The following is a 230,686-nucleotide window of genomic DNA, read 5'->3' on the forward strand; positions in this document are numbered from 1 at the left end:
TACCGTTCGCATCGTGATCAACAACCAGGTGGGCTTCACCACCTCTAACCCGCTGGATGCGCGTTCTACCCCGTACTGCACCGACATCGGTAAGATGGTGCAGGCGCCGATCTTCCACGTTAATGCGGATGACCCGGAAGCCGTGGCTTTCGTGACCCGTCTGGCGCTGGACTTCCGTAATACCTTCAAACGCGATGTGTTCATTGACCTCTTCTGCTACCGCCGTCACGGCCACAACGAAGCGGATGAGCCAAGTGCAACCCAGCCGCTGATGTATCAGAAAATCAAAAAACACCCGACTCCGCGCAAAATCTATGCTGACAAGCTGGAAGGCGACAAAGTGGCGACGCTGGAAGATGCGACCGAAATGGTCAACCTCTACCGCGACGCGCTGGATGCGGGCGAATGCGTAGTGAAAGAGCTGCGTCCGATGAACATGCACTCCTTTACCTGGTCGCCGTACCTCAACCACGAGTGGGATGAGAGCTACCCGAATAAGGTTGAGATGAAGCGCCTGCAGGAGCTGGCTAAACGCATCAGCACCGTGCCGGAAGCTATCGAGATGCAGTCTCGCGTGGCGAAAATTTATGCTGACCGTCAGTCCATGGCGGCAGGCGAGAAGCTCTTCGACTGGGGCGGCGCGGAAACGCTGGCCTACGCAACGCTGGTTGACGAAGGCATTCCTGTTCGTCTGTCCGGCGAAGATGCGGGCCGTGGGACCTTCTTCCACCGTCACGCGGTTGTTCACAACCAGTCCAACGGTTCAACCTACACCCCGCTGCAGCACGTGCACAACGGTCAAGGCCAGTTCAAGGTCTGGGACTCCGTGCTGTCTGAAGAAGCGGTACTGGCCTTCGAATACGGTTATGCCACCGCTGAACCACGCACCCTGACCATCTGGGAAGCGCAGTTCGGTGACTTCGCCAACGGTGCGCAGGTGGTTATCGACCAGTTCATCTCCTCCGGCGAGCAGAAGTGGGGCCGTATGTGTGGCCTGGTAATGCTGCTGCCGCACGGTTATGAAGGTCAGGGGCCGGAGCACTCCTCCGCGCGTCTGGAACGTTATCTGCAGCTCTGCGCCGAGCAGAACATGCAGGTCTGCGTGCCGTCCACCCCGGCGCAGGTCTACCACATGCTGCGTCGTCAGGCGCTGCGCGGTATGCGCCGTCCGCTGGTGGTGATGTCGCCGAAATCCCTGCTGCGCCACCCGCTGGCGGTGTCGAGCCTGGATGAGCTGGCAAATGGCACCTTCCTGCCGGCCATCGGTGAAATTGACGAGCTGGATCCGCAGGCCGTGAAGCGTGTGGTGATGTGTTCTGGTAAGGTTTATTACGACCTGCTGGAACAGCGCCGTAAGAACGATCAGAAAGATGTCGCCATCGTGCGTATCGAACAGCTTTATCCGTTCCCGCACCAGGCGGTGCAGGAAGCGCTGAAACCGTACGCTCACGTTCATGATTTTGTCTGGTGCCAGGAAGAGCCGCTTAACCAGGGCGCATGGTACTGCAGCCAGCATCATTTCCGTGAAGTGATTCCATTTGGGTCAGCCCTGCGCTATGCAGGTCGCCCGGCCTCCGCCTCTCCGGCGGTAGGGTATATGTCCGTTCACCAGAAGCAGCAACAAGATCTGGTCAATGACGCGCTGAACGTCGATTAATTAAAGGATACATAATGAGTAGCGTAGATATTCTTGTTCCCGACCTGCCTGAATCCGTAGCAGATGCGACCGTCGCTACCTGGCACAAAAAACCAGGCGATGCCGTTAAGCGCGATGAAGTGCTGGTAGAAATCGAAACTGACAAAGTGGTACTGGAAGTACCGGCTTCGGCGGATGGCGTTCTGGACGCGGTGCTGGAAGATGAAGGTACTACCGTCACCTCTCGTCAGATCCTGGGTCGCCTGCGTGAAGGCAACAGCGCGGGCAAAGAGTCCAGCGCAAAATCTGAAGAGAAAGCCTCTACGCCGGCTCAGCGCCAGCAGGCGTCTCTGGAAGAACAGTCTAACGATGCCCTCAGCCCGGCGATCCGTCGCCTGCTGGCGGAACACAGCCTTGACCCGGCAGCCATTAAAGGCACCGGTGTGGGCGGTCGTCTGACCCGTGAAGACATCGACAAGCATCTGGCGAAAGCGCCTGCTCAGGCCGAAGCGAAAGCCCCTGCGGCGGCGCCAGCAGCGCAGCCTGCACTGGGTGCCCGCAGCGAAAAACGCGTGCCGATGACTCGCCTGCGTAAACGCGTAGCCGAGCGTCTGCTGGAAGCGAAAAACTCTACCGCGATGCTGACCACCTTCAACGAAGTGAACATGAAGCCAATCATGGACCTGCGCAAGCAGTACGGTGATGCGTTTGAAAAACGTCACGGTATCCGTCTGGGCTTTATGTCCTTCTACGTGAAGGCGGTAGTTGAAGCGCTGAAACGCTATCCGGAAGTGAACGCGTCCATCGATGGCGATGACGTGGTTTACCACAACTACTTCGACGTCAGCATGGCGGTTTCTACTCCACGCGGCCTGGTAACGCCGGTTCTGCGTGATGTGGATACCCTGGGTATGGCTGACATCGAGAAGAACATTAAAGAGCTGGCCGTGAAAGGCCGCGACGGCAAGCTGACCGTAGACGACCTGACCGGCGGTAACTTCACCATTACCAACGGCGGCGTATTCGGCTCGCTGATGTCTACCCCGATCATTAACCCGCCGCAGAGCGCGATCCTGGGTATGCATGCCATCAAAGATCGCCCTATGGCGGTAGACGGTAAAGTTGAGATCCTGCCAATGATGTACCTGGCGCTCTCTTACGATCACCGCCTGATCGACGGCCGCGAGTCCGTGGGCTTCCTGGTTGCGATTAAAGAGCTGCTGGAAGATCCAACCCGTCTGCTGCTGGACGTCTAGTTTTGCAGTCTTGCCCGGCGGCGTATGGCTGCCGGGCCAATAAAAGCACGACCTAACGATTACCTGAAGGATGGATAGAACACATGAACTTACATGAATATCAGGCCAAACAGCTGTTTGCCCGGTATGGCTTACCGGCTCCGGTGGGTTATGCCTGTACTACCCCGCGTGAAGCAGAAGAAGCCGCATCTAAAATCGGTTCCGGCCCTTGGGTAGTTAAGTGTCAGGTTCACGCTGGTGGCCGTGGTAAAGCGGGCGGTGTGAAGGTTGTTAAGAGCAAAGAAGAGATTCGTGCGTTTGCTGAACATTGGCTCGGCAAGCGTCTGGTAACGTACCAGACAGATGCGAACGGCCAGCCGGTTAACCAGATCCTGGTGGAAGCGGCGACCGATATCGCGAAAGAACTTTATCTGGGCGCGGTTGTTGACCGTAGCTCCCGTCGCGTGGTGTTCATGGCGTCTACCGAAGGCGGCGTGGAAATCGAAAAAGTGGCGGAAGAAACCCCGCACCTGATCCACAAAGTGGCTATCGATCCGCTGGCAGGCCCAATGCCTTACCAGGGTCGCGAGCTGGCGTTCAAGCTGGGCCTGGAAGGTAAACTGGTTCAGCAGTTCACCAAGATCTTCATGGGTCTGGCAACTATCTTCCTGGAGCGCGATCTGGCGCTGATCGAGATCAACCCACTGGTGATCACCACCCAGGGCGATCTGATCTGCCTCGACGGCAAGCTGGGCGCTGATGGCAACGCGCTGTTCCGCCAGCCGGATCTGCGCGAAATGCGCGACCAGTCTCAGGAAGATCCGCGTGAAGCACAGGCTGCGCAGTGGGAACTGAACTACGTGGCGCTGGACGGCAACATCGGCTGCATGGTTAACGGTGCGGGCCTGGCAATGGGCACCATGGACATCGTTAAGCTGCACGGCGGTGAGCCAGCAAACTTCCTCGACGTAGGCGGTGGCGCAACCAAAGAGCGCGTAACCGAAGCGTTCAAAATCATTCTCTCTGACGACAACGTGAAGGCCGTTCTGGTTAACATCTTCGGCGGCATCGTACGTTGCGACCTGATCGCCGACGGTATCATCGGTGCGGTAGAAGAAGTGGGTGTTAACGTTCCGGTGGTTGTGCGTCTGGAAGGTAACAACGCTGAACTCGGCGCGAAAAAACTGGCTGACAGCGGCCTGAATATTATTGCAGCGAAAAGTCTGACGGATGCAGCTCAGCAGGTTGTTGCCGCAGTGGAGGGGAAATAATGTCAGTTTTAATTAATAAAGATACCAAGGTTATCTGCCAGGGCTTCACCGGTAGCCAGGGGACTTTCCACTCCGAACAGGCAATTGCCTACGGTACGCAGATGGTTGGCGGTGTTACGCCAGGTAAAGGCGGCACCACCCACCTGGGCCTGCCGGTGTTTAACACCGTGCGTGAAGCCGTAGAAGCGACGGGCGCCACCGCGACCGTGATCTACGTTCCGGCACCGTTCTGCAAAGACTCTATTCTGGAAGCGATCGACGCAGGCATCAAACTGATCATCACCATCACCGAAGGCATCCCGACGCTGGATATGCTGACCGTGAAGGTGAAGCTGGATGAAGCTGGCGTGCGTATGATTGGCCCGAACTGCCCAGGCGTTATCACCCCGGGCGAATGCAAAATCGGCATCATGCCGGGCCACATTCACAAACCGGGTAAAGTGGGCATCGTGTCCCGTTCCGGTACCCTGACCTATGAAGCGGTTAAGCAGACCACCGACTACGGTTTCGGCCAGTCCACCTGCGTGGGCATCGGCGGTGACCCGATTCCGGGCTCTAACTTCATCGACATCCTGAAGCTGTTCCAGGAAGATCCACAGACCGAAGCGATCGTGATGATCGGTGAGATCGGTGGTAGCGCGGAAGAAGAAGCGGCTGCTTACATCAAAGAACACGTGACCAAGCCAGTTGTGGGCTACATCGCGGGTGTGACTGCGCCGAAAGGCAAGCGTATGGGTCACGCAGGCGCGATCATCGCCGGTGGTAAGGGTACGGCTGATGAGAAATTCGCAGCGCTGGAAGCCGCAGGCGTGAAAACCGTTCGCAGCCTGGCGGATATCGGCGAAGCACTGAAATCCATCATTAAGTAAGTCCTCTCTGCTCCCCGAAAGGGGGGCGTTGCAGTATAAAAATGTCCGTTTCGACATGGTTGGCCGCTGTAAAGCGGCCTTTTTTATTGCCTGCCGGGCGTCATGCAATAGTCACAATTGGGTGTTAATTAGAGAGGATGTAAAAGTAAAATAATTGTTATTTATTTGCCTTTAAGAGAGCAGATGGAAAAAAATAAAAAACGCACTAAAATTTATGTCCTGAATAAATCAGTCATTAAGCGTAACTGAGTTAATAAAAATCACTTCTGTTTATATTCATCCGTCGATTCGATAACCTTAATTGTATTTCATATACATATCTTTAACATGGTTTTTACCATGTTCACCACATCAAAACACAATTAACATTAAGAATTGTTTTTGATTTAAATCAATGTTTAATCCTTGGAAAAAGGCGCTGAAAAGCGCTAAATTGTTCCCGATCAAAATGGCCGAAAAGTGGTAATTTTGCTATAAATTGATCGCCGTCGAAAAACGTAAATGTGATTCAATAAAAACCTGTTTATTGTAAGGGTTTTGCAGCGTATTATATTTGCGGGATCAATTTGAGTTTTTTATTAACGTATTTGTAACCTCACGTCATCGTTTTTATCCTCCCTCAGGGTAATAACGACGACAAGGATGCGAATAATTTGTATTGGGGCATGCGTGTGGATCTCTTTCTGACGGGGTCCACTCTCGGAGTCTTCATGCGATGAGCAAGGAGTCATGATGTTAGATATAGTCGAACTGTCGCGCTTACAGTTTGCCTTGACCGCGATGTACCACTTCCTGTTTGTGCCACTGACGCTCGGTATGGCGTTCCTGCTGGCCATTATGGAAACGGTATACGTTCTCTCCGGCAAACAGATTTATAAAGATATGACCAAGTTCTGGGGCAAGTTGTTTGGTATCAACTTCGCACTGGGCGTGGCAACCGGTTTGACCATGGAGTTCCAGTTCGGGACTAACTGGTCTTACTATTCCCACTATGTAGGGGATATCTTCGGTGCGCCGCTGGCCATTGAAGGTCTGATGGCATTCTTCCTCGAATCCACCTTTGTAGGTCTGTTCTTCTTCGGTTGGGACCGTCTGGGTAAAGTCCAGCATATGGCGGTGACCTGGCTTGTGGCATTAGGTTCGAACCTGTCCGCGCTGTGGATCCTGGTTGCGAACGGCTGGATGCAGAACCCTATCGCGTCTGATTTCAACTTCGAAACCATGCGTATGGAGATGGTCAGCTTTGCCGAGCTGGTCCTGAACCCGGTTGCTCAGGTTAAATTCGTTCACACCGTCGCTTCTGGCTACGTGTGCGGCGCGATGTTTGTGCTGGGCATCAGTTCTTACTATATGCTGCGTGGTCGTGACTTCGCGTTTGCTAAGCGCTCCTTTGCTATCGCTGCAAGCTTCGGTATGGCTGCCATCCTCTCTGTTATCGTTCTGGGTGATGAATCCGGTTACGAAATGGGTGACGTGCAAAAAACCAAACTGGCCGCCATCGAAGCCGAATGGGAAACCCAGCCGGCGCCTGCTGCCTTTACGCTGTTCGGTATTCCCGATCAGGACGCGCAGGAAAACCGCTTTTCCATTCAGATTCCTTACGCGCTGGGTATCATTGCCACTCGTTCTGTTGATAAGCAGGTGACGGGTCTGAAAGAGCTGATGGTTCAGCACGAAGAGCGTATTCGTAACGGTATGAAAGCCTACTCGCTGCTGGAACAGCTGCGTGCTGGCTCTACAGACCAGACCGTCCGCGACCAGTTTAACGACGTGAAGAAAGATCTGGGTTATGGCCTGCTGCTGAAGCGTTATACCCCGAACGTTTCTGATGCGACGGAAGCGCAGATCCAGATGGCAACCAAAGACTCGATTCCACGCGTTGCGCCTCTGTACTTCGCATTCCGTATCATGGTGGGCTGCGGCATCATCATGCTGCTGATCATTGCGGCGTCCTTCTGGTCTGTGATTCGCAACCGCATCGGCGAGAAAAAATGGCTGCTGCGCACCGCGCTTTACGGTATTCCACTGCCGTGGATCGCAATTGAGTCCGGCTGGTTTGTTGCGGAGTATGGCCGTCAGCCATGGGCGATCGGTGAGGTCCTGCCAACGGCGGTGGCGAACTCGTCCCTGACCGCAGGCGACCTGATCTTCTCCATGCTGCTGATTTGTGGTCTGTACACCCTGTTCCTGGTGGCTGAACTGTTCCTGATGTTCAAGTTCGCGCGCCTTGGCCCAAGCAGCCTGAAAACCGGTCGCTATCACTACGAGCAGTCCACTGCGACTACTCAGCCGGCACGCTAAGACAGGAGTCATCAAATGATCGATTATGAAGTATTGCGTTTTATCTGGTGGCTGCTGGTCGGCGTTCTGCTGATCGGTTTCGCCGTCACGGATGGTTTCGACATGGGGGTGGGGATGCTCACCCGTTTCCTCGGTCGTAATGACACCGAGCGTCGAATCATGATCAACTCCATCGCCCCGCACTGGGACGGTAACCAGGTGTGGCTGATCACCGCAGGCGGCGCGCTGTTCGCTGCCTGGCCGATGGTCTACGCGGCTGCGTTCTCCGGTTTCTATGTGGCGATGATTCTGGTGCTGGCCTCTTTATTCTTCCGTCCGGTCGGTTTCGACTACCGTTCGAAGATTGAAGATACCCGCTGGCGCAACATGTGGGACTGGGGCATCTTCATCGGTAGCTTCGTTCCACCGCTGGTGATCGGCGTGGCGTTTGGTAACCTGCTGCAGGGCGTACCGTTCCACCTGGACGAATACATGCGTCTTTACTACACCGGTAACTTCTTCCAGCTGCTGAATCCGTTTGGTCTGCTGGCCGGCGTAGTGAGCGTGGCGATGATCATCACTCAGGGCGCAACCTATCTGCAGATGCGTACCGTGGGCGAGTTGCACCTGCGTTCTCGCGCGACGGCTCAGGTTGCTGCGCTGGTAACGCTGGTTTGCTTCGCGCTGGCCGGCGTGTGGGTGGTGTACGGCATTGATGGCTACGTGGTGACGTCTGCCATTAACCACACCGCACCGTCTAACCCGCTGACCAAAGAAGTGGCTCGTCAGGCTGGCGCATGGCTGGTGAACTTCAACAATACCCCTGTGCTGTGGGCGATCCCGGCTCTGGGCGTGCTGTTGCCGCTGCTGACCGTGTTGACGTCTCGTCTGGAGAAAGGCGCTCTGGCGTTCGTGTTCTCATCACTGACCCTGGCGTGCATCATCCTGACGGCGGGTATTGCGATGTTCCCATTTGTCATGCCATCCAGCACCATGCTGAATGCTAGCCTGACCATGTGGGATGCTACGTCCAGCCATATGACGCTGAACCTGATGACATATGTTGCTTGTGTGTTCGTTCCGATTGTTCTGGCTTACACCATCTGGTGTTACTGGAAAATGTTCGGTCGTATCACTAAAGAACATATCGAAAGCAACACCCACTCTATGTACTAAGTAAGGAGCTGAATATGTGGTATTTCGCATGGATTTTAGGGACGCTTCTTGCCTGTGCATTTGGTGTCATCACTGCCCTGGCGCTTGAGCACGTTGAAGCGACCAAAGCGGGTGAAGAAAAACACTGATGAATATTATCGCGAAACTTTACGCGGTAATGGATAAGCGCCCGTTACGGGCGCTTTCTTTAGTGATGGCATTACTGCTGGCAGGCTGTATCTTCTGGGACCCTTCGCGCTTTGCAGCGAAAACCAGCGAGCTTGAAATCTGGCACGGCTTCCTTATTATGTGGGCGGTGTGCGCAGGTGTGATCCACGGCGTGGGCTTTCGTCCGAAAGCCGTTCACTGGCAGGGAATTTTCTGCCCGCTGATTGCCGATCTGGTGCTTCTCGCCGGTTTGATTTTCTTCTTCTTCTGAATAAGAAATGTCCGTTAACGTTATGGGCTTACCCGAGCCCATAAAAATTTACTCTCCGTTTACTTTCCCCCATTCCCAACCCTCTTTCCCGCGCGTATAGTAGCGAAGTTTAAAAGCTCTAACTTTTGTTGCATTACCGGGATGTAAAGTGAATACAACGCTGTTTCGATGGCCGGTTCGTGTCTATTACGAAGATACCGATGCCGGTGGTGTGGTTTACCACGCCAGCTACGTTGCTTTTTATGAACGGGCACGCACAGAGATGCTGCGCCATCATCACTTTAGTCAACAGGTTCTGTTGGCTGAGCGAGTTGCCTTCGTGGTACGCAAGATGACGCTTGAGTATTTTGCGCCTGCCAGACTCGACGATATGCTCGAAGTCCAAACTGAAATTACATCAATGCGTGGGACCTCACTGGTTTTCACGCAGCGGATAGTCAACGCAGAGAATACCGTACTGAACTCAGCTGAAGTACTGATTGTTTGTGTTGATCCAACCATAATGAAGCCTCGTGCGCTTCCTAAGTCTATTGTCGCGGAGTTTAAGCAGTGACTGACATGAATATCCTTGATTTGTTCCTGAAGGCAAGCCTTCTGGTTAAACTTATCATGTTGATTTTGATTGGTTTTTCAATCGCATCCTGGGCCATCATCATCCAGAGAACGCGTATCCTCAATGCCGCCGGCCGTGAAGCTGAAGCGTTTGAAGATAAGTTCTGGTCGGGTATTGAGCTTTCTCGTCTGTACCAGGAGAGCCAGGGACGCCGTGAAAACCTGACCGGCTCCGAGCAAATTTTCTACAGCGGTTTCAAAGAGTTTGCTCGTCTGCATCGTGCAAACAATCATGCGCCGGAAGCGGTGGTGGAAGGTGCCTCGCGTGCGATGCGTATCTCTATGAACCGTGAACTGGAAAACCTTGAAACGCACATTCCTTTCCTCGGCACTGTCGGCTCCATCAGCCCGTATATCGGTCTGTTTGGTACCGTGTGGGGGATCATGCACGCCTTTATCGCGCTGGGCGCGGTGAAGCAGGCGACGTTGCAGATGGTTGCACCGGGTATCGCTGAAGCACTGATTGCGACCGCTATCGGTCTGTTTGCGGCAATTCCTGCGGTTATGGCTTACAACCGTCTGAACCAGCGCGTGAACAAACTGGAACTGAACTACGACAACTTTATGGAAGAGTTCACTGCGATTCTGCACCGTCAGGCGTTTACCAGCACCGAGAGCAACAAGGGGTAAACCATGGCCAGATCGCGTGGACGAGGTCGTCGCGAGCTCAAGTCCGAAATCAATATCGTTCCACTGCTGGATGTCCTGCTGGTACTGCTGCTGATCTTCATGGCAACAGCGCCAATCATTACCCAGAGCGTGGAAGTGGATCTGCCGGATGCGACAGAATCACAGGCGGTGAGCACCAATGACGATCCTCCGGTTATCATTGAGGTTTCCGGCGTAGGGCAATACAGCGTCGTAGTAGAGAAAGATCGTATGGATCAGCTGCCGCCTGAGCAGGTTATTGCTGAAGCGCAGCGTCGTCTGGAGTCAAATCCGAAAACGGTCTTCTTAATCGGTGGCGCAAAAGACGTACCCTACGATGAAATTATTAAAGCGCTGAACTTGCTACATAGTGCGGGTGTTAAGTCAGTTGGCTTAATGACCCAACCAATTTGATCATCCGCGTAGTTTTTGGGAACCGATAGTGTCAAAGGCAACCGAACAGAACGACAAGCTTAAGCGAGCGATAATCGTCTCCGCAGTGCTGCACGTGATTCTCTTTGCAGCGCTGATCTGGAGTTCGTTCGACGAGCATATTGATGCATCAGCCGGCGGCGGTGGAGGCTCTTCCATTGACGCCGTGATGGTGGATCCCGGTGCGGTAGTACAGAACTATAATCGCGAACAACAGCAGAAGGCGAGTGCCAAACGGGCTGAAGAGCAGCGTGAAAAACAGGCGCAACAGCAGGCGGAAGAACTGCGTGAAAAGCAGGCCGCAGAGCAGGAGCGTCTGAAGCAGCTTGAGAAGGAACGTTTGCAGGCGCAGGAAGCCGCGAAAGCGCAGGCAGAGCAGCAGAAACAAGCCGAAGAGGCCGCGAAGAAAGCACAGGAACAGCAAAAGCAGGCGGAAGAGGCGGCAGCTAAAGCCGCAGCGGACGCGAAAGCACAGGCTGATGCCCAGGCAAAATTAGCGGCAGAAGCGGCGAAGAAAGCCGCTGCTGATGCTCAGAAGAAAGCTGAAGCGGAAGCCGCGAAGAAAGCCGCTGCTGATGCCCAGAAGAAAGCTGAAGCGGAAGCCGCGAAGAAAGCCGCTGCCGATGCTCAGAAGAAAGCCGAAGCGGAAGCCGCGAAGAAAGCCGCTCAGGAAGCAGAGAAGAAAGCTGCTGCCGAGGCTGCGAAGAAAGCGGCTGCTGCTGAGAAAGCGGCTGCAGAAAAAGCCGCGGCAGAAAAAGCTGCAGCCGCCGAAAAAGCCGCTGCGGACAAAAAAGCTGCAGCTGAGAAGGCCGCTGCCGATAAGAAAGCAGCAGCTGAAAAAGCGGCTGCTAAAAAGGCTGCCGCCGCTGAAAAAGCCGCTGCTGCCGCAGGGGTTGACGATCTGCTGGGCGATTTGAGCTCAGGTAAGAATGCACCGAAAACGGGCGGTGGGGCGAAAGGAAACAACGCAGCGCCGACGGGAAGTGGTAACACTAAGAGTAACGGTGCGACAGGGGCTGAAATCAACGGTTATGCCGCGCAGATTAAATCCGCTATTGAAAGCCGATTCTATGATGCGTCTTCCTATACCGGTAAAACGTGTACGTTGCGTATAAAACTGGCTCCGGACGGCATGCTGCTGGATATCAAGTCTGAAGGTGGCGACCCGGCTTTATGTACTGCGGCCCTGGCTGCAGCGCGTCAGGCGAAGATGCCTAAACCGCCATCTCAGGCTGTTTACGAAGTCTTCAAAAATGCGCCGCTGGACTTCAAACCTTAAGTTACATTTTCCCCGTGCAAACGGGGAAAAATAGACCAGGTTTAGTCACAGGGTTCTGGTAGTTTTGTCTATTTGAGTTTGTTAACATTCTGCTAAATTATCGTGGGTAAGGTTACCCGGATAAGGGAGATATGATGAAGCAGGCATTACGTGTAGCATTTAGTTTTTTAATGCTGTGGGCAGCAGTACTGCACGCAGAAGTACGTATCGAGATCACCCAGGGGGTGGACTCGGCGCGCCCAATCGGTGTTGTTCCGTTCCAGTGGGCAGGTCCTGGCGCTGCGCCTGAAGATGCCGGTGGCATCGTGGCGGCTGACCTGCGTAACAGCGGTAAATTCAACCCGTTAGATCGTTCTCGTCTGCCTCAGCAGCCGGGTAGCGCGCAGGAAGTACAGCCTGCAGCATGGTCTGCGCTGGGTATTGATGCCGTGGTTGTGGGTCAGGTTACGCCTAACCCGGACGGCTCTTACAACGTTGCCTGGCAACTGGTGGATACCGGCGGTGCACCGGGTACCGTTCTGGCACAGAACTCTTACAAGGTCACTAAGCAATACCTGCGCTATGCTGCACATGCTGCCAGCGATGCGGTATTTGAAAAACTGACCGGCATTAAAGGTGCGTTCCGTACCCGTATCGCGTACGTGGTGCAGACCAACGGTGGTCAGTTCCCGTACGAACTGCGCGTATCTGACTACGACGGCTACAACCAGTTCCTGGTGAAACGTTCTTCACAGCCGCTGATGTCTCCAGCCTGGTCTCCGGACGGTTCTAAACTGGCCTATGTAACCTTCGAAAGCGGCCGCTCAGCGCTGGTTATCCAGACGCTGGCAAACGGTGCTGTTCGTCAGGTAGCGTCGTTCCCACGTCACAACGGTGCGCCTTCGTTCTCTCCGGACGGCTCTAAACTGGCCTTTGCGCTGTCAAAAACCGGTAGCCTGAACCTGTACGTGATGGATATTGGCTCTGGTCAGATCCGTCAGGTTACCGACGGTCGCAGCAACAACACTGAACCTTCATGGTTCCCGGACAGCCAAAACCTGGCGTTTACTTCTGACCAGGCCGGCCGTCCACAAATCTACAAAGTCAACATCAACGGCGGTGCTCCGCAGCGTATTACCTGGGAAGGTTCGCAGAACCAGAACTCAGACGTGAGCAGCGACGGTAAATTTATGGTAATGGTGAGCTCCAACGGTGGGCAGCAGCACATTGCCAAACAAGATCTGGTAGCGGGTGGCGTTCAAGTTCTGTCGTCAACGTTCCTGGATGAAACGCCAAGTCTGGCACCTAACGGCACGATGGTAATCTACAGCTCTTCTCAGGGGATGGGATCTGTGCTGAATCTGGTTTCTACAGATGGGCGTTTCAAAGCGCGTATTCCGGCAACTGATGGACAGGTAAAATCACCTGCCTGGTCGCCGTATCTGTAAATAATAATTAATTGATTACTAAAGGAATCATAGAAATGCAACTGAACAAAGTGCTGAAGGGGCTGATGATCGCTCTGCCTGTAATGGCAATCGCAGCGTGTTCTTCTAACAAGAACGCCAGCAATGACCAGAGCGGCGAAGGCATGATGGGTGCCGGCACCGGTATGGACGCGAACGGCAATGGCAACATGTCTTCTGAAGAGCAAGCGCGTCTTCAGATGCAGCAGCTGCAGCAGAACAACATCGTTTACTTCGATCTGGATAAATACGACATCCGTTCTGACTTCGCTGCGATGCTGGATGCGCACGCTAACTTCCTGCGTAGCAACCCATCTTACAAAGTCACCGTAGAAGGTCACGCGGACGAACGTGGTACCCCAGAGTACAACATCTCCCTGGGTGAACGTCGTGCTAACGCTGTTAAAATGTACCTGCAGGGTAAAGGCGTTTCTGCTGACCAGATCTCCATCGTTTCTTACGGTAAAGAAAAACCTGCAGTACTGGGTCACGACGAAGCGGCTTACTCCAAAAACCGTCGTGCCGTACTGGTTTACTAAGAGAATTGCATGAGCAGTAACTTCAGACATCATCTGTTGAGTCTGTCGTTACTGGTTGGAATAGCGGCCCCCTGGGCCGCTTTTGCTCAGGCACCAATCAGTAGTGTCGGCTCAGGCTCGGTAGAAGACCGGGTCACTCAACTCGAGCGTATTTCTAACGCTCATAGCCAGCTTTTAACCCAACTCCAGCAACAACTTTCCGATAACCAGAATGATATTGACTCTCTCCGCGGTCAGATTCAGGAAAGCCAGTATCAGCTTAACCAGGTTGTGGAACGTCAGAAGCAAATCTTGTTGCAGATAGATAGCCTGAGCAGCGGTGGTGCAGCAGCACAGCCAGCCGCAGGCGATCAGAGCGGTGCTGCGACGTCTGCGCCAGCGCCATCTGCTGATGCTTCAGCCTCAACAGGCGCGCCTGTACAGAGCGGTGACGCGAATACTGACTACAATGCGGCTATTGCCCTGGTGCAGGATCAATCTCGTCAGGATGACGCGATTGCTGCGTTTCAGAACTTTGTTAAGAAATACCCTGATTCCACTTATCAGCCAAATGCCAATTACTGGCTCGGTCAGTTGAATTACAACAAGGGTAAAAAGGACGATGCGGCGTTTTATTTTGCCTCCGTGGTAAAAAACTACCCGAAATCGCCAAAAGCGCCTGATGCGATGTACAAAGTGGGCGTCATCATGCAGGACAAAGGCGACACTGCGAAAGCCAAAGCGGTTTATCAGCAGGTGGTCTCTAAATTCCCGGGCACCGAAGGTGCTAAGCAGGCGCAAAAACGTCTGAATTCGATGGGATGATTATCGCATGACCAGAAATCGCGTTATTTCTGGTCGTGCAGCATGATTACTAAGCAGTTAAGTGATCTTCATCGAAATTTTTGTTGCGCAGAATTCTTAAATCAGTAATATATGCCGCCGTTGCCACGGGATATCAAACAACGTGAAAACAGCATAAAAGTGGGTCGTTAGCTCAGTTGGTAGAGCAGTTGACTTTTAATCAATTGGTCGCAGGTTCGAATCCTGCACGACCCACCACTAAGTAAGGTGGAAGTAGTAGTTAAACGTGAAGGATAACGTTGCGTCAGCAACGGCCCGTAGGGCGAGGCGAAGCTGAGTCATCCTGCACGACCCACCACTTAACGCAGTTCCGGCAGTACAGAGTGGGTGATTAGCTCAGTTGGTAGAGCATCTCCTTTACACGGAGGGGGTCGGCGGTTCGAGCCCGTCATCACCCACCACTCGGGTCGTTAGCTCAGTTGGTAGAGCAGTTGACTTTTAATCAATTGGTCGCAGGTTCGAATCCTGCACGACCCACCAATTTTATTGGTGCCGAGTGATAATTCAGGCAACACCCGAATGGGTCGTTAGCTCAGTTGGTAGAGCAGTTGACTTTTAATCAATTGGTCGCAGGTTCGAATCCTGCACGACCCACCAGCCTGAATAAATTTGCAGTACATCCCGCAAGGGGTCGTTAGCTCAGTTGGTAGAGCAGTTGACTTTTAATCAATTGGTCGCAGGTTCGAATCCTGCACGACCCACCAGTGTAGAAAGGCGCCCTAAAGGCGCCTTTTTGCTATCTGCAGTTTTTGTAGGTCGGGTAAGGCGAAGCCGCTACCCGACAAATGCTGTCCGCACCTATTTCCGGTGACTTTTCCGCTCAGATTCGCTATCTTGTTTAGTATACAAAACACAATTGCCACGCGTTTTGCTATGTCAGGCAAATGAAAAGCAATATTGTTAAGCCCGTAAAACGAGAAGCCATAATGAGTGTGATGTTTGATCCTGAAGCCGCAATCTATCCGTTTCCGCCAAAGCCTGTCCCGCTGAGCCAGGACGAAAAGCAGTTCTACCGCGAGAAGATCAAACGTCTTCTTAAAGAGCGCGATGCGGTAATGGTGGCCCATTACTACACCGACCCGGAAATTCAACAGCTGGCTGAAGAGACCGGGGGCTGCATTTCTGACTCACTGGAGATGGCGCGCTTCGGTGCACGACATCCCGCTTCCACGCTGCTGGTTGCCGGCGTGCGTTTTATGGGCGAAACGGCAAAGATCCTGAGCCCGGAAAAAACCATTCTGATGCCCACGCTTAACGCGGAGTGTTCACTGGATCTCGGCTGCCCGATTGACGAATTCACGGCCTTCTGTGACGCTCACCCTGATCGGACCGTGGTGGTCTACGCTAACACCTCTGCGGCGGTAAAAGCGCGGGCTGACTGGGTGGTTACGTCGAGCATCGCCGTTGAACTGATTGAACATCTGGATAGCCTGGGCGAGAAAATTATCTGGGCGCCCGATCGCCATCTCGGCAATTATGTCCAGAAGCAGACGGGTGCTGATGTTCTCTGCTGGCAGGGCGCCTGTATCGTTCATGACGAGTTCAAGACCCAGGCGCTGGCGCGCATGAAGGCGCTTTATCCTGACGCAGCCATTCTTGTTCACCCTGAATCTCCGCAGTCGATCGTCGACATGGCGGATGCCGTGGGTTCCACCAGCCAGCTTATCAACGCTGCCAGAACGTTGCCTCACAAGCAGCTTATCGTGGCGACCGATCGCGGTATCTTCTACAAGATGCAGCAGGCCGTACCGGAGAAAGAGCTTCTTGAAGCGCCAACGGCAGGCGAGGGCGCAACGTGTCGCAGCTGTGCACATTGCCCGTGGATGGCGATGAACGGCCTGAAAGCGATTGCCGAGGGGTTAGAAACCGGTGGTGCGGCGCATGAAATCCATGTGGATGCCGCCCTGCGTGAAGGCGCGTTAATTCCACTTAACCGCATGCTGGATTTTGCGGCTACACTACGTACTTAATTCAAAACGCCCCGGGGAAAAGATGGATTTTTTTAGCACACATAACATTCTGGTTCATATACCGATTGGTACAGGTGGCTATGACCTGTCATGGATTGAGGCCGTTGGCACGCTGGCGGGATTACTCTGTATCTGGCTGGCAAGCCTGGAGAAGATAAGCAATTACGCGTTCGGTCTGATTAACGTCACGCTGTTTGCGATTATCTTCTTCCAGATCCAGCTGTACGCCAGCCTGCTTTTGCAGCTGTTCTTCTTTGCCGCCAATATTTACGGCTGGTATGCCTGGTCGCGTCAGAACAGCCAGCAGGAGGCCGAGCTGCAGATCCGCTGGCTGCCCCTGCCGAAAGCCATCGCCTGGTTCGTCGCCTGCGTGGTGGCCATTGGCTTAATGACCGTTTACATCAACCCGGTGTTTGCCTTCCTGACCCGCGTTGCCGTTTCGGTCATGTCCGGCCTCGGCATGAACGTAACGATGCCAGAACTCCAGCCGGATGCTTTCCCGTTCTGGGATTCCTGCATGATGGTGCTGTCGATTGCAGCGATGATTCTGATGACCCGTAAATACGTTGAGAACTGGCTGCTGTGGGTCATCATCAACGTGATTAGCGTGGCGATCTTCGCCCTGCAGGGCGTCTATGCGATGTCGCTGGAATATCTGCTGCTGACCTTCATCGCGCTGAACGGCAGCCGGATGTGGATTAACAGCGCGCGCGAGCGAGGCTCTCACGCGCTTTCCGGCTAGTGGTCATGATGATGTGAATGGCCGGACTGCGCCTCGTTAAGGTGGCAGTCCGGTCCGCTACAGGGCTGATACTCCATCTGAACGGTGGCATGGCTAATGTCGTAGTGATGTTCCAGGAAGTGCTGGATGCGATCGAGCAGCGCATCGTGGTCGTGAGGGGGGATCACCTGGACGTGCAGCGTCATGACCGGTTTCTCTCCCACCAGCCAGACGTGAACATGATGAACGTTGCGTACTTCCGGGACTGAACGGCGCAGGTTGCGCTTCAGCTCGTCGATATCCATGGATGCTGGCGCCCCTTCAAGCAGTTCGTTCACGCTCTCCTTCAGCAGCCGCCAGGCGCTACGCAAGACCAGACACGACACCAGTATGGACAGAATCGGATCGACAGGCGTCCAGCCGGTGTAGAGGATCACCAGCGCGGCGACAATCGCCCCGACTGAGCCGAGCAAATCACCCATAACATGCAGAGCCGCAGCGCGTACGTTGAGGTTCTTTTCCCCGCTGCCGCGGTGCAAAATCCAGAAGGCCAGAATATTCGCCAGCAGTCCTGCTACGGCAATCACCATCATGGTTGCCCCGGCGATCGGCTGCGGGTGTCTGAAGCGCTGTATTGCCTCCCAGACGATAAGAATGGTAATGACCACCAGCGCAATAGCGTTAACAAACGCGGCCAGTGTGGTCAGTCGCAGCCAGCCGAAGGTATGGCGCGCATTTGGAGGACGACGCGCAAACTGCACCGCCATCAGGGCGAAGAGCAGGGCGGCGGCATCGGTCAGCATGTGTCCGGCATCAGCCAGAAGCGCCAGAGAGCCGGAAATCAGGCCGCCAATGACCTCAATAACCATAAACGTTGCCGTGACGCCAAAGGCCAGCATCAGTCGTTTAGCGTTGTCGTTGCCGGATAAGTGCGAGTGTGAATGGGAGTGCGCCATGTCTGCTTTCCTGATGTTTTATTGTTTTTAGTGTAGCGTTTTTAATAGGTTACTCCAAAAAGAAAGGAGAGCCTGGGCTCTCCTTTTTCTGACGGTTCATAACAAATTACTGGGTAGTGCCATCGGTTTTGGTATTGGCGTCGTTACCCACTTTGTCGTTAGGGTCCGGGCATTTGCCGTCCTTGCACATTGAGTTCTTATGGACTTCATCTGAACTCATATTGTCATGGTTCATAGTGCCGGAACCGCTACCGTCTGGATGCAGCATGGTGCCGCCGGTGTTGGTGTTGCCGGTATTGATCTGGCTATTGTCGACATTATTCGGGGCGATATTCTGTTTCGCATCAGGCGCGGGCTGGCCTGCTGCCGCAGCCGCATTGGCGTCACCGTTGCTGTCTGAGGTGCCCGTTTCCGCAGCCAGGACGCTGCCGCTGGCCAGAGTGAGGGTGGCGGTCAGGAAGAGGGTTGCCAGTTTTGTCATTTTCATCATGGTGCTCCTGTTCGTGTCGTTGCGCTGGTTAACATTCTCCAACAGTGCATCTTTTTCAGAGGCGAAAGATCCCGCCTTACTGACTTACGTCAGTAGGGAATCGCGTTTAAGCGTGTAAAATTGGTTGTTACAGTTAAAAAGCTTAGGTTAGATCTCGTTTTTCGCTATTTTGTGGCAATTTTTAGGCGAATTCCAGGAATTATCTGCGTGAAGTGTAAAACCGTGTTTACACTTCCTGGTCGACAAGATAGATTGAAAGGATTGCTTTCATTACTAAAGATATGGCAGAGCTGGAACGAAGATGAATTATCAGAATGACGATTTACGCATTAAAGAGATCAATGAGTTATTACCTCCTGTAGCGCTCCTTGAGAAATTCCCCGCCACTGAAAATGCCGCAAACACGGTTTCTCATGCTCGTAAAGCGATCCATAAGATCCTGAAAGGTAATGACGATCGTCTTCTGGTGGTGATTGGCCCGTGCTCGATTCACGATCCTGCTGCCGCGAAAGAATACGCCGCCCGTCTGCTCACCCTCCGTGAAGAGCTGAAGGACGAGCTGGAAATCGTCATGCGTGTCTACTTTGAAAAACCGCGCACCACCGTTGGCTGGAAAGGGTTGATTAACGACCCGCACATGGATAACAGCTTCCAGATCAACGACGGCCTGCGCATTGCGCGCAAGCTGCTGCTTGAGATCAACGACAGCGGCCTGCCTGCGGCCGGTGAATTCCTGGACATGATTACGCCACAATACCTTGCGGACCTGATGAGCTGGGGCGCAATTGGTGCGCGCACGACTGAATCTCAGGTCCACCGCGAGCTGGCGTCCGGTCTTTCTTGCCCGGTGGGCTTCAAAAACGGCACTGACGGCACCATTAAGGTGGCTATTGATGCTATCAACGCCGCTGGTGCGCCGCACTGCTTCCTGTCCGTGACCAAATGGGGTCACTCCGCCATCGTTAACACCAGCGGGAACGGTGACTGCCACATCATTCTGCGCGGCGGTAAAGAGCCGAACTACAGCGCGAAACACGTGGCAGAAGTGAAAGTCGGGCTGGAAAAAGCCGGGCTGCCGCCGCAGGTGATGATCGATTTCAGCCATGCCAACTCCAGCAAGCAGTTTAAAAAGCAGATGGAAGTGGGTGCAGACGTCTGCCAGCAGATTGCCGGCGGTGAGAAGGCGGTGATTGGGGTGATGATCGAAAGCCATCTGGTTGAAGGTAACCAGAATCTGGAAGGCAGCGAGCCGCTGGTGTACGGCAAAAGCGTGACCGATGCCTGCATCGGCTGGGACGATACCGACGCCATCCTGCGCCAGCTGGCAAATGCGGTGAAAGCACGTCGCGGTTAATTCTGCCAGCTCAAATAAAAAAGCGCGGAAGGCTCCGCGCTTTTTTTATGTCTGGCGAAATTACTTCGCTTTACCCTGGTTCGCAACTGCCGCTGCTTTCGCCGCGATCTCTTCTGCGTTACCCAGATAGTAGTGTTTGATTGGCTTGAAGTTTTCGTCGAACTCATACACCAGCGGTACGCCGGTTGGGATGTTCAGTTCGAGGATTTCGTCTTCACCCATGTTGTCCAGGTATTTCACCAGCGCACGCAGAGAGTTACCGTGAGCCGCGATGATCACGCGCTCGCCGCTTTTCAGGCGTGGCAGAATGGTTTCGTTCCAGTAAGGCACAACGCGGTCGATGGTCAGCGCCAGGCTCTCGGTGGTTGGCAGCTCAGCGTCGGTCAGCTTCGCGTAACGCGGGTCGTGTCCCGGGTAGCGCTCGTCATCTTTGGTCAGCTCTGGCGGGGTGATTGCGAAGCCGCGACGCCACTGTTTAACCTGCTCGTCGCCATATTTCTCAGCGGTTTCCGCTTTGTTCAGGCCCTGCAGCGCACCGTAGTGACGTTCGTTCAGTTTCCAGGACTTCTCAACCGGCAGCCAGGCCTGATCCAGTTCGTCCAGCACGTTCCACAGGGTGTGGATGGCACGTTTCAGCACAGAGGTGTAAGCAAAATCAAAGCTGAAGCCTTCTTCCTTCAGCAGTTTACCTGCTGCTTTTGCTTCGCTTACGCCTTTCTCGGACAGATCAACGTCGTACCAACCGGTAAAGCGGTTTTCGTTGTTCCACTGGCTTTCGCCGTGACGCACCAGGACCAGCTTAGTAATAGCCATCTCTTACTCCTCAAGCATTTTTAGAATGATAACAATTCTCATTATATTGCCGTGGCCGTGCCAGCAGCAACGCTTAACCCTAACCATAGCGAAAATAGTCTCTGAGTGTAAGATGCTTGTGAATCCAGGGTTATGATTTTGTCTGCGATCGGCGCTATTTTCAGCAAGGCGTGCAGAAAAAAGCCCTCCGGAGGGAGGGCTGAATATTAATGTGGAATAAAATGGTATTCCGTCACGCTCACGTACTCTTCACCTGGGCGCAGCACGCAGTCTGGCTGCGGCCATTCCGGATGGTTTGGGCTGTCCGGCAGGAACTCGCTCTCCAGCGCCAGTCCTTGCCAGTCGCTGTACTCATCGTGTTCGCGCGCCGTCGTGCCGCCGAGGTAGTTGCCTGAGTAAAACTGCAGGGCTGGGGCAGTGGTATAAACCGTCATCTGCAGCTTCTCATCCGCAGACCAGACCTGTGCGGCAGGTTGTTTCACATCACCTTTAGCCTGCAGCAGGAACGCGTGGTCGTAACCTTTCACCTTGCGCTGATCGTCATCGCTCAGGAAATCCTGGGCGATCGTTTTCGCGCGGCGGAAGTCAAAGCTGGTGCCGCTCACGTCTTTGAGGCCCTGATATGGAATGCCCATCTCGTCAACCGGCAGATACGCATCCGCCAGGATCTGTAGCTTGTGCTCACGCACGTCGCACTGGCTACCATCCAGATTAAAGTACGCGTGATTGGTCAGGTTGACCGGACACGGCCTGTCGACCTTCGCACGGTATTCAATGGCGATACGGTTGTCATCGGTCAGCGTAAAGCGCGCGGACGCGGTAAGGTTCCCCGGGAAGCCCTGATCGCCATCAGGCGAATCCAGTGAGAACAGCACTTCACCGTCGTTTTGACGAACAATCTTCCAGCGGCGTTTATCAAACCCGTCCGGCCCGCCGTGCAGCTGGTTCTCACCCTGGCTTGGAAGCAGGGTGTACTGCTCGCCGTTGAGTTCAAAACGGCTTTTCGCGATGCGGTTAGCATATCGCCCAACGGACGCGCCCAGATAGGCGGACTGATTGACGTACTGCTCGGGCGAGGCGCAGCCGAGCAGGGTCTCGCGCACGCTGCCGTCCGGCATCGGTACGCGGGCAGAAAGAAGGGTAGCACCCCAGTCCATCAGCGTAACGACCATCCCCGCGCTGTTGCGCAGGGTTAACAGGCGATACGGCAGACCATCCGGTGCGAGTGTAGGTGTTTCGTTTAGCACTGTCCGGCTCCTTGTGATGCTTTACAAACATAGAAGGTTTCTTTGATGCCTGTTTTGGCTTCGTACTGCTTCGCCACGGCATCCTGTATGGCAGGGACCAACTCTTCTGGCACCAGCGCAACGATACAGCCGCCAAAACCGCCGCCCGTCATGCGCACGCCGCCTTTGTCGCCAATGGTCGCTTTGATGATTTCCACCAGGGTGTCGATCTGCGGAACGGTGATTTCAAAATCATCGCGCATGGAGGCATGCGATTCCGCCATCAGCTCACCCATGCGTTTCAGGTCACCTTTCGCCAGCGCGGACGCGGCTTCAACCGTACGGGCATTTTCCGTCAGCACGTGACGAACGCGTTTGGCGACAACCGGATCCAGCTCGTGCGCCACTTTGTTAAATTCATTGAGCGTCACGTCGCGCAGGGCTGGCTGCTGGAAGAAACGGGCGCCGGTTTCGCACTGTTGGCGGCGGGTGTTGTATTCGCTGCCCACCAGCGTGCGCTTAAAGTTGCTGTTAACGATCACCACGGCCGCGCCTTTTGGCAGGGGAACGGCTTTGGTTCCCAGCGAACGGCAATCAATTAACAGTGCATGCTCTTTTTTCCCGAGCGCGGAAATCAGCTGGTCCATAATGCCGCAGTTACAGCCCACGAACTGGTTTTCTGCTTCCTGACCATTCAGGGCGATTTGCGCGCCATCCAGCGGCAGATGGTAAAGCTGCTGGAATACGGTGCCGACGGCAACTTCCAGAGACGCAGAGGAGCTTAAGCCCGCACCCTGCGGCACGTTGCCGCTGATGACTAAATCCGCACCGCCGAAGTTCTTGTTACGCTTCTGAAGGTGTTTCACGACGCCGCGCACGTAGTTAGACCACTGCTGGCTGTCGTGTGTCACAATTGGGGCATCGAGGGAAAATTCGTCCGTCTCATTACCGTAATCAGCCGCAATCACGCGGACTTTACGGTCGTCGCGTTTCGCACAGCTAATAACGGTCTGGTAATCGATGGCGCACGGCAGCACGAAACCGTCGTTATAGTCGGTGTGTTCACCGATCAGGTTAACGCGGCCTGGCGCCTGGATAACGTGGGTGGCAGGGTAGCCAAATTTCTCAGCAAACAGGGATTGTGTTTTATCTTTCAGACTCATTTTTTAGACTCCTGATTCGCGATAGTGGACGTCGCTAACGGCACGCAGACGTTCTGCCGCCTGTTCCGCCGTCAGGTCACGCTGGGTTTCTGCCAGCATTTCGTAGCCCACCATAAATTTACGTACCGTCGCAGAGCGCAGCAGCGGCGGATAGAAATGGGCATGCAATTGCCAGTGCTGATTCTCTTCCCCGTTGAACGGCGCGCCGTGCCAGCCCATGGAGTACGGGAAGGAGCACTGGAACAGATTGTCGTAACGGCTGGTCAGCTTTTTCAGCGCCAGGGCAAGGTCGTCGCGCTGCGCGTCGCTGAGATCGGTAATACGCAGAACATGTGCTTTCGGCAGCAGCAGCGTCTCAAACGGCCACGCGGCCCAGTAAGGCACGACGGCCAGCCAGTGTTCGGTTTCCACCACGGTACGGCTGCCGTCGGCCTGTTCACGCTGCGCGTAATCCACCAGCATCGGCGAGCCGTTTTCCGCGTAATACGCTTTCTGCAGACGGTCTTCACGCTCGGCTTCGTTAGGCAGGAAGCTGTTCGCCCAGACCTGGCCGTGCGGATGGGGGTTCGAGCAGCCCATGGCCGCGCCTTTGTTTTCGAACACCTGCACCCACGGATAGCTCTGCCCCAGCTCTGCGGTTTGCGCCTGCCAGGTGCTGACGACCTCTTTCAGCGCGTCCACGCTCAGCTCCGGCAGCGTCTTGCTGTGATCGGGCGAGAAGCAGATCACGCGGCTGGTTCCGCGCGCGCTTTCGCAGCGCATCAGCGGATCGTGGCTTTCAGGCGCGTCCGGCGTGTCGGTCATCAGGGCGGCAAAATCGTTGGTGAACACGAAGGTGCCTTTGTAGTCCGGGTTTTTATCCCCGGTGACGCGCGTGTTGCCTGGACAGAGGAAGCAGTCCGGGTCGTGCTGCGGCAGGGTCTGTTTTGCAGGCGTCTCCTGCGCCCCCTGCCAGGGGCGCTTAGCGCGATGCGGAGAAACTAAAATCCATTGCCCGCTCAACGGGTTAAAACGACGATGCGGATGATCGACGGGATTAAATTGCGTCATGACGGATCCTTAGTCCGGATAGCCTTGCGGGTGGCGTGACTGCCAGTGCCAGGTATCCTGTGCCATTTCATCAAGCGTGCGCGTTACACGCCAGTTAAGCTCTTTGTCGGCTTTGGTGGCATCGGCCCAGTAAGCAGGCAGATCGCCCTCGCGACGCGGGGCGAAGTGGTAGTTCACCGGCTTGCCGCAGGCTTTGCTGAAGGCGTTAACCACGTCCAGCACGCTGCTGCCGACTCCGGCGCCGAGGTTGTAAATATGCACGCCCGGTTTGTCAGCCAGCTGCTGCATGGCCGCAACGTGACCGTCGGCCAGATCCATTACGTGGATGTAGTCACGCACGCCGGTGCCGTCTTCGGTCGGATAGTCATTGCCAAAAATCGCCAGCGAGTCGCGACGGCCAACGGCAACCTGGGCGATATACGGCATCAGATTGTTTGGGATACCCTGCGGATCTTCGCCCATATCGCCAGACGGATGCGCACCGACCGGGTTGAAGTAGCGCAGCAGCGCGATGCTCCACTCCGGCTGGGCTTTTTGCAGGTCGGTCAGGATCTGCTCCACCATCAGCTTGCTTTTGCCGTACGGGCTTTGCGGGGTACCGGTCGGGAAGCTTTCAACGTAAGGAATTTTCGGCTGATCGCCGTAGACGGTGGCGGAGGAGCTAAAGATGAAGTTTTTGACGTTCGCCGCACGCATGGCGGAGATGAGACGCAGAGTGCCGTTGACGTTGTTGTCGTAATACTCGAGCGGCTTCGCAACGGATTCACCGACCGCTTTCAGACCCGCGAAGTGGATCACCGCTTCTATGGCGTGGTCGTGAAGGATCTCGGTCATCAGCGCTTCGTTGCGGATGTCGCCTTCCACAAAAGTCGGTTGTTTACCGCCAAGACGTTCAATCACAGGCAGCACGCTGCGCTTACTGTTGCACAGGTTGTCGAGAATGATGACGTCATGGCCGTTTTGCAGCAGTTGCACGCAGGTATGACTACCTATGTAACCGCTACCACCTGTTACCAGAACTCGCATATTTCGCTCCATTGGGCTTATGGTATGTAATAACCATAGCATAACAGAGACGCGAAAAGTGTGACATGGGATAAAATAGTGGAATCGTTTACACTCGTTTTCACACTCACTTTTTTCATGACTGAGAGCATTCTAGATCAAAGAGATAGCGATGTATTGATGCAAGTTATCTGAAAAAGAGGAGGGCAGAGCCCTCCACGGTTAATCAACGTTGCTGAGAAGGTAGCGATAACCCTCACCGTCCGGAACAAACTCCAGGCGATGCGTGATGCAGGCGGGGGCATCTTCGGCATGATGTGAAACGAAAAGCAGCTGCGTTTCACCTTCGCTAATCAGCACGTCCACAAAGCGGCGGATAAGCTGGCGGTTCAACGGGTCGAGTCCCTGCAGCGGTTCGTCGAGGATCAGCAGCGTAGGGTGTTTCACCAGCGCGCGAACGATCAGGGCCAGACGCTGCTGCCCCCACGAAAGACTATGAAACGGCGCGTCAGCCACCCGGTTATCCATGCCCAGAATGTCCAGCCACTGCTGGGCGAGCTTATGTTGTTTGTCCGACACCGCCTGATAAATACCGATGGAATCAAAATATCCGGAAAGGATCACGTTGCGTACCGTGGTACTGACCCGGTAATCCAGATGCAGGCTGCTGCTGACGTAGCCGATATGCTTTTTGATATCCCAGATGGTTTCTCCGCTGCCGCGACGCCGACCAAACAGCGTGAGGTCGTTGCTGTAGCCCTGCGGATGATCGCCGGTGATCAGGCTCAGCAGCGTGGATTTTCCCGCGCCGTTGGGGCCGACAATCTGCCAGTGCTCGCCCGGATTGACCGTCCAGCTGAGGCGATTAAGGATCGGGCGATCGTCATAAGAGACCACGCCATCCCGCAGCACGATGCGCGGCTGGTGGGGATCGAGCGCATGGCGGGCCGAAGGGGCGTCAGGTTCCGGAAGGGTAATTCCGTCGAGTTGTTCACAGTGCGCGAGCTGGGCAATCAGCGCCTGCTTGAGCAGCGCTGTTTTTTCTCCGGTCTCGGTCAGGTTACAGTCGGTCAGGACGCCCGCGTGCTGGATAAAGTCCGGAATTTCATCGAAGCGGTTAAGCACCAGCACGAGGGTATATCCCTGCTGATTAAGCGACGCCAGCAGTGACGCCAGCTGCGCCCGGGACTGCACGTCAAGACCGTCGAACGGTTCGTCCAGAATAAGCAGCTCGGGCTCGCTCATCAGCGCCTGACAAAGCAGCGTTTTTCGCGTCTCTCCGGTCGAAAGGTATTTAAAGCGCCGGTTCAGCAGAGGGGTGATACCGAACTGTTCTGCCAGGCGCCGGCAGCGGGCGGGATCCTTCACTTCATCCTGAATAATTTCCGCGGTCGTACGGCCGGTATCTTCTTCGCCTGGGCTGAGCAAATCGGTGTTGTTGCGCTGCCACTCGTCGCTGACCAGCTTTTGCAGTTGTTCAAACGACAGGCGCGTCAGGCGCGTAAAGTCGCTCTGGTATTCGCCCTTGAGGAGGTTGAGCTCTCCGGCCAGCGCGCGGGCCAGCGCGGATTTACCGCTGCCGTTTGTGCCGACAAACGCCCAGCTTTCACCCGCGCGTAGCGTCAAATCAGCAATTGTCAGCGTTCGGGTATCGCTAAGACGAAACGTGCCTTGCGAAATATGCAATGATGACATGGTTTATCCCTGTTTTTGCAGCACCAGATATCAGGGATACGCACTGTCGGTACGATTGTCAATGCGCTCAGCACAAAGTGGCGATAATCACCCGGTCCGCGTTGAAATACGCGGTGACGGCAGCACCTTCTTCTAAGTCGTCCGACTCGCTGAGCGGTATGGTCGCGCAAAGCGGCTGCCCATCTGCCAGGGTCATCAGCACTTCGCACTGCGCTTCACCGCGTTCGATGAGGCTGATGGTGCCCGGCAGCTGGTTATCTGCTGCCTTTGCCGCATCGGGATCGCGCGTGATAGTGACCCACGGCGCCTTCAGCAGCACCAGCACCTCTTTACCTTCATTCAGTTCAAGACGTTCCGCGCTTTGCGCCGTTATGGCGGCTTTCAGGCGAGTGGTGCCATCGGCAAGCAGGATCTCAATATGCTGCTGTACCTGTAGATCGTCGCGCGCCGTCACCGTACCAAACCACTGGTTACGGGCGCTGGTTTGTAGCGAGAAGCGGGAAATGGCGGCCAGCAGACTGTCCAGCGGAACGTTATCGTCATCGCTCAACACATCAAACGCTTTTTGCTGGATCTGCGCCAGCAGATCGTAAAGCTGAATAAGGCGCTGGCCATAACGCGTCACGATCGCACCGCCGCCGCCTTTGCCGCCCGTGGCTCTGTCCACCAGCGGGTGTTCGCTCAGGGTGTTCATCTCGTTGATGGCGTCCCAGGCGCTTTTATAGCTGATTCCCGCGTTTTTCGCCCCCTGGCTAATCGAGCCCGTTTGTTCTATTTGTTTAAGCAGGGCGATACGTCGCGGATCGGCGAAAAGCTTTTGCTGAAGTCGTAGAGTGAGGAGAATTTCGGCCTGCATAACAGTGTCCTGGCAAAAAGAGCATTGTGACCCAAATGGTGCAGGGCGCAAAGGGTACCGCACAAAAGGGGATGTTTTTCTCACTATTCAGGGTAGAATGAGTCATTCACAATATCTGGAGAAAACCATGTTAGAGTTGTTGAAAAGTCTGGTATTCGCCGTGATCATGGTACCAGTAGTGATGGCCATCATCCTCGGTGCCATCTACGGCCTGGGTGAAGTGTTCAACGTCTTTTCGAACATTGGTCACAGAGACCAGGCTAAAAAGCAGCATTGATTCCCCTCAAAACGCCCGGCTTGTCCGGGCGTTTTGCTCTCAAGATTTTCCCGTTTTCGCCGATATAATTTAACGCATCACACCGGTTTACCCATTCAGCGGTACGATTAAACGCTGGGATCTCCCTGACGTTATCGTTATATTAATGTGTATATAACGCTACTCACAGGAGTTACAGATGGCACGTTCATGGGTACGCCTTTTTGCAGGGGCAACGCTGACGCTTTCCCTTACCGGACACGCGCTGGCGGACGAGGGTAAAATCACGGTCTTTGCGGCGGCGTCGCTGACTAACGCGCTGCAGGATATCGCGGCGGCGTATAAAAAAGAGAAAAATGTCGAGGTGGTCTCCTCTTTTGCCTCTTCTTCGACGCTGGCGCGCCAGATAGAAGCGGGCGCACCGGCGGATCTGTTCATCTCGGCGGATCAGAAGTGGATGGATTACGCGGCGGAGAAGAAATCGATTGATGCGACAACCCGCGAAACGCTGCTGGGGAATAGCCTGGTTGTCGTGGCGCCAAAAGCCAGCGCGCAGGCGGACATCACTATCAACAAACAGACCAACTGGATGAGCCTGCTGAACGGTGGCCGTCTGGCGGTGGGCGACCCGGCGCACGTTCCGGCCGGGATTTATGCCAAAGAAGCGCTGCAAAAGCTGGGCGCATGGGAGACGTTGTCGCCGAAGCTGGCCCCGGCCGAAGACGTGCGCGGCGCGCTGGCGCTGGTGGAACGCAACGAAGCCCCGCTGGGCATTGTGTATGGTTCTGATGCCGTAGCCAGTAAGGGGGTGAAAGTGGTGGCAACGTTCCCGGAAGACTCCCACAAGAAAGTGGAATATCCTGTTGCGATTGTTGATGGACATAAAAATGCGACCGTGACGGCTTTCCGCGATTATCTGAAGGGGCCTGAAGCGTCCGCTATCTTTAAACGTTACGGATTTACGACTCACTGATGATATTGACCGATCCTGAATGGCAGGCTGTTCTGCTGAGCCTTAAAGTCTCTTCCCTGGCGGTTGCGCTGAGTTTGCCCTTTGGGATCTTCTTTGCCTGGCTACTGGTTCGCTGTCGGTTTCCCGGCAAAACGCTGCTCGACAGCGTGCTTCATCTTCCGCTCGTGTTGCCGCCCGTAGTGGTCGGTTACCTGCTGCTGATTTCGATGGGGCGACGCGGTTTTATCGGCGAGAAGCTCTACGACTGGTTTGGGCTGACGTTCGCTTTTAGCTGGCGCGGTGCGGTACTGGCTGCGGCGGTGATGTCATTCCCGCTGATGGTGCGGGCGATACGTCTCGCGCTGGAAGGCGTGGACATGAAGCTTGAACAGGCGGCCCGCACGCTGGGCGCCGGGCGCTGGCGCGTCTTTTTCACCATCACGCTTCCGCTGACGCTGCCGGGCATTATTGTCGGCACGGTGCTGGCCTTCGCCCGCTCGCTCGGCGAGTTTGGCGCGACGATCACCTTTGTGTCGAACATCCCCGGCGAGACGCGAACGATTCCGTCGGCAATGTATACCCTGATTCAAACGCCGGGCGGTGAAGGCGCGGCGGCGCGGCTGTGTATTATTTCAGTTGTGCTGGCGCTGGCATCGCTGATGGTGTCTGAATGGCTGGCGCGGCTAAGCCGCGAGCGGATGGGGAAATAAGCATGCTGGAACTCCATTTTACCCAGACGCTGGGAAACCATACCCTGACGCTTAACGAAACGCTGCCGGCAAGCGGAATCACCGCCATCTTTGGCGTGTCGGGAGCGGGAAAAACGTCGCTGATTAATGCCATCAGCGGCCTGACCCGCCCGCAGTCTGGCCGTATTGTTCTGAATGACCGCGTCCTGAATGACGTGGAGAACAAAATTTACCTCTCGCCGGATAAGCGCCGCATCGGCTATGTTTTCCAGGACGCGCGCTTGTTCCCGCACTACAGCGTGCGCGGCAACCTGCGTTACGGCATGGCGAAAAGCATGGCCGGGCAGTTTGATAAGCTGGTGACGCTGTTAGGCATTGAGCCATTGCTCGACAGGCTGCCCTCCTCGCTCTCCGGTGGAGAAAAACAGCGCGTGGCCATTGGCCGCGCGTTGCTGACCGCCCCCGAACTGCTGCTGCTCGACGAACCGCTGGCCTCGCTCGATATTCCGCGTAAACGTGAGCTCCTGCCCTACCTGCAGCGCCTGACGCGGGAAATTAATATTCCGATGCTCTACGTCAGCCATTCGCTGGACGAAATCCTCCATCTGGCCGACAAGGTGCTGGTGCTGGAAGAGGGCAGCGTTAAGGCGTTTGGCAACCTGGAAGAGGTGTGGGGCAGCAGCGTCATGCATCCGTGGTTACCCAGGGAGCAGCAGAGCAGCATCCTGAAGGTGAGCGTGCTGGAACACCATCCGCACTACGCGATGACCGCCCTGGCGTTGGGTGACCAGCATCTTTGGGTCAATAAGATCGACAAGCCGTTACAGTCCGCGCTGCGTATTCGTATTCAGGCATCTGACGTCTCGCTGGTGCTGCAGCCGCCGCTGCAAACCAGTATTCGAAATATCCTGCGCGCCAAAGTCGCGGAGTGTTTTGATGATAACGGCCAGGTGGAAGTGAAGCTCGAGGTCGGCAGCAGGACGCTCTGGGCGCGCATCAGCCCGTGGGCCAGGGATGAGTTAGGGATCAAACCCGGCCTGTGGCTCTACGCGCAAATCAAGAGCGTCTCGATCACCGCCTGATTACAGCAGGTGGGTATAAATGTACTGCGCGATGCTGTCGGTGGTGTTGTCGCCAATCACCACGTTCGCGCGCGCTTTTACCGCGTCGTCGGCATTGCCCATCGCCACGCCCGTACCGACGGCTTCCAGCATGCTTATGTCGTTGTAGTTGTCGCCGAAGGCGATCGCGTCCTGCATCGACCAGCCTTTTGATTCCACATACTGCGTCAGGCGTTTGCCTTTGCTGTTGCCTTTGCGGGCAATATCCACCTGATCGTGCCAGGACCACTCGCACTCCAGACCCAGCGTCTGTTCCACGTGTTTCGCGAAGGCATTAAGCTTGGTGGTGTCTTCATCCGTCAGGGCGAATTTCCAGATAGCCTCAACGTCCTGGGCGGCCTGACGCAGGGAGGAAACTTGGGTAAAGACCGGACGCTGCGCTTCAGGCAGGGACAACGCCCAGTTGCTGGTGCGCACCACGTGGCCGGTAGGGCGCTCGTAGACCATCGCGTCATCCACGTACATCAGGCCGTGAACGGCATGCTGATCCAGCAGATCAATCAGTTGCAGCGCCTGGGGAACCGGCAGCGGGTCGGATTCTAAAACCTTTTTTGCCTGATAATCATACAAATAAGTGCCATTACAACAAATTGCAGGTGTATCTAACGCCAGTGCCTGATAAAAAGGGTGAATGGCAACGTGATGTCGACCCGTTACGATAAGGAGTTGATATCCCGCTTCCTGCGCGCGTTTAAGCGCTTCCAGAGAAGAGGGGAGAAGGGTTTTTTGCGGCGTCAGTAAGGTACCGTCTAAATCCAGAGCAATCACACGCGAGGTCATCTGTTTTCCCGGGTTAATATTGAATTTACGTTTTGATGGGATGGTACACCGAGAGGCGAACGCTTCAAAATTCCTGTCGACAATTCAGCATTCACCGTCAAAAGTTAACTACTTTCATGCGCAGTGAGGAGTGAATATTCATGAAACAAACCGTTTATACCGCCAGTCCTGAAAGCCAGCAGATCCACGTCTGGCGTTTAAATACCGAAGGGACACTCACGCTGGTTCAGGTTGTTGATGTGCCAGGCCAGGTGCAGCCGATGGTCATCAGCCCGGATAAACGTTTCTTGTACGTGGGTGTGCGCCCGGAGTTTCGCGTGCTGGCCTATCGCATTTCTCCGGACGACGGTGCGCTGACGTACACTGCTGAAGCCCCGTTGCCGGGCAGCCCAACCCATATCTCTACCGATCGCAAAGGCAACTTTGTCTTCAGCGGCTCGTATAACGCGGGCTGCGTCAGCGTAACGCGTCTGGAAGACGGCATTCCGGTCGAAACCGTGGATGTGGTGGAAGGGCTTGAAGGCTGCCACTCGGCGAATATCTCTCCGGATAACCGCACGCTGTGGGTGCCTGCCCTGAAGCAGGATCGTATCTGCCTGTTCACCCTGAGCGACGATGGTCACCTGGTGGCGCAGAATCCAGCTGAAGTTACGACTGTTGAAGGCGCTGGTCCGCGTCATATGGTCTTCCACCCGAACCAGCAGTATGCCTACGTGGTCAACGAACTGAACAGCTCAGTGGACGTATGGGAACTGAAAGATCCAAACGGTCAGATTGAGTGCGTGCAGACGCTGGACATGATGCCGTCTGATTTCTCCGACACCCGCTGGGCGGCGGATATCCACATTACGCCAGATGGCCGCCATCTGTACGCCTGCGACCGTACCTCCAGCCTGATTACCGTGTTTAGCGTTTCCGAAGACGGCAGCGTGCTGGCGGTTGAAGGCTTCCAGCCGACGGAAACCCAGCCGCGCGGCTTTAATATCGATCACAGCGGCAAATACCTGATTGCAGCGGGGCAGAAATCCCACCATATCGCGCTGTACGAAATTAAAGGCGAGCAGGGGCTGCTGGAAGAGAAAGGGCGCTACGCCGTAGGCCAGGGGCCGATGTGGGTGGTGGTTAACGCTCACTAAGCGGCTGAAAACAAAAAACCTCGCGAATGCGAGGTTTTTTTATCTCTGTGTGCCGGGTAAGGCGAAGCCGCACCCGGCAAAACAGCTTACTGCTTCGGCTCAGCAACCACTTTGCTACCCAGACCGCGGTTGTTGTACTCCCACATGCGGTTGAAGTTAGCGTCGTTCAGGTTGCGCTGCACGTTCCCTTTATCATCCACCGCACCGGTGTTGCCGGAGAATGGACGTTTGGAGATCGCGGCATCCGCCCACGGTTTCGCCATGTTGAAGCCTTCGTTGATCACGCTGTCGCGGATCACAACCTGACCGTTGGTGGCTGAGTCCACGTCCAGGGAGCGTCCCAGCTGCGCCACGCCGTCACCGGCAGCATTAAAGCGGCTGTTCACGGCCAGGAAGCCGAAGAAGAGGTTCGACTGGGTTGCCGGAGCAAACACGTAACCTTCCTGCTGAGTACGTGAGTTCACCACGCGGAAATCGGTATTATCAAACACCACCGCGCCGCGACCGGACACCAGGTCCACGTCACCTTCAACGTAGCTGTTGGTCACAAGGGTACGGGTCAGACGGTTATTCTGCAGCGTGTTCTGCACGCCGCTATTGGTCACGAAGAAGGTGTTCTGACGGCCCAGAATGTTGACGTTGTTAATCTGCACCTTATCGCCATCGCTACGCAGCGCAACGGCCTGGTGGTTACCGGCGTCAACGCTGTCGCCCAGGGTATTCTGAATAGTCAGGTTCTGCAGCTGCAGACCGTTATTCTGAGACCAGAATACCGCCGAGCACATTACGCCAATGGTGGCGGAACGCTTGCTCTGGCAGTTATCAAACATATACCACGCCGGTTTGCCCGGCATATATTTACCGGCCGGGTTCACCAGGTGACGCCAGGTGTTGCTGTCGATTTCGGAATCAATCGCCAGGCCAATTTTTACGTCAATCGCTTTTTCGCCCAGACCGTAAAGCGTAATGCTGCCTGGTGCCGCCGGAACATACACGGTGCCTTCATATTCACCAGGCAGGATCGCGATGTACTGGCGAGACGCGCTGTGTTTAGTGATGGCAGCATCAACCGCAGCCTGAATTGAGGTATGCGTTACGCCCTGCGCACCCGCCGGGCCAACCACGAAGTCAGGCTGTTTCGGCAGATTAATAGACGACGGGGTCCACGGCGCAGCGTTAGGATCCATCGCCGAGAAGTAGTGTGCACGGTCGAAGTTTTTCGCTTCATCAGTGGACAAAATCGGGCGGGAGGCGGTACCGGGCGCAACCTGCTCAGAAGGTCGCTGATCCGGTGGTGTTGAACTGCAAGCGGATAAGGTCACGCCAAAGGCGAGTGCTAACGCCAGACGGGAAATCCTGGAAATGTTCAAGGTAGAGCTCCTGGGTATGCAAGTCTTTACGGGACAGACGAAATAGCCTGCTTTTTTATACTAAGTTGAGCGAAACGGGAAGATAAAAAGGGTAAAAGTTCCATTTTTAGCCCGAGAGCGGCAAGTAAGTGATCACAAATAACTAACATTTTCCTTCAAGGCGGTTGACAGTAGACGGTGGATGCAAATAAATGTCTATACAACCTATGACAAGTGGAATGCCCATGCAGCAGATTCAACCCGACGATGTGATATGGCGAAATGCGCGACTGGCTACGATGGTGCCGGACGTATCTGCGCCCTATGGACTGAAAGAGCAACATGCCCTGGTCGTACGGGGTCAAACTATCCTGGCCGTGATCCCTGAATCTGACATTCCGGCCGGACACCGTCACTGCGTCGATCTCCAGGGGCGTCTGGTCACGCCTGGCCTGATTGACTGCCATACCCACCTGGTATTTGGCGGCGATCGCGCGGCGGAGTGGGAGCAGCGTCTTAACGGCGTCTCTTATCAAACCATCAGCGCCCAGGGGGGTGGGATTAACGCTACCGTGACGGCGACCCGCAGCAGCTCCCCCGAAACCCTGCTTAAGCTGGCGCAGCAGCGGCTTCAGCGACTGATGAATGAAGGCGTCACTACGGTTGAAATCAAGTCGGGATACGGTCTCAACGCCGAGGCCGAAGAGAAGATGCTGCTGGTCGCGCGCCAGCTGGGCCTCAATAATCCGATCGATATCAGCCCAACGCTGCTGGCGGCTCATGCGGTTCCGCCGGAATACCGACAGGATCCAGACGCGTATCTCACGCTGGTCTGTGAGCAGATATTGCCCACGCTGTGGCAAAAAGAGTTATACGAAGCAGTAGACGTGTTCTGCGAAAACGTCGGCTTTACCCCGTCGCAAACCGAGCGCCTCTTCAAGGCGGCAACCGCGCTCGGTATTCCGGTGAAAGGGCACGTCGAGCAGCTGTCGAATCAGGGGGGGGCGGCATTGGTCAGCCGGTATAAAGGACTCTCCGCCGATCATATCGAATATCTCGACGACGCAGGCGTTCAGGCGATGGCGCAAAGCGGTACGGTTGCGGTACTGCTCCCCGGCGCGTTCTATTTTCTGCAGGAGCGCCAGCGTCCGCCGGTGGAACAGCTCAGAAAACACGGTGTGCCGATGGCGGTCGCCACCGACTACAACCCCGGCACCAGCCCGTTTGCCAGCCTGCACCTGGCGATGAACATGGCCTGCGTCCAGTTTGGCCTGACCCCTGAAGAAGCCTGGGCTGGCGTCACGCGGCATGCCGCCCAGGCGCTGGGTCGTGGCGCAACCCACGGACAGCTGCGGGCCGGGTTTGTCGCTGATTTTATCGTCTGGGATGCTCATCATCCGGTAGAGATGGTCTACGAGCCGGGACGCAACCCGCTGTATCAACGTATTTTTCGTGGGGAGGCAGTATGAAGCTATGGCGGCCCGTAGCCGAAACGGTCTGGCAGGGGCGCGACGACAGCGCCGAGGCCAGCAACGCAACGCGTATTTTCCAGACGATACGGCAGCAGGGAGCGTTCACGCCGCTGGCATCCGGCATTGCGCTGATAGGCTTTGAATGTGATGCAGGCGTAAAACGCAATCAGGGCAGGCCCGGCGCCGTGCAGGCACCGGATATACTGCGAAAAGCGCTGGCGAATATGGCCAGCCATCAGGGACACGATCGGCTGGCGGATATGGGGTCGGTTTACGTTGAAGGTGACGAGCTTGAGGCGGCACAGCAGGCGTTAAGCGATGCCGTGACGTCATGCCAGCGGTCCGGGATGCGCACGCTGGTCTTTGGCGGCGGACACGAAACCGCGTGGGCGCACGGTCGCGGCGTGCTGGACGCCTTCCCGAACGAGCGGGTTGTCATTATCAACCTTGATGCCCATCTCGATCTGCGCAAGGCCGACCGGGCGACGTCCGGCACACCGTTTCGCCAGCTGGCGCACTACTGCGATGAGCGCGGGCGGATATTTCAGTACGCCTGCTTTGGCGTGAGCCGGGCGGCCAACACGCAGGCGCTGTGGGATGAGGCCGAACGCCTGAACGTCACGCTGGTGGAAGACCTCCATTTCAGGCGCGATGCGCAATCCGCGCTGGAAAAGGTGCTGGCGCAGGCCGATCGTATCTATCTGACGATCGATCTGGACGTCCTGCCCGCCAGCGAAATGCCTGCCGTTTCCGCTCCGGCTGCGTTAGGCATACCGGCGCTGGATCTTCTGCCGGTTATCGAACAAATCTGCCGTAGCGGTAAGCTCCAGGCCGCCGATCTGGTAGAGTTTAACCCGCAGTACGATCGGGACGGGCAGGGCGCAAAGCTTGCCGCCCGTCTGGCCTGGCAAATTGCTCACTGGTGGGCATAACACTATTCAAGGAGTCACGATGTTTTCACGCTCACCCCTGCCGCAGTCGAGCCCTCCCGCGCCTTTCTACGAAAAGGTGAAGCAGGCGATCAGTGAAAAAATCGCCACCGGCGTCTGGCGGCCGCACGACCGCATTCCCTCGGAGGCCGATCTGGTGGCGCAGTTTGGCTTTAGCCGGATGACCATCAACCGGGCGCTGCGCGAGCTGACTGACGAAGGGCTTCTGGTGCGCCTGCAGGGCGTGGGGACGTTTGTGGCGGAACCGAAAGGGCAGTCCGCCCTGTTTGAAATCCGCAGTATTGCGGACGAAATTGCCGCGCGTAATCATCAGCACCGCTGTGAGGTGCTGGTGCTCGAAGAGACCCAGGCCAGCGCTGAGCAGGCGGTAGAGCTGAACGTCAAAGAAGGCAGCCGCATCTTCCACTCCGTGATGGTGCATTTCGAAAACGACATTCCGGTGCAGATTGAAGATCGCTGCGTTAACGCCGAACGGATACCGGACTATCTGAACCAGGATTACACCCAGACCACGCCGCATGCCTATCTGTCGCTTGTCGCACCGCTGACGGAAGGGGAGCACATTGTGGAAGCCGTGCGCGCCACGCCGCAGGAGTGCGAACGGCTGCGGATTAAAGAGCACGACCCGTGCCTGCTGATCCGCCGTCGAACCTGGTCCTCGTCGCACATCGTGTCGCATGCCCGGCTGCTTTTCCCGGGGAACCGTTACCGGCTGCAGGGCCACTTTATGTCATAAGTTTTATAAGCGTGATCGCTAACGCAATATAACAAAATTGTATCTTTTTTGTTAAATCTGGCCTTGTGTGTGCTTGTCTATACAAGTATATCTAAATGCATCATCTGTCCCTTATGAGGAGCACACAATGTCGTCAGGTAAATACCGCCAGCAGGACGTCCGCGCCGCGCGCGGCACCACCCTTACAGCCAAAAGCTGGCTCACCGAAGCCCCGCTGCGCATGTTGATGAACAACCTTGATCCTGAGGTGGCGGAAAACCCCCACGAGCTGGTGGTCTACGGCGGCATTGGCCGCGCCGCGCGCAACTGGGAATGCTATGACGCCATTGTTAAGGCACTGACCGAACTCGAAAACGACGAAACCCTGCTGGTGCAGTCCGGCAAGCCGGTTGGCGTGTTTAAAACGCATAAAAACGCCCCGCGCGTGCTGATCGCCAACTCTAACCTCGTGCCGCACTGGGCCACCTGGGAGCACTTCAACGAACTCGACGCCAAAGGGCTGGCAATGTATGGCCAGATGACCGCCGGGAGCTGGATCTACATCGGCAGCCAGGGGATTGTGCAGGGTACCTACGAGACCTTCGTGGAAGCCGGTCGCCAGCACTACAACGGCTCGCTGAAAGGCCGCTGGGTGCTCACAGCAGGTCTCGGCGGCATGGGCGGCGCGCAGCCGCTGGCCGCCACGCTGGCCGGTGCGTGTTCGCTGAATATTGAGTGCCAGCAGAGCCGCATTGATTTCCGTCTGCGCACCCGTTACGTCGACGAACAGGCCGAGAATCTCGATGACGCGCTGGCGCGCATCAAAAAATACGCGTCCGAAGGCAAAGCGGTGTCGATTGCCCTGTGCGGCAACGCGGCGGACATTCTTCCTGAACTCGTCGCCCGCGGCGTGCGTCCGGATCTGGTCACCGACCAGACCAGCGCCCATGACCCGCTGCACGGTTACCTGCCAAAAGGCTGGACGTGGGAAGCCTACCAGCAAAAAGCGGAAACCGATCCGGAAGGCACGGTGCTTGCCGCGAAACGCTCCATGGCGGAACACGTATCCGCCATGCTGGCCTTCAGCCAGATGGGTATTCCGACCTTTGATTACGGCAACAACATTCGCCAGATGGCGAAAGAGATGGGCGTGAATAACGCCTTCGACTTCCCCGGCTTCGTCCCGGCCTATATCCGCCCGCTGTTCTGCCGCGGCATCGGGCCGTTCCGCTGGGTTGCCCTGTCCGGTGACCCGGAGGACATCTACAAAACCGACGCCAAAGTGAAGGAGATCGTCGCCGATGACGAACACCTGCACCACTGGCTGGACATGGCCCGCGAGCGCATTAACTTCCAGGGCCTGCCGGCGCGTATCTGCTGGGTAGGGCTGGAGTGGCGTCAAAAACTCGGCCTCGCCTTTAACGAAATGGTGCGCAGCGGTGAAGTTTCCGCACCGATCGTCATTGGCCGCGACCACCTGGACTCCGGCTCCGTCGCCAGCCCGAACCGCGAAACCGAAGCCATGCGCGACGGCTCGGATGCGGTGTCCGACTGGCCATTGCTGAACGCCCTGCTGAATACCGCCAGCGGCGCGACCTGGGTGTCGCTGCACCACGGCGGCGGCGTGGGGATGGGCTTCTCCCAGCATTCCGGGATGGTTATCGTCTGTGACGGAACGGATGAAGCCGCCGCGCGTATCGCTCGCGTGCTGCACAACGACCCGGCAACCGGCGTGATGCGTCACGCGGATGCGGGTTACGAGATTGCCATTGACTGTGCCAAAGAGCAGGGCCTTAACCTGCCGATGATCCCTGCCACACAAGGAAAGCATGAATGAACGCGTTAACACTCACTCCCGGCTCGCTGACGCTTAAACAGCTGCGTAACGTCTGGCGTCAGCCGGTCACCCTTTCGCTTGATGAAAGTGCCCACGCCGCCATTAACGACAGCGTCGCCTGCGTTGAAGCCATCGTTGCCGAAGGGCGCACGGCTTACGGGATTAACACCGGCTTTGGGCTGCTGGCGCAGACCCGCATCGCGACGCACGATCTGGAAAACCTGCAGCGTTCGCTGGTGCTGTCGCATGCGGCGGGCGTTGGCCAGCCGCTTGACGATGAGATTGTCCGTCTGATGATGGTACTCAAAATCAACAGCCTGGCGCGCGGTTTCTCCGGCATTCGCCTGAGCGTGATCCAGGCGCTGATGGCGCTGGTGAATGCAGAGGTCTATCCGTGGATCCCGGCGAAGGGCTCCGTCGGGGCCTCCGGCGATCTCGCGCCGCTGGCGCACATGTCGCTGCTGCTGCTGGGTGAAGGCAAAGCGCGCTGGCAGGGCGAGTGGCTTCCGGCGAAAGAGGCGCTGAAAAAAGCCGGCTTAACGCCGATCACGCTGGCGGCGAAAGAGGGGCTGGCGCTGCTGAACGGCACGCAGGCATCGACAGCTTTCGCGCTGCGCGGCCTGTTTGAAGCGGAAGATCTGTTTGCCTCGGCGGTGGTGTGCGGTGCGCTGACCACCGAAGCGGTGCTGGGCTCGCGTCGCCCGTTCGATGCCCGCATCCACGAGGTGCGCGGTCAGCGCGGGCAGATCGATGCCGCCGCGATGTACCGTCACGTGCTTACCGACACCAGCGAGATCGCGGATTCACACCACAACTGTGAAAAGGTGCAGGATCCCTATTCCCTGCGCTGCCAGCCGCAGGTGATGGGCGCGTGCCTGACGCAGCTGCGCCAGGCGGCGGAGGTGCTGCTGGTGGAGGCCAACGCGGTGTCCGATAACCCGCTGGTGTTCGCCCAGGAAAACGAGGTGGTCTCAGGCGGTAACTTCCACGCCGAGCCGGTGGCAATGGCTGCGGACAACATCGCGCTGGCGATTGCCGAAGTCGGCGCGTTGTCCGAGCGCCGTATCGCGCTGATGATGGATAAACACATGTCCCAGCTGCCACCGTTCCTGGTGCGTAACGGCGGGGTCAACTCGGGCTTTATGATTGCTCAGGTGACGGCCGCAGCGCTGGCAAGCGAGAACAAGGCGCTGTCGCATCCGCACAGCGTGGACAGCCTGCCCACCTCGGCGAATCAGGAAGATCACGTTTCGATGGCACCGGCTGCCGGGCGTCGTATCTGGGAAATGGCGTCCAACACCCGCGGCGTGCTGGCGGTGGAATGGCTGGCGGCGAGTCAGGGTATCGATCTGCGTGAAGGGCTCAAATCCAGCCCGCTGCTGGAGCAGGCGCGTCAGGTGCTGCGCGAGCACGTCACGCATTACGATGACGACCGCTTCTTTGCCCCGGATATTGATAAGGCGATGCAGCTTCTGGAAGAAGGGCGGCTGGTGGGGCTGTTACCTTCGGTGCTGTGATTTTTTTGCCCGGTGGCGCTGCGCTTACCGGGCCTATGAATGCGAAATCCAGGCCGGGTAAGGCGTAGCCGCCACCCGGCTTTTTTTACGAATACATCGCCGTTATCGACGCGCTCCCCAGGGAATGGAAATGCACGTTAAACCCGACCATCGCGCCGCTCGCCCCTTCATCAACCTCAATCTTCTCCACGTCCAGCGCGTGCACCGTGAAGATATAGCGGTGGGTTTCCCCTTTTGGCGGCGCCGCGCCGCCGTAGCCCGCTTTACCAAAGTCAGTACGCGTCTGAATGGCACCTTCAGGCAGGGCAACCAGGTCTGAACCGGAACCCTGCGGCAGGACGCGCGTGTCGGCTGGCAGGTTCGCCACAATCCAGTGCCACCATCCGGAACCGGTTGGCGCATCCGGGTCGTAGCAGGTCACGACAAAGCTTTTGGTGCCTGCCGGAACCTCGTCCCACGCCAGGTGCGGGGAGATATTATCGCCCTGATACCCCATGCCGTTGAAAACGTGACGTTCCGGCAGCTTTTCACCGTCGCGCAGATCTTTACTGATGATTTTCATACGGTTTACCCTTGTTGATCGCTCGTTCAGCAAGTGTAATGCATTGGGTTAAATCGTGAAATGCGCGGGAATGTTAACGGCTGTTACAACCGCGTCGGTTAATTTTCGAAGCTGCTCTGGCGTGATGCTGTACGGCGGCATCAGGTAGATAAGCTTGCCGAAAGGCCGCACCCACACGCCCTGGTCCACAAAGAAGCGCTGCAGCGCCGCCATATTCACCGGATGGGTGGTTTCAATCACCCCGATGGCGCCCAGCACGCGCACGTCCGCCACGAAATTCGCGCCCGAGGCGGCGCTCAGCTCCGTTTTCAGCTGCGCCTCAATCGCCGCAACCTGCGTCTGCCACTCGCCGCTCTCCAGAATCGCAAGGCTTTCACTCGCCACGGCACAGGCCAGCGGGTTACCCATAAACGTCGGACCGTGCATAAAGCAGCCCGCTTCACCGTCGCTGATGGTGTCGGCCACCTGGCGGGTCGTGAGCGTGGCGGAGAGCGTCATGGTGCCGCCCGTCAGCGCTTTGCCGAGGCACAGAATATCCGGGGCGATACCCGCATGCTCGCAGGCAAACAGCTTGCCGGTGCGGCCAAAGCCGGTGGCAATCTCATCGGCAATCAGCAGAATGCCCTCGCGGTCGCACATCCTGCGAATACGCCTCAGCCATTCCGGATGGTACATCCGCATTCCGCCCGCGCCTTGCACAATAGGCTCAAGGATCACGGCGGCAATCTCATGACGATGCGCCGCCATCAGCCGCGCGAAGCCGACCATGTCCATCTCGTTCCACTCGCCGTCGAAGCGGCTCTGCGGCGCAGGGGCAAACAGGTTTTCCGGCAGATACCCTTTCCACAGGCTGTGCATGGAGTTCTCCGGATCGCAAACCGACATCGCCCCGAAGGTATCCCCGTGATAGCCGTTGCGGAAGGTGAGTAACCGCTGGCGCGTTTCGCCTCTGGCGTGCCAGTACTGCAGCGCCATTTTCATCGCCACTTCCACCGCCACGGAGCCGGAATCGGCCAGGAATACGCACTCCAGCGAGTCAGGCGTCATCGCTACCAGACGGCGGCATAAATCCACCGCGGGCTGATGGGTGATCCCGCCAAACATCACGTGCGACATCTGGTCAATCTGGGCCTTCATCGCCGCATTCAGGCGCGGGTGGTTGTACCCGTGAATCGCCGCCCACCACGAAGACATGCCGTCAACGAGCCGCTCGCCGCTGGCGAGGTGCAGCTCGCAGCCGTGGGCGGAGGCTACCGGATAGACGGGAAGGGGGCGGGTCGTGGAGGTGTAAGGGTGCCAGATATGCTGCTTGTCGAAGGCGAGATCGTCCTGGGTCATAATCGACTTGTAAACCATTTTGAAAAGTTTTAGGTTTACGAGTATAAACCGAACCGAAAATTAACAAAACCCTTTGGAGAAGCCCGATGGCTCACCACGCACGCTGGACGATGTCGCAAGTTACTGAATTATTCAACAAACCTTTCCTTGAGCTGATGTTCGAAGCCCAACAGGTGCATCGTCAGCACTTCGATCCCCGCCATGTTCAGGTCAGCACGCTGCTGTCGATCAAGACCGGCGCCTGCCCCGAAGACTGCAAATATTGCCCGCAGAGCGCACGCTACAAAACCGGCCTGGAGTCAGAGCGCCTGATGGAAGTCGAGCAGGTCCTCGACTCCGCGCGCAAGGCGAAAAACGCCGGCTCGACCCGCTTCTGCATGGGCGCGGCGTGGAAGAACCCGCACGATCGCGACATGCCGTATCTGGAGCAGATGGTGAAGGGCGTGAAGGAGATGGGCCTCGAAGCCTGTATGACGCTCGGTACGCTCAACGAGGAGCAGGCGCAGCGCCTCTCGGCAGCGGGGCTGGATTACTACAACCACAACCTCGACACCTCGCCGGAATTTTACGGCAACATCATCACCACGCGTACCTACCAGGAGCGTCTGGATACGCTGGATAAAGTGCGTGACGCGGGGATTAAGGTCTGCTCCGGCGGCATCGTGGGCTTAGGCGAAACCGTGAAAGACCGCGCGGGCCTGCTGCTGCAGCTGGCGAACCTGCCGACCCCGCCGGAAAGCGTGCCGATCAACATGCTGGTGAAGGTCAAGGGCACGCCGCTGGCGGATAACGAGGACGTGGATGCGTTTGATTTTATCCGCACCATCGCGGTGGCGCGCATCATGATGCCAACGTCTTACGTTCGCCTCTCAGCGGGTCGCGAGCAGATGAACGAGCAGACCCAGGCCATGTGCTTTATGGCCGGAGCCAACTCCATCTTCTACGGCTGCAAGCTGCTGACCACGCCGAACCCGGAAGAGGATAAAGACGTTCAGCTGTTCCGCAAGCTGGGGCTGAACCCGCATCAGACCGAGGTGCTGACGGGCGATAACGAGCAACAGCAGCAGCTGGAGCAGCAGATTTTCAACGCCGACACCGAACAGTTCTACAACGCGGCAGCCGTATGACCTGGCAGGCACGTATCAACTCTGCGCTCGACGACCGTCGGGCGGCAGAGGCATTTCGCGTTCGCAGGGTGGTGGAAAACGGCGCGGGCCGTTTTCTTACCCGTGAAGGCCAGCGGTTCTGCAATTTCTCCAGCAACGACTATCTCGGGCTGAGCCAGCATCCGGCCATTATCCGCGCCTGGCAGAAGGGCGCGGAGCGGTTTGGCGTGGGCAGCGGCGGATCGGGGCACGTCAGCGGGTACACCACGGCGCATCAGGCGCTGGAAGAGGAACTGGCTGACTGGCTGGGCTACCCACGCGCGCTGCTGTTTATCTCCGGCTTTGCCGCCAATCAGGCGGTTATTACCGCCCTGATGGAAAAAGAGGACCGGATTGTCGCCGACCGCCTGAGCCACGCCTCCCTGCTGGAGGCGGCAAATTTAAGCCCGGCTCAGCTGCGGCGTTTTGCCCATAACGATGCGGGACAGCTCGCAGCGCTGCTGGATAAACCCTGCGAAGGACAACAGCTGGCTGTCACCGAAGGAGTGTTCAGCATGGACGGCGACAGCGCGCCGCTTGCCGCGCTGCACGAGGCCGCAAAGCGACAGAATGCCTGGCTGCTGGTGGACGATGCCCACGGCACCGGCGTGATGGGCGACGAAGGGCGCGGAAGCGCGTATCAGCAAAACGTGAAGCCTGAACTGCTGATTGTCACCTTTGGCAAGGGCTTTGGCGTTAGCGGCGCCTCCGTGCTGTGCAGCGAATCCGTCGCCGACTATCTGCTGCAGTTTGCCCGGCATTTGATTTACAGCACCAGCATGCCCCCGGCGCAGGCCGTTGCGCTGTCTGCGTCGCTGGCGGTGATACGCAGCGCGGAAGGGGATGAACGTCGCCAGCGGCTGGCAGAGCATGTTGCCCGCTTCCGGCAGGGATTAGCGGCGCTGCCTTTCCACAGTCCCGATTCGCAAAGCGCCATCCAGCCGGTGATTGTCGGAGAAAACGGCCGCGCGCTGGCACTGGCACATGCGTTGCGCCAGCGCGGCATGTGGGTCACCGCCATCCGACCGCCAACCGTCCCACCGGGCACGGCGCGTCTGCGCTTAACCCTGACGGCGGCGCATGAGGCGCGGGATATCCAGACGTTGCTGGAGGCGCTCCATGATGCCGGTGAATAAGCAGGCCATCGCGGCGGCATTTGGCCGCGCCGCGCAGAGCTATTCGCAGCATGATGAGCTGCAGCGTCTGAGCGCGCAGGGGCTTCTGGCCGCGCTTGGCGAGAACCGTTTTCCACAGGTGCTGGACGCCGGCTGTGGTCCCGGCAGCAACAGCCGCTACTGGCGCGGGGCGGGAAGCCAGGTGACGGCTATCGATCTTTCAGCCCAGATGCTTGAAGAGGCGCGCCAGCAGCAGGCGGCGCATCGCTATCTGCTGGCCGATATCGAGGCGATCCCGCTGGCGGACGCGCAGTTTGATCTGGTCTGGAGCCATCTGGCGGTTCAGTGGTGCAGCAGCCTGCCGCAGGCCTTGCGCGAGCTTTATCGCGTCGCGCGACCGGGCGGGAAGGTGGCGTTTACCACCCTGCTGGAAAGTTCGCTGCCGGAGCTGAATCAGGCCTGGCAGGCAGTCGATGAACAGCCGCACGCTAACCGGTTTTTATCGCATGAGCAGGTGACGCAGGCGCTGGCAGGCTGGCGCGCTCGCAGCGTAGTGCAGACCATCACGCTCAATTTTAGCGATGCGTTCAGCGCCATGCGTTCGCTGAAGGGCATAGGCGCCACGCACCTGCATACCGGACGCGAGAAAAAACCGCTCACCCGCGGTCAGCTGCAGCGCCTTGAGCTGGCCTGGCCGCAGCAGCGGGGTCAATTCCCGCTCTCCTATCAACTTTTTCATGGGATTATCGAACGTGACTGAACGTTATTTTGTCACCGGCACGGACACAGAAGTGGGTAAAACGGTGGCCAGCTCGGCGCTGCTGCAGGCGGCACGGCTGCTCGGGAAAAACACCGCCGGGTATAAGCCCGTGGCGTCCGGCAGCGAGATGACGGCGGAAGGGTTACGCAACACCGACGCGCTGGCGCTCCAGCGTAACAGCACCCTTGAACTCGCCTATTCCGCGGTGAATCCGTACACCTTTGCCGAGCCGACCTCGCCGCACATTATCAGCGCCGATGAAGGTTGTCCTATTGATTTCGCCGTGCTGTCCGCCGGATTGAGGACGCTGGAAAATCAGGCCGACTGGGTGCTGGTTGAAGGGGCTGGCGGCTGGTTTACGCCGCTTTCGGACACGCAGACGTTTGCTGACTGGGTGCAGTCCGAGCAGCTTCCGGTCATTCTGGTCGTCGGCGTCAGGCTGGGATGCATCAATCACGCCATGTTGACCGCGCAGGCCGTACAACAGGCCGGACTGCGTCTGGCGGGCTGGATAGCCAACGACGTGGTTGCGCCGGGTAAACGCCATCAGGAGTATCTGGCGACGCTCAGGCGCGTCCTTCCCGCGCCGTGCCTCGGGGAAATCCCCTGGCTTGCTGACGGCGCGGAAAATGCCGAAACCGGGCGTTATCTCGATCTCAGCGTCTTGCTTCCCGCGACATCCAGTGAGCAATAAGCTCGTCATCCAGTTCGTTAACGTGGCCATGCGCCACGTTACGCCCGCGATAGAGCATACAGAAACGGTCAGCCACCCGGCGGATAAACGACAGCTGCTGCTCCGCTAACAGCACAGTCATACCTAACTCCCGATTTAAGCGCACCAGCAGCTGCCCCAGCTTCTGGGCGAAGCTGTGCCCTGCACCGTGCAGGGGCTCATCGAGGATCAGCAGGTGAGGACGGTTCACCAGCGCATTAGCCAGCGCCAGCTGGTATTGGTCGTCCGGAGAGAGCGTGTTGGCACGTGTCTGTCGCACCCCATAGAGCGCCGGAAACAGGTCGTAAACGTCATTTTTTGCGTTCGGGTTAGGTTTCCCCGTCGCGCGCATGGCGATATGCAGGTTCTCCTCAATCGTTAGCTGGGAGAAGATCCGCCTGTCCTGCGAGACATAGCCAATCTCCGGGCCGGAACGCTGTTCTGGCGGCGGGTTTAGCAAATCACGCGGCGGCGCGCCCGCCTCATACCAGATGATGCTGCCGCTTTCGACAGGCACCTTCCCGGCGATGCAATTCATTAGGGTGGTTTTCCCCATGCCCGGCAGGCCAACGACGCCTGTACACATCCCTTGCGGAAAATCTAAATCCACATTCCATAGCGTATGTTGACTTCCGTAAAACTGATTCACAGCACGCAGACTCAACATCTTTCTCTCCTTAAAAATGTGTGTAGGTGAGGCTCGAGTTTGAATCTGCAAAACCCCTGCCATAAAGCGGAAAGTGATTAAAAAAGCGACTTTTTTAGGAATAAGTCACCGGAAAGCGGTTTATAAAAAACCGGATTGCACATTGACGGTGCCGCCGGTGATGAGTTGTGGTGCAGAACCCTAAATGATGAAAATGTGAGCAAGATCCCATCGGTTGGTTATGAATGACGCAACTGTTAATCAGCAAAAAATAGCTATAAAAATTTTTTGTCGCCGTCTCGTGGGAAAATCCGGGAATTTGCAGAGCGCCAGTCTGTATGGGCTGGAAGCAGTTATCCACTATTCCTGTGGATAACCATGTGCATTAGAGTTAGAAAACACGCGATAAGCGAGAGAAGACGCGGCTTTCGCCCAAATTGACGCGAAACGCGGCTTTAGAAAATATCGTTTATTTTTTAATTGCTTAGATAAAAGCAATTCCCGTCATGAAAGTGTCACCGGTTGCCATAAAACTATCATTACCTGGCTTGACAAATGTTAAAAAAGAAAAAGTTCTGGGGATAACCTGACCTGACTGGTGTTTTATGTTGCCACTGTCCAAATTTTGGCCGCTATCGCGCTAATCATTCAGGCGCTATGCTAAATATCCTGACATGCTACTGGTTTTTCATCCAGTGTTTTTTGCTGGCATTCCTGGCAACAAGGAGTAAAATTACACACCTGCCGCTTATAACGTCATCAGGTTGTCGCCCATGAGTAAACCGTTCAAATTGAATTCTGCTTTCCGTCCATCAGGCGATCAGCCTGAGGCGATCCGTCGTCTGGAAGAGGGGCTGGAAGATGGGCTGGCGCACCAGACGCTGCTGGGGGTAACCGGCTCAGGTAAAACGTTCACCATCGCCAACGTGATTGCGGATCTCCAGCGCCCAACGATGGTGCTGGCACCCAATAAAACCCTGGCGGCGCAGCTATACGGCGAAATGAAAGAGTTCTTCCCGGAAAACGCGGTGGAGTATTTCGTCTCCTACTACGATTACTACCAGCCTGAAGCCTATGTGCCGAGCTCTGACACCTTCATTGAGAAAGATGCCTCGGTGAACGAACACATCGAGCAGATGCGACTGTCGGCCACAAAGGCGCTTCTGGAGCGTCGTGATGTGATCGTCGTTGCCTCGGTTTCCGCGATCTACGGTCTGGGCGATCCGGATCTCTATCTCAAGATGATGCTGCACCTGACGCAGGGGATGATCATCGACCAGCGTGCGATTTTGCGTCGTCTGGCGGAGCTGCAGTACACCCGCAACGATCAGGCCTTCCAGCGCGGCACCTTCCGCGTGCGCGGCGAAGTGATCGACATCTTCCCGGCAGAATCGGACGATATGGCGCTGCGCGTCGAGCTGTTTGACGAGGAGGTCGAGCGCCTGTCGCTCTTCGACCCGCTGACCGGACACGTTGAGTCAGTGATCCAGCGCTTCACCATCTACCCGAAAACGCACTACGTGACGCCGCGCGAGCGTATTGTGCAGGCGATGGAAGAGATCAAAGTGGAGCTGGCGGAACGCCGTAAGGTTCTGCTGGCGAACAATAAGCTGCTCGAAGAGCAGCGCCTGAGCCAGCGTACCCAGTTTGACCTTGAGATGATGAACGAGCTGGGCTACTGCTCCGGCATTGAAAACTACTCGCGCTTCCTCTCCGGACGCGGGCCCGGCGAGCCGCCGCCGACGCTGTTTGATTACCTTCCGGCCGACGGTTTGCTGGTGATCGACGAATCCCACGTCACGATCCCGCAGATCGGCGGGATGTACCGCGGCGACCGGGCGCGTAAAGAGACGCTGGTGGAGTACGGTTTCCGCCTGCCGTCAGCGCTGGATAACCGTCCGATGAAGTTTGAAGAATTTGAGGCGCTGGCGCCGCAAACCATCTACGTCTCGGCCACGCCGGGCAACTACGAGCTGGAAAAATCCGGCGATGAGGTGGTGGACCAGGTGGTGCGTCCGACTGGATTGCTGGACCCGATTATCGAGGTGCGTCCGGTGGCAACGCAGGTGGACGACCTGCTCTCTGAGATCCGCGCCCGTTCCGCCATTAACGAGCGCGTGCTGGTGACCACGCTCACCAAGCGTATGGCGGAAGACCTCACCGAGTATCTCGAAGAGCACGGCGAGAAGGTGCGTTATCTTCACTCGGATATCGATACCGTGGAGCGCATGGAGATCATCCGCGATCTGCGTCTGGGCGAGTTTGACGTGCTGGTAGGGATCAACCTGCTGCGAGAAGGTCTGGATATGCCGGAGGTCTCGCTGGTGGCGATTCTGGACGCGGATAAAGAGGGCTTCCTGCGTTCCGAGCGTTCGCTGATTCAGACCATTGGCCGCGCCGCGCGTAACGTCAACGGTAAAGCGATTCTGTACGGTGACAAAATTACCCCGTCGATGGCGAAAGCGATTGGCGAGACGGAACGCCGCCGCGAGAAACAGCAGCGCTACAACGAAGAACACGGCATTACGCCGCAGGGGCTGAACAAGAAGGTGGTGGATATTCTGGCGCTGGGTCAGAACATTGCCAAAACCAAAGCGAAAGGACGCGGCAAGGCGCGTTCAGTGGTGGAAGAAGATACCGTCGTGCTGACGCCGAAAGCGCTGCAGCAGAAAATCCACGAGCTGGAAGGGCAGATGATGCAGCACGCGCAGAACCTGGAGTTCGAAGAGGCGGCGCAGATCCGCGACCAGCTTCATCAGCTGCGGGATCTGTTTATCGCGGCATCATAGGTTAGTTTTGCCCGGTGGCGCTGCGCTTATCGGGCCTTATTGTCAGCCCAGCGCCTGAATCGCCTTCTCCAGCGCCTCGCGCAGCAGATGGCGATCGTGGCGATATTTGATGTCTGAAGCCTCCAGCGGCTCCTGAATCACCACACGATCGCCGATGCCGGACACATCCACCTTCGGCCCAACCACCACGCCGTCAATGATCTTCTTACCGACGTAATGCTCCATCAAGCTGAGTTTATCCGCCAGCGACAGGCTTGCGGCTGCCGGACTCAGCTCACGGCCTAAATTGCCGATGTAAACCATCGGGGCAGGAGTGCGGCGCAGCGCCTGTGCCAGCTCTTTCACCAGCAGAATGGGTATCAGGCTGGTGTAAAAACTGCCCGGACCGATCAGGATAAGATCCGCTTCCCCGATGGCCTCTACCGCTTCTCGCGTGGCGGGCACGCTCGGATAGGTCATCAACTCCGCTGGCGGCAGGAGGAGCTGGTCGATATTCACCTCGCCGTAAACTTCATGCCCTTCGGCGTCGATGGCCATTAAGTCAACCGGTTGTTCAGACATGGGGATCAGGAATGCGTCAACTTTCAGCAGATTACGGATCAAGTTAATGGCTTCCAGAGGCCGTACGCTCAGGTGATCCAATGCCTTTAACATCAGATTTCCAAGGTTATGCCCGGAAAGTTCGCCATTTCCGCCAAAACGGTACTCGAACATCGCCGATGCGACGCTCGGCTCGGTAATTAACTGGTTCAGGCAGTTGCGCATATCTCCCCAGGCAATGCCGCCTTCGGCACGACGAATGCGCCCGGTTGAGCCGCCGTTATCGGTGGTAGTCACTATCCCTGTCAGCCTTGAGCCGAGTGACGATAAAGAGGACATAACCCGGCCTAAGCCGTGTCCTCCGCCAAGAGCGACCACTCGGTCAAGATCCGCAAAAGTGCGATTGCGCATACGTATTCCTTATCACGTTCGATCGCGTAACAGTAACCTAACTACCCCTAAAAGACGATGCCTCACCCGATGCAAAATGACGTATATCAATGTGAATATGCGGTTTTTAGGTATTCTGTAGCGAAAATGCAGGATTGATTCGCTATATACGTAATTATATAGCGAAAGGCGATAATGGCGCCGTGAGAATTTCCGCGCTACTATCGCCCTAACCACGTTTTCAAAAATGAAAACATACACTCTAGCCCTTGTGCCTGTGTCGAAAGATATGGCGCTCTGGCCGTGGCGAATTTGCCACCAGGGTACAGAAAGAAATGACTGTGCCTCCCGATCTGGAAAGGTGTACATGGCTTCACAACTTACTGATGCTTTCGCGCGTAAGTTTTATTACTTACGTCTGTCGATTACCGATGTGTGCAACTTCCGTTGCACCTACTGCCTGCCCGACGGCTACAAACCGGGCAGCGTTACCAATAACGGCTTTCTCTCCGTGGATGAAGTGCGCCGCGTCACGCGCGCCTTCTCTGAGCTCGGCACCGAAAAAGTTCGCCTTACCGGCGGTGAACCCTCGCTGCGCCGCGATTTCCCCGACATCATTGCCGCCGTGCGTGAAAACGAACGTATCCGCCAGATTGCGGTGACCACCAACGGTTACCGTATGGCGCGCGACGTGGCCACCTGGCGCGATGCGGGCTTAACCGCCATTAACGTCAGCGTGGACAGTCTGGATGCCCGCCAGTTCCACGCCATTACCGGCCAGGATAAATTCCAGCAGGTCATGGACGGTATCGATGCGGCATTTGCGGCCGGCTTCGAAAAAGTCAAAGTCAACACGGTGCTGATGCGTGATGTGAACCATCACCAGCTCGATACCTTCCTGGCGTGGATTAAATCCCGCCCCATTCAGCTGCGTTTTATTGAGCTGATGGAAACCGGCGAGGGCAGCGAGCTGTTTCGCCGCCATCACATCTCCGGCATGGTGCTGCGCGACGAGCTGCTGAAACGCGGCTGGATCCACCAGATCCGCCAGCGCAGCGACGGTCCGGCGCAGGTCTTCTGCCATCCTGATTACGAAGGCGAAATTGGGCTTATCATGCCTTACGAGAAAGACTTCTGTGCCAGCTGCAACCGCCTGCGCGTCTCCTCCGTGGGCAAGCTCCATCTCTGCCTGTTCGGCGACGGCGGCGTGGACCTTCGCGATCTGCTGGAAGACGATGCTCAGCAGGACGCGCTTGAAGCACGCATTTCTGAAGCGCTGACGCATAAAAAACAGACCCACTTCCTGCATCAGGGCAATACCGGTATTACTCAGAACCTGTCCTACATCGGCGGGTAATCAGGCTTAAGAAGGAATCAGAAGATGAGTCAGGTAAGCGCAGAATTTATCCCGACACGCATTGCTATTCTTACCGTTTCCGACCGCCGTGGCGAAGAGGATGATACCTCCGGCCACTGGCTGCGCGATGCGGCCCATGACGCGGGGCATCACATCGTTGATAAAGCGATCGTGAAGGAGAACCGCTACGCCATTCGCGCGCAGGTCTCTCAGTGGATCGCCAGCGATGAAGTTCAGGTGGTGCTGATCAATGGCGGCACCGGCTTTACCGCAGGCGATCAGACCCCCGAAGCGCTAATCCCGCTGTTCGACCGCGAGGTGGAAGGCTTCGGCGAAGTGTTCCGCATGCTCTCCTTTGAAGAGATTGGTACCTCCACGCTTCAGTCGCGCGCCGTGGCGGGCGTGGCTAACAAAACCCTGATTTTCGCCATGCCGGGCTCGACCAAAGCCTGCCGCACCGCGTGGGAAAACATCATCGCCCCGCAGCTGGATGCCCGTACCCGTCCGTGTAATTTCCATCCCCATTTAAAGAAATAAGCTATGTCACAACTGACCCACATTAACGCCGCCGGTGAAGCGCATATGGTGGATGTTTCCGCCAAAGCGGAAACGGTGCGCGAGGCGCGCGCGGAAGCGTTCGTCACCATGCTGCCGGAGACGCTGGCGATGATTATCGACGGCAGCCATCATAAGGGTGACGTGTTTGCAACCGCGCGCATTGCGGGAATTCAGGCCGCCAAACGGACCTGGGATCTCATTCCGCTGTGCCATCCGCTGATGCTGAGCAAAGTGGAAGTGAACCTGCAGGCGCAGCCGGAGCACAATCGCGTGCGCATTGAGTCACTCTGCCGCTTAACCGGCAAAACCGGCGTGGAGATGGAGGCGCTGACGGCGGCCTCCGTTGCCGCGCTGACCATCTACGACATGTGCAAAGCGGTGCAGAAAGATATGGTGATTGGCCCGGTGCGTCTGCTGGCGAAAAGCGGCGGCAAATCCGGTGATTTTAAGGTGGACAGCCATGATTAAGGTGCTCTTTTTTGCGCAGGTGCGCGAGCTGGTGAATACCGATAGCCTGACGCTGGATGCGTCTTTTGATAACGTTGCTGCCCTGCGCGCGCATCTGGCGGCACAAAGCGACCGCTGGGCGCTGGCGCTCGACGAAGGCAAGCTGCTGGCCGCCGTTAACCAGACGCTGGTGGAATTCACCCATCCGCTGAACGCAGGGGATGAAGTGGCCTTCTTCCCGCCGGTGACAGGGGGCTAAGATGGCTGAAACCCGAATTCTGGTGAGTCCTGAGCGTTTTAACGTAGGGACCGAATACGGCTGGCTGGCGGAACGCGATGAAGACGGCGCGGTCGTGACCTTTACCGGCAAGGTGCGCAATCACAACCTCGGTGACAGCGTGAAGGCGCTGACGCTGGAGCACTATCCGGGGATGACCGAGAAATCGCTGGCGGAGATTGTCGACGAGGCGCGAGGCCGCTGGCCGCTCGGGCGCGTCACGGTTATTCACCGTATCGGCGAGATGTGGCCCGGCGAGGAGATTGTCTTCGTCGGCGTGACCAGCGCCCACCGCGGCAGCGCGTTTGCGGCAGGGGAGTTCATTATGGATTTCCTCAAAACCAAAGCCCCGTTCTGGAAGCGCGAAGCCACGCCGGAAGGGGATCGCTGGGTAGAATCTCGCGACAGCGATAAGCAGGCCGCCAGCCGTTGGTAGTTGGTTTACGTGGATGTGTTACTCTTAACGAGTGTGTCTACTTAATCTTAATCAGGAGTGAATCATGGACCGATTTCCGCGTTCCGATTCAATAGTACAGCAGACCCGTAGCGGCCTGCAGACGTATATGGCTCAGGTGTATGGCTGGATGACGGTTGGCCTGCTGCTTACCGCGTTTATCGCGTGGTATGCAGCGAACACGCCGGAGCTGATGATGTTTATCTTCTCCAGCAAAATCACCTTCTTTGGGCTGATTATTGCGCAGCTGGCGCTGGTGTTTGTGCTTTCTGGTCTGGTGCACAAGCTGAGTGCCGGCATGGCAACGACCCTGTTTATGCTCTATTCGGCGCTAACGGGCCTGACGCTTTCCAGCATTTTCATCGTTTACACCTATTCATCCATCGCCAGCACCTTCGTGGTGACCGGCGGGATGTTTGGTGCGATGAGCCTGTACGGTTACACCACGAAGCGCGATCTGAGCGGCTTCGGCAGCATGCTGTTTATGGGGCTGATCGGGATTGTGCTGGCGTCGCTGGTGAACCTGTGGCTGAAGAGCGAAGCGCTGATGTGGGCTGTGACCTATATCGGGGTGGTGCTCTTCGTGGGGTTAACGGCCTATGATACCCAGAAGCTGAAAAACATCGGTGAGCAGATCGACGTGCGCGACAGTTCCAACCTGCGCAAATACTCGATTCTGGGCGCACTGACGCTCTATCTGGACTTCATCAACCTGTTCCTGATGCTGCTGCGGATTTTAGGCAACCGTCGCTAAGGTTGTTTTGCCGGGTGCGGTGCGGTTTGGTGCCCTCACCCTGACCCTCTCCCACGGGAGAGGGAACAAACACTAAAAACGGCAACAAGGTTGCCGTTTTGCTTTTATTTCGCCAGCGCCTTCTCATTCTTCGCCCGTAACTTCTTCGCCCGGCTCTCCAGCACCAGATAGCAGACCGTTGCCAGCGCCAGCGGCAGGAAGTAATACAGCATGCGGTACGCCAGCAGGGCCGCAATAATCGTTCCCTGAGAGACATGCTCCCCGGCCAGCAGGGCAATAAACACCGCTTCCAGCACGCCGATCCCCGCCGGAATATGCACAATCACCCCGGCAATGCTGCTCACCAGCAGCACGCCCAGCACGAAGAAATAATTTACGTCCTCGCCAATCAGCAGCCAGATAATGGCCCCCATCGCCATCCAGTTGGCGCTGGAGACCGCCATCTGCAGCACCGCAAACTTCCACGAGGGCAGCACCAGCTTTTGCCCCTTGATGGTCATATGGCGGCGTCTGGCAAAGGCGCAGGCCCACAGATAAACGGCGATAATCAGCAGGAGTACCATGCCCAGAATGCGCAGCGTGGCCTCATCGATATACCAGTGCGCGGGCAGCTGCACCACGCCGATGGTGAAGATCACCCCGCCGAGCAGAATATAGCCCAGCCAGTTGGTGGTGATGCTTAACGAGAAAATGCGCGTGATGGTCCCGCCCGGCAGGCCGAGCCGCGAGTAGAGGCGATAGCGCATGCCAATCCCCCCAACCCAGGTGCTCAGCGTCAGGTTAAAGGCGTAGCAGATAAACGACACCAGCATCACCTGACGTTTGGCCAGCTTGTGGCCGCAGTAGGCGCGACCCAGCAGGTCATAGCAGCCGTACATCAGGTAGCTCACAATGACCAACCCTGCAGCGCCCAGCAGCACCATCCGGTTATAGTTGCGGATAACCTTCCACACCTCTTCCCAGTCAACTTTCTGCGCGTAGACCACCAGCAGAACCGCGACCGCAATAAAAAACAGCCATGTCAGGATCTTTTTTGCCAGCCGCCAGCGTGGATGCGATTTCGACATCAGGGTTTGCCTCCGTCTTCCGCTTCTATGCGGTCCTGGGTTTCCATTTCGGGTTGTACCGGCGGGTCCACCTGCGCCAGCTTAGGCGTATGCGCCGGCAGCCAGCCGACCATCGCCGGGAAATGCCGCAGAAAGTGGAACACCACCACGCTGATGCCCAGGTTCCACCAGGTGCGTTTGGGAACCATGGACTCATCCACACGCACGCAGTCATTGACGATTAGCGCCTGCAGGTTATCCCGCAGGGTCTGATTAAACTGACGATCGTGAATGATCAGGTTGGCTTCAAGATTCAGCGACAGGCTCAGCGGATCGAGGTTACTGGAGCCCACGGTGGCCCAGTGATCGTCCATCAGCGCGACTTTGCCGTGCAGCGGCCGACGGCGGTATTCGTAAATCTGTACGCCGCCCTTCACCAGATAGTTATAAAGCAGCCGCGCCCCGACTTTGACGATCGGCATATCCGGTTCGCCCTGTACAATCAGCTTCACGCGTACCCCGCGCCGGGCCGCATTGCGCATGGCGTGCAGCAGGCGATAGCCGGGGAAAAAGTAGGCGTTAGCAATAATCACTTCGCGCTTCGCGTTGGCGAGCATCTTGAGATAATGACGTTCGATATCGTCCCGGTGCTCGCCGTTATCACGCCAGACGAAAAGGGCCTGCGCTTCGCCTGGCTTCCGGTTCTCTTCCGGGCGATGACGTCGTCGCCACCAGCGGCGAACGGCCTCTTTCCCCGGCAGGTTCTCCAGCTCAAACAGCAAAATGTCCTGCACTACCGGGCCTTCAATGCGAATGGCGTAATCCTGCTTCGCTTCCGGGCCGTAGTCGGACATATGCTCCGCGGAGTAGTTAATGCCGCCAACAAACGCCACCGTCTCATCCACCACCACAATTTTGCGGTGCATCCTGCGGAAAAGGTTGGTCCGCATGCCGAAAAGGCGAGGGCCGGGATCGTAGTAGCGGAACACCACCCCCGCGGTGGTCAGTTCGTTGACGAACGCATCGCTGAGGTCCGGCGAGCCATAGCCATCCAGCAGCACTTCAATTTTGACGCCGCGCTGGGCGGCGCGCAGCAGCACGCTGTGCAGCTGCTTGCCGACGTTGTCTTCGAACCAGATAAAGGTTTCGAGGATCACCTTCTGCTGGGCATTATCAATCGCCTTAAACACGGCCGGGTAATACTCGTCCCCGTTGACCAGCAGCGTGATCCGGTTGCCTTCCTGCCAGGAACATTTCATAGGTGGATCTCCGCGCTGAGCGGCGCATGGTCGGAAAGATGCCGCCAGTTGAGGAGCGCCAGGGCGGTTGGGCTGCTGGCGTGGGCATTTTTCACATAGATGCGGTCAAGCCGCAGCAGCGGGAAACGGACCGGAAACGTGCGCGCAGGCCTGCCGTTGGCGCGCGTAAAAACCTCCTCCAGTCCGGCCTCCACCTTCAGCGGATGATTTGCCCGCTGTCGCCAGTCGTTGAAGTCGCCCGCGACCACCACCGGTTCACCTTCTGGAAGCGCATTGGTCCATTCGGCCAGCATTTTCAGCTGCGCCTGACGATGGGCTTCGCGCAGGCCCAGGTGAACGCAGCCGACATGGATGGGCAGCTCAAGGTCGGGAGGCGTAATGCGGCAGTAGAGCAGGCCGCGTTTTTCGCTCTCCCCGACGGAAACGTCGCGGTTTTCATAATGTTCAATGGGATAACGCGACAGCACCGCGTTGCCGTGATGCCCTTCCGGATAGACCGCGTTGCGGCCGTAGGCGTAATCACTCCACATGGTGTCGGCCAGAAACTCATAGTGCGGCGTGTCGGGCCAGTTCTCAAAGTGAAGCGGATGCACTTCATGTGCGCCCATCACCTCCTGCAGGCAGACAATATCCGCGCTGACGGTGCGCACCGCGTCGCGCAGCTCCGGTAAAATGAAGCGGCGATTAAATGCTGTGAAGCCCTTATGAATGTTTATCGTCAGCACCTTAAGCGAGAAATGCTGCATTTTTTTCGTCATAAGCTCCTTCCTGAGTGACTATCCCAATGAAAATAAAGTGTAGTCGGCGTCACAAAAAGATGCGGCGTTACGGAATTTTCCGTAAAGTGCGGTAGTCTGATTAAGCAGAGAAAAATCCTTCAGGAGAGAAGCCATGAAGTGGCAACAACGTGTTCGTGTCGCAACTGGCCTTAGTTGCTGGCAGATAATGTTGCATTTACTGGTCGTGGCCGTACTGGTGATGGGCTGGATGAGCGGCACGCTGGTGCGCGTTGGCCTGGGGCTATGCGTCCTTTACGGCGTCACCGTGCTGTCGATGCTGTTCTTACAGCGCCACCACGAAGCGCGCTGGCGCGAGGTGGGTGACGTGCTCGAAGAGCTCACCACCACCTGGTACTTTGGTGCGGCGATGATTGTTCTGTGGCTGCTGTCACGCGTGCTGCAAAACAACCTGCTGCTGGCCCTGGCGGGTCTGGCTATCCTCGCAGGGCCTGCGGTGGTCTCGTTGCTGACCAAAGAGAAAAAGCTACGCGATGTTGCGTCTAAACATCGCGTACGCCACTGAGCCCGTCGTGGCCGCTATGACCAGTAGCGGCCACAAACTTCCCCAGACGATATCCAGACTCGCATCCTTCAGATAGATTTGCTTGGTGATGTCCGTAAAGTGTCGAATCGGATTTACCCACGTCAGATCCTGTAGCCATACCGGCATGTTCTCGACGGGAGAAACATAGCCCGAGAGCAAAATCGCGGGCATCATAAAGACGAATACCCCGATAAACGCCTGCTGCTGCGTCGAGCAGAGCGCCGAGATCAGCAGCCCAAACCCCACCAGCGACAGCCCGTAAATCACCATCGTGAAGTAAAACAGCGCCAGCGAACCGGCGAACGGGATCTGATAGGCCCAAATACCGACTCCCAGCACGATGGTGGCCTGGAACGTCGCGACGATCAGCGCCGGCACCGCTTTGCCGACGAAAATTTGCCAGGTGGCGAGCGGGGAGACCAGCAGCTGATCCAGCGTGCCCTGTTCACGCTCTCGGGCGACGGAGAGAGAGGTCACAATCATCACCCCGATGGTGGTGATCATGGCGATCAGCGACGGCACCACGAACCACTTGTAGTCCAGATTCGGGTTATACCAGTTGCGCACCACCAGCTCGCTGTTGTTGGGCTTCGGTTTGCCGTCCATCAGCTCCTGCTGGTAATCCTTCACCACCTGCTGCAGATAGTTGGCGGCTATCTGGGCGCTGTTGGAGTTACGCCCATCGAGGATCAGCTGCATCGGCGCGGTCTGGAAGGTATCCAGATTACGGGAAAAATCCGCCGGGAACCGCACCAGCAGCAGCGCTTTTTGCGTGTCGATGGTGGGCTGGATCTCCTGCGGGCTTTTCAGCAGCAGGATGTGGGTAAAGGCTTTCGCACGCGCAAAGCGCTGCGTTAGCTCGACGGAGTGTTTGCCGTTGTCTTCGTTGTAAATGGCAATGGTGGCGTTGGTCACCTCCAGCGTGGCAGCAAACGGGAACAGTAATACCTGGATCAGCACCGGCAAGACCAGAATGGCGCGGGTTTGCGGCTCGCGCAGCAGGGATTGCAGCTCTTTGCGTATTAACGTCCATAAACGGTGAAACATGCGCGCTCCTTAATCTAACCGCCGTTTGGTTTTCATCCACGTCAAACCGATAAACATCACCGCCGACGCCATTAAAAACAGCGTGTTGATAATCAGCACTACCGGAATATTCCCCGCCAGGAACAGGCTTTGCAGCGTGCTCACGAAGTAGCGCGCCGGGATAATGTAGGTCACGGCGCGGATGACGGCAGGCATACTGTCTATCTGGAAGATAAACCCTGAGAGCATTATTGACGGCAGAAAAGCGGCGTTCAGCGCCACCTGCGCGGCGTTAAACTGGTTGCGGGTGATGGTGGAGATGAGTAACCCCATGCCAAGCGTGCTGAGTAAAAACAGGCTGGTGATAAAGAACAGCACCACCAGCGAGCCGCGATACGGCACGCCGAGGATAAAGACGGACACCAGCATACAGAGCAGCATCGCCAGCATGCCGAGGAAGTAGTAGGGAATAAGCTTGCACAGCAGCAGCTCGACGCGCGTCACTTCGGTTGAAAGCAGCGCCTCCATGGTGCCGCGCTCCCACTCGCGGGCGATCACCAGCGAGGTTAGGATCGCGCCAATCACCGTCATGATAATCGTCACCGCGCCCGGAATAATGAAGTGCTGGCTGATGGCTGCGGGGTTAAACCAGTAGCGGGTCTGTACGTCGATCAGCGGTTTAAATTCTTCACCCCGATCTTCCGCCCGCTGCATTTGCCACAGCTGCCAGATCCCCTCCGCGTAGCCCTGCACGAAGTTCGCGGTGTTTGGCTCGCTGCCGTCGGTAATCACCTGGATCGGCGCATCGGTATTTGCCCGCGCCATGTTGGCGGCAAAATTCACCGGAATGACGATCAGACCGCGAATCTTCCCGGCCTGCATCTTCTGGATCAGTTCCTGACGATTGTCGCTGATGGTGGCGTCAATGTAGGGCGAACCGGTCATGGCGTGGGTAAAGTCCAGCGCCTCTTTGCTCTGCTGCTCCAGCAAAATCCCGACCCGCAGCTTGCTGGAATCCAGGTTAATGCCGTAGCCAAAGATAAACAGCAGCAGCAGGGGGATCACTACCGCAATCAGCCAGCTGCTGGGGTCACGCACGATCTGCCGCGTCTCTTTAATGCACAGCGCGCGCACCCTGCGCCAGGAAATGGCCTTACTGCGCATGGGCATTCTCCTTATCCCAGTCGTGGATGAGGGTGATAAACGCCTGCTCCATGGTCGGGTCCGGCACCTCATCGTCGGCGGCCTGGTTTTTCAGGTCGTCCGGCGTGCCGTGGGCAATCAGCTTGCCGCGATACACCAGCCCGATGCGGTCGCAGTACTCCGCCTCGTCCATGAAGTGGGTGGTCACCATCACGGTCACGCCTTTTTCCACCATGCTGTTGATATGCAGCCAGAACTCGCGGCGGGTGAGAGGATCAACGCCCGAGGTCGGCTCATCCAGAAACAGAATATCCGGCTCGTGCATCAGCGAGCAGGCCAGCGCCAGCCGCTGCTTAAAGCCGAGCGGCAGCTCGTCGGTGGCGTGTGAAGCAATGTTCGTTAACCCGAAGGCATCGCTCATGCGGCGGATTTTGTCGTTCTGCGCCCGCCCGCGCAGGCCATACACGCCGGAGAAAAAGCGCAGATTCTGCTCGACCGTCAGGTTGCCATACAGGGAGAACTTCTGCGCCATGTAGCCCAGGTGCTGGCGCGCCTTGCCGGAGCTGACCTTCAGGTCCATATCGAGCACCAGCGCCTTGCCGGACGTCGGCACCAGCAGGCCACACATCATTTTAAAGGTGGTCGATTTTCCCGCGCCGTTTGGTCCGAGCAGGCCAAAAATCTCGCCGCGCTTCACGGCAAAATTCACGTTATCGGTGGCGGCGAAATCCCCGAACTTTTTGGTGAGGGATTTGGCTTCGATCACCGTTTCTCCCGGCGTGCCTTCCACCGTGTGCAGAATCGCCCCAAGCGGCGATTCTGACGTGCCCGCGCCGCCCAGCAGGTCGATAAACGCGTCCTCAAAGCGCGGCGCGGTCTCTTCCATCTCAATCGTCGGCATGCCGGGCGCATGGCGAATATCGTCGACTGTGACCTCTTTTTTGAGGATCACCCGTACCGAGCGGCCCTGAATCATCCCGTCGCTGACCTGCGTCAGTTTGAGCACCCGCTGCAGCAGCCTGCGGTTGGACTCCTGCGGGCTGTGCAGCAGAAAGCTGCGCCCGGCCATGCTCTGCGTCAGCGTCGTCGGCTCGCCCTGATAAAGCAGTTCGCCTTCGTTCATCAGCAGCACGTCACGGCACTGCTCCGCTTCGTCGAGGTAGGAGGTGCTCCAGAGGATCAGCATCCCGTCGCCCGCCAGCTCGTGCACCATCTGCCACAGTTCTCGTCGCGAAATCGGGTCCACGCCAACGCCGGGCTCGTCCAGCAGCAGCACCTTTGGCTCGCCAACCAGCGTGCAGGCAAGCCCCAGCTTCTGCTTCATCCCACCGGAGAGCTTGCCCGCCAGCCGGTCGGTGAACGGGCCGAGGGAGGTAAACTCCAGCAGGCGGGCGAAGGTTTTCTCCCGGGTTTCGCCGGTGACGCTGCGCAGGTCGGCGTACAGGTTCAGGTTTTCCATCACCGTCAGATCTTCATACAGGCCAAACTTCTGCGGCATATAGCCGAGCATGGCGTGGAGCGCGCCGTCATCTTTTATCGGATCCAGGCCCAGCACGCTGGCCGAGCCTTCATCCGGCTTCAGCAGTCCGGCCAGCATCCGCATCAGCGTGGTTTTCCCCGCGCCGTCCGGGCCGACCAGCCCGGTCACATAGCCCTTCTGGATAGTGCAGTTCAGCGGCGCGACAGCCGGTTTGTCCATTCCCGCGAAGCGTTTAACCAGATTGTTGAGCTGAATAACCGCGTCATTCATGTCGTTCCCCGTTGTCTACTTTTACGGTGACGGGCATGCCCTGGCGCAGCGCGTCGTCCGCATCGGTCACGATGATGCGCAGGCGATACACCAGGTCGGTACGCAGGTCCGGTGTTTCAACGGTTTTCGGCGTGAATTCGGCGGTAGGGGAGACAAAGCCCACTTTGCCGTGATACGGCTTGTCCGGGCGACCGTCGGTATAGAGCAGCAGCTCGCGGCCCGGCTGCATCTGGCCGAGATTCGGTTCATCAATGTAGGCGCGCACCCAGACCGGGCGGGTCAGGGAGAGCGTTAAGACGGTGCTGCCCGCGCTGAGCATGCTGCCGGGCTCCACGGCGCGGGTCATCAGCGTACCGTCAGACGGTGCGATTAAGGTGGTGTCGTGCAGATCGAGCTCTGCCTGCGCCAGCTGCGCTTGCGCCTGTTCAAGGCTGGCTTTCGCCTGGGCGATATCCTGCGGGCGGTTACCGGTGTGGTACTGGCTTAACTTATCCTGCGCGGATTTTAGCGTTGCCTGCGCCTGGTCGCGGGACGAACGCGCATTTTCCAGATCGTTGGCGGAAATGGTGCGGCTTTTCCACAGCCCCTGCTGGCGCGCGTAGAAGTTCTGCGCGTAGTCATAGGCGGCCTGCGCCTGCTTAACGGCGGCGGCGGCCTGGGCAATCTCTTCGTCGCGATAGCCGGCCAGCATCAGGTCATACTGTGCCTGGGCGACGGACACGCCTGATTTGGCTTGAAGCAGCGCATTCTCATAGGGCGCTTTGTCCAGCATCCCCAGCGTCTGCCCGCTTTTAATGGCATCGCCTTCGTCCACGCTCAGCGAGGCGAGACGACCGCCTACGCGGAAGCTCATGTTCACCGTGCGAATATCCACGTTACCGTACAGCGTCAGGCCTTTATCCTGATGGCCTTGATACCACAGCCATCCACCGACGCCTGCGGCAAGCAAAACAACGACCACCAGAATGATGGCGACAGGTTTTTTCATGACTTCGGGCTCCTTTGCGTTAAGCCTTGCAGGATCAGATCGAGATGACAGGCGATCACCTCGCCTATCTGCGCGGCTTTATCCTCATCAAATTGTGTCCAGCCGGTACGTAACAGGATGGTTTCCCTGCCCAGACGGAAGGCAAGGATTTCACCCAGCAGGGCGTGGGTATGCAAAATTGTCTCGGTATCACTGGCGTCCCGCCCGGTATAGGCGGCGATCAGCCGGGTCAGGTGGGTATGCATCGGAGCAATGACCCGATCGTGTACCCGCTGGTAGGCGGCAGTGGGGGAGAGCTGCTCGCGGGAGATAAACTTGCTCAGGTTGAGCGTATCGTCGTGCGTCAGCAGGCGGATCATGTTGTTACAGGCAGTGAGGATCAGCTGGCGGATGGCCTCGCGATCGGGCGACGGCTGGCCGAGCAGCGCGGTGGCCTCCTCGACGTGTGGGTGAAACTGCGTGCCGATAAAATCGGCGATCCACTCGGCGCAGGCGAGATATAAATCCTCTTTTGAGCCAAAATAGTAGGTAATCGCCGCAATGTTCTGCCCGGCCAGCGCGGCGATATCGCGCGTGGTTGCATGCAGGCCGTACTCACCAAACTGCGCCAGCGCGGCGGCGATAAGCTGGTTTTTGGCCTGTTCACCTTTGGTTGTTGTGGGTGTCGTATTCATGGCGGCATTAAGAATTAATCAATCGATTGATTAAGATTATGCCTGATTCCCGCTAACGTCGAGGGAATGCGGAGGGATATTTTATGCGCCACGTCACAAAAGCTGCTACACTCCGCTCCTTCGCGACATTGTGGTTTTTGTCCTCTCAATTGTTATATCTCCCTGAAAACTACACCTGTGATGGTCGGGGCGGTTCGGAGTTTTTATGTCTTTTGATTCCCTTGGCCTGAACCCGGAAATTCTGCGCGCGATCGCAGAGCAGGGCTACGTTGAGCCAACCCCAATCCAGCAGCAGGCGATCCCCGCCGTTCTTCAGGGACGTGACCTGATGGCCAGCGCCCAGACCGGCACCGGTAAAACCGCGGGCTTTACCCTGCCGCTGTTAGAGCTGCTGGTAAAAAATCAGCCGCACGCCAAAGGCCGTCGTCCTGTTCGTGCCCTGATCCTCACCCCAACCCGCGAGCTGGCCGCGCAGATTGGCGAGAACGTGCGTGACTATAGCCGCTATCTCAACATTCGCTCGCTGGTGGTTTTCGGTGGCGTCAGCATCAACCCGCAGATGATGAAGCTGCGCGGCGGCGTGGACGTGCTCATAGCAACGCCGGGCCGTCTGCTTGACCTCGAACACCAGAACGCGGTGAAGCTCGATAGCATTGAAATTCTGGTGCTGGACGAAGCCGACCGCATGCTCGACATGGGCTTCATCCATGATATTCGTCGCGTGCTGGCCAAGCTGCCCGCGCGTCGTCAGAACCTGCTCTTCTCTGCGACCTTCTCCGACGAGATCAAGGCGCTGGCGGAAAAGCTGCTGCATAACCCGCTGGAAGTGGAAGTGGCGCGCCGCAACACCGCCTCCGAGCAGGTGACGCAGCACGTTCACTTTGTGGATAAAAAGCGCAAGCGGGAACTGCTCTCCCAGATGATAGGCCAGGGTAACTGGCAGCAGGTGCTGGTCTTTACCCGCACCAAGCACGGTGCCAACCACCTGGCTGAACAGCTGAACAAAGACGGCATCCGCAGTGCGGCGATCCACGGTAACAAGAGCCAGGGCGCGCGGACCCGTGCGCTGGCGGACTTCAAGTCCGGCGACATCCGCGTGCTGGTGGCCACCGACATCGCTGCCCGTGGCCTCGACATTGAAGAGCTGCCGCACGTGGTGAACTACGAGCTGCCAAACGTGCCGGAAGATTACGTGCACCGTATCGGCCGTACCGGCCGTGCGGCGGCCACCGGTGAAGCGCTCTCTCTGGTTTGCGTGGACGAGCACAAGCTGCTGCGCGACATCGAGCGCCTCCTGAAGAAAGAGATCCCGCGCATCGAAACCCCGGGCTATGAAGTGGACCCGTCAATCAAAGCCGAGCCGATTCAGAACGGTCGTCAGGGCGGTCGCGGTCAGGGCGGCGGCGGTCGCGGCCAGCAGCCGCGTCGTGCCGAAGGTGGCGCGCCGAAGTCATCCGGCAAACCGCCGCGTCGTAGCAACGACGGCAAACCGGCCGGCGAAAACCCGTGGCGCAGCGGCGAAGGCAAGCCGGCAGGGGAAGGGCAGCGTCGACGCCGCCCGCGTAAACCTGCTAACCCGCAGTAATATGGAAGCCCGGTCGTAAAGCCGGGCTTTTCTTTTTGCGGCAGAGAAGAGAAAGTGCCACAATAGTGGCTGTTTATACAGTGTTTCAGGTTTTCCGATGGCTTTAACCGCTGCGCTGAAAGCGCAAATTGGCGCATGGTATAAGGCGCTACAACAGCAGATCCCCGACTTTATCCCCCGAGCGCCGCAGCGGCAGATGATTGCCGACGTGGCAAAAACGCTCGCCGGGGACGACGGGCGACATCTGGCGATTGAAGCCCCGACCGGCGTCGGGAAAACCCTGTCGTATCTCATTCCCGGCATCGCGATTGCGCGGGAAGAGGATAAAACGCTGGTGGTCAGCACCGCCAACGTGGCCTTGCAGGACCAGATCTTTAGTAAAGATTTACCGCTGCTGCGCAAAATCATCCCCGATCTGCGGTTTACGGCCGCCTTCGGCCGCGGGCGCTACGTTTGCCCGCGTAACCTGGCAGGGCTTGCCAGCAGCGAGGCGTCGCAACAGGATTTGTTGGCGTTCCTCGACGACGATCTCACGCCAAACAACAAAGCCGAGCAGGAGCTCTGCGCAACGCTGAAAGGCGATCTTGATGGCTATAAGTGGGACGGCCTGCGCGATCACACCGATAAAGCCATCAGCGACGATCTGTGGCGCAGGCTCAGCACCGACAAAGCCAGCTGTCTGAACCGCAACTGTCACTACTACCGCGAATGCCCGTTCTTCGTCGCGCGGCGCGAAATTCAGGAAGCCGAAGTGGTGGTGGCTAACCACGCCCTGGTGATGGCGGCGCTGGAGAGCGAAGCGGTGCTGCCGGAGCCGAAAAACCTGCTGCTGGTGCTCGACGAAGGACACCATCTGCCCGACGTGGCGCGCGACGCGCTGGAGATGAGCGCGGAAATTACCGCGCCCTGGTTCCGCCTGCAGCTGGATCTCTTCTGCAAGCTTGTCGCCACCTGCATGGAGCAGTTCCGCCCGAAAACCACGCCGCCGCTGGCGGTACCGGAGCGTCTGAGCGACCACTGTGAAGAGGTTTACAGCCTTATCTCGTCGCTGAACAACATCCTGAATCTTTATCTTCCGGCAACCCAGGAGGCCGAACACCGTTTTGCCATGGGCGAACTGCCGGACGAGGTGATGGAGATCTGCCAGCAGCTGGCGAAGCATCTGGAAAAGCTGCGCGGGCTGGCGGAGATGTTCCTGAACGATCTCAGCGAGAAAACCGGCACCCATGACGTTGTTCGCCTTCACCGTATCCTTCTGCAAATGAACCGTGCGCTGGGGATGTTCGAAGCACAGAGCAAGCTCTGGCGGCTGGCCTCGATGGCGCAGGCGTCGGGCGCGCCGGTAACCAAATGGGCCACCCGTGAAGTGCGCGACGGGCAGGTCCACCTGTTTTTCCACTGCGTGGGCATCCGCGTGGCCGATCAGCTGGAAAAGCTCATCTGGCGCAGCGTGCCGCACGTGGTGGTCACCTCCGCCACGCTGCGCTCCCTGAACAGTTTTTCTCGTTTGCAGGAAATGAGCGGGCTTAAAGAGAAAGCGGGCGATCGTTTTGTCGCGCTGGACTCGCCGTTTAACCACTGCGAGCAGGGGAAGCTGGTGATCCCGCGCATGAATTACGAGCCGTTCATCGACAACGAAGAGCAGCACATTGCGGAAATGGCGGCCTACTTCCGCGCACAGGTTGAGAGCAGGAAATACCCCGGCATGCTGGTGCTGTTTGCCAGCGGACGCGCTATGCAGCGCTTCCTCGAACACGTCACCGATCTGCGTTTACTTCTTCTGGTGCAGGGGGATCAGCCGCGCTACCGGCTGGTGGAAACGCACCGCAAACGCATTGATAACGGCGAGCGCAGCGTGCTGGTGGGATTACAGTCCTTCGCGGAAGGTCTGGATTTGAAGGGCGATTACCTGACGCAGGTACATATCCATAAAATCGCCTTCCCGCCTATCGATAGCCCGGTGGTGATCACCGAAGGGGAGTGGCTGAAAAGCCTCAACCGCTATCCGTTTGAGGTGCAGAGTTTACCTGCGGCATCGTTTAACCTCATTCAGCAGGTCGGTCGCTTGATTCGAAGCCACGGCTGCTGGGGAGAGGTGGTGATTTATGATAAACGCCTGCTCACCAAAAATTACGGCCAACGGCTACTGAACGCGCTGCCGATCTTCCCGATCGAACAGCCAGAGGTGCCCGAGGTAAAAAAACGCCCGGCAAAACCAGCCGCCGGGCGCAAGAAAAGCATCCGTGCTAAGGGGCGCGGTCCTACTGGTAAATGAAGGTCACCTGCACCACGCTGCTGAACGTTCCTGCCGTGACCGGCAATGAGGTGGCGTAATAGCGGGCGGCCAGCGGGAAATCCGCCGTGTGATTGTTCTGGTTGATCAGCACGCTGAAGCTGGCGTCCGGGGCAAGCGAGATCTGATCCTGCGGGTCGGCAAGCTCCAGCGCCAGTCCTTTCGCGGTTCCGGTGCTGGCGAATTTAGTCGGATGAAGGCTGTCTGGCTGACCGTGAAAGGTGGCCGTGGCCAGCACGGAAGTGGTTGGGCATTTCGACAGGGTTAAGTCGAATGATTTCCATTGTCCGGTATCGCCCACATCCTTAAAATCGCCGGTATTCGCTGTGCCCAGATTGACCGTCAGGTTCTGGCTGGCGCTGTCCACCTGGCAGGAGTTGGCATAAATGTTTCCGCGAACATCGAGTTGAATTTCTTCCGCCAGGCTCTGGCTGGCCACTCCAATCAGTAAAAGGGTTAATAACATTTTCATTTGTAGGCTACCGTAATGGTTGCGACGGTATTCGCCGTTCCGGGCGTCACCTCCGAACTGGTTTGTTCGTAAGAGACGCTGAAGGGATATTGCGACTGGATATTGGCATAGGCGGTAAAGGTATTCATATATTGCCCGAAAACAGGTATCTGGCCGTTAAAGAGCATTTTCACCCCCACGCCGGTGGCGACGCCGCTTTCCGGCGTTAATTTGATCACGCCGGGAAAATTCGTTTCATAGCCATTGGCGCTGGTGATCATCATTTCCGGCTGTACATCCCGATCGCAGAGCATGCCGATATTGAATACCGACTGGGAGACCAGTGTTCCCGGACCGGTAAAACGGCTCACCGGAAAATCACCCAGCGTGACGGTCAGGGATTTAGGTGACACCGAACAGGTCACTGCTTTTACCTGAACATTGCCTGAGTAAGAGAGGGTATTAGGGTCACCCAGGGCCTCAACGCGTCCCACTGCAAGGTTGAATTGCGTATTGCTCATTGTCAGTGCGCCCGAAGCCACGGTTTCGCTGGTTTTTACCAGTTCCAGCATCACGTCAAAGCTAAAGGGGATGGTAGAGTCGCTGTTTATCGTACCGGAGACCTGACCTACGGGCATATTCGCCGAACAAATCTGGTCCGCTGCGCCGGTCACGCGCTGTCCTTTATCATTTCTTAGCGAGATGCCGATACCAGCAACGCCTGTTTCATAGACGCCAGGGAGCCCGGGGCTCTCTTTGCCGAAGCCGTTGTAGCACGCGATGATTGGCTGACCCGCATCCGGCGCGTAGTAACAGTTTCCCGATATGTGCACGGTGCGTTCAGTTCCCGGAATGGTCGAACCTACGGGCAGGCTGGTGGAGACCGAAATCGACGTTAATGATAGTAGCGCGGGCAGGCTCGGCGATTGGCAAGAAGCTTTCGCATGCGGCATAAAGAGTGCCGCCGTCGCCAGAACTAAAAGTAAGAAAAATGATCTTGCTATCTGCATCATGATCGGTCCGGTGTTAATCAGTGACACTGCGCCGCAGCGTTAATAATGTTGGTGTTATCTTTCTCTTGCATCAGGGCGTAATCGGCGACGCAATGCTCGCTCCCCTCCTTGCCCCAGGAAACGAAAAGGCGTCCGTGCTGCGGCAGTCCGGTGAGATACACCACGCCGTCGTTACCGACGATAAATTCACTGCTCTTATCTTCCGTGGTAACCGTTGCGCCGAAGGGTAGCGGTTTGTCTTTCCAGGCCAGCGTCATTAAGACGCGGTTGCCCACGCGTGTATCGAAGCTGGCACGAACTATCGCGCCGCGTGTTGGTGTAACCGTCTGCGAGGCGTGCGTCACGTCGGCATCTTCTGGCAGTGTCTCCGTGTCCAGCGAAATTGGGGTGTGACGCCACGGAGTGACAAACGGCACCAGCGTATAGCCGCGATAGTCCGTTTCCACGCCCGTCTGGTTGGCAACGTGTGTGCCATGCGTGCCCGGCGCTTTAATCAGCACCACGGTTTCTCCCAGGGTCTGACCGAAGGTGATGCCGTCAGAGTGGGCGACAATGCCGCCCTGGATCCCGGCGTTCACGGTGTGCTGATGGCTGTCCTGGCTTACGCCGCCGTGCACTTCACCGTAGGTGCCTTTGTAATCCGCATTCATACTGGTGGCGGTGTTGTTATTGGCGCTGTCCAGCCCCTGCTGCACGTTCCAGCTCAGCTTGTCTCCCTCCAGCGCGGTACCATTCAGCCCCAGGTTGTGGGTGGTGCCGTCTTTACTGTTGTTCAGGCTGTAGTTTGCCCAGGTGTTAGGCAGCCAGCGGTCGAGTGGAACCGACACGTTGAGGCCGATTTGTCGGTCATAGCTGATGGATTTACCGTCCTCGTCCGTGTCGTTGCTGTTTTTATTGACGCTGTAGCTCAGGCTATAGCTCACGCCGTGCCAGCTGTTGTTGTAGTTAACGCTCAGGGAGGTCATATCCTGACTCTGGCTCCAGTAACGCTCTTTCACCAGGCTTAGCGTCACCGAACCCCACTTGTCGCCCAGGGTCTGGTCGATGGTGGCCTCCGCCCGCGAGCGGCGCTGCTGTGGAGCGGACCAGTCGTTTGTACTGGTCCAGGACTCCATGGTGTCCTGCAGGGTATAAAAGCCTTTGCTGTTGTAGCGATAACCCGCCAGCGAAAAGTTAGTGCCGGTCGCGGTAAAATTTTTGCTGTAGCGTAGGCGAAGGGATTGCCCTTTGCTGGTTTTGCGCTTTTTCAGTAACGCTTTGGCGCGGGTAACGTCTACGGAGAACGCTCCGAGATCGCCAAAGTTTTTCCCTGCGCCGAGCGCGGCGGAGTGGTAATGCGAACTCTGTTGCGTACCGCCGTAAACGGTGACGCCGTGTGACAGGCCATAGATGGCGCTTCCCTGGGCGAAAGGGGTCTTTTCAACCTCTTTATCGTATGAACGGTAGCGCCCCGCAGCGACGCTGTACTTCAGGTGTTTTTCCCGCTGCAGCACCGGCACGGAGGCAAACGGCACCACGAAATGACTCTCGCTGCCGTCGGTCTCTTTTACCGTGACGTTCAGATCGCCGCTGCTGCCGGTAGGGTAGAGATCGTTAATCTCAAACGCGCCTGGGGCGACGGTGTTTTGGTAGATAACGTAGCCATTCTGGCGAACCACCACCTGGGCGTTACTGTGCGCCGTACCGCGTACCACCGGGGCATACCCGCGCTCGCTGTCCGGCAGCATGTCGCTTTCGGTAGCCAGCTGTGCGCCAGTGTAAGAGACACTGTCGAAAACGTCGGCCTGGGTGCTGCTCTGTCCCACGGTCAGCTCGCTCTTCAGCCCCACGATATCGCGCTGGGCATAGGTATAGACCGTGTTCAGCTTGCCGTCGTCCTGACCGCCATCCGAATTGCGGTTCCAGGTGCTGTAATTACGCACGCGCCAGGCACCAATGTTAAAACCGGGGCGCAGGTTAATAAACTGGCTGCTGTTGTCCGCTTCCCCTTGCTGGCGAGCGCGGCTTTGGCTGGCGTTAATGCTATAGTTCAGGATGCCCGCGGTGATCCCTTCGTCATACTCTTTCGGATCGATATAGCCGCGAGGCACCTGGCCCAGAGCCGACTGGGGAATACTCAGCAGTAGTTGCTGGTTTTTGATGCGGAAAGTTGCCGAGGCCGAAGGAATGGCGCTGAGGTCCGCGCATTCCCCTTTTGCCGCCAGCTTTGGATAATCTTTGGTTTTGATGCCCAGACGCGTTAATTCATCCAGACTCAGGCAAGGCTGCAGGGAATCTTCTCCCTGAGCATCTTTTTGTAATGTAAAAAGGACGTCACGGGTGTCGATTTTATTGTTATTGACGAACACCGTGACCTGATATTTACCAGGCGCCTGACCGGGACCTTTTTCATAAACAGAGAGATCGGTCTTTGCCTGCTCTGGATTATCAATATCCAGCAGGGCAGGGTTAAAATAATCATCAGCGTGGGCCTGCAGCGCGCAGCATGTCACCGCTATTCCACAAAAAGTGGGCAGCATTTCACGCAGTCGACGTAATAGCGGCTTATTTGTGCTGTACATGATTATTCAGGCGTCAACAGAGTATTAACGAACGGATGCAGACCAGGTTTTACTGATGCTTCCGTAATCGGTAATGACCGACCAGCTTACGGTGTTACCGCGCATATTTGCCGGAAGAGCAAAGCGGGTAGAGGTATTTGGCACAGCCCAGGTCGCTTTTGCCACTTTTTGGCCGTTCAGCGTAACGCTCTGGAAATTCATATAGAAAGGCGTGGGGTTGTTTACCACCAGATCATTGCCTTCGCGGTGCCATTCCAGTTTGTCAGCAACTGCTTCGGGTTTACCTTTAATCGATGCAGGGCGATACAGCAATTTAATACGGGTATTAATGGCTATTTGTAATGTATTAATGCCCTCTTCATGGCTTGAAGAAGGAATGGCTTTAATATTTAACCAGTACAACGACTCGCGGTCTTCTGGCATATTTCCGCCGGTGCGGACCACACGCAACACGTTATCTTCTTTAGCGTTCAGACGGAACAGCGGTGGAGTAATCAGAAATGGCGCTTTACCGCCTTTTTTCAAACCGGTATCCACCCAGGACTGTACCAGATAGTTAATCTCATCCGGATTGGAAATCCCAATCGAAGACTCTTTTTTCTCTCCCTGATAAACCAGTCGGGTGCCATTAATAATCACACCTGCATGGGCTGTTACTGCGGTCAGTAAAAGTGCGCTTAATAAATAACTGTGTCGCATAAATCTGTCTCAATGAAAGAGGAAATATTAGCCTTCGCGTGAAGACGAATATCTCCTCATTGAACGTATCAGTTATAAATCACTGTAAAAGTAGAGGCTGAGTTAGCCTGGCCGGCAGTGATCGATGCCTGAGTCTGAATATAACGCGCGCCAAACTCCAGATTATTTACCGTCGTTCCAGCAGCTAAAGGGTACTGCTTGGAAGGCGTATATAAACTGACAGGCTGTTCGGAAGAATCAACCAGCTGAATCGCCACGCCAGCTGCAGTCGTCGCACCCGGGGTCAAGGACAGCGTGGTGTTATTGTCCGCATCTGGCGTACCACCGAAATTAATGGCTGCAGACGTGACCGTTTCCGGGCAGTCTTTTAACTGAATATCAAATTTCGTTAAGGTGCTGGTAGAGCCTACACCTGTAAATGTTGTTTTGGATACTTTGCCCAGAGCAACATTCAGCGGACTGCTTAAGCCGTTAACGACCTGACAGGCGGAATCGATAATTTCACCTGTGAAGTTAATTTGCCCTTCACCGGTGGATGCTGCGAACGAAGATGCAGAGCATCCCAGAGCGGCAGCAATGAATAAACCTAAAGTGACTTTTTTCATATTTAAACCTGTATGTTTCTCCTTTCGACATCTGCATCCCGCATTATTCGAAGTTATGTCTCAACTACTCACCGCTGGTTATTTAATCAGAAAACTCGGGTCGGGAAAGGTCCTGCGCGGCTTCCAAATAATTCAATTAATTCTTGCAAAATAATTTTTCTCAATAAAACAATTAATTATAAAAATCAGCAGGGCGGCCAAAAAAACTAACGGCAGAGTCATTATCAGGGCTATATTGTTGATAACCTGCTGTAAGGAGAAATGTCGTGGATTATCGTAAAATTATCAAAGAGGTAGGGCGTGGGAAGCATCATGCCCGCGACCTGGACCATGAAACTGCTCGCGCGCTTTACACCCGTATGCTTAACGGCGAGGTTCCGGAGCTTGAGTTGGGCGGTATCCTTATTGCGCTGCGTATTAAAGGCGAAGGTGAAGCGGAGATGCATGGCTTCTATGAAGCCATGCAGGCACAAACGCTGCGCTTAACGCCGCCGGTGGCAAAACCTATGCCGATCGTGATCCCGAGCTACAACGGTGCGCGCAAGCAGGCAAATTTAACTCCGCTGCTCGCTATCTTATTACACAAGCTGGGATTCCCGGTGGTGGTGCACGGCGTAAGCGAAGATCCCACCCGCGTGCTGACGGAGACCATTTTCGGGATGTTGGGGATTGAACCAACGCGTCATGCCGGTCAGGCGCAGGCTAAGCTGGATGGCCACCAGCCTGTTTATATCCCAGTCGGCACGCTCTGCCCGCCGCTGGAGAAGCAGCTTGATATGCGCTGGCGCATGGGCGTGCGCAACAGCGCGCATACTCTGGCGAAACTGGCCACGCCGTTTGGCGAAGATGCCGCCCTGCGTCTCTCCAGCGTCTCGCACCCGGAATACGTGGCACGCGTGGGGCAATTCTTTGAGGCAATTGGCGCAAGGGCGCTGTTGATGCACGGCACGGAAGGCGAGGTTTATGCGAACCCGCAGCGCTGCCCGCAGGTCATGCTGATTGATTCTTCAGGTACGCGCGCCATTCTTGAGCGTGGGGAAGAGAATACCGGTGTGATATTGCCTGAGGCAAAAGATCCCCATACTACAGCCCACTGGATTGAGCAGTGCCTTGCCGGAAATGTTCCTGTTCCGCATTCGATTAAGCTGCAAATGGCCTGCTGTTTGCTGGCAACCGGCGAAGTGGAATCTGTCCAGGCCGGGCTTGAACGTGTAGCGCAGGCGTTTTAGACAAAAAAAAGCCCGTCCAGTGGCGGACGGGCAAGCAAGGGTAACAACAACAGGGTCAATGAGGGTGGAGCAGCTCACCAGAGGGTATGGCGAGGGGACAGCATTCATTCAGTCGATTACTTGTAGATAACCGCGGTACCGCTCAGCTTGTTATTACCGTTAGCGGAAGTAATGGTGTATCCACTTGCACCAGCAGCAGCGGCTTTTTCAGCCAGTTTGGCTTCCAGGCCGTCCAGCGTGGTGGCGCCATCAGCACTGACCACACCGACTTTATTCATGTTCTGTGCCTGAGTAGAAGAGACAGGCTCGACAGCGAAAGCGCCGAAAGACAGAGCGGACAGGGCAACAGCAGCTACAGCATATTTGATGGTTTTCATAATTAATCTCTCGCAGGTGTTTCTGTTAAGGGGACGATGTTCCGTCGATGTGATAAGTATCACGGTTTTTCTCGAGAGATAAAATCGAAGAGAATTGACGTGGTTGCTCAAAAAAATTGAATGACAAATAACTTATTGAATATTAATAAAATCAAATCACCGCTTTACACTTCTTGCGGATACGCTTTACAGAAGTGAAATGAAGGGCACATTTTGCTACGCGGTTCGCTAAAAATCGTGAGCGTAAAGCTAGGGGAGTGCGCGGTTAGCTTAGGTAAAGGAAAGTCAACGTAGCTGGCTGTCTTTCGAACCTCTGCGATTATATCCCGAGTGCGATGAGTTTTTCGAATCTTTATGCTGCTGACAGGTGATGCAAAGCCTTACGCCGGGAATGGCTTTTCGGCGCGCTTCCGGAATGGGGTCTCCGCATTCTTCACATTCAGTTAGGCTTTCGCCGCGCGGAATTTCACCGCGGGCACGCGCAACCGCATCTTCAATAGTACTGTTGATCTGTTCGTTAACAGCGTCGTCATTTGCCCAGCCGGAAGCCATAGCGCCCTCCTGAAATCGGTTTAAGGTATACGTTCACTATGGGGTTAAAAAATGAACAATCAAGGCGAAGGGAGAAGAGAACTGCACCCGTTGGGCAGATGCAGTCTTATGGAAGAGAAAGATTATTTATAGATGGTCGCAGTGCCGTACATATGGTTGTCTCCGCCAGCGGAGTTCACCACGAATCCTTTTGCACCCTCCTGGCGGGCTTTTTCAGCAAGTTTAGCCTGTAGATCGTCAAGGTTACTGGCGCGGCTAACCGAAACGGTGCCCGCAGGACGAAGCTGGCTGGTGTCGGTACTCTGGGTCAGCGGCTGAACGGCCATGGCAGAAAATGACGCGGTCGTCAGGGCGGCTGCGATAACAGCAAGGGTCAGGTACTTTTTCATAATCACATCCTCATGAGGAAACAACAGGTGATTCCCCTTAAGTTTAGAAGCCTGACGAGTGTGACTTAGCGCAAATATTTGATGATGATCTGCTTATTTTTTGAACGATATAAGTTGACAATTCGCTGACGGATCATAGACATAAAGGTGCTTGATTTATGGCGAGTTTCTAAGCGCCGCAGAGAAAGATTTACCGTTGAGCCAGCACAGGGTATCTTACGCCGCTGTTTAAAGGAGAATGCCATGACTGCCCAAAAGCCGGGATTACACCCGCGAAATCGCCACCGCAGCCGCTACGACATGAACGCGTTATGCCTGAGCTGCCCGCCGCTGCAGGACTACCTTGTTCAGACCCCAGCGGGTGAGCCCTCGGTCAACTTTGCTGATCCGCAGGCGGTGAAAATGCTGAACAAAGCCCTGCTGGCGCATTTTTACGGTGTGGCTCAATGGGATATTCCGGAAGGCTTTCTCTGTCCACCCGTACCGGGCCGGGCTGATTACATTCACCACCTTGCCGACCTTCTTGCCGAAGGTAATGAGGGTGTTGTTCCACAGCAGGCCACCATTCTGGATATAGGCACCGGGGCAAACCTGATTTACCCGCTGATTGGCGCGCATGAATACCAGTGGCGCTTTACCGGAAGTGAAATCGGTGACGAGGCCTTTGCCAGCGCCCAGGCGATTATCAACGCTAACCCGGGATTAAGCCGCGCCATTCGCCTGCGTCGACAGAAAGATACGGCTTCGATCTTCAACGGCATTATTCACAAAAACGAAAGCTATGACGCCACGATGTGCAATCCACCTTTCCATGATTCGGCGGCATCGGCCCGTGCGGGCAGCGAGCGCAAGCGCCGCAACCTGGGTCAGGCTGAGGATGCCGCGCTGAATTTCGGTGGTCAGCAGCAGGAGCTCTGGTGTGAAGGGGGCGAAGTGGCGTTCATCCTGCGCATGATTGCGGAAAGCAAACAGTTTGGGCGTCAGGTGAAGTGGTTCACGACGCTGGTATCCCGCGGAGATAACCTGCCGCCACTTTACCGCGCCCTGACCGAGGCGGGCGCCGTAAAAGTGGTGAAAAAAGAGATGGCGCAGGGTCAGAAGCAAAGCCGCTTTATCGCCTGGTCGTTTATGGACAATAACAAACGTCGCAAATAGCACTCCGTCGTAGGCCGGGTAAGGCGAAGCCGCCACCCGGCAACCAGGCTACAGCGTCGGCTCCTGCGGAGGGAGCGGCGATGCGGGCGGCGGCAATACCTGATACGTCTGCACGGGCATCCGCACGTTCGCCAGATCGAAGTGTTTTTTCACCATGCTGTCGAGGGCAAAGCGCACCGTCCACTGCTTCAGCGGCTGGGTGGTGAACGACACGCGCAGGGTAAACGCCGTGTTCGTCAGCCCGACAATGCCGGCAAATGACGGCTCGCCAATCACTAGTCCGCGAATATCCTCCATCTGCATCAGCTCTTCTACCGCATCGCGCAGCGCCTGCTTCGCTTTATCGGCATCCTCATGACGATCCACATCGTAGTTCGCCACCACGGAACCAATGCCGCGCACAAAGTTGGCGAAGGTGGTTATCGAGGACCAGGGAATGATGTGGTACGCCCCGGTGTCCTGGCGCACGCCAACTGAACGGATGGACATCCTCTCAACGGTGCCGGTTAACGGCCCGATGGTTACCAGATCGCCCGTGTTCATCCCGTTCTCAAACTGGATAAAGATGCCGGTAATAATATCCTTCACCAGCGTTTGCGACCCGAAGGAGATCGCCAGGCCCAGGGCACCGGCACCGGCCAGCAGCGGGGCGATATTCACCCCGATTTCCGACAGCACAATCATGATGGTGATGGTACTGATAATGACCGCCAGCGCGTTACGGAACAACGTTAACAGCGTTCTTGCCCGAGCGCTGGGCAGGGGACGGCCGTGAATATCCGACACCAGACGGTTCTCGATAAGGCTCGCCAGCAGCGTCCAGCCGACGGCAGAGAAGAACAAAATCAGCGCGATGCGAATCAGGATGTCGACCGTTTTCTCACCCGCACCGTTGTGCAGCCAGTTCCAGAAATCAAACAGGCTCCAGGCATTCAGGAGCAGCATGATCGCCACGCAGACGGTGAGGATGCGCGCCACCTTGAGCGATACCGACATCCAGCCGTTTACCCGTTTTTGCAGTTCCGGGTAATTACGCTGTACCTGCGGCGACAGGGTGATGGTTTTCGAAATCCAGCGCGACAGCAGCCCCGATACAAACGCCGCGATCCCGATAATGGCCAGGCTTTTGAACGTCGCCCCCATCATAAATTTCAGGCTATTGCCTGGGTCGAACAGCGAGAAGAAGCACAATACGATGAAGTAGGCGCTTGCCAGCCAGTGCCACACCAGGGCGAAAGCGCGGATAAAGAGGCTAAAGAACGAAAGGGAGCGATCGGCCAGATTCAGCAGGCTTTGGGTAATGGTTTTTTTATTGTGGAAGATAAGATACAGCGACCAGACGGTAATGCAGATCATGATAATGACGTTTGCCAGCGCGCCAAACTGGACGTTTACCTGGTTGGAGATGATCGGCACGGCAACCAGCAGACCGTAGCCAATCAGCCCGCTGAGCACGCTCAGACGCAGCGCCCAGTACCTGGCGCTCGCATCGCGAATTGAGAAGGGACGTAGCTCCGGTACGTGCGGACAAAAGAGTAACCGCAGCAGCGCCTTGAAGAACTCGATCAGGGCAAAGGCATTCAGGAAAAGCGACTGCTGAAAGGCGATGGTTTTATTGCCTGCGTTCAGCCTGTCGGCGAGCATCTGGCCTAAAAACAGCGTCAAGGCCAGCAGCAGTAAATCGATGATAAACGCTGAGGCGATCATCAACGGCAGGTGCAGCCAGCTGCTTTTATGCTGATTCTTCCTTCGTCCCCATTGTCCCATTTTGCGGTACAGCGGCCACGCGCACAGGCGCACCAGCCAGTAAAAAAGAAATACCGCACCGGCCAGCATCAGGAACTGCGTGGCGGCGGCGGTAAACGTGTGTGGGTTAAACGGCTTATGCGGCGATCCAATCAGGTTGCGGTAGAGCTGAGCAAAGCGCGAGGAGAGGGCTTCCCCATAGTGGCGGCTTACGTCGGTGACATTTTCCAGCACCGTTTTTTGCTCCTCCACCTGGGGTGGGGTGATAGCAGGCACCGGCTCCTGCGGCGGCGTGGCGGCCACTTTCCTCAGCTGGCTGATGAGTTCCTGCCGGGAGGTGTCGTTCTCAAGGACGTCGGCAAGGGCGCTGTAGGCGGCTTTTTTCTGTTCGACATCCGGTTCCGGCGGGGGAGTATTTTGCTGGCTGGCGGTTGTTCCGGTGGTCACGCCGGGGATCGCGACGGCGAACGATGGCGCACTAAACAGGCTAATCAACAGCAACAGGATCCACGGCACGGCGTCCTCCGGTGAAAATGTCGAACAAAATGATAAGTATAGAAGTCGGGACGCGGAGGGGGATTTTTGGGAACAATCTGGCGTAAAAAAGCCGGGCATGCCCGGCTTACGTGTAAAGCGAGAGATCAGGATACGTGCTGCAGGAACTCCTGCAAACGCTGGCTCGGCGGGTTCGCAATCAATTCCTGCGGGTTACCGTCTTCCGCGATACGGCCTTTATCAATAAAGATCAGGCGGGACGCCACTTTCTCAGCGAAGCCGATTTCGTGGGTCACGATAACCATCGTCATCCCTTCTTCCGCCAGATCCTGCATGACTTTCAGCACCTCGTGGCGCAGCTCCGGGTCGAGTGCGGACGTAGGCTCATCAAACAGCATCATTTTCGGTTTGACCGCCAGGGCGCGGGCAATCGCCACGCGCTGCTGTTGACCACCGGACAGCTCGGAAGGGTAGTGGTGCGCGCGTTCAGCCAGGCCGACTTTCGCCAGCAGATCTTTTGCCAGCGCTTCCGCCGCCGCTTTGTTGGCACCGCGCACGCGCAGTGGGCCAAACATCACGTTCTCCAGCGCCGTCAGGTGCGGGAACAGGTAGAACTGCTGGAACACCATGCCCGCTTCCTGACGAATCAAGCGCTCGTCGACTTTCGGGTCGTTCACCTTCAGGCCATCGACGATCAGATCGCCGCTGGTGATCTCTTCCAGCTTGTTGATGCAGCGCAGCAGGGTGGATTTACCGGAGCCGGATGGCCCAATAATCACCACCACTTCACCCTGTTTAATGTTCAGATCGATATTGTGCAGCACCTGGGTTGGGCCAAAGTGCTTGGAAACGTTTTTAAATTCAATCACAGGATTTTCATCCTTCTTTCAAGACGACGCAGAACGAAGCTCAGAACCAGAGTAATGATCAGGTAGACAACGGCTACCGCACTCCAGATTTCCAGCGCGCGGAAGTTGCCAGCAATGATCTCCTGACCCTGACGGGTCAGCTCGGCCACGCCGATAACAATGAACAGCGACGTATCTTTAATGCTGATGATCCACTGGTTGCCGAGCGGTGGCAGCATGCGACGCAGCGCCAGCGGCAGAATAACGTGGCGGATCGTTTCGCGACGAGAAAGACCTAACGCCAGACCGGCTTCACTGAAACCTTTATGAATCGACAGCACCGCACCGCGGGTGATTTCCGCAATATAGGCACCTGAGTTGATCATAATGGTGACGACGGCTGCGCTGAACGGGTCGATGCGCAGGTCGGTGAATGCCATTGGCAGGGCGAAGTAGATGAACATGACCTGCACGACAATAGGTGTGCCGCGGATCACTTCGATGAAAACCAGTGCGATGTGGTTTGCGATCCAGCCGCCGTAGGTGCGAGCGAAACCGGCGACAAGACCGATAATCAACCCACCAACCAGACCCAGGACCGAAATCCACAGAGTCATTTTAGCGCCTTCAAGCAAGATAGGAATGGCAGGCCAGATGGCGCTCCAGTCAAACTGCATGATAATTTCCTGTTACTGTTACCGTGTTTCAAAAATAGCAGGGGCGAAAGGTCGCCCCCGAGTGAACGTCATTTTTACGTCTTATTATTTAGGCTCGGTACCGAACCATTTTTTGTAGATTTCGTTATAGGTGCCGTTCTCTTTCAGCGTTTTCAACGCGCCGTTAACTTTCGTGCGCAGGTCGTCGCTGCCTTTCGGGAACGCGATACCGTACTGCTGTGCTTCCAGAGACTCGCCAACGGCTTTGAACTTACCGTTACCAGCTGTTTTGATGAAATACAGGATGTTAGGCGTGTCGTGCAGAACAGCGTCAGCACGGTTGGTGCCGAGTTCCATGTACGCGTTGTCGATGTTCGGGAACTGGCGCAGGTCTTTGGTTTTGATATTTGCTTTCGCGTAATCAACAGAACCGGTGCCGCTCTTCACCGCAACCACTTTGCCGTCGAGATCTTTCACGCTTTTTACGTCGTTATTATCGGCTTTGACCATGACCAGCAGGCCGCTTTTGTAGTAGCCGTCAGAGAAGTCGATCGCTTTTTTACGTTCATCGGTAATGGTGATACCTGCCAGCGCCAGATCAACGTTCTTGGTTTGCAGTGCCGGGATAATGCCGCTGAAGTCCATAGGCTTCAGGGTGTAATCCAGTTTGAGTTCTTTTGCGATAGCGGCCCACAGATCCACATCAAAACCAACGTATTTATCACCCTGTTTGAATTCAAACGGAACGAACGCCGTGTCGGTCGCCACAACCAGTTTGTCGGCAGCCTGAGAGGACACTGCAAAAGCCAGGGTAAGTGCAGCCAGTGAAACTTTTAATACAGACTTCATAGCATTTCCTTTTATATCCACGGGGCGATCCCCTGCGAGAACAGCTGGCACAATGAAAAAATCGTGCCAACTTTACAAGCTATTGTTTTGCAAAGGGGATGATGTCATGCATTGCACAATTAATGGGGCAATGAGGTTTTATTGCACCAAAGTGGAGCACTGTTTTGGTGCGCTTCGTTTGGCTCAACTGACGGGGAGATATTTAGCGTAAATTCTGACGAAAAAACAATCTTCCGTTAACGGTTGTGTGAGGTGATTATTACAATTTTTTCACTTTTGCACTGTCTCAGGCAAAAAACGTGCACCATAGATGTGCAAAACCCTCACCGGAAGGCGAGGGTTTGATAGAAATTTCGTATGAATTATTCGATGTTAGATTCGATGAACCACAGGAATTGATCCAGGTCGCGGGACGCGGCGGTAAAGATATCTGCAGTATCTTCATCTTTGGCTTCGCCAATCGCTTTGCGCACATCGTTTGCCACAATCGCGTAGCGGTCCGCCAGCTCTTTCAGGTGATCCTGAACGGTATGGATATCGAGCGGATAACTCTTCAGAGGCGTTTTGCTGTTGATCACCTGTGTGGTTCCCAGCGCCACGCCGCCTAGCTGAACGGCACGCTCAGCCATCGTATCGAGGTGGGTAACCAGTGCTGTGCGGAAGCCATCCAGCATTTCATGAACGGCAATAAAGTTTGCACCGCGCATATTCCAGTGGGCCTGTTTGGTGATCAGCGAAAGATCGATGAACTGGATCACCTGGCGATTCAGCAACTCAATGGTCGCTTTTTTGTCGCTGTCCGGTACATCGTTACGGGTATAAAGCAGATTAGACGCTTTCGTTTTCACCAGTTTAGCGGTACTCATAATCTCATATCCTCTTGATGTTTATGTCCCAGGTAATTACGGAACTAAGTATAGCACCGGATTTTTTCTCTGCGGTTTGGCTGTGCCTATCGGTTTAATAGCGAGAAGTGGGTTGAGAATTTAATTTATTGAAATTAGTGACTAATTTTTAAATTTATACAGATCAATCTTAATTGCTGGATGGGGACACAAACGTAGAGGGATATTTCGAAAATAGCGTAAAGTGTGTAAGAAATTATAACGTCTGCCTTTCTGGCCTTTATTCTGCATGACGTGGAAGCCATGCAGAATATATGGCCTTAGCTGATATCCACCTTTTCAACTTTAGGTTCCGGGCGCATAGTGAGCGTAGAGCCCATTGAAGCCGCGATAATCGAGCAGAGCGCCAGCGTCTGGGTCAACGTGAGGGTTTCGCCGAGAAACACCATGCCGGAAATGGCGGCAAGGGCAGGCTCCATGCTCATCAGGGTGCCAAATATGCGTGTCGGCAGACGCGTAAGGGCAATCATCTCCAGAGAATAGGGGAGTGCGGTAGAGAGAATCGCGACTGCCAGCCCGATGGGCATGACGGACCATTGCCAGATAGATTCTGTTGCCTGCGCCATGCCGATGGGCACAAATACGATGGCCGCAATCAGAGAACCCAACGCCACCGTTGCCGGACCGTGCTCTTCGCCTGCACGCTGTCCCGTGAGAATATAGACAGCCCAGCAGGCGCCTGCACCCAGCGCCAGCGCGGCGCCCGTCAGATCAATCTCAGCGACACTCTGGCCCAGCGGCAGCAGGAACCATAAGCCCAGAACGGCTAGCACGACCCAGATAAAATCGACCGGACGTCGCGAGGAGAAAAGCGCCACCGCCAGCGGACCGGTAAACTCCAGCGCGACGGCGATCCCCAGCGGTATCGTCTGTATAGAGAGGTAGAACAGATAGTTCATCGCCCCCAGGGAGAGTCCATAAAACAGCAGGGGTAAACGCTGCTCCTTTTTGAAGCGCAGACGCCAGGGTTTGAAAATGACCACCAGTATCGCCGTGCCCAGCACGATACGCAGGGCTGTTACCCCGGGCGCACCGACCAGCGGAAAAAGTGATTTTGCAAGCGAAGCACCGCTTTGAATGGACAACATGGCAATGAGTATCACTGCGACCGGCAACCAGACCGACGATGTGCGGGATAACCCAGGCATCCTTTCTCCTGTCAGCTTATGTCAAATGAGGTAAAGGTTGCAGTGTAAAGGAAATATGCGGCAACGGTTGAGGCGCTGTTGAAAAAAAACCACGTGAAATCCGTAAAATGGTTAAGCGCTGGTGGATTTATCGCCTGTCAGATTAGGAATAATCTGGATGAATGTAACGGCGCAGACGCGCACTATGCGCATTTAGTAATGAAAATTGCATGTGATTTGAAAGAGATAGCTTAGGCTGGAAACGTTCTGTTACAGGAAAGGTTTCATTAGACATCACGAATCACAAAGAGTTTCGCAAACTTTTTTGATATATTTAAAACTTACGGACTTACTTGAAGCACATTTGAGGTGGTTATGAAAAAAATTGCATGTCTTTCAGCACTGGCCGCTGTACTGGCTGTTTCCGCAGGTACCGCTGTAGCTGCTACTTCTACTGTTACTGGTGGTTACGCTCAGAGCGACTATCAGGGCGTGATGAACAAAGCTAACGGCTTCAACCTGAAGTATCGCTACGAGCAGGATAACAACCCACTGGGCGTGATCGGTTCTTTCACCTACACCGAGAAAGATCGTTCTGAAAACGGCGCATACAACAAAGGCCAGTACTACGGTATCACCGCTGGTCCAGCTTACCGTCTGAATGACTGGGCGAGCATCTACGGTGTTGTAGGTGTTGGCTACGGTAAATTCCAGCAGACTGAAAACCAGAGCGAAAGCCGCACTGCAAGCAACAGCGACTACGGTTTCTCCTATGGCGCAGGCCTGCAGTTCAACCCAATCCAGGACGTTGCTCTGGACTTCTCCTATGAGCAGAGCCGTATCCGCAACGTTGACGTTGGCACCTGGATCGCGGGCGTAGGTTACCGCTTCTAATCACTTCGGTGATTAAATAAAAAATCCGCCCACTGTGGCGGATTTTTTTTGGCTTTTTTCCTCTCCCCGTGGGCCAGGGTGAGAGCATCGAACCGCTACTTACTCTTAATATCAAAAATATCCGTACCCAGATGGTTGTAGTCAACTTTCTGTAACTTGAAGTTGGTAACGTACACTGGGGGAGCTTTCTTGTTAGAGACAAACGGGTAAGCCGTTTTTATCTGTTCGGCTGTAATCCCCGTCCACTGCGAGAAGAACTGCAGGAAATCATTTGCCGAACGGCGCGCTTTAATAACGCGATGCGTTTTATCATCACTCGACAGCACCATAAACGGCACCTGGAAGTTCTGCTGGAACTTGTCATCGTGCGCCAGATACTGCACCTCTTTACCACGCTCTTTAAACGCCAGCCCGTGATCCGAGAAATAGACCATAGAGAAGCTGTCGCCCGTATTGCGTAGCTGATCGTACAGCTTGCTCAGCAGATCGTCGGTTTGCGTCATGGTGTAGAGGTAGCACGAGGTCTCTTTGGACTGCACGAACTCCGCGTACTTCCCGCCCGTCCGATCGCAGGCCTGCGGATGCGACCCCATCAGGTGCAGGACGATCAGCTGAGGCTGCGTGCGCGGGGTGGCGAAGACCTGTGCCGTCATTTTCAGCAGCGCTTCGTCTTTGGTGTTTTTGTCGGCTTCAAAATCGCCGTTTTTCAGGAACTGCACTTCGTCAGCCCGTTTGGCGATGCTGGCGATGGCCGTATCGTATTCGCCAATTTGCCCCTGATTGGAGAACCACCAGGTCTGATAACCTGCGCGGTTTGCCAGAGTGACAAAATTATCCTGATACTGCGGTTTACCATCTACCACTCGGTTAAGGGTCAGACCGAGCGATTTCTGCGTTGAGCCGCTGGCCGCGACATAATCGGTAAACAGAGTGCCTTTAACCGAACTCGCAAACGGGGTATTGTCCCAGTGGCCGCCAAACGCCCCCATTGCATCGCGACGCGCGCTTTCGCCAATCACCACCACATAGGTGTGATATTTCGGCTTAACGGCCAGCACGTTCCAGGTGTCTTTCATATTGGAAAGCTCAGCCATGCGCGCCTGTTCGTCGAGAACCTCTTTATTATTTACAACAACGTCTTTAACGAAGCGGAAAACCGGATAGCCGATATTGATGAGCCTTAACTTACCGTCCCAGGGAATATTCTGGATGGGGGCGACAAACGCCACGGCAATGCTGAACACCAGACAGAGTATTTCGATCTTACCCCAGGATTTTTTCTCGCCCGACTGACGGCGGATGGCAATAACGCCCAACGCGAAGATAAAAAGCCCGACCACATAGCTGTACCACGGGAAGATCGTCAGGATCTCCGTCGACTCTTCCATATTGGTCGAGTGCAGCGCCAGCAGGGTATTAAAGTTTGGCGAGCCGTAAGCCTGACCGAACGGGAAATAGAGTGCAGCAACCAGCGAACAGATCCCGATTACTGTTTTTTGCACGCGCGGGGCGGCTCGCCACAGTACATGCAGAATGCAGGTGAAGGCTACCGCGTAGAGCAGACTAAAGGGATAACCCAGCGCAAAGTTAATCAGTAATGACTGCAAAAAGTAAAAACCCGTCCACGGGCTTAAGGCCCGGCTGCGGGTAACAACGGTATCTATCAGGGTTACATTCATAGGTCACTATCATGGATGAAAACGCCATGTGCTCACCCTGGCGTCAAGGGTCATAACCTGCCTGACAGTGCGTGGAGAGGGAATGAGGGTCCGCTTCAGCGAGCCGCAAATTGTGCAGGGCTGCAAGAAGATAGTGCGAGCGCTAAAGAATATCAACAGTTGCTAAGCAGATGTTTTGCGAAGGGGATTGCAAATCCGTAAAAAAGATCGGGAATAAGGCGGCTGAAAGCCAGTTTACAGCGAGAATGTGACGGGAAAATGAAGCGGCGTACCGCAACGCCGCTTAGTTGGAAGATTTATCGTCCTGATGCGGCTTGTTGTTAAACATATCGCACAGCATGTTCAGCAGCATTAAGCGCACTTTAAAGGGGGAGTGGGTAAACACGGTCATGCACCTCTTGAATTCATTCATAAGACCTCCTGAGTTTTGATCCCTTCGATCCATGAAGGGTGACTGCATTACATACAGATATAGCACAGGCTATATTGTATAGCTATGGCTATTTCGTTAATTTTTTGTGCTTGCAGAGCTATGGTTTACAATGTGCGCTCTCGAAACCGGGCGCTGGAAGCGTCACCCCACTGAGGAAGTACAATGAACCGTCGCGCAGGTCATCCGACAATGAGGAAAACGACGCAACTGGTGAATGTTGAAGAACATGTCGAAGGTTTTCGCCAGGTCCGTGAAGCGCACCGGCGTGAACTGATTGATGATTATGTTGAACTCATTTCCGATCTGATTCGTGAGGTTGGTGAAGCGCGCCAGGTCGATATGGCCGCCAGGCTGGGGGTTTCACAGCCAACTGTCGCTAAAATGTTAAAACGCCTGGCCTCCGTGGGCTTAATTGAAATGATCCCCTGGCGCGGTGTTTTTCTGACGCCAGAGGGGGAGAAACTCGCGCAGGAGAGCCGCGAGCGCCATCAGCTTGTCGAGAATTTTTTACTGGTGCTGGGCGTCAGCCCGGAGATTGCCCGCCGGGATGCGGAAGGCATGGAACACCACGTCAGCGAAGAGACGCTGGTGAAGTTTCGCGAATTTACCCTTAAATATGGTCCCTCCGCTGAATGAAAATCCCTGGACTGCAGGCCCTGGCACGCGATCGTTTCTTCCATCTCCTATTACTCATTGGCGCAGGGTTAAGCCTCTTTGTGCCGTTTGCGCCGCAGGCCTGGCCCGCCGCGATTGACTGGCGCACCATCATTACCCTGAGCGGCCTGATGATGCTCACCAAAGGGGTCGAGCTGAGCGGCTACTTTGACGTTCTTGGCCGTAAAATGGTTCGCCGCTTTGCCACCGAACGCAGGCTGTCCCTCTTTATGGTGTTTTCTGCCGCGGTGCTGTCGACGTTTCTGACCAACGATGTGGCGCTGTTTATCATCGTGCCCCTCACGCTTACGCTGCGTAAGCTATGCGAGATCCCGGTCAGCCGGCTGATCATCTTTGAAGCGCTCGCCGTCAATGCAGGCTCACTTCTGACGCCAATCGGCAATCCGCAAAATATCCTTCTCTGGGGACGTTCCGGGCTGTCGTTCGCCGCCTTTACCTGGCAGATGGCCCCTCTGGCGCTGGTGATGATGCTGTCGCTGCTGGCGGTATGCTGGTTTGCGTTTCCTGATAAAAAACTGCAGTACCACAGCGGTACAACGGGCCCGCAGTGGCAGCCGCGTTTGGTGTGGAGCTGCCTCGGGTTATACATCGTCTTTCTGTTTGCGCTGGAGCTGAAGTATGAGCTGGCGGGAGTCCTGCTCGTTGCCGCAGGCTTTGTCGTACTGGCGCGTCGCGTTCTGGTAAGCGTGGACTGGACGCTGCTGCTGGTCTTTATGGCGATGTTCATCGACGTGCATCTGCTTATTCAGCTCCCGGTGCTGCAAACCGTCCTGCACAGCGTCAGCAGTCTGCCGCAGGCAGGGCTGTGGCTGACGGCGATTGGCCTGTCGCAGTTTATCAGCAACGTGCCTTCCACCATTCTGCTGCTCAACTACGTTCCGCCGGACACGCTTCTGGCCTGGGCGGTGAACATCGGCGGGTTTGGGCTGCTGCCCGGCTCGCTGGCAAACCTGATTGCCCTGCGCATGGCCAACGATCGTCGTATCTGGTGGCGTTTCCACATCTGGTCGATTCCGATGCTGGTTTGGGCCGCGGCGATCGGTTTCGGAATATTCCTTCTCATATAGTGCGCAATTTGTCAGTTTTTCCTGGCAAACGTATAGCAACGTCCTAGCTTTAGTGAACGGCATAGTGTGATGCCGCTCACTGACAGGACCGTTGCTGAACTATGGCTGAAGATCAAAACCCGCCTGCTGACGAGCAGGACAAAAACAATAATGAGCGTAAGCGCCCGGGCAAGAAACCGTTAATTATCCTCGGCATTGTCGTCGTGGTAATGGTCGTCGTGGCGCTGGTCTGGTGGTTTTTAACCCGTAACGAAGAGACGACCGACGACGCCTTTACCGACGGCGACGTGGTGACGATTGCCCCGAAAACGGCGGGCTACGTCACCGAGCTGCGCGTGCGTGATAACCAGCGCGTGAAAAAGGGCGATCTGCTGGTGGTCATCGATCCGCGAGATACCACCGCGCAGCGCGATCAGGCCCAGGCCCAGCTTGGGCTGGCTATCGCGCAGCTGCACCAGGCCCAGGCGCAGCTGGCGCTTTCAAAAGTCCAGTATCCCGCCCAGCGTGACGAAGCCAAAGCGCAGGTGCTGAAAGCACAGGCCGATCTGGCGAACGCGCAGGCGGAGTACCGTCGCCAGCGCGGCGTCGACCCGCGGGCAACCACCCAGCAAAGCATTGATTCCGCGAACGCTCAGCTGCGTAGCGCCCAGGCAGGGCTGGCCAGCGCCCAGGCGCAGCTGGAAGTGGCAGAGCAGGTACAGCTGCAAATCCGCCAGCAGGAAACCAACGTTGAAGCGCGCGAGCGTCAGGTCGATCAGGCGAAAGCGCAGCTTGAAACGGCCAATCTGAATCTCTCTTACACCGAAGTCCGCGCCCCGTTCGACGGATTTGTCACCAAACGCAACGTGCAGCCCGGCACGCTGGTGCAGGCGGGAACGGCGCTGTTCTCACTGGTTTCGCCGAACGTGTGGGTGGTGGCGAACTTTAAAGAGTCCCAGCTTGAGCGCATGAAGCCGGGCGATAAGGTCACCGTGTCCGTCGACGCGTGGCCGGATATGGAGCTTGAGGGGCACGTAGACAGTATCCAGCAGGGCAGCGGCTCGCGCTTCTCCGCCTTCCCGGCAGAAAATGCCACCGGTAACTTCGTCAAAATTGTGCAGCGCGTGCCGGTCAAAATCGTGATTGATAAAGGCCTCGATCCGAACAAACCGCTGCCGCTGGGGCTGTCGGTTGCACCGAAGGTGACGGTGGAATGACGGATCACAGCCACGACAGCTGGAAGCCCGCCAGCAATCCGTGGGCGGTGGCGATTGTCGTCACCCTGGCGGTGTTTATGGAAATTCTGGACACCACCATCGTCAACGTGGCGCTGCCCCACGTGGCGGGTTCGCTCTCGTCCAGCTATGACGAATCTACCTGGGTGTTAACCAGCTACCTGGTCGCGAACGGCATCGTGTTGCCCATCTCGGCGTTTCTGAGCCGCGTGTTCGGCCGCAAGCAGTTCTTCCTGATCTGCATCGTCATGTTTACCGTCTGCTCGTTTCTGTGCGGGATTGCCACCGAGCTGTGGCAGATCATCCTGTTCCGCGTGATGCAGGGCTTTTTTGGCGGCGGGCTGCAGCCCACGCAGCAGTCGGTGCTGCTCGACTACTTCAAGCCGGAGGACAGGGGCAAAGCGTTTGGGCTCTCATCCATCGCGATTATCGTTGCACCGGTCCTCGGCCCGACGCTGGGCGGCTGGATCACCGACAACTACTCCTGGCGCTGGGTGTTCTTTATCAATATTCCGGTGGGGATTGTCACGGTGCTGGCGATCTACCAGCTGCTGGAAGATCCGCCGTGGGAGAGCAAATCAAAAGAGAAGCTGACTATCGACTGGACGGGGATCGGCCTGATCGCGTTAGGGCTTGGCTGCCTGCAGGTGATGCTTGACCGGGGAGAGGATGAGGACTGGTTCTACTCGAACTTTATCCGTACCTTCGCGGTGTTAACGCTAATCGGCATTATCGGTGCCATTTACTGGCTGGTGTATGCCAAAAAGCCGGTGGTGGATCTGCACTGCATGAAGGACCGCAACTTTGCCATCTCCAGCCTGCTGATGGCGGGGATGGCGATGATTTTGTACGGCAGTTCCGTGGTGATCCCGCAGCTGGCGCAGCAGGACCTGGGCTATACCGCCACCTGGTCCGGGCTGGTGCTGTCGCCCGGGGCGGTGCTGATTGTGCTGACTATTCCGTTGGTGCTGAAGCTGATGCCGGTTGTACAGACGCGCTGGATTATCGCCTTTGGCTTTACCTGTCTGGCGGTGTCGTTCTTCTGGTCGCGCACGCTGACCCCGGATATCGACTTCGAGACGCTGGTACTGTTCCGCAGCGCCCAGTCGCTGGGGCTGGGATTCCTGTTTGTGCCCCTGACCACCATTGCCTTTATTTCGATCCCAAGACGGCTGAATGCCGACGCGGCGGCGCTGTTCACCATGTTCCGCAACGTGGCGGGCTCGGTCGGGATCTCGCTGTCGACGGCGGCCATCACCGAACGGTCTCAGGCGCACAGTGCGCACCTTGCGTACCACGCCTCGCCGTTTAACGAGCAGTTCCAGCTGGCAATACGCGAAAGCGCCCAGGCAATCCAGAACTTCACCACCCAGGTAGGGGACCCCACCGGGATTGCCACCGGACGCATGTACCAGACCATGATTGAGCAGTCGCGCTTTTTGGCCTACATCGACGTCTTTACCATCCTGAGCGCCGTGGCCTTGTTACTGATTCCGTTTTGTTTGTTGCTCTCGCCGGTTAAGAGCGAGGGGAGTGCAGGAGCACATTGATGATACACAGACGTTTACACCCCCTGATGATAATGATGCTGCTGGCAGGCTGCGCCGTTGGGCCGGACTACCAGCAGCCCGCGCCGCCCGCCGTCACGTACTGGAACGATAAGGGCGACAGCGGGGTAAAATCGCAGACGACCTCCGCCGCGACAAACCCGCGCTGGTGGAAAACCTTCGGTTCGCCGCAGTTAGATAGCCTGGTTGAGCGCGCCATCGCCGGGAACCTGACGCTGCAGCAGACGGTGCTGCGCATCGCCGGAGCGCGTGAGCAGATTAACCAGGCGGGCGGGGCGTTTTACCCGTCGGTGAACGGCAATCTGCAGGCGACGCGCCAGCAGCTTGGGCTGGAAGGGGAGCTGAAGTCCCACGGCGTGTACGACCAGCTGGATAATGTCGATCCTGAGCTGCGGGGCGCGTTAGGCCCCCTGACGCAGCCGATCAACCTCTACCAGGGCAGCTTCGACGCCCAGTGGGAAATCGACCTGTGGGGCAAGGTACGCCGGCAGGTGGAAGCCGCCGAAGCGCAGCAGAAAGCCGCTATCGAGCAGCGTAACGACGCGCTGGTGTCGCTGGAGGCGGAAGTGGCGCGCGCGTGGCTCCAGCTGCGTGGGGCGCAGAGCATTATCGCCACGCTGAACACCCAGATTAAAAGCGCGCAGCAGACGCTGGATCTTACCGAAAGCCGCCAGCGCGGCGGACTGTCTCCACAGATGGACGTGGAAAACGCCCGGGCGCAGCTGGGCAACCTCGAAGCGCAACTGCCGCAGTATCAGGCGCAGGAGCGGCAGGCGATGAACGGCCTGGCGATCCTCCTTGGCAAGCCGCCGGGGGCGCTGGATGCCGAACTACAATCCGCGCAGCCGATGCCCGCGCTGCCGGATATCGTGCAGACCGGCATTCCGTCGACGCTTGCGCGACGGCGTCCGGACGTGCGCGAAGCTGAGGCGAACCTCCATGCTGCCACGGCGCAAATTGGCGTCTCGGTGGCGGAGCTGTTCCCGAGCTTTACCCTCTCCGGGCAGTTTGGCCTGCGCAACAGCGAAACCAACTGGCTGACCGACTGGAGCAGCCACTTCTACAGCTTTGGCCCGCAGGTCTCCATTCCCATCTTCCAGGGCGGGCGGCTGGTCTCCAGCGTCAAGGTGGCGCGCGCGCAGCAGGGGGCGGCGGTGCTGGACTATCGTCAGACGGTGCTCACCGCGCTTGGCGATGTCGAAAATGCGCTGGTGAGCTATCGCACCGACCAGCAGCGTGAGGCAGGCCTGGCGAAAACCATTGATGCCCTGCAAAACGCCTTCGATTTAGCCAGCGACAGCTACCGCCAGGGGATCGCCAGCTTTATCGACGTGCTGGACGCCCAGCGTCAGCTGGCGCAGGCCCAGCAGCAGCGCGCGCAGGCGCAGGTGCAAAGCGCCCTCGATCTGGTGGCGCTCTACAAGGCGCTCGGCGGCGGCTGGGAACCGTATCAGCAGGTGCAATTACCGGACTACAGCGTCTTTGGCAACGCCCCGCGCGGATAAATATTCAGAGGATTGGGCAAGAAACGGACAGGAACACCACATTCGCGATGGCTGAGGGGCGGGTATAACTATCGTGTACCCCTTAAACGACATGCGAGGATTATCTTATGCGTTATCAAAAACTGGGCAATACCGGTCTGTTCGTTTCTGAACTGTGCCTCGGCACCATGACGTTCGGCGGTGAAGGCGGCATGTGGGGCAAGATTGGACAGCTCCAGCAAAGCGAAGCAGAACAGCTGGTGGGCCGCGCGCTGGATGCCGGGATCAACTTTATCGATACCGCGGACGTTTACTCGGAAGGGCGTTCGGAGGAGATAACCGGCCAGGCGCTGAAAAACCTGAAAATCCCTCGCGAGAACGTGGTGGTTGCGACCAAAGTGTTCGGCGAAACCGGAACTGCAGGGGTGAACTCGCGCGGCAGCTCGCGCTATCACATCATCAGCAGCGTGAAGGAGAGCCTGCGCCGCCTGCAGCTCGATCATATCGATCTCTATCAGCTGCACGGCTTCGACCCGGCCACGCCGATTGAAGAGACACTGTATGCGCTGGATAACCTGGTGCAGCACGGCCACGTGCGCTATATCGGCGTCTCGAACTGGGCGGCGTGGCAGATTGCCAAAGCGCTGGGTATTTCCGAGCGTCTCGGACTGGCGCGTTTCGCATCCCTCCAGGCGTATTACACCATCGCCGGACGCGATCTTGAGCGCGAGCTGGTGCCGATGATGCAGAGCGAAGGCGTCGGGCTGATGGTCTGGAGCCCGCTGGCAGGCGGCCTGCTGAGCGGAAAATATGGCCGCGACGGGCAGAGCGAAGCCGGTGGTCGCCGTCTGGAGTTCGACTTCCCGCCGGTGAATAAAGACCGCGCCTTCGACTGCGTGGACGTGATGCGCACTATCGCCGAAAGCAAGGGCGTCTCAGTCGCGCAAATTGCGCTGGCCTGGCTGCTGCATCAAAAAGCCGTGACCAGCGTGATTATCGGGGCCAAACGCGTCGAACAGCTGGACGACAATATCGCAGCGACCAGGATCCGCTTAAGCGAAGACGAGCTCAAACAGCTTGATGCGGTGAGCGCGCTGCCGCGGGAATACCCTGGCTGGATGCTGGAGCGTCAGGGGGAATATCGCCGCAATCAGCTAGCGCAACAGTAACCTTTTTCATCAGGTGATTTTAAATTTCTTTGCCCATCGTTACAGCAATCGGCGAAAGCGGCTTATTTCACTGAGCATGCTTTTGCCGATTCAACGATGGGCTCTGGCGGAAATCAGCAACCGTCTTTGCAGGTTGCCGCTGGATTTTGCTCAAGAACTCTTACCAGCAGGGCTCGGGGTTCTCTTACTACATCCGTTCCAACTGACAGTACTTTGCCGTCCCGCTCTGCTGAATACTTCGCGACAACATCACCGAATGCATTTCGCTGCAGGGCGACTTCTTGTCCTGCTTTTACCGTATCGCCGGGCTTAACGAATACTTCCGCAAACCCACCCGTGGTCGCTCGTATTGAACTGATAGCATTACCAATATACGTTTTATTGCTGCTGGCGGTTGCGCCGATTTTTCCTTCAACCACCTTGTAATGGATCAGTACATTGCGGGCACCTTCTACACCCCGGGCAATCATATCCTGCTGGTAAATCCTCGGCTCTCCCGTCTCGGCCGTTATCGCCGGGATACCATTTTGAATAAAGGTAGTTTCCATTGAACCGGCTTCACCGGGATCTTTCTTAATTTGATCTGCCGGAAAAAGTTCTGCAATAGTCCGGGCATCCGCATTGCGGTAGTCGGCATAAATGAACAGCGGATAAGCCGTTCCGGTAGACTGGGTGTGATAGTCAATTGCCAGGTCGACATTTCCCTTGTAAACGTTATTCCACATCATCCATGCCTGACGCTCGGCAGGGTTACCCGTTTCTTTTCCCGGATGCACGCGGTTGTAGTCGATCGTCTCACCCCCATCGGTTGAAACGGACCATGTCCGGGAGACCCTTTCAAGGCCAGAACGGTTTGGACCAATAATGCCAATAACGCTGCCGTTCATTTTTGCAGGGTCCAGTTGTTCCATCACTTTTTGTACGATGCGCACTCCGTTTAGCTCATCTCCATGGACGCCCGCCTGCAGCAGAACTTTCTTCCCGTCCGTTTTCCCTTTTGCCACCATGATGGGTACATACCAGCGCTGTCCCGTTCCTGTCTCAACCCCCTCGAACATGAAGCGATGTTGTCCTGCTGTCAGGTCTGATACATCCAGAGTCGAGATGACCGGCACTCCCTGTACCTTATCACCCGTATACACCGTTGCCGCGTAAGTCATTGAGCATGGCAGCGCTAAGCTGAGAGTGAATGCGATACGGCCAGTAGATATCTTCATGAGCGTCATTTTCCATTTGATAGAGTTAAGATTTTTATTTTCCGGCCTGGGCCGTGGTTCGTGCTCATTAAGTTAATAGTGATTTTATGAGGCCAGCCAGCGGCACGAGCGGGAAATGTGATTTTGCATAGGCTAAGGCACCGGCTTCAATAACAGGGTTTGCGCGATTCATTTCCTGCCCGACGTTTTCTTTCCGACATGTCTCACAAAAAACGATCCTCCGCTTTGATCGACATGCCATCTTCACCTATATGACTAGTCATGAATTTTTAAATGACTAGTCATATAGGGGGAGACCATGAACAATCAGCTGCCGGCAAACTTTTTATGGGGCAACTCGGTATCGAGCATGCAGACGGAAGGTGCCTGGAATGAGGGCGGAAAGGGGATGTCGGTGTACGACATTCGTGAAGCCGGGGAGAATGTCTCCGACTGGAAAGTGGCGACCGACTCCTATCACCGCTACCGGGAGGATTTCGACCTGATGCAGGATCTGGGGATGAACAGCTACCGCTTCCAGATCTCATGGAGCCGCGTCTGCCCGCTGGGTGACGGCCCGTTCAACGACGAAGGCATCGCGTTTTACGACCGCTTTATCGACGATCTCATCGCCCGCGGCATCGAGCCGATGATCTGCCTGTACCACTTCGATATGCCGCTGGCGCTGGCGCAGGAGTACAACGGCTTCAACGACCGCCGCGTGATGGACGCCTTTATCCGCTACGGCAAAAAGATGATTGACTGCTATGGCGATCGCGTAAAGTACTGGCTGACCTTCAACGAGCAGAACATCTTCCATATGCCGGAAGCGTTTCGCATATCCGGCTACATGAAAGGGGAGAAAACCCTGCGCGAGCTGTACGAGCTGCAGCACCACACCATGGTGGCGCACATGTCGCTGACCGAGTACCTGCACCAGACCAAACCGGGCCAGCTGATGGGTGGCATGCTGGCGCACCAGCTGATCTACCCGGCCACCTGCAAACCGCGCGATATTTTCTGCGCCCAGCAGTACGACGAGTTCCTCAACCAGAACCTGCTGCGCGTCTTTGCCGGGCAGGGCTACAGCCCGGCGGTGATGGCGGTGGTGGAGCAGGAGGGCTTTGGCGATATCTACCGCGCTGAAGATTTAGCGCTGCTGGCGCGCACCAAAAACGACTATATGGCCTTCAGCTACTATGCCAGTAAAACGCTGGACAGCGATGCGATCCCGGAAGGCACTCCTGTGAACTATTACCTGCTGCACGGCGAGAAAAACAATCCGTACCTGAAAGCCACCGAGTGGAACTGGCAGATCGACCCGCTCGGTTTTCGCACCATCATTACCCGTTATTACAACGACTGGCGCCTGCCGGTGTTCCCGATCGAAAACGGCATCGGGGTGATTGAGTCCTGGGACGGCGTGAACCCGATTGAGGACACCTACCGCATTGACTACCACCGGGCGCATATCAATGCCATGAAAGAGGCGATGTTCGAAGACGGAGCAGAAGTTCTCGGCTACCTCGGCTGGGGCCTGATCGACATTCTCAGCTCTCAGGGTGATATGCGTAAGCGCTACGGCGTGGTCTATGTCAACCGTGAAAACCACGACCTGAAAGACCTGAAGCGCGTGCCGAAGAAGAGCTACGCGTGGTTAAAACAGGTTATCCATACCAACGGACGCGAGATGTAAGCCGTACGCTGCCGGGCCGTTTTTGTGACTGATTGATGGGAAATATCCGCTATGTCTGAAACAAAAATAACACCGCACATGCAGTCTTTTGTCGATAAATTTGTAGAGTTCTCGGCGCGCCTGGCAAACCAGGTGCACCTTCGCTCCCTGCGCGACGCCTTCGCCACGGTGATGCCCATTTTCATCCTCGCCGGTCTGGCGGTGCTGGTGAACAACGTGGTGTTTCCGTGGATTTTTCACGGCGACACGCTCGCGCAGTGTAAGGTGTGGGGCGAGGCGATTATCAACGGCACGCTGAACATCGCCGCGCTGCTGTTGGCCCCGATGATTGCCTGGTCGCTGGCGCGCAACAAAGATTTCGGCAATCCGGTCTCGGCAGTGGTTATCGCCGTCAGCAGTTTTATCATCATGATGCCGATGCGCTTACAGGTTACGCCCGTTGGCAGCGACGCTGCGGTGAACGTCACGCAGGTGCTGACGTTCGCCAATATCGGCTCAACCGGCATTTTCGCCGGGGTGCTGATTGGGCTGCTCTCAACGGAAGTGTTCATCGCTATTTCGCGCCTGAAGGCGCTGCACATTTCGCTCGGTGAAAACGTGCCTCCAGCGGTGAGCAAATCTTTTACCGCGCTGATCCCGACGATCCTCACGCTCTCCCTGTTCGCGGTGCTGGCGGCGATACTGGCAAACGTGCTGCATACGGACCTGATCCATCTCATTACGACCTTTATCCAGCAGCCGCTGCGGCTGATCAACACTAGCCTGCCGGGGACGATTTTTATCTACAGTTTCGGTAACTTCCTGTTCACGCTCGGTATTCATCAATCTGTCGTTAACAGCGTGGTGCTGGAGCCGTTCCTGCTGATCAACACCAACGAGAACATGCTGGCCTTCGCCAACGGCCAGCCGATCCCGCACATCATCAACAACATCTTCGTGCCGACCTTTGGCATGGTGGGCGGTACGGGCAGCACCATCTCGCTGCTGATTGCCATCTTTATCTTCTCCCGACAAAAGTCGGCGAAGCAGGTGGCGCGTCTGTCGCTGGCGCCGGGCCTGTTTAACATCAACGAACCGGTGATTTTTGGCCTGCCGATTGTGTTTAACCTGCCGCTGATGATCCCGTTTGTACTGCTGCCCGCGATAGGCATTTACGTCGCCTGGCTCTGTACCACGCTGGGGTTAATGTCGCGCTGCGTGGTGATGATCCCGTGGACCACGCCCCCGATTCTCAGCGCCTGGCTGGCGACGGCGGGGGACTGGCGCGCGGTGGTGGTGCAGTTGGCAATCATTGTATTTGGTGTATTCTTCTACCTGCCTTTCCTCAAAATTGCCGAGCGAGTGGCCTTGAAAAACAGCGGGATAGAAAACTAACTGAAAGGAAGGACGATGGCGGCGAAGTACATCACCATAGCGCGGGAAATCAAGAAACGCATTATCAGCCAGCAGTACGCCGCCAATGAACCGCTCCCGGACCAGTTTGCGCTGGCGGCGGAGTTCAGCACCAGCCGGATGACCATTCAGCAGGCGATGCGCCAGCTGATCGTCGAAGGTCTGGTCTATACCCGTCAGGGCCAGGGCACGTTTATCCGCAAAAACTTCCTCCAGCTCTCGCAGTGGGATCTCTCCGGCAGCGACTACTTCGGCGCGACTAAAACCTGGGAACACCTGGGCAAGGTAACCAGCCAGGTGGTGCATTTTGAGCTGCGCTTCCCGAACGAGAAAGAGCAGGCGTCGCTGATGATCAATGCCGATGCGCCGATCTATGACTTCATTCGCCTGCGTTTGCTGAACGGTGAACCTATGTCGCTGGATTCCACGGTGATGCCGATGAATCTGGTGCCGGGCCTGACGAAAAACCATCTTGAAGGTTCAGTGTTCCAGTACGTGCAGGAGACGCTGGGGCTGAAAATTATGGGGTCGTATCGGGTGGTGCGGGCGCTTAAGCCCAGCGCGCTGGACAGGGAGCATCTGGTCTGCGAGGAAACCGATCCGGTTCTGGAGGTGGAGCAGGTCATTTATCTGGAAGATGGCACAGCGCTGGAGTATGCCCACTGTCACTATCGGTACGACCACGGCGGAATTGTGATCGTGAATAACGGGTAAAAAAAAGCGGGCAACGAGGCCCGCTTTTTTAATGCTTCTCTATCAGTTCAAACGCACCGGCATACCGGAGCGGTTCTGCACGGCCTGGTCAACAATCGCCGTTTCTACGTCAGGCTGAGAAGTCACCGCCTGTACCGCGCTGTTCAGCGTAACAGGGACGACTTCGTTGTTGTTGATCTGGTCTTCGCTGGTGGACAGCGGGTTGTGCACTTCGATGTAGCGGCTGCCGTCTGGCTCAGAGGTCGCTTTCACCGGTTCGTTGATGAACTGCACGCGCGTACCGACCGGCACGTTTTCGAACAGGAATTTGATGTCGTCATTACGCAGGCGCACGCAGCCGTGGCTCACGCGCAGGCCGATACCGAAGTTGGCGTTAGTACCGTGGATAGCGTACAGGCGACCAATGTACAGAGCATACAGACCCATCGGGTTATCCGGGCCTGCCGGTACTACGGCTGGCAGCGGTTCGCCCGCAGCGATGTATTCCGCGTGCATTTTGGCAGTCGGCGTCCAGGTTGGACCCGCTTTCTTACGCTCAACTTTCGTGGTCCAGTTCATCGGGGTGTCTTTACCCAGCTGGCCGATACCGATTGGCAGCACGATAACGGTGTTGGTGCCTTTCGGGTAGTAATACAGACGCATTTCGGCGCTGTTAATCACGATACCTTCATGAACGGTATCCGGCAGGATCAGCTGCTGAGGAATATTCAGCACGGTACCCGCTTTTGGCAGATACGGGTCAACGCCCGGGTTTGCTTCCAGCATGTTAGACAGGCCCAGCTGGTACTGCGCAGCGAAATACTCCAGCGGCTGAGAGTTACCTTCTGGTACCGTCACAACCTGGTTCTGGCCTACCAGACGGCTACCGTCTGTTGGCAGGGGATACGTCACCGCAGACGCGGTCTTACAAAAACCTACTACGGCTAACGCCGCCGCAAAAAGCGTTGTTAATTTCATGTTCATGTTGTGCGAGGTATCTAAGCCATTCTGGCGATGAGTTGATAAGTCTGAATCTGTGATGGGAGCGCATTATATGTGCATTCCCGCTAACAGGGAATTCAGATGTGTACGAAATCACATTTTTTTCGATTTTGTTAAAGTTTAGTGGATTGCCGCAACACGGGATCTCAATTCGGAATTGTGGCATAATGCCGTGTTTATCACACTTTTCGCAGGAATCTCCCCGTGTTAGTTACCAGCAACGTCACTATGCAGTTTGGCAGTAAGCCGCTGTTCGAAAACATTTCCGTCAAATTTGGCGGCGGCAACCGTTACGGCCTGATTGGTGCCAACGGTAGCGGAAAATCCACCTTTATGAAGATCCTCGGCGGCGATCTGGAGCCGACCCTCGGCAACGTCTCGCTCGACCCTAACGAGCGTATCGGTAAGCTGCGTCAGGATCAGTTCGCCTTCGAAGAGTTCACCGTGCTCGACACCGTGATCATGGGGCACGCGGAGCTGTGGGAAGTGAAGCAGGAGCGCGATCGCATCTACGCGCTGGCCGAAATGAGCGAAGAAGATGGCTATAAGGTGGCCGATCTGGAAACGCAGTACGGCGAGATGGACGGTTATTCTGCGGAAGCGCGTGCGGGCGGGCTGCTGCTGGGCGTGGGGATCCCCGTTGAACAACATTACGGCCCGATGAGCGAAGTTGCGCCAGGCTGGAAGCTGCGTGTGCTGCTGGCACAGGCGCTGTTCTCTAACCCGGACATCCTGCTGCTCGACGAACCGACGAACAACCTGGACATCGACACCATCCGCTGGCTGGAGCAGACGCTGAACGATCGCGACAGCACCATGATCATCATCTCGCACGACCGTCACTTCCTGAACATGGTCTGTACGCACATGGCGGATCTGGACTACGGCGAGCTGCGCGTCTATCCGGGCAACTACGACGAGTACATGACGGCGGCCACCCAGGCTCGCGAGCGCCTGCTGGCGGACAACGCCAAGAAAAAAGCGCAGATTGCCGACCTGCAGTCCTTCGTCAGCCGCTTCAGCGCTAACGCCTCTAAATCGCGTCAGGCAACCTCGCGTGCGCGTCAGATTGATAAAATCAAGCTGGAAGAGGTTAAAGCCTCCAGCCGTCAAAACCCGTTCATCCGCTTCGAGCAGGACAAGAAGCTGTTCCGTAACGCGCTGGAAGTGGAAGCTCTTACCAAAGGCTTCGATGAAGGCCCGCTGTTTAAAAACTTCAACCTGCTGCTGGAAGTGGGGGAGAAGATTGCCATTCTGGGCGCCAACGGCGTGGGTAAATCCACCATGCTGAAAACCCTGGTCGGCGAACTGCAGCCGGACAACGGCACCGTGAAATGGTCCGAAAACGCGCAGATTGGTTACTACGCGCAGGACCATGAATATGAGTTCGAGAATGACCTGACCGTCTTCGACTGGATGAGCCAGTGGAAGCAGGAAGGCGACGACGAGCAGGCGGTGCGCAGCATTCTGGGTCGTCTGCTGTTCAGCCAGGACGACATCAAGAAGCCGGCAAAAGTGCTTTCCGGTGGTGAGAAGGGCCGCATGCTGTTCGGCAAGCTGATGATGGAAAAACCAAACATCCTGGTGATGGACGAACCGACTAACCACCTGGATATGGAATCGATCGAATCCCTGAACATGGCGCTGGAGATGTATCAGGGCACCCTGATCTTCGTCTCTCACGACCGTGAGTTCGTCAGCTCGCTGGCGACCCGCGTGATCGAAATTACGCCAGAGCGCGTGGTGGACTTCACCGGTAACTACGAAGATTACCTGCGCAGCAAAGGTATCGACGGCTAAAAAAAGCCCGGTGGCGCTTCGCTTACCGGGCCTACGGGTGACTTTGTAGGCCGGGTAAGGCGAAGCCGCCACCCGGCAATGTTCAGAGCACCCACTCACTCCCTTCAGCCCCATTCACCAGCAGTTTGCGTTTCTCCCCCGCCGGTAACGACACTTTCAGCGCTTTCCACGCCGGACGATAATCCCCGCGCGCGTTCACCTTCAGGTTGATGGTTGCGCCGTCGCACACCATCTCCCAATCCACCCACAGCGCATTGCCGTTCTGGTAGCCCCAGCTTTCACCGTCGTCTTCAAACAGCAGCCCGGAGGTTGTGCCGACGCCTTTCACCGGGAACAGCTTAAGCTCGCGTGCCGTATCTTTTTCGGCACTCACATGCGTGACGCGTTCGCTCAGCGGCAGACCTGCTCCGGCCCGCACCAGCAGCGGCAGTTTTTCCAGCGGCGCATCGAGGACGATCGATTGTCCGCCCGCATACCAAGCGTGGGTGTAAAAATCGTACCAGCCCGTTTCGTTATCCGGCAGCCAGACCCTGCGCTCGCGCTGTCCGGCCTCAACGACGCTGGCGACCAGCAGGTCGCGGCCCAGCAGGAAGTCGTCGCACTCTTCGAAAGTCTGCGCGTCGCGCTCGTGGTCGAGGAAGGTCGGGCGCAGCATCGGCTCGTCGTCGGCGTGCGCCTGCCAGAGCAGGGTGTAGAGATACGGCAGCAGGCGGTAGCGCAGCTCAATCGCGCCGCGAATGGCAGGCGTGACGCCCGGATACATCCACGGCTCGTTGACGGTGTGGTCATCGTTCCACGAGTGAATGGTAAAGCGCGGGTGCATCACGCCGTTCTGCACCCAGCGCACGAACAGCTCGGCGTCCGGCTTGTCGCCGGAGAAACCGCCGACGTCGTGGCCGACGTTGAACAGCCCGGACAGGCTCATGCCCAGCCCCATGCGGATGTTATAGCGCAGCGTGTCCCAGCTGGTGCGGTTGTCGCCGCTCCAGGTCTGAACGTAGCGCTGCATCCCGGCGCATCCGGAGCGGGAGATGAGATACGGACGTTTTTCTGGCGCAAAGCGCTGCTGCGCTTCCAGCGAGGCGCGCATCATCAGCAGCGGCATGACCGGGCGAATATGCTTGATGGCGATCTCCTTGCCGAAGCCAAAGCAGCGGGCTTCTCCGTCCCACACTTCATATTCGTTGTTGTCGTTCCAGGTAGAGTCGATGCCCATCTCCAGCAGCTGCGTAGTGACGCCGTTCTGCCACCACTGCACCGTCTGCGGGTTGGTAAAGTCGAGGTGCGAGCCTTCGTCATCCCAGAAGCTGGAGCGTTCGGGTGCATCGGTTTCCGAATCGCGAATGAACAGGCCGCTCTCCGCCACTTCGCTGTAGCGCGGATGGTCCTGCAGCAGGCACGGCTTGATGTTAGCCGCAAGCTTCAGTCCCGCGTCGTGGAACGCCTGGCTCATTACCTTCGGCTGCGGCACCTTGTCGTAGTTCCAGTTGAAGACGTAGCGCTTGCCGTTGATGGAGGTATAGCCGGAGGAGAGCTGGAACGAGTCGCACGGAATGGCGTGCTCTTCGCACAGGCGGATGAAGTTCATCAGCTGGTTTTGCGCGTCCGGCGCGTCGGTGTAGTGCATGGTCGAACCGCTGTAGCCCAGGCTCCATTTCGGTCCGAACAGCGTTTTCCCTGTGAGGCGAACAAAGGCTTTGGTAACGTCCAGCACGCGTTTGCCGGTAAAGATGTAGTAGTCGATATCGCCCGCTTCCGCCTGCCAGCGGCGATAGGCGGTATGGTAGTTGTCGATCTCGTTGCCCAAATCCAGCCAGCAGCTGCTCAGGTTGTCGTAGAACAGGCCGTAGCTCACGTCGTCGCGGCGGGTGATAGTGAAAGGAATATGCTTGTAGAGCGGGTCGGTGCTGGCGGCGTTATAGCCCATGGCGTCGAGGTTGCGCATCTCATAGCGTTTACCGTTGCGCTGCAGATCGCCCGCTTTCTCGCCCAGGCCGTAGAAGCGCTCGTCCTTGCGGCGGCTCAGATAGTGCGCCACGCCGTCGCCGTGGGCGTTCAGCAGGTAGGCGCTGGTGGGGCGGTCGTTGGCCAGCGGCTGCCACTCGCCCGCGTCATTGCGATAGTGCCACTCCAGCCACAGCGGCTGGTGCACGGTGACGCGCAGCTGTTCGGTTGCCACGGTCAGCGTCTCACCCTGCTGAGTCAGGTTCCAGGCCGGGCAGGAGAAACCGCTTATGTCGTCACGACGGCGGCCTTCCCAGGGCACGTCTTTTTCCGGCGCGATGCTCCAGGTGCGGTCCAGCGCCAGCTCGCCTTTGCGCTTAATCAGCACGCGGAACAGGTTCTCTTCCAGCACATACAGGCACAGGCGGTGCTGGTTATCGACCAGCAGTTCCAGATGGTTTGCCGACTGTATATCAACGGTCCAGTTTTTCAGGGTTTTCATATGCAATACATCCACTATCAGGCGCGCTTGGCGCGACGTTCAGCAATAAATGCTACCAGGAAGACGGCGCCAATCAGGTCAAAGAAGCCCATGGCGATAAAGAGCGGGTTAAAGCCGATTTTGTCGGCGGTCACACCGATTAACAGCGAGAACAGGAAGCTGGCGATCCACGCCGCCGAGCCGCGCATGCCGTTGACGGTCGCCATCTGACCTTTGTCGAAGGACTCCACGACCAGGGCGCTAAGCATGCAGGAGATGATCTGGTGCCCGAAGCCGCCGATGGAGATCAGCACGATGGTGATATACGGGTCGCGGGTAATGGCCACGATGGCCAGCGAGATCATCAGGAACGCGCCGGTCACGGAGCTGGCGACGACCGAGTTAACGCGGGAGCAGCCGAACATGCGGGTGTACAGACGCGTCAGGTAGCCGCTCGCCACGCTGCCGAGGTCGGCGGCGAGGAACGGCAGCCAGGCAAACATCGCAATCTGCTTCAGGTCCATGCCGTGCTCTTTGGCGAGGTACAGCGGTACCCAGAAGCTCAGCACCGCCCAGGCCGGTTCCGCCATAAAGGCTGGGATGGCGATACCGTAGAAGCGTTTGTTTTTTGAAACGGTTTTCAGCGCGGTCAGGAAGGGCAGCTTCACCGCAGGCGGTTCGTTGTCCTGCTTGATAAACGCCAGCTCGTCCTTGCTCAGGTTCGGGTGCTGCTCCGGGTTGTGGTAGAACGCCCACCACAGGATCACCCACAGCAGCGCCAGCACGCCGGTAAACATAAACGCCCCCTGCCAGCCGAACGACGCGTGAGCGAAGTAGATGATAGGCGGAGCCAGCATCGCGCCAATGGAGAAGCCCACGCCCGCCCAGCCGGCAGCAACGGGTCGCTCTGATTTCGGGAACCATTCGCCGATGGTTTTGGCGTTCGCCGGGGTAGCGGCGGCCTCAGAGGCACCCATAAAGAAGCGCAGAATGGCCAGGTGCAGCCAGCTTCCGGCACCCGCGTGGAAAATACACATCAGCGCCCAGATCCCGGCGCAAACCATAAAGCCAATCTTCAGGCCAATGACGTCAATCAGCCAGCCGCACAGGGGCTGGAAAATGGTGTAGGCGATCTGGAAGGCTCCTACGATCCAGGAGTACTGCTCGGTGGTGATCCCGAGGCTCTCTTTCAGTTCCGGGGCGAGGATCCCGAGCGAGTTTCGGGTGATGTAGTTAACGGTAACGCCAAGTAAGAACAGTACCAGCACGTACCAGCGCAGGTTCTTGATGACGCGACGGGTTTTGCTTGTCGCAACGGTGTTATTGATGTCCTGACTCATTTTACTCTCCACAAGACGGACGGTAAGGGGACGGAGGTTCAGGTGTCACACGGATTTTTATGACTTTGATTTTTATCCGTTTAAAATTCTTTATCTGGTATACAACTAGTATGGAAGTTGTGTGACAAGTTCACCTTAAGGAAGAAAATGAGTGGGCAAAAGTGGATTTTGTGCAAAATTTCTCATAACTGACGAAAAGCCTCTGGCAAGATGGTATTTATGTCAGTAATTGCCTGACGAATACGCTATGAAAATTTTTTCATTTCGCAAATGGAGCCAGATCACAAAATGGACAAAAGGCTAAAAATCACCGAAATCGCGGCCCGCACGCAGCTCTCGATCAGCACGGTGTCGCGGGTGCTGGCGGGAAAAGCGAATACCAGCGAAAAGGCGCGCGCAAAGGTGCTGGCGTGCGCGCGGGAGCTGGGGGTGATGGAGGGTATGGCGGCGGGACGGCTGCTGCTCAATAGCCTGGTGGTTTTTGCCCCTCAGCGTGCGTTCGACGAGCGGTCCGACATCTTTTACTACCGTGTGATCCAGAGCGTGAGTAAAGGCCTTGCATCCCACGATGTGCGCTTGCGCTACTGCGCGCTGGAAGAGAACGATAGCGATGCCCAGCTGTTTCTGGCGCGCATGAACGAGGCGGATACCCAGGCGGCAATCCTTCTTGGCATCGACGACCCGCATATCCACGATCTGGCTGTGGATGTCGGCAAACCCTGCATGCTGATTAACTGCCGTGACCGCCACATGCGCCTGCCTGCCGTCGCGCCGGATCATCGCGCCATTGGCGAGCGGGCGGCGGAATATCTGTTTGAGATGGGACACCGTGAGGTAATGAGCGTGCTGTGCCTGCGCCGCTACACCATGGAACTGCGCCTGACGGGGATCCGCGACGCGTGGCAGTCTCACAACCTGAAATTCAACGACAAGCGCGATCTGCTGGTGGTGCCCAGCTTCAGCGCACGCGAAAGTGAACAGGTAGTCAGCAGCTGGCTCAGCGAAATGCAGGGCAAGGATTTGCCAACCGCATTTTTGGTTGGCGGCGATTTTATGGCGGCGGGCACCATCAGCGCATTACAAAAAAAAGGATTGCGCGTGCCGCAGGACGTGTCGGTGATGAGCATTGACGGGTTTAACCTGGCGGCAATCCAGGATGTTCCATTAACGGCCGTGCACGTTCCCCGCGATGAGCTGGGAACGGAAGCGGTTTATATGCTCCAGCAGCGGCTCATGCGCCCGGACGCGCCGGTGGGGACGTTACTGCTTAACGGCACGCTGGCCGTTCGGGAATCGGTACGGCGGATACGTCAGGGGAAACGACGCACCGCCGTTGAGCGGGAAGGTCTGTATGACAGTTAAACCATGCCCAGCGCGCGCTTGCCGTGGATGTTGAGATCGTTCACGGTAAAGCGGTCCTGCCAGCTCTTTTCATAATCTTCGCGCGGGAAATCTCCTGGCGACGCGCCGGTTTCGAGCGCTTCCTTGACCTTTTTGGCGTAGGCGAGGTTCTTTTCGCACATCGGCGCGGCAGGAATGTACATCACGTTGCCCCAGCCCTGCTGATTTTCCACCGGCGCGACGGAGTGGATCACATCGCAGTGCCACCACACGGAATCGCCCGCGTCGAGCGCCGGAATACTGCTTAATGCTTCGATGAGCAGCGGGTGCCACTTCTCGGAAACCGGCAGCACGCGCCCCGGCGCCACGCCGCACAGCTCGTCTTCCGGCACGTCGTCCAGCAGCGGACGCAGCAGAATGTACGCCATCGCTTCCGGGATTGGCACCACGTGCAGCAGCCCCTGACCGGGGATCATGTCCGACAGCGCCGTCCAGCCCTGGAAGGTGCGGAATACCGAGCATTTGGTGGTGTTATCGACGGTATACTCTTCCACTTCGGTACGGTGCGCGGCGTTCCACGGATCGTACTTATCGACGTTGCCGTCAAACACGTGGGCAAAGACCTGCTGGTAAGCCGGCAGCAGCCAGCGCTCCAGCGCGCCGGAGTCGGTATGGGCGCCGAGTCCTTTCGAGGTGGTTCCCGGCGGACGGCGGCGAATACGGTCCGGATAAATCACGCTCACGTCCGGGTCGAACCACTGCTTGCCGTTGCTCTCGAACGTCCATAAACGGTTCAGGAACGACTGCACCTGCGCCATCTCTTCGCTCTGACGCGCCTGCATTTGCGCCTGCGACCAGTAGATCGGGTAAATCTCCGGACGGGAGGCCGTTAAGGTGCCGAAGAAGTTATCGCCAGGCCCTTTGTACACTTCGTCAAACTTGTTCAGATCGAGGTAGTCGAGCATCGACTGATCCCACGCCAGCGCCTGCTCGCGGGGGAAGTGACCTTTAATCACCGCGCAGCCGCGGCGTTTAACGGCTTCGCGCTGTGCGTTGGTAATCGTGCCGTTTTTCACATCCGCAAACGGAATCACCGGCCAGACGGATTCGCCTTTGTTCTTAAGAGCGTTGATTTCCGCCACGCGGGTGGCAATTTTATCGCTGAGCTTATTGAACACCGCCTGCACGTCGCCGATCTGCGCGCGCAGCTCACGTTTCAACTGACGGATTGCCGCTTTGTGATCCGCCGGCAAAGTTTCACTGGTAAAGGTCATAACTGCCTCACATCTTTCATTCGAAAGTGAAAATGTCTACAAGTGATACTTTAAGTTAAAATTAAGTTAATGCAAGTTTAAAAACTTGACGCAAGCCACAGGACGGGAAAAGAGTCAGGCTGCCGGAGCAAGGCTCCGGCGAGGAGAAGATCAGGCGTCGAACGGGGAATGGTTGTCGAGCACGGCCTGAATGACGTTCAGCGCGCCCTGATGGTTGTTGTCGTCGGTGCTGTAGCGGCTGATTTCTTTGATGCTTTCCGCCGCGTTACCCATCGCAAAGGAATATTTTACCAGCTTCAGCATCTCGGCATCATTGCCGCTGTCGCCAATGGCCACGCACTCCTGAGGGGAGATTTTCCAGCGCTTCAGCAGACGGCTGATGCCGTTGGCTTTGTGCAGGCCGGGGATAATCAAATCGACAAACCCAAAGCCGCTGGTGACCGGCTTCATGATGCCGTCCAGGGAGACGTGCAGCTTATCCACCAGCGTCGGAATATCGCTGTCCGGCAGGTTCAGGGAGAACTTAAACAGCACGTCGTCAATGTCGCGGTAATCGCTGATGCGCTTTAAGCGGTGGTAGTGCTTTGACATCAGCGCCACGAAGGCGTCCGGGGCTTTGTCGCTGACGTAGGCGCTCTCCAGCCCGCAGGCCACGAAGTTCAGGCCTTTGTCTTTCAGCAGTTCGCCAATCACGATCTGCGATTCATGGCGGGTCAGCTCGCCGTGAAAAATCTGTTCTCCGCGGTCGAACACCAGCGCGCCGTTTTCCGCCACGAAGGAGATCCGATCTTTTAGCTCTGGAAAGAAGGAGATGAGCTGGTAATACTGGTTGCCGCTGGCGACAACGAATTCAATATCGCGGGCTTTAAGCTGTTCAAACTGTGCCTGGAAGCGGTCACGATCGTACTGCTTGGCATCATCAAGGAAAGTTCCGTCCATATCGGTGACGATAACTTTAACGGTCATACTGTGCTCCTGGGTCACTGCGTTTTGAAACATTCTAATAACAAGGTGACGGGGAGCACAAATTTAATTTCATTCGAAAGTAAAAGCAAAACGGCAACTGAGGTTGCCGTTTTTAGTGTTTTCTCCCTCTCCCCGTGGGAGAGGGTCGGGGTGAGGGCATCAGCGTGCGCATTTCCCCTGAGGGGATGCACCGTTACAGCGTATGCTCAGTACGGGCAATAATATCGTCCTGTGCATCCGGCGACAGGGCGGTGAAGAACGCCGAGTAACCCGCGACGCGCACCACCAGGTCACGATACTGGTCAGGGTGTTTCTTCGCCTCCAGCAGCGTTTCGCGGGAGACAATGTTGTACTGAATATGCCAGCCCTTATGCACCTCGAAGAAGGTGCGCAGCAGCACCATCAGCTTCTGGCGATCGCTGTCGTTTTCCAGCGTTGACGGATTCAGCTTCTGGTTCAGCAGCACGCCGCCGAGAATCGCTTCCGTCGGCAGTTTGCCCACCGAGCCAATTACCGCCGTCGGGCCAAGGTGGTCCGTACCAGAAGCCGGGCTTGCCCCTTCCGCCAGCGGCGTGTGTGCCTTACGTCCGTCCGGCGTTGCCATCGTCGCCGCGCCAAACGGCACGTTTGCGGAGATGGAGGACGTGCCCGCGTAGTAGTTACCGCCAATCGGGCCGCGGCCGTAGCGAGGATTGTGATACTGCTTAAGCTCTTCAATGTAGGTCTGATAAGCACGGGTCAGCAGCATATCCACGCTGTCATCGTCGTTACCGTACTTCGGCGCGCCGTTAATCAGACGTTGACGCAGCTGCTCGTGAGTCAGCCCGTCGAAGTCATCCGCCAGCGCCGCCGCCAGCTGCTGTTGGCCGATAGTGCCCTGTTCGAACACCAGCTTTTTCACCGCCGCCAGGCTGTTGCCGAGGTTGGCGATACCCACCTGCAGGCCGGAGACCCAGTCATACTTCGCGCCGCCCTGCTTGATGCTTTTCGCGCGCTCGATGCAGTCGTCCACCAGCGCCGAGCAGAGAATATCGTGGACGTTCTCTTCCAGCATGGTGTCCACCACGTACTCAATCTCAATGGACTTGCGGGTGTAGTAGCGGATCTGGCTATCCCACGCCGACATCACCTCCTCGAAATTGTCGAAGTTACCGGCGGAGAGCGCTTTCTCCTGCGGCAGGAATACCTTGCCGCTGGTGGCGTCGCGGCCGCCTTCCAGCGCGGCCAGCATCACGCGGGCGAAGTTGATGAAGCTCATGCCGGTGCAGCGATAGCCCCACTTGCCGCCAACTGCGGTTTCGATACAGCCAATGGCCGCGTAGTCGTAGGCGTCGTCGCGCTCAACGCCGAGCTTGATGAATTCCGGAATGACGATTTCATCGTTGTTGAACGCCGGCATCCCGAAGCCGCAGCGGATCACCTGCACGCACGCATCGAGGAAGTCGTTGCTCATGCCCGCGTGATAGCGCACGCTCAGGTTCGGCTGGGTGGAGCGCAGACGGCCGCAGGATTCCAGAATCGCGTAGGAGAGCGGGTTCACCGCGTCCATCGGCTCACCGTTGACCAGCTTCTGGCCGCCAATGGTGACGTTCTGGTACAGCGGGCTACCGGCAGAGGCTTTGGAGTGCGAGCCAGATCGGATCTTGTTCACTTCAAGCAATTTCAGCCAGCAGCTGTGCAGCAGTTCAATGGCGTGTTCGCGGTCGAGGCTCTGGTTCAGCTCCACGTCGCGGCGGTAGTACGGATAGAGATACTGGTCCATACGCGCAAAGGAAACGGAGTGGCCGTTGGACTCAATCTGCAGGATCAGCTGAATGAAGTAGCACAGCTGCAGCGCCTGCCAGAAGGTTTTTGGCGGCTCGTGGGCAATCACGTCGCAGTTTTCCGCCATTGCCAGCAGCTCGTCGCGGCGGCTTTCGCGGGTTTCGGTCGAGGCCATTTCACGCGCCAGGTTGGCAAAACGTTTGATGTGCAGGCTTACCGCTTCCAGCACGATATCGATCGCCTTCAGGAACTGATCGCCGTGAAGGTCTTCCAGCACCGTCAGGTTGATGCGCGAGCGGCGTTCGGCCACTTTGGCACGCAGGCCGTCGAGACCTTTCTCCAGCACCAGCGGGAAGTTCACCGCCAGGTGCGCGTCGCCTGAGGTCATGTTGCCTTCGGCTTTGATAATGCCGGTTTCCAGCAGGCCTTTCTGCTCGTCGGTGAACATGCCGTAGCAGCGATCCTGCACCGTCTGGCCGCGCCACCAAGGGCAGATCTCGTGCAGCACACGCTTGTTCTGTTCGCTCACCGCAAAGCCCGCGCCCGGGCGGTCTGCCAGGTCGTCGATCTCTTTCTCAATCCAGGAGACGGTGTATTCCGGGAAGATCGGCGCGGCGCGCACCTCGCTTGCCTGGTTACCGATAATCAGCTCGTCGTGTTTGATCCAGATGGTACGTTCGGCCAGGTGATGCGCCAGCGCCAGAGCGCGACGCACCGGGATCGGCTTGTCCATGTGCTGCTGGTACATTTCGGTGTAATGCTGCGCGCGCTCGGTACAGACTGGCGGCTTGACGATATGCACCAGGGCCGTTTTGTGCGCCTTAATGCGTTCGCTGAGGGTATTGAGATTCAGGGTGGTCATAAGTTTATCCTCGTAAGGTCGCGGTTAACCCTTTCTGGCGGGCGTACTGCTGCGCAAAGTCCAGCAGAGCAGGGTTATCCAGCGGTTTGTCAGGGGCAGAGTAGGGTTGGCCGAGCAGGGTGTATTTGTTCATGCCCAGCGTGTGATACGGCAGAAAATGAATATCGTCGACGCCGAGCTCATCGGCAGCGAAGTTGGTAATGGCGGTGATGGACGCTTCATCGGCGTTAAAGCCCTGGATCAGCGGCACGCGGATGGTGATCTTTTTCCCGGCGGCGGCCAGGCGTTTCAGGTTGTCCAGGATGCGCTTAGCCGAACCGTCCGTCCACTGTTTAAACAGGTCACTGTCGACGTGCTTCAGGTCGGCGAGGAACAGATCGACGTAGGGTAATGACGGCTCGATATAGTGCCACGGCACATGAAGGCAGGTTTCGACGGCGGTGTGGATCCCCTGGTCATGGCTGGCTTTAAACAGGGCCTGTGCCAGATCCGGGTTCATAAACGGTTCGCCGCCGGAGAGGGTGATCCCGCCGCCGCTGCGGTCGTAGAAGGGCTTGTCGCGCAGTACGGTCGCCATGATCTCCTCGACCTGCCGTTCTTCACCGCAGACGGTCAGCGCCTGCGTCGGGCAGCAGTCGGTGAGAGCATTAAGCATCTCTTCACTCAGCTTTTCGCGGTGGATGATCGGGCCATTCAGCGCGCGTTCGATGCAGCCCGGCGCAGCCTGCTGGCACAGGTCGCAGCCGTCCAGGCACAGACGTGCATCAAACAGCACGTCCCGGCTGCGGGAGCGGCTTTCCGGGTTCTGGCACCAGCGACAGCCCAGCGAGCAGCCTTTCAGGAACACCACAGTACGAATACCGGGGCCGTCGTGGGTGGAGTAACGCTGAATATTGAAGATCATGTTTTTGCCTCTCATATTGCATATGAAGATTAAATTACTTTCGAATGAAAGTTATCTTGATGCAGGTCAACTCTTCAGCAGGTTTTGTCGTGATAGGGTAAGTGCAGGCTAATTTTGAGGGTGACATCATGGAACTTTATCTCGACACATCTGACGTTGCGGCAGTCAAAAAGCTGGCGCGTATCTTCCCGCTGGCGGGCGTGACCACCAATCCAAGCATCGTAGCTGCCGGTAAAACGCCGCTCGATGAACTGCTGCCCGCGCTGCACGACGCGCTTGGTGGTAAAGGTCGTCTGTTCGCACAGGTGATGGCGACCTCCGCCGAAGGGATGGTGGAAGACGCGCGTAAGCTTCGCGCCATCATTAACGATGTGGTGGTGAAAGTGCCGGTAACCGCAGAAGGGCTGGCGGCGATCAAGATGCTGAAAGCGGAAGGGATCCCGACGCTGGGCACGGCGGTATACGGTGCGGCGCAGGGGATGCTGTCCGCACTGGCGGGGGCGGAGTATGTGGCCCCTTACGTTAACCGCGTGGACGCGCAGGGCGGGGACGGGATCCAGACCGTAATTGAGCTGCAACAGCTGCTGACGCTGCACGCGCCGCAGTCAAAGGTGCTGGCCGCGAGCTTTAAAACCCCGCGTCAGGCGCTGGACTGCCTGCTGGCAGGCTGCGAGTCCATCACGCTGCCGCTGGACGTGGCGCAGCAGTTTATTACCTCTCCTGCGGTAGATGCGGCGATTGTGAAGTTTGAGCAGGACTGGCAGGGGGCGTTTGGCAGGACGTCGATTTGACGGGTGCGGCCTGATGCCCTCACCCCAACCCTCTCCCACAGGGAGAGGGAGCAAACACTAAAACGGCAACCTGAAGGTTGCCGTTTGCTTTAACCTCCGCACACCTCACACCCCGGATTACGCATCAGCTTCATCTCGCGGAACTGGCAGGTCATCGCGTCATACATCACGATTTTCCCCGCTGCGGGCGTGCCGTAGTGCGCCAGCACCTTGATCGCTTCCATTGCCTGCAATGAGCCAATCACGCCGACGAGCGGCGCCATCACGCCCGCCTCAACGCAGGTCAGCGCATTCTCGCCAAACAGACGGCTCAGGCAGCGGTAGCAGGGTTCACCCTCGGCGTACGTGAAGACGCTGATTTGCCCCTCCATGCGGATCGCCGCTCCGGAAACCAGCGGCGTTTTATGAGCAAAACAGCCCGCATTGAGCTGATTACGGACGGTGACGTTATCGGTGCAGTCCAGCACCAGATCGTGCCGGGCAATCTGCGCGGAGAGCGCGTCGTCATCCAGCATTGCGTCAATCAGCGTGAACTGAACGTGGGGGTTGATGCGCGCCAGCGCCGTGCGGGCAGAGTCCACTTTCGGCCGGCCCACCGTCGCGTCGCTGTGCAGCGTCTGGCGCTGCAGGTTAGACACCGACACGGTATCGAAATCCAGCAGCGTCATCCTGCCCACGCCTGCCGCGGCAAGGTATTGCGCGGCGGCGCAGCCCAGCCCGCCCAGCCCGACGACCAGCACGCTGGCCGCCTTGAGCGCTTCCTGACCTTCGAAATCAAACCCGCGCAGCACGATCTGGCGGTTGTAGCGCATCATCTCCGGATCGCTCAGCTCCACCGTCATGTTAGCCTCCGAACAGGTGGTTAAAGCGCTCGACCTCAACCCATTCGCCGGCTTCCACATTGCCGCGCTCGCGCTCCAGCACGATAAAGCAGTTGCCCTGGCTGAAGGAGCTGAAAATGTGTGAGCCCTGGTGTCCGGTGGTGCTCACTTCGAGCTCTCCGTCCGCGCTGCGCGCCAGAATACCGCGCTGAAAATCGAGACGACCCGGTGATTTTTTCAACCGCGTGGCGGCACGCACGCGCACGCGTTCCGGCAGCGGGCTGGCCTTGTTGCCGGAAAGCTTCGCCAGCAGCGGGATCGCCAGCTGGTAGAAGGTGAGTGCCGCCGAGACCGGGTTACCCGGCAGGCCGCAGAACCAGCTGTGTGAAAGCTTGCCAAACGCAAACGGCTTGCCCGGCTTGATCGCCAGCTTCCAGAAGGCGATTTCGCCCAGCTCTTCAAGAAGGGTTTTGGTGTAATCCGCTTCGCCCACGGAGACGCCGCCGGAGCTGATGACCACGTCGGCGGATTTATCCGCCTCGATAAACGCCGCGCGCAGTTTTTCCGTGTCGTCTGGAATGATGCCGAGGTTAATCACCTCGCAGCCCAGTTGCTCCAGCATCAGGTGTACCGCCAGGCGGTTGGTGTCGTAAATCTGGCCGTCCTGCAGCGGCTGGCCCGGAAGCTGCAGCTCGTCGCCGGTGGAGAAGACGGCGACGCGCACTTTGCGGATAACGTCGACTTCCGCGATGCCGAGCGAGGCCAGCACCGGCAGCTCTGCCACCGTCAGCCTTTGCCCGGCGGCAAAAACGGTCGCGCCGAGGGTAATGTCCTCGCCGGTACGGCGGATGTTCTGGCCCGCTTTAACGCTGGCGGTAAAACGCACGCCTTCGTCGGTCTGTTCGGTCTCTTCCTGCATTACCACGGCGTCGCAGCCGGCCGGAACCGGTGCGCCGGTCATGATGCGCACGCAGGTGCCCGCAGGCCATTCACCGCTAAACGGCTGACCCGCAAAGGCTTTACCCGCCACCGGCAGGGCGTTACCCGTCTGGAGATCCGCCAGGCGTACCGCGTAACCGTCCATCGCTGAGTTATCAAACCCCGGCACGTTAAGCGGAGAGACGATATCGCGCGCGGCAATACGGCCAAAACAGCGCACGAGGGGCAGCGTCTCTACGTCATGCAGCTGGGAAACTCGGTCAAGCATCTGCGTGAGTGCCGTCTCAAGCGGCATCAGTCCGGCGGTAAAATCCATGGTGGGCTCCTGCGGAGTAACAACGAAAGCGTCCATTATGGCAGAAAAGTGCGGCTAACTGTATGACCGAAGGGTGCACGCTTTACATCACTGTTACGTCTTTCTATATTCAAAAATCATCTGAAGTTTCGTCGACGATAATGATATTTATAGAAAAAGCCGCAAAACAGGCTAACGGGTGATGCGAATGGTTAATGCGGTAATCGCAATTCATGGTGGCGCCGGGGCAATCACTCGAGCACAGCTCAGTCCCGAGCAGGAAAAGCGCTACATCGACGCGCTGTACGCCATTGTGGAAACGGGCCAGAGAATGCTGGAAGCGGGCGAAAGCGCGCTGGACGTGGTCACCGAGGCGGTGCGCCTGCTGGAAGAGTGCCCGTTATTTAATGCGGGGATCGGTTCGGTCTTTACCCGGAATGAAACGCACGAGCTGGATGCCTGCGTGATGGACGGTATTACCCTGAAAGCGGGCGCCGTGGCGGGCGTCAGCCACCTGCGTAACCCGGTGCTGGCCGCGCGTCTGGTGATGGAAGAGAGTCCGCACGTGCTGCTGACGGGGGCCGGGGCGGAGACCTTTGCCTTTGAGCACGGGATGGAGCCGGTATCGCCCGATCTGTTTTCCACGGAAGCGCGCTATCAGCAGTTACAGGAAGCTCGTTCGGCGGGCATGACGCAGCTTGACCATACTGCGCCGCTGGATGAGCGCAGCAAAATGGGCACGGTCGGCGCGGTGGCACTCGATAAAGCCGGAAACCTCGCGGCGGCGACGTCAACGGGCGGGATGACCAACAAGCTGCCTGGACGCGTCGGCGACAGCCCGCTGCCGGGCGCCGGCTGCTATGCCAATAACGCGACGGCGGCGGTGTCGTGTACCGGCACCGGGGAAGTGTTTATTCGCGCCCTCGCGGCCTACGACATTACCGCGCTGATGGATTACGGCGGCTTAAGCCTGAGCGAGGCCTGCGAGCGCGTGGTGATGGAGAAACTGCCTGCCCTGGGCGGCGTCGGCGGACTCATTGCGGTAGATCGTGAGGGCAACGTGGCTCTGCCGTTCAACAGCGAAGGCATGTATCGCGCCTGGGGCTATGCCGGTGATGAGCCGAGCACGGGCATCTATCGTGAATAAGGGGGCAGCGCGTGCCGCACAGTGAAGAGCTGGACAACCGCGAAGTATTGGCTGTCCATCAGCTGAATATTGCGTTTCAGGAAGAGCGGCAGTTCTTCCCCGCAGTACAGAATTTATCGTTCACGCTCAGGCGCGGCGAGACGCTGGCGATTGTTGGCGAATCCGGTTCCGGGAAATCGGTCACCGCGCTGGCGCTGATGCGCCTGCTGGAACAGACGGGCGGGCAAATCAGCAGCGAGAAAATGCTCCTGCGCCGCCGTAACCGTCAGGTCATTGATTTAAATGAGCTAAGCGGTTCGCAGATGCAGGGCGTACGCGGGGCGGACATTGCGATGATCTTTCAGGAGCCGATGACCTCTCTGAACCCGGTGTTCCCGGTCGGGGAGCAAATTGCCGAGTCTATCCGCCTGCATCAGGGGCTGAGCGGCGATGAAGCGCTCAAAGAGGCCCGACGGATGCTTGAGCTGGTGCGCATTCCGGAGGCACAGGCTATTCTGGGCCGCTATCCGCATCAGCTTTCCGGCGGCATGCGCCAGCGGGTAATGATCGCCATGGCGCTCTCCTGCCGTCCGGCGGTGCTCATTGCCGACGAGCCGACAACGGCGCTGGACGTGACCATTCAGGCGCAGATCCTGCAGCTCATCAACGTGCTGCAGCAGGAGATGGAGATGGGGGTGATGTTTATCACCCACGATATGGGCGTGGTTGCCGATATCGCCGATCGCGTACTGGTGATGCATAAGGGCTGCGCGGTAGAAACCGGCCCGGTCGAGCAGATTTTTCACGCGCCCGCGCATCCTTACACCAAAGCACTGCTGGCGGCGGTCCCGCGCCTGGGGGCGATGAACGGCAGCGATCTGCCGCGCCGTTTTCCGCTGATTTCCCTCGAGGCGTCTGAGCCGCAGGAGGATGAACGCGAGCAGGACACCGTGGTGCCGGGCAAGCCCATTCTGGAAGTACGAAATCTGGTCACCCGGTTTCCGCTGCGCAGCGGCGTGTTGAACCGGGTGAAGCGCGAAGTGCACGCGGTGGAAAACGTCAGCTTCGACCTCTGGCCGGGCGAAACGCTGGCGCTGGTGGGGGAGTCCGGCTGCGGTAAATCCACTACCGGGCGCGCGCTGCTCCGTCTGGTGGAATCTCAGGAGGGCAGCATTACCTTTAACGGCGAGCGCATTGATACCCTTCCGGACAGCAGGCTGCAGGCGGTGCGGCGGGATATTCAGTTTATTTTTCAGGATCCGTATGCCTCCCTCGATCCGCGCCATACGGTGGGGTATTCGATCATGGAGCCGCTGCGGGTGCATAACCTGCTCGACGGCGAGGCGGCGCAGCGTCGCGTGGCCTGGCTGCTGGAGCGCGTTGGCCTGAAGCCGGAACACGCCTGGCGTTATCCGCACGAGTTTTCCGGCGGGCAGCGGCAGCGTATCTGCATCGCCCGCGCGCTGGCGCTGAACCCGAAAGTGGTGATTGCGGATGAATCCGTCTCTGCGCTGGATGTCTCTATCCGGGCGCAAATCATCAATCTGCTGCTTGATTTACAGCGGGATATGGGTATCGCCTTCCTGTTTATCTCGCACGACATGGCGGTGGTCGAGCGCATCAGCCATCGCGTGGCGGTAATGTTTATGGGGCAGATCGTGGAGATTGGGCCGCGAAGGGCAGTGTTCGAGAACCCGCAGCACCCGTACACCCGCAAGCTTATTGCGGCGGTTCCGGTTGCCGATCCCGCGCATCGTCACGGCCAGCGCGTGCTGCTGCAGGATGATATGCCGGGTAATATTCATAAACTCGGCGAGGCCGTGGAGCGCGTGACGCTTCGCGAGGTCGAGCCGGGTCATTTCGTCGCTCCCCCGCGTCAGGACAATGCTTTTTCGCGGTTATAACTTACAACAGGCAGGAGAACACAATGGTTACATTTGTAGCGCGTAGATGGTTGTTAGCCGCGAGCGTGACGGCAGCCCTGGCCGCTGCCCCCGCGTTCGCTGCCAAAGATGTGGTGGTTGCCGTCGGCTCCAATTTCACCACGCTCGATCCGTATGACGCCAACGACACGCTCTCTCAGGCGGTGGCGAAATCGTTCTACCAGGGCCTGTTCGGCCTGGATAAAGAGATGAAGCTCAAAAACGTGCTGGCGGAGGGGTACACCGTGTCCGACAACGGGCTGGTCTACACCATCAAGCTCAGAACCGGCGTGAAGTTCCAGGACGGGACAGACTTCAATGCGGAGGCGGTGAAGATTAACCTCGATCGCGCCAGCAATCCTGAAAACAGCCTCAAGCGCTATAACCTTTATAAAAACATCGCCAAAACCGAGGTGGTCGACCCGGCGACGGTAAAAATCACCCTGAAAGAGCCGTTCTCCGCGTTTATCAATATTCTGGCGCATCCGGCAACGGCGATGATTTCCCCTGCCGCGCTGCAGAAATACGGCAAAGAGATCGGTTTCCACCCTGTTGGCACCGGCCCTTACGAACTGCTCACCTGGAACCAGACCGATTTTGTGAAGGTGAAGAAGTTCGCGGGCTACTGGCAGCAGGGGCTGCCGAAGCTGGATACCATCACCTGGCGCCCGGTGGTGGACAACAACACCCGCGCGGCGATGCTGCAAACCGGCGAGGCGCAGTTTGCCTTCCCGATCCCGTATGAGCAGGCCGCCATTTTGCAGAAAAACAGCAAGCTGGAGCTGGTCGCCAGCCCGTCGATCATGCAGCGCTACATCAGCATGAACGTCACGCAAAAGCCGTTCGATAACCCGAAGGTGCGCGAAGCTATTAACTATGCCATTAACCGTCAGGCGCTGGTGAAGGTCGCTTTTGCGGGCTATGCCACCCCGGCCACCGGCGTGCTGCCGCCGGCTATCGCCTATGCGCAAAGCTATCAGCCGTGGCCGTACGATCCGGCTAAAGCGCGCGAGCTGCTGAAAGAGGCGGGCTTCCCGAACGGTTTTAGCACCACGCTGTGGTCGTCGCATAATCACAGCACCGCCCAGAAGGTGCTGCAGTTTACCCAGCAGCAGCTGGCGCAGGTGGGTATCAAGGTACAGGTCACGGCAATGGATGCCGGACAGCGTGCGGCAGAAGTGGAGGGGAAAGGGCAGAAAGAGAGCGGCGTGCGGATGTTCTACACCGGCTGGTCGGCATCGACTGGTGAAGCCGACTGGGCGCTGTCGCCGCTGTTTGCCTCGCAGAACTGGCCGCCAACCCTGTTCAACACCGCGTTCTACAGCAACCCGCAGGTGGACAAAGACCTGGCCGATGCACTGAAAACCACTAAACCGGACGAGAAAGCTCGTCTCTATAAGGACGCACAGGACATCATCTGGAAAGAGTCGCCGTGGGTGCCGCTGGTGGTGGAGAAGCTGGTGTCAGCCCATAACAAAGCGTTGACCGGGTTCTACATCATGCCTGATACGGGCTTTAGCTTTGACGATGCGGATTTAAAATAACGCCCATGCTGAATTATGTTTGTAAACGCCTGCTGGGGCTTATTCCGACGCTGCTGATTGTGGCGGTGCTGGTGTTTTTGTTTGTCCATATGCTGCCGGGCGATCCAGCGCGTCTGGTTGCCGGGCCCGAAGCGGATGCCACGGTCATTGATCTGGTGCGTAAACAGCTGGGTCTTGACCAGCCTCTGTATATGCAGTTTCTGCACTATATAGGCAACGTTCTTCAGGGTGACTTTGGTATCTCGATGGTGTCGCGCCGTCCGGTGTCGGAGGAGATCGCCACCCGCTTTATGCCGACGTTCTGGTTGACGATTGCCAGCATGAGCTGGGCAGTCGTGTTTGGGCTTGGCGCCGGTATTGTCGCAGCCGTCTGGCGCAACCGCTGGCCGGACAAGCTCGGCATGGCGCTGGCGGTCACCGGCATCTCTTTCCCGGCGTTCGCGCTGGGGATGCTGCTGATGCAGATCTTCTCCGTTGAGCTCGGCTGGCTGCCCACCGTCGGGGCCGATACCTGGAAGCATTACATCCTGCCTTCCATGACGCTTGGGGCTGCCGTGTCGGCCGTGATGGCCCGCTTTACCCGCGCCTCGTTCGTTGACGTGCTGAGCGAAGATTATATTCGCACCGCGCGGGCGAAAGGGGTCAGCGAGAAGTGGGTCATTCTCAAGCACGGGTTCCGCAACGCGATGATCCCGGTGGTGACGATGATGGGGCTGCAGTTTGGCTTCCTGCTGGGCGGCTCTATCGTGGTGGAAAAGGTCTTCAACTGGCCGGGGCTGGGACGCCTGCTGGTCGATTCCGTCGAGATGCGCGACTACCCGGTGATTCAGGCGGAAGTCCTGCTTTTCTCGCTGGAATTTATTCTTATCAACTTAGTGGTGGACGTGCTCTACGCCGCCATTAACCCGGCCATCAGGTATAAGTAAGATGCGATTATTGAACTGGCGACGTCAGGCCGTTTTAAACGCGATGCCGGGGCTCAAACCGGACCACGTCCGCACCCCGTGGTCTGAATTCTGGCGGCGTTTTCGCCGTCAGCCGGTCGCGATGACCGCGGGGCTGTTTGTGCTGCTGCTTATTGCAGTGGCGGTGATTGCGCCGTGGGTGGTGCCATTTGATGCGGAAAACTATTTTGACTACGACCGTCTGAACGACGGACCGTCGATGCTGCACTGGTTCGGCGTGGACTCCCTCGGGCGCGATATCTTTAGCCGCGTGCTGGTCGGGGCGCAAATCTCGCTTGCCGCCGGGGTGTTCGCGGTGCTGATCGGCGCGGCCATCGGTACCGTACTGGGTCTCGTTGCCGGATATTACGAAGGCTGGTGGGACCGCATCATCATGCGCATCTGCGACGTGCTGTTTGCTTTTCCCGGCATTCTGCTGGCGATTGCCGTGGTGGCGATCATGGGCAGCGGCATGGCCAACGTCATCATTGCGGTCGCGGTGTTTTCGATTCCGGCGTTTGCGCGCCTGGTGCGCGGCAACACGCTGGTGCTGAAACAGCAGACCTTTATAGAATCTGCCCGCAGCATGGGGGCCAGCGACGCCACCATCCTGTTCAGCCATATTCTGCCGGGTACGGTGTCGTCCATCGTGGTCTATTTCACCATGCGTATCGGCGTGTCGATTATCTCGGCGGCCAGCCTGTCGTTTTTAGGGTTGGGTGCTCAGCCTCCAACGCCGGAGTGGGGCGCGATGCTGAACGAGGCGAGGGCGGATATGGTGATTGCACCGCACGTGGCGATCTTCCCGAGCCTGGCGATTTTTCTGACCGTGCTGGCGTTTAACCTGCTGGGTGACGGTCTGCGCGACGCGCTGGATCCGAGGATTAAGGGATAGCGCAGTGAAATGTGCCGGGTGGCGGCTACGCCTTACCCGGCCTACAAAAGAGGAGCAGGAAGATTAAACCCGGCTACCCCACAGGTCATACTCGTCCGCGTTTTCAACCTTCACGCGAATAATATCACCCGGCTTAACGCTGGTTTCGCCGTTCAGGTACACCGCACCGTCGATTTCAGGGGCGTCCGCCATGCTGCGGCCAATCGCGCCTTCTTCGTCAACTTCGTCGATAATAACCATGATCTCGCGGCCCACTTTTTCCTGCAGACGCTCGGCAGAAATCTGCTGCTGCAGCTGCATGAAGCGGTTCCAGCGTTCTTCTTTCACCTCTTCCGGCACCTGGTCCGCCAGCTCGTTGGCGGTTGCGCCTTCTACCGGGCTGTACTTGAAGCAGCCGACGCGGTCCAGACGCGCTTCTTTCAGGAAGTCGAGCAGCATCTGGAAGTCTTCTTCGGTTTCACCCGGGAAGCCGACGATGAAGGTGGAGCGCAGGGTCAGGTCAGGGCAGATCTCACGCCACTGCTTGATGCGGGCCAGCTGGCGGTCAACGGAGCCAGGACGTTTCATCAGCTTCAGGATACGCGGGCTCGCGTGCTGCAGCGGGATGTCCAGGTACGGCAGAATTTTGCCTTCCGCCATCAGTGGGATGACATCGTCAACGTGCGGGTACGGGTAGACGTAGTGCAGGCGCGTCCAGATACCGAGTTTGGACAGCTGCTCGCACAGGCCAACCATGCTGGTTTTCACCGGCTCGCCGTTGTGGAAACCGGAGCGGTGCTTCACGTCCACGCCGTAGGCAGAGGTGTCCTGGGAGATGACCAGCAGCTCCTTCACGCCCGCGTCGGCCAGACGTTTGGCTTCAGCCAGCACTTCGCCAATCGGACGGCTCACCAGATCGCCACGCATGGATGGGATGATGCAGAAGGTGCAGCGATGGTTGCAGCCTTCGGAAATTTTCAGGTACGCGTAGTGGCGCGGCGTCAGCTTCACGCCCTGTTCCGGCACCAGGCTCAGGAACGGGTTATGCTTTGGTTTTGGCACGTAGTGATGAACATGTTGCAGCACCTGCTCGTAGCTGTGCGGGCCGGTGATCTCCAGCACCTTCGGGTGCACTTCGCGGATCTGGTCTTCTTTCGCGCCCAGACAGCCGGTCACGATCACTTTACCGTTTTCCGTCAGGGCTTCACCGATGGCTTCCAGTGATTCCTGGACCGCGCTGTCGATAAACCCGCAGGTGTTAACGATCACCATATCGGCGTTGTCGTAGCTTGGCACCACGTCATAGCCCTCGGTGCGCAGTTCGGTCAGGATGCGTTCTGAATCCACCAGGTTTTTCGGGCAGCCCAGGGAGACGAAGCCGATTTTCGGCTGGTGCGTAACATTGCTCATAGGTTAAAAATTCATCAATTATGGAGTTATCAGGGCGGGATTTTACAGCGTATCGCGGGGGATTTATACACTCTTTGCAAGGTGGATGCGTCGGGCTGAGGTTGTAACATTGTAAATAATGTTAATCAGTTAATAAAAATTGATCTCAGGCATTAAACTGTACAAAAAATGTACTTATCCTGACTATGCACCATGGCTGACAGAGGAGGAAAGAGCATGACCGTTGACAGACTAAAACGCGATCTGCTGAACAAGCTGATCAACGCCCGAATCGACCTGGCCGCGTACCTGCAGTTGAGGAAGGCAAAAGGGTATATGTCAGTCAGCGAAAGCGAACATCTGCGTGATAACCTGTTTGAACTGTGTAATTTCATGCGTGAAAAAGCACCGACCCTGAAGGCGAATTACGGCGAAAGTGAGCTGATCGCGCTGCGCCGCGCCGCTGAGGTGCTCTCCATCGCTGGGGTATGTCTGATGAACGGACGCCACGACTGCCCGAACTTTATCGCCGTAAACGCGGAGAAGCTTGAAAACTGCCTGACAACGCTCTCTCTATGCATCATGTGCCTGAACGAGCACGAGAAGCTTGAACAGCACTGATCCCGGGGGAGGCAACTCCCCCTTCTGCTTAAGCTTTTGTAAAAGTGCTAACGCGCCCGGACGCAGTGGCTAATCTTTATGCCATATGCCGATAAAGGAGTGCGTTATGCCTCGATCCTCGCTGATTTCCCTGCCTGTATTATTCATTCCGTTTTCACTTCTTGCTGCGCCAGAGGCGGTGAAGGTCGAGGTGCTGCAAAACAGACTCGATCACCCCTGGTCCCTGGCGTTTCTGCCGGATAATGACGGGCTGCTGGTGACCCTGAAGGGTGGTCAGCTCAAACGCTGGCAGGCCGGAAAAGGGCTCTCCGATCCGATTGTCGGCGTGCCGAAGGTCTGGGCAAACGGTCAGGGAGGGTTGCTGGATGTGGTGCTTGCCCCAGATTTTGAGAAGTCGCGCCGCGTCTGGCTGAGCTACGCCGAGGCTGGGCATGACAGCAAAGCCGGCACGGCGGTAGGCTATGGCCGCCTGAGCGACGACTATTCCCGCATCGAGGGATTCCAGGTGGCGTTCCGCCAGATGCCGAAACTCTCAACCGGTAACCATTTTGGCGGGCGGCTGGTGTTCGACGGCAAAGGCTCTCTCTTTATTGGACTCGGCGAGAATAATCAGCGTCCGACGGCGCAGGATCTGGATAAATTGCAGGGTAAAGTGGTGCGCCTTACCGAAGACGGAAAAGTCCCGCCGGATAACCCCTTTGTGAATACCCCCGGTGCGCGACCCGAAATCTGGTCTTACGGCATTCGCAACCCGCAGGGGATGGCGATGAACCCCTGGAGCGACACGCTCTGGCTGAACGAGCACGGCCCGCGAGGCGGGGATGAGATCAACATTCCGGAGAAAGGAAAAAACTACGGCTGGCCGCTGGCGACGCACGGCATTAACTACAGCGGCCTGAAAATCCCGGAAGCCAAAGGCGAGCACGTTGAGGGAACCGAAAAACCGCTGTTCGTCTGGAAAGTCTCACCCGCGGTGAGCGGCATGGCGTTTTACAACAGCGACGTTTTCCCGCAGTGGAAAAACAAGCTGTTTATCGGCGCGCTGAAGGAGAAGGACGTGATCGTGCTGAGCGTGGACGGCAATAAGGTGACGGAGGACGGGCGAATTCTGGGCGACCGGGACCAGCGTATTCGCGATGTGCGGGTGGGGCCGGATGGGTATCTGTATGTCCTGACCGACGAGACGGACGGGCAGCTGTTGAAAGTCAGCCCGTCCGGCGCGTAATCAGGTGACCGGGATCATTACCACGTTGCGGTACGCCGGGCGATCGCTCAGCTGTTTTAGCCAGCGCTCAAGGTGAGGGCGCGGCGTCCACTTCAGGCCCATATTGGTCAGGTTCCAGACGAACGGCGCCACGGCAATATCGCCCACGCCGAACGCCTCGCCGGAGAACCAGGCGTGCTTCGCCAGCTCGTCATCCATCATCGCAAAAAGATTTTCGCAGGCATCCTGGGCGGCGTGAATTGCGGGATAATCGCGTTCGGCTTCCGGCGTGCGGATAAGTCCCATCAGGATCACGCGGTGGGTTGGAGACAGCGTCTGATTCGCCCAGTCCATCCACTTTTCACCCTGGGCACGCCGGGCGGGGTTTTCAACCCACAGGCGGCCCTGACCGTACTGCGCGGCAAGGTAACGGACAATGGTGTTGGACTCCCAAAGCGTCGCGTCTGTTTCATCATCGCGCAGCAGCGGCACCAGGCCGTTCGGGTTCATGGCCAGATAGTCGGCCTCTTTGTTTACGCCGAACGACATGCCGGCCATGATTTGATTGAACGGTAAATCCAGCTCCTCGAGCGTCCAGAGCACTTTCTTAACGTTGGTCGAGTTGTTCCTGCCCCAAAGCGTAATCATATTTACTCCTGATGAGATGTGAATCCGTGTCAGCTTTCGCCATGGTGAGATAAACCTAACAATTACGCAACAGAAGACAAAAAAATCGTCTGAATCAAAGCGTATCTGAATGTTATTGCATAAACTTTAATAACTTTACCCTCGTTGGGTTTCTTTAACCGTTTTAGTGCGCTATTACTCATCGCTTCTTGCGACACGGTGATGTGACGTAATTTTTGAATGGACACTCGGGTGGCATTTATGACGCGTAAAATGACTTCTCTGCGCAGCCTTGCGACAGGCTCTGCGCTCCTTTTCATGTTTGCACCAACTCTCTACGCAGCTGAGCAGGCTGCGCCCGAAGCGCCGCCTGTGGACGCGCGCGCATGGATCCTGATGGATTATTCCAGCGGTAAAGTGCTGGCGGAAGGTAATGCAGATGAGAAACTCGATCCGGCAAGCCTGACCAAAATCATGACCAGCTATGTGGTCGGCCAGGCGCTGAAAGCGGGCAAGATCAAGCTGGACGATATGGTCACCATCGGGAAGGATGCCTGGGCGACCGGCAACCCGGCGCTGCGGGGATCTTCCGTGATGTTCCTGAAGCCTGGGGATCAGGTCTCCGTTTCCGATCTGAACAAAGGGGTAATTATTCAGTCGGGAAATGATGCGTGCATTGCGCTGGCCGATTATGTTGCCGGCAGCCAGGATTCTTTCATTGGCTTGATGAATGGTTACGCGCAGAAACTGGGCTTAACCAACACCACGTTCAAAACAGTTCACGGTCTGGATTCGCCGGGACAGTTCAGTACCGCGCGCGACATGGCGCTGCTGGGGAAAGCGCTGATCCACGACGTGCCGGATGAATACGCCATCCATAAAGAGAAAGAGTTTACCTTCAATAAAATCCGTCAGCCGAACCGCAACCGACTGTTGTGGAGCAGCAACGTTAACGTGGACGGAATGAAAACCGGCACCACGGCGGGCGCGGGCTATAACCTGGTGGCCTCCGCGACCCAGGGCGACATGCGCCTGATTTCGGTGGTGCTGGGCACCAAAACCGACCGTATTCGCTTTAATGAGTCAGAAAAACTGCTGACGTGGGGCTTCCGCTTCTATGAAACCGTGACGCCGATTAAACCGGATGCCACGTTCGTCAGCCAGCGCGTCTGGTTTGGTGACAAGAGCGAAGTGAACCTGGGTGCGGGTGAGGCGGGCTCGGTGACCATTCCGCGTGGTCAGCTGAAAAACCTGAAGGCCAGCTACACCCTGACCGACCCGCAGCTCACCGCGCCACTGAAAAAAGGTCAGGTAGTCGGGACGATTGATTTCCAGCTAAACGGTAAATCAATTGAACAGCGTCCGTTAATTGTAATGGAAGCGGTCGAAGAGGGCGGCTTCTTCAGCCGGATGTGGGATTTCGTGATGATGAAATTCCACGGGTGGTTCGGCAGCTGGTTCAGCTAAACCTGATGGGTTTTCTCCCTCTCCCTGTGGGAGAGGGCTGGGGTGCGGGCATCAGACCGCACCCTCTTAATACATCAATTTCACCTGCTGCGCCTTCGCGTGGGCCACAATCTCGTCGTCCGGGCGGCAGTCGCTGACGATGGCGTCGAACTGCGCCAGCTCGCCCATTCTTGCCGAACGGACTTTACCAAACTTGCTGTGATCGACCACCAGAACATGGTACTGCGCGGCGCTTAATGCCCAGTGTTTCACCGGCAGCTCTTCCAGGTTAAAGCAGGTTGCGCCCTGGCGCACGTTGACGCCCGCCGCGGAATAAAACGCGATATCCGGGCAGAGATTGCTGAGCGTATCCTGCAGGTTGAGCGGCTTAAAGATGGCGTTGCTGGCGTGAAACTCGCCGCCGCACAGGATCACCCGGCACTCGGGTTTCTCCTGAAGCGCCAGAAAGGTGTTCAGGGAGTAGCACACGGCAGTAAAAGGAATGCTGCTGTCGATGGCCTCGATAATCCACGGCGTGGTGGTGCCGCAATCAAAAAATAGCGTCTGGTGCGGCTGTACCAGCGAGGCTGCAAGCCGGGCGGCTTTGCGTTTCTCTTCCACCAGGCGCGTCTTCTGGTCGCTGATCAGATAATGGCTGGCGCTACGCGGCTCAAGCACAATATACCCGCCCAGCAGCACGACGGGCGCGCTTTCGCTGTTAAGATCCCGACGAATGGTCATCTCTGAGACGCCGAGGAGGTTGGCGGCTTCCTTAAGATGCAGCTTATCGCTGCGCTTCAGCGCCTGTAGCAGCTGAGCAATGCGGTCATCGCGACGTGTTTCCATAGTTCCTCGGGATAAAAAAGTGAACCCCCGCAGGGCGGGGGTTCAAGTGTAACCTGTCAGGTTGGGGTTAGTCACGTATCCAGCCTTTGCGGATCGGGATAGCGAAAATGGCGCGATAGAGTGATGACAGCGTGCGGTAGAGCGCTTCACCAAAGAGGCTCCACAGGATAGCCGCGCTCACGCAGCCAATCAGCCCGACCAGGAAGCCGCCCACCATATCCAGCGGCCAGTGGACGCCCAGGTAAACGCGAGACCAGGCGATGGCTACAGCGACCACCATCAGCACCGCACCAGACCACAGGCGATGCCAGAACAGGAAGGCCAGCGCAAAGGTGAAGATCACCGTCCCGTGATCGCTCGGGAACGAGTCATCTGGCGCATGATGCAGGAAGGTATAGCCGACGTGATCGACAAACGGACGATCGTGCGGGAACGCGTGGCCCAGAATGTAGCTCACCAGGACGCTTACGCCGAGAGCCATCGCCACTTTGATTACCAGCTTGCGCTGTGCTTTCACCTGGCTACGAGGCCCCCACAGCCAGAGAATGGCTGCCAGCGCGGGCACGATACCGATCAGGTCTTTTGCCAGAAAGGTGGCAAAGTCGATCATCCACTCGGGCGAGGCCGGTGTGGCGTTGATCAGATAAAACAGCTGATAATTCAGATTCTCTAGCATAGCGTTATCACTCTTTAGCAAACCGGGTGGAAATCAGCCCGTAGACCACCACCTGGGAAAACCAGACCCACCACCCGGCCCACAGGTTGTGAGAGAAAAAATGCGCCCCGCGCATGACCTGACCGAAGCCCATCGCCAGACCTAACACCACGCCCAGCGCGACGAAGCACCAGGCGAGACGCGGACGTTCGCGCCAGAAGGCAAAAAACAGCCCCATCACCATAAAGCCGCTGGAGGCATGACCGCCGGGGAAACAGCGCCCCGGACCGCTGTCAGCAGGAATGGCGCTGAACAGGGGGTAGGACACGGCCTTCCCGCCATATTCCACCAGATCCCACGGACAGCTGTGATGGCTCATGCTTTTCAGCAGGCCTACCACCAGCGCGCCAACGCCCATCAGTAGCGCCGCCGTAACCAGCCTTGCGTTACGCTTGTAGGCGCCGTAAAACAGCGCCACGGCGCCTGAGGCGATGGCAATGTACTTCGCCAGTCGGTGGTTGAGCAGATCCAGCAGGTGGTCTTTCTGCAGCGGAAAGCTCTGCGTCGCCGCGTCATACCAAAAGCCGGTTATCCATCTGTCGAGCGCTTCATTGCGCGATAGCCACGTAAATACCACGGCAAGGGCAATCAGTATGAAAAGCTGATAACCATAAAAGCGGGACGGTAAGCGGTAAAGGCGTTTTGTCTTATTTGTCTGTAACTTAGACAATTCTGAACGGCTGGAGGTAAGTGCCATGATTTGGGGTCGTTGACGAGTAATGGGGCTATCATAAAAGTGTCAACTTAAGGAAACCTTAAACGAAGACGATATGTGCTTTATTTCTGTTTATCCTCGATAAATCACTATCTCGGGCTGCGGCATTTCATTACACTCGTCGCGATTTTGTCATTATAAAGAGATTGCATGTTAAACCGTTCTTCTTCTGGTTCACGTCTGGGTCGTCAGGCGTTGCTTTTCCCTCTGTGTCTGGTGCTCTACGAATTTTCTACCTATATCGGCAACGATATGATCCAGCCCGGTATGCTGGCCGTGGTGGCGCAGTACAACGCCGGAATCGAGTGGGTACCGACCTCCATGACCGCCTATCTGGCCGGCGGCATGTTTTTGCAGTGGCTGTTAGGCCCGCTGTCGGATCGTATTGGCCGCCGTCCGGTGATGCTGACGGGCGTGGTGTGGTTTATCGTCACCTGTCTTGCCACGCTGCTGGCGCAAAACATTGAACAATTTACCCTGCTGCGCTTCCTGCAGGGGGTGAGCCTGTGCTTTATCGGCGCCGTGGGGTATGCCGCCATTCAGGAATCGTTTGAAGAGGCGGTGTGTATCAAAATTACCGCGCTGATGGCGAACGTGGCGCTCATTGCCCCCTTACTCGGGCCGCTGGTGGGTGCCGCGTGGGTGCATATAGCGCCATGGGAAGGGATGTTTGTGCTGTTTGCCGTTCTCGCCGCCATCGCGTTCTTTGGTCTGCACCGGGCGATGCCGGAAACGGCCACCCGCATCGGCGAGAAACTCTCGCTGAAAGAGCTGGGTCGGGATTATAAAGAAGTGCTGAAGAATGGCCGCTTTGTGGCGGGCGCGCTGGCGACCGGGTTCGTTAGCCTGCCGCTGCTGGCGTGGATCGCCCAGTCTCCGGTTATTATCATCAGCGGCGAAAAGCTCAGCAGCTATGAGTATGGTCTGCTGCAGGTGCCGATCTTTGGCGCGCTGATTATCGGGAACCTGGTGCTGGCACGTCTGACGTCACGCCGCACCGTCCGTTCGCTTATTATCATGGGCGGCTGGCCGATTGCGGCAGGGTTGATTCTGGCGGCGGTGGCGACCGTCGCGTCATCACACGCTTATCTGTGGATGACGGCGGGACTGAGCATCTACGCCTTCGGGATTGGCGTGGCCAACGCCGGTCTGGTGCGCCTGACGCTGTTCGCCAGCGAGATGAGTAAAGGCACGGTCTCCGCGGCGATGGGGATGCTGCAGATGCTGATTTTTACCGTCGGTATCGAGGTGAGCAAGCATGCCTACGCGATGGGCGGCAACGGGCTGTTCAGCCTGTTTAACCTCGCCAACGGCGTGCTGTGGGTTGCCCTGATGGTGGTGTTCCTGAAAGACAAGCGCGTTGGAAACGCCCTGCAACCTTAACTGTTTATTCCCTCTCCCTGTGGGAGAGGGCACCAGACCGCACGGTGTTAATTAAACGGTGCCTCTCCATCCAGCACCTTATCAATCACATCCAACACGCCTTCATCGTTATTGTGCGGCGCTTCAAAACGCGCCGCCGCTTTGATATGCGGTCTGGCATTCGCCATCGCAAAGCTGAATCCGGACTGGCGCAGCATCTCCACGTCGTTGCCGCTGTCGCCGAAGGCCACCACTTCGCTATCGTCTATGCCCCAGCGCTTTTGCAGGATCCGCAGGCCGTTAGCCTTATGCACGCCGGGTATGATCAGGTCGATACTGCCGTGACCGGTGGTGACGGGCACCATGATGTCACTCAGCTTTTCATGCAGCAGCGCCTGAATACGCGGAATTTCATCGTCAGACACGTTGAGCCCGAACTTGAAGAAAATATCGTTCAGGTTGTCGAAATCGCTGACCATTTCCAGACGGTGATAGTACTTCGCCGCGATACCCTTAAAACCTTCGTCATAGCACTTCAGCGTGTAGGCGCTGCTCTTCCCGCAGGCGATAATCTCAATGCCGGGAACGTCGCTTAACACGTTCGCAACGGTCTCGAAATGGGCTTTCGACAGTTCACCGTTAAAGACGTCTTCACCCTCACTTACGACCCAGCCGCCGTTTTCGGCGACGAATGAAATTTCATGCGCAATCTCCGGGAAAAAGGAGATCAGCTGGTAGAACTGGTTGCCGCTGGCGACCACGAAGCGAATGCCTTGCGCCTTCATGCGGGCGTACTGCGCCAGAAAGCGCGGACGATTGTAGGTCTTGGCATCGCTGAGGAATGTGCCATCCATGTCGACGGCGATCAGTTTAACGCTCATATCCCTTCTCCAGTGTCGTTTGATTCGTTTCCGGCTTTGCCACCGCGCGCGCCACCAGCGCCGCGATGATGACCAACCCTAACACCACCAGCATGGCGCTGCGCAGTCCGTAGTGCTCGCCGAGGAAGCCGAGCAGCGGCGGCCCGACCAGGAAGGCGAGATAGCCCGTGGTTGCCACCACGCTGACGCGCGTCGGGGCATCCGGGCCGGTATCGCTGGCGGCTGAAATGGTAAGCGGAAAGCCGAGCGACGCACCCAGTCCCCAGAGGATCACCGAGACCCCGGCAATCCAGTCCACATCGACAAATATGATCATCGCGATACCCAGGCCGCCCAGCAGGGCGCTGGCGCGCACCACCGCTACGCGGCTGTAGCGGTCGATAAACCAGCCGCCGGTGAAGCGCCCGACGGTCATCCCCAGCGTAAAACCGGCGTAGATCAGCGAGCCGGAGGTCGGGCTAAAGCCGTGACCGTCTACCATCAGCAGCGGCAGCCAGTCGTTGGCGGACCCTTCGGCGAAGGCCATAGCCAGCACCACCACGCCGATCAGCATCAACTGGAAGTCGCGGTAGAAGGGCAGCCCTTTTTCGGCCGAGTGCTGTTCGTCAGCGGAGTTCTTACCTGTGCCGTCCGGGATCGCCCGGATGCCGGTCAGAATCGGAATGATGCACACCATCGCTGCCAGCAGGATATGCAGATTGGCGCTCACGCCAGTGGCCGTCAGCGCCATTCCCACGCCCGCACCGGCCAGCGTGCCGAGGCTGTAAAAACCGTGCATCATCGGCAGCACGGTTTTGTTCATCTCACGCTCGACAGCCGCTCCTTCAACGTTGATGGCAACTTCCGCCGAACCGAAGCTGCCGCCAAATACCGTCAGCCCCAGCGCAAACAGCACCGGTGAGGCAAACCACAGCGCGACGCTGAGCACGATCATCCCGAACACCGCGAAGCACATGGTGGTGCGGATCACCGCCCGCGTACCGAAGCGCTTCACCAGCCACGCGGAGCAGAGGATGCCGCTCATGGAGCCTATCGACAGGCCAAACAGCACGATACCCATCTCAGCTGTAGAGACGGACAAAATGTCGCGAATGGCGGGGGTGCGCGTGGCCCAGGAGGCCATCAGCAGACCGGGAATAAAGAAGAACATAAACAGCGCCCACATGCGGAGCTGCAGGGCTTTGCGGGAAGAGGTCAGCGTCATTGGGGTAGCACCAGAAGTACAACAATAGCGACAACACTAGCAAGTTTGTGTACATTTGTACACAAACCAGGTGAGGAAATGATGAGCAGACCACCCAACGATCCGCATCGCCGGGAGAAAATCCTGCAGGCGACCCTCGACACCATTGCTGAACACGGTATTCACGCCGTCACGCACCGGAAAATCGCCACCTGCGCGGGCGTGCCGCTGGGGTCGATGACCTACTATTTCGACGGTATGGAGCCGCTGCTGGAGGAGGCCTTCACGTGGTTTACCCGCCAGATGTCGCAGCAGTACCGGGATTTCTTCGCGGGCGTCACCGGGCCGGAAATGGCGTGCGAATCCATTACCACTCTGATCCACAGCTCGCAGGTGACGACGCCGCACAACATGGCGCTGATGTATCAGCTTTACGCTTTTATGCACCGCAGCGCGGCGCTCAAAACGGTGATGCAGGACTGGATGAAGATGAGCCAGACAACGCTCGAGCAGTGGTTCGACCCGGTCACCACCCGCGCGCTGGATGCCTTTATTGAAGGAATGACGCTGCACTACGTCACCGACCGGGCGCCGCTATCCCGCGAAGAGATCCGGGCGATGGTGGGGAGAATTGCGGGCGAGGGGAACCCTTAGGTATCGCTCGCCCTGCCAGTTTTACCTGCGCTCGATTTTATTCCCGCTGGCGTCAACCACCGCTTCGCCATCTTCTTTCGTAAATGCCCCTTTCTGTGCGTCCGGCAGGATGTCGAGGACGACTTCAGACGGGCGGCACAGGCGAGTGCCCAGCGGCGTCACGACGATCGGACGGTTAATCAGAATCGGGTGTTGCAGCATAAAATCGATAAGCTGGTGGTCGGTGAAGCTGTCTTCGGCCAGGCCGAGCTGTTCGTAGGGCTCCACGTTTTTACGCAGCAGATCCCGCACCGAGATCCCCATATCGGCAATCAGGGTTGTCAGCTTATCGCGCGACGGCGGGGTTTCCAGATAGAGGATAATCTCTGGCTCCGTGCCGCTGTTGCGGATCATCTCCAGCGTGTTGCGCGACGTGCCGCAGGCGGGGTTGTGGTAGATAGTGATGTGGCTCATATCAGTGGCTCATTACAGTGTGAAGGAGAGACGTAGCGCCAGCGCGGCGAGCGTCACAAACAGGACCGGCAGCGTCATAATGATGCCCGTCCGGAAGTAGTAGCCCCAGCTAATCGTCATGTTTTTCTGCGCCAGCACGTGAAGCCAGAGCAGGGTGGCAAGGCTGCCGATAGGCGTGATTTTCGGCCCCAAATCGCAGCCAATCACGTTGGCGTAAATCATTGCTTCCTTAATCAGTCCTGTCGCCGTACTGCCCTCAATGGAGAGCGCGCCAATCAGCACCGTGGGCATATTGTTCATTATGGATGACAGGAACGCGGTGATGAACCCGGTTCCCAGCGTGGTGGCCCACAGCCCTTGCCCGGCCAGGCTATTCAGTACGCCTGAGAGATATTCCGTCAGCCCGGCATTGCGCAGGCCATACACCACCAGATACATCCCCAGCGAGAAGATCACGATCTGCCACGGTGCGCCGCGCAGCACTTTTCCGGTATTTATCGCATGTCCGCGTTTTGCAACGGCAAACAAAACCAGCGCTCCCGCAGTCGCAATGGCGCTGACCGGAATACCCAGCGGCTCCAGCACAAAGAAACCGACGAGAAGAAGGAGCAGCACGATCCAGCCCGTTCTGAAGGTCGGGAGGTCGTGAATGGCCCGCGCGGGCTCGCAGAGTTTTGCCAGGTCATATTCCGGGGGAATTTCCTTGCGGAAGAACAGATGCAGCATCACCAGCGTTGCGGCAATCGCGGCGATATCAACGGGAATCATCACCGAAGCGTATTCGCTGAACCCCAGCTTGAAGAAGTCTGCCGAGACGATGTTGACCAGGTTCGACACAATCAGCGGCAGGCTGGCGGTATCGGCGATAAAACCTGCCGCCATCACAAACGCCAGCGTGGCCCGCTTGCTGAACCCCAGAGCCAGCAGCATGGCGATAACGATAGGGGTCAGGATCAGCGCCGCACCGTCATTGGCAAACAGCGCCGCGACGGCTGCGCCCAGCAGCACGATATACGTAAACAGCAATCGTCCGCGGCCGTTCCCCCAGCGGGCAACGTGCAGTGCCGCCCACTCGAAAAAGCCGGACTCATCCAGCAGCAGGCTGATGATGATGACGGCGATAAACGTTGCCGTGGCGTTCCAGACGATATTCCACACAACCGGAATATCGTTTACGTGAATAACGCCGCTGGCGAGCGCCAGTACGGCACCAATAGTCGCGCTCCAGCCGATGCTGAGCCCTTTGGGCTGCCAGATGACCAGTACCAGCGTAAACAGAAAAATAGCCCCTGCCAGAAACATCTGTTACCCCGTTATATCTGTTTTTGTGAATGTGTTTTGCTTAGCACAAGCCCGGAAGTCGGTTTTTCAGCTTCATGCGTGTCTCTTCCCGCAGGCAGTTCCAGCTGGTGTCGATAACGGTAGCCGCCCACGCGGGCATGTTGGGAGAGAGACGGTAATAGACCCATTTCCCTTCACGGCGATCGATAACCAGCCCGGATTCCCGCAGCAGCGCCATATGGCGGGAGACCTTCGGCTGAGATTCGGCGGTGGCGGCGCAGAGATCGCAGACGCATAGCTCGCCCGCTTCGCGGAGCAGCATGACGATGGCGAGCCGCGTTTCGTCAGAGAGGGTTTTGAAGAGCTGGAGCGGGTGGAGCATGAGGGTTCCTGTCGGCGTGGCTTTTATATGCGTTTAATCATATATGTTTTAATGGCTGGAGAGAAGGTGAAATTGAGTAAGGGGAATTTCAGGCAACAAAAAACCCATCAACCTTGAACCAAAACGGCGGGGTTGATGGGCTCCACAAATTGGGGACATCAAAGAAAAGCAGTGGCACTAGTTATGACTGCCCCCTGATAAAAAAGTTCTGCGCGTAACGAAAATAATTTCACCACGCGCAAACTTAGGAGTTATCCGAGTCCCGGCCAGATGATAATGATCAGCGTACCCGCCAGCGTAAGCAGCACGTTAGCGATAGCATACGTGCCCGCATAGCCCAGCGCCGGGATGTTGCTGCGCGCGGTATCGCTGATGATTTCCATGGCCGGCGCACAGGTACGCGCCCCCATCATCGCCCCGAAGAGCAGGGCGCGGTTCATGCGCAGCACGTAGGCGCCGAACAGGAAGCAGATCACCACCGGCACCAGGCTGACGATAAGTCCGGAAACCAACATTTGCCAGCCGACGGCGCCCAGGCTGTGGCCAATGCCGCTGCCCGCGCTTAGGCCCACGCCCGCCATAAAGACCATCAGACCGAACTCTTTCACCATGTTCAGCGCGCCCTGCGGAATGTAGCCGAAGGTAGGATGGTTCGCTCGCAGGAAGCCTAGCATGATACCGGCGAACAGCAGCCCGGCGGCGTTACCGATGCCGAAGCTAAAGTTGCTGAACTGGAAGGTGATCATCCCGATCATCAGGCCAACAATAAAGAAAGCGCAGAAGGCCAGCAGGTCGGTGACCTGGCTGTGAATGGAGATAAAGCCGATGCGGTCGGCCACGGTTTTCACGCGTCGGGCGTCGCCGCTGACCTGCAGCACGTCGCCTTTGTTGAGCACCACGTTGTCGTCGATAGGCATCTCAATCTGACTGCGGATCACGCGGTTGAGGAAGCAGCCGTGGTCGGTCAGCTTCAGCTGCGCCAGGCGGCGGCCCACGGCATTATGGTTTTTCACCACGATCTCTTCGGTGACGATGCGCATGTCGAGCAGGTCGCGGTCGAACACCTCTTTGCCGTTACGGAAGCTCGGGTCGAGACGGGCGTGGGCGTCCGGGTAACCCACCAGCGCGATGTCGTCGCCCATCTGCAGCACCGCGTCGCCGTCCGGGTTCGCCAGAATGCCGTTGCGGCGGATACGTTCGATATAGCAGCCCGTCTGGCGGTAAATCCCCAGCTCGCGCAGATTTTTGCCGTCAGCCCAGGCAACCAGCTCTGGCCCAACGCGATAGGCGCGGATCACCGGGAGATAGACTTTACGTTTGGAATCGGTATCCAGACCGCGCTCGCGGGCGATTTGCTGGGCGCTGGTCTGTAGATCCTGGTGCTGCAGTTTTGGCAGATAGCGTGCGCCAACGATCAGGCTCACCAGACCAATCAGATAGGTCAGGGCATAGCCCAGGCTCAGGTGGTCGAGTGCGGCAGAAAGCTGTGCGCCGGCCATGCCGGAATGACGCAGGGTATCACCGGCACCCACCAGCACCGGGGTGGAGGTCATCGAACCTGCCAGCATACCGGCCGTTAACCCGATATCCCAGCCAAACACTTTACCCAGCCCTAACGCGATCAGCAGCGCGCTGCCGACCATCACCAGCGCCAGCATCAGATAATTTTTGCCGTCGCGGAAGAAAATTGAAAAAAAGTTCGGTCCCGCTTCCACGCCAACACAAAAAATAAACAGCATAAAACCTAAGTTGAGCGCGTCCGTGTTAATGCTGAAGTGCTGTTGACCTAATAATAAGGAAACGACTAAAACGCCAATGGAATTACCAAGTTGAACTGAACCCAGGCGCAATTTACCCAGGCAAAGGCCCAGCGCCAGTACCACAAATAATAACAGGATGTAATTCCCATTTAACAAGTCTGCGACGTTTATATTCACGGAGGCTAACTTCTTGTTTACCAGTAAGTTGTTGAATGAAAGGACTATTTGGGCTACTGTTTTCTGGGTCAGGGAAAGGCGTTAACGCTCCCTGTTTCCTGCTTTATTCCCTAAAACATTAGCTGGCGTGTAGTTTAATCGCATTAGCTACTGACAGCTACCTATTATCGCATCACCCTGTGCGTACTTTGGCAAGGATTGCCGCATTGCTTTATCTGACCGGGCGTCTACCCGACGAAGCTGTATTTGATAGAGATAAGTCAGGAGGATACTTTGAACATTAAACGAAACTGGGCGGGGGTGATCAGCTGCTTTTTGCTGTTTACCGTCGTGTGCATGTCGCTCGCTTTTAATCTGAAAGGGGCATTCAGGGCTGCCGGACACCCGGAGCTGGGGCTGCTCTTTTTTACCCTGCCGGGAGCGGCAGCCAGTTTTCTTTCCCGTAAAGGGGAAGTGGTCAAGCCGCTAATTGGCGCCATGCTGGCGGCACCGCTGTGTCTGCTGCTGATGCGCATGCTGTATGTTTCAACGCGAAGTTTCTGGCAGGAGCTGGCGTGGTTGATGAGCGCCGTATTCTGGTGCGCCCTTGGCGCGCTCTGCTACTTATTTGTGCGCAGTCTGCTTCAACGCCGACGGCACCACAAATAAAAACGCCCTCTCGGTGAGGGCGTCCTTTCATTACTGGGCAGCAAACAGGCCCAGGTGCTCTTTGGCGTAAGCTTCGAAGTCCGTGCAGCCGCCGATGTGTTTCTGATCGAGGAAGATCTGCGGTACGGTTTCAACCGGCTTACCGACGGTTTTTTCGAGATCCGCTTTCGTGATGCCTTCCGCGTGGATATCCACGTAGCGGAAGTTGAAGTCATCGCGCTCTTCGGTCAGTTTCTCAGCCAACTCTTTCGCGCGTACACAGTATGGGCACCCTGGACGACCAAAAATTACTGCAAACATTTCTCTCTCCTCAAAAAACAAGCCTGACGGCGAATGACACGTATAGTGCCCCATAACCTGTCGTCATAAAAGAAGGTTTCGCCTGTCGTTATAATATCTATGAGCTATGTTTCGCCAATTACACCGCGCATATCATTGCCTATACTGGCTGCCATACGTATTAAGCAAGACAAAGAGAGACAAGATGACGCCAACCATAGACCTGCTCCTTTCCCATCGTTCCATTCGCCACTTCACCGATGAGCCGATTACCGATGCGCAGCGCGAAGCGATTATTAACAGCGCAAGGGCGACTTCAAGTTCCAGCTTCCTGCAGTGCAGCTCCATTATCCGCATTACCGACCCGGCCATGCGTGAACAGCTGGTGACGCTGACCGGCGGGCAGAAGCATGTGGCTCAGGCAGCCGAGTTCTGGGTATTCTGCGCCGACTTTAACCGCCACCTGCAGATCTGCCCTGAGGCCGAGCTCGGGCTGGCCGAACAGCTGCTGTTGGGCGTGGTGGATACCGCGCTGATGGCGCAAAACGCCTTTACGGCGGCGGAGTCGCTGGGATTAGGCGGCGTCTACATCGGAGGCCTGCGTAACAACATTCAAAGCGTGACGGACCTGCTGAAGCTGCCAAAACACGTGCTGCCGCTGTTTGGCCTGTGTCTCGGCTGGCCGGCGGATAACCCGGATCTGAAGCCGCGTATTCCCGCGGCGATGCTGGTGCACGAAAACCACTACCAGCCGGTCGATCAGGACGTCCTGAATCAATACGATGAAGAGCTGGCGAACTACTACCTGACGCGCGGCAGCAATAACCGTCGCGACACCTGGACTGACCATATTCGCCGCACCATCATTAAAGAAAATCGCCCGTTTATTCTTGATTATCTGCACAAACAGGGCTGGGCTACGCGATAGTCCATTTATCCTGCGCCTACCTGCGTATATGATACGCAGGCTTTTTCCATGTCTTCAGAGAGGTGCAGGGTGAAAATTGCCATATTGTCCCGGGATGGAACGCTCTATTCATGTAAGCGTCTTCGAGAAGCGGCGGCGAAACGTGGACATCAGGTTGAGATCCTCGACCCGATGTCCTGCTATATGAACATTGACCCTGCCGCCTCGTCGATTCACTACAAAGGCCGCAAGCTGCCGCACTTTGATGCGGTGATCCCCCGCATCGGCTCCCAGATAACCTTTTACGGCACCGCTGCATTGCGCCAGTTCGAGATGCTGGGCAGCTATCCGCTCAACGAATCCGTCGCCATTTCACGCGCCCGCGACAAGCTGCGCTCGCTGCAGCTGCTCGCGCGCCAGGGGATCGATCTTCCCGTCACCGGGATTGCCCATTCACCGGACGACACCAGCGATCTGATCGACATGGTGGGCGGTGCCCCTTTGGTGATCAAGCTGGTGGAAGGCACACAGGGCATTGGCGTGGTGCTGGCGGAGACGCGTCAGGCAGCGGAGAGCGTGATTGACGCCTTCCGCGGGCTGAATGCCCATATTCTGGTGCAGGAGTACATTGAAGAGGCCAAAGGGCGCGACATCCGGTGTTTCGTGGTGGGAAACGAGGTGGTGGCGGCCATCGAGCGCCAGGCCAAAGAGGGCGATTTCCGCTCTAACCTTCACCGCGGCGGCATTGCCAGAATCGCCGATATCAGCGACCAGGAGCGGGAAATTGCCGTCAAAGCGGCGCAGACTTTGGGGCTGGACGTGGCAGGCGTAGACCTGCTGCGCGCGACGCGAGGGCCACTGGTTATGGAAGTGAACGCCTCGCCGGGGCTTGAAGGCGTGGAAAAAACCACAGGGGTCGATATTGCGGGTAAAATGATCTTATGGATCGAGCGTCATGCGACGCCGGGCTACTGTCTGAAAACGGGTGGTTAAATGGATTACCGCGCGCTTTTTAAGTACCCTATGCGAAGTTTTTATTAAAGAGGCTGCAACGCGATGGATTTACAGGTCGTACCTACACTGGATACGTTACGTCAATGGCTTGATGATGCGGGAATTACGTTTTTCGAATGCGATTCCTGCCAGGCGCTGCATCTGCCTCATATGCAGAATTTCGACGGCATTTTCGATGCCAAAATCGATCTGATTAACGACGTGATCCTTTTCTCCGCGCTGGCCGAAGTGAAGCCATCTGCGCTGCTGGCGCTGGCTTCCGACCTGTCAGCGATTAACGCCAGTTCTTTGACGGTGAAAGCATTTCTTGACATACAGGATGATAATCTGCCAAAACTGGTCGTTTGCCAGTCTTTATTCTCCGGAGCCGGGCTGTCATTCAAGCAGTTCTCATGGTTTATGCGCCTGAGCGAAGAGCAAATTTCGATGGTCATGATGGAAGCCAATGCACACCATCTGCTGTATAGCGCGGAAGATGATGCAGAGAATAATGATGCATCTCCCAATTTTCTTCACTAAGCCTGTCTGACTTTTGCGCAGTCGCTGCCATAGCGGCTGCAGAAGGCCATTTTTTCTGCTGCTTTTAACCTTTCTTTAAAGAATTATTCACCTCCCTGAAGGCCGTTTGGGCTTATCACGTAGACTTAACTTGCATAAAAAATTGATAAAAGGCGTTTTTTCGTCTGGGCTATAGCCGCAGACACGGGCTACAGTTATTCTTGCGATGCTTCAAAAAGCGAGCGGAAGCTGCCGGGTAAAGAGGTTTCTTTTTATTTTGAGCAGAGCGACAAACTATGCATGATTTTTGCATACATTCAGATTGCACAGTTTTAGTTCGTTTGTTAACGAGCTTTCAGAAGGAATAACACTATGATCGCCTTGAATAAAAAATGGTTATCGGGTCTGGTTGCGGGTGCTCTGATGGCCGTCTCTGCCGGCACGCTCGCTGCGGAACAAAAAACGCTGCACGTTTATAACTGGTCTGACTATATTGCGCCGGACACGGTGGCGAATTTTGAAAAAGAGACCGGCATTAAAGTCGTCTATGACGTGTTCGATTCCAACGAAGTGCTGGAAGGAAAACTGATGGCGGGCAGCACCGGGTTTGACCTCGTGGTGCCTTCCGCAAGCTTCCTCGAGCGTCAGCTGACGGCAGGCGTCTTCCAGCCGCTGGATAAGAGCAAGTTACCAAACTGGAAAAATCTCGATCCGGAAGTGCTGAAGCTGGTGGCTAAGCACGACCCGGACAACAAATACGCCATGCCTTACCTGTGGGCGACTACCGGTATCGGCTTTAACGTCGATAAAGTGAAGGCAGCGCTGGGCCCGGACGTCAAGCTGGACAGCTGGGACGTGGTGCTGAAGCCGGAAAACCTTGAGAAGCTGAAAAGCTGCGGCGTCTCCTTCCTCGATGCGCCGGAAGAGATTTTCGCAACCGTGCTGAACTACCTGGGCAAAGATCCGAACAGCAATAAAGCCGATGATTACACTGGCCCGGCGACCGATCTGCTGCTGAAGCTGCGTCCAAACATTCGTTACTTCCACTCATCTCAGTACATCAACGACCTGGCGAACGGCGACATCTGCGTCGCGATCGGCTGGGCAGGGGACGTATGGCAGGCGGCTAACCGTGCGAAAGAGGCGAAAAACGGTGTGAACGTCTCCTACTTCATTCCGAAAGAAGGGGCGCTGGCCTTCTTCGACGTCTTCGCGATGCCGGCTGATGCGAAAAACAAAGATGAAGCGTATCAGTTCCTCAACTACCTGATGCGTCCTGAGGTGATCGCCCACATCAGCGACCACGTTTACTACGCGAACGGTAACAAGGCCTCCGTGCCGCTGGTGAGCGAAGAAATCCGTAATAACCCGGCTATCTATCCGCCAGCGGATGTGTTCGCCAAGCTCTTCACCCTGAAAGTCCAGGATCCAAAAATTGACCGCGTACGTACCCGTGCGTGGACCAAGGTGAAAAGCGGTAAATAACCCTTTGTTACAGGCCGGGCAAGCGAAGTGCCCCCGGCAACAGGCGCACCGTTCTGGTGCGCCTGCACCATGATTTGATTTCTGCCGGAGAGCACCCCGTGAATGACGCGATCCCCCGCCCGCAGGCGAAAGTCCGTAAAGCGCTGACCCCGCTTCTTGAAATTCGTAACCTCACTAAATCTTTCGATGGCCAGCATGCCGTGGACGACGTCAGCCTGACGATTTATAAAGGCGAGATTTTTGCTCTTCTGGGAGCTTCTGGCTGCGGTAAATCTACCCTGCTGCGTATGCTGGCCGGTTTTGAACAGCCTACCGCCGGGCAGATCATGCTCGATGGCGTGGATCTCTCCAGCGTACCGCCGTATCAACGCCCGATTAACATGATGTTCCAGTCCTACGCGCTGTTCCCGCACATGACGGTGGAGCAGAACATCGCCTTTGGCCTGAAGCAGGACAAGCTGCCGAAGGCCGAAATTACCGCGCGCGTGGCCGAGATGCTGAGCCTGGTGCACATGCAGGAGTTCGCCAAGCGTAAGCCGCATCAGCTGTCCGGCGGCCAGCGCCAGCGCGTGGCCCTGGCCCGCAGCCTGGCAAAACGCCCGAAACTGCTGCTGCTTGACGAACCGATGGGCGCGCTGGATAAAAAGCTGCGCGACCGTATGCAGCTTGAAGTGGTCGATATCCTCGAGCGCGTGGGCGTGACCTGCGTGATGGTTACCCACGACCAGGAAGAAGCCATGACCATGGCCGGACGTATCGCGATCATGAACCGCGGGAAGTTCGTGCAGATTGGCGAGCCGGAAGAGATTTATGAGCATCCAACCACCCGCTACAGCGCGGAGTTCATCGGCTCGGTTAACGTCTTCGAAGGGCTGCTGAAAGAGCGTCAGGAAGATGGTCTGGTCATCGAATCGCCGGGGCTGCAGCATCCGCTGAAGGTCGATCCGGATAACTCCGTGGTGGATAACGTGCCGGTCTACGTCGCGCTGCGTCCGGAGAAGATCATGCTCTGTGAGGATCCGCCTGCCGATGGCTATAACTTTGCCGTGGGCGAAGTGGTGCACATTGCCTATCTTGGCGACCTCTCCATCTATCACGTGCGCCTGAAAAGCGGGCAGATGCTCAGCGCGCAGTTACAGAACGAACATCGCTACCGCAAGGGGCAGCCGACCTGGGGCGACGAAGTGCGCCTGTGTTGGGATGCAGACAGTTGCGTTGTGCTGACGGTATAAGGAGCGGCCAATGAGTACACTTGAACCTCCAGCCCGCGCAGGCAAACCGGGCGGTTTTGCCCAGTGGCTGACGCGAATGCAGATGAACCACGGCCGCAAGCTGGTGATCGCCATGCCGTACGTGTGGCTGATCCTGCTGTTCCTGCTGCCGTTCCTGATTGTTTTCAAGATAAGCCTGGCGGAAATGGCGCGGGCAATCCCGCCTTACACCAACCTGCTGGACTGGGCCGACGGGCAGCTGACGCTGACCTTAAACCTGGGTAACTTCCTGCAGCTCACCGACGACCCGCTCTATTTCGAAGCCTATCTGCAGTCGCTGCAGGTGGCGGCCATCTCGACGCTCTGCTGTCTGGTGATGGGCTACCCGCTGGCGTGGGCGGTGGCGCACAGCAAGCCGTCGACGCGCAACATCCTGCTGCTGCTGGTGATCCTGCCGTCGTGGACCTCGTTCCTGATCCGCGTTTACGCCTGGATGGGGATCCTGAAAAACAACGGCGTGCTGAATAACTTCCTGATGTGGCTCGGGGTTATCGATCAGCCCCTGACGATCCTGCACACCAACCTCGCGGTCTATATCGGTATTGTGTACGCCTATCTGCCGTTTATGGTGCTGCCGATCTACACGGCGCTGACCCGTATCGACTACTCGCTGGTGGAAGCGTCGCTCGATCTCGGCGCCCGTCCGTTAAAAACCTTCTTCAGCGTCATCGTCCCGCTGACCAAAGGCGGCATTATCGCCGGGTCGATGCTGGTCTTTATCCCGGCGGTGGGGGAGTTTGTGATCCCGGAACTGCTCGGCGGGCCAGACAGCATCATGATTGGTCGCGTGCTGTGGCAGGAGTTCTTTAATAACCGCGACTGGCCGGTGGCGTCAGCGGTGGCGATTATCATGTTACTGCTGCTGATCGTGCCGATCATGTGGTTCCACAAGCATCAGCAGAAACAGATGGGAGATCGCGGATGAACAACTTACCGGTAGTGCGCTCCCCGTGGCGAATTGCGATCCTGGTCATCGGCTTTACCTTCCTGTATGCGCCGATGCTGATGCTGGTGATCTATTCGTTTAACAGCTCCAAGCTGGTGACGGTCTGGGCAGGCTGGTCGACGCGCTGGTACAGCGAGCTGTTCCACGATGATGCAATGATGAGCGCGGTGGGGCTGAGCCTGACCATTGCGGCGCTGGCGGCGACCATGGCGTCAGTGCTGGGCACGATCGCCGCGCTGGTGATGGTGCGTTTCGGGCGTTTTCGCGGTTCGAACGGCTTCGCCTTTATGATTACCGCCCCGCTGGTCATGCCGGACGTGATCACCGGTCTCGCGCTGCTGCTTCTGTTCGTGGCCATGGCGCACGCCATCGGCTGGCCGGCAGATCGCGGCATGCTCACCATCTGGCTGGCGCACGTCACTTTCTGTACGGCCTACGTAGCGGTAGTGATCTCCTCGCGCCTGCGCGAGCTGGATCGCTCCATTGAAGAGGCGGCGATGGATCTCGGCGCGACGCCGCTGAAGGTCTTTTTCATCATCACCCTGCCGATGATTATGCCGGCGGTGATCTCCGGCTGGCTGCTGGCGTTTACCCTGTCGCTCGACGATCTGGTGATCGCCAGCTTTGTTTCCGGCCCGGGGGCGACCACGCTGCCGATGCTGGTCTTCTCCAGCGTGCGTATGGGGGTCAACCCGGAGATCAACGCCCTGGCCTCTATCATCCTCGGCGTGGTCGGAATTGTCGGATTTATCGCCTGGTATTTGATGGCGCGCGCGGAAAAACAGCGCGTGCGCGATATCCAGCGTGCAAGACGCGGCTGAAGGATTTAAAATTTCCAGTGATGTGCCGCGCATGACGCGGCACTGTTTTTCAGGGAAGTAAAACATTGGGATTATTAAAAAAATCACGTATTACGCACGCGCGTCCTAACGTCCCTGCGCTGGTTCAGGTGGCGGCGCTCGCCATTATTATGATCCGCTGCCTGGACGTGCTGATGATTCTCAACACCCTGGGCGTGCGCGGCATCGGTGAATTCATTCACCGCAGCGTGCAGACGTGGAATCTGACGCTGGTCTTTTTGAGCAGCCTGGTGCTGGTGTTTATCGAGATCTACTGCGCGTTTTCGCTGGTTAAAGGGCGCAACTGGGCGCGATGGGTCTATCTGCTGACGCAAATTACCGCCGCAAGCTATCTGTGGGCCGCCTCGCTGGGGTATGGCTACCCGGAGCTGTTCAGCATCGCCGGTGAATCCAAACGCGAGATCCTGCGCGCGCTATTTATGCAAAAACTGCCGGACATGCTGGTGCTTTTTCTACTCTTCGTTCCGGCTTCCAGTCGGAGATTCTTCCGCCTGCAATAATGTGTATAATCGCAGCCCTCGTGATATTTAAGGTTTTAATATGCAGTGCGCACTCTATGACGCCGGACGCTGCCGCTCCTGTCAGTGGATAGAACAGCCGGTCCCTCAACAGCTCACCGCCAAAATGGCCGACCTGCAACAGCTGCTGGCAGAACACGCGGTGGGCGAGTGGTGCGCACCCGTCAGCGGCCCTGAACAGGGTTTTCGCAATAAAGCCAAAATGGTGGTCAGCGGCAGCGTAGAAAAACCGCTGCTGGGGATGCTGCACCGCGACGGCACGCCGGAAGACTTAACCGACTGCCCGCTGTATCCCGACTCGTTTGAGCCTGTCTTTGCCGCACTGAAACCGTTTATCGCGCGGGCGGGCTTAACGCCCTACAGCGTGGCCCGCAAGCGCGGCGAGCTGAAATACCTTCTGCTAACGGAAAGCCAGAAAGACGGCGGCATGATGCTGCGCTTCGTGCTGCGCTCTGAAACCAAGCTGGAGCAGCTGCGCGCGGCGCTGCCGTGGCTGCAGGCGCAGCTTCCTCAGCTGAAGGTCATTACGGCAAACATTCAGCCCGTGCATATGGCAATCATGGAAGGGGAGAAAGAGATTTTCTTCACCGACCAGCACGCGCTGGCCGAAAGCTTCAACGGGGTGCCGCTGTGGATCCGCCCGCAAAGCTTCTTCCAGACCAACCCGACCGTAGCAAGCAGCCTGTACGCCGCCGCCCGCGACTGGGTTCGTGCGTTGAACGTTCACCACATGTGGGATCTCTTCTGCGGCGTGGGCGGGTTTGGCCTGCACTGCGCCACGCCGGAGATGCAGCTCACCGGCATTGAGATCTCTGCCGAAGCGATTGCCTGCGCGAAGCAGTCCGCCGCCGAGCTGGGGTTAACGAATCTGCACTTCCAGGCGCTCGACTCCACGCAGTTCGCGACCGGCCAGGGCAACGTGCCTGAGCTGGTGCTGGTCAACCCGCCGCGCCGCGGCATCGGCAATGCGCTGTGCGACTACCTGAGCCAGATGGCACCGGAATACATCATCTATTCCAGCTGCAACGCGCAGACCATGGCAAAAGACATTGCGCAACTACCGGGCTATCGCGTTGAACGCGTTCAGCTTTTTGATATGTTCCCGCACACCGCGCACTATGAAGTGCTGACGTTGCTCGTAAAATCTTAAACAAAATGTGAACTCTTCATCCCGGCGAAATCAGGTAAGCTTACGTCATAAGAAATGAATGAAGGCTTACCCATGAAGCAGATCCTGCTGGTGGAAGACGACCACGATATCGCGGCGCTTCTGCGACTCAATTTAGAAGACGAAGGCTACGCCATCACCCACGAACCCGACGGGGGCAAAGCCCTGCAGCGTCTTGAAGCTCAGACGTGGGACGCGGTGATCCTCGACCTGATGCTGCCCTGCGTTGACGGCCTGGAGATTTGCCGCCGCATCCGTCAGATGACGCGCTACCTGCCGGTGATCATCATCAGCGCCCGCAGCAGTGAAACCGACCGCATCACCGGGCTGGAAACCGGCGCCGATGACTATCTGGCAAAACCGTTCTCCGTGCAGGAGTTGATTGCGCGCATCAAAGCGCTGTTCCGTCGCCAGCAGGCGATGGGGCAGGCGCAAACCGACGGTCAAATTCAGGCTCACGGACTGACCATCGATCCGCTGGCGCGCAGCGTGCTGCTTCACGGCCAGGTGGTGGATCTCACCCCGCGCGAGTTCGAACTGCTCTACTTCTTTGCCCGTCATCCCGGCGAGGTGTTCTCCCGTCTGGCGCTGCTGGAGCAGGTCTGGGGCTACCAGCACGAAGGCTATGAGCACACCGTCAACACCCATATCAACCGCCTGCGCATCAAGATTGAGAAGGACGCCGCCGAGCCGGAGATTATTCGCACCGTCTGGGGCAAGGGCTACAAATTTGCGGAGCCAAATCATGATGCGCCGCTTTAGCCTGAGCCAGCGCCTGACGCTGCTCTTCATCCTGCTGATGATGCTCTGCGCCGCCGTTGCCTGTGCGGTACAGCTCTACAGCAGCATGCAGTACGGTAATGCGATGGTGCAGCGTTTGTCGGGCGGGCTGGCGCAGCAGATCGTTCAGCGCGAACCAATTCTGGACGCGCAGGGCAGGGTTGACCGCAGCGCGCTGAAACCGCTGTTTGGCCGGCTGATGACCTTTAATCCGAGCGTTGAGCTGTACGTTATCTCTCCTGACGGTGATATCCTCGCCGATGCCGCACCGCCGGGCCATATTCAGCGGCAAAAAATCGATCTGGCTCCGGTGCAGAGCTTCCTCAGCGGCACCGCCATGCCGGTGCTGGGCGACGATCCGCGCAGTCAAAATCAAAAAGTCTTTAGCGCCACGCCGCTGCGGCAGGATGGCGAGCTAAAAGGCTATCTGTACATTATTTTGCAGGGCGAGGAGTCAAATGCTCTTGCGGAGATGGCCTGGCATAAGGCGCTGTGGAGCACGGTGCTGTGGTCATTGCTGTGGGTCGCGCTGTTTGGCCTGCTGGCCGGTTTACTGGTCTGGTATTGGGTCACGCGTCCGGTCAAACAGCTGACGGTGGAAGTCGCCGGGCTGGAGCAAGACAGCATAAGCGCTATCAGACAGCTGGCGGCACAGACGCCGGACGCGGCGGCAAAAGATGAGGTGGCGATCCTGCGCAACAGTTTTATCGAGCTGGCGCGCAAAATCACCCAGCAGTGGGATCGGCTGGCCGACAGCGATCGCCAGCGCCGGGAGTTTATCGCCAATATTTCGCACGATCTCCGTACGCCGCTGACCTCGCTGCTGGGCTATCTCGAAACCCTGTCGCTCAAATCCGCCACGCTGACGCCGCAGGAGCACCAGCAGTATCTCGCCACCGCGCTGCGCCAGGGACAAAAGGTCCGTCATCTTTCTCAGCAGCTGTTTGAGCTGGCGCGCCTGGAGTACGGCGGTATTAAACCCCAGCGCGAGCGGTTCGCGATGGGAGAGCTGATTTCCGACGTGGCGCAGAAGTTTGAGCTCACCGCCCGCACGCGCGAGGTCAATCTGCATATTGACGTGCCGGGGCCGCTGCCGCTGATAAACGCCGATGTGTCGATGATTGAACGCGTGGTGACCAACCTGCTGGATAACGCGATGCGCCATACGCCTGGCGGCGGGGAGATTCGCCTGGCGGTATGGCAGGAAAATGAACGGCTGCAGGTTGAAGTCTCCGACAGCGGAGCGGGCGTGGATGCCTCGCTGCGCGACGATTTGTTCCAGCGGCCGTCGGCGCTCAATACTCAGGCGTCGAGAGAGAATCGCGGCGGGTTAGGGCTGCTGATTGTTAAACGGATGCTGGAGCTGCACGGGGGTGGGATCAGGCTGATGGAGTCGGCGAGCGGGGCACGGTTCAGGTTCTTTGTGCCACTCTGAGAAATTGCCGGGTGGCGGCTTCGCCTGACCCGGCCTACAGACTACCACCCCCGTAGGCCGAGCCACCCGGCAAAAAAATCTTACTGCGGGAACCACTGCTCGCTAATTTTCTGGTAAGTACCGTCTGCTTTAATCGCTTTCAGCGCACCGTTCAGTTTTTCCAGCAGGGCTTTGTTATCCGGACGTACCGCGATACCCAGACCCGTGCCGAAGTACTGCGGATCGGTCACTTTCTCGGTTGCGGTGCCCAGCTGCGGATTGGTTTTCAGCCACTCGTTCACCACGGCGGTATCGCCGAAGACGCCGTCGATACGGCCATTTTTCAGGTCGATAATCGCGTTCTGGTAGCTGTCATAGGCCACGGTCTTCACTTCCGGATGTTTGTCCTGGAGGTATTTCTGATGCGTGGTGCCGTTTTCCATCCCGATGCGTTTGCCTTTCAGCTGATCGAATGAGGTATAAGCGCCTTTCTTCGCAATCACCACCGCCGAGTTGGCGTAGTACGGGTCGGTGAACGCGACCTGCTTGCTGCGCTCAGGCGTGATGTCCATCCCGGAGATCACCGCGTCGTATTTTTTGAACTTCAGCGACGGGATCAGGCTGTCAAAAGCATGGTTAGTAAAGGTGCAGTCGGCCTGCATTTGTTTGCACAGCGCTTTCGCCAGATCGATATCGAAACCGACGATCTGGTTGCTGGCATCCAGCGACTCAAACGGCGGATAGGTGGCGGACACGCCGAAATTGATTTTATCCGCAGCGGATGCGCCAGCGGCGAAGGTGGCGAGTAATGCGGCCAGAACTAACTTTTTCATTGTAATGCTCCCGTCTGTCTTATTGATGCGCCGTGTCTGCGGCCTGGATGTACAATGCCAGTTAATGAATTTATATGCAATAAAAATGATTAAGTATTATCTTTATCGCAAAAAAAAACGGATAACCCATCAGGTTACCCGCTTCATGAATACCGTTTTATGCATTTTCGTGGTTAATTTCTGCGCTCAAACGCCAGCGCTTTACGCTCGATCAGGCGCATCATCAGCGTCAGCAGACCGTTCACCACCAGATACACCACGCCCGCCGCGCCGAACACCATCACGTCATAGGTGCGCCCGTACAGCAGCTGTCCGTGACCCATCACTTCCATCAGGGTGATGGTGTAGGCCAGCGAGGTACTCTTGAATACCAGCACCACTTCGTTGGAATAGGAGGAGAGGGCGCGCTTAAAGGCGTACGGCAGCAGGATCGCCAGCGTGTCTTTCTTGCTCATGCCCAGCGCCCCGCAGGACTGCCACTGGCCTTCCGGGATGGCGCGGATCGCTCCGTAGAACAGCTGGGTGGTATAGGCCGCGCTGTTCAGCGAAAGGGCAATCAGGGCACACAGCCACGGCTCAGAGAGCAGATGCCAGATAACCGGATACTCCTGCAGCGACGGGAACTGGCCCGGGCCGTAGTAAATCAGGAAGATCTGCACCAGCAGCGGCGTACCGGTAAACAGGGTGATGTACCCGCGCACAATCCACACCAGCACCGGCGTTTTCAGCGTCAGGATGATGGTGAAGATGAGCGCCAGGATCAGCGCCACGATAATGGACGCCACGGTCAGCGTCAGGCTGGTATGCAGCCCTTTCATCAACTCGGGGAAATATTCAAGCATCAGCCTGGTCTCCGTTCAAAGCGCGTCGCACGCAGGTCAATACGCTTGAGGATGTACTGACTGAGCAACGTGATCACCAGGTAGATTGCCGCCGCCACAATGTACCAGGTAAACGGCTCCTGGGTACGGGTGGCGATGCTTTTGGTTTGCAGCATCAGATCGTTAACGCTGATCAGGCTCACCAGCGCGGTATCTTTCAGCAGCACCAGCCACTGGTTGCCGAGGCCCGGCAGGGCATGACGCCACATCTGCGGCATCACCAGACGGAAGAAGATGGCGGATTTTGACAACCCTAACGCCTGACCCGACTCCCACTGTCCCTGCGGCACGGCCTTCAGCGCACCGCGCAGGGTTTGCGACGCGTACGCGGAGTAGAGCAGGGAGAGGGCAATCACGCCGCACAGGAACGGGCTGACGTCGAAGTTTTCAATCTGCATCTGCACCGGGATCTGCGCAAAGCCGAGATTAAGGGTGAAGCCGTCCGACAGCGTGAGCAGCAGCTGTGAGGAACCGAAATAGATAAACAGGACCACCAGAATTTCCGGTAGCCCACGCAGCACGGTGACCAGCGCGGAGCCTGTCCAGGCGACGGGGAACCATTTCGCGGATTCCCACACCGCAAAGAACATCGCCAGCACGAGGCCGATAATCAGTGCGCAAACGGCAAGGCCGACGGTCATCCCGGCGGCGCTTGCTAAAGGAAAAATTTCATTCATCAGGAATTACTTCTGGAACCATTTTTTGTAGATGGTTTCGTAGGTGCCGTCTTTCTTCACTTTTTCCAGCGCAGCGTTGAATTTCTGCTGCAGCTCAGTGTTGCCCTGACGAACGGCAATCCCCAGACCGGTACCGAAGTAATCCTTATCGGTCACTTTGTCGCCCACTGGCGCCAGCTTGTCGTTGGCTTTCAGCCACTCGGTCACGACAGCGGTATCGCCAAATACGCCGTCGATACGGCCATTCTGCAGATCCAGCTTCGCGTTCTGGTAGCTGTCATACGGAACGGTGGTGATTTCCGGATGCTTATCCATGATGAATTTCTGGTGCGTGGTGCCGTTCTGCACGCCCACTTTTTTGCCTTTCAGCTGATCGACAGAGGTGAATTTGCCTTTCTGACCAATGAACAGGGCAGAGTTGTCGTAGTAAGGGGTGGTGAACAGCACCTGCTTTTCACGCTCCGGGGTGATGTCCATACCGGCCATCACGGCGTCGATACGGCGGAACTTCAGGCTTGGGATCAGGCTGTCGAACGCCTGGTTGCTGAAGGTGCAGGTCGCATCGATCTCTTTACACAGGGCGTTTGCCAGGTCTACGTCGAAGCCAACAATTTTGTTGTTCGCATCAATGGATTCAAACGGAGGGTAAGAGGCTTCCGTGGCGAAACGAATGGTCTGAGCTGCGGTAGCGGAAAGGGTAACGCCAGCAAGCAGCACGGCAAGTAATACTTTTTTCATTATATTTCCCCTGACACAATCAATGAGATAAATAGTTTTTGAAGGCATCGGTTTGCGGGTTAGCGAAGCAGCTCGCATCACCTTGCTCAACGATATACCCGTTTTCCATGTACACCACACGGCTGGCGGTTTTACGCGCCACTTCCACTTCGTGGGTAACGATAACCTGCGTAATGTTGGTTTCCGCCAGCTCGCGAATGATGCTGACGATCTGAGCGGTGATTTCCGGGTCCAGCGCGGCGGTGGGTTCATCAAACAGCAGTACCGCAGGCTCCATCATCAGCGCACGGGCAATGGCCACGCGCTGCTGCTGACCACCGGACAGGTGCAGCGGGTAGCGGTCGCTGTAGGGCTTAAGGCGTAGACGATCCAGCAGCTTTTCGGCACGGGCGATCGCCTGATCCTTGCTTAACCCCAGCACACGGCACGGGGCTTCAATCAGGTTCTGCAGCACGGTCAGGTGCGGCCAGAGATTGTATTGCTGGAAGACCATGCCGACGTTTTGACGCAGCTCGCGAATCGCTTTATCAGACGGCGTCTTCGCGAAATCAAAGTGGTTACCGGCAATCGCCAGCGTACCTGAACGAGGCATTTCAAGCAGATTAAGAACACGCAGAAGGGAGCTTTTACCTGCACCGCTTGGGCCAAGCAAAACCAGCGTTTCGCCTTCCGGGCAGCTCAGCGTGATGTCAAACAGCGCCTGGTGTGCGCCGTAGAAGCAGTTAATGCCGTTTAGTTTAATACTCATCGGGGCAGTCTTTACTCATCCAGGCAATCTATAGCAATTGAGGCCGCAGATAGTACCGTTGACAGAATAGTTATGCAATATTTCTGCGTTAAAAGTTAAATATAACCCGTATTTCCTCTTAAACATAGCACAAAATAGCGAACGGCAAGGTCGGCGAGTATAAATGTCGGCATTCCGCAAGAAATGCCGCACATTTTACGGGGGTTACCAGGTTATATCGGCGGGTTTAGCGATTTTCAATCGACTGGCGCAGCGTGCCTGCCGGGGCATGAACGCTGCCGCCCACGTAGCGCACGTCGTCTACCGCCCAGCACTGTCCTTCACGGATCATCAGCACTTCATCCTGCCAGGTTTGGGTTCCCTGCGTCAGCTTAACGCGCAGCGGAATATTGCGGGCATCCGTGTTCGGAATGGTTGACGCGCTCGCCACTTCGGCGCTGTCCGGCAGCGTGGCGCGGCTGGAGAACGGATCGGATTTCAGCAGCGCGTTGTGCTGCGGATCGCGGGTGGCATCGTTAAGCAGTTTTGCCAGACCATCGCTCAGATACGGGCGCAGGTCGGTGAGATCGTTGCTGCGGTGCTGAATGCGATAATCATAGAACTGCTGCGCCACGGTGTCCGGGCCGCCCTCAATGCAGGGGCCGCTGCGGGTACCGATATCCTTAAAGGCAGGCGTGACCGTGGTGGTACAGGCGCTGAGCACCAGCGCGCAGGGCACTAAAAGTGTTAAAGCTGAATAGCGCATGTTGATTTCCTTATTTATTAACTATCCTTTCAATCATAGCGTAACGAACCGATAATGCTGTGCCTAAGGCATTGAACGCTAAAGAAGGAGAGAAACCATGCAGTTTTCAACAACGCCAACCCTGGAAGGGCAGACCATCACCGAGTACTGCGGCGTGGTCACCGGTGAAGCGATTCTCGGTGCCAATATCTTCCGTGACTTTTTTGCCGGTATCCGCGATATCGTTGGCGGCCGCTCGGGCGCATATGAAAAAGAGCTGCGTAAAGCGCGTGAAATCGCCTTTAAAGAGCTTGGCGAGCAGGCGGAAGGCCTCGGCGCTGATGCGGTCGTGGGGATTGATATCGATTACGAAACGGTCGGGAAAGATGGCAGCATGCTGATGGTGAGCGTAAGCGGTACGGCGGTGAAAACCCTGAGATGAGGCGTTCGTTTGCCGCGCCCCTGCTGGCGCTGCTGCTGGCAGGATGTGCCTCGGAAAAAGGGGTTATCGACAAAGGCGCCTACGAGCTGGATACGCGTCATCAGGCTCAGGCGGCTTATCCGCGCATTAAGGTGCTGGTGATCCACTACACCGCGGATGATTTTGACAGCTCGCTGGCCACGCTGACGGATAAAAACGTCAGCTCTCACTATTTGATCCCTGCCAGGCCTCCCGCACCGGACGGCAAGCCGCGCATCTGGCAACTGGTACCCGAGAGCGAACTGGCCTGGCATGCGGGCATCAGCTTCTGGCGCGGCACCAACCGCATCAATGATACGTCGGTCGGCATTGAGCTGGAGAACCGTGGCTGGCAAAAAGCGTCGGGCGTTAAGCACTTTACCCCTTTTGAGCCAGCGCAGATTGCGGCGCTGGTGCCGCTCGCCAAAGACATTATCGCCCGCTACAACATCAAACCTGAAAATGTGGTGGCCCATTCTGATATCGCCCCGCAGCGCAAAGACGATCCCGGCCCGCTGTTCCCCTGGCGTCAGCTGGCGCTGCAGGGGATTGGCGCATGGCCCGACCCGGCGCGGGTGGCGTTTTACCTGAACGGCAAGCCGCGAGATGAGCTTGTTGAGCCGAAGGTGTTGCTCGATCTGCTGGCGCGCTACGGCTATGAGGTGACCGATAACATGACGAACGCGCAGCAGAAGCGCGTGATCGTCGCGTTTCAGATGCATTTTCGCCCGGCGCGCTGGGACGGCGTGGCCGATCGCGAAACGCTGGCAATCGCGGAGGCGCTGTTAGAGCGCTACGGGCAGGGGTAATCCCTCGGGTTACCCGACTCCACTTTTACACGGTCTCCTTTTGGACTAATTTTCTAATCACATTCGCGGCGTAAATGTTTTATAGTTTCCTCAGTCGAAATTACTCGCAAACGTGGTTGACAATCTATCAGCACGGCAAATAAGAAATAGGGATGTGCTAGCGTTTTAGCCTGGCTTAGCTTTACTTTACATTTATTAAATGGACTACGCATTTTTGCGCTGTGATTGCACACGTTCACCTTTTTCAATTTAATATTAATGGGTATAACTATGTTAAGTATCTACAGTAAAAATAGCCGTCCACAAGAAGAACTTGACGCCATTATCGCGGCAACTGAAGGTTTTGAAGAAAGAACCTTACGCAAATGGCAGCGTATCAGTACCGAGAACAACGAAGATATCCATTTTATCATTAGCGGTGAAGTTGAATTCCGCCGCAAGTCGGATGAACTGTGTGTATTCACCTTACAGAATAAATGTATTTTCGGTCTATCCTCTATTTATTACAATTCAGCGCATATGTACGGTCTGGTGCGTGCAAATACCGTGGTGCGCACTATTAAAAAGGATGATTTTTTCCGTCTGATGAGCGAAAAAAACCTGTGGGAAGCCTTGAGTAAAGTCCTCTCCTGGTATATTTGCCTGCTCAGCAAGCGTGACGAAGTGTTGGTCGCCCGCAGCGCGTACTCGATTGTTCGCGAGTTCTTGCTGGAAATTAACGAACTGATGGTACATCATCAGCGCGATATCAATGTTTACGACTATATTCAGGAATATACCAGTCTGGCCCGGAGTACCATTATTAAAATCCTCGCAGACCTGAAAAAAGGTAATTATATCCAGGTTGACAAAGGTCGTCTTATGTATTTGTCGACGTTGCCGGAAAAATATTAATCGCTTCTCACCCCCTTTTTAACTGAAAGGGGGGCTATGTTTAAGTGTATTATTTGCCTGCGTTCCTGCCGCGGTTTCCTCAACGGGGGGGCTGGTATTTTTCCCTGCGAATAATCTTTCTCCTGCTCTTTTAACGCCTTCATCAATAATGCTTTGATAGCCCCGTCATCAACTGTGTGACCGGTATTATCCTGTTCGGGAATAGCAGAATTGTTCATTACTGTTCCCGGCAATGTATCCCGGGAAATATCACGCGGTACTTCACCGTCGGGCGCCTGCTGCCAGTCGGCATCGCCGCTATCAATTGGCATCTCCTGCAGTGGCGGCATCTCTTTTGTCATCGGTTCTTGCTTTGGTTCAGGCCGCGGGAACGGTTTACTGACATAGACGTAATGCATATCCGATAGCTTCGTTTCTGGCCTGACGGCGCTCGCTTTTATTGGCTCAGGTACCGGATGACGAAGATCCCAGTAGATATGTGCGTAAAGTCCCGCGGCGATCGTCATCACTATCCCCATCAACCAGATCAGGGTGGCAAAGACCGCTTTTTTCAGCGAGGGGCGCCGGTAAGAAAACCAGACCGGTGCGTTCAGGGTATAGCTGCGCTGGGCAGCCAGAGTAATCGTGGACATTATGAATGCTTCTCCTGCGCGGTAGGGGTCGCAGATATATTTGCGGACTGAATAAGCACGCTTGGCGTAGTCCTGGTTTCACGCATTAACTGCATCAATGTATCTTCACCCGCAATCCCGTCCACATGCAGATGCATTTTCTGCTGAAACTCGCGGGTACGTTGCATTAGTTCCGCCGTCCACACCTTTGCGTGGGTTTCGGGCAGATTCAGCGCCAGGCTAAGCTGCTGATCCATCCAGCCCAAATCTTTGACGCTACTTTCGGCGCTCACGGCATCTTTCCCCTGCGGCGTAAGGCGGTGCAATAGGGTGTAATTGCCCGTTGCATGCTGGTTAAACCATCTGCGGCTCACCTGCCAGGTGCGATTATTCATCAGCAGATCCAGCGAGTTATCATCTACTCTGGCCACCACGGCATAGTTCAGGTGATCGCCCGTTTTGATCTCGCCGATCCAAGGGTAACCCTCTTTTGCCAACTCCTCGACCGGAGCGCTGCCCTCCTTACACATCAGGTTGACCCGCCCGGCGTTCTGGCAGAGCGCCTCTTCCATCGTGGCGTCATAACCCCACATGGTATAAAGCTGATGCATCGCATCGGGCTTGTTCACCACTTCATTATCAATAACCGGCACCGCTGGGGCGTCGGTTTTTGGCGTCTGCGGTTTCCAGCTGGTCATCACGGGCAGCTGTACCGGCAGTCTGGCGGTAATGGCGGGCATCAATGTCCAGCCGCAGGCGGCAAACAGTACAGAGGCAAAAAGGCCCATAACGGCAAGGCGTTTGCCCCTCGGTTTCGCCGGCAGAACTTCTCCTGCGGCGAGGCGCAGATGGCGCGGCGATACCTGCGCTGAACGTTCGGTCCAGGCGGCGAGCATCGCAATGTGCGCCAGCTCGTTGAGTTTGCCTGCCTGTCCTTTGGTCAGAACATGCATCTTGCGCACGCGGGCCCGGGTGAACGGCGTCGCGTCGCTGCCATGCGCTTCACACTGGGCCTGAACATAGCTCAGGGATTCGCGGCAGGTGAGAGGCCGGAGCGTGTGACGCGTATGAAGAGATTCACGCAACCCGGACTGCTGGAGGGCGGCTTCCTGGTCGGCCGATCCCATCAGCACAACCGACAGAGGCACATCCAGCTCCTGCGCGCGGGTTAACAGCATGGACAGTGCGTCATGGCAATTCGCTTTCATCGACTGAATATGCGAGATGACCAGTACTTTACGTGAGGTTTTGCGGGACAATATCTCGTCCTGCCACTGACGCAGCACAGCATCAATAGCCTGGATCCGGGTTTTGCTCTCTTTAGTGGTGGTGTTGAGTTTATAGAGCATGCCGCTGGCGCTGAGTTTCGGGAAGGCGTTAATGGCAATCAGCGTGCCGTCATGCTTTTTAAGCGCATCGCAAAACTGCGAGGTGAGATAGCTGTCGTCGCTAAAGAGCGCAGTAACGCCTGCTGTCTGGCACTTCTCTTTCAGCAAACCGAACACATCCTGATGATACGGAACAAAAAAATCACCTGGCATCCGGCTGATAGTCCGGAAAGGCTGGGTAGTGAAATTAAAATGGCGCATATACATAGCGTATTACCGTCTCTTTCATTCATAACAAGGAGACGGAAAAGTAAAGGATACAGGAGGAAGGGGCAATTTGAATGCAGGATAAAAATATTCGGCCTGCGCTTCTAACATAGGTTTATTTAACGTTCAATCTTTTTCTAAATTATTGTTGGCGGAAGTATAAATGGGCGGGGGAGAGGGAACGCATTAGTATTTACGCCACTTACTCATACAGCCCTGTGCTGTGAATTACTGACTGGCAGAAAGGCTCGTTAAAAAATGCGGATGTCATTTGTTAATCAATTGATTATGCCCTGCGTAATGTTTGTGCTGCTCATTTTCTGCGGCCAGCAAGGGTATATGGTTTATAAAGATTATAAGAAAGTTACGAACAGATTGTCTGATTCAAAGCAGAAGATGCAAAAAAAAAGTCATGATGAAACTCAGTTTGTACTTTTTACGCCGGCGGTGATGCCAGAGAAACAGCCAGCGGCAGTGAAAAAGTCGCTCAGTGCGGAAATCGAAGGTATTCTCAACAGCGACGAAGCCTGGCTGTCCTTTGCGGTGATAAAAACCCCCTCCGGACAAAAGAGCTATCGCGAGGGCGAAATGCTCGCCGGTTTTGACAATGCCTATATTGCCGAAATTCATCCCGATAATGTGGTGGTGAATTATGAAGGCGCACCTCAGGTTATTTCACTTAAAAAACCAGACTATTTTAAAGGCGGCGTTGACAGCGGCCCGGTAACCAAATCGAAGAAAGATGCAGGGTTAGATAATCTGCATCTGGATGATTATCTGGTGTTAAAACCATTAATCGAGAAAGGCCAGCTGGAAGGCTACAACATTAATCCACGCAATGCGTCTCCTTTCTACAGCCATGCTGGCCTGGAAAAAGGTGATGTGGTGGTAAAAGTTGACGATGTGGATATGACTAAAGAGGCGCAGGCAAAAGAGATCGTTGCCCGCTGGTCAAAAATGAAAGAAGCGGATGTCACTATTCGGCGTCACGCTCACCTTGAAAATATTCGGGTCAATGTTCTAAACAATTAATAAGTGTACAGACATGAAGAAATTTCCATGGGCGTGCGTAGCGCTGACCGCATTGTCATTATATTCCGGTTCGCTGTTCGCGGCGAACTTTAGCGCCAGTTTTAAAAATACCGATGTCCGCGAATTTATCGATACCGTCGGGCGTAACCTTAATAAAACCATTCTGGTCGATCCTTCCGTTCAGGGAACGGTGTCGGTGCGTACCTACAACGTGCTGACGGAAGAGGAATATTATCAGTTCTTCCTGAGCGTGCTGGATCTCTATGGTCTGTCGGTGATCCCGATGGATAACGGGATGGTAAAAGTCGTGCGCTCTTCGGTGGCCCGCATGTCGGGCGCACCGATTGCCGACAGCAAAAACCCCGGCAAAGGCGATGAAATCATCACCCGCGTGGTGCGAATGGAGAACGTCCCGGTACGTGAGCTGGCCCCCCTGTTGCGTCAGTTAAACGACGCCTCCGGCATCGGCAACGTGGTCCATTTTGAACCGTCAAACGTGCTGTTGTTAACCGGCAAAGCCTCGGTGGTTAACCGCTTGGTCGATCTGGTACAGCGTGTGGATCAAAGCGGCGTCCAGCGCCGTGAAATCGTGCCACTGCGTTTTGCCTCGGCCAAAGATCTTTCTGACATGTTGAACAATCTCAACAACGAAGAGCAGAAAGGGCAAAACGCCCCGCAGCTGGCGACCAAAGTGGTCGCCGACGATGAAACCAACAGCCTGGTGATTAGCGGCAGCCCGGACGCGCGTCAGCGCACCCGGATGCTCATCTCCCAGCTCGATCGCGAGCAGAACAACGAGGGCAACACCCGCGTCTTCTACCTGAAATACGCCAATGCCAGCAAAGTGGTGCCGGTGCTGACGGGGATCGGAGAGCAATTGAAAGATAAAGCGGGCGGCGGTAAGAGCAAAGCCGCGCCGATGGCAGGCGACCTGAATATTACTGCCGACGAGTCTACCAATTCGCTGGTGATCACCGCCCAGCCAAACGTCATGAATTCGCTGGAGAAAGTGATCGACAAGCTAGATATCCGCCGTCCACAGGTGCTGGTGGAGGCGATCATCGCCGAAGTTCAGGACGGTAACGGTCTGGATCTTGGCGTGCAGTGGACCGGTAAACACGGTGGGGTTCAGTTTGGTTCGACCGGTTTGCCGATTAGCCAGATCAAGAAGTCAAAAGTCATTGGCAGCTATACGGGCCTGGCGACCGGTTTCTTTAACGGCGACTTTGGCGCGCTGATGACGGCGCTGTCCACTAACGGCAAAAACGACATTCTGTCGACGCCGAGCGTGGTGACGCTGGATAACAAAGAGGCGTCGTTCAACGTCGGTCAGGATGTACCGGTACTCTCCGGTTCACAGACCACCAGCGGCGATAACGTCTTTAACTCGGTGGAACGTAAAACCGTCGGTACTAAGCTGAAAATCGTACCGCAGATCAACGATGGCGACATGATCCACCTGAAGATCGAGCAGGAAGTTTCCAGCGTGGATAACACCTCGACGGCCGATGCCAGCCTGGGCCCAACGTTCAACACCCGCACCATCAACAACGAAGTGATGGTCCACAGCGGGCAGACGGTGGTGCTGGGGGGGTTGATGGAAAACGTCACCAAACAGTCGGTCTCGAAAGTGCCGTTGTTGGGCGATATTCCGGTCGTGGGGCAGCTGTTCCGCTATACCTCGCAGGACAGCGCCAAACGTAATCTGATGGTGTTTATCCACACCACCGTACTGCGCGACGACGACAACTACAGCGCGGCGTCGAAAGAGAAATACGATCAGATCCAGGCGCGTCAGCAGCAGCGTATGGAAGAGCACAAGCTGGGCATTGTAGAGAATTCTGATTCCCCGATGCTGCCGGCCTATCCGTCCCAGAGCCGCGCCACGCCGGTGAGCGCCAGTGCGCCGGTGTCGTCCCGCAACCCGTTCAAAGAGTAAGGCGGACGCGACATGACTGAGATGAGTAATGCGCTCTGTACCAGCACCTGGGCGAAAGAGAACGGGGTCCTGTTCAATAACGATGAGGTTTATATCCGCGAGGATGCGCAGGCGTATGCCCTGCTGGAGATGCGCCGCGTGCTGGGGCGCTCCTATGCCCCGACGATCTTGACGGCGGAAGCGTTTGACGAACTGCTGACCAAAATCTGGCAGCAGAACAGCGGCGTCTCGCAGCAGCTGGTGGACGACATGGACGCCGATATTGACCTGATGGCGTTAACCGAGGAGATCCCTGACAACGAAGATCTGCTTGATAACGACGAGAACTCGCCGGTGATCCGCCTGATCAACGCCATTATGGGCGAAGCGGTGAAAGAGGGGGCCTCCGATATTCATATCGAGACCTTCGAGCGCACCCTGAGCATTCGTTTTCGCGTTGACGGCGTGCTGCGTCCGGTGCTGCAACCGGCGCGCAAGCTCGCGCCGCTGCTGGTGTCGCGTATCAAAGTGATGTCCAAACTGGATATCGCCGAAAAACGTCTCCCCCAGGACGGTCGTATTTCGCTGCGCATTGGTCGTAAGGCTATTGACGTGCGTGTCTCCACTATTCCGTCTCAGTACGGAGAACGCGTGGTGATGCGTCTGCTGGATAAAAGCAACCTTAAGCCGGACATCAACAAGCTCGGTCTGATTGACGAAGAGCTGGTGAAGTTAAAGGGACTGATTGAACGTCCGCACGGCATCATCCTGGTGACCGGCCCGACCGGTTCGGGGAAAAGTACCACCCTGTACGCGCTGCTGTCGGCGCTTAACGGTCATGAACGCAACATTCTGACCGTGGAAGATCCGATCGAGTATGAACTGGAAGGGGTAGGACAGACCCAGGTCAACCCGCGCGTGGATATGACCTTTGCTCGCGGGCTGCGCGCCATTCTGCGCCAGGATCCAGACGTGGTAATGATCGGGGAAATTCGTGACGGTGAAACCGCGCAAATCGCGGTGCAGGCGTCGCTCACCGGTCACCTGGTAATGTCTACGCTGCACACCAACAGTGCGGCGGGCGCCATTACCCGTCTGAGTGATATGGGGCTGGAGTCTTTTTTAATTGGTTCGTCGCTGCTTGGCGTCATTGCCCAGCGTCTGGTGCGTCGGCTGTGTCCACACTGCCGCACGACCAGTCCGCTGGATGACAATGAGAAAGCGCTGTTCACCTTTATGGAAACGCCACCGAAAGCGATTTATCGCGCCGTGGGTTGCGAACAGTGTCGCCAGAGCGGCTACCAGGGACGCGCAGGCATCCATGAATTTCTGGTGGTCGACAGCGCCATGCGCCGTGCGATCCATGAAGATAAAGATGAGATGTCCATCGAAACGCAGCTTTTCAAAGAGGCCTACAGCCTGCGTGAAAACGGCCTGCTGAAGGTGATCTCCGGCGTGACCTCGCTGGAAGAGGTGATGCGCGTCACCGCCGAGCGCGGAGGGGATGCGTAATGGCCTGGTATGCGTGGTCCGCGACGGACGCCGCCGGGAAAACCCAGCGCGGCAACCTGCAGGCCGAAGGGCCAAAGCAGGTGCGCCAGATGCTGCGCGAACAAAAGCTGATGCCGGTGAATATCTCCCCAACCAGCGATCCGGCGGCGGGGAAAAACGCCCGTAAAGGGGCAAAACTGTCGATTCCGGTGCTGTCGATGTTTACCCGACAGCTTGCGACGCTGGTCAATGCCGCGCTGCCGCTGGAGAGTGCGCTCAAGGCAATTGCGAAGCAGACGGAAGATAAAACCCTGGCGGCGATGGTGACCGAGATCCGCGACAAGATCGTGGAAGGCCATACGCTGTTCGACGCCTTCAGCCAGTTTCCGCGCAGCTTCGATAAGCTCTACTGCACCCTGGTGATGGCCGGTGAAAAGACCGGCCATCTCGGTGGCGTGCTGGAAAAGCTCGCCGAATACAACGAGCAGCGTCAGAAGATGAAAAGCAAGCTCACCCAGGCGATGGTGTACCCCATCACCCTGACGGTAGTGGCGATCGCGGTGATCTCCATTCTGCTGGTCGCCGTGGTGCCGCAGGTCATCGACCAGTTCACCCATATGAAACAAGAACTGCCGGTGACCACCCGCACGCTGATTGCGGTGAGCGACTTTCTACAGGCCTGGGGCATCGTTATCGCCGGCGGCCTGTTCGGGGCGTCGGCGAGCTTTAAATTTTGGATAAAAAAAGAAAAGAACCGATTTGTTTATCATCGGTGGCTGTTGCTAAATTCACCGCTGAAAAAACTGGTCTGCGCCATCAACAGCGCGCGCTACATCCGCACGCTGAGTATTTTGCAGGCCAGCAGCGTTCCGCTGCTGGAAGGGATGTATATCGCGATGGACGGGATAGAAAACCTCTATGCCCGGCAGGTGCTTGAGCAGGCGGCGGACACCGTGCGCCAGGGGGCATCTCTCTACAACGCGCTGGAACAGGCGAAAATTTTCCCACCCACCATGCTTTATATGGTGGCCTCCGGGGAGGAGAGCGGCGAGCTGGGCTCGTTGATGGATCGCGCGGCGGAAAACCAGGAATCTGCATTACAGCATCGAATTACTTTAACGCTGTCGGTATTTGAGCCGGCACTGGTAGTAACTATGGCGACCGTTGTTTTATTTATCGTTCTTTCAATATTACAACCGCTTCTTCAACTTAATAATATGGTGGGTTAATCATGCCTTTGAAAAAGAATAGCCTGAAGCGTCAGGCGGGATTCACGCTGCTCGAATTAATGGTAGTTATCGTTATTCTCGGTGTGCTGGCCAGTATGGTCGTGCCTAATTTAATGGGCAATAAAGAAAAAGCCGATATACAGAAAGCGACCAGCGATATTGTGGCGCTGGAAGGTTCGCTGGATATGTACAAGCTCGACAACCATCGCTATCCGACCACCGAGCAGGGGTTGCAGGCGCTGGTGACCAAACCTGAAATTGCGCCCATTCCGAAAGGCTACCGTGACGACGGCTATATTCGCCGCCTGCCGCAGGATCCATGGGGCAATGACTATATTCTGGTCAGCCCGGGAGAGCATGGCGCTGTCGATATTTTCTCAGCCGGTCCGGATGCAGAAGCGAATACTGGCGACGATATCAGCAACTGGTCTTTTGATAAAAAAGATAAGTAATGAATAAGCAACGTGGATTTACCCTGCTGGAAATTATCGTGGCGCTGGTGATATTCGCCCTGAGCGCCATGATGGTGGTCACCACCATTCCATCACGCAGCGGCGCAGATACATTTGGTCAGCAGCTAAAATCCCTCGTTGAATATGGTTCTGACCGTGCGGTAATGGACGGAAATATTGTCGGGCTGGTGATGACCTCGTCAGAATTTGAACTGGTGACACAGGTTGGAAATAACGGCGAACGCCACTGGGCACCGCTAAAGGCGGGACGGATCGCGACCCGCGGCGAGTTTCCTGAGGAGATGCATGTCTCCCTCTCGCCGCGAACGCTGGCGGCCACGCTGGACGATGAACCGCAAATCATATTTTTACCGGACGGAGAGCTGAGCCGCTTTACGCTCAGTCTTGAAAGCCTGGATAAAAAGCAGCGCTTTCACGTGACGTCACAGGGCTCTGTTCCCGTGGTGGTGGAAAACGATGACTAAACGCAAAACCAAAGATCAGGGGATGACCCTGCTGGAAGTGATGGTGGCGCTGGTGATTTTCTCCACCGCGGCGCTGGCGCTCATGAACTCCGTCACCCTGAACGTGCGCTTTACCCACAGCCTGTCGGAAACACTGCAGGCCGGCTGGGTGGCGGAAAATCAACTGGCGCAAGCGCAGCTTGCTCAGACCGATTTTCCGGATGCCGAGCAGGTGGGAACCGAAACCATGGGCGGACAAACCTGGACCTGGCATATCCAGCGGGTGAAAACCGCCGAAAATACCTTTGCCGATGAGGTACGGGTTTACAGCGAAGGAAGCGATGCGCAACCGGTGGTGGCACTTCAGCTCGACGAACCGGAGGTGGATCGTGAGTAAGGCGCAGCGTCAGCAGGGCTTTACCCTTCTGGAAATCATGATTGCGCTGGCCATCTTCGCGGTGATCAGCATTCTCGCCTGGCAAATTCTCGACGGCGCGATGCGCACCTCGACGGCCAGCGACGAGGCGGCGACAAAAGTGACGGCGCTTCAGCGCACGTACAATCTGCTTTCGCGCGACTTTTATCAGCAGCAGGCGCGCGCGCCGCGCAACAGCGGCGAGGTGTTCGTTCAGCAGCAGAATGGTCTGGAAATGACAACCCTTAACGGCATTAGCGGTCAGGTGCAGCTAGAGCGGGTGAGCTGGACGTTAAAGGACAAGCGCCTGTGGCGCAACGTCTGGGCTGCTATCGACGGCACCGCCAGCGCGCAGCCGGAAGAAGTACCGATTCTGAACGATGTGAAAGCGATGAAATGGCGTTTCTGGCACGAAGGCTGGCAGGAGAAATGGACCGACATCGCCCATCAGCCTGATGGCGTTGAGCTGAATCTGACTATGGAAAACGGTGAAACCTGGCGCTGGGTTTTTATCACTCCCGGCGATATGCCTGAGATCCAGACCGCACCAAAAGAGACGAATGCGGACCCGGCGCTGCCGGCAGCGGAGAATGCGGCGCAGCCCGTAACCAACCCGCAGCCCGATACGGCAGCACAACCAGGAGTGAGTTCATGAGCGGTAAACCTGCGCGGAAAGAGCGTGGCGTGGCGCTACTGGTGGTGCTGATCCTGCTGGTGATGATGTCCGCCCTGGCGGCGAAAATCAGTCAGCAGTTCTGCCGCCACCTGCAAAAAACGCATTATCAGGTCAGCCAGCAGACGCTGCGCTGGGCCATTGCCCGTCAACAGAAGGTACTGGAAAACGTATTGCAGAAAGCGGCCAGTTCAGAGGGGGCAGGGCTGTCGCCGCGAGGTGACTGGGCCCAGCCCCTGGAAACCCACGGGGATAATTACACCGTGGTGAGTCAGGTGGAGGATGCCCGGACCTGCTTTAACGTCAATAGTCTGCTGGCCGTTGACGCGGCGCCAGCGGCCCCGGCCGACGCCACTGCGCTGCCGGAAAAACCGGTCAAAGAGCAGATTGTCGAACAGCTGCTGACAGAAAGCGGCGTCGGTACGCTGGCGGCAGAAGAGATTTACCAGCAACTGGTGGATTATCTTGACGCCGACGACGTGACGGCGAAACAGGGCCAGGAGGCCGATGCCTGGGCGAGCGTGACGCCCGCCCGTGGTCCGGCGAATCAAATGATGCGCACCATCAATGAAATCAGACTGCTGCCCGCCTTTCCGCAGGCCGCATGGCCGAAGGTCAGCAAACTGCTGTGCGCCTTGCCGGATACGGATGGCACCATAAATGTGAATACCTTAACACGAGAACAGTCGCCGCTGCTGGCGGCGGTTTTTACCGGCGTGTTAAACACGGACGATGCTGCCCGCCTGATCGATTCACGCCCGGAAGAGGGCTGGGAGTCGCTGGAGGCATTCAGCAAAGTGCTGGAGAGCAACTATCCGCAGACCAAAGATATCCTGGCGCAGATTCAGGACAGGGTTGCGGTCAACAGTCGTTATTTTCGGGTGGATACCACCGGCAATACCGATGATTTAACGCTGCGCGTCGTCAGCCAGCTTCACGTTGACAGTGAGGCGGGCAAGGTCGTTACCTGGCAACGCCGCTACCGAATGGTTGAATAAGATAAGTAGAAGATGATGAAAAAGGTGCTTTTTATTCGTCCCGATACCCGTGAGGACGGCAAAATTTGGTGGTGTGAATCCGGTAACGATCGGGTGGAATATCTGACGGGCTGGAGCGCACTGAGCGAACTTTCCTGCCATCCGCTTTCTCAGCAGGTGTGCCTTTTGCTGCCGGCGAGCGAGACGATTTTTCGTCATTTTACCCTGCCGAAAAAAGGACTTTCAGCCCAGACGGCGCAGTTCTCGTGGATGGCGGAAGAGACATTGCTCGGCGAGGTGGAGACGCTGCACTGGACGGTGCTGAACAAAAAGGGGCCAGAAGTAGATGCCGTGGCCATCGACGCTGAACGTCTGCGCCACTGGCTTGAGCTGTTCGCTCAGGCGGGGCTCACGGTGGTCCAGGCGCTGCCGGATGCCTGGCTGCTGCCGGTGAGCGAAGGGGGTACTACGCTGGTGAGCCTGGAAGAGAGCTACTGGCTGCGTTTTTCTCCCAGCAGCGCTGGCGAAGCCGATGCGCTCCTGCTGCCGCTGCTGTTGAGTAAATGCCCGACGGATGAGGTGTGCTGCTATGGCGATGCACCGCAGGAGGTACAGGTGGATGAGCTGCTGGCGTGGCAGCATCCGCTGGTGCTGATCCAGACCCAGTGGCAGGGCTGTCGTATCAACATGCTGCACGGAGAGTTTTCCGGGCGCAGCGCCAGCGGCCCGCGTTTTCGCCACGCGAAAACGGCCCTCGCTGCGGCGGCGCTGGTTTGCGTCGGCCTGCTGATCGGCCCCCGCGTAGGTATGGCGTTGATGCTCACTCACCAGCAAAACGAGATCCACCGTGAGATGACCACCGTAGCGCAGCACTATTTCCCGACCCTGCGCCAGACCAGCAACCTGAAGTACTACGTCGGGCAGAATATCAGCAAGGCTAAGAAAGGGGTCTTCCTGCAGCTCGAAGCGCTGAATCAAATCAAGCAGTCACTGCCGTCTCTGGAGATCAATAACGTGGAATATGACGAAACGCAAAATCAGCTGACGTTGAATGTGAAATCCATGGATAAACAGACCCTGCAGGATTTTATCGCCCGCAGCGCCGATACCTTTGAATTTGCGATGCAGCCGATTTCCGGCGAGGCGCCATATACCGCCATTATTACCGGGAGCTATAAATGAAAACGCAAATAGCCCAGTTAAAAAACCGTTGGCAAAATTATAGTCCACGCGAGCGTAATTTATTTAAACTCTGCGGCGGGGCACTCTGCTGTGCGATGGTTTATTACGGCGCGATGATGCCGCTCGATACTCTGATCAAAAATAACGAGGCCGTGTTATTTAAGCAGAAGCAGACGCTGAACTGGATGCGCCAGGAAATTGATAAAAACCATCTCCAGTCCAGAATAGTCAATACCCCGAATCCGCGCAGCGTGGTGGAAGAAAGTGCCAAAGTCGTGCACGTCGCGTTGACAGACGTGCGTCAGGAAGAGCAGTCGCTAACCTTTGTTGTCGAGCGCGTCAACATTTCTGCCCTGCAAAACTGGCTGCGTGAGATGAACGTTTCTTCCGGTATACACCTGGAGAAACTCGCGTTAACGCCGGTGGATCGTCAGAGTGACGTGAAGGCACGCGTTACGCTGAGCTGGGCGAAAAGCGCATGAACCCGCTAATGCTGTTGCAGCAAGCGAATCTGCCGGGACTGTGCGTGATGAGCGGAGCGCTGGGGGCAATCCTCGGCAGTTTCCTGGGCGTAGTCGCGGAGCGTATTCCGCCGCTGGTAATGGAAGAAGAGGGGGCAGGCAATCTGCTGTTTCCCGCCTCTCACTGCCCGAAGTGCCAGCATGCCCTGAGCGCGTGGGAAAATATTCCCATCATTAGCTGGTGTGCGCTGCGCGGTCGCTGCCGACACTGCAATAGCGCGATTCCGCTGCGGCTGCTGCTGGTGGAAGTCTGTAGCGCTGCCTTTTTCGCCGCCAGCGCCGCGCTGGCACCGTCGTTTTCGGCGCTCATCGCGCTGTGGGTGATGTGGAGTTTTCTGCTGCCGCTGGCGGTGATCGATGCGCGCCATATGCTGCTGCCGGACTGCCTGACCCAGCCGCTGCTGTGGACGGGGCTGATGTTCCATGCCCTGTTCCGGACGCTACCGCTGACCGATGCTATCTTTGGCGCGGTGGCGGGATATCTGTCGCTCTGGCTGGTTTATTGGGCATTCCGCCTGCTGACCGGCCGGGAAGGGTTAGGCTATGGTGATTTTAAGCTGCTGGCTGCGCTAGGCGCGTGGTGCGGATGGCAGGCGTTGCCCTCTATTTTGCTGATCGCGGCGCTGGGGGGCATTATTATGCATTGCCTGTTAAAGCCCTTTGAGAATAAAAATAACCTTATTTCCTTTGGTCCATATATTGCGTTTTCCGGGCTGGCTATATTAATTGCGCAAATTTCGCATTTTATCATTTAAATAATGTAGTCAAGTTTTTTTTGATGTTTTTTCATTTAGGGAATGAAAGGAAAAATTAAATTCCCCACTGTATTCTCCTCTCCGCAATAAAATATTTGTTGAAGGTTTTATGAGTGGAGGGAAGTACGGCGTACTAATAAGAAGGTCTTTCGTGAACCAGAAGCGTTCATGATTAATTTATCAGTCAATAACGTTCGTCCATGTTTAATGGAAAAGCATGGGTATTTAATTTCACAAATCGTATTATCAGGATCAAATAATGAAATTTCTGAAGCCTAAATATCTGGCACTCTTCGTTGCAGCGGCTGCAAGCCCGGTGTTCGCAGCAGTGCCCGGTAAAGCAACTATCGCCAGTGGTAATGATAAATTTGCCATTGTTGAAGTTGATCAGTCTGCTTCTGCTTACAACAACCTCGTCAAAGTTCATGATGGCGCCGATGTTAAAGTGCAGTGGGACGTCTGGAGCGGCGCGGCGCCGACTTCAGCGAAAGTGCTGCTTGACGGCAAAACCGTCTGGACCGGCGCAGGCAGCATGTCCGGCACGGCTACGTTTAAAGTGAAGAAAGGCGGTCGCTATCAGGAAACGGTTGAGCTCTGCAATGCCAGCGGCTGCAGCACCAGTGCCAGCAAACTGATTATCGTCGCGGATACCGACGGTAGCCATCTGCTGCCACTCAACACCACCATGCAGGAAAATAACAAAACCCTCTCTAAGCACACCGATAAAGTGGTGGGGGCCTATTTCCCTGAGTGGGGTGTTTACGACCGTAACTTCCCCGTGGACAAAATTCCGGCGGCTAACCTTAACCACATTCTGTATGGCTTCATTCCAATCTGCGGCGGCGACGGCATCAACGACAGCCTGAAAACCATTGAGGGCGGTAACAGCTTCGAAGCGCTTAAGCGCGCCTGTGCGGGCCGTCAGGACTTCCAGGTGGCGATCCACGACCCGTGGGCCGCACTGCAGAAGCCTCAGGCTGGCGTAAGCGGCTGGGACGATCCCTACAAAGGTAACTTCGGCCAGCTGATGGCAATGAAGAAAGCCAACCCGGGCCTGAAAGTGCTGCCTTCTATCGGTGGCTGGACCCTTTCCGATCCGTTCTTCAAAATGCATGACAAAGCGATCCGCGATCGCTTCGTGGCTTCCGTTAAAGATTTCCTGAAAACCTGGAAATTCTTCGACGGTGTGGATATCGACTGGGAATTCCCGGGCGGCGGCGGTCAGAACGAAACGCTGGGCAACCCGCAGCAGGATAAAGAAACCTATACCGCACTGATGCGCGAACTGCGCGCCATGATGAATGAACTGTCAGCCGAAACCGGCCGTACCTTTGAGCTGACCTCAGCAATCGGTTCAGGCAGCGACAAAATTGAAGACGTTGATTACACCACTGCCCAGCAGTATATGGATCACATCTTCCTGATGAGCTACGACTTCTACGGCGGCTGGAGCAACACCGAGCTGGGTCACCAGGCGGCACTGCGTGCGCCGGCGAACAAACCGGATACTAATTACACCACCGAAAACGGAGTGAATGCACTGCTCGCGCAGGGTGTACAGCCAGGCAAAATTGTCGTGGGGACGGCCATGTATGGTCGCGGCTGGACCGGCGTTCACGGTTACAGCAATAACAACCCGTTCACCGGCACGGCAACGGGCATGGTGAAAGGGACCTGGGAACCGGGCGTGGTTGACTATCGTCAGATCGTTAACGAGTACAAAGGCAAAGCGGGCTGGGAATACAACTATGATGCTACCGCTGAAGCGCCGTATCTGTTTAACAAAACCACCGGCGATCTGATCACCTATGAAGATGCCCGTTCCGCAACGGCGAAAGGTCAGTATGTGCTGGCGAAAAATCTGGGCGGTCTGTTTGCCTGGTCTATCGACTCCGATACCGGAGACATTCTGAACGCGATGAATGAAAGCCTGACAGGCGGCGGCGCTGCGCCGGTTGATCCGGTAGTGACCAACCATGCGCCTGTGGCGACTGCCGCTGACCAGAGCGTAACCGGTCCGGCGACGGTGACCCTGGATGGCTCGGCTTCCACCGATCCGGATGGCGATGCCATCACCTACAAGTGGACGCAGATCTCTGGCCCGTCGGTGACTATCACCAACAGCACCAAAGCGAAAGCGACCTTCAACGTTGCCGCTGTCACCAGTAACCAGACTCTGGCGTTCCGCCTGACGGTTACTGACGCGAAAGGATTGAGCAGTACTGCTGACGTCCAGGTCGTGAACAAAGCGCCGAAAGCAAACCAGGCACCGGTAGTGAACCAGATGGAAGCCGTGACGCTGGAAGCGGGCCAGAGCTACTCTCTGCACGCTCAGGCTAACGATCCTGATGGCGACGCGCTGACCTACTCCTGGAGCGTTCCTGCGAATATGCAGGCGACAGGCGCAGACACCGCGAACCTGAACATCACCGCACCGGACGTGGACACGGAATCAACTTACACGCTGACCGTGGTGGTAAGCGATGGCAAGTCCAGCGTACAGACTAACGTACAGGTGACGGTAACGCCTAAAGCAGCGGAAACGCCGTCTGACGAAGGCAACACCCCATCCGATGAAGACAACGCGCCGTCTGACGAAGGAAATACCCCATCCGATGAAGGCAACACGCCATCTGACGAAGGTAACACCCCATCAGATGAAGGCAACACGCCGTCTGACGAAGGTTCTGCCACCAATAGCTGCGATAAGCCTGTTGACGCCAACGCCAGTAAATATGCTGCCTGGAGCGCAAGCAAGGTTTACAACGCGGGGAATACCGTCAGCTTCGACAACCTGGTCTGGAAAGCAAAATACTGGACTCAGGGCAACCAGCCGGGCTTTGGTGTGGATGCATGGGAGCTGGTAAGTCAGGTGAAATTCAACTGGCGCTCCGACGTGGTTTATAACGGCGGCGACACCACTACCTACAACGGTTACACCTACACCGCGAAATGGTGGACGAAGGGTGATAAACCAGGTAGCAGCGATGTATGGGTGAAAAAAGGCCCGGCGACTGACTGCCAGTAAGCCACTGCTATAACGATGCGGGTAAGAAATTTGCCCGCTATTACGGTCCACGTCCCGAGACGGACGTGGGCCGTAAATCAGGAAAAGAGTAATAACCGCGTAAGGAGACAATGAAAAAGAGCCGGACTGAAAATGAAAACGTTATTTTTATTGTTGCTGGTAATAAGCCATAGCGTCTTTGCCAACTGCTGGGATAAAGCCGCCAGTTATTATCATGTGGATCCTTATCTGTTATATGCCATTGCTAATGTTGAATCGGGAATGAATCCCAATGCGATTGGACTGAATCATGATGGCACGCGTGATGTCGGACTGATGCAGATTAACAGCTCACATTTTTCCGAGCTGGGGCGCAAAGGCATTAATGAATACCGGTTAATTACCGAGCCCTGCACCTCGATTATGGTTGGCGCATCGATATTATCCGGAATGATTAAAATTTATGGCTATAACTGGGAGGCGGTCGGCGCCTATAACGCGGGTCTGAAAAAAGAGAATTTCGCGCAGCGCATGGTCTATGCCCGCAAGGTCTGGAATAAATATCAGAAGTTAAAACGTAGCACCCGCAACCGTTATTATTATTGATTTTTGTTTTTTGAAGAGTACCGACTGGTGTTCTTCATAAAACGAAACTGCTCCCGGGTTTATTTATTAAATGATTAATAAATAAACCGCGAAAAAATTAACTTTTATTGACCCTTAATATAATTAAGAGGACTATTGACATGAACAAAAGGACATTACTCAGTGTTCTTATCGCGGGCGCATGCGTTGCACCGTTTATGGCTCAGGCAACCCTGCTGCAGGCCAGCAGCGAACCTTACACCGTTAAGGCCAGCGATCTGCAGAAGAAAGAGCAGGAGTTGACCAACTTCCCGCTTATGGCTTCAGTGAAGTCAACCATCCGCACGCTGGACAACAGCCTGGTGGAACAAATTGAGCCGGGGAAATCGACAAACCCGGAAAACGTCAAGCGCGTGGAAGGGATTATCAAGGCCAGCGACTGGGATTACCTCTTCCCACTGCGTGCGCCGGAATATACTTACAGCAACTTCCTGAAAGCGGTCGGTAAATTCCCGGCACTGTGCCAGACCTATACCGATGGTCGTAACAGCGATGCCATCTGCCGTAAGTCTCTGGCAACCATGTTTGCGCACTTCGCGCAGGAAACCGGCGGCCACGAGTCGTGGCGTCCGGAAGCCGAGTGGCGACAGGCGCTGGTCTACGTGCGTGAGATGGGCTGGAGCGAAGGTCAGAAGGGCGGCTACAACGGTGAATGTAACCCGGATGTCTGGCAGGGCCAGACCTGGCCGTGCGGTAAAGACAAAGATGGCGATTTCGTTAGCTACTTTGGTCGCGGTGCGAAACAGCTCTCCTATAACTACAACTACGGCCCGTTCTCTGAAGCGATGTACGGCGACGTCCGTGTACTGCTGGACAAACCTGAGCTGGTGGCGGACACCTGGCTGAACCTTGCTTCCGCGATCTTCTTCTTCGCCTACCCGCAGCCGCCAAAACCGAGCATGCTGCAGGTTATCGACGGCACATGGCAGCCGAACGATCACGATAAGGCGAATGGTCTGGTACCAGGCTTCGGCGTGACCACGCAGATCATCAACGGCGGCGTGGAGTGTGGCGGCCCGACTGAGATCGCCCAGTCTCAAAACCGTATCAAATATTACAAAGAGTTCGCCAACTACCTGAAAGTACCAGTTCCTTCTAACGAAGTGCTGGGCTGTGCCAACATGAAACAGTTCGACGAAGGCGGTGCCGGCGCGCTGAAGATCTACTGGGAACAGGACTGGGGATGGAGCGCGGATACTCCGTCAGGCCAGACCTACTCTTGCCAGCTGGTGGGTTACCAGACGCCATTCAGCGCCTTTAAAGAGGGGGACTACACCAAATGCGTGAAGCATTACTTCAATGTGAACGTTGTGGGTGAAGACGGGACTTCCGACGGCGGCAGCGTCACGCCAACCCCGACGCCAACACCGACCCCGACCCCTGTCGACCCAACGGACGAAGGCAACACCACGCCGGTGCCAGACGATAATACGCCAGCGCCTGTAAACCATGCGCCGGTAGCAAAAATCTCCGGCCCGGTGGGGGCGGTTGAAGCGGGTAAATCTGTTTCTCTGAACGCGTCTGGCTCGACTGACGAAGACGGTAACCACCTGACTTATACCTGGACGGCTCCGAACGGCCAGACCGTAAGCGGCGAAGATAAAGCGATTATTACCTTCAATGCGCCAGACGTGGCAGCGGCGACGCAGTATCAGATCAACCTTACCGTCAGTGACGGCGAGCTGAGCAGCAGCACCAGCTATACGCTGAACGTACAGCCTAAACAGGCCAGCGGCGGCCAGACCGGGACTTACCCAACCTGGACGTCCAAAACCAAATGGAAAGCAGGCGATATCGTTAACAACCGCGGCCAGCTGTTCCAGTGCAAACCTTACCCGTACAGCGGCTGGTGCAATAACGCGCCATCCTACTACGAGCCTGGTAAAGGGATTGCATGGCAGGACGCGTGGACTGCGCTGTAATCAGCAAAATGACAAACGGCAACCTTCGGGTTGCCGCTTTTTTCATCGTAAAAATGTCGGGCCCCATCTACCGAGGAAGCTTCCCGTGATCCCGCAGCCACGCCGCGGTGCGCATAATCCCTTCATCCAGCGTCACAACCGGTTTATACCCTAGCTCATTCTCCGCTCGCGAAATATCCAGCGTGAAGTCAAAGTTAAGTTTAGAGACGCCGTAATGCGTCAGCGCAGGCTCTTTGGCTGATTTACTGCCAAAGCGCTCCATGCTGCGGGCAATCATATCCAGCATTGGATAGGGAACAGAACGGATACGGCAGTCGATCTGCAGCTCGTCAATTAAGCGCTGCACAATGCTGCGCAGCGTGCAGGGTTCGCCGTTGGTGATGTTGTAGGCGCGACCGGAGGTAAGCTTATCGCAGTCCGGCTGGCTGGCCAGCCACATGGCGTGAACGGCATTTTCGTAATAGGTCATATCGACCAGCGCATCGCCGCCGCGCGGCAGCAGCACGCTGCCGTAGTGGTGCATCATCTGCGCCAGACGCGGAATAAACACCTTGTCGTGCGGCCCGAACAGGCTCTGCGGACGCAGGACCGTAAAGCGGGTATGCGGGTTTGACTGCGCCAGCAGGTCGATGACCTCTTCGCTGGCCGCCTTGCTGCGGGCAAACTCGCAGGCAAAGCGAGCAGGGCGGAAATCTTCCTGCACGTCACGATGGTGGTGATAGTCGAAATAGAGTGACGGTGACGAGATATGAATAAAGTTACGCACGCCCCAAGCAACGGCCCATTCACCCAGACGGCGGGTAGCCCGCACGTTGGCGAGATCGAAGGCTTCCTGGGTTCCCCACGGGGAGGTAAAACTGGAGCAGTGCCACAGCGTGTCGATACCGGCGAGCATCACCTTCGCCTGCGAGGAGACCAGCTCCGTCAGGTCGGCATGGACGAACTCTGCGCCCATTTTTTGCAGCAGTTTTCCCATCGCTTCGTTGCGACCGGTAGCCCTGACGCTGATGCCCTTGTTGCGCAGAAATTCGACCGCATTTCGGCCTAAGCCGCTGGTCGCCCCGGTAACCAGTACCTTCATATCAATCCACTGTGTTGAAAAGAATTTCGTGCGCATTCTTTCGTGAATTACGGCGCTATGCAATGGGAAAGGTGAAAGAAAGAGAGTTTTATTTAGATCTTTTCCGTCTTTTGTTCTGCCAGTTGCGCAATGCGTTTCGCCATCCCCCGGAAGATAAACAGGTGGGCAGGGATCATCAACAGCCAGTAGAACAGACCCGGCATTCCGTGCGGATGCCACCAGGCGCGCACGTCCAGTTCACGATAATCCCCTTTGTCTTTCAGGGTAAAGCAGAGTCGACCCAGCCCCGGGGCTTTCATGCCGAACAGCAGCGCCAGCTGTTTTTCCGGCTCGACGATGATCACCTTCCAGCTATCTACCGTGTCACCCACCGCAAGATACGGGTTTGCCGGGCGGCCTTTTTCCAGCCGGTGGCCCACCAGCAGGTCCATCGCCCCGCGCGTTTGCCAGAGGATATTACCGAAGAAATACCGTTCTTTGCCGCCAATCTGGTTCACCACTTCCCACAGCGCGGCCAGGCTGGCGTGGGTTTTCACCGTGCAGCCCGCCTGTTTCGGGTAATAGCCGTACTCCGGGCGCCAGCGGGCAAACGCCTGAGCGTCGTAACCCCAGTCGCTGGAGTTCACCAGCTGTTCTTCTTCTTTCAGCGTCTTGCGCACGGCATCGTCAAAGCGGATCAGCTCCTGGGGAATTAAGGCGCGCAGCTCGCGATCGTCCGCCAGTAAATCGTGCTTCAGCCCCTGGATAAGCGCTTTGGCGGTCGTCGGCGGCACGGAGGTGATCACATTCAAAAACCACACCGAAATCCAGCGGGTCGGGAAGGGGATGGGGATCAGCCAGCGGCGGCGTCCGCTGACGTGCATGAAATGTTCGAACTGCTCCTGATAGCTCAGCACTTCCGGGCCTGCCGCCTCCAGCACGCGGTGTTGCTCCGCCGGGCGATCCAGCAGGGCTATCAGATAATGCAGCAGGTTCTCCAGCGCAATCGGCGTGGTGCGCGAACGCACCCAGCGCGGCGGCGTGAGTACCGGCAGGTTGTAGACCATATCGCGCATCACTTCGAAGGCGGCGGAGCCTGCGCCAACGATGATCCCGGCGCGCAGTTCGGTGACGGGAATATTGGCGCCGCGCAGGGTCTCAGCCGTCAGCTGGCGGGCACGCAGATGATCGGATTGCTCATGCTCGGGAGCCTGAAGCGAGCTTAAAAAAATCACCTGCTTAACCGGGGTTTGCAGCAGCGCATCGCGAACGTTCATCGCCACCTGCCGCTCGTGGGCGATGAAATCCCCGCCTTCGCCCATGCTGTGCACCAGGTAGTAAAGCGTGTCGACCTCTTCCAGCAGGGCGGGAAGTTCCTTCGGCCAGTTGAGGTCAACGTTGTGGCAGGTGACGCCAGGCAAACCGAGTTTTTGCAGGCGTTCGGTGTTGCGTGCCGCAGCCAGCACCTGATGTCCCTGCTGGCTTAGCGCCGCGGTGAGATGCTGACCGATATACCCGCTGGCGCCGAGCACCAGAATGCGTTGCGGCACGTGATGCTCCTTATCGCTGTAAAAACGCCTGCCAGTGTTTCACCACGTCCGCCAGCTGTTCGCGGCTCACGTCGAGATGCATGACCAGGCGCACGACAGGTGAGGCGTTGATCAGCACGCCACGTGATTTCATAAATTCGCCAAGCGCAGCGGCGCGATCCTCGCCCACGCGGACGAACAGCATGTTGGTGTCGTGGCGCATCACGTCGGCGCCAATCTCGCGCAGCTGCGCCGCCATCCACGCGGCGTTGTCGTGATCGTCCTTCAGACGCGCCACGTTGTTTTTCAGGGCATACAGCCCGGCAGCCGCCAGAATACCCGCCTGACGCATCCCGCCGCCGGTCATTTTGCGCCAGCGGTTGGCGCGCTTGACGTAGTCCGTATTGCCAACCAGCAGTGAACCTACAGGCGTGCCCAGTCCTTTTGACAGGCAGATGGTGAACGAGTCGCAGTATTGCGTAATCTCTTTCAGCTCGCAGCCATACTCCACTACGGCGTTAAAGATACGCGCGCCGTCCACGTGCAGGCCGAGTTTACGCTCGCGGGTAAATTCCCACGCCGCCTTCAGGTACTCGCGCGGCAGCACTTTGCCGTTGTGGGTGTTTTCGAGGCTGAGCAATTTGGTACGGGCGAAATGAATATCGTCGGCTTTGATTTTCGCCGCGACCTTATCGAGCGGCAGGGAGCCGTCCGGCGCGGCGTCAATCGGCTGCGGCTGAATGCTGCCGAGCACGGCCGCACCGCCGGCTTCGTAGAGATAGTTATGCGCACCCTGGCCGACGATATACTCTTCACCTCGCTCGCAGTGGCTGAGCAGCGCGACCAGGTTCGCCTGTGTGCCTGTCGGCATAAACAGGGCGGCCTCCTTGCCGCTCAGTTCTGCCGCATAGCGCTGCAGTTCGTTTACCGTCGGATCGTCACCGTAGACGTCGTCCCCGACCGGAGCGGCCATCATCTCTTCGAGCATGGCCCGACTCGGGCGGGTAACGGTATCACTGCGTAAATCAATCATTTCACATCCCTTTAATTTAAGAGGTCATGTGAAGTGTTTTACCTGAGCCAGTTGGTTTTTGCCAGTTCGATCACCTCGTCGCCTCGGCCGCTGATGATTGCGCGCAGCATGTACAGGCTAAAGCCTTTGGCCTGCTCAAGCTTGATCTGCGGCGGGATCGCCAGCTCTTCTTTGGCGACGACGACATCCACCAGCACCGGGCCGTCGATGGAGAAGGCGCGCTGCAGGGCTTCATCCACCTCGGAGGCTTTCTCCACGCGAATACCGGTGATGCCGCAGGCCTCGGCGATGCGCGCGAAGTTGGTGTCGTGCAGCTCGGTACCGTCCGTGAGATAGCCTCCGGCCTTCATTTCCATCGCCACGAAGCCCAGCACGCTGTTGTTAAACACCACGATTTTTAGCGGGAGCTTCATCTGTACTACCGACAGGAAATCCCCCATCAGCATGCTGAACCCGCCGTCGCCGCACATCGCCACCACCTGACGCTCCGGCGCCGTGGCTTTTGCGCCCAGCGCCTGCGGCATGGCGTTGGCCATCGAGCCGTGGTTAAACGAGCCGAGCAGGCGACGTTTGCCGTTCATCTTCAGATAGCGTGCCGCCCAGACGGTTGGCGTGCCCACGTCGCAGGTAAAAATGGCGTCTTCGTCCGCGAAATGACTGATCTGCTGCGCCAGGTACTGCGGGTGAATGGCTTTGTCGCTCGGTTTGGCGAGATCGTCCAGCCCCTTGCGGGCATCGCGATAGTCGCTTAGCGCCTTATCAAGGAACTTGCGATCGGTTTTCTCTTCCAGCAGCGGCAGCAGGGCGGAAAGGGTGGATTTGATATCGCCCACCAGCGCCATATCGACCTTGCTGTGCGCGCCGATACTGGCAGGGTTGATATCAATCTGAATGATTTTGGCATCCGTCGGGTAGAACGCGCGATACGGGAACTGGGTACCAAGCAGGATCAGCGTGTCGGCGTTCATCATGGTGTGGAAGCCTGAAGAAAAACCGATCAGTCCGGTCATGCCAACATCGTAGGGGTTGTCGTACTCGACGTGCTCTTTGCCGCGCAGGGCGTGGACAATCGGGGATTTCAGCTTTCCGGCAAATTCCAGCAGCTCCTTGTGCGCGCCAGCGCAGCCGCTGCCGCACATCAGGGCGATATTGCTGGAGTAACGCAGCAGCTGCGCCAGCTTTTTCAGCTCCTCTTCTGCTGGCGTGACGACGGGCTGCGGGGCGTGATACCAGTGGGTGCTTGCCCCTTCTGGCGCAGCCTTGAGGGCCACATCGCCCGGAATAACGACCACAGAAACGCCGCGATTCAGCAAGGCTTTACGCATGGCGATCGCCAGCACCTGAGGGATCTGCTCCGGGGATGAAACCAGTTCGCAATAGTGGCTGCATTCACGGAACAGCTCCTGCGGATGCGTCTCCTGAAAATAGCCGCTGCCGATTTCGGACGAGGGGATGTGGGCGGCAATCGCCAGCACCGGCACGTGATTGCGGTGACAGTCGAAGAGACCGTTGATCAGATGAAGGTTACCCGGCCCGCAGGATCCGGCGCAGACGGCCAGTTCACCCGTAAGCTGCGCTTCAGCGCCTGCGGCGAAGGCGGCAACCTCTTCATGGCGGGTCGGCATCCATTCGATGGTCTTCATCTTGTTAAGGCTGTCGCTGAGTCCGTTCAGGGAGTCGCCGGTGACGCCCCAGATACGTTTTACGCCAGCCTGTTCGAGCGTTTTCGCTATATATGCAGCCACGGTTTGTTTCATGGTTGTCCGTCTCCTTTTTGTGATAACGCTTACAAGCTTAGAAGAAAGTCTCCGTATTGCCCGTCGTATCCCCACAATTAAAAGGTGCTTTTCACGCGCAATTATTCGGCATAATCTGGCAGTGTCTCAGTTAAAACAGGAATAATTTCAAATGGTTAAATCATTGTTAATTGCTGTTAATGAAAAGCTATCGTGCGACGATCTTGGCAAACTCTTGTTACGACTTGCCGTCGGCGGGCTGATGCTTTTTCACGGTTTGCACAAGCTTTTTGGCGGCGTGGGGTTTATCAGCGGCATGCTGGTGGAAAAAGGGCTGCCGGGATTTATCGCCTACGGCGTGTTGGTTGGCGAAGTCGTGGCGCCGATCCTGATTATTGTCGGGTTGTTTACGCGGCCGGCCGCGCTGGTACTGGCGTTTACGATGATTGTGGCGTGGCTGATGGTGGGAATGGGTGAAACGTTCGCCCTTGATAAGGTTGGGGCATGGGCGATTGAAAGCCTGGTGTACTTCTTTATCGGCTCGCTGGCTGTCGCGTTTTTAGGGGCAGGGCGGTTTGCGCTGGGTAAAGCGCCCGCGTGGCGGTAAAATTGTTGGTCGGGTAAACGCAGTACCGCCCGGCAAAAAAGCCCGGTGGCGCTGACGCTTACCGGGCCTACGAACGAACGTTTATCGTTTATGCGAGGATCAAATCCCCCTGCGGATGGCACGAGCACGCCAGCACGTAACCCTCGGCAATTTCCGCGTCGGACAGCGTCATGGTGCTGGTGACGGTGTACTCACCGGAAACCACTTTGGTTTTACAGCAGCCACACACGCCAGCACGACAGGCAGCCGCTACCGGCACCTTGTTGCTTTCCAGCGCCTCCAGCAGCGTGGTCCCCACGCGGCCAAAGAAGGTCTGGGCAGGCTGCAGTTTGGTGAACCTAACGCCGCTGCTTGCCGCTTCCGCCACCGGCGTGAAGAACTGCTCTTTGAAGAAGCGGGTTACGCCAAGCGCTTTCACTTCTTCTTCCACGATAGCCATGTACGGCGCCGGGCCGCAGGTCATCACCGTTCGGTTCGCAACATCCGGCACGCTTTGCAGCAGCTCGCGGCTCAGGCGACCGGGCACAAAACCGTGGGTCGCGTTGTGCTCAGCCACCAGCGTCACCGGGTATTCACGCCACTCCTCGGCAAAAATCACATCTTCCGGGGAACGGACGCTGAAGATCGTCTGCACGTCGGCCTGGGGGCGGTTCTTCGCCAGCCAGCGGCGCATTGACATAATCGGCGTTACGCCACAGCCCGCCGCCAGCAGCAGGAATTTATCGTCAGCTTTGTCGTCACAGGTGAATTCCCCCTGCGCGTCGGACAGCCAGATGTAATCCCCGCGCTTCACGTCCTGCGTCAGCCACTGGGAGCCCGCGCCGTCGTCAATGCGGCGGACGGTGAGCGTAATGTATTCGCTCACGCCCGGCGTCGAGGAGATCGTGTAGGCGCGCAGGGTGTCCGCCGAATTGCGAATGCTGACCAGCGCATACTGGCCTGCACGATATGGATAGTAGTCATGGCACAGCAGCGACAGCGTCCACACATCCGGCGTCTCCTGACGGATGTGATGAACCTGCATCCGCCACGGGCATTGTGAGGTTGGCATGGTCATGAATAACTCCTTACGCGCTCAGCAGCTGTTTCATATCGTCTTCAACGTTGGTCACGGAACGCAGGCCGAATTTCTCGTTCAGCACGGCCAGCAGGTCCGGCGTCAGGAAGCCTGGCGCGGTCGGTCCGGTCACGATGTTGGTGACGCCAAGAGAGAGCAGGGTCAGCAGGATGACAATCGCTTTCTGCTCGAACCATGACAGCACCAGAGACAGCGGCAGGTCGTTCACGCCGCAGCCCAGTTTCTCCGCCAGGGTGACCGCCAGAATGATGGCCGAGTAAGCATCGTTACACTGGCCCGCATCGATCAGGCGCGGCAGACCTTCGATGTCGCCGAAGTCCAGCTTGTTGAAACGGTATTTGCCGCATGCCAGGGTCAGGATCAGGCAGTCTTCCGGCACGCGGGTGGCGAAATCGGTGAAGTAGTTACGCTCGCCGCGCGCGCCGTCGCAGCCGCCGACGAGGAAGATGTGGCGCAGCTTTTCACGGCTGACGAGGTCAATCAGCGAATCGGCGGCACCCAGCAGGGTTTCACGACCGAAGCCGACGGTAATAAGGTGCGGAATTTCGCTGTACGGGAAGCCCGCCATCTGCTGCGCCTGGGCGATAACCGGACCGAAATCGTCACCTTCAAGATGGCTCACGCCCGGCCAGCCGACGATGCTGCGGGTCCAGATGCGGTCATCGTACGCGCCGACGGTCGGGTCGATGATGCAGTTAGAGGTCATCACGATAGGGCCAGGGAAGCGGGCGAACTCCACCTGCTGGTTCTGCCAGCCGCTGCCGTAGTTACCGATGAGATGCTTAAATTTACGCAGCTCCGGGTAGCCGTGCGCGGGCAGCATTTCACCGTGGGTATAAACGTTAACGCCGGTGCCTTCGGTTTGCTTCAGCAGGTTGTAGAGATCTTTCAGGTCGTGACCGGAAATCAGGATGCACTTGCCTTCGGTAGCCTTGACGTTGACCTGCGTTGGCGTCGGGTGGCCGTAGGTGCTGGTTTCACCGGCATCCAGAATGCTCATCACCCTGAAGTTCATCTGGCCGATTTCCATTGAGCACTCAAGCAGGGCATTCATATCGGCAGGCCAGGTGCCCAGCCACGCCATGATTTTGTGGTACTGCGCATAAATCTCATTGTTGTACTGACCCAGAACGTGCGCGTGCTCCATATACGCCGCAGCGCCTTTCAGGCCGTACAGGCACAGCAGGCGCAGGCCGAGAATGTTTTCCCCAATCGCCGCTTTGTCTTTGTTCGGGGTGAATTCTGCCGCCTGGCGCTGGAGGTCGCCGAGATCGTCGCTGACCAGCTGAAGTTCTGACATCGGGTTTTCCACGCGGGCGCTGGCATCCGCCTTCAGGCACTGTGCCTTCAGCGCTTCACGCAGGGCAATCGCTTCGCGGGCGTAGCCGACAATGCGCGGAGAGTCGAAGTTAACGTTGGTCAGCGTGGAGAAAAACGCGCGCGGGGCGAAGCTGTCGACGTAGTGGTCGACTATGCCGTATTCGCGGGCTTTGAACGCCCAGGCGGAAAGTCCTTGCAGAGCCGCAATCAGCAGGTCCTGCAGGTCAGATGTTTCTGCGGTTTTGCCGCACATACCCTGTGCGTAAGAGCAGCCATTGCCTGCCGGGGTACGGATGGTTTGTTCACATTGCACACAAAACATAATCACACCTGTTAAAGTTATATTTGATATACATGTTTAAGGTTATGCTCGTGCCGGAACGGTGAAAAGGGCTTTCTGCTACAAAATAGAGGGAGATTGATTTAGCGCAATTTTGGCGGCAGGAAACCTACCGCCAAAGAAGTATCAGGCCGAGAAAAAGGCCATCAGAACCGGAACCAGCAGGCTTAAAATGAAGCCGTGAACGATAGCCGCGGGCACCATCTCCAGCCCGCCGGAGCGTTGTAATACCGGCAGGGTAAAGTCCATCGACGTCGCACCGCACAGGCCCAGCGCGGTAGAACGACTGCGGCGAACCAGGCTCGGGATCAGCATGATGGCGATCAGCTCTCGCGCCAGATCGTTAAAGAAGGCGGCGCTGCCGATCACCGGGCCGAATGATTCAGTAAGCAGAATACCGGAGAGGGAGTACCAGCCAAAACCTGACGCCATCGCCAGGCCGGTTTTCAGCGGCAGATCGAGAATAAAGGCGTTAATGACGCCCGCCACCATGGAACTGGCAACAACAATGACGGCAACCATCATTCCCCGACGGTTGAGGACAATTTGCTTCAGGGTCATGCCATTATTTCGCAGCTGTATACCAATCAGGAACAGCAGGAAGATCAGCGTATATTCGCTGGCCTCTGTCGCGTGCTGTAAAAAAGCCCAACCGGTCAGCCCAAGAAGAAAACCGAGCACCACGACGCCGCATAATTTTAATGATTCAAGCGCCATTGCAATTCGTGAAGGAAGCTTTTCCTGATGATGGTGATTTTTCCATGGAATAGTGCGTTCCAGCCACAGCAGCGCGGCAATATTGCACAGCAAAATAACGACTACGGTGACGACAGAATAATGGAGAATTGAGAGTAAATTCGCTGACAGGTTGTCCAGAAATGCCAGGCTAATCCCCATAAAGAAAAGAATCACGTAGACAATCCAGCTCAGGAATCGATTAATGAGCCTTAATGCGGATTCACGATGGAGCGGAATAAGATAGCCCACGATCAAGGGCAACAAAATGATGAGGAGTCCTGAAAACATGAACAGCCGGTCCTTTTTGAGTATCGGTTAAGCGCCAGTGACACTACCCAATAAAGGCTGTTCAGTAAAGCGACAAAAGAAAGCCGGGTAGCGGCTACGCCTTACCCGGCCTACAAGTGCACTCTCACGTAGGTCGGGTAAGCGTTAGCGCCACCCGACACCGCGAGCAATTAATCGCGTTTTTCCAGCAGGGTGCGGTACAGCACGCCGCCCAGGATACCACCGATAATTGGCATCACCCAGAACAGCCACAGCTGCTCAAGCGCCCAGCCGCCCTGGAAGATGGCGACGGCGGTACTGCGTGCCGGGTTAACGGAGGTGTTGGTGACCGGAATAGAAATCAGGTGGATAAGCGTCAGAGCCAGACCAATGGCAATCGGGGCAAAACCAGCTGGCGCATGTTTGTCGGTTGCGCCGTGGATCACCAGCAGGAAGCCGGCGGTCAGCACAATTTCAATCACGATGGCAGACAACATGGAGTAGCCGCCCGGAGAATGCTCGCCGAAGCCGTTAGAGGCAAAGCCGCTGGCCGCCGCGTCGAACCCGGCTTTACCGCTGGCAATCACGTACAAAACGCCAGCCGCAATAATACCGCCAACCACCTGCGCCACAATATAACCAATTACCTCTTTCGCCGGAAAACGACCGCCGGCCCATAAACCTAATGTCACGGCCGGGTTAAAATGACCGCCGGAAATATGCCCCACGGCAAACGCCATGGTTAATACGGTTAAACCAAAAGCCAGCGCGACGCCGACAAAACCAATACCTAATTCCGGGAATGCTGCTGCCAGAACGGCACTACCGCAGCCACCAAATACCAGCCAGAATGTACCAAAGCATTCTGCTGCCAATTTTCTAAACATAACCACCTCAAAAATTTTCCGCACGCTTTCCCGCGCGCGGGATATATCGCCATAAAGGGATGACGACTCGAAGAGCCCGTATTTTAGAAACCAACAACATCCCTTCGCCACTTAAATAAATTCGATTAATTTGATTTAAGGCAATGTGATGTCAATCCTTGTTCAAATCAGCGGTAAATAGAGCATAGACCAATTCTTGTAAGGGTGAATGTTATGCTGTCGTGACAGAGCACCTCCCGCTATACTGCTGATAACTTGAAGGAAAAAGTGATCATTTGTCGGGGGATTTATGCTTCTCGAACGTGTGGAAATTGTCGGGTTTCGCGGTATTAACCGCCTGTCACTGCAGCTGGAGCAAAACAACGTCCTGATCGGCGAGAACGCTTGGGGCAAGTCCAGCCTGCTGGATGCATTGACGCTACTGCTTTCGCCCGAGGACGATCTGTATCACTTTGTTCGCGACGATTTCTGGTTTCCCCCCGGCGACGTGACGGGGCGCGAGAAGCACCTGCACATCATCCTGACGTTCCGCGAATCCGAGCCCGGACGTCACCGCGTGCGTCGCTTCCGCCCGCTGTCACCCTGTTGGGTGCCGTGCGATGACGGTTTTCAACGGATTTTCTACCGGCTGGAAGGTGAGATGGCGGAGAACGAGGGGGTACTCACCCTGCGTGATTTTCTCGATGAGAAAGCTAACCCCATCCCGCTGGAAAATATCGACGATCTGGCCCGTCACCTGATCCGTCTGACGCCGGTGTTACGCCTGCGCGATGCGCGTTTTATGCGGCGTATTCGTAACGGTACCGTACCCAATATGCCGGAAGTGGAAGTCACCGCCCGCGAGCTGGATTTTCTGGCAAGAGAGCTGGTGTCGCGTCCGCAGAACCTTACTGATGGCCAAATTCGTCAGGGGTTGTCCGCAATGGTACAGCTTCTGGAGCACTATTTTTCCGAGCAGGGAACCTCTGAGTCGCGCCATCGTCTGATGCGCCGCCGCTCTCATGATGAGCAGCGAAGCTGGCGTTATCTCGACATCATTAACCGGATGATCGACCGGCCCGGAGGTCGTACCCATCGGGTGATTCTGCTGGGGCTGTTTTCAACGCTTCTGCAGGCCAAAGGCACCGTTCGTCTTGACCGGGACGCCCGACCGCTGCTGCTGGTGGAAGACCCGGAAACGCGCCTCCATCCCATCATGCTCTCCGTGGCATGGCATCTGCTGAATCTGCTGCCGCTCCAGCGTATTACGACCACCAATTCCGGGGAGCTATTATCGCTGACGCCGGTAGAACACGTCTGTCGCCTGGTGCGTGAATCCTCCCGCGTCTCTGCTTTCCGGCTTGGGCCGGGCGGTTTGAACGCGGAAGACGGGCGGCGCATCGCGTTCCATATTCGCTTTAACCGGGCGTCGTCGCTCTTTGCCCGCTGCTGGCTGCTGGTTGAGGGGGAAACGGAAACCTGGGTCATCAACGAACTGGCGCGCCAGTGCGGCCACCATTTTGATGCGGAAGGCATCAAGGTAATCGAGTTCGCCCAGTCGGGATTAAAGCCGCTGATAAAATTTGCCCGCCGGATGGGGATCGAGTGGCACGTTCTGGTCGACGGCGATGAGGCGGGCAAAAAATATGCCTCGACCGTGCGAAGCCTGCTGAGTAACGAGCGAGAGGAAGAGCGCGACCATTTAACTATGCTGCCCGCCATGGACATGGAACACTTTATGTATCGTCAGGGGTTTGACGACGTATTCCACCGAATTGCCATGGTGCCGGTCGATGTCCCGATGAATATGCGGCGCGTGATCGCCAAAGCTATTCATCGTTCCTCAAAACCGGATTTAGCCATTGAAGTGGCGACGGAGGCGGGGAGGCGGGGCGTGGAGGCGGTACCGACCCTGTTGCGGAAGATGTTCTCCCGCGTGCTGTGGCTGGCTCGCGGGAGAGCGGATTAACGTTGGGTCGCCTGTTTCACCTGCTGAATCAGGCTATCCAGCAGCTCGTAGCGGCGGCGATATTCGGAACGCTTTTTGCTGGCGATCTCTTCCATCGGTTTACGCGGCATGACGAGCGGCAGCATAAAGTTACCGCTGTCCTGTTTTTCACCGCCGATGGAGATCCAGAAACTGTCGTAATCGGCCAACAGTTTCCCCTCTTTTTTCTTGCGGTAGCGCCAGCTGCGGTAAATGTGCGTATCGTTACTGACGGCGACAATTTGCTCTACCGGGAACGCGGCGCCGAGGATCATGGCGGCCTCGACCAGCAGACGTTTCGGGAACAGGCCATGGCAGGCTTTTGTCGCACTCTGGATCAGCTCATGCGGAACATGCGCTTTTGCGCCCTGCAAACCACCAATGAACAGCGTCGATTTTCCCTCAAACTGGCAGAGGGTAAAGGTCATCTCCGCCAGCGCCGTATTTTGACCGTCACAGAAAACGAGGGTAGCTTCTCCCTCTTTATCCATAAACGCATCGGCACACAGACGGACGGTAAATTGCTGTTCATCTTTTCCGGTTAAGGTCAGCAGAGTCACGCCCTGCTTTGAAAGGTAACCACTGGTCAGCTTTGCCGGCAGCTGGCGACACATCATCTGATAGTGCCATGACAGCGATTCCAGCGTACGCTGTCTATCCATATTGACCGTCAACCACGGACGATGAAGGCGGCAGGGCAGTCCCGGCTGAACCTGGAGCATTTGCATCAGGTGCGGATGTTCTGCAAGGTCAGACAGCAGGCGAGCGGTGCTGAGCGGTGTCGCCAGTGAACGCAGCATGAACTTACGTCTGTAGGCGGTTTTTTCCCATGCCAGCCCGGGCGCGATCTCACCGAAAGCCAGTTTTTTGAAGAGCTGCCAGCCGGATTTAGGCTGCGGCAGGTTTGAAAGTGATGTGTCGACGATAGAAGACATGGTAGATCCTGATCCTTTTGGAATATCGCTATTTCAACAGGAGAAATGTCAACGTCTCGTAAACAAATTAGGGCGATTTCAGAGAACAGGGGTTTCGTTGAGGAGTCGTTTAGATAGAATCAACATTTATAATTGCCAGAACATTTATTTGGAATATTTATGAATCTCAAGGGAAAACGCAGAACGCTGTTTCTGCTGCTGGCGGTCGTGGTTTTAGTCGGTGGGTACTGGCTATGGCAGGTGCTGAATGCGCCGGTGCCGCAGTATCAGACACTGATTGTTCGCCCGGGCGAACTGCAGCAAAACGTCCTTGCGACGGGCAAGCTTGACGCTTTGCGCAAGGTTGACGTCGGCGCGCAGGTTAGCGGCCAGCTGAAAACGCTGTCGGTTGAGATTGGCGATAAGGTGAAAAAAGGCCAGCTGCTCGGCGTTATCGATCCTGAACAGGCTGAGAACCAGATCCGCGAGGTGGAAGCCACGCTGATGGAGCTGCGCGCGCAGCGTGCGCAGGCGCTGGCAGAACGTAACCTGGCGCAGGTGACGCTGACCCGACAGCAGGCGCTGGCCAAAACCCAGGCGATTTCGAAGCAGGATTTAGACACGGCCACCACGGAACTGGCGGTGAAACAGGCGCAGATTGGCACGATTGACGCGCAAATCAAGCGCAATCAGGCCTCGCTGGATACGGCGAAAACCAACCTCGACTACACCAAAATCGTTGCGCCGATGGCGGGTGAAGTGACCCAGATCACTACGCTGCAGGGCCAGACGGTGATTGCCGCGCAGCAGGCGCCAAACATTCTGACGCTGGCGGACATGAGCACTATGCTGGTCAAAGCCCAGGTTTCAGAGGCGGATGTTATCCATCTTAAGCCGGGACAGAACGCCTGGTTTACGGTGCTGGGCGACCCGCAGACGCGCTACGAAGGCGTGCTGAAAGACATTCTGCCGACGCCGGAAAAAGTTAACGACGCTATTTTTTACTATGCCCGCTTTGAGGTGCCAAACCCGCAGGGCGTGCTGCGTCTGGACATGACCGCACAGGTGCATATCCAGCTGACCGGCGTGAAGAACGTGCTGACCATTCCGCTCTCCGCGCTCGGCGAATCCGCCGGGGATAGCCGTTATAAAGTGAAAGTGCTGCGCAACGGCGAAACGCGCGAGCGTGAGGTTGTGATAGGCGCGCGCAACGACACCGACGTGGTGGTGGTGAAAGGACTGGAAGAGGGCGAGGAGGTTGTTGTCAGCGAAAGCCTGCCCGGAGCCGCCAAATGACGGCGCTGCTTGAGCTGAAGGACATTCGTCGCAGCTATCCGTCGGGCGACGGCCCGGTGGAGGTGCTGAAGGGCATCTCCCTGCGCGTGGAGGCGGGCGAGATGGTGGCGATTGTCGGGGCATCGGGTTCCGGTAAATCGACGCTGATGAACATTCTCGGCTGTCTGGATAAACCCACCAGCGGCACGTACCGCGTGGCCGGAACGGATGTCTCCACGCTGAACGGTGACGCGCTGGCGAAGCTGCGCCGGGAACATTTCGGCTTTATCTTCCAGCGTTACCATCTGCTTTCTCATCTTAATGCGGCGCAGAACGTTGAAGTGCCCGCGGTGTATGCGGGCGTCGAGCGGAAAAAGCGACTTGAACGCGCGCAGACGCTGCTGACGCGTCTGGGGCTGGCGGAGCGGGTGGAATACCAGCCCTCGCAGCTGTCCGGCGGGCAGCAGCAGCGCGTGAGTATTGCCCGTGCCCTGATGAACGGCGGGCAGGTGATCCTCGCGGATGAGCCGACCGGGGCGCTTGACAGCCATTCCGGCGAAGAGGTGATGGCGATCCTGCATCAGCTTCGCGATCGGGGGCACACGGTCATCATCGTGACCCACGATCCGCAGGTGGCGGCACAGGCGGAGCGCATAATTGAGATCCGCGACGGCGAGCTGGTCAGCAACCCGCCGCCGCGTGAGTCCAGAGCTGCGGCATCTAAAGAAGCATTGCCAGCATCAACCGGCTGGGGACAGTTTTCCAGCGGCTTTCGTGAAGCGCTGACCATGGCCTGGCTGGCGATGGCGGCCAATAAAATGCGTACCCTGCTGACGATGCTCGGCATCATTATCGGTATCGCCTCGGTGGTGTCGATTGTGGTGGTGGGCGACGCGGCCAAGCAGCTGGTGCTGGCAGATATCCGCGCTATTGGCACCAATACCATTGACGTCTATCCCGGCAAAGACTTTGGCGACGACGAGCCGCAGTATCAACAGGCACTGAAATACGACGACCTGGCGGCCATTCAGAAGCAGCCATGGGTCAACTCTGCCACGCCTGCGGTGTCGCAGAACCTGCGCCTGCGCGTGGGCAATGTTGATGTGGCAGCCAGCGCGAACGGCGTGAGCGGAGACTACTTCAACGTCTACGGTATGACCTTCAGCGAAGGCGCCACCTTCAACGCCGAGCAGCTGGCGGGCAGGGCGCAGGTGGTGGTGCTGGACGCGAATTCGCGCAGACAGCTCTTCCCCAATAAAGCCAACGTGGTGGGCGAAGTGATCCTGGTCGGCAACATGCCTGCCACGGTTATCGGCGTGGCGGAAGAGAAGCAGTCGATGTTTGGCAGCAGCAAGATCCTGCGCGTCTGGCTGCCCTATACCACCATCTCCGGGCGGATTATGGGGCAGTCCTGGCTCAACTCCATCACCGTGCGCGTGAAGGAGGGCTACGACAGCGCGCTGGCCGAACAGCAGCTTGAGCGGCTGTTAACCCTGCGCCACGGGAAGAAAGATTTCTTCACCTGGAATATGGACGGCCTCTTGAAAACGGCGGAAAAGACCACACGTACTCTTCAGCTGTTCCTCACGCTGGTGGCGGTGATTTCGCTGGTCGTCGGCGGTATCGGGGTGATGAACATCATGCTGGTGTCGGTAACCGAACGTACCCGGGAGATTGGCATCCGCATGGCGGTCGGGGCCCGGGCCAGCGACGTGCTGCAGCAGTTTTTGATTGAAGCCGTGCTGGTGTGTCTGGTCGGCGGTGCGATGGGGATTGCGCTCTCGATGATGATCGCCTTCGCGCTCCAGCTCTTTTTACCCGGCTGGGAAATTGGCTTCTCGCCGGTGGCCATTATTACCGCATTCTTGTGTTCAACCTTTACCGGCATTTTGTTTGGCTGGTTGCCCGCCCGCAACGCGGCGCGGCTGGATCCGGTGGACGCGCTGGCTCGGGAATAACCCGAAAATAAAAATGCCAGCCGATCGGGCTGGCATTTTGACTGCGGGATGTACACAATAAAACAGAGAGCTATGCAACCGTCTCAGCTTCAATGGGGACGATAAGGCTGGCATGATTGCCTTTTGGTCCCTGGTGAACATCGAACCGGACGGACTGCCCGGCTTTGAGCGTTCTGTAACCATCCATCTGAATGGTGGAATAGTGAGCGAAGATATCCTCGCCGCCGCCTTCGGGGCAGATGAAGCCAAACCCTTTGGCGTTGTTGAACCACTTAACAGTACCCATTTCCATGCTTCGACATCCTTCGTAAATCTTATAAGTTAAGATGGAATGAACCGGTGGTGGAGTGGGGGCTGTTCAAAACCTCGCCATCTCACGCTTGTACAATTTAGAGAAACGAAAGAAGTCGTCAAGCGTTTGGCGCTGGAGATGGGACAATAATCAACCAAAGTTTGAAGCAGTTAACGCTATTGCAACAGTTTGTGACAGACATCGCGGATGACAGTAATAGATGATTGTTATCTAACATCTGAGGTAGATTCAAAGTGGTTATGCATAATGGGTAAGACCAACGATTGGCTGGATTTTGACCAGCTGGCGGAAGACAAAGTGCGCGACGCGCTAAAACCGCCATCTATGTATAAAGTTATGTTAATGAACGATGATTACACGCCGATGGAATTTGTTATTGACGTGCTACAAAAGTTCTTTTCTTATGATGTAGAACGTGCAACGCAACTGATGCTTACCGTTCATTATCGTGGCAAAGCTATCTGCGGCATCTTCACAGCCGAAGTGGCGGAAACCAAAGTGGCGATGGTGAACGACTATGCGAGGGAGAACGAGCATCCGTTGCTGTGTACGCTGGAAAAGGCCTGATAAGGCATAAAATTGGGGGAGGTGCCTATGCTCAATCAAGAACTGGAACTCAGTTTAAACATGGCTTTCGCCAGAGCGCGTGAGCACCGACATGAGTTTATGACCGTCGAGCATTTACTGCTCGCACTGCTTAGCAACCCATCTGCCCGCGAAGCGCTGGAAGCCTGCTCCGTGGATCTGGTGGCGCTACGTCAGGAACTCGAAGCCTTCATCGAACAAACCACACCGGTGCTGCCAGCCAGTGAAGAAGAGCGCGACACGCAGCCGACGCTCAGCTTCCAGCGCGTGCTGCAGCGCGCGGTATTCCACGTCCAGTCTTCCGGGCGTAGCGAAGTGACTGGCGCAAACGTCTTAGTCGCCATCTTCAGCGAGCAGGAGTCACAGGCTGCCTATCTGCTGCGCAAACACGAAGTCAGCCGCCTCGACGTGGTTAACTTTATCTCTCACGGAACGCGCAAAGACGAGCCTAACCAGGCATCGGATTCCAGCAATCAGGTCAATAACAATGAAGAGCAAGCAGGCGGGGAGGATCGTATGGAAAACTTCACCACCAACCTTAACCAGCTTGCTCGCGTTGGCGGTATCGACCCGCTGATTGGTCGCGATAAAGAGCTGGAGCGCGCGATCCAGGTGCTGTGCCGTCGCCGCAAGAACAACCCGCTGCTGGTGGGGGAGTCAGGCGTGGGTAAAACCGCGATTGCCGAAGGGCTTGCCTGGCGCATTGTCCAGGGCGACGTGCCGGAAGTGATTGCCGACTGCACCATCTACTCGCTGGATATCGGCTCGCTGCTGGCGGGCACTAAATACCGCGGTGATTTTGAAAAACGCTTCAAGGCGCTATTGAAACAGCTGGAGCAGGACACCAACAGCATCCTGTTTATCGATGAAATTCACACCATCATCGGGGCAGGTGCGGCCTCCGGTGGCCAGGTGGATGCCGCGAACCTGATCAAACCGCTGCTCTCCAGCGGCAAGATCCGCGTGATTGGCTCCACGACCTACCAGGAGTTCAGCAACATCTTTGAGAAAGACCGTGCGCTGGCGCGCCGCTTCCAGAAAATCGACGTGACCGAACCGTCCGTCGAGGAAACGGTGCAGATCATTAACGGCCTGAAGCCGAAGTACGAAGCGCACCACGACGTGCGTTATACCGCGAAAGCGGTGCGTGCGGCGGTGGAGCTGGCGGTGAAATACATCAATGACCGTCATCTGCCGGATAAGGCGATTGACGTGATTGATGAGGCAGGGGCGCGTGCGCGCCTGATGCCGGCCAGCAAGCGTAAGAAAACCGTTAACGTGGCGGATATTGAGTCCGTGGTGGCCCGCATCGCGCGTATCCCTGAGAAAAGCGTCTCTCAGAGCGACCGCGACACGCTGCGCACCCTCGGCAATCGCCTGAAAATGCTGGTCTTTGGTCAGGATAAAGCCATTGAGGCCTTAACCGAAGCGATCAAGATGGCCCGTGCCGGACTGGGGCATGAGCACAAGCCTGTCGGTTCCTTCCTGTTTGCCGGCCCGACCGGCGTGGGGAAAACCGAGGTAACGGTTCAGCTTTCCAAAGCGCTGGGCATTGAGCTGCTGCGCTTTGATATGTCCGAGTATATGGAGCGTCACACTGTCAGCCGTTTGATCGGTGCGCCTCCGGGCTACGTGGGCTTTGACCAGGGCGGCCTGCTCACCGACGCGGTGATCAAGCACCCGCACGCGGTACTGCTGCTTGATGAAATCGAGAAAGCGCACCCGGACGTGTTCAACATCCTGCTGCAGGTGATGGACAACGGGACGCTGACCGACAACAACGGGCGCAAAGCTGACTTCCGCAACGTGGTGCTGGTAATGACCACTAACGCCGGGGTGCGAGAAACCGAGCGTAAGTCCATCGGCCTGATCCACCAGGATAACAGCACCGATGCGATGGAGGAGATCAAGAAGATCTTCACGCCGGAGTTCCGTAACCGTCTGGACAACATTATCTGGTTCGATCACCTGTCTACCGAGGTGATCCATCAGGTCGTGGATAAGTTCATCGTCGAGCTGCAGGTTCAGCTGGATCAGAAAGGCGTGTCGCTGGAAGTGAGCCAGGAGGCCCGAAACTGGCTGGCCGAGAAAGGCTACGACCGTGCGATGGGCGCCCGTCCAATGGCGCGTGTAATTCAGGACAACCTGAAGAAACCGCTGGCGAACGAGCTGCTGTTTGGCTCGCTGGTGGACGGCGGCCAGGTGACCGTGGCGCTGGATCAGGCGAAGAACGAACTCACGTACGATTTCCAGAGTGCGGCGAAGCACAAGCCGGAAGCGGCTCACTGAGTGAGTGGAAGGCTAATGTTAGAAACCGGGCATTTGCCCGGTTTTTTTATTCCTGCTTTTCTCCCTCTTACAGTGGGAGAGGGCCGGGATGACGGCATCAGGCCGCAGAGGAATTTTGCGAGGCGCTTTCCACTTTTGTTCGACGTTGGTTGCTGGATAAATCCACAGTAATAAAATGGCGGCGAACCTGCAAATCAGGTGTCAGGACTGGCATCCTGTAAGTGTATGAATTGACAATCTTACGTGCTCACCTTAACGTACGTTATTGCCTGGAGCCGGTCTATAAGACGTAAAATACGGGCTCACAGAATCAATTTTTGGTTATAAATACAGCCAAGACCCACTAAATGCTGGCTCACAACCCGGGCTCCATAGTTATGACACTGTAATGACCATGGATGGGCTTTCAGCCAGGCACCAAATGCAGTGCAGGGTGCAAGCGTAATCAAAGCGGGTTCCGCTGTACTTTGCTGTCCGGTTAGGAGGCCAATCATCTTGCATCTCTCGCCATTATCCCAGCGCTCCCATACATTCTTCCACCATCCCATTTTCCAGCTGCCAGTCAGGTAAAATGACTTTTCAGAGAGCATGGCGTTTTCAGGCTTTTCAGACACAAACCACAGATTGGTTTTTCCAAGGCCAACCTCTGTTGACCAGGCCGTAATTGCACCGCCACGCAAGACGCACTCATGCGCGAGATAATGATCGGTTACACCCGGGAATCGTCGTTTTAATCGCTGAAAATGACTGTGTATGGTTATGACAGGACGGACTATGCTTCCCCGGTCGTTTCGCTTAAGTTCGGCGCTACCGTACTGAATTTCATCGAACTGACTCCGCGTCAGAAATTGCTTCTCTTGTTCACGAATAAGATCAACATCGCTCGACGGTAATATCGCAGAAGGGCTGGGCTGTGAGCTTTTATAGAGCAACGAATCGCCTGCTTTCCAGTCGCTATAGTTAGTTGTGATTTGCATAATTTTCCCTGAATCAGCATCGGCGCTGATCACAACATATAATTTCTGCCTCGCAGCGCGGCCCTGAAACGGTATTACCATCGTCGTCGTTGACACCCTTGTTAATCCAGGGACAGAGGCATGAAGAACGTGTTCAAACCCGTTAACCGCTTGTGCAAGCGCCCTTTGGTTTGTCGTTTCACCAGAATGCACGCCTTGTTCGAGCCGGGAAAGAAGGGTGATATTTTTATCCTGACATTGAGCATTGTCATAGTGTGGAGTAAACACATAGCGGCAGGTACAACATTGAAGGCGTGGGGTTCTGGCTTTTGTGTATCCATAGTGAATGATGCGAGTTGTAAAACAGCGAGGACAACCTTGTCCTGTATTTCCCAATTTTTGTTGCATGAAGTGTCTGAACCACTCGTCACATTCTTTTTTATTAAACAAGGGCGGAAGGCTGCCACATTTTTGACATTCAAGAGCAGCGTAGCCGAGACGATAAACAGGAACAACATAATCACTCGCATCAGGTATTCCAAGATTAGGGCATGACCAGCTTTTACAAACATTCAGGTCTATTTTTGGAGCGCATTCCATGCATATCACCAACTGATTCTGTGAGTCGATGATTTTCACGCCTCTCTTTTTTATATGCCGTGAGAAAGTTCACAAAATCTGTTTTTTGCTAATCGATAATGAAACTCTTCTTTTAATTAGAGAGTTGAAATATGAAAAAAACAGTAATCGCAGTTTTATTATTGTCGGGATATGCTTCGCTAAGTCCAGCGCAGGACGTTACCGTCATTTATACTAATGATCTGCATGCCCATGTTGAGCCTTATAAACTCCCCTATGTTGCAGAGGGAAAAAGAGCTGTGGGTGGCTTTGCAAATATTGCAACATACGTTAAGCAAGAAAAGAAAAACAATAAGGCTACTTTTTATTTCGATGCTGGGGATTATTTTACCGGCCCGTATATCAGTAGCCTGACAAAAGGGAAGGCAATCATAGATATTATGAATACAATGTCATTTGATGCTGCGTCTGTCGGCAATCATGAGTTCGATCATGGTTGGGATAATACCCTTATACAGCTCAGTCAGGCTAAATTCCCGATACTGTTAGGGAACGTCTTTTATAAAAACAGTAATGTCCTCTTCTGGAATAATCCTTATACCATCATCGAAAAGGATGGCATTAAAATTGGGGTTATTGGGTTGCACGGCGTGTTTGCATTCGATGATACCGTTTCTTCGTCAATGCGTCAGGGGATTGAAGCGCGTGACGAGGTGAAATATCTCCAGCATTATCTGGATGAACTTCGTGGAAAAGTGGATATTACCGTTGCACTTATGCATGAAGGTTTCCCTGCACGCCAGTCCAGTATCGGCAATACAGACGTGAAGCGCGCCCTTGATAAGGATATTCAGACGGCGAAGCAGGTGAAGGGCCTGGATATTCTGATTACCGGACATGCGCATGTTGGAACAGTGGAGCCGCTCAACGTAGGCAACACGTTGGTACTTTCGACTGACAGTGGGGGGATTGATATCGGTAAGCTGGTTCTCGATGTGGATCTAAAAACGCATCACCATAAAATAAAAAGCTTCGAACTTAAAACCCTGTATGCCGATGAATGGAAACCCGATCCGGCAACTCAGAGCGTTATTGATACCTGGAATAAAAAACTGTCCGAAACGGTTCGCCAAAAAGTTGGTGAGACGCCTGTTACGCTTACGCGCGCCTATGGTGAGTCATCTTCACTTGGAAATTTATTTACCGATGCAATGCTTGCTGCAGCGCCTGATGCGCAGCTGGCGCTCACTAATTCAGGTGGTCTTCGCGCAGACTTGAATGCCGGTCCGATAACCCTTGGCGATGTTATCAGCGCTTTTCCGTTTCCAAATGAGCTAACTGTCATGGATTTGAAAGGGAAATCCTTACGCAATCTTATGGAACACGGAGCGTCACTTACAAATGGTGTTTTGCAGATGTCGAAAGGACTGGAAATGCGATATGACCAACATAAACCTGTTGGGCACCGCGTTGTGCTATTTACGCTTAATGGCAAGCCGATTGTAGATACTGATACCTATCGCGTAGCGACAAATAGTTTCCTTGCTCCTGGGGGCGATGGTTTTACCGCATTTATCGATGGTCAGAACAAACAGGTAAAAGGTGGGTATAACCTTTCTGATGCGGTTATTGATTATCTGGTAAAAGGAAATAAGATTATTCCCCAACAGGTGAAAGAAATGCGTGTAAAAGAAGTTGAACAGTAATACTTAATAACAGGTGAACAACATGGCAATTACCTATCTTGGAATGGAACTCGCGCCTGCGAACAACCAGCTTGCAGTATATCTGAAGTTCAGAATTGATGAAGCGGTAACATATTCCTATACAGTTCTGGGAAGATTAACTAGCGCATCAAGTTTAGATTTTACGTATTCATCAAATGACATTATCTCTCTATCTGAGATAAAAATTCCGGTTATTGGACTGTACGCAAACTATCTTAATCAAGTGCAGGTTGTTTTTAAAAACCTTAGCGGAGTGGAAGTTTTTAATCAAACCATTCAGGTAAGCACACAGGAACAAGTCTATCGCGATGCGACAATATTTCATATCGATATTGAGCAAACGGATCCCACTAGCTTTGCGGCCGTATGGGGAAACAGTTGGTTAATGACCACCAATTGTGATGGTTACGACCAAAATGGCGATCTTCGTTGCTATTATGCTCAGCCCTATCGTAATCAGATGCTAAAAACGCATAATGGTTATTTCTATATCGGCAGTGATGAAGATGAACACTGGTATGGCCGACGTTTTTTTAAAATTGATATTTTAGGCAATGAGATTCTGGAATTTGATTTACGTGACCGCGATGGCAACCGCTATGCTAATACCCACGATCTGATCTGGGATTCAGCCGGTAATCTCTTCATGATTGGTAATGATAACCCGGATCGTTCGACCAATACGATGAGGCAGGATGCATCAATTTTAAAATTTGATGAAAAGACAGGCATGATGCTGTGGGCAAAAAATTATACGCGTGCATTCGATAATACGCAGATCCTGAATAATAGCCCGACAAACGATGCTCACCTTAACTCGCTTTCCTGGATCCCCGAGGGTGAAGCAAACTCTGAAGCGATTGTTATCCATACTCGCTCTGCAGGCCTGACGTTTGGTATTTCTCCTGCCGATGGTACGATATTATGGAGTATTAATACCGGTGGATTTAACCCTGGTTTCGCAGCGGGGCAGGGCGTTACGCAGATAGAAACTTCCGGTATTACGAATTTTGAAAATGGTGCTCATACCGTATTCGTCACTAAAAATAGCGCTTTTGCTGGGTTAAACAATGAGGCCGAAGGCAAATTCGTTCTTTCGCTATTTGATAATCGCTCCTGCGTTGATAATGAAGGAAACGCGGTTACTCGTGATATTACTCTTGATCCAACGGCTGATGTTTACAAAACCGATCCTGCAAGGGTCATGTTCTATGCTGTTGATCTGGTTTCCAAAACAGCAACTCAGACAGGTAGCATTATCCAGTTACCTTCCTCTCGCGTTCCTCAAATCACTGATTTTATGGGGGCTGCAATCGATTATGGTGACTACTATGGCATCTACACCAACCACGCTCGCTCTTTCTTTATCAGTGATGCGACAGGCCATATTATTGCCACAATCTACGATCTGATTTGTACTCTGGATGGCTATCCCGAGTTCCCAGGAGAGTGCTATCGGGCAAGGTTGTTTGCGAAAGACGAGCTTGATGCTTTGATAAATATAGGTTACCAGGTGGCAAACGGCTGAAAGCATAGCGAGACACAGCCATTTAAGGACATTGCGGTTGCTAATGTCGGTCACTTTCAGTGGCTGGCATTGCTGTCGAACAGACAGCCCTGACGCTGAGTCGAATGGTCAAATAATCGCCTGCAGCACAAAAAAGTAAGGCCGGGAGAATCCCGGCCTTATTTAATATTCATCTGCCATTACAGGCGAAAACAATTAGCGACTACGGAAGACAATGCGGCCTTTGCTCAGGTCGTACGGGGTCAGTTCAACAGTCACTTTGTCGCCCGTCAAAATGCGGATGTAGTTTTTGCGCATTTTACCGGAGATGTGCGCAGTTACCACGTGACCGTTTTCCAGCTCTACGCGAAACATGGTATTAGGCAACGTATCAAGTACGGTACCCTGCATTTCAATATTGTCTTCTTTGGCCATCTAATCCTCTGGGGTATCACTACCAAGTTTTGAACCGGCAAGATAATGCCGAAATTCATCAATTAAGTAAAGAATTGCGCGATTAAAACGCAGCAAAACAGTTTCGGCGCATTGCCCAAGCGTCACGGTACAACCGAACAGGAAGCGCATTCGTAAAGGGGAGACAACAGGATAAACGTCAGGACGTTATCTGAAGCGAGGGTCCCAAACGGCGGCGGGGCAACAGGCAGAAGCTACTCTGCGGCATAATTATAACACCCTCACAAAAAATATGCGGAAAACATTTAGGCATTGGGCATAAAGAGCGTTCTCGGTATCCAGAAGTCGCGGGGGAGCTTCTCCTGACGGCTGGCATCCAGATGCTCAATGTACTGGCGTCGCGGGATCTCAACGGCACCGAGAGAGGCCGTGTGCTCGTTGAGCACCTGACAATCGATCAGGCGCCCGCCGCGCTGGGCAAATGCCTGGCAGAAAACCAGCAGTGCCGTTTTCGAGGCGTTAACCGCGCGGGAGAACATCGACTCGCCGCAAAACAGCGTACCCTGCGCCACGCCATACATGCCGCCGACAAGTGCTCCGCCGTCCCATACCTCGATTGAGTGGGCGTAGCCAAGCTCATGAAGCTGGTGGTAGGCGGTAATAATATCGCGGGTTATCCACGTTCCCTCAAAGCGGTCTTCGGCACAGCCTTCAATGACCTGACCAAAGGCGTGATTAAGGGTGACGCGGTACGGTGATTTCGCATGGAAACGCTTCATGCTGCGGCTCAGGTGAAACTGATCTGGCCACAGCACGGCGCGCGGATCGGGAGACCACCATAAAATCGGATCGCCGGGAGAAAACCAGGGGAAGATACCGCGCTGGTATGCCATCAATAGTCGAGCAGGACTGAGGTCACCGCCAAGGGCCAGCAGCCCATTGGGCTCACGCAGCGCCCCTTCCGGAGAAGGGAACGCGATGTTATGACGAGAAAGCTGGACCAGGCGCATGACAGCAAAACTCCAGTACGCGAGTGAGGACGCTACAAATATAGTCTACAGACGCTGTTTAAACTGGTAGTAGCGACCCTGTTTCGCCAACAGCTCTGCGTGACTACCTTGCTCAATAATGTGTCCGTTGTCCATCACAATTATCCGATCAAAACTCGCCAGTCCGCGCAGGCGATGCGTGACCATCAGGACGGTTTTACCGGTCATGACATTGGCCAGCAAATCAAGGATTTGGCTCTCGGTCGTGGCGTCAAGCCCTTCGGTGGGCTCGTCAAGCAGCATCAGCGGCGCATCGTGCAGCAGCGCGCGCGCAATCGCCAGGCGGCGCAGCTCACCGCCGGAAAGCTGACGGCCGCCTTCGCCCAGCCAGCTGTTCAATCCATCGTCCTCAACTAGCTTATGCAGACCGACCTGTTCCAGCACGGCGCGAAGCGTATCATCAGTGGCCTCTGGGGCTGCCAGCAGCAGGTTATCGCGCAGGGTGGCGCTAAACAGATGCACGCGCTGCGGAACGACGCTGACGGTTTTGCGCAGGGCCTGCTCGCTAAAATCGGTCAGCGACGTGTTATTAAAACGAATCTGACCGCGCTGCGGATCCCAGGCGCGGGTCAGCAGCTGCAGCAACGTGGATTTACCGCAGCCGGTACGGCCGAGGATCGCAATCCGCTGTCCGGCATTAACAGAAAGGGTGATACCCTCCAGCGCGTTTTGTGCCTGTTTGTCATAGCTGAAGGTGACATCGTCAAGCGTCAGCGCAACCTGCTCTGGTACCGCGGTCTGCCCGGCACTGAACGTGACTTCAGGCTCCTGCTCGGCAATCTGGGTGATGCGCAGGGCAGAGGCGATCACCTGACCCAAGTGCTGGAAGGCACCCGTCACCGGGGCCAGCGCTTCAAATGCGGCCAGCGCACAGAAAACGAAAAGGGCAATAAGAGGACCCGGCTGTGTATTTCCCCCGATATCGCCGGAAGCCAGCCACAGCATGGCAATCACCGCCACACCGCCGATTAGCATCATTAGCGCTTGAGAAAAGGCCGTCAGTTCCGACTGGCGGCGCTGGGCTTCATGCCAGTTTAGCTCCGTACTTTCCATGCGGGCGCGGTAGCGCTTGCTGGCACCAAAAATGGACAGCTCTGCCTGGCCCTGAAGCCAGGAGGTCAGCTGCTGTCGATAGTCCCCACGCAGACGAGTCAGGTTTTCCCCGGTGGATTTCCCGGCGCGGTAAAACAGCGGCGGCAGAACGATAAGCGTTAACAGCATTATCCCACCCAGCGTCAGCGCAACGGGAACATCCAGAACAGACAGCCCCAGCGTGACCACCACAATCACCACAAACGCGCCCACGATGGGGGAAATTACGCGCAGATAAAGGTGATCCAGCGTGTCGACATCCGCCACCACGCGGTTAAGCAACTCGCCCTGACGAAAACGCGCCAGCCCGGCAGGGGAGAGGGGCAGCAGTTTGCTGAAGGTGTAGATACGCAGGTGCTGTAGCACGCGGAAGGTGGCGTCGTGGCTCACCAGGCGTTCGAAATAGCGTCCGGCAGTACGGGTGATGGCGGTACCGCGAACCCCGGCCGCCGGAAGCATATAGTTGAAGCTGTATAATCCGGCGAACCCCGCGACGGCCGAGGCCGACAGAAACCAGCCAGAAAGCGTGAGCAGGCCAATGCTGGCGAGCAGCGTGACAATCGCCAGCACAATCCCCAGCGTCAGCATCCATTTATGGCGTTTATAGAGCGCAAGATAAGGCAGCAGAGCGCGCATCAGATATCCTCCTGACGGTTCGCCAGCAGGGCGGCAAATGGTCCCTGGGCGGCAACGAGAGAGGCGTAATCGCCTTGCTCAACAATACGACCGTTCTCCATGACCCAGATCTGGTCCCAGTCGGCAATGCCTTCCAGCTGGTGGGTAACCATCAGCGTGGTTTGCTGCCGGGAGGCAGCGTTCAGGGCCTCCATTACGCGCTGCTCGCTGTGGGCATCCAGGCTGGCGGCGGGCTCGTCCAGCAGCATCAGCTGGCATGGGTTAAGCAGCGCTCGGGCAACGGCCACGCGCTGCGCCTGCCCGACCGACAGCCCGGCGGACTGATCGCCGACCACGGTATCCACCCCTTTCGGCAGCAGAGGCAGAAATTCGCTGACCCAGGCGCGGTCGAGAACCGATTGCAGCTCATCTTCACGCGCGTCCGGGCGGGCCAGAAGCACGTTTTCACGCAGCGTAGAAGCCGGGAGCTGCGGGTTTTGTCCTACCCAACTGAGCTGTTTACGCCAGGCGTCAGGCTCGAGGTTGCGCAGTTCGGTTTTGTTGATCCGCAGTGAACCCGTGTAGGCCATAAAACCGGATAGCGCGTTCAGTAGAGAGCTTTTCCCGGAACCGCTGGTGCCGACGAGCACCACGCGTTGTCCGGCAGGTAAGGTAAAGTTCAGCGGACCGGCGAGGACTTTGCCTTCGGGCGACAGAATAGAAAAGTCCTGCGCTTCAATCGTCACCGGATCTTTAGCATTCAGCGTTACGTCACCCCGCTCCGGGTGGGCCAGCGGCGTTTCCAGAAACGTTTTCAGGCTATCGGCGGCGCCAACCGCCTGCGCCTTGGCGTGATAGAAGGTTCCCAGATCGCGAAGCGGCTGGAAAAATTCCGGCGCCAGGATCAGCGCCAGGAAACCGGCAGAAAGGGTCACCGCCGTGCCGTAATGGCCGAAATCCAGCGCGCCGAGGTAAGAGAAGCCGAAGTAGACCGCCACGAGGGCAATCGACAGCGAGGTGAAGAATTCCAGTACGCCGGAAGATAAGAAGGCGAGGCGTAAGACTTCCATGGTGCGCTGACGGAAGTCCTGCGACGCCAGGCGAATATTTTCGGTTTCCGCTTCACCGCGGCCAAAGATGCGCAATGTCTCCATGCCGCGAAGACGATCGAGGAAATGGCCACTCAGGCGACCCAGTGCCAGGAAGTTACGGCGGTTGGCATCCGCTGCCCCCATCCCGACCAGCGCCATAAACAGCGGGATCAGCGGGGCGGTTCCCATCAGAATCAGCGCCGCCATCCAGTTCACCGGAAAGATAGCGATAACGATCAGCAGCGGAACGAAGACGGCAAGGGCCATCTGCGGCAGATAGCGCGCGTAGTAGTCGTGCATATCGTCAATCTGCTCAAGGATCAGCGTCGCCCAGCTACCGGCCGGTTTACCCTGGATCCAGGCGGGCCCGGCTTCCTGAAGACGATCGAGCACCTGACGGCGGATCTCGTAACGGATGTGCTGTCCGGCGTGAAAACCGACGCGCTCACGCAGCCATACCACCCAGGCGCGCAGAACAAAAATCAGGATCAGGACAATAAAGGGCAGCAGGAGCGCTTCGCGCGGAATGTTCTCCATGATCATGTGATTAAGAATGCGGGCCAGCAGCCATGCCTGGGCAACAATCAACAGACCGCTAACGAACCCCAAAAGACGGGAAATCGTAAGCCAGCGGCGGGAAATAACGCTTTGCTGTTTCAGCCAGCGTGTTAACTCTTGTTGACGGGTTTTTTCCATTGCGTACTTTGCAGGTGACGTTATTAGAAGTTGGGCAGCGCAATGTTACAACGGGGAGACAATAAAGGCGACTTATCGCCGCCTTTATTTACGTTTGTTACTGACTTGTAAAGATTATTTACCTTGTTCAGCCAGTCCATCGAGGTAGCGTTCAGCGTCCAGCGCGGCCATACAGCCGGTTCCCGCTGAGGTGATCGCCTGACGATAAATATGGTCCATCACGTCGCCGGCCGCGAACACACCCGGGATGCTGGTCTGGGTCGCATTACCGTGAATGCCGGACTGCACTTTGATGTAGCCGTTTTCCAGCTCCAGCTGACCGTCGAAGATCGCGGTGTTCGGACTGTGACCGATCGCCACAAACAGGCCCGCCACTTCCAGCGTTTCAACGTTATCAGTGTTCTGGGTATCACGGATACGCAGACCGGCAACGCCCATCTGGTCTCCCGTCACCTCTTCCAGGGTACGGTTGGTATGCAGCACGATGTTGCCACTTGCTACTTTATCCATCAGACGTTTGATCAGGATCTTCTCCGCGCGGAAGGTTTCGCGACGGTGGATCAGGTGCACCTCAGAGGCAATGTTTGCCAGATAGAGCGCTTCCTCCACTGCGGTGTTGCCGCCGCCGATGACCGCGACTTTCTGATTACGGTAGAAGAAACCGTCGCAGGTTGCGCAGGCAGAGACGCCGCGGCCTTTGAACGCTTCTTCGGATGGCAGACCGAGGTAACGGGCAGAAGCACCCGTGGCGATGATCAGCGCGTCGCAGGTGTATTCGCCGCTGTCGCCCGTCAGGCGGAACGGACGGTTCTGCAGATCGACCTTATTGATGTGGTCGAACAGAATTTCGGTTTCGAATTTAGCGGCATGCTCGTGCATACGTTCCATCAGCAGCGGCCCGGTCAGGTCGTTCGGGTCCCCTGGCCAGTTTTCCACTTCGGTGGTGGTGGTCAGCTGACCGCCTTTTTCCATACCGGTGATGAGTACCGGGTGCAGGTTAGCGCGTGCAGCATAGACCGCTGCGGTATATCCCGCAGGTCCAGAACCAAGGATTAGCAGCTTACTGTGTTTGGCCGTGCCCATGAGATCCCCATTGTTGTTGGCAGACATTTGGCTGGATTGTAGGGAATTTGTTGCCGTAAAAAAAGAGCGCAGCAATTTTGATATCAATCTGTGTAATAGCCATGGACGATGAATAGCGCGCGATAACCTCACGCTTTCTCGATAAAAGCGGTCGTTTCTAAGGCAATAAAATGAGGATTAATACCCTGCCGTAATGAATATCCGGCATGTTGTACTAAAAAACGATGTTTTGCTTTGACAATCCCCTGCGCTTTTGCGAAAACATTCAAGGAAGAAAAAAAACCGCGTTAACCGTATGCCGCATAGGCATGCACGTAAATGCCATTTTTACCGGGTCAGTGAAATCTACGCATGGCGTGGACAGACGCCATACGTGATGTCGGTGACAGCCTTCGGGCAACGGTCTTCTTACCAACAGAACCCGAATCCGCATCGCGTCTATTACATAATCAGGCGATGTGATGACTAACGGGTACAGGCTCTGAACAGTGATGTGCACAGGGTCCAGGCAGGAGTAGGGAAGGAATACAGAGAGACAATAATAATGGTAGATAGCAAGAAGCGCCCTGGCAAAGATCTCGACCGTATCGATCGTAACATTCTTAATGAATTGCAAAAGGATGGGCGTATTTCCAACGTCGAGCTTTCAAAACGTGTGGGACTTTCCCCGACGCCGTGCCTTGAGCGTGTGCGCCGACTGGAAAGACAGGGTTTCATTCAGGGCTACACTGCTCTGTTGAACCCGCATTATCTGGATGCCTCACTTCTGGTATTTGTTGAGATTACTCTGAATCGTGGTGCGCCGGATGTGTTTGAACAATTCAACGCCGCTGTACAAAAACTTGAAGAAATTCAAGAGTGTCATCTGGTATCCGGTGATTTCGACTACCTGTTGAAAACCCGAGTGCCTGATATGTCCGCCTACCGTAAGCTGCTGGGGGAAACCCTGCTGCGTCTGCCAGGCGTGAACGACACCCGTACATATGTGGTGATGGAAGAGGTCAAACAGAGCAATCGTCTGGTTATTAAGACGCGCTAACACGGAACAGGTGCAAAATCAGCGTAGTTTGATTACACTCCTGTTAATCCATACAGCAACAGTGCCGGGTAGTCCCGGCGCTGTTGTCCGTTTTAGCAAAAAGGCAGGATATGCCTGATACCTGGAGAGCCTTTTTTGAGCCAGGAATACACTGAAGACAAAGAAGTCACACTATCGAAGCTAAGCAGCGGACGTCGTCTCCTCGAGGCTTTGCTGATTGTTATTGCCCTTTTTGCCGTCTGGCTGATGGCAGCCTTATTCAGTTTCAATCCTTCAGATCCCAGCTGGTCACAAACTGCATGGCATGAGCCTATCCATAATTTAGGCGGTGTCCCTGGTGCCTGGCTGGCGGATACGCTGTTTTTCATTTTCGGTGTGATGGCCTACACCCTCCCCGTTATTATCATTGGCGGATGCTGGTTTGCGTGGCGTCATCGTCAGAACGATGATTACATCGACTATTTCGCCGTGTCGCTGCGCCTGATTGGCGCGCTGGCGCTGATCCTTACTTCGTGCGGGCTGGCGGCAATCAATGCGGATGATATCTGGTACTTCGCCTCTGGTGGTGTAATCGGCAGCTTACTCAGTTCTGCGCTACAGCCGATGCTGCACAGCAGCGGCGGCACGCTGGCGCTGCTGTGCATTTGGGCGGCCGGGCTAACGCTGTTTACCGGCTGGTCATGGGTGAGCATTGCCGAGAAAATTGGTAGTTTTATCCTCACCATTCTGACCTTCGCCAGCAACCGTACCCGCCGTGACGATACGTGGGTTGATGAAGACGAGTACGAAGATGAAGAGGAAGATGACGCGCCTGTGCAGCGTCGCGAATCTCGTCGTGCGCGTATTCTGCGCGGCGCGCTGGCGCGTCGTCAGCGTGTTGCTGAGAAGTTTGCCAACCCGCTAGGTCGTAAAACCGATGCGGCGCTCTTCTCCGGTAAACGCATGGATGAAGACGAGCAGGTGGCGTATCGCGCTGCGGGTGTCGCAGTCGATCCTGACGATGTGCTCTTCTCTGGCAGCCGGGCCACGCCCGGGGACTTTGACGAATACGACCCGCTGTTAAACGGTCACTCGGTCACTGAACCGGTTGCGGCAGCCGCAGCCGCGACAACCGCAGCGCAGGCGTATGCCGCGCCTGTCGACGCCGTGATGCCATCCGCGCCGGTTTCGCCACCGGAATCCGTTATTCAGCAACCTCAGGTTGACTGGCAGACTGCTCCCGGTGTTCACACGCCGGAGCCCGTTATCGCGCCTGAACCAGAGAGCTATGTCCCTGTGCAGCAGGAGCAGTGGCAGCAGCCATATCAGCCGCCGCAGCCTGCGTATGAACCGCAAGATTACCCTCACTTTGAACAGCCTGTGGCCCAGCCGTATCAGGAGTATGTGCCTGAACCGGTTGAACCTGTGCAGCCTCATGTAGCGCCGCAGCCTGAACCTGAAATCGTGGAAGAGGTGAAGCCAGCCCGTCCACCGCTGTACTATTTTGAAGAAGTCGAAGAGCGCCGCGCGCGTGAACGCGAACAGCTGGCCGCCTGGTATCAGCCTGTGCCTGAACCGGTGCAGGAGCCGGTGACGAAAGCGCCTTCTGTCCCAGTTCCACCGGTCGACCCGACACCTGTAGTTGCACCCGTAGCGGAAAGCGTGAAGCAGGCTACCGCGGCCGCTGCCGTGGCTGCACCTGTCTTTAGCCTGGCAACAGGGGGCGCGCCACGTCCTCAGGTGAAGGAGGGGATTGGTCCGCAACTGCCTCGTCCTAACCGCGTTCGCGTACCAACCCGTCGTGAACTTGCCTCTTATGGTATCAAGCTGCCTTCCCAGCGCATGGCGGAAGAGAAAGCGCGCGAGCATGAGTACGAAGATGACGTCGATGAGATGCAGCAGGACGAGCTGGCCCGCCAGTTCGCCGCGCAGCAGAATCAACGCTACGGTGAAGAATATCAGCACGATGAACCTGTGCCTGAAGACGAAGATGACGCTGCAGAAGCGGAATTAGCGCGCCAGTTCGCCGCCACCCAGCAGCAACGTTATTCCGGTGAAAAACCGGCTGGTGCAAATCCGTTCTCACTGTCTGATTTTGAATTCTCGCCGATGAAGGATCTGGTGGATGATGGCCCGAGCGAGCCTTTATTTACCCCGAGCGTGATGCCGGAAGTTGAGCCTGTGCGCCAGCAGCCAGCACCACAGGCCTATGCACAGCCGCAACAACCTGTTCATCAGCCGTATGCGCAGCCGCAGCAGCCCGTTCATCAGCCATATGCGCAACCGCAACAACCAGTTCAGCAACCGCAGCCGCCGCAGTTCCAGCAGCCTGCGCCTCAGCCGCAGGAGAGCCTGATTCACCCGCTGCTGATGCGTAACGGTGACAGCCGTCCGCTCCAGCGTCCAAGCACGCCGCTGCCTTCTCTGGATCTGTTAACGCCGCCGCCGTCGGAAGTGGAACCCGTCGATACCTTCGCGCTGGAGCAGATGGCGCGTCTGGTGGAAGCCCGTCTGGCCGACTTCCGTATCAAGGCTGACGTGGTGAACTACTCGCCGGGCCCTGTTATCACCCGTTTTGAACTGAACCTGGCGCCAGGCGTTAAAGCCGCGCGTATTTCTAACCTGTCCCGCGACCTGGCGCGTTCCTTGTCGACCGTTGCGGTACGTGTGGTGGAAGTGATACCGGGCAAACCTTACGTTGGTCTTGAGCTGCCGAACAAGAAACGTCAGACCGTCTACCTGCGTGAAGTGCTGGATAACACCAAATTCCGCGATAACCCATCCCCGCTGACCGTGGTGCTGGGTAAAGATATCGCTGGCGATCCGGTGGTGGCAGACCTCGCGAAAATGCCTCACCTGCTGGTCGCGGGTACTACCGGTTCCGGTAAGTCTGTCGGTGTGAACGCCATGATCCTCAGCATGCTCTATAAAGCGCAGCCGGAAGATGTGCGTTTCATCATGATCGACCCGAAAATGCTCGAACTTTCGGTCTACGAAGGCATCCCGCATCTGCTGACCGAAGTGGTCACCGACATGAAAGACGCCGCCAACGCCCTGCGCTGGAGCGTCAATGAGATGGAGCGTCGCTATAAGCTGATGTCGGCGTTGGGCGTACGTAATCTGGCCGGTTATAACGAGAAAATCGCCCAGGCTGTGCGTATGGGACGTCCGATCCCGGATCCTTACTGGAAGCCGGGTGACAGCATGGATGCCCAGCATCCGGTGCTGGAAAAACTGCCTTATATCGTCGTGCTGGTCGATGAATTCGCTGACCTGATGATGACCGTTGGTAAGAAAGTGGAAGAGTTGATTGCCCGTCTGGCGCAGAAAGCGCGTGCGGCTGGTATTCACCTTGTGCTGGCGACCCAGCGTCCTTCCGTGGACGTTATCACTGGTCTTATCAAAGCGAACATTCCGACGCGTATCGCCTTTACCGTATCAAGCAAAATTGACTCCCGTACCATTCTTGATCAGGGCGGCGCAGAGTCGCTGCTGGGAATGGGGGACATGCTCTATTCCGGCCCGAACTCCACTTCTCCGGTGCGTGTTCACGGTGCGTTTGTCCGCGACGAGGAAGTTCACGCTGTCGTGCAGGACTGGAAAGCGCGCGGTCGTCCACAATATATTGACGGCATTACCAGCGATACGGAAAGCGAAGGCGGCGGCGGTGGCTTCGACGGTGGTGAAGAGCTGGATCCGTTATTCGATCAGGCGGTTAACTTCGTTACCGAAAAACGCAAAGCGTCCATCTCAGGCGTGCAGCGTCAATTCCGCATCGGCTATAACCGCGCAGCGCGTATCATCGAGCAGATGGAAGCGCAGGGCATTGTGAGCGAGCAGGGGCATAACGGTAACCGCGAGGTGCTGGCGCCGCCGCCGTTTGATTAACCTTCAGCGTTTGCAAAGAAGGGTAAATCAGCCAAAATTAAGCATTTTCTTCTGTCGCCTGCCTTCGGGCAGGTCCAGAATAGAAGACGGAAATCCCATATCGGGAAGACGTATTTTAAGGAATAACAATGAAAAAAATCGCCATCGCCTGTGCATTACTCACCAGTTTTGTTGCCAGCAGCGTCTGGGCTGATGCAGCCAGCGACCTTAAAAGCCGACTGGATAAAGTAAGCAGCTTCCACGCCAGCTTCACGCAAAAAGTGACGGACGGCAGCGGCAACGCGGTGCAGGAAGGCCAGGGAGATTTGTGGGTAAAACGCCCAAATCTGTTCAACTGGCACATGACCCAGCCGGATGAGAGCATCCTGGTGTCTGACGGTAAAACCTTATGGTTCTACAACCCGTTCGTTGAGCAGGCTACTGCGACCTGGCTGAAAGATGCCACCAGCAATACGCCGTTTATGCTGATTGCCCGAAACCAGGCCAGCGACTGGCAGCAGTACAATATTAAACAGACGGGTGACGAGTTTGTCCTGACGCCGAAAGGCAGCAACGGCAACCTGAAGCAGTTCACCATTAACGTGAGCACCAACGGTACCATTAATCAGTTCGGCGCGGTTGAGCAGGACGATCAGCGCAGCAGCTACCAGCTTAAATCTCAGCAGAACGGCGCCGTTGATGCATCGAAATTCACCTTTACCCCGCCGAAGGGCGTGACGGTGGACGACCAACGCAATAAGTAAGAGGCGTGAGTGGGCAATCTGTCGCTCGATTTTTCAGATAACGCGTTTCAACCTCTGGCCGCCCGTATGCGGCCAGAAAATTTAGCGCAGTACATCGGCCAGCAGCACCTGCTGGCTGCCGGTAAGCCATTGCCACGCGCCATTGAGGCCGGGCATCTTCACTCCATGATCCTCTGGGGGCCCCCTGGCACCGGCAAAACCACGCTTGCAGAAGTGATCGCCCGCTATGCCAACGCGGACGTTGAACGCATCTCGGCGGTGACCTCCGGCGTGAAGGAGATCCGTGAGGCGATCGAGCGTGCGCGGCAGAACCGCAATGCCGGGCGGCGCACCATCCTCTTCGTGGACGAAGTCCACCGCTTCAACAAGAGCCAGCAGGATGCCTTCCTGCCGCATATTGAAGACGGCACGATCTTCTTCATCGGCGCGACCACCGAGAATCCGTCGTTTGAATTGAACTCGGCGCTACTCTCCCGCGCGCGCGTTTATCTGCTCAAATCGCTGACCACCGAGGATATTGAAAAGGTTCTCACCCAGGCGATGGACGACAAAGCGCGCGGCTACGGCGGGCAGGATATCGTTCTGCCCGACGACACGCGTCGTGCGATCGCGGAGCTGGTCAACGGCGATGCGCGTCGGGCGCTGAATACGCTGGAAATGATGGCCGATATGGCCGAAGTCGACGATGCCGGGAAGCGGGTGCTTAAACCGGAATTGCTCACCGAAATTGCTGGTGAACGCAGCGCCCGTTTCGACAATAAAGGCGACCGTTTTTACGACCTGATCTCGGCGCTGCATAAGTCGGTACGCGGCAGCGCGCCGGATGCGGCGCTTTACTGGTACGCGCGCATTATCACTGCGGGCGGCGATCCGCTATATGTCGCGCGCCGCTGTCTGGCGATTGCGTCTGAAGATGTTGGCAATGCCGATCCACGCGCTATGCAGGTCGCGCTGTCGGCCTGGGACTGCTTCACCCGCGTTGGACCCGCGGAGGGCGAACGTGCCATTGCGCAGGCGATTGTTTATCTGGCCTGCGCGCCGAAAAGCAATGCGGTTTATACCGCGTTTAAAGCGGCGATGTCGGATGCGCGTGAACGTCCGGACTACGATGTGCCGGTTCATTTGCGTAATGCACCGACCAAACTGATGAAAGAGATGGGGTATGGGCAGGAGTACCGCTACGCTCATGATGAACCCAATGCCTACGCCGCAGGGGAGGAATATTTCCCGCAGGAGATGGCACAAACGCGCTATTATCGCCCCACAAACAGAGGTCTTGAAGGCAAGATTGGTGAAAAGCTCACCTGGCTCGCCGGACAGGATCAAAATAGCCCTATAAAACGCTACCGTTAGTTCAATCGTTGCGGTAATGTTGGCGTAGTATCCTTGTGGCCGCAGGCTGTGGTCACATTTTCCTATTTTAATTCGATAAGCACAGGATAAGCATGCTCGATCCCAATCTGCTGCGTAATGAGCCAGACGCAGTCGCTGAAAAACTGGCACGCCGGGGCTTTAAGCTGGATGTAGATAAGCTACGCGCTCTTGAAGAGCGTCGTAAAGTACTGCAGGTACAAACTGAAAATCTGCAGGCAGAGCGTAACTCTCGATCGAAATCCATCGGCCAGGCGAAAGCGCGCGGGGAAGATATTGAGCCATTACGCCTGGAAGTGAACAAGCTGGGTGAAGAACTGGATCAGGCGAAAGCTGAGCTGGACGTTCTTCAGGCCGAGATTCGTGATATTGCCCTGGCTATCCCGAATATTCCTGACGACAGCGTGCCTGTCGGCAAAGATGAAAACGACAACGTTGAAGTGAAGCGCTGGGGTACGCCTCGTGAGTTTGACTTCGAAGTACGCGATCACGTGACGCTGGGGGAAATGCACGCGGGCCTGGATTTTGCGGCAGCGGTTAAGCTGACAGGTTCTCGCTTCGTGGTGATGAAAGGCCAGATTGCACATCTGCACCGCGCGCTGGCGCAGTTCATGCTGGATCTGCACACCGAGCAGCATGGCTACAGCGAAACCTACGTGCCGTATCTGGTCAACCACGATACACTGTACGGTACGGGCCAGTTGCCGAAATTTGCCGGCGACCTGTTCCATACCCGCCCGCTGGACGAAGAAGCAGACAGTAGCAACTACGCGCTGATCCCAACCGCGGAAGTGCCGCTGACTAACCTCGTGCGTGATGAGATCATCGACGAAGACGATCTGCCGATCAAACTGACGGCACATTCACCGTGCTTCCGTTCTGAAGCTGGTTCTTACGGTCGCGACACGCGCGGTTTGATCCGTATGCACCAGTTCGACAAAGTTGAGATGGTGCAGATCGTTCGTCCAGAAGAATCCATGGACGCGCTGGAAGAGATGACCGGCCACGCGGAGAAGGTGCTGGAGCTGCTGGGTCTGCCGTACCGTCGTATGGCCCTGTGTACCGGTGATATGGGCTTTGGCGCCTGCAAAACCTTCGATCTGGAAGTGTGGGTGCCTGCGCAGAACACCTACCGTGAAATCTCCTCCTGCTCTAACGTCTGGGATTTCCAGGCGCGCCGCATGCAGGCACGCTGCCGCAGCAAATCTGACAAGAAAACCCGTCTGGTACATACCCTGAACGGTTCTGGTCTGGCTGTGGGTCGTACCCTGGTTGCCGTGCTGGAAAACTATCAGCAGGCAGACGGTCGTATCGAGATCCCTGAAGTGCTGCGTCCATACATGAAAGGCCAGCAGTACATCGGTTAATATTTGTCTTAAAACAAAAAAGCGCCTCAGGGCGCTTTTTTTATGCTTATGAATTGATACGACGCAATACCCCCTCCCTCTAAAGTAGTAATACTCCTCCGAATGAAAGTCAGCATAAAACGCTGATAACGAAAATATTCGTTATATATAAAACTACATAGCGGTTTGCGCCGCCTCTCTTTTCTTTGTGAGCAACCAAAGTGAGTCTGTATGAAAATCAACGCGCCTGAAGCATTAATGGCTGCCGAGGTCACTCGCCGTGGTTTGATGAAAACCACGGCCATAGGCGGCCTGGCCGTAGCCAGCAGTGCCTTCACGCTCCCCTTTACCCGACTGGCGTCGGCGGCTGATGCTCTGTCTCCGGCCACTTCCCCGGAAAAAGTGGTGTGGAGTGCCTGTACCGTCAACTGCGGTAGCCGTTGTCCGCTGCGTATGCATGTGGTGGATGGTGAAATTAAATATGTCGAAACCGACAATACCGGGGACGATAACTACGAAGGGTTACATCAGGTCCGTGCCTGCCTGCGCGGTCGCTCCATGCGTCGTCGCGTCTATAATCCTGACCGCCTGAAATACCCGATGAAGCGCGTCGGTAAGCGTGGGGAAGGGAAGTTCGAGCGGATTAGCTGGGATGAAGCCTACGATATCATTGCCACTAACATGCAGCGTTTGATCAAAGAGTACGGCAACGAATCCATCTACCTGAACTACGGTACCGGGACGCTTGGCGGCACGCTGACCCGTTCCTGGCCACCGGGTAAAACGCTGGTGGCGCGCCTGATGAACTGCTGCGGCGGTTATCTCAATCACTATGGTGACTACTCATCGGCGCAGATTGCTGCTGGCCTGAACTACACCTATGGCGGCTGGGCGGACGGAAACAGCCCGTCTGATATCGAAAACAGTAAGCTGGTGGTGCTGTTCGGCAATAACCCGGGTGAAACGCGCATGAGCGGCGGTGGGGTAACCTACTACCTCGAACAGGCCCGCGCCAAATCCAATGCCCGCATGATCATCATCGACCCACGCTACACCGACACCGGCGCCGGACGTGAAGACGAGTGGATCCCCATTCGTCCGGGGACCGACGCGGCGCTGGTCTCCGCCCTGGCGTGGGTGATGATCACTGAGAATCTTGTCGATCAGCCTTTCCTGGATAAATACTGCGTCGGCTATGACGAGAAAACTCTGCCAGCCAGCGCGCCGGCAAACGGTCACTACAAGGCGTATATTCTCGGACAGGGCAGCGACGGCGTGGCGAAAACGCCGGAGTGGGCGTCCACCATCACCGGCATCCCGGCTGAGCGTATCGTTCAGCTGGCGCGTGAAATTGGTTCAGCCAAACCGGCCTATATCAGCCAGGGCTGGGGTCCGCAGCGTCATGCGAACGGCGAAATCGCGACCCGTGCCATCTCCATGCTCTCCATTCTGACCGGCAACGTCGGCATTCACGGCGGTAACACCGGCGCGCGTGAAGGTTCATATGAAGTGCCGTTCGAACGTATGCCGACGCTGGATAACCCGGTTCAGACCAGCATCTCCATGTTTATGTGGACCGATGCGATTGAACGCGGCCCGGAAATGACCGCCCTGCGCGACGGCGTGCGCGGCAAGGACAAGCTGGACGTGCCGATCAAGATGATCTGGAACTATGCCGGTAACTGCCTCATCAACCAGCATTCAGAAATCAACCGTACCCATGAAATCCTGCAGGACGACAAGAAGTGCGAGATGATTGTGGTGATCGACTGCCACATGACCTCTTCGGCGAAATATGCCGATATCCTGCTGCCGGACTGCACCGCCTCTGAGCAGATGGATTTCGCGCTGGATGCATCCTGCGGCAACATGTCCTACGTGATTTTTACTGACCAGGCGATTAAACCGCGCTTTGAGTGCAAAACCATTTATGAGATGACCTCCGAGCTGGCGAAACGTCTTGGCGTTGAGCAGCAGTTTACCGAGGGACGGACTCAGGAAGGGTGGATGCGCCATCTGCATGAACTCTCCCGTAGGGCGATTCCTGACCTGCCGGACTTTGACACCTTCCGCAAGCAGGGTATGTACAAACAGCGCGATCCGGAAGGGCACCACGTGGCGTACAAAGCGTTCCGTGAAGATCCGCAGGCGAACCCGCTGACCACGCCGTCGGGCAAAATAGAAATCTATTCCGAAGAGTTGGCAAAAATTGCGTCAACCTGGGAACTGCCGGAAGGGGACGTTATCGATCCGCTGCCGATCTACACGCCGGGCTTTGAAAACTACAACGATCCGCTGACGGCGAAATTCCCGCTGCAGCTGACCGGCTTCCACTACAAAGCGCGTGTTCACTCTACCTACGGTAACGTCGACGTGCTGAAAGCCGCCTGCCGACAGGAGATGTGGATCAACCCGATGGATGCCAAAGCGCGAGGCATCAGCAATGGCGATCGCGTGCGGATCTTCAACGGTCGCGGCGAGGTTCACATTGAAGCCAAAGTGACGCCGCGCATGATGCCAGGCGTGGTGGCGCTGGGGGAAGGGGCCTGGTATAGCCCTGATGCAAACCGCATCGACCAGGCTGGCAGTATTAACGTACTGACCACGCAGCGTCCGTCGCCTCTGGCGAAAGGCAACCCATCCCACACAAACCTTGTCCAGGTTGAAAAGGTTTAAGGAGTAACCGATGACAACTCAGTATGGATTTTTTATTGATTCCAGCCGTTGCACCGGGTGCAAAACCTGCGAGCTGGCCTGTAAAGATTACAAAGACCTGACCCCGGACGTCAGCTTCCGCCGTATTTATGAATACGCCGGGGGGGACTGGCAGGAAGATAACGGCGTCTGGCATCAGAACGTCTTTGCCTATTACCTGTCAATTGCCTGTAACCACTGTGAAGATCCGGCCTGTACCAGGGTCTGCCCGAGCGGGGCGATGCACAAGCGTGAAGACGGTTTTGTTGTGGTGGACGAAGATGTCTGCATCGGCTGTCGGTACTGCCATATGGCGTGCCCGTACGGCGCGCCGCAGTACAATGCCGCCAAAGGTCATATGACCAAATGCGACGGTTGCCACACCCGCGTAGCGGACGGCAAAAAGCCGATTTGCGTCGAGTCCTGCCCGCTGCGCGCGCTGGACTTCGGTCCGATTGAAGAGCTGCGTCAAAAACACGGTCAGCTCGCTGCCGTGGCGCCGCTGCCGTCTGCGCACTTCACGAAGCCGAGTATTGTGATTAAACCTAACGCCAACAGCCGTCCTACAGGTGATACCACCGGCTACCTGGCAAATCCGAAGGAGGTGTGAGATGGGAAGTGGATGGCATGAATGGCCGCTGATGATCTTCACGGTCTTTGGTCAGTGCGTGGCGGGTGGTTTCATTGTGCTCGCGCTGGCGCTGTTGAAAGGTCGCCTTAATGCTGAACAGCAGCAGCGTTTAGTGTTGAGCATGTTTGGCCTGTGGGTGCTGATGGGGATTGGGTTTATCGCCTCTACGCTTCACCTGGGTTCGCCTATGCGCGCGTTTAACTCCCTGAACCGCGTGGGTGCCTCATCCCTCAGTAACGAGATTGCCGGCGGAGCAATTTTCTTTGCCGTCGGTGGGCTGGGCTGGCTGCTGGCCGCCATGAAAAAATTGCCTGCGGGTCTGCGCAGCCTGTGGCTAATCGTGACCATGGTGTTGGGCGTGGTGTTCGTGTGGATGATGGTGCGCGTCTATAACACCATCGATACCGTTCCAACCTGGTACAGCGTCTGGACGCCAATGAGCTTCTTCCTGACGATGTTTATCGGCGGACCGCTGCTGGGCTACCTGCTGCTGCGCGTGGCGGGCGTAGACGGGTGGGCAATGCGTTTGCTGCCCGCAGTTTCTCTGCTGGCGCTGGTAGTGAGTTCGATAGTCGCCCTGATGCAGGGTGCAGAACTGGCAACCATTCACAGCTCTATCCAGCAGGCTTCTGCCCTGGTACCGGACTACGGTGCTCTGATGGCCTGGCGCATCGTTCTGCTGGTCGCCGCGTTGGTATTCTGGATTGCTCCTCAGCTCAAAGGTTATCAGCCCGCGCTGCCGCTGCTGTCACTGGCTTTTGTGCTGGTACTGGCGGGTGAACTGATTGGTCGCGGCGTGTTCTACGGGTTGCATATGACTGTAGGTATGGCTATCGCCAGTTAACGTTGTATTTGGTTATATCAAGCCGGGCCTGAGTGCCCGGCTTTTTCTTTTTTCGATCATGAAATTTTTCGACTGTCGTTTTGTTTTAATTTTGCCCATTAATAAATGAAAACAGAGACATAATTAATATCTATAGCAGGCGTGGCATTAGCAGGATAAGTTTTTTAAATCGACAGGGAACATATTGTGCGAGGCGGCTAAATCAGTGGATTGACTTTGTTTTTGCCAGTGGCATGATGCGCACGAAATCTGAACTTCCTCACGGCTTTTTAATCCATGACCACCTATACCCGGCCAGTGCTGCTGTTGCTCTGTGGCTTGCTTCTGTTGACCCTGGCGATCGCAGTGTTAAATACGCTCGTCCCGCTGTGGCTTGCCCATGAAAACTTACCGACCTGGCAGGTGGGTATGGTCAGCTCGTCCTTTTTTACCGGCAACCTTCTTGGAACCCTGGTGACCGGGAGCCTGATCAAGCGCTTTGGCTTTAACCGCAGCTATTATCTGGCTTCGCTGATTTTCGCTGCCGGGTGTGCGGGGCTGGGCCTGATGGTCGGCTTCTGGAGCTGGATGGCATGGCGCTTTATCGCCGGTGTAGGCTGCGCGATGATTTGGGTAGTCGTTGAAAGTGCGCTGATGTGCAGCGGCACCTCCCGTAATCGTGGACGCCTGCTGGCAGCCTATATGATGGTTTATTACGTCGGCACCGTACTGGGGCAACTGATGGTCAGCAAGCTGCCAACCGACCTCATGAGCGTTCTGCCGTGGGTAACGGGTATGGTGCTGGCTGCGATCTTGCCTTTGCTCTTCACGCGCATCGTGAACCAGAACAGCGAACACCAGGAAGCAACCCACGTCTGGCCAATGCTCAGACTGCGTCATGCGCGTCTGGGCGTTAACGGCTGCATTATATCGGGGATTGTACTGGGCTCGCTCTATGGTCTGATGCCGCTCTATCTGAATCATCAGGGCGTCAGCGATTCCGGAATTGGCTTCTGGATGGCGGTGATGGTGAGTGCCGGGATCGTCGGGCAGTGGCCGATTGGCCGTCTGGCGGACCGCTTCGGTCGTCTGCTGGTGCTGCGCGTTCAGGTCTTCGTGGTCATCATGGGATGTCTTGCCATGCTCAGCAACGCCGCAATGGCGCCTGCGCTGTTTATTCTCGGGGCCGCCGGCTTTACGCTCTATCCGGTGGCAATGGCCTGGGCCTGTGAGAAAGTTGAGCACCACCAGCTGGTGGCAATGAACCAGGCGCTGTTACTGAGCTATACCATCGGCAGCTTATTAGGGCCGACGTTTACCGCGATGCTGATGCAGAATTACTCCGACAATTTACTGTTTATCATGATTGCCAGCGTGTCGTTTATATATCTCTTAATGCTGCTGCGTAAAGCAGGTGAGCATCCAACGCCTGTGGCACATGCCTGATTAAATTAAAGCCTGTCGATGACAGGCTTTTTTGTCCCTGTCACAACTAAGAGTTTTACTTATTGTTTGTTTATTGCGCCAGGCGATAATTCATGTGAGTCCTACCACTATAAGGCAGCAATCATGTCTATTCGTCGTTTTTCCACTACCGCACTTGCCGTAGTGTTGTCTTTAACGTTTGCAACGGCTCCGGTCATGGCTAATCCTGGAAACGGGAATGGCGGTGGTCACGGAAACGGTGGCGGGCAAGGTAATGGCGGTAATCATGGTAACGGGAATTCTGGTAACTCCGGCAACCATGGAAATAAGCAAAATAGCGGACAGGATAGCCCTGGAAAATCGAATAAGAGCTTCAAAAATAGCAAAGATGTCGGTAATGATGTTGATGCTCGCGTGAGCTTCGATCATGCGCGTCACCTGGCGCTGAATTATGGCTTAACGGGTTATGACTCTCTGCCTCCGGGCATCGCGAAAAACCTGGCGCGCGGTAAGCCGCTTCCTCCGGGCATTGCGAAGAAAACCGTGCCAGCCTCTATGCTGGACCAGCTTCCTTCCTACCCGGGCTATGAATGGCGCGTGGTCGGGGACGACCTGGTCTTAATTGCGCTGAGCACAGCCATTGTGACGTCCGTTATTAACGGTGTATTTAAATAGAATATAAAAAAGGCCCGGTTTTACCGGGCCTTTTCGTTAATACATGACCTTGTGGCCATACTGCTCGAGAATACCTTTCACGCGTTCCATCGTCTCTTTTTTCGGCGGCTTCACGCCATCGAGTTTGTACTCTTCGCCCATGGCCACCCATTTATGTTTACCCAGCTCGTGATAGGGCAGAAGCTCGATTTTCTCGACGTTGCCCATGTCACGGGTGAATTCCCCCAGGCGGTGCGCGGAGTCGTCGTCGTCTGACCAGCCAGGAACAACCACGTAGCGGATCCAGGTTTTGATGCCTTTGTCGGCTATGTATTTGGCAAACTCCAGCGTGCGGTGGTTTGAGACACCAACGAGGTTCTGATGGATCTCATCGTTCATCTGTTTGAGATCGAGCATCACCAGATCGGTCACTTCAAGCAGTTCATCAATCACCGGATCGTATCGACGTACAAAGCCATTGGTATCCAGGCAGGTATGAATGCCTTCTTTGTGGCAGGCGCGGAACCAGTCACGGACAAATTCAGCCTGAAGAATGGCTTCACCGCCGGATGCGGTGACGCCGCCACCGGACGCGTTCATAAAGTGGCGGTAGGTCACCACCTCTTTCATCAAGTCTTCAACGGTCACTTCTTTGCCGCCGTGCGTGTCCCAGGTATCGCGGTTATGGCAGTACAGGCAGCGCATCAGGCAGCCCTGGAAAAAGGTGATAAAGCGGATGCCCGGGCCATCAACGGTGCCACAGGATTCAAAGGAGTGAATACGACCAATAGTTGACATTGCGGTGATATCTCCATCATCGGCCCGTCCCGGGCCTGTGTATGCACAGCTCAAAGCCGGCTGTGTTAAGTCTGTTTTGGCTGTTATCCATTCAGTATAGATAGCGGGCAAAAGAGACTGAGGTGGAGAGGGTGCTAAAAAGGCCCCACTGACGTGGAGCCTTTATTGTACGCTTGTTAACGCGTGATTTCAGTCAATTCCACTTACATGGACTGAGTGAAAGTACGGGTGATAACGTCCTGCTGCTGTTCTTTAGTCAGGGAGTTAAAACGTACTGCGTAGCCAGATACGCGGATGGTCAGCTGAGGATATTTCTCAGGGTGTTCCATCGCGTCGAGCAGCATTTCACGGTTCATTACGTTCACGTTCAGGTGCTGACCACCTTCGATGGACGCTTCGTGGTGGAAGTAACCATCCATCAGACCCGCGAGGTTGGTTTTACGCACTTCGTCGTCTTTACCCAGCGCGTTTGGCACGATAGAGAAGGTGTAAGAGATACCATCTTTCGCGTAAGCAAACGGCAGTTTAGCTACGGAAGTCAGAGAGGCAACAGCACCTTTCTGGTCACGACCGTGCATTGGGTTAGCACCTGGGCCGAACGGCGCGCCAGCACGACGACCGTCTGGGGTGTTACCGGTTTTCTTACCATACACAACGTTAGAGGTGATGGTCAGAACAGACTGAGTCGGGATAGCGTTACGGTAGGTAGTCAGTTTCTGAATTTTCTTCATGAAACGTTCTACCAGGTCAACCGCCATGTCATCAACGCGAGAGTCGTTATTACCAAACTGCGGATATTCGCCTTCGATTTCGAAGTCGATAGCCAGACCGTCTTCGTCACGAATTGGTTTAACTTTCGCATATTTGATTGCAGACAGGGAGTCAGCAGCAACGGACAGACCAGCGATACCACACGCCATGGTGCGGATAACGTCACGGTCGTGCAGCGCCATCAGAGAGGCTTCGTAGCTGTACTTGTCGTGCATGTAGTGGATAACGTTCAGTGCAGTGACGTACTGCTTAGCCAGCCAGTCCATGAAGTGATCCATGCGGTCCATGACTTCGTCGAAGTTCAGAACGTCGCCTTTGATCGGCTCAGATTTAGGACCAACCTGCATTTTCAGTTTTTCATCAACGCCGCCGTTGATAGCGTACAGCATGGTTTTCGCCAGGTTTGCACGCGCACCGAAGAACTGCATTTGTTTACCAACAACCATTGGGCTTACGCAGCAAGCGATAGCGTAATCGTCGTTGTTGAAGTCCGGACGCATCAGGTCATCGTTCTCGTACTGCAGAGAAGAGGTATCGATGGACACTTTAGCGGCGAATTTCTTGAAGTTCAGAGGCAGTTTTTCAGACCACAGAACGGTGATGTTCGGCTCCGGAGAAGGACCCATGGTGTACAGGGTGTTCAGGAAGCGGAAGCTGTTTTTGGTAACCAGAGTACGGCCGTCAACGCCCATACCGCCGATAGATTCTGTTGCCCAGATTGGGTCACCAGAGAACAGTTCATCATATTCAGGAGTACGCAGGAAGCGAACCATACGCAGTTTCATGACCAGGTGGTCAATCATTTCCTGAGCGTCTTGCTCGGTGATTTTGCCTGCTTTCAGGTCACGTTCGATGTAAGCATCCAGGAAGGTGGATACGCGACCGAAGGACATTGCTGCACCGTTCTGAGACTTAACTGCGGCCAGGTAGCCGAAGTAGGTCCACTGGATAGCTTCCTGAGCGTTGGTAGCAGGACCAGAGATATCGCAGCCGTATTTAGCAGCCATCTCTTTGATCTGACCCAGCGCGCGGTGCTGTTCAGCGATCTCTTCACGCAGGCGGATAGTCGCTTCCAGGTTTACGCCGTTTTCCAGATCGGACTGCAGGGAAACAAACTGCGCGTACTTGTCTTTCATCAGGAAGTCGATACCGTACAGCGCAACGCGACGGTAGTCACCGATGATACGGCCACGGCCATACGCATCTGGCAGACCGGTCAGAACGCCAGATTTACGGCAGTTCAGAATGTCTTTGGTGTAAACATCGAATACGCCCTGGTTGTGGGTTTTGCGGTATTCGGTGAAGATTTTTTTCAGCATTGGGTCCAGCTCGCGGTTATACGCTTTGCAGGAACCTTCAACCATTTTAATACCACCAAACGGGATGATTGCGCGTTTCAGTGGTGCTTCAGTCTGCAGACCAACGATTTTCTCAAGGGCTTTGTTGATATAGCCAGCATCGTGAGAAGTGATGGTGGAAGCAACGGAGGTGTCAAAATCAACTGGCGCGTGAGTGCGGTTTTCCAGTTTAACGCCTTCCATTACGCTGTCCCACAGCTTGGTGGTCGCGTCAGTTGCGCCAGCCAGGAAGGATTCGTCACCTTCATACGGGGTATAGTTTTTCTGAATGAAGTCACGTACGTTTACTTCATTCTGCCAGTCACCTTTCGCAAAACCTTCCCAGGCTGTGGCTAACTTTTCATTAAGCTCGGACATGTAACACCTACCTTCTTAAGTGGATTTTTTATTTACTGCCTGAGAAAACCATCAATGATGATCGTCGCCACGCAGGTAAATGACCCAGTATGTCAACCCAACTAACAGACCCCCACCGATAATGTTCCCGATAGTGACAGGGATCAGGTTATCAGTAATGAAATTCATAATAGTCAGGTGTGAGAAACTTTCCGGGGATGAACCAACTGCGGTCCAGAACTCCGGGCTCGCAAAGTCGCGGATGACAATGCCCATTGGGATCATGAACATATTCGCGATACTGTGCTCAAAGCCGCTGGCAACAAACATCGCAACCGGCAGAACCATAATTAAGGCTTTGTCCATCAGGCTACGACCCGAGTAGCTCATCCATACAGCCAGGCAGACCATCAGGTTAGCGAGGATGCCGAGAGCAACGGCTTCGATAAATGTGTGGTGCATTTTATGGTCGGCGGTTTGCAGGACGTTAAGGCCCCAGCCACCGTTGGCGGTCATGTACTCGCCAGAAAGCCACATCAACAAAACAAAGAGCAAACACCCAACCAGGTTACCCACGTAGACGTTAAGCCAGTTACGTGCCAGCTGACCCCAGGTAATTCTTCCGCTGGCCTTTGCCACGACAATCAGCACCGTTGAGGTGAAGAGGTCGGCGCCGCAGATGACGCAGAGAATCAGACCCAGTGAGAAACAAATGCCGCCAATCAGTTTGGCCATGCCGAAAGGCATTCCGGCAGTACCGGTGGTGGCGGTGATGTAGAAGACGAAAGCGATAGAGATGAACACACCAGCCGTGATTGCCAGATAGAACGTCTTCATCGGGTGTTTCGTTGCTTTATAGACACCCGCTTCTTCGGCAACTTTGGCCATCGCAGCGGGGAGTAAAAGATCAAAAGGGTTGTCAGCTTTCACACTAACTCTCTCTTTATTAAGTCGGCGACGAGATACTAACAAAGCATTATAGAAGAGAAATTGATATAGATCATATCTCGCCTGGCTTATAGGCCCGCAGTGTGTATGGATTTACAGCAAATGCGGAGTAAGTGTTTGATTATCCGTATAAAAATAAATTTTAAAAGTTATGAAAAGAGTTGAATTTTTTCGTTCAGCCACCTCGGATACAGTTAATTAATATGGAGTATTTACCATAAAAAGTAACAGTAAAGCCTAGGTAAATATTATTATATTTACCCATGTTTAACTTTATTATTACAATCAACAGTCATTGCCGAAGAAAATAAAAAACGGGGCAATGAAATTGCCCCGTAATATAGCCCAGACGATTGAATACGCCTACTGCTGGTAATGTTATGTGCGCTTATTTTGACCAGTAAGCGGCTTTTGCTTTCTGCAGTTTTTCGTAGGCCTTCAGCAGCGACTGGTGCGCCGGGAAGGCTTTCAGATCGCTATCAACAGCCTGCAGGCCATAAAACGGCGCTTCGCCGCTCAGGGCCGCGCTGGCTGCTTCTACAGCCTCAGCACCGTACATGCGCACGAAAGCGTTCAGGTATTGCAGCGGTTCGCGATCCTCTTCCTGTGCAAGCAGCAGCAGGGTTTGCAGGCAACGGTAATAGTTGGTGCGCTCGGCAGAGAAGACCGACTGGTTGAACTCCATGGTCCACTCGGTCCAGGCCAGGGCCTGATCCAGGTCGCCACCCGCCAGGGCCAGCATCGCTTTCAGCTCACCAATACGCAGGGTGTACCAGCCGTTGTCTTTACCGGTCGCGAGACCCAGGAGTTCGCGTACGCGGGTGAAGTCATCGTGGCCTTCCTCGTCCAGTTGGGCGATCAGGTTCAGATAATCTTCTTTTTCCCACTCGCTGCCAGGCAGAGCCAGCAGCGTTTCGCGCAGATGTGCACCCATGCTGTTATTCGCCAGCCACAGATCTTCTGCAGGGTAGATGTCGGACATGCCGGGAACAATAATGCGGCATGCATAGACGCCCAGGTGCTCGTAGTCGGCGATATAGACGTCCTGGTCTTCGGCTTTGAAAATCGCCATCAGCGTCGCGAACTCTTCTTCGGTTGTACCGGCAAAGCTCCAGTCCACGAACGGATAGTCTGCGTCCTGTTTGAACATATCCCAGGAGATCAAACCGCTGGAGTCAATGAAGTGGGTTTCGAGGTTGGTATGTTCAGCCACCTCTTCATCGTCAAACGTTGGCGGGGTGAATACGTCGAGATCTTTCAGGCTACGGCCCTGCAGCAGCTCGGTGACGGTGCGTTCCAGCGCCACGCCGAAGTCAGGGTGCGCGCCAAAGGAGGCGAAACAGGTGCCGTTTGTCGGGTTGAACAGCACGACGCAGATAACCGGGTACTTGCCGCCCAGCGAGCCGTCATAGGCAAAGATTGGGAAACCTTCTGCTTCCAGCTTAGCGATGGATTCCACCACGCCCGGGTAGCGCGCCAGCACGTCGGCCGGAATTTCAGGCAGGCTAATGGATTCGGCAATGATGCGGTTTTTAATGTGGCGTTCAAAGACTTCGGACAGACCCTGCACGCGCGCTTCATTGCGGGTGTTACCGGCGGACATGCCGTTGGACACATAGAGGTTGCCGACGATGTTCATCGGGATATAGACGGTCTGCTCGTCAGACTGACGGGTGAACGGCAGGGCGCAGATCCCACGGTCTTCATTGCCAGACTGCAGATCGATCAGCATGCTGGCGGTCAGTTCGTTGTCTGGATCGTAGAAGGCACGGAGGCGTGCGTCGAGAATACCTTCCGGCATTTCGTCGTCTTCGGTCAGCGGGAACCATTTTTCATTTGGATAGTGAACGAACGGGCCGTTAGCGATGGTCTCGCCCAGCCAGAAGTCAGCGAAGAAATAGTTGGTGGACAGACGCTCAAAATACTCACCCAGCGCAGAGGCCAGTGCCGCTTTTTTTGTCGCGCCTTTACCGTTGGTAAAGCACAGGGCACAGTCTTTATCGCGAATATGCACGGACCAGACGTGAGGCACCGGATTGAGCCAGGAGGCTTCTTCGATGTTAAAACCCAGGTCGGTCAGTTTCTGCTGGAAGCGAGCGATGGAATCTTCCAGAGCGGCATCTTTGCCGGGGATAAACGTTTGAGTCATGGCGTTCACTTTTATCGTACGTAAAGCGCGCAATGATACGGGTTTTGCGTGACGGGTGCTATCTTCGGCGAAAATAAATGGCTGGGCTATGCTTAGTGGCAGTAACTGACTGTTAAGGCATAGAAAAATGAAAGCATTTGATCTCCAGCGGATGGCGTTTGATAAAGTTCCTCCTGAATTTCTGGGCGAAGTGGCGTTGCGCAGCCTGTATACCTTCGTACTTGTCTTCCTGTTTCTTAAAATCACCGGCCGTCGCGGCGTACGGCAGATGTCGCTCTTTGAGGTGTTGATCATCCTGACGCTGGGTTCAGCGGCGGGGGATGTCGCCTTCTATGATGATGTGCCGATGGTGCCGGTGTTTATCGTTTTTGTTTCACTGGCGCTTCTTTATCGCCTTGTCATGTGGCTGATGTCGAAAAGCGAAAAGCTGGAAGATCTGCTTGAGGGGAAGCCGGTCGTTATCGTCGAGGACGGGCAGTTGGCCTGGGAAAATGTACAAAGCGCCAATATGACCGAGTTCGAGTTCTTTATGGAGCTACGACTGAATAGCGTTGAACAGCTCGGGCAGGTGCGTCTGGCGATCATGGAGACCAACGGGCAGATCAGCGTCTATTACTATTCTGACGACGAGGTGAAGCCGGGACTGTGTATCCTGCCGGATATGCTGATCGAGCGTTTCAGAACCGTACCTGAGTCAGGCGAGTATGCCTGCGTGAGATGTAGCCATGTGCTCGCGATGCAGCCGGGGGATCGTCAATTATGCCCCCGCTGTGCAAATCCGGAATGGACGAAGGTTAGCCGGGCCAAACGCATCACCTGACAGCCATTTTGTCGGTTTTGTCATGGCGAGGCGGCAGATTGTTTTGTGTGACGCGGGGCACATTTCACGGGTCATAAGTTTTAGACATTGCGGCGCGTGTCACTGAATGATAAAACCGATATCCACAGTTATAACTTATGGCTTTTAGCGTGGTGAGGGGAAATGGCTCAAGTCTTTAATTTCAGTTCAGGTCCGGCAATGTTACCGGCAGACGTGCTTAAACAGGCTCAACAGGAACTCTGTGACTGGAACGGTCTCGGTACGTCGGTGATGGAAATCAGCCACCGTGGTAAAGAGTTTATTCAGGTGGCCGAAGATGCAGAAAAGGATTTTCGCGATCTGCTGAATATTCCCTCGAACTACAAAGTATTGTTCTGCCACGGCGGTGGACGCGGCCAGTTTGCAGGCGTTCCGCTGAATATCCTCGGTGACAAAACGACGGCTGACTACGTTGACGCGGGCTACTGGGCTGCGAGCGCCGTTAAAGAAGCGCATAAATACTGCACGCCGAATGTTATCGACGCCAAAGTGACCGTTGATGGCCTGCGCGCCGTGAAGCCAATGAGCGAGTGGCAGCTTTCTGATAACGCAGCCTATCTGCACTACTGCCCGAACGAAACCATTGACGGGATTGCCATCGACGAGACGCCAAACTTCGGCAGCGATGTCGTGGTTGCCGCCGACTTCTCCTCCACCATTCTGTCTGCGCCAATTGATGTCAGCCGCTACGGCGTTATCTATGCGGGCGCGCAGAAAAATATCGGTCCGGCCGGTTTGACTATCGTCGTCGTGCGTGAAGACCTGCTGGGTAAAGCACATACATCCTGCCCGTCGATTCTCGATTACACCGTGCTGAACGATAACGATTCTATGTTCAACACCCCACCAACGTTTGCCTGGTATCTTTCAGGCCTGGTCTTCAAATGGCTGAAGCAAAACGGCGGCGTGGCGCAGATGGACAAGGTGAATCAGCAGAAAGCTGAACTGCTGTATGGCGTGATCGACAAAAGCGATTTCTATCGCAACGATGTGGCGAAAGCTAACCGGTCCCGGATGAACGTGCCGTTCCAGCTGGCGGACAGCAGCCTGGATAAAGTGTTCCTTGAAGAGTCCTTCGCGGCAGGCCTGCATTCGCTCAAAGGTCACCGTGTCGTTGGCGGCATGCGTGCCTCCATCTATAACGCGATGCCGCTGGAAGGCGTTAAAGCTCTGACGGATTTCATGATCGACTTCGAACGTCGCCACGGTTAATAGCGCTGTTTTCACCCCCGTAGCCCTGCTGCGGGGTTTTTATTATGTTGAGTTGAGAGTTAAGTTTTCATGGAATCCCTGACGTTACAACCTATCGCGCGGGTAGATGGCACCATTAATCTGCCTGGTTCAAAAAGTGTCTCGAACCGCGCTCTGCTGCTGGCAGCACTGGCAAACGGCACCACCGTCCTTACAAACCTGCTGGACAGCGATGACGTACGCCATATGCTCAATGCGCTGAAAGCGTTGGGTGTTCATTACATTCTCTCCGACGATCGTACCCGCTGCGAAGTGACCGGCAGCGGCGGCGCGCTGCAGACGGATGAAGAGCTTGAGCTGTTTCTGGGCAACGCGGGTACCGCGATGCGTCCGCTGGCGGCGGCCCTGTGTCTTGGGCGCAACAACATTGTGCTGACCGGCGAACCTCGCATGAAAGAGCGTCCGATTGGCCATCTGGTGGATGCCCTGCGTCAGGGCGGCGCGCAGGTTGAGTATCTGGAGCAGGAAAACTATCCGCCACTGCGTCTGCGCGGTGGTTTTAACGGCGGTCATGTCGAGGTTGACGGCAGCGTCTCCAGCCAGTTCCTGACGGCACTGCTGATGACCGCGCCGCTGGCGCCGCAGGATACGGTTATTACGATTAAAGGCGAGCTGGTCTCCAAACCTTATATTGATATCACGCTGCACCTGATGAAAACCTTCGGTGTCGAGGTGGAAAACCAGTCTTATCAGCGCTTCGTGGTGCGTGGGGCGCAGCAGTACCAGTCTCCGGGCAGCTATCTGGTTGAAGGCGACGCTTCGTCGGCTTCTTACTTCCTGGCTGCGGGCGCGATCAAAGGCGGTACCGTGAAGGTCACCGGTATTGGTCGCAATAGCGTGCAGGGCGACATCCGTTTTGCGGACGTGCTGGAAAAAATGGGCGCGGTTGTGACCTGGGGTGATGACTTCATCGCCTGTACCCATGGCGATTTGAAGGCCATCGATATGGACATGAACCATATTCCGGATGCGGCGATGACCATTGCCACTGCGGCGCTGTTTGCAAAAGGCACCACCACGCTGCGTAATATCTACAACTGGCGCGTAAAAGAGACTGACCGTCTGTTCGCGATGGCGACCGAGCTGCGTAAGGTCGGCGCTGAGGTGGAAGAGGGCGAAGACTACATTCGCATCACGCCTCCTGCAAAACTGCAGGTTGCCGAGATCGGAACCTACAACGATCACCGTATGGCGATGTGCTTCTCGCTGGTGGCGTTGTCAGACACGCCTGTGACCATCCTTGACCCGAAATGTACGGCGAAAACTTTCCCGGACTACTTCGAACAGCTGGCACGCATTAGCACGCTGGCCTGATAACATCTTGCCGCATCGCCTGATGCGGCATTTCCTTACGCTTCCTGACGAACACTTCCGTTCATTTCTTCTACACTCTGCTTCAATCAATCCGTAATTTGCACGCAAAGGTAACAGTTGCGCACGTTGACGCGTATAATGCGCGGCGTTCATGTAAACGGTATGCCTTATTTAAGGAGAAAAAGATGACGGCAATTGCCCCGGTAATCACCATTGATGGGCCGAGTGGCGCAGGGAAAGGGACTCTGTGCAAAGCGATGGCGGAAGCATTGCAATGGCATCTTTTAGATTCGGGAGCAATCTATCGCGTGCTGGCTCTGGCTGCGCTACATCATCACGTGGACGTGGCGTCAGAAGAAGCGCTGGTTCCGCTGGCCGCGCATCTTGATGTGCGTTTCGTGTCGACCGATGGCAACCTGGAAGTGATCCTTGAAGGGGAAGACGTGAGCGGGGAAATCCGTACTCAGGAAGTGGCGAATGCGGCCTCTCAGGTAGCGGCCTTCCCGCGCGTTCGTGAGGCGTTGTTACGTCGTCAGCGCGCGTTTCGTGAAGCCCCGGGTTTGATCGCGGACGGACGCGATATGGGAACCGTGGTATTCCCTGATGCACCTGTGAAAATTTTCCTTGACGCCTCTTCGGAAGAACGCGCTCAGCGCCGCATGCTTCAGTTGCAGGAAAAGGGGTTTAGTGTTAACTTTGATCGCCTTTTATCCGAGATAAAAGAGCGCGATGACCGCGATCGTAACCGCGCCGTCGCTCCACTTGTTCCAGCAGAAGATGCATTAGTTCTGGATTCAACCAGTTTAACTATTGAGCAAGTGATTGAAAAAGCGCTACAATATGCGCGCCAAAAACTGGCACTCGCGTAATCGCGACCGATTTAGCAGTACCCCCGCTGCAATGGATTGACGGCGGGTATGTGAAACAACCCCATCCGGCACGGAGCCAGGTGGACGTTAATATTAACCTGAAGATTAAACATGACTGAATCTTTTGCTCAACTGTTTGAAGAATCCTTAAAAGAAATCGA

General features: G+C 56.3%; 209 protein-coding genes, 5 tRNA genes and 1 riboswitch (2 of these 215 only partly in view). Of the genes, 125 read left to right on the plus strand and 89 right to left on the minus strand.

The features are described 5' to 3' along the window. The 22 genes from sucA to pnuC form a co-directional block, all read left to right on the plus strand. Window positions 1-1,657, plus strand: the 3' portion of a protein-coding gene (gene sucA, locus PUP35_RS06175; RefSeq protein WP_274242335.1) for a 2-oxoglutarate dehydrogenase E1 component. Its footprint begins 1,151 nt before the window's first position; 1,657 of the gene's 2,808 nt are visible here — the last part of the coding sequence; the start codon falls outside the window, past its left edge; it ends in the stop codon at window positions 1,655-1,657. Between the two features lie 14 nt (window positions 1,658-1,671). Further along, complete coding sequence (gene odhB / locus PUP35_RS06180) at window positions 1,672-2,892, plus strand: 2-oxoglutarate dehydrogenase complex dihydrolipoyllysine-residue succinyltransferase (RefSeq protein WP_008501093.1); 1,221 nt, start codon at window positions 1,672-1,674, stop codon at window positions 2,890-2,892. 83 nt (window positions 2,893-2,975) lie between these two features. Next, on the plus strand, window positions 2,976-4,142 hold the full coding sequence (sucC, locus tag PUP35_RS06185; RefSeq protein ID WP_006809579.1) for an ADP-forming succinate--CoA ligase subunit beta: 1,167 nt from the start codon (window positions 2,976-2,978) through the stop codon (window positions 4,140-4,142). Continuing rightward, window positions 4,142-5,011 carry a succinate--CoA ligase subunit alpha gene (sucD, locus tag PUP35_RS06190; RefSeq protein WP_008501094.1) on the plus strand — a complete coding sequence of 290 codons (870 nt, stop codon included), beginning with the start codon at window positions 4,142-4,144 and terminating at the stop codon, window positions 5,009-5,011. The genes sucC and sucD overlap by 1 nt, the downstream gene beginning before the upstream one ends. A 732-nt stretch (window positions 5,012-5,743) precedes the next feature. Further along, window positions 5,744-7,312, plus strand: coding sequence for a cytochrome ubiquinol oxidase subunit I (cydA, locus tag PUP35_RS06195; RefSeq protein ID WP_274243236.1), 1,569 nt, complete (start codon window positions 5,744-5,746; stop codon window positions 7,310-7,312). 15 nt (window positions 7,313-7,327) lie between these two features. Continuing rightward, on the plus strand, window positions 7,328-8,467 hold the full coding sequence (cydB, locus tag PUP35_RS06200) for a cytochrome d ubiquinol oxidase subunit II (protein WP_048226125.1): 1,140 nt from the start codon (window positions 7,328-7,330) through the stop codon (window positions 8,465-8,467). A gap of 14 nt (window positions 8,468-8,481) precedes the next feature. Beyond that, window positions 8,482-8,595: a cytochrome bd-I oxidase subunit CydX gene (gene cydX / locus PUP35_RS06205; protein ID WP_003858598.1), complete on the plus strand. Its 114-nt coding sequence runs from the start codon at window positions 8,482-8,484 to the stop codon at window positions 8,593-8,595. Next, window positions 8,595-8,885 (plus strand): cyd operon protein YbgE, encoded by a 291-nt coding sequence (gene ybgE, locus PUP35_RS06210; RefSeq protein ID WP_008501100.1) that lies wholly within the window; start codon window positions 8,595-8,597, stop codon window positions 8,883-8,885. The genes cydX and ybgE overlap by 1 nt, the downstream gene beginning before the upstream one ends. 148 nt (window positions 8,886-9,033) lie before the next feature. Beyond that, the gene (gene ybgC, locus PUP35_RS06215; protein WP_003858593.1) at window positions 9,034-9,438 is read left to right on the plus strand and encodes a tol-pal system-associated acyl-CoA thioesterase; all 405 of its coding nucleotides are present in this window, start codon (window positions 9,034-9,036) and stop codon (window positions 9,436-9,438) included. Next, a complete protein-coding gene (tolQ, locus tag PUP35_RS06220; RefSeq protein WP_008501101.1) occupies window positions 9,435-10,127 on the plus strand; it encodes a Tol-Pal system protein TolQ in 693 nt (230 codons plus the stop codon). Before ybgC ends, tolQ begins: the two co-directional genes overlap by 4 nt. 3 nt (window positions 10,128-10,130) lie before the next feature. Further along, on the plus strand, window positions 10,131-10,559 hold the full coding sequence (gene tolR, locus PUP35_RS06225; RefSeq protein ID WP_003858589.1) for a colicin uptake protein TolR: 429 nt from the start codon (window positions 10,131-10,133) through the stop codon (window positions 10,557-10,559). Between the two features lie 28 nt (window positions 10,560-10,587). Then, on the plus strand, window positions 10,588-11,856 hold the full coding sequence (tolA, locus tag PUP35_RS06230) for a cell envelope integrity protein TolA (RefSeq protein ID WP_111964367.1): 1,269 nt from the start codon (window positions 10,588-10,590) through the stop codon (window positions 11,854-11,856). 134 nt (window positions 11,857-11,990) lie between these two features. Next, window positions 11,991-13,283, plus strand: a complete 1,293-nt coding sequence (gene tolB / locus PUP35_RS06235; RefSeq protein WP_008501103.1) for a Tol-Pal system beta propeller repeat protein TolB — start codon at window positions 11,991-11,993, stop codon at window positions 13,281-13,283. A gap of 35 nt (window positions 13,284-13,318) precedes the next feature. Then, window positions 13,319-13,840, plus strand: coding sequence for a peptidoglycan-associated lipoprotein Pal (gene pal / locus PUP35_RS06240; RefSeq protein WP_003858578.1), 522 nt, complete (start codon window positions 13,319-13,321; stop codon window positions 13,838-13,840). Window positions 13,841-13,849: 9 nt separating this feature from the next. Then, window positions 13,850-14,644: a cell division protein CpoB gene (gene cpoB, locus PUP35_RS06245; protein ID WP_109846278.1), complete on the plus strand. Its 795-nt coding sequence runs from the start codon at window positions 13,850-13,852 to the stop codon at window positions 14,642-14,644. Between the two features lie 161 nt (window positions 14,645-14,805). Then, window positions 14,806-14,881: transfer RNA gene (locus PUP35_RS06250), tRNA-Lys, on the plus strand. A gap of 127 nt (window positions 14,882-15,008) precedes the next feature. Next, a tRNA-Val gene (locus PUP35_RS06255) sits at window positions 15,009-15,084 on the plus strand. A gap of 3 nt (window positions 15,085-15,087) precedes the next feature. Next, a tRNA-Lys gene (locus PUP35_RS06260) sits at window positions 15,088-15,163 on the plus strand. Between the two features lie 41 nt (window positions 15,164-15,204). Beyond that, a tRNA-Lys gene (locus tag PUP35_RS06265) sits at window positions 15,205-15,280 on the plus strand. A gap of 31 nt (window positions 15,281-15,311) precedes the next feature. Continuing rightward, window positions 15,312-15,387 (plus strand) — tRNA-Lys (locus PUP35_RS06270). A 222-nt stretch (window positions 15,388-15,609) separates the two neighbouring features. Beyond that, window positions 15,610-16,653, plus strand: coding sequence for a quinolinate synthase NadA (gene nadA / locus PUP35_RS06275; RefSeq protein ID WP_008501105.1), 1,044 nt, complete (start codon window positions 15,610-15,612; stop codon window positions 16,651-16,653). Between the two features lie 22 nt (window positions 16,654-16,675). Further along, window positions 16,676-17,395: a nicotinamide riboside transporter PnuC gene (gene pnuC, locus PUP35_RS06280; protein WP_127730077.1), complete on the plus strand. Its 720-nt coding sequence runs from the start codon at window positions 16,676-16,678 to the stop codon at window positions 17,393-17,395. Here the strand turns inward: pnuC and zitB are convergent. Together zitB and PUP35_RS06290 are read right to left on the minus strand one after the other, a co-directional pair. Continuing rightward, entirely contained in the window at window positions 17,392-18,330 is a 939-nt protein-coding gene (zitB, locus tag PUP35_RS06285) for a CDF family zinc transporter ZitB (RefSeq protein WP_115874516.1), read from the minus strand. The genes pnuC and zitB overlap by 4 nt on opposite strands. Window positions 18,331-18,436: 106 nt before the next feature. Further along, window positions 18,437-18,817 (minus strand): protein YbgS, encoded by a 381-nt coding sequence (locus tag PUP35_RS06290; RefSeq protein WP_149366353.1) that lies wholly within the window; start codon window positions 18,815-18,817, stop codon window positions 18,437-18,439. 304 nt (window positions 18,818-19,121) lie between these two features. On the opposite strand from PUP35_RS06290, the gene aroG reads away from it, so the two are divergent. Beyond that, window positions 19,122-20,174, plus strand: a complete 1,053-nt coding sequence (gene aroG, locus PUP35_RS06295; RefSeq protein ID WP_008501110.1) for a 3-deoxy-7-phosphoheptulonate synthase AroG — start codon at window positions 19,122-19,124, stop codon at window positions 20,172-20,174. A 60-nt stretch (window positions 20,175-20,234) separates the two neighbouring features. On the opposite strand, the gene gpmA is transcribed toward aroG, so the two are convergent. The 7 genes from gpmA to modE form a co-directional block, all read right to left on the minus strand. Continuing rightward, on the minus strand, window positions 20,235-20,987 hold the full coding sequence (gene gpmA, locus PUP35_RS06300; RefSeq protein WP_023310804.1) for a 2,3-diphosphoglycerate-dependent phosphoglycerate mutase: 753 nt from the start codon (window positions 20,985-20,987) through the stop codon (window positions 20,235-20,237). Window positions 20,988-21,193: 206 nt separating this feature from the next. Then, window positions 21,194-22,234: a galactose-1-epimerase gene (gene galM, locus PUP35_RS06305; protein ID WP_274242339.1), complete on the minus strand. Its 1,041-nt coding sequence runs from the start codon at window positions 22,232-22,234 to the stop codon at window positions 21,194-21,196. Then, entirely contained in the window at window positions 22,228-23,376 is a 1,149-nt protein-coding gene (galK, locus tag PUP35_RS06310; RefSeq protein ID WP_111963798.1) for a galactokinase, read from the minus strand. Before galK ends, galM begins: the two co-directional genes overlap by 7 nt. Before the next feature lie 3 nt (window positions 23,377-23,379). Continuing rightward, on the minus strand, window positions 23,380-24,426 hold the full coding sequence (gene galT / locus PUP35_RS06315; RefSeq protein WP_111963799.1) for a galactose-1-phosphate uridylyltransferase: 1,047 nt from the start codon (window positions 24,424-24,426) through the stop codon (window positions 23,380-23,382). Window positions 24,427-24,435: 9 nt separating this feature from the next. Next, on the minus strand, window positions 24,436-25,452 hold the full coding sequence (gene galE / locus PUP35_RS06320; protein ID WP_048026980.1) for a UDP-glucose 4-epimerase GalE: 1,017 nt from the start codon (window positions 25,450-25,452) through the stop codon (window positions 24,436-24,438). 201 nt (window positions 25,453-25,653) lie between these two features. Next, a complete protein-coding gene (modF, locus tag PUP35_RS06325; RefSeq protein WP_274242340.1) occupies window positions 25,654-27,126 on the minus strand; it encodes a molybdate ABC transporter ATP-binding protein ModF in 1,473 nt (490 codons plus the stop codon). Between the two features lie 67 nt (window positions 27,127-27,193). Continuing rightward, entirely contained in the window at window positions 27,194-27,982 is a 789-nt protein-coding gene (modE, locus tag PUP35_RS06330) for a molybdenum-dependent transcriptional regulator (protein ID WP_274242341.1), read from the minus strand. A 127-nt stretch (window positions 27,983-28,109) separates the two neighbouring features. Here modE and PUP35_RS06335 point away from each other — a divergent pair, with 127 nt between their 5' ends. The 4 genes from PUP35_RS06335 (at window position 28,110) to modC (ending at window position 30,961) form a co-directional block, all read left to right on the plus strand. Next, on the plus strand, window positions 28,110-28,259 hold the full coding sequence (locus tag PUP35_RS06335) for an AcrZ family multidrug efflux pump-associated protein (RefSeq protein WP_008501118.1): 150 nt from the start codon (window positions 28,110-28,112) through the stop codon (window positions 28,257-28,259). A 178-nt stretch (window positions 28,260-28,437) separates the two neighbouring features. Further along, the gene (gene modA / locus PUP35_RS06340; RefSeq protein ID WP_133294013.1) at window positions 28,438-29,211 is read left to right on the plus strand and encodes a molybdate ABC transporter substrate-binding protein; all 774 of its coding nucleotides are present in this window, start codon (window positions 28,438-28,440) and stop codon (window positions 29,209-29,211) included. Continuing rightward, window positions 29,211-29,900 carry a molybdate ABC transporter permease subunit gene (gene modB, locus PUP35_RS06345; protein WP_274242342.1) on the plus strand — a complete coding sequence of 230 codons (690 nt, stop codon included), beginning with the start codon at window positions 29,211-29,213 and terminating at the stop codon, window positions 29,898-29,900. Before modA ends, modB begins: the two co-directional genes overlap by 1 nt. 2 nt (window positions 29,901-29,902) lie before the next feature. Continuing rightward, a complete protein-coding gene (gene modC / locus PUP35_RS06350) occupies window positions 29,903-30,961 on the plus strand; it encodes a molybdenum ABC transporter ATP-binding protein ModC (protein WP_029742082.1) in 1,059 nt (352 codons plus the stop codon). On the opposite strand, the gene PUP35_RS06355 is transcribed toward modC, so the two are convergent. Beyond that, window positions 30,962-31,780, minus strand: a complete 819-nt coding sequence (locus PUP35_RS06355) for a pyridoxal phosphatase (RefSeq protein WP_274242343.1) — start codon at window positions 31,778-31,780, stop codon at window positions 30,962-30,964. It lies immediately after the preceding gene. A gap of 140 nt (window positions 31,781-31,920) precedes the next feature. On the opposite strand from PUP35_RS06355, the gene pgl reads away from it, so the two are divergent. Further along, window positions 31,921-32,916, plus strand: coding sequence for a 6-phosphogluconolactonase (gene pgl / locus PUP35_RS06360; protein WP_045909472.1), 996 nt, complete (start codon window positions 31,921-31,923; stop codon window positions 32,914-32,916). A gap of 86 nt (window positions 32,917-33,002) precedes the next feature. Here the strand turns inward: pgl and PUP35_RS06365 are convergent, their stop codons facing one another. Next, complete coding sequence (locus PUP35_RS06365; RefSeq protein ID WP_136195366.1) at window positions 33,003-34,286, minus strand: putative acyl-CoA thioester hydrolase; 1,284 nt, start codon at window positions 34,284-34,286, stop codon at window positions 33,003-33,005. Between the two features lie 224 nt (window positions 34,287-34,510). On the opposite strand from PUP35_RS06365, the gene hutI reads away from it, so the two are divergent. From hutI to hutH, 5 genes are all read left to right on the plus strand, one after another. Then, window positions 34,511-35,734 (plus strand): imidazolonepropionase, encoded by a 1,224-nt coding sequence (hutI, locus tag PUP35_RS06370; protein WP_274242344.1) that lies wholly within the window; start codon window positions 34,511-34,513, stop codon window positions 35,732-35,734. Further along, window positions 35,731-36,669 carry a formimidoylglutamase gene (gene hutG, locus PUP35_RS06375; protein ID WP_274242345.1) on the plus strand — a complete coding sequence of 313 codons (939 nt, stop codon included), beginning with the start codon at window positions 35,731-35,733 and terminating at the stop codon, window positions 36,667-36,669. Before hutI ends, hutG begins: the two co-directional genes overlap by 4 nt. Window positions 36,670-36,688: 19 nt before the next feature. After that, complete coding sequence (locus PUP35_RS06380; protein WP_111963808.1) at window positions 36,689-37,423, plus strand: histidine utilization repressor; 735 nt, start codon at window positions 36,689-36,691, stop codon at window positions 37,421-37,423. Between the two features lie 127 nt (window positions 37,424-37,550). After that, entirely contained in the window at window positions 37,551-39,239 is a 1,689-nt protein-coding gene (hutU, locus tag PUP35_RS06385) for a urocanate hydratase (protein WP_274242346.1), read from the plus strand. Further along, window positions 39,236-40,756 carry a histidine ammonia-lyase gene (gene hutH, locus PUP35_RS06390; RefSeq protein ID WP_274242347.1) on the plus strand — a complete coding sequence of 507 codons (1,521 nt, stop codon included), beginning with the start codon at window positions 39,236-39,238 and terminating at the stop codon, window positions 40,754-40,756. The genes hutU and hutH overlap by 4 nt, the downstream gene beginning before the upstream one ends. An 85-nt stretch (window positions 40,757-40,841) precedes the next feature. Here hutH and PUP35_RS06395 read toward each other — a convergent pair whose 3' ends face one another. After that, window positions 40,842-41,318, minus strand: a complete 477-nt coding sequence (locus PUP35_RS06395; RefSeq protein ID WP_008501131.1) for a kinase inhibitor — start codon at window positions 41,316-41,318, stop codon at window positions 40,842-40,844. 48 nt (window positions 41,319-41,366) lie between these two features. After that, window positions 41,367-42,656 carry an adenosylmethionine--8-amino-7-oxononanoate transaminase gene (gene bioA, locus PUP35_RS06400; protein ID WP_407719092.1) on the minus strand — a complete coding sequence of 430 codons (1,290 nt, stop codon included), beginning with the start codon at window positions 42,654-42,656 and terminating at the stop codon, window positions 41,367-41,369. A gap of 86 nt (window positions 42,657-42,742) precedes the next feature. Here bioA and bioB point away from each other — a divergent pair, with 86 nt between their 5' ends. From bioB to bioD, 4 genes are read left to right on the plus strand one after another with little or no spacing between them, the layout of a single operon-like run. Continuing rightward, entirely contained in the window at window positions 42,743-43,783 is a 1,041-nt protein-coding gene (gene bioB / locus PUP35_RS06405) for a biotin synthase BioB (protein WP_115874533.1), read from the plus strand. Further along, complete coding sequence (gene bioF / locus PUP35_RS06410; RefSeq protein ID WP_274242349.1) at window positions 43,780-44,937, plus strand: 8-amino-7-oxononanoate synthase; 1,158 nt, start codon at window positions 43,780-43,782, stop codon at window positions 44,935-44,937. Before bioB ends, bioF begins: the two co-directional genes overlap by 4 nt. Beyond that, a complete protein-coding gene (bioC, locus tag PUP35_RS06415) occupies window positions 44,921-45,676 on the plus strand; it encodes a malonyl-ACP O-methyltransferase BioC (RefSeq protein ID WP_133294022.1) in 756 nt (251 codons plus the stop codon). Before bioF ends, bioC begins: the two co-directional genes overlap by 17 nt. Then, on the plus strand, window positions 45,669-46,370 hold the full coding sequence (gene bioD, locus PUP35_RS06420) for a dethiobiotin synthase (protein WP_274242350.1): 702 nt from the start codon (window positions 45,669-45,671) through the stop codon (window positions 46,368-46,370). Before bioC ends, bioD begins: the two co-directional genes overlap by 8 nt. Here bioD and PUP35_RS06425 read toward each other — a convergent pair. Then, entirely contained in the window at window positions 46,333-47,055 is a 723-nt protein-coding gene (locus PUP35_RS06425; RefSeq protein WP_274242351.1) for an ABC transporter ATP-binding protein, read from the minus strand. The genes bioD and PUP35_RS06425 overlap by 38 nt on opposite strands. Before the next feature lie 752 nt (window positions 47,056-47,807). On the opposite strand from PUP35_RS06425, the gene uvrB reads away from it, so the two are divergent. Continuing rightward, on the plus strand, window positions 47,808-49,823 hold the full coding sequence (gene uvrB, locus PUP35_RS06430) for an excinuclease ABC subunit UvrB (RefSeq protein ID WP_274242352.1): 2,016 nt from the start codon (window positions 47,808-47,810) through the stop codon (window positions 49,821-49,823). Window positions 49,824-49,865: 42 nt separating this feature from the next. Here the strand turns inward: uvrB and yvcK are convergent, their stop codons facing one another. Next, complete coding sequence (yvcK, locus tag PUP35_RS06435) at window positions 49,866-50,774, minus strand: uridine diphosphate-N-acetylglucosamine-binding protein YvcK (RefSeq protein WP_274242353.1); 909 nt, start codon at window positions 50,772-50,774, stop codon at window positions 49,866-49,868. A 225-nt stretch (window positions 50,775-50,999) separates the two neighbouring features. Beyond that, window positions 51,000-51,133, plus strand: a riboswitch (molybdenum cofactor riboswitch). On the opposite strand from yvcK, the gene moaA reads away from it, so the two are divergent. The 6 genes from moaA to PUP35_RS06465 all read left to right on the plus strand — a co-directional run bounded on the left by moaA (window position 51,121) and on the right by PUP35_RS06465 (window position 54,600). After that, window positions 51,121-52,110 carry a GTP 3',8-cyclase MoaA gene (gene moaA / locus PUP35_RS06440; RefSeq protein WP_104949073.1) on the plus strand — a complete coding sequence of 330 codons (990 nt, stop codon included), beginning with the start codon at window positions 51,121-51,123 and terminating at the stop codon, window positions 52,108-52,110. It overlaps the preceding riboswitch by 13 nt. A 24-nt stretch (window positions 52,111-52,134) precedes the next feature. Next, a complete protein-coding gene (gene moaB / locus PUP35_RS06445) occupies window positions 52,135-52,647 on the plus strand; it encodes a molybdenum cofactor biosynthesis protein B (protein WP_274242354.1) in 513 nt (170 codons plus the stop codon). A gap of 3 nt (window positions 52,648-52,650) precedes the next feature. Further along, a complete protein-coding gene (gene moaC, locus PUP35_RS06450; RefSeq protein ID WP_008501142.1) occupies window positions 52,651-53,136 on the plus strand; it encodes a cyclic pyranopterin monophosphate synthase MoaC in 486 nt (161 codons plus the stop codon). Continuing rightward, window positions 53,129-53,374 carry a molybdopterin synthase sulfur carrier subunit gene (gene moaD / locus PUP35_RS06455; protein ID WP_111963820.1) on the plus strand — a complete coding sequence of 82 codons (246 nt, stop codon included), beginning with the start codon at window positions 53,129-53,131 and terminating at the stop codon, window positions 53,372-53,374. The genes moaC and moaD overlap by 8 nt, the downstream gene beginning before the upstream one ends. A gap of 1 nt (window position 53,375) precedes the next feature. After that, window positions 53,376-53,828, plus strand: coding sequence for a molybdopterin synthase catalytic subunit MoaE (moaE, locus tag PUP35_RS06460; RefSeq protein ID WP_045403777.1), 453 nt, complete (start codon window positions 53,376-53,378; stop codon window positions 53,826-53,828). Window positions 53,829-53,892: 64 nt separating this feature from the next. Then, on the plus strand, window positions 53,893-54,600 hold the full coding sequence (locus tag PUP35_RS06465) for a Bax inhibitor-1/YccA family protein (RefSeq protein WP_069719576.1): 708 nt from the start codon (window positions 53,893-53,895) through the stop codon (window positions 54,598-54,600). Window positions 54,601-54,704: 104 nt separating this feature from the next. Here the strand turns inward: PUP35_RS06465 and PUP35_RS06470 are convergent, their stop codons facing one another. From PUP35_RS06470 to PUP35_RS06480, 3 genes are read right to left on the minus strand one after another with little or no spacing between them, the layout of a single operon-like run. Then, window positions 54,705-55,667: a lysylphosphatidylglycerol synthase domain-containing protein gene (locus tag PUP35_RS06470; protein WP_274242355.1), complete on the minus strand. Its 963-nt coding sequence runs from the start codon at window positions 55,665-55,667 to the stop codon at window positions 54,705-54,707. Continuing rightward, window positions 55,667-56,905, minus strand: a complete 1,239-nt coding sequence (gene clsB, locus PUP35_RS06475; protein ID WP_111963823.1) for a cardiolipin synthase ClsB — start codon at window positions 56,903-56,905, stop codon at window positions 55,667-55,669. Before clsB ends, PUP35_RS06470 begins: the two co-directional genes overlap by 1 nt. Continuing rightward, window positions 56,902-57,663 carry an endonuclease/exonuclease/phosphatase family protein gene (locus PUP35_RS06480; RefSeq protein ID WP_115874543.1) on the minus strand — a complete coding sequence of 254 codons (762 nt, stop codon included), beginning with the start codon at window positions 57,661-57,663 and terminating at the stop codon, window positions 56,902-56,904. Before PUP35_RS06480 ends, clsB begins: the two co-directional genes overlap by 4 nt. 133 nt (window positions 57,664-57,796) lie before the next feature. Between PUP35_RS06480 and PUP35_RS06485 the strand changes: the two genes are divergently transcribed. Continuing rightward, window positions 57,797-58,207 (plus strand): YbhQ family protein, encoded by a 411-nt coding sequence (locus PUP35_RS06485; protein ID WP_023334980.1) that lies wholly within the window; start codon window positions 57,797-57,799, stop codon window positions 58,205-58,207. On the opposite strand, the gene PUP35_RS06490 is transcribed toward PUP35_RS06485, so the two are convergent. Genes PUP35_RS06490 through cecR form a run of 5 tightly spaced genes read right to left on the minus strand, consistent with a single transcriptional unit; the run spans window position 58,169 to window position 63,809 of the window. Then, window positions 58,169-59,275 (minus strand): ABC transporter permease, encoded by a 1,107-nt coding sequence (locus PUP35_RS06490; protein ID WP_039261395.1) that lies wholly within the window; start codon window positions 59,273-59,275, stop codon window positions 58,169-58,171. The two genes, PUP35_RS06485 and PUP35_RS06490, sit on opposite strands and share 39 nt — an antisense overlap. Window positions 59,276-59,284: 9 nt before the next feature. Then, window positions 59,285-60,418: an ABC transporter permease gene (locus PUP35_RS06495; protein ID WP_115874545.1), complete on the minus strand. Its 1,134-nt coding sequence runs from the start codon at window positions 60,416-60,418 to the stop codon at window positions 59,285-59,287. Next, complete coding sequence (locus PUP35_RS06500) at window positions 60,408-62,147, minus strand: ATP-binding cassette domain-containing protein (protein ID WP_274242356.1); 1,740 nt, start codon at window positions 62,145-62,147, stop codon at window positions 60,408-60,410. The genes PUP35_RS06495 and PUP35_RS06500 overlap by 11 nt, the downstream gene beginning before the upstream one ends. Beyond that, window positions 62,140-63,135, minus strand: coding sequence for a secretion protein HlyD (gene hlyD, locus PUP35_RS06505; RefSeq protein ID WP_274242357.1), 996 nt, complete (start codon window positions 63,133-63,135; stop codon window positions 62,140-62,142). The genes PUP35_RS06500 and hlyD overlap by 8 nt, the downstream gene beginning before the upstream one ends. Continuing rightward, window positions 63,132-63,809: a transcriptional regulator CecR gene (gene cecR, locus PUP35_RS06510; RefSeq protein WP_274242358.1), complete on the minus strand. Its 678-nt coding sequence runs from the start codon at window positions 63,807-63,809 to the stop codon at window positions 63,132-63,134. The genes hlyD and cecR overlap by 4 nt, the downstream gene beginning before the upstream one ends. A 205-nt stretch (window positions 63,810-64,014) precedes the next feature. Here cecR and rhlE point away from each other — a divergent pair, with 205 nt between their 5' ends. Together rhlE and dinG are read left to right on the plus strand one after the other, a co-directional pair. Next, window positions 64,015-65,394, plus strand: a complete 1,380-nt coding sequence (rhlE, locus tag PUP35_RS06515) for an ATP-dependent RNA helicase RhlE (RefSeq protein WP_133294033.1) — start codon at window positions 64,015-64,017, stop codon at window positions 65,392-65,394. Between the two features lie 97 nt (window positions 65,395-65,491). Further along, window positions 65,492-67,669 (plus strand): ATP-dependent DNA helicase DinG, encoded by a 2,178-nt coding sequence (gene dinG / locus PUP35_RS06520; protein WP_274242361.1) that lies wholly within the window; start codon window positions 65,492-65,494, stop codon window positions 67,667-67,669. Here the strand turns inward: dinG and PUP35_RS06525 are convergent. The 5 genes from PUP35_RS06525 to PUP35_RS06545 all read right to left on the minus strand — a co-directional run bounded on the left by PUP35_RS06525 (window position 67,656) and on the right by PUP35_RS06545 (window position 73,016). Then, window positions 67,656-68,159: a fimbrial protein gene (locus tag PUP35_RS06525; RefSeq protein WP_115874551.1), complete on the minus strand. Its 504-nt coding sequence runs from the start codon at window positions 68,157-68,159 to the stop codon at window positions 67,656-67,658. The genes dinG and PUP35_RS06525 overlap by 14 nt on opposite strands. Next, window positions 68,156-69,148 carry a fimbrial protein gene (locus tag PUP35_RS06530; protein WP_274243237.1) on the minus strand — a complete coding sequence of 331 codons (993 nt, stop codon included), beginning with the start codon at window positions 69,146-69,148 and terminating at the stop codon, window positions 68,156-68,158. The genes PUP35_RS06525 and PUP35_RS06530 overlap by 4 nt, the downstream gene beginning before the upstream one ends. A gap of 20 nt (window positions 69,149-69,168) precedes the next feature. Next, window positions 69,169-71,712: a fimbria/pilus outer membrane usher protein gene (locus PUP35_RS06535; RefSeq protein WP_407719093.1), complete on the minus strand. Its 2,544-nt coding sequence runs from the start codon at window positions 71,710-71,712 to the stop codon at window positions 69,169-69,171. Window positions 71,713-71,736: 24 nt separating this feature from the next. After that, the gene (locus PUP35_RS06540) at window positions 71,737-72,411 is read right to left on the minus strand and encodes a fimbrial biogenesis chaperone (protein ID WP_115874553.1); all 675 of its coding nucleotides are present in this window, start codon (window positions 72,409-72,411) and stop codon (window positions 71,737-71,739) included. A gap of 68 nt (window positions 72,412-72,479) precedes the next feature. Then, window positions 72,480-73,016, minus strand: coding sequence for a fimbrial protein (locus PUP35_RS06545; RefSeq protein WP_115874554.1), 537 nt, complete (start codon window positions 73,014-73,016; stop codon window positions 72,480-72,482). A gap of 266 nt (window positions 73,017-73,282) precedes the next feature. On the opposite strand from PUP35_RS06545, the gene ybiB reads away from it, so the two are divergent. Then, entirely contained in the window at window positions 73,283-74,245 is a 963-nt protein-coding gene (gene ybiB / locus PUP35_RS06550) for a DNA-binding protein YbiB (RefSeq protein WP_111963835.1), read from the plus strand. A gap of 116 nt (window positions 74,246-74,361) precedes the next feature. On the opposite strand, the gene ybiJ is transcribed toward ybiB, so the two are convergent. From ybiJ to mcbA, 3 genes are all read right to left on the minus strand, one after another. After that, on the minus strand, window positions 74,362-74,622 hold the full coding sequence (gene ybiJ / locus PUP35_RS06555; protein ID WP_023310874.1) for a DUF1471 family protein YbiJ: 261 nt from the start codon (window positions 74,620-74,622) through the stop codon (window positions 74,362-74,364). A gap of 285 nt (window positions 74,623-74,907) precedes the next feature. Beyond that, a complete protein-coding gene (locus PUP35_RS06560; protein ID WP_115874557.1) occupies window positions 74,908-75,174 on the minus strand; it encodes a DksA/TraR family C4-type zinc finger protein in 267 nt (88 codons plus the stop codon). Between the two features lie 122 nt (window positions 75,175-75,296). Then, window positions 75,297-75,563 carry a DUF1471 family periplasmic protein McbA gene (gene mcbA / locus PUP35_RS06565; RefSeq protein WP_274242367.1) on the minus strand — a complete coding sequence of 89 codons (267 nt, stop codon included), beginning with the start codon at window positions 75,561-75,563 and terminating at the stop codon, window positions 75,297-75,299. A 243-nt stretch (window positions 75,564-75,806) separates the two neighbouring features. Between mcbA and rlmF the strand changes: the two genes are divergently transcribed. Beyond that, window positions 75,807-76,718, plus strand: coding sequence for a 23S rRNA (adenine(1618)-N(6))-methyltransferase RlmF (gene rlmF / locus PUP35_RS06570; RefSeq protein WP_164850618.1), 912 nt, complete (start codon window positions 75,807-75,809; stop codon window positions 76,716-76,718). 48 nt (window positions 76,719-76,766) lie between these two features. On the opposite strand, the gene ybiO is transcribed toward rlmF, so the two are convergent. The 6 genes from ybiO to rhtA all read right to left on the minus strand — a co-directional run bounded on the left by ybiO (window position 76,767) and on the right by rhtA (window position 83,365). Further along, window positions 76,767-78,980, minus strand: a complete 2,214-nt coding sequence (gene ybiO, locus PUP35_RS06575) for a mechanosensitive channel protein (RefSeq protein WP_115874559.1) — start codon at window positions 78,978-78,980, stop codon at window positions 76,767-76,769. A 125-nt stretch (window positions 78,981-79,105) separates the two neighbouring features. Further along, entirely contained in the window at window positions 79,106-79,828 is a 723-nt protein-coding gene (gene glnQ / locus PUP35_RS06580) for a glutamine ABC transporter ATP-binding protein GlnQ (protein WP_028012446.1), read from the minus strand. Next, a complete protein-coding gene (glnP, locus tag PUP35_RS06585; RefSeq protein WP_014169254.1) occupies window positions 79,825-80,484 on the minus strand; it encodes a glutamine ABC transporter permease GlnP in 660 nt (219 codons plus the stop codon). The genes glnQ and glnP overlap by 4 nt, the downstream gene beginning before the upstream one ends. A gap of 84 nt (window positions 80,485-80,568) precedes the next feature. Next, entirely contained in the window at window positions 80,569-81,312 is a 744-nt protein-coding gene (glnH, locus tag PUP35_RS06590; protein WP_013097464.1) for a glutamine ABC transporter substrate-binding protein GlnH, read from the minus strand. A gap of 362 nt (window positions 81,313-81,674) precedes the next feature. Continuing rightward, window positions 81,675-82,178 (minus strand): DNA starvation/stationary phase protection protein Dps, encoded by a 504-nt coding sequence (dps, locus tag PUP35_RS06595; protein WP_063408106.1) that lies wholly within the window; start codon window positions 82,176-82,178, stop codon window positions 81,675-81,677. A 299-nt stretch (window positions 82,179-82,477) separates the two neighbouring features. Further along, window positions 82,478-83,365: a threonine/homoserine exporter RhtA gene (gene rhtA / locus PUP35_RS06600; RefSeq protein ID WP_023334998.1), complete on the minus strand. Its 888-nt coding sequence runs from the start codon at window positions 83,363-83,365 to the stop codon at window positions 82,478-82,480. Between the two features lie 354 nt (window positions 83,366-83,719). Between rhtA and ompX the strand changes: the two genes are divergently transcribed. Further along, the gene (gene ompX, locus PUP35_RS06605; RefSeq protein ID WP_023310884.1) at window positions 83,720-84,238 is read left to right on the plus strand and encodes an outer membrane protein OmpX; all 519 of its coding nucleotides are present in this window, start codon (window positions 83,720-83,722) and stop codon (window positions 84,236-84,238) included. A gap of 95 nt (window positions 84,239-84,333) precedes the next feature. On the opposite strand, the gene PUP35_RS06610 is transcribed toward ompX, so the two are convergent. Together PUP35_RS06610 and mntS are read right to left on the minus strand one after the other, a co-directional pair. Then, window positions 84,334-85,917, minus strand: a complete 1,584-nt coding sequence (locus PUP35_RS06610) for a phosphoethanolamine transferase (protein ID WP_115874560.1) — start codon at window positions 85,915-85,917, stop codon at window positions 84,334-84,336. Window positions 85,918-86,200: 283 nt separating this feature from the next. After that, window positions 86,201-86,329: a manganase accumulation protein MntS gene (mntS, locus tag PUP35_RS06615; protein ID WP_274242379.1), complete on the minus strand. Its 129-nt coding sequence runs from the start codon at window positions 86,327-86,329 to the stop codon at window positions 86,201-86,203. A 183-nt stretch (window positions 86,330-86,512) separates the two neighbouring features. Here mntS and mntR point away from each other — a divergent pair, with 183 nt between their 5' ends. The 6 genes from mntR to PUP35_RS06645 all read left to right on the plus strand — a co-directional run bounded on the left by mntR (window position 86,513) and on the right by PUP35_RS06645 (window position 93,527). Then, entirely contained in the window at window positions 86,513-86,986 is a 474-nt protein-coding gene (gene mntR / locus PUP35_RS06620; RefSeq protein ID WP_023310887.1) for a manganese-binding transcriptional regulator MntR, read from the plus strand. After that, window positions 86,983-88,092 carry an anion transporter gene (locus PUP35_RS06625; RefSeq protein ID WP_127730141.1) on the plus strand — a complete coding sequence of 370 codons (1,110 nt, stop codon included), beginning with the start codon at window positions 86,983-86,985 and terminating at the stop codon, window positions 88,090-88,092. The genes mntR and PUP35_RS06625 overlap by 4 nt, the downstream gene beginning before the upstream one ends. A 101-nt stretch (window positions 88,093-88,193) precedes the next feature. Then, on the plus strand, window positions 88,194-89,288 hold the full coding sequence (locus PUP35_RS06630; RefSeq protein ID WP_047742414.1) for an HlyD family secretion protein: 1,095 nt from the start codon (window positions 88,194-88,196) through the stop codon (window positions 89,286-89,288). Then, window positions 89,285-90,856, plus strand: coding sequence for a DHA2 family efflux MFS transporter permease subunit (locus PUP35_RS06635; protein ID WP_274242385.1), 1,572 nt, complete (start codon window positions 89,285-89,287; stop codon window positions 90,854-90,856). Before PUP35_RS06630 ends, PUP35_RS06635 begins: the two co-directional genes overlap by 4 nt. Further along, the gene (locus PUP35_RS06640) at window positions 90,856-92,379 is read left to right on the plus strand and encodes an efflux transporter outer membrane subunit (RefSeq protein WP_274242387.1); all 1,524 of its coding nucleotides are present in this window, start codon (window positions 90,856-90,858) and stop codon (window positions 92,377-92,379) included. The genes PUP35_RS06635 and PUP35_RS06640 overlap by 1 nt, the downstream gene beginning before the upstream one ends. A gap of 107 nt (window positions 92,380-92,486) precedes the next feature. Continuing rightward, window positions 92,487-93,527, plus strand: coding sequence for an aldo/keto reductase (locus tag PUP35_RS06645; RefSeq protein ID WP_274242389.1), 1,041 nt, complete (start codon window positions 92,487-92,489; stop codon window positions 93,525-93,527). A 113-nt stretch (window positions 93,528-93,640) separates the two neighbouring features. Here PUP35_RS06645 and PUP35_RS06650 read toward each other — a convergent pair whose 3' ends face one another. Beyond that, a complete protein-coding gene (locus PUP35_RS06650; protein ID WP_274242391.1) occupies window positions 93,641-94,744 on the minus strand; it encodes a M14 family metallopeptidase in 1,104 nt (367 codons plus the stop codon). 298 nt (window positions 94,745-95,042) lie between these two features. On the opposite strand from PUP35_RS06650, the gene PUP35_RS06655 reads away from it, so the two are divergent. Genes PUP35_RS06655 through PUP35_RS06665 form a run of 3 tightly spaced genes read left to right on the plus strand, consistent with a single transcriptional unit; the run spans window position 95,043 to window position 98,525 of the window. Then, window positions 95,043-96,419, plus strand: a complete 1,377-nt coding sequence (locus PUP35_RS06655; protein ID WP_274242393.1) for a glycoside hydrolase family 1 protein — start codon at window positions 95,043-95,045, stop codon at window positions 96,417-96,419. Window positions 96,420-96,470: 51 nt separating this feature from the next. Further along, window positions 96,471-97,793 carry a PTS sugar transporter subunit IIC gene (locus PUP35_RS06660; protein ID WP_274242395.1) on the plus strand — a complete coding sequence of 441 codons (1,323 nt, stop codon included), beginning with the start codon at window positions 96,471-96,473 and terminating at the stop codon, window positions 97,791-97,793. 15 nt (window positions 97,794-97,808) lie between these two features. Further along, a complete protein-coding gene (locus tag PUP35_RS06665) occupies window positions 97,809-98,525 on the plus strand; it encodes a GntR family transcriptional regulator (protein WP_115874566.1) in 717 nt (238 codons plus the stop codon). 42 nt (window positions 98,526-98,567) lie between these two features. Here the strand turns inward: PUP35_RS06665 and ldtB are convergent, their stop codons facing one another. Beyond that, a complete protein-coding gene (ldtB, locus tag PUP35_RS06670) occupies window positions 98,568-99,488 on the minus strand; it encodes a L,D-transpeptidase (RefSeq protein ID WP_023335026.1) in 921 nt (306 codons plus the stop codon). A 222-nt stretch (window positions 99,489-99,710) separates the two neighbouring features. Here ldtB and PUP35_RS06675 point away from each other — a divergent pair, with 222 nt between their 5' ends. After that, a complete protein-coding gene (locus PUP35_RS06675) occupies window positions 99,711-101,306 on the plus strand; it encodes an ABC-F family ATPase (protein ID WP_274242399.1) in 1,596 nt (531 codons plus the stop codon). Window positions 101,307-101,388: 82 nt separating this feature from the next. Here the strand turns inward: PUP35_RS06675 and PUP35_RS06680 are convergent, their stop codons facing one another. Further along, entirely contained in the window at window positions 101,389-103,752 is a 2,364-nt protein-coding gene (locus tag PUP35_RS06680; RefSeq protein WP_274242401.1) for a glycoside hydrolase family 31 protein, read from the minus strand. 17 nt (window positions 103,753-103,769) lie between these two features. Further along, window positions 103,770-105,071, minus strand: a complete 1,302-nt coding sequence (locus PUP35_RS06685; protein ID WP_127730155.1) for an MFS transporter — start codon at window positions 105,069-105,071, stop codon at window positions 103,770-103,772. A 288-nt stretch (window positions 105,072-105,359) separates the two neighbouring features. Between PUP35_RS06685 and PUP35_RS06690 the strand changes: the two genes are divergently transcribed. Beyond that, complete coding sequence (locus PUP35_RS06690) at window positions 105,360-106,433, plus strand: LacI family DNA-binding transcriptional regulator (protein WP_115874569.1); 1,074 nt, start codon at window positions 105,360-105,362, stop codon at window positions 106,431-106,433. On the opposite strand, the gene PUP35_RS06695 is transcribed toward PUP35_RS06690, so the two are convergent. From PUP35_RS06695 to PUP35_RS06710, 4 genes are all read right to left on the minus strand, one after another. Continuing rightward, the gene (locus PUP35_RS06695) at window positions 106,430-107,686 is read right to left on the minus strand and encodes a DUF1479 domain-containing protein (RefSeq protein ID WP_115874570.1); all 1,257 of its coding nucleotides are present in this window, start codon (window positions 107,684-107,686) and stop codon (window positions 106,430-106,432) included. The two genes, PUP35_RS06690 and PUP35_RS06695, sit on opposite strands and share 4 nt — an antisense overlap. A 150-nt stretch (window positions 107,687-107,836) precedes the next feature. Further along, a complete protein-coding gene (locus tag PUP35_RS06700; RefSeq protein ID WP_274242405.1) occupies window positions 107,837-108,652 on the minus strand; it encodes a Cof-type HAD-IIB family hydrolase in 816 nt (271 codons plus the stop codon). Window positions 108,653-108,845: 193 nt separating this feature from the next. Continuing rightward, window positions 108,846-111,278: a formate C-acetyltransferase/glycerol dehydratase family glycyl radical enzyme gene (locus tag PUP35_RS06705; RefSeq protein WP_274242407.1), complete on the minus strand. Its 2,433-nt coding sequence runs from the start codon at window positions 111,276-111,278 to the stop codon at window positions 108,846-108,848. Window positions 111,279-111,282: 4 nt separating this feature from the next. After that, entirely contained in the window at window positions 111,283-112,182 is a 900-nt protein-coding gene (locus PUP35_RS06710; RefSeq protein ID WP_274242409.1) for a glycyl-radical enzyme activating protein, read from the minus strand. Window positions 112,183-112,310: 128 nt separating this feature from the next. Between PUP35_RS06710 and fsa the strand changes: the two genes are divergently transcribed. Then, window positions 112,311-112,973, plus strand: a complete 663-nt coding sequence (fsa, locus tag PUP35_RS06715; RefSeq protein ID WP_274242410.1) for a fructose-6-phosphate aldolase — start codon at window positions 112,311-112,313, stop codon at window positions 112,971-112,973. A gap of 89 nt (window positions 112,974-113,062) precedes the next feature. Here the strand turns inward: fsa and moeB are convergent, their stop codons facing one another. Both moeB and moeA read right to left on the minus strand, forming a co-directional pair. Beyond that, window positions 113,063-113,815, minus strand: coding sequence for a molybdopterin-synthase adenylyltransferase MoeB (moeB, locus tag PUP35_RS06720; protein ID WP_274242412.1), 753 nt, complete (start codon window positions 113,813-113,815; stop codon window positions 113,063-113,065). 1 nt (window position 113,816) lies between these two features. Further along, window positions 113,817-115,049 (minus strand): molybdopterin molybdotransferase MoeA, encoded by a 1,233-nt coding sequence (moeA, locus tag PUP35_RS06725; protein WP_274242413.1) that lies wholly within the window; start codon window positions 115,047-115,049, stop codon window positions 113,817-113,819. Between the two features lie 187 nt (window positions 115,050-115,236). On the opposite strand from moeA, the gene iaaA reads away from it, so the two are divergent. The 5 genes from iaaA to gsiD are packed head-to-tail and all read left to right on the plus strand — an operon-like array spanning window position 115,237 to window position 121,459. Next, complete coding sequence (iaaA, locus tag PUP35_RS06730) at window positions 115,237-116,175, plus strand: beta-aspartyl-peptidase (protein ID WP_274242415.1); 939 nt, start codon at window positions 115,237-115,239, stop codon at window positions 116,173-116,175. Window positions 116,176-116,186: 11 nt separating this feature from the next. Beyond that, a complete protein-coding gene (gene gsiA, locus PUP35_RS06735; protein ID WP_274242417.1) occupies window positions 116,187-118,058 on the plus strand; it encodes a glutathione ABC transporter ATP-binding protein GsiA in 1,872 nt (623 codons plus the stop codon). A gap of 23 nt (window positions 118,059-118,081) precedes the next feature. Then, complete coding sequence (gene gsiB, locus PUP35_RS06740; protein WP_115874577.1) at window positions 118,082-119,620, plus strand: glutathione ABC transporter substrate-binding protein GsiB; 1,539 nt, start codon at window positions 118,082-118,084, stop codon at window positions 119,618-119,620. Window positions 119,621-119,625: 5 nt separating this feature from the next. After that, a complete protein-coding gene (gsiC, locus tag PUP35_RS06745; protein WP_274242420.1) occupies window positions 119,626-120,546 on the plus strand; it encodes a glutathione ABC transporter permease GsiC in 921 nt (306 codons plus the stop codon). Window position 120,547: 1 nt separating this feature from the next. Continuing rightward, window positions 120,548-121,459, plus strand: a complete 912-nt coding sequence (gsiD, locus tag PUP35_RS06750) for a glutathione ABC transporter permease GsiD (protein WP_274242421.1) — start codon at window positions 120,548-120,550, stop codon at window positions 121,457-121,459. Between the two features lie 63 nt (window positions 121,460-121,522). Here the strand turns inward: gsiD and rimO are convergent, their stop codons facing one another. Then, complete coding sequence (gene rimO, locus PUP35_RS06755) at window positions 121,523-122,848, minus strand: 30S ribosomal protein S12 methylthiotransferase RimO (RefSeq protein ID WP_023335043.1); 1,326 nt, start codon at window positions 122,846-122,848, stop codon at window positions 121,523-121,525. 216 nt (window positions 122,849-123,064) lie between these two features. On the opposite strand from rimO, the gene bssR reads away from it, so the two are divergent. Beyond that, window positions 123,065-123,448, plus strand: a complete 384-nt coding sequence (gene bssR / locus PUP35_RS06760) for a biofilm formation regulator BssR (RefSeq protein ID WP_111963863.1) — start codon at window positions 123,065-123,067, stop codon at window positions 123,446-123,448. Window positions 123,449-123,554: 106 nt separating this feature from the next. After that, window positions 123,555-124,673, plus strand: a complete 1,119-nt coding sequence (locus tag PUP35_RS06765; protein ID WP_274242423.1) for a PQQ-dependent sugar dehydrogenase — start codon at window positions 123,555-123,557, stop codon at window positions 124,671-124,673. Here the strand turns inward: PUP35_RS06765 and PUP35_RS06770 are convergent, their stop codons facing one another. Next, a complete protein-coding gene (locus tag PUP35_RS06770) occupies window positions 124,674-125,300 on the minus strand; it encodes a glutathione S-transferase family protein (RefSeq protein ID WP_111963865.1) in 627 nt (208 codons plus the stop codon). A gap of 240 nt (window positions 125,301-125,540) precedes the next feature. On the opposite strand from PUP35_RS06770, the gene dacC reads away from it, so the two are divergent. After that, window positions 125,541-126,746 carry a serine-type D-Ala-D-Ala carboxypeptidase gene (gene dacC / locus PUP35_RS06775; RefSeq protein ID WP_111963928.1) on the plus strand — a complete coding sequence of 402 codons (1,206 nt, stop codon included), beginning with the start codon at window positions 125,541-125,543 and terminating at the stop codon, window positions 126,744-126,746. Window positions 126,747-126,812: 66 nt separating this feature from the next. Here dacC and deoR read toward each other — a convergent pair whose 3' ends face one another. The 3 genes from deoR to PUP35_RS06790 form a co-directional block, all read right to left on the minus strand. Continuing rightward, a complete protein-coding gene (gene deoR / locus PUP35_RS06780; protein WP_008503427.1) occupies window positions 126,813-127,571 on the minus strand; it encodes a DNA-binding transcriptional repressor DeoR in 759 nt (252 codons plus the stop codon). Between the two features lie 67 nt (window positions 127,572-127,638). Continuing rightward, on the minus strand, window positions 127,639-128,247 hold the full coding sequence (ybjG, locus tag PUP35_RS06785; RefSeq protein ID WP_111963866.1) for an undecaprenyl-diphosphate phosphatase: 609 nt from the start codon (window positions 128,245-128,247) through the stop codon (window positions 127,639-127,641). Between the two features lie 7 nt (window positions 128,248-128,254). Then, the gene (locus PUP35_RS06790; protein ID WP_271367274.1) at window positions 128,255-128,983 is read right to left on the minus strand and encodes a phosphatase PAP2 family protein; all 729 of its coding nucleotides are present in this window, start codon (window positions 128,981-128,983) and stop codon (window positions 128,255-128,257) included. Window positions 128,984-129,151: 168 nt separating this feature from the next. Here PUP35_RS06790 and PUP35_RS06795 point away from each other — a divergent pair, with 168 nt between their 5' ends. Further along, the gene (locus PUP35_RS06795) at window positions 129,152-130,384 is read left to right on the plus strand and encodes an MFS transporter (RefSeq protein WP_274242428.1); all 1,233 of its coding nucleotides are present in this window, start codon (window positions 129,152-129,154) and stop codon (window positions 130,382-130,384) included. A 47-nt stretch (window positions 130,385-130,431) separates the two neighbouring features. Here the strand turns inward: PUP35_RS06795 and PUP35_RS06800 are convergent, their stop codons facing one another. Then, the gene (locus tag PUP35_RS06800) at window positions 130,432-131,244 is read right to left on the minus strand and encodes a Cof-type HAD-IIB family hydrolase (protein WP_127730186.1); all 813 of its coding nucleotides are present in this window, start codon (window positions 131,242-131,244) and stop codon (window positions 130,432-130,434) included. Next, window positions 131,234-132,448, minus strand: a complete 1,215-nt coding sequence (locus tag PUP35_RS06805; RefSeq protein WP_274242431.1) for an MFS transporter — start codon at window positions 132,446-132,448, stop codon at window positions 131,234-131,236. The genes PUP35_RS06800 and PUP35_RS06805 overlap by 11 nt, the downstream gene beginning before the upstream one ends. Before the next feature lie 81 nt (window positions 132,449-132,529). On the opposite strand from PUP35_RS06805, the gene PUP35_RS06810 reads away from it, so the two are divergent. After that, window positions 132,530-133,081 carry a TetR/AcrR family transcriptional regulator gene (locus PUP35_RS06810; RefSeq protein WP_111963929.1) on the plus strand — a complete coding sequence of 184 codons (552 nt, stop codon included), beginning with the start codon at window positions 132,530-132,532 and terminating at the stop codon, window positions 133,079-133,081. A 21-nt stretch (window positions 133,082-133,102) separates the two neighbouring features. Here the strand turns inward: PUP35_RS06810 and arsC are convergent, their stop codons facing one another. The 4 genes from arsC to PUP35_RS06830 all read right to left on the minus strand — a co-directional run bounded on the left by arsC (window position 133,103) and on the right by PUP35_RS06830 (window position 137,134). Further along, window positions 133,103-133,534, minus strand: a complete 432-nt coding sequence (gene arsC / locus PUP35_RS06815) for a glutaredoxin-dependent arsenate reductase (protein WP_115874585.1) — start codon at window positions 133,532-133,534, stop codon at window positions 133,103-133,105. Window positions 133,535-133,546: 12 nt separating this feature from the next. Next, entirely contained in the window at window positions 133,547-134,836 is a 1,290-nt protein-coding gene (locus PUP35_RS06820; RefSeq protein ID WP_274242433.1) for an arsenic transporter, read from the minus strand. 40 nt (window positions 134,837-134,876) lie between these two features. Then, window positions 134,877-135,197, minus strand: coding sequence for a metalloregulator ArsR/SmtB family transcription factor (locus PUP35_RS06825; protein ID WP_274242434.1), 321 nt, complete (start codon window positions 135,195-135,197; stop codon window positions 134,877-134,879). A 251-nt stretch (window positions 135,198-135,448) separates the two neighbouring features. After that, window positions 135,449-137,134 (minus strand): aspartate:alanine antiporter, encoded by a 1,686-nt coding sequence (locus tag PUP35_RS06830; RefSeq protein ID WP_115874588.1) that lies wholly within the window; start codon window positions 137,132-137,134, stop codon window positions 135,449-135,451. Window positions 137,135-137,407: 273 nt separating this feature from the next. Here PUP35_RS06830 and PUP35_RS06835 point away from each other — a divergent pair, with 273 nt between their 5' ends. Further along, window positions 137,408-137,782, plus strand: a complete 375-nt coding sequence (locus tag PUP35_RS06835; protein WP_111963875.1) for an inner membrane protein YbjM — start codon at window positions 137,408-137,410, stop codon at window positions 137,780-137,782. A 30-nt stretch (window positions 137,783-137,812) separates the two neighbouring features. Here PUP35_RS06835 and PUP35_RS06840 read toward each other — a convergent pair whose 3' ends face one another. Next, window positions 137,813-138,082 carry a GrxA family glutaredoxin gene (locus tag PUP35_RS06840; protein ID WP_006809455.1) on the minus strand — a complete coding sequence of 90 codons (270 nt, stop codon included), beginning with the start codon at window positions 138,080-138,082 and terminating at the stop codon, window positions 137,813-137,815. Between the two features lie 184 nt (window positions 138,083-138,266). On the opposite strand from PUP35_RS06840, the gene nfsA reads away from it, so the two are divergent. The 11 genes from nfsA to PUP35_RS06895 all read left to right on the plus strand — a co-directional run bounded on the left by nfsA (window position 138,267) and on the right by PUP35_RS06895 (window position 148,943). Continuing rightward, a complete protein-coding gene (gene nfsA / locus PUP35_RS06845) occupies window positions 138,267-138,989 on the plus strand; it encodes a nitroreductase NfsA (protein WP_111963876.1) in 723 nt (240 codons plus the stop codon). 69 nt (window positions 138,990-139,058) lie between these two features. After that, window positions 139,059-139,961, plus strand: a complete 903-nt coding sequence (gene rimK / locus PUP35_RS06850) for a 30S ribosomal protein S6--L-glutamate ligase (protein ID WP_111963877.1) — start codon at window positions 139,059-139,061, stop codon at window positions 139,959-139,961. A gap of 63 nt (window positions 139,962-140,024) precedes the next feature. Beyond that, window positions 140,025-140,501 carry a YbjN domain-containing protein gene (locus tag PUP35_RS06855; protein WP_014169308.1) on the plus strand — a complete coding sequence of 159 codons (477 nt, stop codon included), beginning with the start codon at window positions 140,025-140,027 and terminating at the stop codon, window positions 140,499-140,501. A gap of 351 nt (window positions 140,502-140,852) precedes the next feature. Further along, window positions 140,853-141,965 (plus strand): spermidine/putrescine ABC transporter substrate-binding protein PotF, encoded by a 1,113-nt coding sequence (potF, locus tag PUP35_RS06860; protein ID WP_045908435.1) that lies wholly within the window; start codon window positions 140,853-140,855, stop codon window positions 141,963-141,965. A 98-nt stretch (window positions 141,966-142,063) separates the two neighbouring features. After that, window positions 142,064-143,197, plus strand: a complete 1,134-nt coding sequence (potG, locus tag PUP35_RS06865; RefSeq protein WP_274242435.1) for a putrescine ABC transporter ATP-binding subunit PotG — start codon at window positions 142,064-142,066, stop codon at window positions 143,195-143,197. Between the two features lie 10 nt (window positions 143,198-143,207). Next, window positions 143,208-144,161, plus strand: a complete 954-nt coding sequence (gene potH, locus PUP35_RS06870; RefSeq protein WP_133294074.1) for a putrescine ABC transporter permease PotH — start codon at window positions 143,208-143,210, stop codon at window positions 144,159-144,161. Beyond that, entirely contained in the window at window positions 144,158-145,003 is an 846-nt protein-coding gene (gene potI / locus PUP35_RS06875) for a putrescine ABC transporter permease PotI (RefSeq protein ID WP_100122374.1), read from the plus strand. The genes potH and potI overlap by 4 nt, the downstream gene beginning before the upstream one ends. Window positions 145,004-145,068: 65 nt before the next feature. Continuing rightward, window positions 145,069-145,542, plus strand: a complete 474-nt coding sequence (locus tag PUP35_RS06880; RefSeq protein WP_024907853.1) for a YbjO family protein — start codon at window positions 145,069-145,071, stop codon at window positions 145,540-145,542. 40 nt (window positions 145,543-145,582) lie between these two features. After that, on the plus strand, window positions 145,583-146,710 hold the full coding sequence (rlmC, locus tag PUP35_RS06885) for a 23S rRNA (uracil(747)-C(5))-methyltransferase RlmC (RefSeq protein ID WP_115874591.1): 1,128 nt from the start codon (window positions 145,583-145,585) through the stop codon (window positions 146,708-146,710). Between the two features lie 72 nt (window positions 146,711-146,782). Continuing rightward, window positions 146,783-147,490 carry a response regulator transcription factor gene (locus PUP35_RS06890; RefSeq protein ID WP_271367297.1) on the plus strand — a complete coding sequence of 236 codons (708 nt, stop codon included), beginning with the start codon at window positions 146,783-146,785 and terminating at the stop codon, window positions 147,488-147,490. Further along, window positions 147,474-148,943: a sensor histidine kinase gene (locus PUP35_RS06895; protein WP_143344877.1), complete on the plus strand. Its 1,470-nt coding sequence runs from the start codon at window positions 147,474-147,476 to the stop codon at window positions 148,941-148,943. Before PUP35_RS06890 ends, PUP35_RS06895 begins: the two co-directional genes overlap by 17 nt. Window positions 148,944-149,023: 80 nt before the next feature. Here PUP35_RS06895 and artJ read toward each other — a convergent pair whose 3' ends face one another. The 6 genes from artJ to PUP35_RS06925 form a co-directional block, all read right to left on the minus strand. Beyond that, window positions 149,024-149,755, minus strand: a complete 732-nt coding sequence (artJ, locus tag PUP35_RS06900) for an arginine ABC transporter substrate-binding protein ArtJ (protein WP_021240923.1) — start codon at window positions 149,753-149,755, stop codon at window positions 149,024-149,026. 173 nt (window positions 149,756-149,928) lie between these two features. After that, the gene (artM, locus tag PUP35_RS06905) at window positions 149,929-150,597 is read right to left on the minus strand and encodes an arginine ABC transporter permease ArtM (protein ID WP_023310940.1); all 669 of its coding nucleotides are present in this window, start codon (window positions 150,595-150,597) and stop codon (window positions 149,929-149,931) included. Next, complete coding sequence (artQ, locus tag PUP35_RS06910; RefSeq protein WP_025756069.1) at window positions 150,597-151,313, minus strand: arginine ABC transporter permease ArtQ; 717 nt, start codon at window positions 151,311-151,313, stop codon at window positions 150,597-150,599. Before artQ ends, artM begins: the two co-directional genes overlap by 1 nt. A gap of 6 nt (window positions 151,314-151,319) precedes the next feature. Beyond that, entirely contained in the window at window positions 151,320-152,051 is a 732-nt protein-coding gene (gene artI, locus PUP35_RS06915; protein WP_008500032.1) for an arginine ABC transporter substrate-binding protein ArtI, read from the minus strand. Between the two features lie 19 nt (window positions 152,052-152,070). Next, the gene (gene artP, locus PUP35_RS06920) at window positions 152,071-152,799 is read right to left on the minus strand and encodes an arginine ABC transporter ATP-binding protein ArtP (RefSeq protein WP_274242436.1); all 729 of its coding nucleotides are present in this window, start codon (window positions 152,797-152,799) and stop codon (window positions 152,071-152,073) included. A gap of 226 nt (window positions 152,800-153,025) precedes the next feature. Continuing rightward, the gene (locus PUP35_RS06925; RefSeq protein ID WP_159513739.1) at window positions 153,026-153,544 is read right to left on the minus strand and encodes a lipoprotein; all 519 of its coding nucleotides are present in this window, start codon (window positions 153,542-153,544) and stop codon (window positions 153,026-153,028) included. 97 nt (window positions 153,545-153,641) lie between these two features. Between PUP35_RS06925 and PUP35_RS06930 the strand changes: the two genes are divergently transcribed. The 3 genes from PUP35_RS06930 to PUP35_RS06940 all read left to right on the plus strand — a co-directional run bounded on the left by PUP35_RS06930 (window position 153,642) and on the right by PUP35_RS06940 (window position 155,686). Then, window positions 153,642-153,965, plus strand: coding sequence for a heavy metal-binding domain-containing protein (locus tag PUP35_RS06930; RefSeq protein ID WP_239632177.1), 324 nt, complete (start codon window positions 153,642-153,644; stop codon window positions 153,963-153,965). After that, entirely contained in the window at window positions 153,962-154,792 is an 831-nt protein-coding gene (locus PUP35_RS06935) for an N-acetylmuramoyl-L-alanine amidase (protein WP_274242437.1), read from the plus strand. Before PUP35_RS06930 ends, PUP35_RS06935 begins: the two co-directional genes overlap by 4 nt. A 270-nt stretch (window positions 154,793-155,062) precedes the next feature. Beyond that, window positions 155,063-155,686: a helix-turn-helix domain-containing protein gene (locus tag PUP35_RS06940; RefSeq protein WP_115874598.1), complete on the plus strand. Its 624-nt coding sequence runs from the start codon at window positions 155,063-155,065 to the stop codon at window positions 155,684-155,686. On the opposite strand, the gene PUP35_RS06945 is transcribed toward PUP35_RS06940, so the two are convergent. Both PUP35_RS06945 and PUP35_RS06950 read right to left on the minus strand, forming a co-directional pair. After that, the gene (locus PUP35_RS06945) at window positions 155,683-156,318 is read right to left on the minus strand and encodes a hypothetical protein (protein ID WP_274242438.1); all 636 of its coding nucleotides are present in this window, start codon (window positions 156,316-156,318) and stop codon (window positions 155,683-155,685) included. The two genes, PUP35_RS06940 and PUP35_RS06945, sit on opposite strands and share 4 nt — an antisense overlap. Continuing rightward, complete coding sequence (locus PUP35_RS06950) at window positions 156,318-157,892, minus strand: ExeA family protein (RefSeq protein WP_274242439.1); 1,575 nt, start codon at window positions 157,890-157,892, stop codon at window positions 156,318-156,320. Before PUP35_RS06950 ends, PUP35_RS06945 begins: the two co-directional genes overlap by 1 nt. Window positions 157,893-158,192: 300 nt before the next feature. On the opposite strand from PUP35_RS06950, the gene gspC reads away from it, so the two are divergent. The 15 genes from gspC (at window position 158,193) to PUP35_RS07025 (ending at window position 174,575) form a co-directional block, all read left to right on the plus strand. After that, a complete protein-coding gene (gene gspC, locus PUP35_RS06955; RefSeq protein ID WP_274243239.1) occupies window positions 158,193-158,924 on the plus strand; it encodes a type II secretion system protein GspC in 732 nt (243 codons plus the stop codon). 13 nt (window positions 158,925-158,937) lie between these two features. Continuing rightward, window positions 158,938-160,863, plus strand: a complete 1,926-nt coding sequence (gspD, locus tag PUP35_RS06960; protein WP_274242440.1) for a type II secretion system secretin GspD — start codon at window positions 158,938-158,940, stop codon at window positions 160,861-160,863. A 12-nt stretch (window positions 160,864-160,875) separates the two neighbouring features. Then, complete coding sequence (gene gspE / locus PUP35_RS06965) at window positions 160,876-162,354, plus strand: type II secretion system ATPase GspE (protein ID WP_274242441.1); 1,479 nt, start codon at window positions 160,876-160,878, stop codon at window positions 162,352-162,354. Then, window positions 162,354-163,562, plus strand: coding sequence for a type II secretion system inner membrane protein GspF (gspF, locus tag PUP35_RS06970; protein ID WP_115874603.1), 1,209 nt, complete (start codon window positions 162,354-162,356; stop codon window positions 163,560-163,562). The genes gspE and gspF overlap by 1 nt, the downstream gene beginning before the upstream one ends. A gap of 2 nt (window positions 163,563-163,564) precedes the next feature. Beyond that, window positions 163,565-164,014 carry a type II secretion system major pseudopilin GspG gene (gene gspG / locus PUP35_RS06975; RefSeq protein WP_274242442.1) on the plus strand — a complete coding sequence of 150 codons (450 nt, stop codon included), beginning with the start codon at window positions 163,565-163,567 and terminating at the stop codon, window positions 164,012-164,014. Next, a complete protein-coding gene (gene gspH, locus PUP35_RS06980; protein ID WP_136194600.1) occupies window positions 164,014-164,499 on the plus strand; it encodes a type II secretion system minor pseudopilin GspH in 486 nt (161 codons plus the stop codon). The genes gspG and gspH overlap by 1 nt, the downstream gene beginning before the upstream one ends. Then, window positions 164,492-164,875: a type II secretion system minor pseudopilin GspI gene (gene gspI, locus PUP35_RS06985; RefSeq protein WP_115874605.1), complete on the plus strand. Its 384-nt coding sequence runs from the start codon at window positions 164,492-164,494 to the stop codon at window positions 164,873-164,875. The genes gspH and gspI overlap by 8 nt, the downstream gene beginning before the upstream one ends. Further along, entirely contained in the window at window positions 164,868-165,548 is a 681-nt protein-coding gene (gene gspJ, locus PUP35_RS06990) for a type II secretion system minor pseudopilin GspJ (protein ID WP_115874606.1), read from the plus strand. Before gspI ends, gspJ begins: the two co-directional genes overlap by 8 nt. Next, on the plus strand, window positions 165,545-166,564 hold the full coding sequence (gspK, locus tag PUP35_RS06995; RefSeq protein ID WP_274242443.1) for a type II secretion system minor pseudopilin GspK: 1,020 nt from the start codon (window positions 165,545-165,547) through the stop codon (window positions 166,562-166,564). The genes gspJ and gspK overlap by 4 nt, the downstream gene beginning before the upstream one ends. A gap of 15 nt (window positions 166,565-166,579) precedes the next feature. Beyond that, the gene (gene gspL, locus PUP35_RS07000; RefSeq protein WP_274243240.1) at window positions 166,580-167,725 is read left to right on the plus strand and encodes a type II secretion system protein GspL; all 1,146 of its coding nucleotides are present in this window, start codon (window positions 166,580-166,582) and stop codon (window positions 167,723-167,725) included. Further along, window positions 167,722-168,207, plus strand: a complete 486-nt coding sequence (gspM, locus tag PUP35_RS07005; RefSeq protein ID WP_115874608.1) for a type II secretion system protein GspM — start codon at window positions 167,722-167,724, stop codon at window positions 168,205-168,207. Before gspL ends, gspM begins: the two co-directional genes overlap by 4 nt. Further along, window positions 168,204-169,001, plus strand: a complete 798-nt coding sequence (locus PUP35_RS07010; RefSeq protein WP_274242444.1) for a prepilin peptidase — start codon at window positions 168,204-168,206, stop codon at window positions 168,999-169,001. Before gspM ends, PUP35_RS07010 begins: the two co-directional genes overlap by 4 nt. Before the next feature lie 259 nt (window positions 169,002-169,260). Next, a complete protein-coding gene (locus PUP35_RS07015) occupies window positions 169,261-172,029 on the plus strand; it encodes a glycosyl hydrolase family 18 protein (protein ID WP_274242445.1) in 2,769 nt (922 codons plus the stop codon). A 132-nt stretch (window positions 172,030-172,161) separates the two neighbouring features. Further along, the gene (gene iagB / locus PUP35_RS07020) at window positions 172,162-172,614 is read left to right on the plus strand and encodes a type III secretion system invasion protein IagB (RefSeq protein ID WP_274242446.1); all 453 of its coding nucleotides are present in this window, start codon (window positions 172,162-172,164) and stop codon (window positions 172,612-172,614) included. Between the two features lie 140 nt (window positions 172,615-172,754). After that, window positions 172,755-174,575 (plus strand): chitinase, encoded by a 1,821-nt coding sequence (locus PUP35_RS07025; protein ID WP_274242447.1) that lies wholly within the window; start codon window positions 172,755-172,757, stop codon window positions 174,573-174,575. Between the two features lie 67 nt (window positions 174,576-174,642). On the opposite strand, the gene PUP35_RS07030 is transcribed toward PUP35_RS07025, so the two are convergent. From PUP35_RS07030 to poxB, 4 genes are all read right to left on the minus strand, one after another. Further along, complete coding sequence (locus tag PUP35_RS07030) at window positions 174,643-175,656, minus strand: NAD-dependent epimerase/dehydratase family protein (RefSeq protein ID WP_274242448.1); 1,014 nt, start codon at window positions 175,654-175,656, stop codon at window positions 174,643-174,645. Between the two features lie 92 nt (window positions 175,657-175,748). Continuing rightward, window positions 175,749-177,185, minus strand: coding sequence for an SDR family oxidoreductase (locus tag PUP35_RS07035; protein WP_274242449.1), 1,437 nt, complete (start codon window positions 177,183-177,185; stop codon window positions 175,749-175,751). Between the two features lie 10 nt (window positions 177,186-177,195). Continuing rightward, the gene (ltaE, locus tag PUP35_RS07040; protein WP_274242450.1) at window positions 177,196-178,197 is read right to left on the minus strand and encodes a low-specificity L-threonine aldolase; all 1,002 of its coding nucleotides are present in this window, start codon (window positions 178,195-178,197) and stop codon (window positions 177,196-177,198) included. 38 nt (window positions 178,198-178,235) lie between these two features. Further along, the gene (poxB, locus tag PUP35_RS07045) at window positions 178,236-179,954 is read right to left on the minus strand and encodes a ubiquinone-dependent pyruvate dehydrogenase (RefSeq protein WP_274242451.1); all 1,719 of its coding nucleotides are present in this window, start codon (window positions 179,952-179,954) and stop codon (window positions 178,236-178,238) included. 151 nt (window positions 179,955-180,105) lie between these two features. Here poxB and PUP35_RS07050 point away from each other — a divergent pair, with 151 nt between their 5' ends. Beyond that, window positions 180,106-180,540 (plus strand): DoxX family protein, encoded by a 435-nt coding sequence (locus PUP35_RS07050; protein WP_115874615.1) that lies wholly within the window; start codon window positions 180,106-180,108, stop codon window positions 180,538-180,540. 88 nt (window positions 180,541-180,628) lie between these two features. On the opposite strand, the gene hcr is transcribed toward PUP35_RS07050, so the two are convergent. The 4 genes from hcr to aqpZ all read right to left on the minus strand — a co-directional run bounded on the left by hcr (window position 180,629) and on the right by aqpZ (window position 185,170). Then, window positions 180,629-181,597: an NADH oxidoreductase gene (hcr, locus tag PUP35_RS07055; protein WP_127730233.1), complete on the minus strand. Its 969-nt coding sequence runs from the start codon at window positions 181,595-181,597 to the stop codon at window positions 180,629-180,631. Window positions 181,598-181,607: 10 nt separating this feature from the next. After that, window positions 181,608-183,260: a hydroxylamine reductase gene (hcp, locus tag PUP35_RS07060; protein ID WP_274242452.1), complete on the minus strand. Its 1,653-nt coding sequence runs from the start codon at window positions 183,258-183,260 to the stop codon at window positions 181,608-181,610. 144 nt (window positions 183,261-183,404) lie between these two features. Next, window positions 183,405-184,304, minus strand: a complete 900-nt coding sequence (locus PUP35_RS07065) for a lysine exporter LysO family protein (protein ID WP_274242453.1) — start codon at window positions 184,302-184,304, stop codon at window positions 183,405-183,407. A 170-nt stretch (window positions 184,305-184,474) separates the two neighbouring features. Beyond that, the gene (aqpZ, locus tag PUP35_RS07070; RefSeq protein WP_008499998.1) at window positions 184,475-185,170 is read right to left on the minus strand and encodes an aquaporin Z; all 696 of its coding nucleotides are present in this window, start codon (window positions 185,168-185,170) and stop codon (window positions 184,475-184,477) included. 289 nt (window positions 185,171-185,459) lie between these two features. Here aqpZ and PUP35_RS07075 point away from each other — a divergent pair, with 289 nt between their 5' ends. Next, entirely contained in the window at window positions 185,460-187,118 is a 1,659-nt protein-coding gene (locus PUP35_RS07075; RefSeq protein WP_274242454.1) for an ATP-dependent endonuclease, read from the plus strand. On the opposite strand, the gene PUP35_RS07080 is transcribed toward PUP35_RS07075, so the two are convergent. Continuing rightward, a complete protein-coding gene (locus tag PUP35_RS07080; protein WP_274242455.1) occupies window positions 187,115-188,071 on the minus strand; it encodes a VirK/YbjX family protein in 957 nt (318 codons plus the stop codon). The genes PUP35_RS07075 and PUP35_RS07080 overlap by 4 nt on opposite strands. Window positions 188,072-188,230: 159 nt before the next feature. Between PUP35_RS07080 and macA the strand changes: the two genes are divergently transcribed. Both macA and macB read left to right on the plus strand, forming a co-directional pair. After that, complete coding sequence (gene macA, locus PUP35_RS07085) at window positions 188,231-189,346, plus strand: macrolide transporter subunit MacA (RefSeq protein ID WP_127730241.1); 1,116 nt, start codon at window positions 188,231-188,233, stop codon at window positions 189,344-189,346. Further along, window positions 189,343-191,283 carry a macrolide ABC transporter ATP-binding protein/permease MacB gene (gene macB / locus PUP35_RS07090; protein WP_274242456.1) on the plus strand — a complete coding sequence of 647 codons (1,941 nt, stop codon included), beginning with the start codon at window positions 189,343-189,345 and terminating at the stop codon, window positions 191,281-191,283. The genes macA and macB overlap by 4 nt, the downstream gene beginning before the upstream one ends. Window positions 191,284-191,353: 70 nt before the next feature. On the opposite strand, the gene cspD is transcribed toward macB, so the two are convergent. Then, window positions 191,354-191,575, minus strand: a complete 222-nt coding sequence (cspD, locus tag PUP35_RS07095) for a cold shock-like protein CspD (protein ID WP_008499993.1) — start codon at window positions 191,573-191,575, stop codon at window positions 191,354-191,356. A gap of 267 nt (window positions 191,576-191,842) precedes the next feature. On the opposite strand from cspD, the gene clpS reads away from it, so the two are divergent. Both clpS and clpA read left to right on the plus strand, forming a co-directional pair. After that, on the plus strand, window positions 191,843-192,163 hold the full coding sequence (gene clpS, locus PUP35_RS07100; protein WP_006174393.1) for an ATP-dependent Clp protease adapter ClpS: 321 nt from the start codon (window positions 191,843-191,845) through the stop codon (window positions 192,161-192,163). Window positions 192,164-192,190: 27 nt separating this feature from the next. Then, entirely contained in the window at window positions 192,191-194,470 is a 2,280-nt protein-coding gene (clpA, locus tag PUP35_RS07105) for an ATP-dependent Clp protease ATP-binding subunit ClpA (protein WP_014831269.1), read from the plus strand. 302 nt (window positions 194,471-194,772) lie between these two features. On the opposite strand, the gene PUP35_RS07110 is transcribed toward clpA, so the two are convergent. After that, entirely contained in the window at window positions 194,773-196,065 is a 1,293-nt protein-coding gene (locus tag PUP35_RS07110) for a hypothetical protein (RefSeq protein ID WP_274242457.1), read from the minus strand. Between the two features lie 92 nt (window positions 196,066-196,157). On the opposite strand from PUP35_RS07110, the gene PUP35_RS07115 reads away from it, so the two are divergent. Both PUP35_RS07115 and PUP35_RS07120 read left to right on the plus strand, forming a co-directional pair. Beyond that, on the plus strand, window positions 196,158-197,711 hold the full coding sequence (locus tag PUP35_RS07115) for a bifunctional metallophosphatase/5'-nucleotidase (RefSeq protein ID WP_274242458.1): 1,554 nt from the start codon (window positions 196,158-196,160) through the stop codon (window positions 197,709-197,711). Between the two features lie 22 nt (window positions 197,712-197,733). Further along, on the plus strand, window positions 197,734-199,260 hold the full coding sequence (locus PUP35_RS07120; RefSeq protein WP_274242459.1) for an aryl-sulfate sulfotransferase: 1,527 nt from the start codon (window positions 197,734-197,736) through the stop codon (window positions 199,258-199,260). A gap of 195 nt (window positions 199,261-199,455) precedes the next feature. Here the strand turns inward: PUP35_RS07120 and infA are convergent, their stop codons facing one another. The 5 genes from infA to trxB all read right to left on the minus strand — a co-directional run bounded on the left by infA (window position 199,456) and on the right by trxB (window position 205,279). Next, window positions 199,456-199,674: a translation initiation factor IF-1 gene (gene infA / locus PUP35_RS07125; RefSeq protein ID WP_002211347.1), complete on the minus strand. Its 219-nt coding sequence runs from the start codon at window positions 199,672-199,674 to the stop codon at window positions 199,456-199,458. Window positions 199,675-199,958: 284 nt separating this feature from the next. Then, complete coding sequence (aat, locus tag PUP35_RS07130) at window positions 199,959-200,663, minus strand: leucyl/phenylalanyl-tRNA--protein transferase (RefSeq protein ID WP_111963917.1); 705 nt, start codon at window positions 200,661-200,663, stop codon at window positions 199,959-199,961. 45 nt (window positions 200,664-200,708) lie between these two features. Next, a complete protein-coding gene (gene cydC, locus PUP35_RS07135) occupies window positions 200,709-202,430 on the minus strand; it encodes a heme ABC transporter ATP-binding protein/permease CydC (RefSeq protein ID WP_115874627.1) in 1,722 nt (573 codons plus the stop codon). After that, complete coding sequence (gene cydD, locus PUP35_RS07140) at window positions 202,430-204,196, minus strand: heme ABC transporter permease/ATP-binding protein CydD (RefSeq protein ID WP_143344886.1); 1,767 nt, start codon at window positions 204,194-204,196, stop codon at window positions 202,430-202,432. The genes cydC and cydD overlap by 1 nt, the downstream gene beginning before the upstream one ends. A gap of 114 nt (window positions 204,197-204,310) precedes the next feature. Then, entirely contained in the window at window positions 204,311-205,279 is a 969-nt protein-coding gene (gene trxB / locus PUP35_RS07145) for a thioredoxin-disulfide reductase (RefSeq protein ID WP_032638969.1), read from the minus strand. Between the two features lie 544 nt (window positions 205,280-205,823). Between trxB and lrp the strand changes: the two genes are divergently transcribed. From lrp to PUP35_RS07195, 10 genes are all read left to right on the plus strand, one after another. Further along, a complete protein-coding gene (gene lrp / locus PUP35_RS07150) occupies window positions 205,824-206,318 on the plus strand; it encodes a leucine-responsive transcriptional regulator Lrp (protein ID WP_000228469.1) in 495 nt (164 codons plus the stop codon). Window positions 206,319-206,453: 135 nt separating this feature from the next. Beyond that, entirely contained in the window at window positions 206,454-210,185 is a 3,732-nt protein-coding gene (gene ftsK / locus PUP35_RS07155) for a DNA translocase FtsK (RefSeq protein WP_274242460.1), read from the plus strand. A gap of 128 nt (window positions 210,186-210,313) precedes the next feature. Next, entirely contained in the window at window positions 210,314-210,928 is a 615-nt protein-coding gene (gene lolA, locus PUP35_RS07160) for an outer membrane lipoprotein chaperone LolA (RefSeq protein ID WP_021240884.1), read from the plus strand. Between the two features lie 9 nt (window positions 210,929-210,937). Further along, entirely contained in the window at window positions 210,938-212,281 is a 1,344-nt protein-coding gene (gene rarA, locus PUP35_RS07165; protein ID WP_111963921.1) for a replication-associated recombination protein RarA, read from the plus strand. A gap of 92 nt (window positions 212,282-212,373) precedes the next feature. Beyond that, window positions 212,374-213,666 carry a serine--tRNA ligase gene (serS, locus tag PUP35_RS07170; RefSeq protein WP_008499983.1) on the plus strand — a complete coding sequence of 431 codons (1,293 nt, stop codon included), beginning with the start codon at window positions 212,374-212,376 and terminating at the stop codon, window positions 213,664-213,666. Between the two features lie 210 nt (window positions 213,667-213,876). Then, window positions 213,877-216,321, plus strand: coding sequence for a dimethylsulfoxide reductase subunit A (dmsA, locus tag PUP35_RS07175; protein ID WP_274242461.1), 2,445 nt, complete (start codon window positions 213,877-213,879; stop codon window positions 216,319-216,321). Window positions 216,322-216,331: 10 nt separating this feature from the next. Beyond that, on the plus strand, window positions 216,332-216,949 hold the full coding sequence (locus tag PUP35_RS07180) for a DMSO/selenate family reductase complex B subunit (protein ID WP_115874632.1): 618 nt from the start codon (window positions 216,332-216,334) through the stop codon (window positions 216,947-216,949). A 1-nt stretch (window position 216,950) separates the two neighbouring features. Beyond that, the gene (locus PUP35_RS07185; RefSeq protein ID WP_274242462.1) at window positions 216,951-217,814 is read left to right on the plus strand and encodes a dimethyl sulfoxide reductase anchor subunit family protein; all 864 of its coding nucleotides are present in this window, start codon (window positions 216,951-216,953) and stop codon (window positions 217,812-217,814) included. A gap of 276 nt (window positions 217,815-218,090) precedes the next feature. Beyond that, entirely contained in the window at window positions 218,091-219,239 is a 1,149-nt protein-coding gene (locus PUP35_RS07190; protein ID WP_111963924.1) for an MFS transporter, read from the plus strand. 123 nt (window positions 219,240-219,362) lie between these two features. Next, window positions 219,363-219,893, plus strand: a complete 531-nt coding sequence (locus tag PUP35_RS07195; RefSeq protein ID WP_127730261.1) for an anti-virulence regulator CigR family protein — start codon at window positions 219,363-219,365, stop codon at window positions 219,891-219,893. 36 nt (window positions 219,894-219,929) lie between these two features. Here PUP35_RS07195 and pflA read toward each other — a convergent pair whose 3' ends face one another. The 4 genes from pflA to ycaO form a co-directional block, all read right to left on the minus strand. Beyond that, window positions 219,930-220,670, minus strand: a complete 741-nt coding sequence (gene pflA / locus PUP35_RS07200; RefSeq protein WP_045630022.1) for a pyruvate formate lyase 1-activating protein — start codon at window positions 220,668-220,670, stop codon at window positions 219,930-219,932. 203 nt (window positions 220,671-220,873) lie between these two features. After that, window positions 220,874-223,156: a formate C-acetyltransferase gene (gene pflB / locus PUP35_RS07205; protein WP_023310992.1), complete on the minus strand. Its 2,283-nt coding sequence runs from the start codon at window positions 223,154-223,156 to the stop codon at window positions 220,874-220,876. Window positions 223,157-223,207: 51 nt separating this feature from the next. Next, on the minus strand, window positions 223,208-224,065 hold the full coding sequence (gene focA, locus PUP35_RS07210; RefSeq protein WP_008499974.1) for a formate transporter FocA: 858 nt from the start codon (window positions 224,063-224,065) through the stop codon (window positions 223,208-223,210). A 406-nt stretch (window positions 224,066-224,471) separates the two neighbouring features. Then, window positions 224,472-226,232, minus strand: a complete 1,761-nt coding sequence (gene ycaO / locus PUP35_RS07215; RefSeq protein ID WP_115874634.1) for a 30S ribosomal protein S12 methylthiotransferase accessory factor YcaO — start codon at window positions 226,230-226,232, stop codon at window positions 224,472-224,474. A 127-nt stretch (window positions 226,233-226,359) separates the two neighbouring features. On the opposite strand from ycaO, the gene PUP35_RS07220 reads away from it, so the two are divergent. From PUP35_RS07220 to rpsA, 5 genes are all read left to right on the plus strand, one after another. Further along, window positions 226,360-227,052, plus strand: a complete 693-nt coding sequence (locus PUP35_RS07220; protein ID WP_111964569.1) for a DUF421 domain-containing protein — start codon at window positions 226,360-226,362, stop codon at window positions 227,050-227,052. A 162-nt stretch (window positions 227,053-227,214) separates the two neighbouring features. Next, a complete protein-coding gene (gene serC, locus PUP35_RS07225; RefSeq protein ID WP_274242463.1) occupies window positions 227,215-228,303 on the plus strand; it encodes a 3-phosphoserine/phosphohydroxythreonine transaminase in 1,089 nt (362 codons plus the stop codon). 69 nt (window positions 228,304-228,372) lie between these two features. Next, entirely contained in the window at window positions 228,373-229,656 is a 1,284-nt protein-coding gene (aroA, locus tag PUP35_RS07230; protein WP_111964567.1) for a 3-phosphoshikimate 1-carboxyvinyltransferase, read from the plus strand. Window positions 229,657-229,841: 185 nt separating this feature from the next. Beyond that, complete coding sequence (gene cmk, locus PUP35_RS07235) at window positions 229,842-230,525, plus strand: (d)CMP kinase (protein WP_024907794.1); 684 nt, start codon at window positions 229,842-229,844, stop codon at window positions 230,523-230,525. A gap of 111 nt (window positions 230,526-230,636) precedes the next feature. Next, window positions 230,637-230,686: the beginning of a 30S ribosomal protein S1 gene (gene rpsA / locus PUP35_RS07240; protein ID WP_008499966.1), read on the plus strand. It continues 1,624 nt past the right edge of the window; 50 of the gene's 1,674 nt are visible here — the first part of the coding sequence; it begins with the start codon at window positions 230,637-230,639; its stop codon lies off the right edge, out of view.

This window comes from Enterobacter sp. S-33 (genome assembly GCF_028735835.1).
Taxonomy (GTDB): Bacteria; Pseudomonadota; Gammaproteobacteria; order Enterobacterales; family Enterobacteriaceae; genus Enterobacter; species Enterobacter vonholyi.

Bases quoted from the DNA above. Each gene is read 5' to 3' on its own strand.
- PUP35_RS06635 (WP_274242385.1), top strand. From the start codon at position 89,285: ATGACGGATCACAGCCACGACAGCTGGAAGCCCGCCAGCAATCCGTGG.
- PUP35_RS06395 (WP_008501131.1), bottom strand. From the start codon at position 41,318: ATGAAAATCATCAGTAAAGATCTGCGCGACGGTGAAAAGCTGCCGGAA.
- artI (WP_008500032.1), bottom strand. From the start codon at position 152,051: ATGAAAAAAGTATTACTTGCCGTGCTGCTTGCTGGCGTTACCCTTTCC.
- dmsA (WP_274242461.1), top strand. From the start codon at position 213,877: ATGAAAATCAACGCGCCTGAAGCATTAATGGCTGCCGAGGTCACTCGC.
- PUP35_RS07030 (WP_274242448.1), bottom strand. From the start codon at position 175,656: ATGAAGGTACTGGTTACCGGGGCGACCAGCGGCTTAGGCCGAAATGCG.
- uvrB (WP_274242352.1), top strand. From the start codon at position 47,808: ATGAGTAAACCGTTCAAATTGAATTCTGCTTTCCGTCCATCAGGCGAT.
- rlmF (WP_164850618.1), top strand. From the start codon at position 75,807: ATGACTGCCCAAAAGCCGGGATTACACCCGCGAAATCGCCACCGCAGC.
- gspM (WP_115874608.1), top strand. From the start codon at position 167,722: ATGAAAACGCAAATAGCCCAGTTAAAAAACCGTTGGCAAAATTATAGT.
- modA (WP_133294013.1), top strand. From the start codon at position 28,438: ATGGCACGTTCATGGGTACGCCTTTTTGCAGGGGCAACGCTGACGCTT.
- gsiB (WP_115874577.1), top strand. From the start codon at position 118,082: ATGGTTACATTTGTAGCGCGTAGATGGTTGTTAGCCGCGAGCGTGACG.
- aroG (WP_008501110.1), top strand. From the start codon at position 19,122: ATGAATTATCAGAATGACGATTTACGCATTAAAGAGATCAATGAGTTA.
- rlmC (WP_115874591.1), top strand. From the start codon at position 145,583: ATGCAGTGCGCACTCTATGACGCCGGACGCTGCCGCTCCTGTCAGTGG.
- yvcK (WP_274242353.1), bottom strand. From the start codon at position 50,774: ATGCGCAATCGCACTTTTGCGGATCTTGACCGAGTGGTCGCTCTTGGC.
- PUP35_RS06560 (WP_115874557.1), bottom strand. From the start codon at position 75,174: ATGGCTTCCGGCTGGGCAAATGACGACGCTGTTAACGAACAGATCAAC.
- PUP35_RS07195 (WP_127730261.1), top strand. From the start codon at position 219,363: ATGTCTATTCGTCGTTTTTCCACTACCGCACTTGCCGTAGTGTTGTCT.
- bssR (WP_111963863.1), top strand. From the start codon at position 123,065: ATGACCGTTGACAGACTAAAACGCGATCTGCTGAACAAGCTGATCAAC.
- cydX (WP_003858598.1), top strand. From the start codon at position 8,482: ATGTGGTATTTCGCATGGATTTTAGGGACGCTTCTTGCCTGTGCATTT.
- PUP35_RS06650 (WP_274242391.1), bottom strand. From the start codon at position 94,744: ATGAAGATATCTACTGGCCGTATCGCATTCACTCTCAGCTTAGCGCTG.
- PUP35_RS07185 (WP_274242462.1), top strand. From the start codon at position 216,951: ATGGGAAGTGGATGGCATGAATGGCCGCTGATGATCTTCACGGTCTTT.
- pflB (WP_023310992.1), bottom strand. From the start codon at position 223,156: ATGTCCGAGCTTAATGAAAAGTTAGCCACAGCCTGGGAAGGTTTTGCG.
- PUP35_RS07180 (WP_115874632.1), top strand. From the start codon at position 216,332: ATGACAACTCAGTATGGATTTTTTATTGATTCCAGCCGTTGCACCGGG.
- PUP35_RS06545 (WP_115874554.1), bottom strand. From the start codon at position 73,016: ATGAAAAAAGTCACTTTAGGTTTATTCATTGCTGCCGCTCTGGGATGC.
- PUP35_RS06925 (WP_159513739.1), bottom strand. From the start codon at position 153,544: ATGCGCTATTCAGCTTTAACACTTTTAGTGCCCTGCGCGCTGGTGCTC.
- artM (WP_023310940.1), bottom strand. From the start codon at position 150,597: ATGCTTGAATATTTCCCCGAGTTGATGAAAGGGCTGCATACCAGCCTG.
- cydA (WP_274243236.1), top strand. From the start codon at position 5,744: ATGTTAGATATAGTCGAACTGTCGCGCTTACAGTTTGCCTTGACCGCG.
- cydB (WP_048226125.1), top strand. From the start codon at position 7,328: ATGATCGATTATGAAGTATTGCGTTTTATCTGGTGGCTGCTGGTCGGC.
- PUP35_RS06490 (WP_039261395.1), bottom strand. From the start codon at position 59,275: ATGTTTCACCGTTTATGGACGTTAATACGCAAAGAGCTGCAATCCCTG.
- fsa (WP_274242410.1), top strand. From the start codon at position 112,311: ATGGAACTTTATCTCGACACATCTGACGTTGCGGCAGTCAAAAAGCTG.
- PUP35_RS06655 (WP_274242393.1), top strand. From the start codon at position 95,043: ATGAACAATCAGCTGCCGGCAAACTTTTTATGGGGCAACTCGGTATCG.
- PUP35_RS06890 (WP_271367297.1), top strand. From the start codon at position 146,783: ATGAAGCAGATCCTGCTGGTGGAAGACGACCACGATATCGCGGCGCTT.
- gspG (WP_274242442.1), top strand. From the start codon at position 163,565: ATGCCTTTGAAAAAGAATAGCCTGAAGCGTCAGGCGGGATTCACGCTG.
- mcbA (WP_274242367.1), bottom strand. From the start codon at position 75,563: ATGAAAAAGTACCTGACCCTTGCTGTTATCGCAGCCGCCCTGACGACC.
- PUP35_RS06695 (WP_115874570.1), bottom strand. From the start codon at position 107,686: ATGACCTTTACCAGTGAAACTTTGCCGGCGGATCACAAAGCGGCAATC.
- ycaO (WP_115874634.1), bottom strand. From the start codon at position 226,232: ATGACTCAAACGTTTATCCCCGGCAAAGATGCCGCTCTGGAAGATTCC.
- gspI (WP_115874605.1), top strand. From the start codon at position 164,492: ATGACTAAACGCAAAACCAAAGATCAGGGGATGACCCTGCTGGAAGTG.
- clsB (WP_111963823.1), bottom strand. From the start codon at position 56,905: ATGAAATGTTCCTGGCAGGAAGGCAACCGGATCACGCTGCTGGTCAAC.
- PUP35_RS06840 (WP_006809455.1), bottom strand. From the start codon at position 138,082: ATGTTTGCAGTAATTTTTGGTCGTCCAGGGTGCCCATACTGTGTACGC.
- ybgE (WP_008501100.1), top strand. From the start codon at position 8,595: ATGAATATTATCGCGAAACTTTACGCGGTAATGGATAAGCGCCCGTTA.
- pgl (WP_045909472.1), top strand. From the start codon at position 31,921: ATGAAACAAACCGTTTATACCGCCAGTCCTGAAAGCCAGCAGATCCAC.
- gsiC (WP_274242420.1), top strand. From the start codon at position 119,626: ATGCTGAATTATGTTTGTAAACGCCTGCTGGGGCTTATTCCGACGCTG.
- PUP35_RS06610 (WP_115874560.1), bottom strand. From the start codon at position 85,917: ATGAATGTAACCCTGATAGATACCGTTGTTACCCGCAGCCGGGCCTTA.
- PUP35_RS06525 (WP_115874551.1), bottom strand. From the start codon at position 68,159: ATGAAAATGTTATTAACCCTTTTACTGATTGGAGTGGCCAGCCAGAGC.
- zitB (WP_115874516.1), bottom strand. From the start codon at position 18,330: ATGGCGCACTCCCATTCACACTCGCACTTATCCGGCAACGACAACGCT.
- glnH (WP_013097464.1), bottom strand. From the start codon at position 81,312: ATGAAGTCTGTATTAAAAGTTTCACTGGCTGCACTTACCCTGGCTTTT.
- hutI (WP_274242344.1), top strand. From the start codon at position 34,511: ATGCAGCAGATTCAACCCGACGATGTGATATGGCGAAATGCGCGACTG.
- hutU (WP_274242346.1), top strand. From the start codon at position 37,551: ATGTCGTCAGGTAAATACCGCCAGCAGGACGTCCGCGCCGCGCGCGGC.
- gspF (WP_115874603.1), top strand. From the start codon at position 162,354: ATGGCCTGGTATGCGTGGTCCGCGACGGACGCCGCCGGGAAAACCCAG.
- PUP35_RS06380 (WP_111963808.1), top strand. From the start codon at position 36,689: ATGTTTTCACGCTCACCCCTGCCGCAGTCGAGCCCTCCCGCGCCTTTC.
- PUP35_RS06700 (WP_274242405.1), bottom strand. From the start codon at position 108,652: ATGACCGTTAAAGTTATCGTCACCGATATGGACGGAACTTTCCTTGAT.
- PUP35_RS06355 (WP_274242343.1), bottom strand. From the start codon at position 31,780: ATGACCTCGCGTGTGATTGCTCTGGATTTAGACGGTACCTTACTGACG.
- gspH (WP_136194600.1), top strand. From the start codon at position 164,014: ATGAATAAGCAACGTGGATTTACCCTGCTGGAAATTATCGTGGCGCTG.
- iagB (WP_274242446.1), top strand. From the start codon at position 172,162: ATGAAAACGTTATTTTTATTGTTGCTGGTAATAAGCCATAGCGTCTTT.
- nadA (WP_008501105.1), top strand. From the start codon at position 15,610: ATGAGTGTGATGTTTGATCCTGAAGCCGCAATCTATCCGTTTCCGCCA.
- PUP35_RS06625 (WP_127730141.1), top strand. From the start codon at position 86,983: ATGAAAATCCCTGGACTGCAGGCCCTGGCACGCGATCGTTTCTTCCAT.
- moaB (WP_274242354.1), top strand. From the start codon at position 52,135: ATGAGTCAGGTAAGCGCAGAATTTATCCCGACACGCATTGCTATTCTT.
- PUP35_RS06945 (WP_274242438.1), bottom strand. From the start codon at position 156,318: ATGTCCACGATTACTCTGGCTGCCCAGCGCAGCTATACCCTGAACGCA.
- bioA (WP_407719092.1), bottom strand. From the start codon at position 42,656: ATGACCCAGGACGATCTCGCCTTCGACAAGCAGCATATCTGGCACCCT.
- modB (WP_274242342.1), top strand. From the start codon at position 29,211: ATGATATTGACCGATCCTGAATGGCAGGCTGTTCTGCTGAGCCTTAAA.
- cecR (WP_274242358.1), bottom strand. From the start codon at position 63,809: ATGAATACGACACCCACAACAACCAAAGGTGAACAGGCCAAAAACCAG.
- modC (WP_029742082.1), top strand. From the start codon at position 29,903: ATGCTGGAACTCCATTTTACCCAGACGCTGGGAAACCATACCCTGACG.
- rimO (WP_023335043.1), bottom strand. From the start codon at position 122,848: ATGAGCAATGTTACGCACCAGCCGAAAATCGGCTTCGTCTCCCTGGGC.
- dacC (WP_111963928.1), top strand. From the start codon at position 125,541: ATGACGCGTAAAATGACTTCTCTGCGCAGCCTTGCGACAGGCTCTGCG.
- aroA (WP_111964567.1), top strand. From the start codon at position 228,373: ATGGAATCCCTGACGTTACAACCTATCGCGCGGGTAGATGGCACCATT.
- PUP35_RS06795 (WP_274242428.1), top strand. From the start codon at position 129,152: ATGTTAAACCGTTCTTCTTCTGGTTCACGTCTGGGTCGTCAGGCGTTG.
- PUP35_RS06855 (WP_014169308.1), top strand. From the start codon at position 140,025: ATGGATTTACAGGTCGTACCTACACTGGATACGTTACGTCAATGGCTT.
- PUP35_RS06500 (WP_274242356.1), bottom strand. From the start codon at position 62,147: ATGAATGACGCGGTTATTCAGCTCAACAATCTGGTTAAACGCTTCGCG.
- hcr (WP_127730233.1), bottom strand. From the start codon at position 181,597: ATGACCATGCCAACCTCACAATGCCCGTGGCGGATGCAGGTTCATCAC.
- macA (WP_127730241.1), top strand. From the start codon at position 188,231: ATGAATCTCAAGGGAAAACGCAGAACGCTGTTTCTGCTGCTGGCGGTC.
- hutH (WP_274242347.1), top strand. From the start codon at position 39,236: ATGAACGCGTTAACACTCACTCCCGGCTCGCTGACGCTTAAACAGCTG.
- deoR (WP_008503427.1), bottom strand. From the start codon at position 127,571: ATGGAAACACGTCGCGATGACCGCATTGCTCAGCTGCTACAGGCGCTG.
- PUP35_RS06930 (WP_239632177.1), top strand. From the start codon at position 153,642: ATGCAGTTTTCAACAACGCCAACCCTGGAAGGGCAGACCATCACCGAG.
- sucD (WP_008501094.1), top strand. From the start codon at position 4,142: ATGTCAGTTTTAATTAATAAAGATACCAAGGTTATCTGCCAGGGCTTC.
- moeB (WP_274242412.1), bottom strand. From the start codon at position 113,815: ATGACGGTGGAGCTGAGCGATCCGGAGATGATGCGCTACAACCGCCAG.
- PUP35_RS06770 (WP_111963865.1), bottom strand. From the start codon at position 125,300: ATGATTACGCTTTGGGGCAGGAACAACTCGACCAACGTTAAGAAAGTG.
- PUP35_RS06690 (WP_115874569.1), top strand. From the start codon at position 105,360: ATGGACAAAAGGCTAAAAATCACCGAAATCGCGGCCCGCACGCAGCTC.
- pflA (WP_045630022.1), bottom strand. From the start codon at position 220,670: ATGTCAACTATTGGTCGTATTCACTCCTTTGAATCCTGTGGCACCGTT.
- PUP35_RS07050 (WP_115874615.1), top strand. From the start codon at position 180,106: ATGGTTAAATCATTGTTAATTGCTGTTAATGAAAAGCTATCGTGCGAC.
- PUP35_RS07190 (WP_111963924.1), top strand. From the start codon at position 218,091: ATGACCACCTATACCCGGCCAGTGCTGCTGTTGCTCTGTGGCTTGCTT.
- PUP35_RS06895 (WP_143344877.1), top strand. From the start codon at position 147,474: ATGATGCGCCGCTTTAGCCTGAGCCAGCGCCTGACGCTGCTCTTCATC.
- pnuC (WP_127730077.1), top strand. From the start codon at position 16,676: ATGGATTTTTTTAGCACACATAACATTCTGGTTCATATACCGATTGGT.
- ybjG (WP_111963866.1), bottom strand. From the start codon at position 128,247: ATGCTAGAGAATCTGAATTATCAGCTGTTTTATCTGATCAACGCCACA.
- odhB (WP_008501093.1), top strand. From the start codon at position 1,672: ATGAGTAGCGTAGATATTCTTGTTCCCGACCTGCCTGAATCCGTAGCA.
- glnP (WP_014169254.1), bottom strand. From the start codon at position 80,484: ATGCAGTTTGACTGGAGCGCCATCTGGCCTGCCATTCCTATCTTGCTT.
- gpmA (WP_023310804.1), bottom strand. From the start codon at position 20,987: ATGGCTATTACTAAGCTGGTCCTGGTGCGTCACGGCGAAAGCCAGTGG.
- PUP35_RS07120 (WP_274242459.1), top strand. From the start codon at position 197,734: ATGGCAATTACCTATCTTGGAATGGAACTCGCGCCTGCGAACAACCAG.
- tolB (WP_008501103.1), top strand. From the start codon at position 11,991: ATGAAGCAGGCATTACGTGTAGCATTTAGTTTTTTAATGCTGTGGGCA.
- artP (WP_274242436.1), bottom strand. From the start codon at position 152,799: ATGAGTATTAAACTAAACGGCATTAACTGCTTCTACGGCGCACACCAG.
- bioB (WP_115874533.1), top strand. From the start codon at position 42,743: ATGGCTCACCACGCACGCTGGACGATGTCGCAAGTTACTGAATTATTC.
- aat (WP_111963917.1), bottom strand. From the start codon at position 200,663: ATGCGCCTGGTCCAGCTTTCTCGTCATAACATCGCGTTCCCTTCTCCG.
- pal (WP_003858578.1), top strand. From the start codon at position 13,319: ATGCAACTGAACAAAGTGCTGAAGGGGCTGATGATCGCTCTGCCTGTA.
- cydC (WP_115874627.1), bottom strand. From the start codon at position 202,430: ATGCGCGCTCTGCTGCCTTATCTTGCGCTCTATAAACGCCATAAATGG.
- ybiJ (WP_023310874.1), bottom strand. From the start codon at position 74,622: ATGAAAACCATCAAATATGCTGTAGCTGCTGTTGCCCTGTCCGCTCTG.
- gspL (WP_274243240.1), top strand. From the start codon at position 166,580: ATGAAAAAGGTGCTTTTTATTCGTCCCGATACCCGTGAGGACGGCAAA.
- PUP35_RS06935 (WP_274242437.1), top strand. From the start codon at position 153,962: ATGAGGCGTTCGTTTGCCGCGCCCCTGCTGGCGCTGCTGCTGGCAGGA.
- PUP35_RS06705 (WP_274242407.1), bottom strand. From the start codon at position 111,278: ATGACCACCCTGAATCTCAATACCCTCAGCGAACGCATTAAGGCGCAC.
- clpA (WP_014831269.1), top strand. From the start codon at position 192,191: ATGCTCAATCAAGAACTGGAACTCAGTTTAAACATGGCTTTCGCCAGA.
- PUP35_RS06710 (WP_274242409.1), bottom strand. From the start codon at position 112,182: ATGATCTTCAATATTCAGCGTTACTCCACCCACGACGGCCCCGGTATT.
- PUP35_RS06800 (WP_127730186.1), bottom strand. From the start codon at position 131,244: ATGAGCGTTAAACTGATCGCCGTCGACATGGATGGCACATTCCTCAGC.
- artQ (WP_025756069.1), bottom strand. From the start codon at position 151,313: ATGAATGAAATTTTTCCTTTAGCAAGCGCCGCCGGGATGACCGTCGGC.
- PUP35_RS06685 (WP_127730155.1), bottom strand. From the start codon at position 105,071: ATGAGTCAGGACATCAATAACACCGTTGCGACAAGCAAAACCCGTCGC.
- moaA (WP_104949073.1), top strand. From the start codon at position 51,121: ATGGCTTCACAACTTACTGATGCTTTCGCGCGTAAGTTTTATTACTTA.
- galE (WP_048026980.1), bottom strand. From the start codon at position 25,452: ATGCGAGTTCTGGTAACAGGTGGTAGCGGTTACATAGGTAGTCATACC.
- PUP35_RS06465 (WP_069719576.1), top strand. From the start codon at position 53,893: ATGGACCGATTTCCGCGTTCCGATTCAATAGTACAGCAGACCCGTAGC.
- PUP35_RS06940 (WP_115874598.1), top strand. From the start codon at position 155,063: ATGTTAAGTATCTACAGTAAAAATAGCCGTCCACAAGAAGAACTTGAC.
- macB (WP_274242456.1), top strand. From the start codon at position 189,343: ATGACGGCGCTGCTTGAGCTGAAGGACATTCGTCGCAGCTATCCGTCG.
- PUP35_RS07010 (WP_274242444.1), top strand. From the start codon at position 168,204: ATGAACCCGCTAATGCTGTTGCAGCAAGCGAATCTGCCGGGACTGTGC.
- iaaA (WP_274242415.1), top strand. From the start codon at position 115,237: ATGGTTAATGCGGTAATCGCAATTCATGGTGGCGCCGGGGCAATCACT.
- gspK (WP_274242443.1), top strand. From the start codon at position 165,545: ATGAGCGGTAAACCTGCGCGGAAAGAGCGTGGCGTGGCGCTACTGGTG.
- PUP35_RS06810 (WP_111963929.1), top strand. From the start codon at position 132,530: ATGAGCAGACCACCCAACGATCCGCATCGCCGGGAGAAAATCCTGCAG.
- galT (WP_111963799.1), bottom strand. From the start codon at position 24,426: ATGACGCAATTTAATCCCGTCGATCATCCGCATCGTCGTTTTAACCCG.
- PUP35_RS07115 (WP_274242458.1), top strand. From the start codon at position 196,158: ATGAAAAAAACAGTAATCGCAGTTTTATTATTGTCGGGATATGCTTCG.
- poxB (WP_274242451.1), bottom strand. From the start codon at position 179,954: ATGAAACAAACCGTGGCTGCATATATAGCGAAAACGCTCGAACAGGCT.
- sucC (WP_006809579.1), top strand. From the start codon at position 2,976: ATGAACTTACATGAATATCAGGCCAAACAGCTGTTTGCCCGGTATGGC.
- mntS (WP_274242379.1), bottom strand. From the start codon at position 86,329: ATGAATGAATTCAAGAGGTGCATGACCGTGTTTACCCACTCCCCCTTT.
- dps (WP_063408106.1), bottom strand. From the start codon at position 82,178: ATGAGTACCGCTAAACTGGTGAAAACGAAAGCGTCTAATCTGCTTTAT.
- moeA (WP_274242413.1), bottom strand. From the start codon at position 115,049: ATGGATTTTACCGCCGGACTGATGCCGCTTGAGACGGCACTCACGCAG.
- PUP35_RS06765 (WP_274242423.1), top strand. From the start codon at position 123,555: ATGCCTCGATCCTCGCTGATTTCCCTGCCTGTATTATTCATTCCGTTT.
- potI (WP_100122374.1), top strand. From the start codon at position 144,158: ATGAACAACTTACCGGTAGTGCGCTCCCCGTGGCGAATTGCGATCCTG.
- gspC (WP_274243239.1), top strand. From the start codon at position 158,193: ATGTTTGTGCTGCTCATTTTCTGCGGCCAGCAAGGGTATATGGTTTAT.
- gspD (WP_274242440.1), top strand. From the start codon at position 158,938: ATGAAGAAATTTCCATGGGCGTGCGTAGCGCTGACCGCATTGTCATTA.
- PUP35_RS06485 (WP_023334980.1), top strand. From the start codon at position 57,797: ATGAAGTGGCAACAACGTGTTCGTGTCGCAACTGGCCTTAGTTGCTGG.
- mntR (WP_023310887.1), top strand. From the start codon at position 86,513: ATGAACCGTCGCGCAGGTCATCCGACAATGAGGAAAACGACGCAACTG.
- artJ (WP_021240923.1), bottom strand. From the start codon at position 149,755: ATGAAAAAGTTAGTTCTGGCCGCATTACTCGCCACCTTCGCCGCTGGC.
- PUP35_RS06290 (WP_149366353.1), bottom strand. From the start codon at position 18,817: ATGAAAATGACAAAACTGGCAACCCTCTTCCTGACCGCCACCCTCACT.
- PUP35_RS06335 (WP_008501118.1), top strand. From the start codon at position 28,110: ATGTTAGAGTTGTTGAAAAGTCTGGTATTCGCCGTGATCATGGTACCA.
- PUP35_RS07080 (WP_274242455.1), bottom strand. From the start codon at position 188,071: ATGTCTTCTATCGTCGACACATCACTTTCAAACCTGCCGCAGCCTAAA.
- PUP35_RS06665 (WP_115874566.1), top strand. From the start codon at position 97,809: ATGGCGGCGAAGTACATCACCATAGCGCGGGAAATCAAGAAACGCATT.
- bioF (WP_274242349.1), top strand. From the start codon at position 43,780: ATGACCTGGCAGGCACGTATCAACTCTGCGCTCGACGACCGTCGGGCG.
- ldtB (WP_023335026.1), bottom strand. From the start codon at position 99,488: ATGAACATGAAATTAACAACGCTTTTTGCGGCGGCGTTAGCCGTAGTA.
- infA (WP_002211347.1), bottom strand. From the start codon at position 199,674: ATGGCCAAAGAAGACAATATTGAAATGCAGGGTACCGTACTTGATACG.
- bioC (WP_133294022.1), top strand. From the start codon at position 44,921: ATGATGCCGGTGAATAAGCAGGCCATCGCGGCGGCATTTGGCCGCGCC.
- moaE (WP_045403777.1), top strand. From the start codon at position 53,376: ATGGCTGAAACCCGAATTCTGGTGAGTCCTGAGCGTTTTAACGTAGGG.
- cmk (WP_024907794.1), top strand. From the start codon at position 229,842: ATGACGGCAATTGCCCCGGTAATCACCATTGATGGGCCGAGTGGCGCA.
- cpoB (WP_109846278.1), top strand. From the start codon at position 13,850: ATGAGCAGTAACTTCAGACATCATCTGTTGAGTCTGTCGTTACTGGTT.
- PUP35_RS06660 (WP_274242395.1), top strand. From the start codon at position 96,471: ATGTCTGAAACAAAAATAACACCGCACATGCAGTCTTTTGTCGATAAA.
- nfsA (WP_111963876.1), top strand. From the start codon at position 138,267: ATGACGCCAACCATAGACCTGCTCCTTTCCCATCGTTCCATTCGCCAC.
- galK (WP_111963798.1), bottom strand. From the start codon at position 23,376: ATGAGTCTGAAAGATAAAACACAATCCCTGTTTGCTGAGAAATTTGGC.
- cydD (WP_143344886.1), bottom strand. From the start codon at position 204,196: ATGGAAAAAACCCGTCAACAAGAGTTAACACGCTGGCTGAAACAGCAA.
- PUP35_RS06495 (WP_115874545.1), bottom strand. From the start codon at position 60,418: ATGCGCAGTAAGGCCATTTCCTGGCGCAGGGTGCGCGCGCTGTGCATT.
- potF (WP_045908435.1), top strand. From the start codon at position 140,853: ATGATCGCCTTGAATAAAAAATGGTTATCGGGTCTGGTTGCGGGTGCT.
- PUP35_RS06825 (WP_274242434.1), bottom strand. From the start codon at position 135,197: ATGCTCCACCCGCTCCAGCTCTTCAAAACCCTCTCTGACGAAACGCGG.
- PUP35_RS07015 (WP_274242445.1), top strand. From the start codon at position 169,261: ATGAAATTTCTGAAGCCTAAATATCTGGCACTCTTCGTTGCAGCGGCT.
- gsiD (WP_274242421.1), top strand. From the start codon at position 120,548: ATGCGATTATTGAACTGGCGACGTCAGGCCGTTTTAAACGCGATGCCG.
- hutG (WP_274242345.1), top strand. From the start codon at position 35,731: ATGAAGCTATGGCGGCCCGTAGCCGAAACGGTCTGGCAGGGGCGCGAC.
- gspE (WP_274242441.1), top strand. From the start codon at position 160,876: ATGACTGAGATGAGTAATGCGCTCTGTACCAGCACCTGGGCGAAAGAG.
- PUP35_RS06530 (WP_274243237.1), bottom strand. From the start codon at position 69,148: ATGCAGATAGCAAGATCATTTTTCTTACTTTTAGTTCTGGCGACGGCG.
- PUP35_RS07220 (WP_111964569.1), top strand. From the start codon at position 226,360: ATGAAAGCATTTGATCTCCAGCGGATGGCGTTTGATAAAGTTCCTCCT.
- hcp (WP_274242452.1), bottom strand. From the start codon at position 183,260: ATGTTTTGTGTGCAATGTGAACAAACCATCCGTACCCCGGCAGGCAAT.
- PUP35_RS06480 (WP_115874543.1), bottom strand. From the start codon at position 57,663: ATGACGAAAAAAATGCAGCATTTCTCGCTTAAGGTGCTGACGATAAAC.
- moaD (WP_111963820.1), top strand. From the start codon at position 53,129: ATGATTAAGGTGCTCTTTTTTGCGCAGGTGCGCGAGCTGGTGAATACC.
- PUP35_RS06630 (WP_047742414.1), top strand. From the start codon at position 88,194: ATGGCTGAAGATCAAAACCCGCCTGCTGACGAGCAGGACAAAAACAAT.
- ltaE (WP_274242450.1), bottom strand. From the start codon at position 178,197: ATGATTGATTTACGCAGTGATACCGTTACCCGCCCGAGTCGGGCCATG.
- serC (WP_274242463.1), top strand. From the start codon at position 227,215: ATGGCTCAAGTCTTTAATTTCAGTTCAGGTCCGGCAATGTTACCGGCA.
- trxB (WP_032638969.1), bottom strand. From the start codon at position 205,279: ATGGGCACGGCCAAACACAGTAAGCTGCTAATCCTTGGTTCTGGACCT.
- modE (WP_274242341.1), bottom strand. From the start codon at position 27,982: ATGCAGGCCGAAATTCTCCTCACTCTACGACTTCAGCAAAAGCTTTTC.
- PUP35_RS06805 (WP_274242431.1), bottom strand. From the start codon at position 132,448: ATGACGCTGACCTCTTCCCGCAAAGCCCTGCAGCTCCGCATGTGGGCG.
- PUP35_RS06680 (WP_274242401.1), bottom strand. From the start codon at position 103,752: ATGAAAACCCTGAAAAACTGGACCGTTGATATACAGTCGGCAAACCAT.
- PUP35_RS06950 (WP_274242439.1), bottom strand. From the start codon at position 157,892: ATGTATATGCGCCATTTTAATTTCACTACCCAGCCTTTCCGGACTATC.
- rhlE (WP_133294033.1), top strand. From the start codon at position 64,015: ATGTCTTTTGATTCCCTTGGCCTGAACCCGGAAATTCTGCGCGCGATC.
- PUP35_RS06470 (WP_274242355.1), bottom strand. From the start codon at position 55,667: ATGTCGAAATCGCATCCACGCTGGCGGCTGGCAAAAAAGATCCTGACA.
- arsC (WP_115874585.1), bottom strand. From the start codon at position 133,534: ATGAGCCACATCACTATCTACCACAACCCCGCCTGCGGCACGTCGCGC.
- PUP35_RS06640 (WP_274242387.1), top strand. From the start codon at position 90,856: ATGATACACAGACGTTTACACCCCCTGATGATAATGATGCTGCTGGCA.
- PUP35_RS06425 (WP_274242351.1), bottom strand. From the start codon at position 47,055: ATGTTGAGTCTGCGTGCTGTGAATCAGTTTTACGGAAGTCAACATACG.
- modF (WP_274242340.1), bottom strand. From the start codon at position 27,126: ATGTCATCATTGCATATTTCGCAAGGCACGTTTCGTCTTAGCGATACC.
- ompX (WP_023310884.1), top strand. From the start codon at position 83,720: ATGAAAAAAATTGCATGTCTTTCAGCACTGGCCGCTGTACTGGCTGTT.
- tolR (WP_003858589.1), top strand. From the start codon at position 10,131: ATGGCCAGATCGCGTGGACGAGGTCGTCGCGAGCTCAAGTCCGAAATC.
- PUP35_RS06540 (WP_115874553.1), bottom strand. From the start codon at position 72,411: ATGCGACACAGTTATTTATTAAGCGCACTTTTACTGACCGCAGTAACA.
- clpS (WP_006174393.1), top strand. From the start codon at position 191,843: ATGGGTAAGACCAACGATTGGCTGGATTTTGACCAGCTGGCGGAAGAC.
- moaC (WP_008501142.1), top strand. From the start codon at position 52,651: ATGTCACAACTGACCCACATTAACGCCGCCGGTGAAGCGCATATGGTG.
- aqpZ (WP_008499998.1), bottom strand. From the start codon at position 185,170: ATGTTTAGAAAATTGGCAGCAGAATGCTTTGGTACATTCTGGCTGGTA.
- potH (WP_133294074.1), top strand. From the start codon at position 143,208: ATGAGTACACTTGAACCTCCAGCCCGCGCAGGCAAACCGGGCGGTTTT.
- lolA (WP_021240884.1), top strand. From the start codon at position 210,314: ATGAAAAAAATCGCCATCGCCTGTGCATTACTCACCAGTTTTGTTGCC.
- lrp (WP_000228469.1), top strand. From the start codon at position 205,824: ATGGTAGATAGCAAGAAGCGCCCTGGCAAAGATCTCGACCGTATCGAT.
- PUP35_RS07025 (WP_274242447.1), top strand. From the start codon at position 172,755: ATGAACAAAAGGACATTACTCAGTGTTCTTATCGCGGGCGCATGCGTT.
- PUP35_RS06790 (WP_271367274.1), bottom strand. From the start codon at position 128,983: ATGGCACTTACCTCCAGCCGTTCAGAATTGTCTAAGTTACAGACAAAT.
- PUP35_RS06820 (WP_274242433.1), bottom strand. From the start codon at position 134,836: ATGTTTCTGGCAGGGGCTATTTTTCTGTTTACGCTGGTACTGGTCATC.
- rhtA (WP_023334998.1), bottom strand. From the start codon at position 83,365: ATGCCTGGGTTATCCCGCACATCGTCGGTCTGGTTGCCGGTCGCAGTG.
- hlyD (WP_274242357.1), bottom strand. From the start codon at position 63,135: ATGAAAAAACCTGTCGCCATCATTCTGGTGGTCGTTGTTTTGCTTGCC.
- PUP35_RS07065 (WP_274242453.1), bottom strand. From the start codon at position 184,304: ATGTTTTCAGGACTCCTCATCATTTTGTTGCCCTTGATCGTGGGCTAT.
- cspD (WP_008499993.1), bottom strand. From the start codon at position 191,575: ATGGAAATGGGTACTGTTAAGTGGTTCAACAACGCCAAAGGGTTTGGC.
- dinG (WP_274242361.1), top strand. From the start codon at position 65,492: ATGGCTTTAACCGCTGCGCTGAAAGCGCAAATTGGCGCATGGTATAAG.
- PUP35_RS06645 (WP_274242389.1), top strand. From the start codon at position 92,487: ATGCGTTATCAAAAACTGGGCAATACCGGTCTGTTCGTTTCTGAACTG.
- PUP35_RS07075 (WP_274242454.1), top strand. From the start codon at position 185,460: ATGCTTCTCGAACGTGTGGAAATTGTCGGGTTTCGCGGTATTAACCGC.
- PUP35_RS06535 (WP_407719093.1), bottom strand. From the start codon at position 71,712: ATGTACAGCACAAATAAGCCGCTATTACGTCGACTGCGTGAAATGCTG.
- serS (WP_008499983.1), top strand. From the start codon at position 212,374: ATGCTCGATCCCAATCTGCTGCGTAATGAGCCAGACGCAGTCGCTGAA.